Origin of the sequence: Halorubrum sp. 2020YC2 (assembly GCF_018623055.1) — an archaeon.
Lineage (GTDB): Archaea > Halobacteriota > Halobacteria > Halobacteriales > Haloferacaceae > Halorubrum.
This window is the reverse complement of sequence record NZ_CP076019.1, coordinates 1,011,350-1,237,246: the sequence shown is the minus strand read 5'-3', so window position 1 is coordinate 1,237,246 and position 225,897 is coordinate 1,011,350. Positions and strand designations below refer to the sequence as shown.

217 protein-coding genes, 1 tRNA gene and 5 pseudogenes (2 of these 223 only partly in view) are annotated in these 225,897 nt (G+C 69.9%); 127 read left to right on the top strand and 96 right to left on the bottom strand.

Features of this window, described 5'->3' with window-relative positions; translation table 11 throughout:
* The 6 genes and pseudogenes from dacZ to KI388_RS06045 all read left to right on the top strand — a co-directional run.
* Positions 1-581: the 3' portion of a diadenylate cyclase DacZ gene (dacZ, locus tag KI388_RS06070; RefSeq protein ID WP_215088458.1), read on the top strand. Its footprint begins 229 nt before the window's first position; the window shows 581 of its 810 coding nt (coding positions 230-810); its start codon lies off the left edge, out of view; the stop codon is at positions 579-581.
* A 3-nt stretch (positions 582-584) separates the two neighbouring features.
* Positions 585-1,373, top strand: coding sequence for a mechanosensitive ion channel domain-containing protein (locus KI388_RS06065; RefSeq protein ID WP_215088457.1), 789 nt, complete (start codon positions 585-587; stop codon positions 1,371-1,373).
* 98 nt (positions 1,374-1,471) lie between these two features.
* Complete coding sequence (locus tag KI388_RS06060) at positions 1,472-2,137, top strand: GNAT family N-acetyltransferase (RefSeq protein ID WP_215088456.1); 666 nt, start codon at positions 1,472-1,474, stop codon at positions 2,135-2,137.
* Between the two features lie 102 nt (positions 2,138-2,239).
* The gene (locus tag KI388_RS06055; protein ID WP_215088455.1) at positions 2,240-4,720 is read left to right on the top strand and encodes a DEAD/DEAH box helicase; all 2,481 of its coding nucleotides are present in this window, start codon (positions 2,240-2,242) and stop codon (positions 4,718-4,720) included.
* A gap of 51 nt (positions 4,721-4,771) precedes the next feature.
* Positions 4,772-5,218 (top strand): phosphate-starvation-inducible PsiE family protein, encoded by a 447-nt coding sequence (locus tag KI388_RS06050; RefSeq protein ID WP_215088454.1) that lies wholly within the window; start codon positions 4,772-4,774, stop codon positions 5,216-5,218.
* A gap of 69 nt (positions 5,219-5,287) precedes the next feature.
* A pseudogene (locus KI388_RS06045) lies at positions 5,288-6,834 on the top strand (deoxyribodipyrimidine photo-lyase).
* A gap of 434 nt (positions 6,835-7,268) precedes the next feature.
* On the opposite strand, the gene mvaD reads toward KI388_RS06045, so the two are convergent.
* The 4 genes from mvaD to KI388_RS06025 all read right to left on the bottom strand — a co-directional run bounded on the left by mvaD (position 7,269) and on the right by KI388_RS06025 (position 9,308).
* Positions 7,269-8,267, bottom strand: a complete 999-nt coding sequence (gene mvaD / locus KI388_RS06040) for a phosphomevalonate decarboxylase MvaD (protein WP_215088453.1) — start codon at positions 8,265-8,267, stop codon at positions 7,269-7,271.
* A 72-nt stretch (positions 8,268-8,339) separates the two neighbouring features.
* Positions 8,340-8,732, bottom strand: coding sequence for a PIN domain-containing protein (locus tag KI388_RS06035; RefSeq protein WP_215088452.1), 393 nt, complete (start codon positions 8,730-8,732; stop codon positions 8,340-8,342).
* The gene (locus KI388_RS06030; protein ID WP_215088451.1) at positions 8,729-8,971 is read right to left on the bottom strand and encodes an antitoxin VapB family protein; all 243 of its coding nucleotides are present in this window, start codon (positions 8,969-8,971) and stop codon (positions 8,729-8,731) included. Before KI388_RS06030 ends, KI388_RS06035 begins: the two co-directional genes overlap by 4 nt.
* A 76-nt stretch (positions 8,972-9,047) precedes the next feature.
* Complete coding sequence (locus KI388_RS06025; protein WP_215088450.1) at positions 9,048-9,308, bottom strand: hypothetical protein; 261 nt, start codon at positions 9,306-9,308, stop codon at positions 9,048-9,050.
* Positions 9,309-9,463: 155 nt separating this feature from the next.
* Here KI388_RS06025 and KI388_RS06020 point away from each other — a divergent pair, with 155 nt between their 5' ends.
* A complete protein-coding gene (locus KI388_RS06020) occupies positions 9,464-9,805 on the top strand; it encodes a 2Fe-2S iron-sulfur cluster-binding protein (RefSeq protein ID WP_215088449.1) in 342 nt (113 codons plus the stop codon).
* A 72-nt stretch (positions 9,806-9,877) separates the two neighbouring features.
* Here the strand turns inward: KI388_RS06020 and KI388_RS06015 are convergent, their stop codons facing one another.
* The 3 genes from KI388_RS06015 to KI388_RS06005 all read right to left on the bottom strand — a co-directional run bounded on the left by KI388_RS06015 (position 9,878) and on the right by KI388_RS06005 (position 12,479).
* Complete coding sequence (locus tag KI388_RS06015) at positions 9,878-10,393, bottom strand: hypothetical protein (RefSeq protein ID WP_215088448.1); 516 nt, start codon at positions 10,391-10,393, stop codon at positions 9,878-9,880.
* Between the two features lie 225 nt (positions 10,394-10,618).
* Positions 10,619-12,007 carry a TIGR00366 family protein gene (locus KI388_RS06010; protein WP_251133252.1) on the bottom strand — a complete coding sequence of 463 codons (1,389 nt, stop codon included), beginning with the start codon at positions 12,005-12,007 and terminating at the stop codon, positions 10,619-10,621.
* A gap of 154 nt (positions 12,008-12,161) precedes the next feature.
* Positions 12,162-12,479, bottom strand: coding sequence for an ASCH domain-containing protein (locus KI388_RS06005; protein WP_215088446.1), 318 nt, complete (start codon positions 12,477-12,479; stop codon positions 12,162-12,164).
* Positions 12,480-12,665: 186 nt separating this feature from the next.
* On the opposite strand from KI388_RS06005, the gene pyrB reads away from it, so the two are divergent.
* From pyrB to KI388_RS05990, 3 genes are all read left to right on the top strand, one after another.
* Positions 12,666-13,613, top strand: a complete 948-nt coding sequence (pyrB, locus tag KI388_RS06000; RefSeq protein WP_215088745.1) for an aspartate carbamoyltransferase — start codon at positions 12,666-12,668, stop codon at positions 13,611-13,613.
* A complete protein-coding gene (gene pyrI, locus KI388_RS05995) occupies positions 13,610-14,068 on the top strand; it encodes an aspartate carbamoyltransferase regulatory subunit (RefSeq protein WP_215088445.1) in 459 nt (152 codons plus the stop codon). The genes pyrB and pyrI overlap by 4 nt, the downstream gene beginning before the upstream one ends.
* Positions 14,069-14,396: 328 nt before the next feature.
* Positions 14,397-15,257, top strand: coding sequence for a hypothetical protein (locus KI388_RS05990; protein ID WP_215088444.1), 861 nt, complete (start codon positions 14,397-14,399; stop codon positions 15,255-15,257).
* Positions 15,258-15,900: 643 nt separating this feature from the next.
* Here KI388_RS05990 and KI388_RS05985 read toward each other — a convergent pair.
* Entirely contained in the window at positions 15,901-16,644 is a 744-nt protein-coding gene (locus KI388_RS05985; RefSeq protein WP_215088443.1) for a ThuA domain-containing protein, read from the bottom strand.
* 94 nt (positions 16,645-16,738) lie between these two features.
* On the opposite strand from KI388_RS05985, the gene KI388_RS05980 reads away from it, so the two are divergent.
* Entirely contained in the window at positions 16,739-16,954 is a 216-nt protein-coding gene (locus tag KI388_RS05980) for a hypothetical protein (protein WP_215088442.1), read from the top strand.
* Positions 16,955-16,981: 27 nt separating this feature from the next.
* On the opposite strand, the gene KI388_RS05975 is transcribed toward KI388_RS05980, so the two are convergent.
* Positions 16,982-17,368 carry a thioredoxin gene (locus tag KI388_RS05975; protein WP_215088441.1) on the bottom strand — a complete coding sequence of 129 codons (387 nt, stop codon included), beginning with the start codon at positions 17,366-17,368 and terminating at the stop codon, positions 16,982-16,984.
* A 701-nt stretch (positions 17,369-18,069) separates the two neighbouring features.
* On the opposite strand from KI388_RS05975, the gene KI388_RS05970 reads away from it, so the two are divergent.
* From KI388_RS05970 to KI388_RS05950, 5 genes are all read left to right on the top strand, one after another.
* Positions 18,070-18,987, top strand: a complete 918-nt coding sequence (locus tag KI388_RS05970; protein WP_215088440.1) for a cysteine synthase family protein — start codon at positions 18,070-18,072, stop codon at positions 18,985-18,987.
* A 71-nt stretch (positions 18,988-19,058) separates the two neighbouring features.
* On the top strand, positions 19,059-19,460 hold the full coding sequence (locus KI388_RS05965; RefSeq protein WP_215088439.1) for a hypothetical protein: 402 nt from the start codon (positions 19,059-19,061) through the stop codon (positions 19,458-19,460).
* Entirely contained in the window at positions 19,460-20,068 is a 609-nt protein-coding gene (locus KI388_RS05960; RefSeq protein ID WP_215088438.1) for an MOSC domain-containing protein, read from the top strand. The genes KI388_RS05965 and KI388_RS05960 overlap by 1 nt, the downstream gene beginning before the upstream one ends.
* Before the next feature lie 151 nt (positions 20,069-20,219).
* Positions 20,220-21,437, top strand: a complete 1,218-nt coding sequence (locus tag KI388_RS05955) for an MFS transporter (protein ID WP_215088437.1) — start codon at positions 20,220-20,222, stop codon at positions 21,435-21,437.
* Positions 21,438-21,505: 68 nt separating this feature from the next.
* Positions 21,506-22,291: a PHP domain-containing protein gene (locus KI388_RS05950; protein ID WP_215088436.1), complete on the top strand. Its 786-nt coding sequence runs from the start codon at positions 21,506-21,508 to the stop codon at positions 22,289-22,291.
* Positions 22,292-23,178: 887 nt separating this feature from the next.
* On the opposite strand, the gene KI388_RS05945 is transcribed toward KI388_RS05950, so the two are convergent.
* On the bottom strand, positions 23,179-24,417 hold the full coding sequence (locus KI388_RS05945; protein WP_215088435.1) for a mandelate racemase/muconate lactonizing enzyme family protein: 1,239 nt from the start codon (positions 24,415-24,417) through the stop codon (positions 23,179-23,181).
* Positions 24,418-24,513: 96 nt separating this feature from the next.
* On the opposite strand from KI388_RS05945, the gene KI388_RS05940 reads away from it, so the two are divergent.
* Positions 24,514-24,999, top strand: coding sequence for a TRAM domain-containing protein (locus KI388_RS05940; RefSeq protein ID WP_215088434.1), 486 nt, complete (start codon positions 24,514-24,516; stop codon positions 24,997-24,999).
* 42 nt (positions 25,000-25,041) lie between these two features.
* Here the strand turns inward: KI388_RS05940 and KI388_RS05935 are convergent, their stop codons facing one another.
* Together KI388_RS05935 and KI388_RS05930 are read right to left on the bottom strand one after the other, a co-directional pair.
* Positions 25,042-26,142 (bottom strand): geranylgeranyl reductase family protein, encoded by a 1,101-nt coding sequence (locus KI388_RS05935; RefSeq protein WP_215088433.1) that lies wholly within the window; start codon positions 26,140-26,142, stop codon positions 25,042-25,044.
* Between the two features lie 40 nt (positions 26,143-26,182).
* Positions 26,183-28,429: a thioredoxin domain-containing protein gene (locus KI388_RS05930; protein ID WP_215088432.1), complete on the bottom strand. Its 2,247-nt coding sequence runs from the start codon at positions 28,427-28,429 to the stop codon at positions 26,183-26,185.
* A gap of 153 nt (positions 28,430-28,582) precedes the next feature.
* Here KI388_RS05930 and purD point away from each other — a divergent pair, with 153 nt between their 5' ends.
* Together purD and KI388_RS05920 are read left to right on the top strand one after the other, a co-directional pair.
* Entirely contained in the window at positions 28,583-29,866 is a 1,284-nt protein-coding gene (purD, locus tag KI388_RS05925; protein ID WP_215088431.1) for a phosphoribosylamine--glycine ligase, read from the top strand.
* A 69-nt stretch (positions 29,867-29,935) separates the two neighbouring features.
* The gene (locus tag KI388_RS05920) at positions 29,936-30,511 is read left to right on the top strand and encodes an acetyltransferase (RefSeq protein WP_215088430.1); all 576 of its coding nucleotides are present in this window, start codon (positions 29,936-29,938) and stop codon (positions 30,509-30,511) included.
* Here the strand turns inward: KI388_RS05920 and KI388_RS05915 are convergent.
* Positions 30,508-30,813: a DUF5798 family protein gene (locus KI388_RS05915; protein ID WP_215088429.1), complete on the bottom strand. Its 306-nt coding sequence runs from the start codon at positions 30,811-30,813 to the stop codon at positions 30,508-30,510. The genes KI388_RS05920 and KI388_RS05915 overlap by 4 nt on opposite strands.
* 138 nt (positions 30,814-30,951) lie before the next feature.
* Between KI388_RS05915 and surE the strand changes: the two genes are divergently transcribed.
* Entirely contained in the window at positions 30,952-31,746 is a 795-nt protein-coding gene (gene surE, locus KI388_RS05910; RefSeq protein ID WP_215088428.1) for a 5'/3'-nucleotidase SurE, read from the top strand.
* A gap of 21 nt (positions 31,747-31,767) precedes the next feature.
* Here the strand turns inward: surE and KI388_RS05905 are convergent, their stop codons facing one another.
* Positions 31,768-32,451, bottom strand: a complete 684-nt coding sequence (locus KI388_RS05905; protein ID WP_215088427.1) for a nucleotide exchange factor GrpE — start codon at positions 32,449-32,451, stop codon at positions 31,768-31,770.
* A 169-nt stretch (positions 32,452-32,620) separates the two neighbouring features.
* On the opposite strand from KI388_RS05905, the gene KI388_RS05900 reads away from it, so the two are divergent.
* The 4 genes from KI388_RS05900 to KI388_RS05885 all read left to right on the top strand — a co-directional run bounded on the left by KI388_RS05900 (position 32,621) and on the right by KI388_RS05885 (position 35,336).
* Positions 32,621-33,610 carry a DUF1028 domain-containing protein gene (locus KI388_RS05900; RefSeq protein ID WP_215088426.1) on the top strand — a complete coding sequence of 330 codons (990 nt, stop codon included), beginning with the start codon at positions 32,621-32,623 and terminating at the stop codon, positions 33,608-33,610.
* A gap of 84 nt (positions 33,611-33,694) precedes the next feature.
* Positions 33,695-34,291 carry a class I SAM-dependent methyltransferase gene (locus KI388_RS05895; RefSeq protein WP_215088425.1) on the top strand — a complete coding sequence of 199 codons (597 nt, stop codon included), beginning with the start codon at positions 33,695-33,697 and terminating at the stop codon, positions 34,289-34,291.
* 93 nt (positions 34,292-34,384) lie between these two features.
* Positions 34,385-34,708: a BolA family protein gene (locus KI388_RS05890; RefSeq protein ID WP_215088424.1), complete on the top strand. Its 324-nt coding sequence runs from the start codon at positions 34,385-34,387 to the stop codon at positions 34,706-34,708.
* A gap of 94 nt (positions 34,709-34,802) precedes the next feature.
* A complete protein-coding gene (locus tag KI388_RS05885; RefSeq protein WP_215088423.1) occupies positions 34,803-35,336 on the top strand; it encodes a hypothetical protein in 534 nt (177 codons plus the stop codon).
* Positions 35,337-35,350: 14 nt separating this feature from the next.
* Here the strand turns inward: KI388_RS05885 and KI388_RS05880 are convergent, their stop codons facing one another.
* Positions 35,351-35,947 carry a hypothetical protein gene (locus tag KI388_RS05880; RefSeq protein ID WP_215088422.1) on the bottom strand — a complete coding sequence of 199 codons (597 nt, stop codon included), beginning with the start codon at positions 35,945-35,947 and terminating at the stop codon, positions 35,351-35,353.
* Between the two features lie 192 nt (positions 35,948-36,139).
* Here KI388_RS05880 and KI388_RS05875 point away from each other — a divergent pair, with 192 nt between their 5' ends.
* From KI388_RS05875 to KI388_RS05850, 6 genes are all read left to right on the top strand, one after another.
* Positions 36,140-37,549 (top strand): class II fumarate hydratase, encoded by a 1,410-nt coding sequence (locus KI388_RS05875; RefSeq protein ID WP_215088421.1) that lies wholly within the window; start codon positions 36,140-36,142, stop codon positions 37,547-37,549.
* Between the two features lie 95 nt (positions 37,550-37,644).
* The gene (gene sucC, locus KI388_RS05870) at positions 37,645-38,790 is read left to right on the top strand and encodes an ADP-forming succinate--CoA ligase subunit beta (RefSeq protein WP_215088420.1); all 1,146 of its coding nucleotides are present in this window, start codon (positions 37,645-37,647) and stop codon (positions 38,788-38,790) included.
* 79 nt (positions 38,791-38,869) lie between these two features.
* The gene (sucD, locus tag KI388_RS05865) at positions 38,870-39,739 is read left to right on the top strand and encodes a succinate--CoA ligase subunit alpha (protein ID WP_215088419.1); all 870 of its coding nucleotides are present in this window, start codon (positions 38,870-38,872) and stop codon (positions 39,737-39,739) included.
* 102 nt (positions 39,740-39,841) lie between these two features.
* Positions 39,842-42,415, top strand: a complete 2,574-nt coding sequence (locus KI388_RS05860) for a GAF domain-containing protein (RefSeq protein WP_215088418.1) — start codon at positions 39,842-39,844, stop codon at positions 42,413-42,415.
* An 81-nt stretch (positions 42,416-42,496) separates the two neighbouring features.
* Complete coding sequence (locus KI388_RS05855) at positions 42,497-42,805, top strand: helix-turn-helix domain-containing protein (RefSeq protein ID WP_215088417.1); 309 nt, start codon at positions 42,497-42,499, stop codon at positions 42,803-42,805.
* A gap of 90 nt (positions 42,806-42,895) precedes the next feature.
* Positions 42,896-44,218, top strand: coding sequence for a tRNA (N(6)-L-threonylcarbamoyladenosine(37)-C(2))-methylthiotransferase (locus KI388_RS05850; protein WP_215088416.1), 1,323 nt, complete (start codon positions 42,896-42,898; stop codon positions 44,216-44,218).
* Positions 44,219-44,309: 91 nt separating this feature from the next.
* Here the strand turns inward: KI388_RS05850 and KI388_RS05845 are convergent, their stop codons facing one another.
* From KI388_RS05845 to KI388_RS05835, 3 genes are all read right to left on the bottom strand, one after another.
* Positions 44,310-45,392 carry a HAMP domain-containing sensor histidine kinase gene (locus tag KI388_RS05845; protein ID WP_215088415.1) on the bottom strand — a complete coding sequence of 361 codons (1,083 nt, stop codon included), beginning with the start codon at positions 45,390-45,392 and terminating at the stop codon, positions 44,310-44,312.
* 60 nt (positions 45,393-45,452) lie between these two features.
* The gene (locus KI388_RS05840; RefSeq protein WP_215088414.1) at positions 45,453-47,531 is read right to left on the bottom strand and encodes a long-chain fatty acid--CoA ligase; all 2,079 of its coding nucleotides are present in this window, start codon (positions 47,529-47,531) and stop codon (positions 45,453-45,455) included.
* A gap of 168 nt (positions 47,532-47,699) precedes the next feature.
* Positions 47,700-48,680: a hypothetical protein gene (locus KI388_RS05835; protein ID WP_215088413.1), complete on the bottom strand. Its 981-nt coding sequence runs from the start codon at positions 48,678-48,680 to the stop codon at positions 47,700-47,702.
* Between the two features lie 442 nt (positions 48,681-49,122).
* Between KI388_RS05835 and KI388_RS05830 the strand changes: the two genes are divergently transcribed.
* The 3 genes from KI388_RS05830 to KI388_RS05820 all read left to right on the top strand — a co-directional run bounded on the left by KI388_RS05830 (position 49,123) and on the right by KI388_RS05820 (position 50,617).
* Positions 49,123-49,260: a hypothetical protein gene (locus tag KI388_RS05830; protein WP_215088412.1), complete on the top strand. Its 138-nt coding sequence runs from the start codon at positions 49,123-49,125 to the stop codon at positions 49,258-49,260.
* 117 nt (positions 49,261-49,377) lie between these two features.
* Positions 49,378-50,121: an SDR family oxidoreductase gene (locus KI388_RS05825; protein ID WP_215088411.1), complete on the top strand. Its 744-nt coding sequence runs from the start codon at positions 49,378-49,380 to the stop codon at positions 50,119-50,121.
* A gap of 58 nt (positions 50,122-50,179) precedes the next feature.
* Entirely contained in the window at positions 50,180-50,617 is a 438-nt protein-coding gene (locus KI388_RS05820; RefSeq protein ID WP_215088410.1) for a hypothetical protein, read from the top strand.
* A 108-nt stretch (positions 50,618-50,725) separates the two neighbouring features.
* Here KI388_RS05820 and KI388_RS05815 read toward each other — a convergent pair whose 3' ends face one another.
* The 4 genes from KI388_RS05815 to KI388_RS05800 form a co-directional block, all read right to left on the bottom strand.
* Positions 50,726-51,415 (bottom strand): UV DNA damage repair endonuclease UvsE, encoded by a 690-nt coding sequence (locus KI388_RS05815; protein WP_251133251.1) that lies wholly within the window; start codon positions 51,413-51,415, stop codon positions 50,726-50,728.
* 332 nt (positions 51,416-51,747) lie between these two features.
* Positions 51,748-51,948 carry a hypothetical protein gene (locus KI388_RS05810; RefSeq protein WP_215088409.1) on the bottom strand — a complete coding sequence of 67 codons (201 nt, stop codon included), beginning with the start codon at positions 51,946-51,948 and terminating at the stop codon, positions 51,748-51,750.
* A gap of 80 nt (positions 51,949-52,028) precedes the next feature.
* Positions 52,029-52,733 carry an SDR family oxidoreductase gene (locus KI388_RS05805; protein WP_215088408.1) on the bottom strand — a complete coding sequence of 235 codons (705 nt, stop codon included), beginning with the start codon at positions 52,731-52,733 and terminating at the stop codon, positions 52,029-52,031.
* Positions 52,734-53,095: 362 nt separating this feature from the next.
* The gene (locus KI388_RS05800) at positions 53,096-53,851 is read right to left on the bottom strand and encodes an SDR family oxidoreductase (protein ID WP_215088407.1); all 756 of its coding nucleotides are present in this window, start codon (positions 53,849-53,851) and stop codon (positions 53,096-53,098) included.
* 932 nt (positions 53,852-54,783) lie between these two features.
* Between KI388_RS05800 and KI388_RS05795 the strand changes: the two genes are divergently transcribed.
* Positions 54,784-55,422, top strand: a complete 639-nt coding sequence (locus KI388_RS05795; protein ID WP_215088406.1) for an IS6 family transposase — start codon at positions 54,784-54,786, stop codon at positions 55,420-55,422.
* Here the strand turns inward: KI388_RS05795 and KI388_RS05790 are convergent.
* The 3 genes from KI388_RS05790 to KI388_RS05780 form a co-directional block, all read right to left on the bottom strand.
* Positions 55,419-55,850 carry a hypothetical protein gene (locus KI388_RS05790; protein ID WP_215088405.1) on the bottom strand — a complete coding sequence of 144 codons (432 nt, stop codon included), beginning with the start codon at positions 55,848-55,850 and terminating at the stop codon, positions 55,419-55,421. The two genes, KI388_RS05795 and KI388_RS05790, sit on opposite strands and share 4 nt — an antisense overlap.
* A gap of 120 nt (positions 55,851-55,970) precedes the next feature.
* Positions 55,971-56,813: a translation initiation factor eIF-2B gene (locus KI388_RS05785; protein ID WP_215088404.1), complete on the bottom strand. Its 843-nt coding sequence runs from the start codon at positions 56,811-56,813 to the stop codon at positions 55,971-55,973.
* A gap of 91 nt (positions 56,814-56,904) precedes the next feature.
* A complete protein-coding gene (locus KI388_RS05780) occupies positions 56,905-57,654 on the bottom strand; it encodes a DUF726 domain-containing protein (protein ID WP_215088403.1) in 750 nt (249 codons plus the stop codon).
* A 261-nt stretch (positions 57,655-57,915) separates the two neighbouring features.
* On the opposite strand from KI388_RS05780, the gene KI388_RS05775 reads away from it, so the two are divergent.
* From KI388_RS05775 to KI388_RS05755, 5 genes are all read left to right on the top strand, one after another.
* The gene (locus KI388_RS05775; RefSeq protein ID WP_215088402.1) at positions 57,916-58,407 is read left to right on the top strand and encodes a hypothetical protein; all 492 of its coding nucleotides are present in this window, start codon (positions 57,916-57,918) and stop codon (positions 58,405-58,407) included.
* A gap of 515 nt (positions 58,408-58,922) precedes the next feature.
* Positions 58,923-59,861, top strand: coding sequence for a methenyltetrahydromethanopterin cyclohydrolase (gene mch, locus KI388_RS05770; protein ID WP_215088401.1), 939 nt, complete (start codon positions 58,923-58,925; stop codon positions 59,859-59,861).
* A gap of 35 nt (positions 59,862-59,896) precedes the next feature.
* Positions 59,897-60,424 (top strand): hypothetical protein, encoded by a 528-nt coding sequence (locus KI388_RS05765; RefSeq protein WP_215088400.1) that lies wholly within the window; start codon positions 59,897-59,899, stop codon positions 60,422-60,424.
* An 83-nt stretch (positions 60,425-60,507) separates the two neighbouring features.
* Positions 60,508-61,701 carry a TrkA C-terminal domain-containing protein gene (locus KI388_RS05760; protein WP_215088399.1) on the top strand — a complete coding sequence of 398 codons (1,194 nt, stop codon included), beginning with the start codon at positions 60,508-60,510 and terminating at the stop codon, positions 61,699-61,701.
* Positions 61,685-62,062 carry a nuclear transport factor 2 family protein gene (locus tag KI388_RS05755; RefSeq protein WP_215088398.1) on the top strand — a complete coding sequence of 126 codons (378 nt, stop codon included), beginning with the start codon at positions 61,685-61,687 and terminating at the stop codon, positions 62,060-62,062. The genes KI388_RS05760 and KI388_RS05755 overlap by 17 nt, the downstream gene beginning before the upstream one ends.
* A 65-nt stretch (positions 62,063-62,127) precedes the next feature.
* On the opposite strand, the gene KI388_RS05750 is transcribed toward KI388_RS05755, so the two are convergent.
* Positions 62,128-63,339 (bottom strand): iron-containing alcohol dehydrogenase family protein, encoded by a 1,212-nt coding sequence (locus KI388_RS05750; RefSeq protein ID WP_215088397.1) that lies wholly within the window; start codon positions 63,337-63,339, stop codon positions 62,128-62,130.
* 229 nt (positions 63,340-63,568) lie between these two features.
* On the opposite strand from KI388_RS05750, the gene gyrB reads away from it, so the two are divergent.
* The 4 genes from gyrB to KI388_RS05730 all read left to right on the top strand — a co-directional run bounded on the left by gyrB (position 63,569) and on the right by KI388_RS05730 (position 70,547).
* Positions 63,569-65,485, top strand: coding sequence for a DNA topoisomerase (ATP-hydrolyzing) subunit B (gyrB, locus tag KI388_RS05745; RefSeq protein WP_215088396.1), 1,917 nt, complete (start codon positions 63,569-63,571; stop codon positions 65,483-65,485).
* Complete coding sequence (gyrA, locus tag KI388_RS05740; protein ID WP_215088395.1) at positions 65,482-67,989, top strand: DNA gyrase subunit A; 2,508 nt, start codon at positions 65,482-65,484, stop codon at positions 67,987-67,989. The genes gyrB and gyrA overlap by 4 nt, the downstream gene beginning before the upstream one ends.
* Positions 67,990-68,072: 83 nt before the next feature.
* On the top strand, positions 68,073-68,456 hold the full coding sequence (locus tag KI388_RS05735; protein WP_215088394.1) for a hypothetical protein: 384 nt from the start codon (positions 68,073-68,075) through the stop codon (positions 68,454-68,456).
* A gap of 48 nt (positions 68,457-68,504) precedes the next feature.
* Positions 68,505-70,547, top strand: a complete 2,043-nt coding sequence (locus tag KI388_RS05730; RefSeq protein WP_215088393.1) for an AMP-binding protein — start codon at positions 68,505-68,507, stop codon at positions 70,545-70,547.
* Positions 70,548-70,580: 33 nt separating this feature from the next.
* On the opposite strand, the gene KI388_RS05725 is transcribed toward KI388_RS05730, so the two are convergent.
* On the bottom strand, positions 70,581-71,051 hold the full coding sequence (locus KI388_RS05725; RefSeq protein WP_215088392.1) for a redoxin domain-containing protein: 471 nt from the start codon (positions 71,049-71,051) through the stop codon (positions 70,581-70,583).
* A gap of 102 nt (positions 71,052-71,153) precedes the next feature.
* On the opposite strand from KI388_RS05725, the gene tatA reads away from it, so the two are divergent.
* Positions 71,154-71,426 (top strand): twin-arginine translocase TatA/TatE family subunit, encoded by a 273-nt coding sequence (tatA, locus tag KI388_RS05720; RefSeq protein ID WP_215088391.1) that lies wholly within the window; start codon positions 71,154-71,156, stop codon positions 71,424-71,426.
* Between the two features lie 50 nt (positions 71,427-71,476).
* Positions 71,477-71,549 (top strand) — tRNA-Arg (locus KI388_RS05715).
* A gap of 157 nt (positions 71,550-71,706) precedes the next feature.
* On the opposite strand, the gene KI388_RS05710 is transcribed toward KI388_RS05715, so the two are convergent.
* Positions 71,707-72,414, bottom strand: coding sequence for a DUF1405 domain-containing protein (locus tag KI388_RS05710; protein ID WP_215088390.1), 708 nt, complete (start codon positions 72,412-72,414; stop codon positions 71,707-71,709).
* A gap of 108 nt (positions 72,415-72,522) precedes the next feature.
* Here KI388_RS05710 and KI388_RS05705 point away from each other — a divergent pair, with 108 nt between their 5' ends.
* The 7 genes and pseudogenes from KI388_RS05705 to KI388_RS05675 all read left to right on the top strand — a co-directional run bounded on the left by KI388_RS05705 (position 72,523) and on the right by KI388_RS05675 (position 81,798).
* Complete coding sequence (locus KI388_RS05705) at positions 72,523-76,266, top strand: ATPase, T2SS/T4P/T4SS family (RefSeq protein ID WP_215088389.1); 3,744 nt, start codon at positions 72,523-72,525, stop codon at positions 76,264-76,266.
* A 27-nt stretch (positions 76,267-76,293) separates the two neighbouring features.
* A complete protein-coding gene (locus KI388_RS05700; RefSeq protein WP_215088388.1) occupies positions 76,294-78,333 on the top strand; it encodes a type II secretion system F family protein in 2,040 nt (679 codons plus the stop codon).
* Positions 78,323-78,850, top strand: coding sequence for a hypothetical protein (locus KI388_RS05695; protein WP_215088387.1), 528 nt, complete (start codon positions 78,323-78,325; stop codon positions 78,848-78,850). Before KI388_RS05700 ends, KI388_RS05695 begins: the two co-directional genes overlap by 11 nt.
* A 1-nt stretch (position 78,851) precedes the next feature.
* Positions 78,852-79,466, top strand: coding sequence for a hypothetical protein (locus KI388_RS05690; protein WP_215088386.1), 615 nt, complete (start codon positions 78,852-78,854; stop codon positions 79,464-79,466).
* Positions 79,454-80,548, top strand: coding sequence for a hypothetical protein (locus KI388_RS05685; protein WP_251133224.1), 1,095 nt, complete (start codon positions 79,454-79,456; stop codon positions 80,546-80,548). The genes KI388_RS05690 and KI388_RS05685 overlap by 13 nt, the downstream gene beginning before the upstream one ends.
* A pseudogene (locus KI388_RS05680) lies at positions 80,541-81,034 on the top strand (hypothetical protein). Before KI388_RS05685 ends, KI388_RS05680 begins: the two are co-directional and overlap by 8 nt.
* Complete coding sequence (locus KI388_RS05675; protein ID WP_215088385.1) at positions 81,031-81,798, top strand: hypothetical protein; 768 nt, start codon at positions 81,031-81,033, stop codon at positions 81,796-81,798. Before KI388_RS05680 ends, KI388_RS05675 begins: the two are co-directional and overlap by 4 nt.
* Before the next feature lie 33 nt (positions 81,799-81,831).
* On the opposite strand, the gene KI388_RS05670 is transcribed toward KI388_RS05675, so the two are convergent.
* Positions 81,832-83,637 carry a hypothetical protein gene (locus tag KI388_RS05670; RefSeq protein ID WP_215088384.1) on the bottom strand — a complete coding sequence of 602 codons (1,806 nt, stop codon included), beginning with the start codon at positions 83,635-83,637 and terminating at the stop codon, positions 81,832-81,834.
* Positions 83,638-83,799: 162 nt separating this feature from the next.
* On the opposite strand from KI388_RS05670, the gene KI388_RS05665 reads away from it, so the two are divergent.
* From KI388_RS05665 to KI388_RS05655, 3 genes are all read left to right on the top strand, one after another.
* The gene (locus KI388_RS05665; RefSeq protein ID WP_215088383.1) at positions 83,800-84,636 is read left to right on the top strand and encodes an alanyl-tRNA editing protein; all 837 of its coding nucleotides are present in this window, start codon (positions 83,800-83,802) and stop codon (positions 84,634-84,636) included.
* 82 nt (positions 84,637-84,718) lie between these two features.
* On the top strand, positions 84,719-85,039 hold the full coding sequence (locus tag KI388_RS05660) for a transcription factor S (RefSeq protein ID WP_215088382.1): 321 nt from the start codon (positions 84,719-84,721) through the stop codon (positions 85,037-85,039).
* Between the two features lie 70 nt (positions 85,040-85,109).
* A complete protein-coding gene (locus KI388_RS05655; RefSeq protein ID WP_215088381.1) occupies positions 85,110-85,634 on the top strand; it encodes a hypothetical protein in 525 nt (174 codons plus the stop codon).
* Here the strand turns inward: KI388_RS05655 and KI388_RS05650 are convergent, their stop codons facing one another.
* From KI388_RS05650 to KI388_RS05635, 5 genes are all read right to left on the bottom strand, one after another.
* A complete protein-coding gene (locus tag KI388_RS05650; protein ID WP_215088380.1) occupies positions 85,635-86,225 on the bottom strand; it encodes a hypothetical protein in 591 nt (196 codons plus the stop codon).
* Between the two features lie 47 nt (positions 86,226-86,272).
* Positions 86,273-86,653: a methylglyoxal synthase gene (locus tag KI388_RS05645; protein ID WP_215088379.1), complete on the bottom strand. Its 381-nt coding sequence runs from the start codon at positions 86,651-86,653 to the stop codon at positions 86,273-86,275.
* A gap of 104 nt (positions 86,654-86,757) precedes the next feature.
* The gene (locus KI388_RS15270) at positions 86,758-86,910 is read right to left on the bottom strand and encodes a hypothetical protein (RefSeq protein WP_251133223.1); all 153 of its coding nucleotides are present in this window, start codon (positions 86,908-86,910) and stop codon (positions 86,758-86,760) included.
* Positions 86,907-87,191, bottom strand: a complete 285-nt coding sequence (locus KI388_RS05640; RefSeq protein ID WP_251133222.1) for a hypothetical protein — start codon at positions 87,189-87,191, stop codon at positions 86,907-86,909. Before KI388_RS05640 ends, KI388_RS15270 begins: the two co-directional genes overlap by 4 nt.
* 51 nt (positions 87,192-87,242) lie before the next feature.
* Complete coding sequence (locus tag KI388_RS05635) at positions 87,243-88,703, bottom strand: hypothetical protein (protein ID WP_215088743.1); 1,461 nt, start codon at positions 88,701-88,703, stop codon at positions 87,243-87,245.
* Positions 88,704-88,977: 274 nt separating this feature from the next.
* Here KI388_RS05635 and KI388_RS05630 point away from each other — a divergent pair, with 274 nt between their 5' ends.
* Together KI388_RS05630 and KI388_RS05625 are read left to right on the top strand one after the other, a co-directional pair.
* Entirely contained in the window at positions 88,978-91,008 is a 2,031-nt protein-coding gene (locus KI388_RS05630) for a hydantoinase/oxoprolinase family protein (protein WP_215088378.1), read from the top strand.
* Positions 91,005-92,603, top strand: coding sequence for a hydantoinase B/oxoprolinase family protein (locus KI388_RS05625; protein ID WP_215088377.1), 1,599 nt, complete (start codon positions 91,005-91,007; stop codon positions 92,601-92,603). The genes KI388_RS05630 and KI388_RS05625 overlap by 4 nt, the downstream gene beginning before the upstream one ends.
* 806 nt (positions 92,604-93,409) lie before the next feature.
* On the opposite strand, the gene KI388_RS05620 is transcribed toward KI388_RS05625, so the two are convergent.
* Complete coding sequence (locus tag KI388_RS05620; protein ID WP_215088376.1) at positions 93,410-95,335, bottom strand: beta-CASP ribonuclease aCPSF1; 1,926 nt, start codon at positions 95,333-95,335, stop codon at positions 93,410-93,412.
* 216 nt (positions 95,336-95,551) lie between these two features.
* On the opposite strand from KI388_RS05620, the gene KI388_RS05615 reads away from it, so the two are divergent.
* Positions 95,552-96,085 carry a hypothetical protein gene (locus KI388_RS05615; RefSeq protein WP_215088375.1) on the top strand — a complete coding sequence of 178 codons (534 nt, stop codon included), beginning with the start codon at positions 95,552-95,554 and terminating at the stop codon, positions 96,083-96,085.
* Positions 96,086-96,094: 9 nt separating this feature from the next.
* Here the strand turns inward: KI388_RS05615 and KI388_RS05610 are convergent, their stop codons facing one another.
* The 6 genes and pseudogenes from KI388_RS05610 to KI388_RS05585 form a co-directional block, all read right to left on the bottom strand.
* On the bottom strand, positions 96,095-96,961 hold the full coding sequence (locus tag KI388_RS05610) for an SDR family oxidoreductase (protein WP_215088374.1): 867 nt from the start codon (positions 96,959-96,961) through the stop codon (positions 96,095-96,097).
* 63 nt (positions 96,962-97,024) lie between these two features.
* Positions 97,025-97,806: pseudogene (psmA, locus tag KI388_RS05605) on the bottom strand (archaeal proteasome endopeptidase complex subunit alpha).
* Positions 97,807-97,810: 4 nt separating this feature from the next.
* Positions 97,811-98,290, bottom strand: a complete 480-nt coding sequence (locus KI388_RS05600) for an Rpp14/Pop5 family protein (RefSeq protein WP_215088373.1) — start codon at positions 98,288-98,290, stop codon at positions 97,811-97,813.
* A gap of 7 nt (positions 98,291-98,297) precedes the next feature.
* On the bottom strand, positions 98,298-98,921 hold the full coding sequence (locus KI388_RS05595; RefSeq protein ID WP_215088372.1) for a class I SAM-dependent methyltransferase: 624 nt from the start codon (positions 98,919-98,921) through the stop codon (positions 98,298-98,300).
* A complete protein-coding gene (locus tag KI388_RS05590; protein ID WP_215088371.1) occupies positions 98,902-99,657 on the bottom strand; it encodes an RNase P subunit p30 family protein in 756 nt (251 codons plus the stop codon). Before KI388_RS05590 ends, KI388_RS05595 begins: the two co-directional genes overlap by 20 nt.
* Positions 99,658-99,779: 122 nt before the next feature.
* Positions 99,780-100,595 carry a DUF6498-containing protein gene (locus tag KI388_RS05585; protein WP_251133221.1) on the bottom strand — a complete coding sequence of 272 codons (816 nt, stop codon included), beginning with the start codon at positions 100,593-100,595 and terminating at the stop codon, positions 99,780-99,782.
* A 71-nt stretch (positions 100,596-100,666) separates the two neighbouring features.
* Here KI388_RS05585 and KI388_RS05580 point away from each other — a divergent pair, with 71 nt between their 5' ends.
* The 10 genes from KI388_RS05580 (at position 100,667) to ftsY (ending at position 107,165) form a co-directional block, all read left to right on the top strand.
* Positions 100,667-100,951 carry a DUF357 domain-containing protein gene (locus tag KI388_RS05580; protein ID WP_215088370.1) on the top strand — a complete coding sequence of 95 codons (285 nt, stop codon included), beginning with the start codon at positions 100,667-100,669 and terminating at the stop codon, positions 100,949-100,951.
* A gap of 78 nt (positions 100,952-101,029) precedes the next feature.
* Positions 101,030-102,148, top strand: a complete 1,119-nt coding sequence (locus KI388_RS05575; protein ID WP_215088369.1) for a M20/M25/M40 family metallo-hydrolase — start codon at positions 101,030-101,032, stop codon at positions 102,146-102,148.
* A gap of 93 nt (positions 102,149-102,241) precedes the next feature.
* Positions 102,242-102,394 (top strand): 50S ribosomal protein L39e, encoded by a 153-nt coding sequence (locus KI388_RS05570; RefSeq protein ID WP_004050128.1) that lies wholly within the window; start codon positions 102,242-102,244, stop codon positions 102,392-102,394.
* Positions 102,395-102,673: a 50S ribosomal protein L31e gene (locus tag KI388_RS05565; RefSeq protein WP_215088368.1), complete on the top strand. Its 279-nt coding sequence runs from the start codon at positions 102,395-102,397 to the stop codon at positions 102,671-102,673. It abuts the gene before it with no gap.
* 1 nt (position 102,674) lies between these two features.
* Positions 102,675-103,340 (top strand): translation initiation factor IF-6, encoded by a 666-nt coding sequence (locus tag KI388_RS05560; protein ID WP_215088367.1) that lies wholly within the window; start codon positions 102,675-102,677, stop codon positions 103,338-103,340.
* Positions 103,341-103,433: 93 nt separating this feature from the next.
* The gene (locus tag KI388_RS05555) at positions 103,434-104,411 is read left to right on the top strand and encodes an ABC transporter ATP-binding protein (RefSeq protein ID WP_215088366.1); all 978 of its coding nucleotides are present in this window, start codon (positions 103,434-103,436) and stop codon (positions 104,409-104,411) included.
* On the top strand, positions 104,408-105,223 hold the full coding sequence (locus KI388_RS05550) for an ABC transporter permease subunit (protein ID WP_215088365.1): 816 nt from the start codon (positions 104,408-104,410) through the stop codon (positions 105,221-105,223). Before KI388_RS05555 ends, KI388_RS05550 begins: the two co-directional genes overlap by 4 nt.
* Positions 105,224-105,408: 185 nt before the next feature.
* Positions 105,409-105,585, top strand: a complete 177-nt coding sequence (rpl18a, locus tag KI388_RS05545; RefSeq protein WP_006629917.1) for a 50S ribosomal protein L18Ae — start codon at positions 105,409-105,411, stop codon at positions 105,583-105,585.
* Positions 105,585-106,040, top strand: a complete 456-nt coding sequence (gene pfdA / locus KI388_RS05540) for a prefoldin subunit alpha (RefSeq protein ID WP_215088741.1) — start codon at positions 105,585-105,587, stop codon at positions 106,038-106,040. The genes rpl18a and pfdA overlap by 1 nt, the downstream gene beginning before the upstream one ends.
* A 15-nt stretch (positions 106,041-106,055) precedes the next feature.
* Positions 106,056-107,165 carry a signal recognition particle-docking protein FtsY gene (ftsY, locus tag KI388_RS05535; RefSeq protein ID WP_215088364.1) on the top strand — a complete coding sequence of 370 codons (1,110 nt, stop codon included), beginning with the start codon at positions 106,056-106,058 and terminating at the stop codon, positions 107,163-107,165.
* 28 nt (positions 107,166-107,193) lie between these two features.
* Here the strand turns inward: ftsY and KI388_RS05530 are convergent, their stop codons facing one another.
* The 13 genes from KI388_RS05530 to KI388_RS05470 form a co-directional block, all read right to left on the bottom strand.
* On the bottom strand, positions 107,194-108,426 hold the full coding sequence (locus KI388_RS05530) for an AGE family epimerase/isomerase (protein WP_215088363.1): 1,233 nt from the start codon (positions 108,424-108,426) through the stop codon (positions 107,194-107,196).
* Between the two features lie 38 nt (positions 108,427-108,464).
* Positions 108,465-109,334 carry an SMP-30/gluconolactonase/LRE family protein gene (locus tag KI388_RS05525; RefSeq protein WP_215088362.1) on the bottom strand — a complete coding sequence of 290 codons (870 nt, stop codon included), beginning with the start codon at positions 109,332-109,334 and terminating at the stop codon, positions 108,465-108,467.
* Positions 109,335-109,406: 72 nt separating this feature from the next.
* Complete coding sequence (locus tag KI388_RS05520) at positions 109,407-110,270, bottom strand: phosphatase PAP2 family protein (protein WP_215088361.1); 864 nt, start codon at positions 110,268-110,270, stop codon at positions 109,407-109,409.
* A gap of 303 nt (positions 110,271-110,573) precedes the next feature.
* Positions 110,574-111,605 (bottom strand): tyrosine-type recombinase/integrase, encoded by a 1,032-nt coding sequence (locus KI388_RS05515; protein ID WP_215088360.1) that lies wholly within the window; start codon positions 111,603-111,605, stop codon positions 110,574-110,576.
* Entirely contained in the window at positions 111,598-111,978 is a 381-nt protein-coding gene (locus KI388_RS05510; protein WP_215088359.1) for a DUF5805 domain-containing protein, read from the bottom strand. Before KI388_RS05510 ends, KI388_RS05515 begins: the two co-directional genes overlap by 8 nt.
* Positions 111,979-112,372: 394 nt before the next feature.
* Positions 112,373-113,278 carry a hypothetical protein gene (locus KI388_RS05505; RefSeq protein ID WP_215088358.1) on the bottom strand — a complete coding sequence of 302 codons (906 nt, stop codon included), beginning with the start codon at positions 113,276-113,278 and terminating at the stop codon, positions 112,373-112,375.
* Positions 113,279-113,368: 90 nt separating this feature from the next.
* The gene (locus tag KI388_RS05500) at positions 113,369-115,201 is read right to left on the bottom strand and encodes a DUF4795 domain-containing protein (protein ID WP_215088357.1); all 1,833 of its coding nucleotides are present in this window, start codon (positions 115,199-115,201) and stop codon (positions 113,369-113,371) included.
* A 94-nt stretch (positions 115,202-115,295) separates the two neighbouring features.
* Positions 115,296-116,129 carry an MBL fold metallo-hydrolase gene (locus KI388_RS05495; protein WP_215088356.1) on the bottom strand — a complete coding sequence of 278 codons (834 nt, stop codon included), beginning with the start codon at positions 116,127-116,129 and terminating at the stop codon, positions 115,296-115,298.
* Positions 116,130-116,366: 237 nt separating this feature from the next.
* The gene (locus KI388_RS05490; RefSeq protein ID WP_215088355.1) at positions 116,367-117,719 is read right to left on the bottom strand and encodes a glutamate-5-semialdehyde dehydrogenase; all 1,353 of its coding nucleotides are present in this window, start codon (positions 117,717-117,719) and stop codon (positions 116,367-116,369) included.
* Positions 117,712-118,587, bottom strand: coding sequence for a glutamate 5-kinase (proB, locus tag KI388_RS05485; protein WP_215088354.1), 876 nt, complete (start codon positions 118,585-118,587; stop codon positions 117,712-117,714). Before proB ends, KI388_RS05490 begins: the two co-directional genes overlap by 8 nt.
* A complete protein-coding gene (proC, locus tag KI388_RS05480) occupies positions 118,580-119,323 on the bottom strand; it encodes a pyrroline-5-carboxylate reductase (protein ID WP_251133250.1) in 744 nt (247 codons plus the stop codon). The genes proB and proC overlap by 8 nt, the downstream gene beginning before the upstream one ends.
* Before the next feature lie 121 nt (positions 119,324-119,444).
* The gene (locus tag KI388_RS05475; protein ID WP_215088352.1) at positions 119,445-120,476 is read right to left on the bottom strand and encodes a glycosyltransferase family 4 protein; all 1,032 of its coding nucleotides are present in this window, start codon (positions 120,474-120,476) and stop codon (positions 119,445-119,447) included.
* A 34-nt stretch (positions 120,477-120,510) separates the two neighbouring features.
* Entirely contained in the window at positions 120,511-121,380 is an 870-nt protein-coding gene (locus tag KI388_RS05470; protein WP_215088351.1) for a hypothetical protein, read from the bottom strand.
* 148 nt (positions 121,381-121,528) lie between these two features.
* Between KI388_RS05470 and KI388_RS05465 the strand changes: the two genes are divergently transcribed.
* A complete protein-coding gene (locus KI388_RS05465; protein WP_215088350.1) occupies positions 121,529-122,542 on the top strand; it encodes a lysylphosphatidylglycerol synthase transmembrane domain-containing protein in 1,014 nt (337 codons plus the stop codon).
* A gap of 9 nt (positions 122,543-122,551) precedes the next feature.
* Here KI388_RS05465 and KI388_RS15570 read toward each other — a convergent pair.
* The 3 genes and pseudogenes from KI388_RS15570 to KI388_RS05450 all read right to left on the bottom strand — a co-directional run.
* Positions 122,552-123,022, bottom strand: a pseudogene (locus KI388_RS15570) (hypothetical protein); the annotation flags it as partial.
* A gap of 86 nt (positions 123,023-123,108) precedes the next feature.
* A complete protein-coding gene (locus tag KI388_RS05455) occupies positions 123,109-124,839 on the bottom strand; it encodes a DUF2070 family protein (protein ID WP_215088349.1) in 1,731 nt (576 codons plus the stop codon).
* Entirely contained in the window at positions 124,840-125,904 is a 1,065-nt protein-coding gene (locus KI388_RS05450; RefSeq protein WP_215088348.1) for a glycosyltransferase, read from the bottom strand.
* Between the two features lie 328 nt (positions 125,905-126,232).
* On the opposite strand from KI388_RS05450, the gene KI388_RS05445 reads away from it, so the two are divergent.
* Both KI388_RS05445 and moaC read left to right on the top strand, forming a co-directional pair.
* Positions 126,233-127,711 carry an NAD(P)H-hydrate dehydratase gene (locus KI388_RS05445; protein WP_215088347.1) on the top strand — a complete coding sequence of 493 codons (1,479 nt, stop codon included), beginning with the start codon at positions 126,233-126,235 and terminating at the stop codon, positions 127,709-127,711.
* Positions 127,704-128,231, top strand: coding sequence for a cyclic pyranopterin monophosphate synthase MoaC (moaC, locus tag KI388_RS05440; RefSeq protein ID WP_215088346.1), 528 nt, complete (start codon positions 127,704-127,706; stop codon positions 128,229-128,231). The genes KI388_RS05445 and moaC overlap by 8 nt, the downstream gene beginning before the upstream one ends.
* A 27-nt stretch (positions 128,232-128,258) precedes the next feature.
* Here the strand turns inward: moaC and KI388_RS05435 are convergent, their stop codons facing one another.
* From KI388_RS05435 to KI388_RS05425, 3 genes are all read right to left on the bottom strand, one after another.
* Positions 128,259-129,443 (bottom strand): glycine cleavage system aminomethyltransferase GcvT, encoded by a 1,185-nt coding sequence (locus KI388_RS05435; protein WP_215088345.1) that lies wholly within the window; start codon positions 129,441-129,443, stop codon positions 128,259-128,261.
* Positions 129,444-129,477: 34 nt separating this feature from the next.
* Positions 129,478-130,398, bottom strand: a complete 921-nt coding sequence (locus KI388_RS05430) for a transposase (protein ID WP_251133219.1) — start codon at positions 130,396-130,398, stop codon at positions 129,478-129,480.
* 224 nt (positions 130,399-130,622) lie between these two features.
* Complete coding sequence (locus KI388_RS05425; RefSeq protein WP_215088344.1) at positions 130,623-131,105, bottom strand: hypothetical protein; 483 nt, start codon at positions 131,103-131,105, stop codon at positions 130,623-130,625.
* A 248-nt stretch (positions 131,106-131,353) separates the two neighbouring features.
* On the opposite strand from KI388_RS05425, the gene KI388_RS05420 reads away from it, so the two are divergent.
* On the top strand, positions 131,354-132,016 hold the full coding sequence (locus KI388_RS05420) for a S26 family signal peptidase (protein ID WP_215088343.1): 663 nt from the start codon (positions 131,354-131,356) through the stop codon (positions 132,014-132,016).
* A 343-nt stretch (positions 132,017-132,359) separates the two neighbouring features.
* On the opposite strand, the gene KI388_RS05415 is transcribed toward KI388_RS05420, so the two are convergent.
* On the bottom strand, positions 132,360-132,914 hold the full coding sequence (locus KI388_RS05415; RefSeq protein ID WP_215088342.1) for an NYN domain-containing protein: 555 nt from the start codon (positions 132,912-132,914) through the stop codon (positions 132,360-132,362).
* Positions 132,915-133,014: 100 nt separating this feature from the next.
* Here KI388_RS05415 and KI388_RS05410 point away from each other — a divergent pair, with 100 nt between their 5' ends.
* Entirely contained in the window at positions 133,015-133,341 is a 327-nt protein-coding gene (locus KI388_RS05410) for a hypothetical protein (RefSeq protein ID WP_215088341.1), read from the top strand.
* 114 nt (positions 133,342-133,455) lie between these two features.
* A complete protein-coding gene (locus tag KI388_RS05405; protein ID WP_215088340.1) occupies positions 133,456-133,719 on the top strand; it encodes a hypothetical protein in 264 nt (87 codons plus the stop codon).
* 407 nt (positions 133,720-134,126) lie between these two features.
* Here the strand turns inward: KI388_RS05405 and ilvD are convergent, their stop codons facing one another.
* Positions 134,127-135,917, bottom strand: coding sequence for a dihydroxy-acid dehydratase (gene ilvD, locus KI388_RS05400; RefSeq protein WP_215088339.1), 1,791 nt, complete (start codon positions 135,915-135,917; stop codon positions 134,127-134,129).
* Positions 135,918-136,036: 119 nt separating this feature from the next.
* Positions 136,037-136,429, bottom strand: coding sequence for a VOC family protein (locus tag KI388_RS05395; protein WP_215088338.1), 393 nt, complete (start codon positions 136,427-136,429; stop codon positions 136,037-136,039).
* Between the two features lie 134 nt (positions 136,430-136,563).
* Here KI388_RS05395 and KI388_RS05390 point away from each other — a divergent pair, with 134 nt between their 5' ends.
* Positions 136,564-136,935, top strand: coding sequence for an SHOCT domain-containing protein (locus tag KI388_RS05390; protein WP_251133218.1), 372 nt, complete (start codon positions 136,564-136,566; stop codon positions 136,933-136,935).
* A gap of 12 nt (positions 136,936-136,947) precedes the next feature.
* Here KI388_RS05390 and purQ read toward each other — a convergent pair whose 3' ends face one another.
* Both purQ and purS read right to left on the bottom strand, forming a co-directional pair.
* Positions 136,948-137,625: a phosphoribosylformylglycinamidine synthase I gene (gene purQ, locus KI388_RS05385; RefSeq protein WP_215088337.1), complete on the bottom strand. Its 678-nt coding sequence runs from the start codon at positions 137,623-137,625 to the stop codon at positions 136,948-136,950.
* A gap of 88 nt (positions 137,626-137,713) precedes the next feature.
* Positions 137,714-137,965: a phosphoribosylformylglycinamidine synthase subunit PurS gene (gene purS, locus KI388_RS05380; protein ID WP_004595793.1), complete on the bottom strand. Its 252-nt coding sequence runs from the start codon at positions 137,963-137,965 to the stop codon at positions 137,714-137,716.
* Between the two features lie 180 nt (positions 137,966-138,145).
* Here purS and KI388_RS05375 point away from each other — a divergent pair, with 180 nt between their 5' ends.
* Positions 138,146-139,126 carry a formyltransferase family protein gene (locus KI388_RS05375; RefSeq protein ID WP_215088336.1) on the top strand — a complete coding sequence of 327 codons (981 nt, stop codon included), beginning with the start codon at positions 138,146-138,148 and terminating at the stop codon, positions 139,124-139,126.
* A 126-nt stretch (positions 139,127-139,252) separates the two neighbouring features.
* The gene (locus KI388_RS05370) at positions 139,253-139,441 is read left to right on the top strand and encodes a hypothetical protein (RefSeq protein WP_215088335.1); all 189 of its coding nucleotides are present in this window, start codon (positions 139,253-139,255) and stop codon (positions 139,439-139,441) included.
* Between the two features lie 9 nt (positions 139,442-139,450).
* Here the strand turns inward: KI388_RS05370 and KI388_RS05365 are convergent, their stop codons facing one another.
* Complete coding sequence (locus KI388_RS05365) at positions 139,451-142,426, bottom strand: ATP-dependent helicase (RefSeq protein ID WP_215088334.1); 2,976 nt, start codon at positions 142,424-142,426, stop codon at positions 139,451-139,453.
* Between the two features lie 131 nt (positions 142,427-142,557).
* Between KI388_RS05365 and cmk the strand changes: the two genes are divergently transcribed.
* Positions 142,558-143,172 carry a (d)CMP kinase gene (gene cmk, locus KI388_RS05360; RefSeq protein ID WP_215088333.1) on the top strand — a complete coding sequence of 205 codons (615 nt, stop codon included), beginning with the start codon at positions 142,558-142,560 and terminating at the stop codon, positions 143,170-143,172.
* A gap of 51 nt (positions 143,173-143,223) precedes the next feature.
* On the opposite strand, the gene KI388_RS05355 is transcribed toward cmk, so the two are convergent.
* Positions 143,224-143,688 carry an MGMT family protein gene (locus KI388_RS05355; protein WP_215088332.1) on the bottom strand — a complete coding sequence of 155 codons (465 nt, stop codon included), beginning with the start codon at positions 143,686-143,688 and terminating at the stop codon, positions 143,224-143,226.
* A 176-nt stretch (positions 143,689-143,864) separates the two neighbouring features.
* On the opposite strand from KI388_RS05355, the gene trpC reads away from it, so the two are divergent.
* The 6 genes from trpC to KI388_RS05325 all read left to right on the top strand — a co-directional run bounded on the left by trpC (position 143,865) and on the right by KI388_RS05325 (position 149,757).
* Positions 143,865-144,695: an indole-3-glycerol phosphate synthase gene (gene trpC / locus KI388_RS05350; protein ID WP_215088331.1), complete on the top strand. Its 831-nt coding sequence runs from the start codon at positions 143,865-143,867 to the stop codon at positions 144,693-144,695.
* Positions 144,692-145,996, top strand: a complete 1,305-nt coding sequence (gene trpB / locus KI388_RS05345; protein ID WP_215088330.1) for a tryptophan synthase subunit beta — start codon at positions 144,692-144,694, stop codon at positions 145,994-145,996. Before trpC ends, trpB begins: the two co-directional genes overlap by 4 nt.
* Positions 145,997-146,884, top strand: a complete 888-nt coding sequence (trpA, locus tag KI388_RS05340; protein ID WP_215088329.1) for a tryptophan synthase subunit alpha — start codon at positions 145,997-145,999, stop codon at positions 146,882-146,884.
* A gap of 80 nt (positions 146,885-146,964) precedes the next feature.
* On the top strand, positions 146,965-147,756 hold the full coding sequence (locus KI388_RS05335; RefSeq protein WP_215088328.1) for a 2-amino-3,7-dideoxy-D-threo-hept-6-ulosonate synthase: 792 nt from the start codon (positions 146,965-146,967) through the stop codon (positions 147,754-147,756).
* A gap of 115 nt (positions 147,757-147,871) precedes the next feature.
* Positions 147,872-149,044, top strand: coding sequence for a 3-dehydroquinate synthase II (locus KI388_RS05330; RefSeq protein ID WP_215088327.1), 1,173 nt, complete (start codon positions 147,872-147,874; stop codon positions 149,042-149,044).
* 98 nt (positions 149,045-149,142) lie between these two features.
* Positions 149,143-149,757 carry a hypothetical protein gene (locus tag KI388_RS05325; protein ID WP_215088326.1) on the top strand — a complete coding sequence of 205 codons (615 nt, stop codon included), beginning with the start codon at positions 149,143-149,145 and terminating at the stop codon, positions 149,755-149,757.
* A 7-nt stretch (positions 149,758-149,764) separates the two neighbouring features.
* Here KI388_RS05325 and KI388_RS05320 read toward each other — a convergent pair whose 3' ends face one another.
* On the bottom strand, positions 149,765-150,481 hold the full coding sequence (locus KI388_RS05320; protein WP_215088325.1) for an SDR family NAD(P)-dependent oxidoreductase: 717 nt from the start codon (positions 150,479-150,481) through the stop codon (positions 149,765-149,767).
* Positions 150,482-150,623: 142 nt separating this feature from the next.
* Here KI388_RS05320 and KI388_RS05315 point away from each other — a divergent pair, with 142 nt between their 5' ends.
* On the top strand, positions 150,624-151,571 hold the full coding sequence (locus tag KI388_RS05315) for a PfkB family carbohydrate kinase (RefSeq protein ID WP_251133217.1): 948 nt from the start codon (positions 150,624-150,626) through the stop codon (positions 151,569-151,571).
* An 88-nt stretch (positions 151,572-151,659) separates the two neighbouring features.
* Complete coding sequence (locus KI388_RS05310; protein WP_215088323.1) at positions 151,660-152,277, top strand: class I SAM-dependent methyltransferase; 618 nt, start codon at positions 151,660-151,662, stop codon at positions 152,275-152,277.
* A gap of 72 nt (positions 152,278-152,349) precedes the next feature.
* Here the strand turns inward: KI388_RS05310 and KI388_RS05305 are convergent, their stop codons facing one another.
* Positions 152,350-153,876: a carboxypeptidase M32 gene (locus tag KI388_RS05305; RefSeq protein ID WP_215088322.1), complete on the bottom strand. Its 1,527-nt coding sequence runs from the start codon at positions 153,874-153,876 to the stop codon at positions 152,350-152,352.
* 135 nt (positions 153,877-154,011) lie between these two features.
* Here KI388_RS05305 and KI388_RS05300 point away from each other — a divergent pair, with 135 nt between their 5' ends.
* The 12 genes from KI388_RS05300 (at position 154,012) to KI388_RS05245 (ending at position 167,789) form a co-directional block, all read left to right on the top strand.
* A complete protein-coding gene (locus tag KI388_RS05300; RefSeq protein ID WP_215088321.1) occupies positions 154,012-155,127 on the top strand; it encodes an acyltransferase in 1,116 nt (371 codons plus the stop codon).
* Between the two features lie 57 nt (positions 155,128-155,184).
* Positions 155,185-156,231, top strand: a complete 1,047-nt coding sequence (locus KI388_RS05295) for a low specificity L-threonine aldolase (RefSeq protein ID WP_215088320.1) — start codon at positions 155,185-155,187, stop codon at positions 156,229-156,231.
* A gap of 164 nt (positions 156,232-156,395) precedes the next feature.
* Entirely contained in the window at positions 156,396-156,752 is a 357-nt protein-coding gene (locus KI388_RS05290; RefSeq protein WP_215088319.1) for a DUF2209 family protein, read from the top strand.
* Positions 156,749-158,101: a GTPase HflX gene (gene hflX / locus KI388_RS05285; protein ID WP_215088318.1), complete on the top strand. Its 1,353-nt coding sequence runs from the start codon at positions 156,749-156,751 to the stop codon at positions 158,099-158,101. The genes KI388_RS05290 and hflX overlap by 4 nt, the downstream gene beginning before the upstream one ends.
* A 121-nt stretch (positions 158,102-158,222) precedes the next feature.
* Positions 158,223-160,181 carry an acetate--CoA ligase gene (gene acs / locus KI388_RS05280; protein WP_215088317.1) on the top strand — a complete coding sequence of 653 codons (1,959 nt, stop codon included), beginning with the start codon at positions 158,223-158,225 and terminating at the stop codon, positions 160,179-160,181.
* 66 nt (positions 160,182-160,247) lie between these two features.
* A complete protein-coding gene (locus tag KI388_RS05275) occupies positions 160,248-160,487 on the top strand; it encodes a DUF2061 domain-containing protein (RefSeq protein ID WP_215088739.1) in 240 nt (79 codons plus the stop codon).
* 158 nt (positions 160,488-160,645) lie between these two features.
* On the top strand, positions 160,646-162,439 hold the full coding sequence (locus KI388_RS05270; RefSeq protein WP_215088316.1) for a bacterio-opsin activator domain-containing protein: 1,794 nt from the start codon (positions 160,646-160,648) through the stop codon (positions 162,437-162,439).
* Positions 162,440-162,535: 96 nt separating this feature from the next.
* The gene (acs, locus tag KI388_RS05265) at positions 162,536-164,530 is read left to right on the top strand and encodes an acetate--CoA ligase (RefSeq protein ID WP_215088315.1); all 1,995 of its coding nucleotides are present in this window, start codon (positions 162,536-162,538) and stop codon (positions 164,528-164,530) included.
* Positions 164,531-164,638: 108 nt separating this feature from the next.
* Positions 164,639-165,148 (top strand): DUF4212 domain-containing protein, encoded by a 510-nt coding sequence (locus KI388_RS05260; RefSeq protein WP_215088314.1) that lies wholly within the window; start codon positions 164,639-164,641, stop codon positions 165,146-165,148.
* Positions 165,145-166,944 carry a VC_2705 family sodium/solute symporter gene (locus KI388_RS05255; protein ID WP_215088313.1) on the top strand — a complete coding sequence of 600 codons (1,800 nt, stop codon included), beginning with the start codon at positions 165,145-165,147 and terminating at the stop codon, positions 166,942-166,944. The genes KI388_RS05260 and KI388_RS05255 overlap by 4 nt, the downstream gene beginning before the upstream one ends.
* The gene (locus tag KI388_RS05250) at positions 166,944-167,405 is read left to right on the top strand and encodes a universal stress protein (RefSeq protein ID WP_215088312.1); all 462 of its coding nucleotides are present in this window, start codon (positions 166,944-166,946) and stop codon (positions 167,403-167,405) included. Before KI388_RS05255 ends, KI388_RS05250 begins: the two co-directional genes overlap by 1 nt.
* A gap of 108 nt (positions 167,406-167,513) precedes the next feature.
* Positions 167,514-167,789, top strand: coding sequence for a hypothetical protein (locus tag KI388_RS05245; RefSeq protein ID WP_215088311.1), 276 nt, complete (start codon positions 167,514-167,516; stop codon positions 167,787-167,789).
* Positions 167,790-167,821: 32 nt separating this feature from the next.
* On the opposite strand, the gene KI388_RS05240 is transcribed toward KI388_RS05245, so the two are convergent.
* The gene (locus KI388_RS05240) at positions 167,822-168,478 is read right to left on the bottom strand and encodes an NAD-dependent epimerase/dehydratase family protein (RefSeq protein WP_215088310.1); all 657 of its coding nucleotides are present in this window, start codon (positions 168,476-168,478) and stop codon (positions 167,822-167,824) included.
* 59 nt (positions 168,479-168,537) lie between these two features.
* Positions 168,538-171,213: a heavy metal translocating P-type ATPase gene (locus KI388_RS05235; protein ID WP_215088309.1), complete on the bottom strand. Its 2,676-nt coding sequence runs from the start codon at positions 171,211-171,213 to the stop codon at positions 168,538-168,540.
* Positions 171,214-171,393: 180 nt separating this feature from the next.
* Here KI388_RS05235 and KI388_RS05230 point away from each other — a divergent pair, with 180 nt between their 5' ends.
* Both KI388_RS05230 and KI388_RS05225 read left to right on the top strand, forming a co-directional pair.
* Entirely contained in the window at positions 171,394-171,588 is a 195-nt protein-coding gene (locus KI388_RS05230) for a cold-shock protein (protein WP_004045866.1), read from the top strand.
* 117 nt (positions 171,589-171,705) lie between these two features.
* Positions 171,706-172,266: a hypothetical protein gene (locus tag KI388_RS05225; RefSeq protein ID WP_215088308.1), complete on the top strand. Its 561-nt coding sequence runs from the start codon at positions 171,706-171,708 to the stop codon at positions 172,264-172,266.
* Positions 172,267-172,289: 23 nt separating this feature from the next.
* Here KI388_RS05225 and KI388_RS05220 read toward each other — a convergent pair whose 3' ends face one another.
* Positions 172,290-173,258, bottom strand: a complete 969-nt coding sequence (locus tag KI388_RS05220) for an oxidoreductase (RefSeq protein WP_215088307.1) — start codon at positions 173,256-173,258, stop codon at positions 172,290-172,292.
* Between the two features lie 169 nt (positions 173,259-173,427).
* Here KI388_RS05220 and KI388_RS15625 point away from each other — a divergent pair, with 169 nt between their 5' ends.
* Together KI388_RS15625 and KI388_RS05210 are read left to right on the top strand one after the other, a co-directional pair.
* Positions 173,428-177,615, top strand: coding sequence for an ATP-binding protein (locus KI388_RS15625; RefSeq protein ID WP_215088306.1), 4,188 nt, complete (start codon positions 173,428-173,430; stop codon positions 177,613-177,615).
* Positions 177,616-178,701: a DNA topoisomerase IV subunit A gene (locus tag KI388_RS05210; RefSeq protein WP_215088305.1), complete on the top strand. Its 1,086-nt coding sequence runs from the start codon at positions 177,616-177,618 to the stop codon at positions 178,699-178,701.
* Positions 178,702-178,719: 18 nt separating this feature from the next.
* On the opposite strand, the gene KI388_RS05205 is transcribed toward KI388_RS05210, so the two are convergent.
* Positions 178,720-178,956 carry a CDGSH iron-sulfur domain-containing protein gene (locus KI388_RS05205; RefSeq protein ID WP_215088304.1) on the bottom strand — a complete coding sequence of 79 codons (237 nt, stop codon included), beginning with the start codon at positions 178,954-178,956 and terminating at the stop codon, positions 178,720-178,722.
* A 108-nt stretch (positions 178,957-179,064) separates the two neighbouring features.
* Between KI388_RS05205 and msrB the strand changes: the two genes are divergently transcribed.
* Positions 179,065-179,475 (top strand): peptide-methionine (R)-S-oxide reductase MsrB, encoded by a 411-nt coding sequence (msrB, locus tag KI388_RS05200; RefSeq protein WP_215088303.1) that lies wholly within the window; start codon positions 179,065-179,067, stop codon positions 179,473-179,475.
* A 556-nt stretch (positions 179,476-180,031) separates the two neighbouring features.
* On the opposite strand, the gene KI388_RS05195 is transcribed toward msrB, so the two are convergent.
* The 5 genes from KI388_RS05195 to KI388_RS05175 all read right to left on the bottom strand — a co-directional run bounded on the left by KI388_RS05195 (position 180,032) and on the right by KI388_RS05175 (position 184,217).
* Positions 180,032-180,799 (bottom strand): HAMP domain-containing sensor histidine kinase, encoded by a 768-nt coding sequence (locus KI388_RS05195; protein WP_215088302.1) that lies wholly within the window; start codon positions 180,797-180,799, stop codon positions 180,032-180,034.
* A 71-nt stretch (positions 180,800-180,870) separates the two neighbouring features.
* Entirely contained in the window at positions 180,871-182,073 is a 1,203-nt protein-coding gene (locus tag KI388_RS05190; RefSeq protein ID WP_215088301.1) for an acyl-CoA dehydrogenase family protein, read from the bottom strand.
* Between the two features lie 121 nt (positions 182,074-182,194).
* A complete protein-coding gene (locus KI388_RS05185; RefSeq protein ID WP_215088300.1) occupies positions 182,195-182,527 on the bottom strand; it encodes an antibiotic biosynthesis monooxygenase in 333 nt (110 codons plus the stop codon).
* 65 nt (positions 182,528-182,592) lie between these two features.
* On the bottom strand, positions 182,593-183,732 hold the full coding sequence (locus tag KI388_RS05180; protein ID WP_215088299.1) for an aminotransferase class I/II-fold pyridoxal phosphate-dependent enzyme: 1,140 nt from the start codon (positions 183,730-183,732) through the stop codon (positions 182,593-182,595).
* Positions 183,729-184,217 (bottom strand): Lrp/AsnC family transcriptional regulator, encoded by a 489-nt coding sequence (locus KI388_RS05175; protein ID WP_215088298.1) that lies wholly within the window; start codon positions 184,215-184,217, stop codon positions 183,729-183,731. Before KI388_RS05175 ends, KI388_RS05180 begins: the two co-directional genes overlap by 4 nt.
* A gap of 139 nt (positions 184,218-184,356) precedes the next feature.
* Here KI388_RS05175 and KI388_RS05170 point away from each other — a divergent pair, with 139 nt between their 5' ends.
* Entirely contained in the window at positions 184,357-185,220 is an 864-nt protein-coding gene (locus KI388_RS05170) for an aldo/keto reductase (protein WP_215088297.1), read from the top strand.
* Between the two features lie 29 nt (positions 185,221-185,249).
* Here KI388_RS05170 and KI388_RS05165 read toward each other — a convergent pair whose 3' ends face one another.
* Together KI388_RS05165 and KI388_RS05160 are read right to left on the bottom strand one after the other, a co-directional pair.
* Entirely contained in the window at positions 185,250-186,065 is an 816-nt protein-coding gene (locus tag KI388_RS05165) for a hypothetical protein (RefSeq protein WP_215088296.1), read from the bottom strand.
* 91 nt (positions 186,066-186,156) lie between these two features.
* Positions 186,157-187,512 carry an adenylosuccinate synthase gene (locus tag KI388_RS05160; RefSeq protein ID WP_215088295.1) on the bottom strand — a complete coding sequence of 452 codons (1,356 nt, stop codon included), beginning with the start codon at positions 187,510-187,512 and terminating at the stop codon, positions 186,157-186,159.
* Positions 187,513-187,812: 300 nt separating this feature from the next.
* On the opposite strand from KI388_RS05160, the gene KI388_RS05155 reads away from it, so the two are divergent.
* Positions 187,813-188,118: a hypothetical protein gene (locus KI388_RS05155; protein WP_004045854.1), complete on the top strand. Its 306-nt coding sequence runs from the start codon at positions 187,813-187,815 to the stop codon at positions 188,116-188,118.
* Positions 188,119-188,188: 70 nt separating this feature from the next.
* Here the strand turns inward: KI388_RS05155 and KI388_RS05150 are convergent, their stop codons facing one another.
* The 3 genes from KI388_RS05150 to KI388_RS05140 form a co-directional block, all read right to left on the bottom strand.
* Entirely contained in the window at positions 188,189-190,429 is a 2,241-nt protein-coding gene (locus KI388_RS05150) for a hypothetical protein (protein WP_215088294.1), read from the bottom strand.
* An 80-nt stretch (positions 190,430-190,509) separates the two neighbouring features.
* Positions 190,510-190,983 carry an NUDIX domain-containing protein gene (locus tag KI388_RS05145; protein WP_215088293.1) on the bottom strand — a complete coding sequence of 158 codons (474 nt, stop codon included), beginning with the start codon at positions 190,981-190,983 and terminating at the stop codon, positions 190,510-190,512.
* A gap of 140 nt (positions 190,984-191,123) precedes the next feature.
* A complete protein-coding gene (locus KI388_RS05140; protein WP_215088292.1) occupies positions 191,124-192,101 on the bottom strand; it encodes a transcription initiation factor IIB in 978 nt (325 codons plus the stop codon).
* A gap of 310 nt (positions 192,102-192,411) precedes the next feature.
* Here KI388_RS05140 and KI388_RS05135 point away from each other — a divergent pair, with 310 nt between their 5' ends.
* Positions 192,412-193,599 (top strand): Xaa-Pro peptidase family protein, encoded by a 1,188-nt coding sequence (locus tag KI388_RS05135; RefSeq protein WP_215088291.1) that lies wholly within the window; start codon positions 192,412-192,414, stop codon positions 193,597-193,599.
* A gap of 181 nt (positions 193,600-193,780) precedes the next feature.
* Complete coding sequence (locus KI388_RS05130) at positions 193,781-194,965, top strand: MFS transporter (protein ID WP_215088290.1); 1,185 nt, start codon at positions 193,781-193,783, stop codon at positions 194,963-194,965.
* 40 nt (positions 194,966-195,005) lie between these two features.
* Here KI388_RS05130 and KI388_RS05125 read toward each other — a convergent pair whose 3' ends face one another.
* Complete coding sequence (locus KI388_RS05125; protein ID WP_215088289.1) at positions 195,006-195,242, bottom strand: hypothetical protein; 237 nt, start codon at positions 195,240-195,242, stop codon at positions 195,006-195,008.
* A 151-nt stretch (positions 195,243-195,393) separates the two neighbouring features.
* Here KI388_RS05125 and KI388_RS05120 point away from each other — a divergent pair, with 151 nt between their 5' ends.
* The 3 genes from KI388_RS05120 (at position 195,394) to KI388_RS05110 (ending at position 197,353) form a co-directional block, all read left to right on the top strand.
* Positions 195,394-196,041 (top strand): hypothetical protein, encoded by a 648-nt coding sequence (locus tag KI388_RS05120; RefSeq protein WP_215088288.1) that lies wholly within the window; start codon positions 195,394-195,396, stop codon positions 196,039-196,041.
* Between the two features lie 187 nt (positions 196,042-196,228).
* Entirely contained in the window at positions 196,229-196,876 is a 648-nt protein-coding gene (locus KI388_RS05115) for a hypothetical protein (protein WP_215088287.1), read from the top strand.
* Between the two features lie 54 nt (positions 196,877-196,930).
* Positions 196,931-197,353: a universal stress protein gene (locus KI388_RS05110; RefSeq protein ID WP_215088286.1), complete on the top strand. Its 423-nt coding sequence runs from the start codon at positions 196,931-196,933 to the stop codon at positions 197,351-197,353.
* 27 nt (positions 197,354-197,380) lie between these two features.
* Here the strand turns inward: KI388_RS05110 and KI388_RS05105 are convergent, their stop codons facing one another.
* From KI388_RS05105 to KI388_RS05080, 6 genes are all read right to left on the bottom strand, one after another.
* Entirely contained in the window at positions 197,381-197,983 is a 603-nt protein-coding gene (locus tag KI388_RS05105) for a CDP-alcohol phosphatidyltransferase family protein (protein WP_215088285.1), read from the bottom strand.
* Between the two features lie 26 nt (positions 197,984-198,009).
* A complete protein-coding gene (locus KI388_RS05100; RefSeq protein WP_215088738.1) occupies positions 198,010-198,552 on the bottom strand; it encodes an adenylate kinase family protein in 543 nt (180 codons plus the stop codon).
* Between the two features lie 80 nt (positions 198,553-198,632).
* Positions 198,633-199,727 (bottom strand): histidinol-phosphate transaminase, encoded by a 1,095-nt coding sequence (gene hisC, locus KI388_RS05095; protein ID WP_215088284.1) that lies wholly within the window; start codon positions 199,725-199,727, stop codon positions 198,633-198,635.
* 52 nt (positions 199,728-199,779) lie between these two features.
* Positions 199,780-201,144 (bottom strand): GTPase, encoded by a 1,365-nt coding sequence (locus tag KI388_RS05090; protein WP_215088283.1) that lies wholly within the window; start codon positions 201,142-201,144, stop codon positions 199,780-199,782.
* Positions 201,145-201,272: 128 nt separating this feature from the next.
* On the bottom strand, positions 201,273-202,016 hold the full coding sequence (locus KI388_RS05085) for a fumarylacetoacetate hydrolase family protein (protein WP_215088282.1): 744 nt from the start codon (positions 202,014-202,016) through the stop codon (positions 201,273-201,275).
* 104 nt (positions 202,017-202,120) lie between these two features.
* Positions 202,121-203,188, bottom strand: a complete 1,068-nt coding sequence (locus tag KI388_RS05080) for a zinc ribbon domain-containing protein (RefSeq protein WP_215088281.1) — start codon at positions 203,186-203,188, stop codon at positions 202,121-202,123.
* 105 nt (positions 203,189-203,293) lie between these two features.
* On the opposite strand from KI388_RS05080, the gene KI388_RS05075 reads away from it, so the two are divergent.
* The 3 genes from KI388_RS05075 to KI388_RS05065 all read left to right on the top strand — a co-directional run bounded on the left by KI388_RS05075 (position 203,294) and on the right by KI388_RS05065 (position 206,216).
* Positions 203,294-204,016 carry a metal-dependent hydrolase gene (locus KI388_RS05075; RefSeq protein ID WP_215088280.1) on the top strand — a complete coding sequence of 241 codons (723 nt, stop codon included), beginning with the start codon at positions 203,294-203,296 and terminating at the stop codon, positions 204,014-204,016.
* A gap of 308 nt (positions 204,017-204,324) precedes the next feature.
* A complete protein-coding gene (locus tag KI388_RS05070; RefSeq protein WP_345777402.1) occupies positions 204,325-205,722 on the top strand; it encodes a sugar porter family MFS transporter in 1,398 nt (465 codons plus the stop codon).
* Between the two features lie 95 nt (positions 205,723-205,817).
* Entirely contained in the window at positions 205,818-206,216 is a 399-nt protein-coding gene (locus KI388_RS05065; protein ID WP_017343203.1) for an OsmC family protein, read from the top strand.
* 44 nt (positions 206,217-206,260) lie between these two features.
* Here KI388_RS05065 and KI388_RS05060 read toward each other — a convergent pair whose 3' ends face one another.
* Together KI388_RS05060 and KI388_RS05055 are read right to left on the bottom strand one after the other, a co-directional pair.
* Positions 206,261-208,930 (bottom strand): PAS domain S-box protein, encoded by a 2,670-nt coding sequence (locus KI388_RS05060; RefSeq protein ID WP_215088279.1) that lies wholly within the window; start codon positions 208,928-208,930, stop codon positions 206,261-206,263.
* Positions 208,931-208,976: 46 nt separating this feature from the next.
* Entirely contained in the window at positions 208,977-209,642 is a 666-nt protein-coding gene (locus KI388_RS05055; RefSeq protein ID WP_215088278.1) for an O-methyltransferase, read from the bottom strand.
* A 206-nt stretch (positions 209,643-209,848) separates the two neighbouring features.
* On the opposite strand from KI388_RS05055, the gene KI388_RS05050 reads away from it, so the two are divergent.
* Positions 209,849-211,522 carry a methylmalonyl-CoA mutase family protein gene (locus KI388_RS05050; protein ID WP_215088277.1) on the top strand — a complete coding sequence of 558 codons (1,674 nt, stop codon included), beginning with the start codon at positions 209,849-209,851 and terminating at the stop codon, positions 211,520-211,522.
* A 31-nt stretch (positions 211,523-211,553) separates the two neighbouring features.
* Here KI388_RS05050 and KI388_RS05045 read toward each other — a convergent pair whose 3' ends face one another.
* On the bottom strand, positions 211,554-212,357 hold the full coding sequence (locus tag KI388_RS05045; RefSeq protein ID WP_215088276.1) for a formate/nitrite transporter family protein: 804 nt from the start codon (positions 212,355-212,357) through the stop codon (positions 211,554-211,556).
* A 66-nt stretch (positions 212,358-212,423) separates the two neighbouring features.
* On the bottom strand, positions 212,424-212,924 hold the full coding sequence (locus tag KI388_RS05040; protein WP_215088275.1) for a PH domain-containing protein: 501 nt from the start codon (positions 212,922-212,924) through the stop codon (positions 212,424-212,426).
* Between the two features lie 231 nt (positions 212,925-213,155).
* Here KI388_RS05040 and mce point away from each other — a divergent pair, with 231 nt between their 5' ends.
* A complete protein-coding gene (mce, locus tag KI388_RS05035) occupies positions 213,156-213,542 on the top strand; it encodes a methylmalonyl-CoA epimerase (protein WP_215088274.1) in 387 nt (128 codons plus the stop codon).
* Positions 213,543-213,585: 43 nt separating this feature from the next.
* On the opposite strand, the gene KI388_RS05030 is transcribed toward mce, so the two are convergent.
* Entirely contained in the window at positions 213,586-215,739 is a 2,154-nt protein-coding gene (locus KI388_RS05030) for a S9 family peptidase (RefSeq protein WP_215088273.1), read from the bottom strand.
* Between the two features lie 171 nt (positions 215,740-215,910).
* Here KI388_RS05030 and KI388_RS05025 point away from each other — a divergent pair, with 171 nt between their 5' ends.
* From KI388_RS05025 to KI388_RS04990, 8 genes and pseudogenes are all read left to right on the top strand, one after another.
* The gene (locus KI388_RS05025; RefSeq protein ID WP_215088272.1) at positions 215,911-216,579 is read left to right on the top strand and encodes a cyclase family protein; all 669 of its coding nucleotides are present in this window, start codon (positions 215,911-215,913) and stop codon (positions 216,577-216,579) included.
* Positions 216,580-216,696: 117 nt separating this feature from the next.
* Positions 216,697-216,978, top strand: a complete 282-nt coding sequence (locus KI388_RS05020; RefSeq protein ID WP_004595867.1) for a 50S ribosomal protein L44e — start codon at positions 216,697-216,699, stop codon at positions 216,976-216,978.
* A 2-nt stretch (positions 216,979-216,980) separates the two neighbouring features.
* Positions 216,981-217,154 (top strand): 30S ribosomal protein S27e, encoded by a 174-nt coding sequence (locus tag KI388_RS05015; protein ID WP_004595868.1) that lies wholly within the window; start codon positions 216,981-216,983, stop codon positions 217,152-217,154.
* 18 nt (positions 217,155-217,172) lie between these two features.
* The gene (locus KI388_RS05010) at positions 217,173-217,973 is read left to right on the top strand and encodes a translation initiation factor IF-2 subunit alpha (RefSeq protein ID WP_215088271.1); all 801 of its coding nucleotides are present in this window, start codon (positions 217,173-217,175) and stop codon (positions 217,971-217,973) included.
* 32 nt (positions 217,974-218,005) lie between these two features.
* Positions 218,006-218,188: an RNA-protein complex protein Nop10 gene (locus KI388_RS05005; protein WP_215088270.1), complete on the top strand. Its 183-nt coding sequence runs from the start codon at positions 218,006-218,008 to the stop codon at positions 218,186-218,188.
* Between the two features lie 140 nt (positions 218,189-218,328).
* Positions 218,329-219,080 (top strand): annotated as a pseudogene (locus KI388_RS05000) (proteasome assembly chaperone family protein).
* A 114-nt stretch (positions 219,081-219,194) separates the two neighbouring features.
* Complete coding sequence (locus KI388_RS04995; protein WP_215088269.1) at positions 219,195-220,361, top strand: thiolase domain-containing protein; 1,167 nt, start codon at positions 219,195-219,197, stop codon at positions 220,359-220,361.
* The gene (locus KI388_RS04990; protein WP_215088268.1) at positions 220,358-220,789 is read left to right on the top strand and encodes an OB-fold domain-containing protein; all 432 of its coding nucleotides are present in this window, start codon (positions 220,358-220,360) and stop codon (positions 220,787-220,789) included. The genes KI388_RS04995 and KI388_RS04990 overlap by 4 nt, the downstream gene beginning before the upstream one ends.
* A 166-nt stretch (positions 220,790-220,955) precedes the next feature.
* On the opposite strand, the gene KI388_RS04985 is transcribed toward KI388_RS04990, so the two are convergent.
* Positions 220,956-221,723: a VOC family protein gene (locus tag KI388_RS04985; RefSeq protein WP_215088267.1), complete on the bottom strand. Its 768-nt coding sequence runs from the start codon at positions 221,721-221,723 to the stop codon at positions 220,956-220,958.
* Positions 221,724-221,902: 179 nt separating this feature from the next.
* Here KI388_RS04985 and KI388_RS04980 point away from each other — a divergent pair, with 179 nt between their 5' ends.
* The 4 genes from KI388_RS04980 to KI388_RS04965 form a co-directional block, all read left to right on the top strand.
* Positions 221,903-222,868 (top strand): UbiA family prenyltransferase, encoded by a 966-nt coding sequence (locus KI388_RS04980; RefSeq protein WP_215088266.1) that lies wholly within the window; start codon positions 221,903-221,905, stop codon positions 222,866-222,868.
* A 97-nt stretch (positions 222,869-222,965) separates the two neighbouring features.
* Positions 222,966-224,756 (top strand): histidine kinase N-terminal 7TM domain-containing protein, encoded by a 1,791-nt coding sequence (locus KI388_RS04975; protein ID WP_215088265.1) that lies wholly within the window; start codon positions 222,966-222,968, stop codon positions 224,754-224,756.
* Positions 224,757-224,786: 30 nt separating this feature from the next.
* Entirely contained in the window at positions 224,787-225,227 is a 441-nt protein-coding gene (locus tag KI388_RS04970) for an EamA family transporter (protein WP_215088264.1), read from the top strand.
* Positions 225,228-225,364: 137 nt separating this feature from the next.
* Positions 225,365-225,897, top strand: the 5' end (the start) of a protein-coding gene (locus tag KI388_RS04965) for an MATE family efflux transporter (protein WP_215088736.1). The gene runs 1,054 nt beyond the window's last position; 533 of the gene's 1,587 nt are visible here — the first part of the coding sequence; its start codon is at positions 225,365-225,367; the stop codon falls past the right edge of the window.

Below are 225,897 nucleotides of genomic sequence, written 5' to 3'. Positions count from 1 at the left end.
GCCTCCTCGACGAGGGCGACGAGGTCGCCTGCGTCGCCTCCGTCTTCGACGGCGGCTCGGACGCGGTGATCCGCGTCACCGTCGACGAGGGGGTCCACACCGGCATCTACGACCTGTTCGTCAACTCCCGGGCGGAGCCGAGCGTCATCCGCGACGTGTTCGAGGTCGCGATCGAACTCGGGCAGAAGGGACAGAAGGGGAAGCCGGTGGGCGCGCTGTTCGTCGTCGGCGACGCGGGGAAGGTGATGAACAAGTCGCGGCCGCTGTCGTACAACCCCTTCGAGAAGAGCCACGTCCACGTGGGCGACCCCATCGTGAACGTCATGCTCAAGGAGTTCTCGCGGCTGGACGGCGCGTTCGTCGTCTCCGACTCCGGGAAGATCGTCTCCGCGTACCGCTACCTCGAACCCGCCGCCGAGGGGGTCGACATCCCGAAGGGGCTTGGCGCGCGCCACATGTCCGGCGCCGCGATCACCCGCGACACCAACTCGACCTCCATCGTGCTCTCCGAGTCGGACGGTCTCGTCCGGGCGTTCAAGGCGGGCGAACTCGTCTTGGAGATCGATCCGGAGGAGTACTGACAGATGTCCGCGGTCCCGAGAGCGCTCTCCGAGGCCGTACGCACCGTCCCCGAGCGGCTCTGGCTGGCGCTTTTCGTCCTCGCGATCGGGCTCGTGTTCGCGTACCTCGTCGGCGTGGTCAACCGCCGGCTGCTCCGCCGGGCCGGCGTCCCCGAGGTGATCGAGGGCACCGCCTTCGAGCGGACGGCCCGCGAGTTCGACACCTCGACGGTGCGGATCTTGGCGCAGCTGTCGAGCTACTTCATCGTCGCCGTCACCGTCATCGTCGCCCTGACCGTCGCAGACGTGAACTACCTCGAACAGTTCTGGTCGGGCGTCGCCGCCTTCCTCCCGCGGCTGTTCGTCGCCGCCGTCGTCCTGATCGTCGGGGTCGTCGTCGGCGACAAGACGGAGCTGCTCGTGGCCGAGCGCCTCCGCGGGATCAAGCTCCCCGAACTCGGCGTGCTCCCGACGCTCGTGAAGTACAGCGTGGTGTACGTCGCCGTCCTCATCGCGCTCGGGCAGGTGGGCGTCCAGACGCTCGCGCTCATCGTGCTGCTCGCGGCGTACGCGTTCGCGGTCGTGCTGTTCGCCGCGCTCGCGACGAAGGACCTGGTCGCCTCGGCCGCGGCCGGCGTCTTCCTCCTCCTCCGACAGCCGTACGGCATCGGCGACGAGGTGCGGGTCGCGGGCGAGCGCGGCGTCGTCCAGGAGGTCGACCTGTTCGTCACGCACATCGAGACGGACGGCGAGGAGCACGTCCTCCCGAACCACGCGGTGTTCCGCGAGGGCATCGTACTGATACGGGAGTGACCGCGGCGGCGCGCCCGCGGTCGAGGTCCTCGGTACCCGTTCCCACGCTGTGAAAGTCGTCACCCTTCTATAACCCGACACGGCGCCAACGTCGAGACATGACCCCCGACACCGCGAGCGTCGCCTGCGACGGCTGGGACGGTACCGAGTGCGAGGGGACGCCGCACTGTCCGCCGCGCTGCCCGCGGTTCGTCGACAAGGAGGGCGCGCGCTGGACGGTCCGGCCAGCGACCGACGCCGACGAGCCGTTCCTCGCGGAGATGTACGAGCGGTTCGACCGCGCCGACCGCGCGCAGGGGCTTCCCCCCGTGAGTCGGCGGCGGTGCGTCGAGTGGATCCGGTCATTGCTGTCAGAGGGGAACAACGTCGTCGCGGAGCGGAACGGCGAGCTTTTCGGCCACGCGGTGTACACGCCGACCGACGCCGCGGTCCCCGAGCTCGCGGTCTTCGTCCACCCCGACGCGCAGGACCGGGGCGTGGGGACGGAGCTGTGCCGGCACGTCGTCGCCAACGCCGACGCGGCCGGCCGCGAGGGGATCGAACTCCACGTCGAGACCGGCAACCGCGCCGCGAGGAGCGTCTACGGGACGGTCGGCTTCGAGGTCGTCGAGCGCCGCGGCGACCTCCGGATGCGCCTCGACCTCGACGACCCGGTCGCGACCGAGGTCCGCTGGCCGCCGCTGGCCCGCGAGGGGCCGGCGGAGCCGGCGGTCGACCTCACACCGGCCGAGGGCGGGGCCGGGCGATCGCCGGCGGACGACTGAGTCGGAGGGCCGCCGACTGGGGCGGCGCGACGCTCCCGCGCCCGCCGTCGCCTCCGCGCCACCGCAACCGTTAGGCCCCGCCGACCCCAGAGTACCGTAACCGTGGACGACGCCATCGAGTGGCTGCGGGACCGCCCCTTCTACGAGGGACAGATCGCCGACCACCGACGGATCCCGGCGCGAGACCCCGAGTTCGCGGACGTCGACCTCGAACCGCGGCTCGCGGACGCGCTCGCGGGGCGCGGGATCGACCGGCTCTACCGCCATCAGGCCGACGCGATCGAGGCGGTCCGGGACGGCGACGACGTCGTCCTCGCGACTGAGACGGCCAGCGGCAAGTCGCTCGCGTACACCGTCCCCGCCTTCGAGGCCGCGATGGACCGCGGGGGACGGACGCTGTACGTCGGTCCGCAGAACGCGCTGATCGCGGACCAAGAGGAGTCGCTCTCGGAGCTGGCGGCCGACCTCGGCTTCGGCAGCCGGGTCTCGGTCGACTCCTACACCGGGCGGCTCTCGCAGTCGGAGAAGCGCGACGTGCGCGACCGTCGCCCGACCGTCCTCCTCTCGAACCCGGACATGCTCCACTACGCGCTGTTGCCGTACGCGGGGCGCCTGTGGGACTGGTTCTTCTCGTCGCTGGAGTACGTGGTGATCGACGAGGTGCACAGCTACCGCGGCGTGTTCGGCTCGCAGGTCGCGCTGACCTTACGTCGGCTCGCACGGACCTGCGAGCGGTTCGACTCCTCTCCCCAGTTCATCTGCTGTTCCGCGACGATCAACAACCCCGTCGACCACGTCGCGACCGTCACCGGCCGCGACCCGGACGGGATCGCTCTGGTCGACGAGGACACCTCCGGCCGCGGGCCGCGCGACTGGGTGCTGTGGAACCCGCCGGAGTACGACGACGACTGGCAGGAGCGCGGCAGCGGTCGCCGGAAGTCGAGCCACACCTCCGCGAAGCGACTCTTCGTCGACCTCGTCACCGCGGGCCAACAGACCTTGGCGTTCACGCGGGCGCGCCAGACCGCCGAGCAGTACGCGACCGACAGCGCGAGCGACCTCCGCGAGCGGGGCGAGCGCGACCTCGCCGGGAAGGTCGGCGCGTATCAGGCGGCGCTCACCGACGACCGCCGCCGCGAGATAGAGGCGGACCTCCACGCCGGCGATCTCCGGGGCGTCTGGTCGACGAGCGCCCTCGAACTCGGCGTCGACGTGGGCGGCCTCGACGCCGTCGTCCTCGACGGCTACCCCGGCACGCGGATGTCGGCGCACCAGCGCGCGGGGCGGGCCGGCCGCGGCGACGACCCGGCCCTCGTCGTGATGGTCGGCGGCGAGGACCAGCTCGACCAGTACCTGATGCGCAACCCGGGCGACTTCTTCGACGCGCCGCCCGAGGACGCGATCTGCGACCCGGAGAACGGCCAGCTCATGCCCGGCCACGTCGCCTGTGCGGCCGACGAGAACTGGCTTGCGCCCGACGACGCGCGCTTCTTCGGGGACTCCTTCCCGGGCGTGGTGGCGGACCTGACCGACGAGGGCGTCCTGAACCGGCGCGGGGCCGCGGCGGGCACGCGCTGGGTCCACGCCGGCGGGTCCAGCCCGCAGCAGTCCGTGAACCTCCGCACCGCGGAGGAGCGCGAGATCTCGCTGATCGAGCGGTCGAGCGGCGAGACGGTCGCGACGCTCGGCTTCGCGGACGCGCTCCGGGACGCCCACCCCGGCGCCATCTACCACCAGCAGGGCCGCACCTACGAGGTGGTCGAACTGGACCTCGACCGCGACGTCGCGGAGCTCCAGCAGTCGTGGGCGGACTACTACACGCAGGTGCGCTCCGACAAGGACATCGTCGTGAACGAGGACCTCGACGAGCGCGCGCTCTCCGCGCGCCCCGACGTGCCGGTCCGGTTCGCGGACGTCACGGTGACCGAGCAGATCACGGGGTTCGTGCGGAAGGACGCCGCCACCGGGGAGTCGCTGGGCGAGTCGACGCTCGACCTCCCGGAGACGACGCTGCGCACGAAGTCGCTGTACTTCCCGGTGCCCGAGGACCTCGAACGCGAGATGCGCCGTCTGGGCGACCCGGTCGACGCGGACGGCGCGGCCGAGGGCGCGGCGAGCGCCGAGACCGACGGCGGCGACCCGGCCGACGACGATTCGACCGCCGCCGTGCCCGACGGCGAATCCGCCGCCGCCGACGGCGAACCGATCCCGGGCGGCGAGTACGCGTTCAACGGCGGCATCCACGCCGCCGAACACGGGATCATCTCGCTTTTCCCGTTCCACCTGCTGTGCGACCGCGCCGACGTCGGCGGCATCTCCACGCCCCACCACCCCCACACCGAGGGGCCGGCGGTGTTCGTCTACGACGGCTACCCGGGCGGTGTCGGACTCACGCGCCGCGGCCACGGCCGCATCGAGGAGCTGATGACCCGGACGGCGCGGCTCATCGACACCTGCGACTGCGAGGGCGGCTGTCCCGCCTGCGTCCAGTCGCCCCACTGCGGCAACGGGAACGACCCGCTGGCGAAGGCGCCCGCGGTCAGCCTGCTGGAGTCGCTGACGGGCGCCGACGCGGGGCGGTAGGTCGGCCCCCCACCCAAAGCCACTTGCTGCCGGGCGCCGACGGGTCCGTCGATGGAGTTCGATCTCGACGACGCCGCGGATCCCGCGGCCCGGGCGATGGAGTGGCTCGTCCTCGGCGCGGCGTACTTCCTGCTCCTCCTGTTCCTCATCGGCGTGTTCGACCTGTTCGTCTCGCTGTACCGCCTCCTCGCCGCGGGCGACTTCACCGACCCGGTCGAGGTCGTGGGGCTGCTCGACAGCGTCCTCCTACTCTTGATTCTCGTCGAGGTCCACCGGACGCTCGTGGCGTACGCGCGCGGCCAGCCCGTCCTCCGGATCGTCGTGAGCGCCGCGATCATCGCGGTCTCCCGGCGGGTGATCAGCTTCCGGCTGGAGGACTACGGCACGGGCGACGAGGCCCTGCTCGCGGCCGCGGCGCTCGGCGTCTTGATCCTCGCGCTCACGGTCGGCTACTTCCTCCTCGACCGCGTCAGCGTTCCGGGGCGGCTCGAACTCTGACCGGAACACCGAGCCGTGCTCGACGTGCGATCCCGGTGGTTTCACGGTGGACGCGCCCGTGGCGATCCCATGGAGCTGTTCTGGCACCGACGGGACCTCAGAGCCGCCGACAACATCGGCCTCGCGACGGCGGCGGGGGCCGCCGACGCCGACCGCGGCCCCGCCGCGCCCGTCTTCGTCTTCGACCCCGACATCCTCGACCACGCGAGCGACGTGCGGGTCCGCCGCCTGCTCGACGGACTCGCCGCGCTCCGCGACGACTACCGCGAGCGCGGGAGCGACCTGCTCGTCGCCCGCGGCGACCCCGAAGCGGTCCTCCCGCGGCTCGCGGAGGCACTCGACGCCGAACGCGTCGTCTGGAACCGCGACTACTCCGGGCTGGCCCGAGAGCGGGACGCGGGCGTGCGGCGCGCGCTCGACGCGGTCGACGTCGCGCGCGAGGCCCACCACGACGCAGTCCTCCACGACCCCGACGCGATCCGGACGAACGCCGGCGACCCCTACTCGGTGTACAGCTACTACTGGAAGAAGTGGACCGACCGGCGAAGGACGACCCGGTGCCCGCGCCGACCGGCGAGGGGCTCGTCGGCGCGGACCGGCTCGCGAGCGCCGCCGACGCGGTCGCGGCGGCCGACGAGACGGACGGGACGGCCGCTGACGGCGGCGAGCGCGTCGCCGCGGCGGACTCCCCGGCGGTCGACGTCGCGGCCGGCGACCTGCCGACGCCGGCCGACCTCGGCTTCGCGGAGCCGGACGCGGCGGTCGGTCCCGCGGGGACCGCCGCCGCCCGCGAGCGCCTCGACGAGTTCCTCGACGAGGCGGTGTTCGCCTACGAGGCCGAGCGCGACTTCCCCGCCGAGGAGGCGACCTCGCGGCTCTCGGCCTTCCTGAAGTACGGCGAGATCGGCGTCCGAGAGGCGTACGCGGCGACGAGGGAGGCGATGGCCGAGGCCGAGTCCGAGACGCGGCCCGACGACGCCCCGGAGCAGGTCGAGGAGTTCCAACAGCAGCTGGCGTGGCGGGAGTTCTACACGCAGGTGCTCTTTCACAACCCCGAGGTGGTGACGGAGAACTACAAGGCGTACGAGGAGGGGATCGAGTGGCGCGACGACCCCGAAGAGATAGCCGCGTGGAAGCGCGGCGAGACGGGCTACCCCATCGTCGACGCCGGAATGCGACAGTTACGCGAGGAGGCGTTCATGCACAACCGCGTGCGGATGATCGTCGCCTCCTTCCTCACGAAGGACCTGCTCGCGGACTGGCGCCACGGCTACGACCACTTCCGGAAGCACCTGGCCGACCACGACACCGCCAACGACAACGGCGGGTGGCAGTGGGCGGCCTCGACCGGGACCGACGCGCAGCCGTACTTCCGCATCTTCAACCCGATGACGCAGGGGGAGCGCTACGACCCCGACGCGGAGTATATTAAGAAATACGTCCCCGAGCTTCGGGGAGTCGACGCCGACCTGATCCACGAGTGGCACGAGGTCTTGCCCACCCAGCGGGCGAACGCGGCGCCGGAGTACCCGTCGCCGATCGTCGACCACTCGGAACGGCGCGAGGCGGCGCTGGCGATGTACAAGCGAGCGCGCGGCGAAGATCCGGACGAATAAGTGAAATCTGAGTGGTGTGTTGTCGTTTGGGTGCTGATGGACGCCATCGCTGCGACGACGAAGATATCCAAAGCCTCAGCCGCTCGGTTATAAACAGTTGATCGCGGATCGGCGGTGAAGGCCTCCAAAGCCCCAGCCGCGACGGCTCGCGCACCTCGTTGCGCTCCTCGCTCGTTCGCTCCGCTCACTCGCTGCGGTGCTTACGTCGGTGTGCTTCGCCCTCGCGACTGCCCCTTTGAATCCCACCCGACCGCACCGCAACCGCACCTCACGCCTCCCCAGCCTCGCGGCTCCCTCCGCGTTGCTCCGGTCGCCGCGTCCCTCGCGCGTGCTGTCGCCGGCGCGAAGCGCCGGCTTCCAGAGGGACCTTCGGTCCCTCGCGGCTCGGCCGCGGGGGGCCTCGCAGGCACGCGCCACCGTACTGCCGCGTCTATTTAAAACAGCGCCTCGCTCTCGTCGAGGACGCGCGCCGGGCCGCCGACCTCCCAGACGTCGGTGTCGATGCCGATCTCCGCGATCCGGCTCTCGACCTCGTCGACGTGGTCGGCCAGCGTGTTCACGTACACCGACGCGCCGGTGTCAGTCGAGAAGTAGACGGGGACGCCCGCCTCGCGGAGTTCGCGCACCGCGTTGAAGACGGCGATCGTCTCGGGCTGCCAGTACACCCAGCCCGACGGGCCGGTCATCGTGGTGGCGGTGAGGGAGAGCGAGTCGTGCTCGGCCGTCTCGAAGATCCGGTCGAAGTCGCCCGCGCGGAGCGCGTCGGTCATCTCAACCAGTTGGTCCTGAACGTGCGCGGTCCGGGCCTGCATCATGTGGCTCGCGGCGGCCTCGCGATGGGCCTCCTCGGTCTCTTTATAAGCGGGGACGTGCGCGGCGACGATCCGCAGGTCCTCCTCGGGGTCGAACCCGTCTTCGCTCACGCCGGCGTCGAGGCGGTAGGAGCGGCAGTCCTCGTCGTTGAGTCCGGCGTCGAGCCGCGAGTACGCGCCCGTCACCGAGCGGGCCGCCGAGGAGGAGCCGCGGCGGGCGACCGTGGAGACCTCGGGGAGCGACATGTCGAGGCCCGCGGCCTCGGTCAGGGCGAGTGCGGCGGCCGCGAACCCCGACGACGAGGAGCCGAAGCCGATGTTCGACGGGAAGGAGTTCTCGCTCTCCAGCCGCACCGCGGCGTCGACGCCGGCCAGCTCGCGGACGTGGTCGACGACCATGTCGATGCGCTCGGCGGCCCGCCCGTCGACCGCCTCGCCGCCGATGACGTAGGTGTCCTCGCTCGCGTCGGGCTGCCACTCGACGGTGGTCGTCGTCGCGGTCGGCGCGGTACAGAGGCTGATGCTGTCGTGGTACGGGAGGCGCAGTTCCTCGTCGCGCATCCCGTGGTACTTGACGAGCCCCTGAATCGGGTGGGCTCGCGCGGTGGCCTTACCGGTCATACCTCGGGAAGCGTCCGGCGGGGGATTAGTCGTTGCGATGGGCGGGAGGAAACGACGCCTGTTGGCAAGCGCTCAGTACGTCTCGACGTCGAGACCGTCGATACGCTCGAAGTGCTCGCGATTGCGGGTTACGACCGGTTCGTCGTTCAACAGCGCCGTCGCCCCGATGATACAGTCCTCTCTGTCGATCTCTTGGCCGCGGGCGCGAAGCGAGCCGGAAATCTTCCCGGCTTTTCGCATCACGGTCTCGTCGGCGACGACCGCGTGGCGCGTGTCGAGTACGTCGAGGGTCGCTTGTCGGCGCTCTTCGGGAGCGTTCAGCTGTGGAACCGCTTCGTACAGTTCGAGTACCGTTATCGAGGAGATCTTCTCGGGACGATTCTCCCGTTCGATGAGATCGAGGTATCGGACTGCGTCCCGGTCGTCGTGTAGAACGTCGATGATGAAGGTCGTGTCCTCGATCATTCGCCGTCTTGTACGTCCGCGTCGAGACGTTCACGCCGGTCGCGAGAACGGGACCGACCCTCCTCGACGAGGGATTCGAGTTCGTCGGCCTCGTCCTCCGAAAGGATCCCGGCGACCTCGGTCCACGATCGCTCGCCGGCGATCCGTTTGACCACGTCGGAAAACGACTCTCCCTCTCGCTTGTGCGATTTGAGCCGCTCGTAGGCCTCCTCGTCGAGCGAGATCGTTTTCGTCGACATCACAGTACACAGTTACGTGTGTATATTTATAAATGTCAGCGCCGGGATCGAGGGTGCGACCCGACAGCGGTTCACTCTACTCGGATTCTCCGACTAACAAATAAATCACGACAACCAACAGCATCACGTCTAAACCCGCGATCACCGTTAGCGGAGTGCCGAACCCCCACTGCCACGCCCAGTCGCTGTCTCGGTCCTTTGCGTCGTGATAAATCCACCTGCCGAGCGTCGCCCAGAGAACGAGCAGCGCCGCCAACAGAAATAGTTCGTCGCGGACGACGGTGACGCCCCAGATCCGATACGTCGGTAGCTGCGCGACGGAGGGTGCGAGGACCATCGATGCGTTCCGATACTCACCCCACTCAAAAAAAACCGATATCAGAAAATCCACTCGCACCGCCGAACCATCACCTTCCTCACCGGCTTCCGTCCCCGCGACGGCGACGCGATCGAGGGGAACCCTTTTTGACCGGCCGGCGGGTACTCCGCGCCATGACCGAGTACACCGTCGAGTTCGTCGGCACCGGCGAGACGATCGAGGTGACCGACACGGAGACGATCCTCAGCGCCTGCTTCGACGAGGGGATCGCCCAGGAGTACTCCTGCCGCGTCGGGATGTGTCTCGCCTGCTCCGCCGAAATCGTCGAGGGCGAGGTGACCCAGCCCGCGGCCCGGGGCCTCACCGACGAGGAGGCCGAGGAGTACGCGCTCACCTGTATGGCCCGCCCGCAATCGGACCTCAAGCTTGACCGCGGGAAGTACCCGCCGAGCATCGAGGACGACGCCGCGGTCTCCGCCGAAGACGGCGACGGCGCGGCCGCGGACGACGACTGAGAAGGCGGCCCTCCGCATCGACCGCCTCGAACCCCTTTCTCCGCCGACGCCGTGCGAGACGCCCCGGACGGATCAGTCGAGTTCGGCTTCGAGCCTCGGGTTTCGGTTCGTCGTGGGGATCTCGGACTCGACGAGCGCCCCGCACGCGTCGACGAACTCGGTGTCCCCGATCTCGCCGCAGAGGACGTGGGTCTCCGCGTCGGTGGCGATGTACACGTCGATCACGTCGCGCTCCGAATGAGACAGGAACTCGTAGGTGGTGTTCCAGCCGCCGACCGCGAACAGCGACAGGAACCCGACGAGCGCGATTTCGGTCCGGGTCTCGACCTGTCCCTGATAAACGAGAACGCCCGCTCCGACCGTGAGGACGAGCGAGAGGGCGAGGAAGAACAGCCCGAGGAACGCGTGCCGGCGGAGACTGGTATCCCGGCCGAACTCGACGCTGTTCGCCTCGCTGACGGGGATCGAGACCGCGGCGTCCGCTCCCGGTCGGGTGTACGTGAGTTCCCCGTCGGACGCGGCGAACACCGCCGTGTTCTCGCTGTCGATGACGTATTCGTCGACGTGTGCTTCCGTTGTGAACTCCATGGAAGGCGTGGCGTGGTGACACCCTCGCCTGCCCGGTATGTAATCTTTGATACCTGTCCGCTTCCGTACGTTCCGTCTCAGTGTCCGAAGCGCGCGACCTCCGGAGTCCCTTCGAAGGGGCGGGGGACGCACTCTTCTCGTTCTCTCGGCTCGGACTGAACCCGTTACCGGATGCGGTTCACGGAGCCACCGTTCCGGGCCCGACGGAGCCGAACCCCTTCGCCCTCAGTACGGCACGGCGTACAGCGCGACGGCGAGGAACGGGATGAGCGCGATCAGCATCGCGATGGCGTAGCCGAACATCTCGCGCGCCTTGACGTTCGTGATCGCGAGCAGCGGCAGCGCCCAGAACGGGTTCAGCAGGTTCGTGTGCGCGTCCCCGACCGCGTACGCGATGGTGGCCTGCCCGTAGGGGACGCCGAGTTCCTGTGCGGCCTGAAGCACCGACGGGCCGACGACGAGCCACTCGCCGCCGCCCGAGGGGACGAACAGGTTCGCGACGGAGCCGACGATCCACGCGACCACGGGGTACGTCGCCGCCGTCGACACGTCGAGCAGCGCCTCCGCGAGCAGCAGCGCCAGCCCGGAGTCGGCCATGATCCCCTGGATCCCGGCGAAGAAGGGGAACAGCAGGACGATGCCGGCCGCCGCGCCCGCCGCGTCGTTGAACCGGTCGCGGTAGTACGCCGGGCGCTGGTAGATCAGCAGCCCGGCGAAGAGGAACCCGAAGTTGACGGCGTTCAGCGTAAACGCGCCGAGCCCCTGCCCGGCGAACTGGAGCGCGAGGATGGCGACGCCCGACAGCGCCACCAGCCCGCCGATGATCCGGCTGTTGTTCATCCGCTCGGCGGGGACGTCGTCCACCTCCGCCGGCGGCTCGTCCACCGGGTCCGCGGCGTCGGCGGCGTCGGTGCCGCCATCTGTACTTGAGTCGAACAGGTCCGCCTCGTCGACGTACTCCGTGATCCCCTTCGCGCGGCTCCCGGAGGGGGCGAGCACGTACAGCACGGCGCTCGCGAAGACGATGGAGAGCGCGGTGAGCGTGAGCGCGTACGGGTGGAAGATAGTCTCGGCAGCCGGGACCGTCGAGGTCAGGAACTCGAACCCGGTCCCTTCACCGATGTTGTTCGCGTCGGTCAACTGGAGCGGCGCGGACCCGGAGATGCCCCAGTGCCACGTCAGGCCGAGTCCCATGTACCCGGCGACCGCGAGCAGCGGGTAGTGGATCTCGATGTCTTTCCGGTGGGCGACCTTCCCCATCTCGCGGGCGAAGATGGCGCCCATGATGAGGCTGAACCCCCAATGGACCCACGCCAGCGACATCGAGATGAAGCCGACGAACGCGGCCGCCTGCGCCCCGGAGTTCGGAATCTCCGCGAGCCGCTGTAAGATCGCGTTGACCCGCGGGTGGTACGCGATGACGAACCCCGTCATCAGGATGAGCACCATCTGCATCGAGAACCCGAGGAACGCCCAGAAGCCGCCGTACCAGAACTCCAACAGCTTGACCGGTCCCGAGTCGGTCGCTATCAGCCCCGCTCCGTAGACGATATACGTCAACAGAATGGCGAAGACGAACGGGCTCGGCATCCACCGTTCGACCACCTCCGACATCCGGAATCCGATACGTTCGACGACGCCCGCCCCGTCGCTTGCTGCCATACTCTCCGTATCCAGTATCCTTCAGTATAAATAATGGGGTACTCTCGCGGCGGCTGACACGTTCGCCGTCCGGGGATCGACGGCCCTCGACTGCTCCGGCTCTACCTTATTCCGCTCGCTCGAAGCGGTGTCGCACCACGTCGGCGTCGTCGTCCCACTCGAAGTTCCCGCCGTGCGCGCGCACCATCCGCTCTTTGTACGCCGAAAGCGACGGCGACCCCTCGCGTTTCGCGTCCTCGTCGGTCATCTCCCCGAGCGTCCGCCCCGTCACCTCGGTCAGTTCGAAGGTGACGCCCTCGACCTCGAAGGTATCGCCCTCGTCGCCGTACCGGTTCCCGCGGTGAAGCTGGGTCACCTCGCCGTCGAGGGCGGCCTGTTTCACGCGGTCGTTCGGCAGCAGGTCGCTCGGATCGTTCTCGGACATGTCCGGTCGTTAGGCCCGGGTCGGTTTATAAGTGCGGCCGCGGGTCGGCGGCGTCGAAGCGTGGGAACTCACCCCGCGTTCTACGAATCTCGAAACTACCGATCGCAGGGATCAACACGGACGTGAACACCCGTCTCGCACTCCGAGCCGAGGGATTCAAGATACTGCCGATTCCCTTCTCAGATGATGCGACAGGACCACCTCATCACCGCGACCCAGCTCTCGCGGGATGACATCGAGGCCGTACTCGACCGGGCCCGAGCGGTCGCCGCCGACCCGGCGGCCTACGTGGACCGGCACGCCGGCCGCGTGCTCGCGCTCTGCTTTTTCGAGCCGAGCACGCGCACCCGGATGAGCTTCGACAGCGCGGCCAAGCGCCTCGGCATGGACACCATCGGCATGGGCGACGTCGACTCCTCGTCGGTGTCGAAGGGGGAGTCGCTGTCGGACACCGTCCGCGTCATCGAGGGCTACGCGGACGCCCTCGTCCTCCGCCACCCGAGCGAGGGCGCCGCCACGCTGGCCGGCGAGCGCGTCGACGTCCCCGTCGTCAACGCGGGCGACGGCGCGGGCCAACACCCCTCCCAGACGCTCCTCGACCTCCACACGATCCGCGAGGACCACGGCCTCGACGACCTCACGATCGGGATCATGGGCGACCTGAAGTACGGGCGGACGGTCCACTCGCTGGCGGCCGCGCTCACGGAGTTCGACGCGAACCAGCACTTCATCAGCCCCGAGTCGCTGCGGCTCCCCCGCTCCGTGCGTTTCGACCTCCACGAGACGGGCGCGCAGATCCGCGAACACGAGGAGCTGGAACCCGTGCTCGACGAGCTGGACGTGCTGTACGTCACCCGGATCCAGAAGGAGCGGTTCCCCGACGAGAACGAGTACCACCGCGTCGCGGGCGAGTATCAGATCGACGCCGACACGCTCGAAGACGCGGCCGACGACCTCACCGTGATGCACCCGCTCCCCCGAGTCGACGAGATCGCGCCCGACGTGGACGAGACCGACCACGCGCGCTACTTCGAGCAGGCGCACAACGGGATCCCGGTGCGGATGGCGCTGCTCGACACCCTGCTCGAAAACGCGACTTCCGACGGCGACGGGGGGACGGAGGTGGACCGATGAGCGACCACGAACTGCGCGTCTCGAAGATCCGCGACGGCACGGTCATCGACCACGTCGAGGGCGGGCAGGCGCTGAACGTGCTCGCCATCCTCGGCATCGACGGCTCCGAGGGGTTCGGCGTCTCGGTCGGGATGAACGTCCCCTCCGACCGGCTCGGCCGCAAGGACATCGTGAAAGTCGAGGACCGGGAGCTGTCGCAGTCCGAGGTCGACGTGCTCTCGCTCATCGCGCCCGAGGCGACGATCAACATCGTCCGCGACTTCGAGGTCGTCGAGAAGAACCGCGTCACCCGCCCGGACAGCGTGACGGGCGTGCTCTCCTGTCCGAACCGCAACTGTATCACCAACGCCGACGAGCCGATCGAGACGCGCTTCGACGTCGTCGCGGACGGCGTGCGCTGCGACTACTGCGCGACGATCCTGCGCGCCGACATTGCCGACCACATCGACGTCTGAGTGACCCTCCGTGCCGTGCGGACGCGTCTCACGCTCCGCGACCGCCTCGCGCTCCGGTAGATTTTAGCGCCCGCCGCTCGACGGTCGTGACATGAGCAAGAAAGCAAAGCTCGTCCTCGTGCTGTCGCTCGTCGCGCTCGCGTACTTCCTCTTCGCCGGCGACAAGGAACCGGTCGAAATCGAGTAACCGCCCGCCGCCGCGCTCGCGCCGGGAGTCGTACCGCCTTCCGGCCCGCATCGCTCTCCGACTCGTATTGCCCGTCGGTCGCGTCCGCGGTCGACTCCGCGATACCGTCCGTTTTTACCGACCTGTCCCGTAGCCGACTCCATGTACGGGGTCGTCACGCGCAACGCCGACGAGGTCGAAATGGAACCGTTCGACCTCGGCTTCTACGAGGTCAAAGACGTCACGGGGCGGGCGGCGGAGCCGCTGCCGAGCGCCGTGAACATGGTGTCGTGTTTCGGTGACAACGCGGCCGCGAGCGAGAACGACGACCTCGTTCCGGTCGACGAGCGGGGCGAGCCGGCGACCCGCGACCGCGACTACTTCGACTGGGCGTACATCTGCCCGACGCACCCGGAGTACCGCGAGGGCCTCTTCGAGATAATCGCGGACTGCGCGGCCGAGAACGGGGACGTGCGCCTCGACGACGTGGGGTTCCCCCGGGAGGGGTTCTGTCACTGCGACCGCTGTGAACGCCGGTTCGCCGCGAGCGACCGTGACGACTTCGCGGACTGGCGCGCGGACGTGATCACCGAGTTCGTGGCCGAGGCGGCCGACCTGATCCCGGGTCGGCTCCTGCTCACGTTATACCCCGACCCCTATCCCGACCACCTGTACGAGCGCGCCGGACTCGACATCGACCGCCTCGCGGAGCACGTCGACGAGTTCGTCGTCCCGCTGTACGACACGGAGTACGCGACGACCTACTGGTTGGAGACCATCGCCCGCGGGTTCCGCTCGCGGCTCGGCGGCGACTACGACGTCCACGGCGCGCCGCCGGAGACGCCGTTCTCGCTGGAGCTGTACGCGGTCGACGTCGACGTCGACGACCTGATCCACGCGACCGAGGTGGCGGAGACGTACGCGAAGGACGTGTTCTTCGGTTACGACGCGAACAACGCGGCCGCCGCGGTCCGCCGGAAGGCCGCCGACTCGCGCGACGGCGAGGTCCACCGACCGGACTGACGGGCCCGTCGGCCGTTCGCTCGCGGTCCCGTGAACGAGGGTTTATATATGCCCGCGGTCGACGCCTACTCGACCGGCCGCCGGCGTGCGACATAACCGGTCGTCTCGCGTTCGCGTGAGGCGGCCGCCTTTCAACGTCCGCGCCGTAGCGGCGGTCACTCTACACCGTTGAGCCGTCGGCTCGTCGATTTCTCCGATTCTGTTGGGGTCAGCAAGTAGACCGCGATACGACATTTAAAAAGGAGAGTGGCGGAGGCAGTTGCTTATAAATACGGGCGGTGGCGCGTGCCGGCGAACGCCCGAAGGGCGTGAGCCGCACGCGCGAGGGAGCGGTGAGCGAGGGGCGACCGAAGGGAGCCCGGAGCGAACCGCGAGGCTGGGGAGGTGTGAGGTGCGGTTTCGGTGCTGGGCGGGGCGGGACTCAAAGGGGCAGCCGTGAGGCGGGCGCAGGCGACGTAAGCACCGCAGCGAGTGAGCGGAGCGAACGAGCGAGGAGCGCAACGAGCGTGCGCCCGCCTCACGGCTGGGGCTTTGGAGGTGTTGGCCGCCGATCCACGGTTAACAATTCATAAACGAGCGACTGGGGCTTTGGAAGTGTTCGCGGTCGATCCGACGCCAACTACCCCTACACCCCCGACTCCGATCAGTGAACCGTCCGGTCATCGCTCGTGTCGATGTCCTCGATCGGGTCGGAGTTGCCGAACTCGGGCGCCGGGCCGTCGCTCGGCTCCGCCCAGTCGACCGCGTTCCGGAGGACCTGCCGAACGTCCTCGTCGTAGTAGATCGGATACGTCTCGTGGCCCGGGCGGAAGTAGAACACCTTCCCGCTCCCGCGGCGGTAACAGCAGCCGGAGCGGAACGTCTCGCCGCCCTCAAACCACGAGGTGAAGACGAGGGTGTCGGGCGCCGGCACGTCGAAGCGCTCGCCGTACATCTCGGTCTCGTCGAGTTCGACGGACTCGCCGATTCCGTCCGCAATCGGGTGGCTCGGCTCGATCGTCCACAGCCGCTCGCGCTCGGCGGCCTCGCGCCACTTCAGCGAGCAACTGGTCCCCATCAATCGCTTAAAAATCTTCGAGTAGTGCGCGGAGTGGAGGACGATCAGCCCCGTCCCGTCGAGGACGCACTCGTGGACGCGGTCGACGACCGCGTCGCGCACCTCGTCGTGAGCGGCGTGGCCCCACCAAGTGAGCACGTCGGTGTCCTCTAAGACCGCCTCGGTCAGCCCGTGCTCCGGTCCCTCGTCGAGGGTCGCGGTGCGGACCTCGTGGCCGCCCTCGCGGAGTGCGTCCGCGACGACGGCGTGGATCCCGTCGGGGTAGACCTCCGCGACGGCGTCGCTCTCGCGCTCGTGTCGGTGCTCGTTCCAGACCGTGACGCGTGCCATACGCGGCGTGGACGCCGAACCGACTTGAGCGCTCGGCCTCGATACGCCCGCGCCCACCCGAAGGTACTTGCTTCGCGTGCGACAGGATGCCGGTATGGCTGGTCCCCGACAGTTGTACCGCCGGGTCGACGACTGGGCGCGCGGGCTCTCCCGGCTGCGCTACGCCCTGTTTACCGGCGTGATCGTGACGGTCTCTGTCCTCTCGGTCGGCGTTCTCCTCGACACGTCGACGACGGTCTACGCGGTCACGATGGGCGCCGTGATGGCTATCCTCTACTACGCGGGCGACGTGAACGCGGAGGACGGCTGAGTCCGCGTCGCGGCCCGGAAAACCGAGTCAGGCCGTCGCTTCGACGTCAGCGAGCCGGTCGGTCAGGTACGCCGCGATGGAGACGGCCTCCTCCTCGACGAACCGCGCGAGCTCCTCGCCCTCGGGCGACTCCACGACGACGGTGGGGATCAGTTCAATGTCGTACTCTTCGACCAGTTCGCCTTCCTTCCCGTCCGGACCCTTCGTGACCGGGAACGCCTCGACCCGGTCGTCCGGGACGCCGGCGGCCGCGAGCGCGGCGCCGAACTCGGGCAGCTGGCGCTGGCAGTCGCCGCACCAGTCGCCGCCCCACACCTTGAACACGTAGTCGTCTGCCGCGAGCGCGTCCAGAACCGAATCGTCGAACGCGTCAGCGTCGAGGTCGGCGGCGGGCGCGAGCGTTTCGAGTGTCATAGGGACTCGTAGGTCGCGGAGGCACCTAAACGGCGCGTCGGTGGCAATACGAAGTTCGGGTCGTCTACGGTGGAACTGTTCCCGTAGTCCGGAATTGCGTCGGTCCGACTGTTTTTAACGCATAACCTGTCACGAACTCCGCCGAAGCCCCGGGCGCTCGGCAATACGCGATCGACACCGCTGTCGCCAACCCCCCGAAGCCCCGGGCGCTCGGTAATACGCGATCGACACCGCTGTCGCCAACTCCCCCGAAGCCCCGGGCGCTCGGTAATACGCGATCGACACCGCTGTCGCCAACCCCCCCGAAGCCCCGGGCGCGAGGCGGGCGCACGCTCGGGGCGGTCCTCGCTCGTTCGCTCCGCTCACTCGCTGCGGTCCTACCTTCGCCTGCGCCCGCCTCGCGCCCGCCCCTTCGAGTCCCACCCCGCACCACACAGCACCGCAGCCTCACACCTCCCCAGCCTCGCGGTTCGCTCCGGGCTCCCTTCGGTCGCCCCTCGCTCACCGCTCCCTCGCGCGTGCGGCTCACGCCCTTCGGGCGTTCGCCGGCACGCGCCGCCGCATCACTCTCGGGGATCGGGCGTTATTTATAAATGAACCCGGCTGCGCTGCGGCCGTTTATAAGCCGATTCGACCGTCGCTCCGACATCGATTGCCGGAGTCCGCGGGGCCTTTGCGTCGCGACCGCCTCATGTCGGCTAATGGACGACGACATCCTGTCGACGCTCGGCACGCCGCTGGTGCGGGTCGACGCGCCCGCGGGAACCACGGTGGCGGCGAAAGTCGAGTCCCGCAACCCGGGCGGCTCGGCCAAGGACCGCCCCGCGCTGTACATGGTCGAGGCCGCCGAGGAGGCGGGGGAAATCGAACCCGGCGACCGCATCGTCGAACCGACCTCGGGCAACACCGGCATCGGGCTGGCGATGGTCGGCGCGACGCGCGGCTACGACGTGACCCTCGTCATCCCCGAGGGGAAGTCGATCGAGCGCCGCCGGCTGATGAAGGCGTACGGCGCCACCGTCGAACTCGTCGACGGCGACATCTCCGACGCGAAGGACCGGGCGGACGAACTCGAAGCGGACCCGAACACCGTTCAGCTCCGCCAGTTCGAGAACGCCGCGAACCCCCGCGCCCACTACGAGACGACCGGCCCGGAGATTCTCGATCAGGTGGGCGACCGGACCGTCGACGCCCTGGTCGCCGGGGTCGGCACGGGGGGAACGCTCTCCGGGATCGGCCGCCGCCTGCGCGAGGCGTTCCCGGAGGTCCGGATCGACGCGGTCGAGCCGGCCGACAACGCCGTCCTCTCCGGCGGTCCGACGGGAAACGACGGCTTCCAAGGCATGGGACCGGGGTTCGTCGCGCCGAACCTCGACGTCGACCTGATCGACGAGGTCCACACCGTCGAACTCGCGGCCGCCGAGACCGAATGCCGCCGGCTCGCCCGCGAGGAGGGAATCTTGGTCGGGCAGTCGTCCGGAGCCTCGAACCTCGCCGCGAAGGACGTGGCGGCCGAACTCCGAGAGAGCGGGGAGTTCGCGGGCGAGGAACCCCTCGTCGTCACCGTCTTCTGGGACAGCGGCGAGCGCTACCTGACGGCGGGCACCTTCGACGGGTGACCGACCCCCGACGGGTGAGGCGCCCGTCGGGTGACCCGGGAGTTGATTAGCGTTCGGCGCTCAGTTCGCCCGTGAACTCGCGCGACGAACCACCGACGGAATCGCCCGACGCAGGACGGGTCGAACCCCCGGGCGCCTCGAACCGCCGCTTCGACGGCCCGTGGCTCGCCGCGCTCGCGGCGACCGTCGCCGTCTGGACGCTGCTGTACGCGGTCGACCGCGCCTTCCTGCTCCCCGAGACGCCGCTGGGCGCGACCGTCGGCTTCGCGCACGGCTACCTGCTCGCCCCGCTGGCGACCGCGACGCTGCTGCTCGACGCGCTCTCGCTCGCGGAGCGGCGCGTCGTCGACCTCGGCGCCTTCAAGTGGCTCTACGCGCTCGTCGCGCTCCCCGCCCCGCCGGTCGCCGTCCTCTACTACGCGCACCGCGAGTGGCTGAAGCCGGACGACTCTGACCTCCTCGGAGGGCCGTGATGACGGCCGACGGTGACGACGACGGCGCAGCCCGGTCCCCCGAGGGGTCGGACTCCGGGGTCGGCGCGGTCGACTCGCTCGTTACGGCCCCGGAGGGCGGCGCCCCGCCCGTCCTCCGGGACGCGGTCGAGATCCGCCCCGACGGCGTCGAGGGCGACCGCTACCGCCGCGGTGACGGCCACTTCCAACTCGACGGCTGCGCGGTCACCCTCGTCGCCGCGGAGGCGCTCGACGTCGTCCGCGAGGAGACCGGAATCGACGTGACCGACGGCCGCCACCGACGGAACGTCGTCGTCGACGGGTTCGGCGCCGGGATGGACCCCCTCCTCGACGCGACCGTCGCGGTCGGCGGCGCGGTCCTGCGGCCGACCCGCCGTCGCCCTCCCTGCGCGCACGTCGAGGACCTCGCGGGCGAGGACGGGCTGGCGTCGGCGCTCCGGGAGCGCGGCGGGCTCTGCTGTGACGTGATCGAACCCGGCCGCGTCGCGGTCGACGACGCGGTGCGGGTCCGCGAGGCCGACCCGCGGACCGCCGGCGCGGCCATCGCGGAGCGGCTCGCGAACCGGGAGCGGACCGGGGATGGGGGGCGGGCCGCGGACCGGGAGTAGGTCCCCCGACCCCTCGCCGTGAGAGGACGGTTTATACGGGTCGCGTGCGACGGCGGAGACGAGCCGTGAACCGCGCAGTCGACGACGCGGACTCTCGAACACCGGCGCCGGCGAGTCGAACGTATTCGGCGGCGCGGAGGCGGCGGTCGGCGTGAACTGGCGCTACCGCCACACGGTGTTGACGCTGTGTATGCTCGCCTTCTTCGTGACGTACTTCGCCCGGCTGGCCATCAGTCCGGTCGTCCCGCTCGTCATCGACGACTTCGGGGTCTCGAACACCGCGGTCGGCGTCGCGCTCTCGGGGATGTGGTTCGCCTACGGGCTCTCGCAGTTCCCGAGCGGAATCCTCGCGGACCGGCACGGGGAGCGCCGGGTCATCCTCGTCGCGGTCGGCGGGACGACGGCGATGAGCCTCCTGCTCGCCCTCGTCCCGGTCTTCCCGGCCTTCGTGCTGGCGGCGGTCCTCCTCGGGCTGGCGGCGGGGCTCCACTACGCGGTGGCGACCACGCTGCTCTCGCGGACGTTCGACGACCTCGGCACCGCGGTCGGGATCCACTCGCTGGGCGGCCCGCTGGCGGGGCTGGTCGCCCCGGTCGTGGCGACGTGGGTCGGCGTCCGCTACGGCTGGCGGCCGGGCGTCGCGCTGGCGGCGCTCGTCGGCGTCCCCATCTTCGTCCTGTTCGCGCGGCGGGTCCGCCCCACCGAGCCGCGGCGCCCGGACCAGCCCATGTCCGAGCGGCTCCGGCTCGGGCCGCTGCTCGAACTGATCGGGCGGCGGCAGATCCTCGTCCCGCTCGCGGTCGCGACGCTCGGCACGTACGTCGCGCAGGGCGTCATCTCCTTCCTGCCGACGTTCCTCGTCGAGTTCCGCGGGTACTCCCCCGCGTTCGCCGGCGGCGTCTTCTCCGCGTTCTTCGTCGTCCGCGCGGTCGCACAGGTCGGACTCGGCCGACTCTCCGACCGGCTGGGCCGCGACGCGAGCATCGCCGCCGCCCTCCTCGGCGGCGCGCTCGGGCTCGCCGGGCTGGTCGCGCTCCCCGACCTCGTCCGCGCTCCGGTCGCGGTCGGGCTGCCGGCGCTCCCGGAGACCGCCGCGCTCGGCGTCGCCGTGTTCCTCGCCGCGCTCGGCTCCAGCTTCTTCTCGGCCATCGACCCGCGGTTCATGGACGCGCTCGGCGACGCGGAGCGCGGCGCCGGCTTCGGGCTGATTCGGACCGTCTACACGGTCATCGGATCGGCCGGGTCCGTCGGCGTCGGACTCGTCGCGGACCTGTTCGGCTGGGGCGCGTCGTTCCTCGTCATCGCCGGGCTGGCGGGGGTCGCCTTCCTCGTCACCGCGGCGAACGCGCTCCTCGGCGCGGGTCGCTGACGGACGGCGCGTGCGAACGACTCCCGTGTGACCCGAAGCTTCGAGTCGCCCGGGAGCGAAGCGGAGACGTGTACGACTACCACGCCCACACGAACTACTCGGACGGGGCGTTCCTGCGCTGGATGGTCGACGCGGCGGCCGACGCCGGACTCGACGGGGTCGGGTTCGCGGACCACTGTAACGTCTCGCCGGAGTCGAACGCGCGGCGCCGCAAGCGCGCGTTCGGATTCAATCTGGACCTGACCCACGAGCGGCGTCGCGAGGCGATCGAGGCGGTCCGCGAGGACGCCGCCGTCGACGTGTTCGACGCCGTCGAGATGGACTACGACCCCGCTCACGAGGACGCGATCGCGGCGTTCCTCGACGAGGCGGGCTTCGACTACGCCGTCGGGAGCGTCCACGAACTCGACGGGGCGAACGTCCACACGCGCCCCCATTTCGCCGACAAGCCGGAGTCCGAGCGCCGAGCGCTTGTCGACCGGTACTTCGAGAAGCTGGTCGCCCTCGTTGAGTCGGAGCTGTTCGCGATCGCCGCGCATCCCGACCTGATCGAGCGCAACCCGCACCTCCGCGGGTTCGCGACCGAGGACCACTACGCCGCGGTCGCCGACGCCCTCCGCGACTCGCGGACCGTCCCGGGGATCAACGCCGGACGCCTGCTCGACGACTACGGGGAGTTCCACCCGGCGCCCGCGTTCCTCGACCGCCTCGTCGACGCCGGCGTCGATGTGACCGTCGGGACCGACAGCCACGAGCCGGACGCGATCGCGCCCCGGGTGCGAGAGATCGAGGCCGAACTCGACCGGCGGGGGCTGGAGGCGGTCCGGATCGACCGAGTGGCGAAGAACGCCTGACGCGATCGTTTATGTTCTCTGTTTGAATCCTGGACCAACCGTTAGAACGTGCCTGCTTCCTGATCGAGTGCGGGAGTGAGTATCGCAGATCGATGGCGATGAGCCGGTGTTTAAATAGCCGTGAGTGACGGTGCCGAGCGTTTATAAAAGCAGAGTGCGGTGGCGCGCCTGCGAGCGGCCGCCACCGGCGGCCGCGAGTCAGCCCGCGAGGGAGTCGCTGGCGGCGCCAGCCGCCAGCGACGAGGCTGGGGAGGCGTGAGGTGCGGGGCGGTGCGGGGTGATGCGGGGTGGGGTGGGGTGGGACTCAAAGGGGCAGTCGCGAGGGCGAAGCACGCCGCAGCAAGCAGTGTGGCGCTACGCGCCACGGGCAGCCGGCGGCGAAGCCGCCGGCGACACCGCAGCGAGGGAGCGACAGCGACCGAGCGAGGAGCACAGCAAGGCGCGCGAGCCGTCGCGACTGGGGCTTTGAAGACGTTCACCGCAGCAGCGCCAGCCGCTTATAAACAACCGCCGGCAACACCGCAATTCTACTTATAAATGGCCTCACAACGTACTACACCTACTCCCGCAATCGCTCGTCGCTACGTCTGTACTGACCAATTCGGCTACCGTTTTCTGGCAGAGGTTCGGTGCGAGATACGCGCGCTGCTGGCTCGATCCAGCTTACGTCGAATCCAACAACGCGAATCGGAGATTCGCTTGCCCGACGAAGCTACGCTTCGTCGAACCGCGGAAATCGGAGATTTCCGCGCTTGACTACGCTTACGCCTCGTCGAACACCGATAGACTCGCTGCGCCCGTCTATCGGGCTCGATCCGGCTTACGCCGGATCGAACACGGTGAGACGATCGCTCCGTTCGCGCTGCGACTCACCTGCTTGATCCGGCTTACGCCGGATCGAACAACGTCTCGCCCTCGACCATGTGCTCCTCGACGGTGTCCAGATCGAGCGTGACGCCGAGGCCCGGCTTCTCCGGGACCTCGATGTAGCCGTCCTCGATGACGTCCTCCTCGACGAGGTCCTCCCACCAGCCCAGCTCGTAGGAGTGGTACTCGATCGCGAGCGAGTTCGGGATGGCGGCGCCGACGTGGGTCGCCGCCATCGTCGCGACCGGGGAGGCGACGTTGTGCATCGCGACCGGGACGTAGTACTGGTTCGCCACGTCCGCGATCTTGCGGGTCTCGCGCATGCCGCCGACCTTCGGCAGGTCGGGCGCGACGATGTCGACCGCCTGGTTCTCGATGAGGCGGCGGAGCTCGGTGACGCGGTAGCGGTTCTCACCGACCGCGATGGGCGTGACCGTGTTCTTCGTGACCTCCTCTTGGACTTCGAGGTTCTCCGGCGGGACGGGGTCTTCGAGCCACCACACGTCGTACTCCTCGATGGCGTCCGCGAGGCGCTTGGCGGAGCCGCCGGAGAACGTCCAGTGACAGTCGAAGGAGACGTCGGCCTTGTCCTTCACGCGCTCGGTGACCGTCTCGACTATCTCCGCCTTGTGGCGGATCTCGCCGGGACGGAGGTGGCGGTTGGCGCGGTCCTTCTCGAAGCCCGAAGGGACGTCAAGGTCGAACTTCAGGGCGTCGTAGCCGAGTTCGTCGACGACGCGTTCGGCCTCGTCCGCGCAGGCCTCGGGATCGGCCTCCTCCTCGGTGTGGCAGTCGCAGTAGACGCGCATCTCGTCGCGGTACTTGCCGCCGAGCAGCTGGTAGGCGGGCACGTCGAGGATCTTGCCGGCGAGGTCGTGGAGCGCGACCTCGATGCCGGAGATGGCCGTGACGGTGACGCCCTCGACGGACCCCTCGCCCGACATCTTCTGGATGAGGTGTTCGTAGAGGCGGTCGATGTCGAGCGGGTTCTCGCCGATCACGAACGGCTTCATGCGCTCGATCAGCTCCGGGACGCCGGCGCCCCAGTACGCCTCGCCGGTGCCGACGACGCCCGCGTCGGTGTACACCCGGACGAGTGTCCACGGGAAGTTCCCGTCGACCATCGTCGTCTGCACGTCAGTGATCTCGACGTCGCGGTCGCCGCCGCGCGTCCCGGTGGTCCCCATCGTCTCGGCGGAGAGCTCTCGCATCGTGTACTCCGCGTTCGGGTCGTGAAGCGACTCGTAGTTCCGGCTCATGGTCGGTCATTAACTCGGAACAGGGTAAGCGTTTACCTTCGCACGCCGCCCGCCCGAACAGGTGGCTTTTCATCCCCGTGCGCGCAAGGGACGGCCATGGTCGAAATCACGGATTTCCTCGCGTGTCTGTACACCGGTCGGGTGGAATCGCGTGGCGACGAGTACGTCGTCACGGTTCCCGCCTCGGAGATCGAACACGGTAGCGTGAGCGTCGGAGAGACGTATCGGATCGCCGTTCTGGACCGCGCCGGACCGAGCGACGACGCGTCCGCAACGAGCGGCGACGGCGAGGCGGCGTCCGTGCCCGACGCCGACGGCGGTTCCGGCCAAGCCCCGTCGGACGACGGGAACCGGCCCACCTCGCGCGGCGCGGCCGGCGCCGTCCAGCCGGACCCGCCCGTCTCGGAGGGAGAGGTCCGCGACGTGACGATCGAGACGCTGGGCGACAAGGGCGACGGGATCGCGAAGATCGAGCGCGGCTACGTCGTCATCGTCCCCGACGCAGAGCCCGGCGAGGAGCCGACCGTCGAGATCACGAGCGTCCGCGAGAACGTCTCGTTCGCGAACGTCGTCGAGGAGTAGCGGTCGGTCGCGGCCGGCGCGCCTCTCGGTCGCCGCGCTTTTTTATTCCGGCGGGTCACTCCGCGAGAACAGCGCGCGGAGGTTCGACGCCGAGAAGAACGACGACGGCTCGTCCATGTGGACGCCGATCTCCCCGGACAGCGCCCGCAGCCCGACCCGCTGGACCGGTTCGGGCAGGGAGTAACACCGCCGGATCGCCTTCCCGAGCCGGATCTCCGTGGCGAGTTCGTCGCGCCACCCGGACTCGTAGTCCGCGAGCGTCGAGGGATCGCGCGGGTCGATCGCCGCGGCGGCGACGTCGGCCGCGCGCATCCCGTAGAGGATGCCGCCGCCGGTGAACGGCTTCGTCTGCGCGGCGGCGTCCCCGATCAGGAAGCCGCGGTCGCTCGTCGTCTCCGCCGGCGGTCCCACGGGGATCGCCCCCGAGCAGCGCCGGTCCGTCGTCGCGCCGTACGCGTCGGTGAGCCGGTCGAACCGCCCCGAGACATCCTCGCTCGGCGGCGCCGCCAGCCCGTACTCGACGCCGGCGTCGCCGCGGGGGATCCGCCACGCGAAGAACGTCGGCGCGGTGAGGTGGACGTCGACGCGGTCGCCGGCGTCGCGCTCGTCGTCGAACCCGAGAACGCCGTGGAGCAGTTCGTCCGGCTCCGGCAGGTCGAGCGCGCGGCGCACCCGCGAGGTCGGCCCGTCGCAGCCGGCGACCATCCGCGCCTCGACCCGCTCCACGTCGTCCGCGGGCGTCCGGACCTCGACGACGACCCGGTCGGACCGCTCCTCGACGCCGACGACCGTGTGGTTCTCTCGCACGTCGGCGCCGGCCTCGCGCGCGCGGTCCGCGAGGGTCCGGTCGAGTCCGACGCGGTCGATCACGTTCGACACCGGCTCTCGCTTGTAGAAGGGATACGCCCGGGAGCCCGGTCCGCCGACGTGGAAGCGGGCGCCGTACACCCGGTTCTCGAGGAGCTCGTCGCGGGCGCCCTCGGGGACGTACTCCCATACGTCCTCGGAGACGTGCCCGGAGCAGGCGAGCGGCTCGCCCACCGTCCCCTTCTCGAAGGCGACCACGTCGCGCCCCGCCTCGGCCGCGCGCCGGGCGAACCGGGAGCCGGGCGGTCCCGCGCCCACGACGACGAAATCGTGCATGGAGGGAGCGTGGTGACGGGGATATATAATTACGACGCGGCTACTCGGCCGACTCTCGCGTCCCCAGCCACTCCAGCGCCGCGTCGAGGTCGGTCCGCGGCGGCGAGCACGTGAACCCCTGACAGACGTAGGCGGTCGCCTCGCCGTCGGTCGCGTCGCGGTCCGCCCAGATCGGCGGGGCCCCGGCCGCGCCGAGGCGGTCGAGCCACTCGTCGAGTCCCGCGTCCGTCGCGGGGCGCGGCGCGACGAGGGCGCCCGACAGGTATCGCTCCCCGAGCGTCTCGCGCCACTCGCCCGGCACCTCGTCGGCGGCGATCGTCACTTCGATCCCGCCGGTCTCGACGAGGTCCGCCGCCCGGACGAGCGAGGCGTGTTCCAGCGGCCCGCCGCGGATCCGGTCGGCGTGGGTGGTCACGACGCGCTCGGCGATCTCGCGGAACGCCCCGTCGGTCCGGAACCCGTCGAGGAGCGCGAGCGTCTCGGCCGCGACGCCGAGGCTCGACGGCGTCGACCGGTCGGTGAACTCCTGCGGCCGCGCGATGAGGGGGCCGGCGTCGTCGCCGCCCGACTCGTCCCCGTCGTCGTCCGGGTCCCGCGTGAAGTAGATCGTCCCGTCGTCGGCGTCGTAGAACTCGTCGACGAGGTCCTCGGCTAACTCCAGCGCGAACCCGAGCGGCTCCGGGTCGCCGGTCGCGGCGTAGACGTCGAGCGCGCCGCGCGCGAGGAACGCGTAGTCGTCGAGGTACCCCGGTCCCCGCACGTCGCCGTCGAGCCAGCGCCGGGCGAGCGCGCCGGTCTCGCTCTCGGCGTCGTAGAGCCGGTCGCGACAGAAGGAGAGCGCCTCGCGCGCGATGTCGGCGTACGGTTCTCCGAGGGGGTCGCCGGCCCTCGCGAACGCGGAGATCGCTCGCCCGTTCCACGCGGCCAGCACCTTCTCGTCGCGGGCGGGGCGCGGCCGCGACTCGCGGGCGTCGAACAGCGCCGTGCGCGCGTCGGTCAGCGCCTCGCGGACCTCCTCGGGCGAGCGGTCGCGGTCGGCGGCCACCCCCTCGACCGACGCGGCTATCGTCGGGACGGTCGTGCCGCGCTCGAAGTTACCGCCGGGCCGGATCCCGTACCGCTCCTTCGCGAGCGACGCCGCCGGCTCGTCGAGGACGGCGTCCACCTCCTCCGGGGTCCAGACGTAGAAGGCGCCCTCGACGTCCTCGGTCGCGCCTCCGTCCGCCGCCCCGTCGGACTCGCCGTCGTCCCGCCGGCTCGCGGGCGGTCGGCTCCGCGCGTCGAGGGTGCTGAAGAAGCCCCCCTCGTCGTGGCGGAGCTCGCGGTCGAGGAACGCGAGCGACTCGCTCGCGACGCGGGCGTAGAACGGGTCGCCCGTGAGCCGGTAGCCGTCGAGGTAGGCCATCGGTAGCTCGGCGTTGTCGTACAGCATCTTCTCGAAGTGGGGGACGGTCCACTCCCGGTCGACGGCGTAGCGGTGGAACCCCCCGCCGACCTGATCGTACATCCCGCCGCGGGCCATCCCGTCGAGGGTGCCCGTCGCGGCCGACAGGAGCGCGTCGCGGCCGGTCCGCGCGTACGCCCGCATGAGCAGGTCGATCCGGCCGGGCATCGGGAACTTCGCGCCGCCGCTCCCGAAGCCGCCGTACTCGTCGTCGTAGCCGCGCAGCGCGGCCGCGGCGGCCGCGTCGAGCAGGTCGTCGCCGGGCGGCGAGGCGCCGCCCTCCCCGTCCGGGCCCGGCGCCTCCGGCGTCGGCACCGACTCCAGCTCGTCGCGCGCGCTCTCGGCCCACTGGTCGGCGCGCCGCTTCATCTCCTCGCGCTGCTCGGGGTCGCTCCACGAGCCGGCGATCCGCTCGCAGAGGTCGCGGAAGCCGGGCTGGTTCCGGCGCGGCTCGGGCGGGAAGTAGGTCCCGACGTAGAAGGGCTTCCCCTCGGGCGTACACCACGCGGAGAGGGGCCATCCGCCGCCGCCGGTGACGAGCTGGCAGACGGTCATGAACGTGCTGTCGACGTCCGGGCGCTCCTCCCGGTCGACCTTGACCGGGACGAACGACTCGTTCATCGCCTCCGCGACCGACTCGTCCTCGAAGCTCTCCTCGGCCATGACGTGACACCAGTGACAGGAGGAGTAGCCGATAGAGACGAACACGGGCACGTCGTGCTCGCGGGCGCGCTCGAACGCCTCGTCGCCCCACGGCTGCCAGTTGACGGGGTTGTCGGCGTGCTGTCGGAGGTAGGGACTCGCCTCCCCGTCGAGGCGGTTCCGCTCGGTCGGCTGTGACATACCCCCGGTTCGGCCCGACGGGGCAAAAGGCGTCCGGGCCGCGACGAGCGCCCGCCGCTCCCGCCGCCCTCGACGCTGTTTTATACATGATCGCGTGTATATCCGGTCGAACAGAGAGTAAGGTTTACACTACCGTGCGGACACCCGTCGGGCATGACGGAGACCGTACTCTTAGTGGGGGGCGGCGGCCGCGAACACGCGATCGCCCGCGCGGTGGCGGACGACTGCGCGCTGTACGCCTGCGCGAGCGTTCGGAACCCGGGGATCCGACGGCTCGCGGACGGGTTCGAGGCGATAGCGGAGACCGACACCGACGCGGTCGCGGCGTACGCGACCGAGGTCGGCGCTGACCTCGCGGTCATCGGGCCGGAGTCGGCGCTGGAGGCCGGAGTCGCGGACGCGCTCGACGACGCCGGCGTCTACGCGTTCGGCCCGCGGGCCGACGAGGCGCGCTTGGAGACGGACAAGGCGTACCAGCGCGAGTTCATGGAGGAGCACGCGGTCCCGGGCTGTCCCGACTACGCGGTGTTCGACGACGTCGAGGCCGCCTGCGAGTACATCGACGAGTACGAGGGCGACCTCGCGGTCAAGCCCGCCGGCCTCACCGGCGGCAAGGGCGTGAAGGTGATAGGCGATCAGGTGACCGCGGCGGAGGCCAAGGAATACCTCCGCGACTCCGACTACGACCGCGTCGTCCTCGAAGAGCGGCTCGTGGGCGAGGAGTTCACGATCCAGGCGTTCGTCGCGAACGGCGACGTGCGGACGACGCCCGCGGTTCAGGACCACAAGCGCGCCTACGAGGGCGACGAGGGGCCGAACACCGGCGGGATGGGGTCGTACTCCGACACGGGACTCTCGCTGCCGTTCATGGCCGGGGGCGACTACGACGCCGCCGTCGACGTGTTGGACGCGGTCGTCGACGCGCTCCCCGACTACAAGGGGGTCCTCTACGGGCAGTTCATGCTCACCGACGAGGGGCCGAAGGTGGTGGAGTTCAACGCGCGCTTCGGGGACCCCGAGGCGATGAACACGCTGCCCGTCCTCGACACGCCGTTCGTCGACGTGCTCGCCGCCGCGCGCGACGGCGAGTCGCTCCCGGAACTCTCCTTCTCGGGCGAGGCGACCGTCTGTAAGTACGCGGTGCCCGACGGCTACCCGACAGACCCGGACGCGGGCGCCGAGATCGCGGTCGACGAGGAGAGCGCGGGCGACGCGCTCCTCTACTACGCGAGCGTCGACGAGCGCGACGGCCGGCTGTACACCACAACGTCGCGGGCGTTCGCCGTCGTCGGCCGCGGCGACTCCATCGCGGCCGCCGAGGCGCAGGCCGAGGACGCGCTGACGGCCGCCGGCGATCGCGTCCGCATCCGTCACGACATCGGCACGGCCGACCTCGTCCGGCGGCGGATCGACCACATGGACGACCTCCGGAGCTAACCCCGTCTCATTCCAGACCGCCGCGGCCGGGGAGCGACCCTTTTATTCTCCCCGTCCGAACGACGTGACGTGACAGACGACGACGCGGCCGCGACGCCCGCGGATCCGGACGCGCCGCGCGACGACGCCGACTCGCCCCGGAGCGACCGCCTCGACCGGTTCCCGACGCCGGGCGCGCGCAACTCCCTGTGGTCGTGGCCGGACGCGAAGTCGCCGCTCGCGGTCGTCCGCAACTACGTGGTCATCGTGCTCGCGCGGATCTGCCCGAGCCTCCGGCTGAAGAACCGGCTGCTGCGGTCGATCGGCGTCACGGTCGGCACGGGGGTCGCGTGGGGGCTGGAGTCGACCCCGGACGTGTTCTGGCCCGAGCGGATCCGCGTCGACGACGACGCGATAATCGGCTACGACGCCACGCTGCTGTGCCACGAGTTCCTCCATGAGGAGTACCGGCTGGGCGACGTGGTCGTCGAGGAGGAGGCGATGGTCGGCGCGGGCGCGGTCGTCCTCCCCGGGGTCACCGTCGGGGAGGGCGCGCGCGTCGCGGCGAACTCGCTCGTCGCGGCGGACGTGCCGCCGGGCGCGACCGTCGCGGGCGTCCCCGCCGAGGTGGTCTCCCGGGCGGGGGAAGGCGCCGGCGACGATTAAGCGGGGTCCGCGTCGACCGCGTCGTCGTCCGAGTCGCCCCCGGCCGCCGACTCCTCGGCGTCGGTGATGTGCGCCTCGGTGCTCACGCGCTCTAAGTCGACCCCGACCTCCCTGGCGACGGCGTCGAGGACGGCGCGCTGTTCGGCCATCTCGTTTTCGAGCGTCTTGACGCGCTCGGAGGTGTCTATCACCGTCTCCTGCGTCTCGTCCACCTCGTCGCGGAGCTCGCTGATCTTCTTGTAGGTGCGCTCCGCGCGGTCGGCCAGCGTCTGGATCTTCTTCGCGGTGTCCCCGAATCCCATATCGGTCCGTCGGCCCGGCGATACGTGTGCTTTTCCGTTCGACGCCGGAGCCGGCCCCGGTCCGCGGCCGCGGTCGGCTCGCCCTCGTCGCGCCCGGACCGACGGTGGACTTTTGCCCGACTCGCCCCTGGTACGGGTATGACCGTCGACCGGATCCTGTTGACCAACGACGACGGCGTCGACGCCGCGGGGCTGCGCGCGCTGTACGACGCGCTGGCGACCGAGTACGCGGTGACCGTCGTCGCGCCGGCCGACGACCAGTCCTCGGTCGGGCGGCGCCTCTCGGCCGACGCCGCCGTCGACGACCACGAGCTCGGGTACGTCGTCGAGGGCACCCCCGTCGACTGCGTCGTCGCGGGGCTGGACGAACTCGTCCCCGAGGCGGACCTGGTCGTCGCCGGCTGTAACGAGGGCGCGAACCTCGGCGCCTACACGCTCGGGCGGTCCGGGACCGTCTCGGCCGCGGTCGAGGCGGCGTTCTTCGGCGTGCCAGCGGTCGCGACGTCGATGTACGTGCCCGGCGGCGACGACTGGTGGAAGCGGGAGTTCGAGGGCGCCGACTTCGCGCACGCGGCCCGCGCGACGGAGTTCCTCGTCGACGAGGCGGCCGGCGCCGGGGTGTTCGAGCGCGCGGACTACCTCAACGTCAACGCGCCCATCGCGGACGCGGACCGCGCGCCGCTCCGCGTCACGACGCCCTCGACGTGGTACGGGATGCACGCGGAGCGGAACGGCGACGGCCGCGTCGGCTTCTCGGACCCGATCTGGGGCCGGATGAACGACGGCGACGTGCCGGACGACGTCGGGACCGACCGCCGGGCCGTCGTCGACGGCGAGGTGTCCGTCTCGCCGCTTTCGGTGCCGCACGCGGCCGAGCCGAACGCGGGCCTCGACGAGCTGATCGACGGCTACGAGGCGGCGGTTCGGTCTTGAAAAGCGAGCCTCGTCGTCGCGCTACTCACCGTCGCCGGTGCTGACGGTCACCTTCGCCTCGCTCAGCACGCGGTCGCCCATCTCGTACCCCGGCTCGTACACCTCGTGGACCGTCCCCTCGGGCCGGTCGCTGTCGACGCGGAGCATCACCTGGTGGCGCGCGGGGTCGACCTCCTCGCCCGGCTCCGGCGCTATCGACTCGACGCCCTCCTCCGCGAGCACCTCGTCGAACTTCTCTAACGTCGACTCGACGCCGGGGCGGAGGTCGCTCCCCTCCTCTTGGTCGAGCGCGCGCAGGAGGTCGTTCCGGACCGGGGCGAGCCGCTCGACGAGCGCCTCCGAGGCGCGCTCGCGGATCTCGTCTTGCTTCCGCTTCGCGCGCTCCTTGTAGTTGCTGAAGTCCGCCTTCACGCGGGCGAGCTTGCTCTTCAGCTCCTCCGCCTCCTCGTCGCGCTCGCGGAGCGCCGCTCGGGCCTCCGCGAGGTCCGCCTCCATGGCCGCGACCTCGCGCGCGAGCGCCGCGTCGTGTTCCGCGACGGCCGCCGCGAGCGCCTCCTCGTCTCGGCGGGCGTCGCCGTCGGCGGGCCCGCCGTCGGCCGACTCGGCGCTCCCTTCCTCGGCGGTCGCCTCCGCCGTGCCGTTCGTTCTCGCGGCGTCGCCCTCGGCGTCGGGGGTCTCGACATCGACGGCGTCGTCGTCGCTCATACCCGATCGAAGTCGGTCGGCGGGCATAAGCGTTCAGAACCGCGACGCCGAGAGCCCGCCCTCGCCTCTGAGACCGGGTACGCGCGGCGGTGGACCGTCCGCGCTCGCCCGACCCGCCCGCCACGCGACGGGCGGATTTATGATCGCGGCGGCCCACGACCGATCCCGCATGCCAGCTCGACCCTCGACCTTCTCGATCGCCGCCCGGGACCCGGAGACGGGCGCGGTCGGCGTCGCCGTCCAGTCGAAGTTCGTCGGCGTCGGCGCCGTCGTCCCGTTCGTGAGCGCGGACGCGGGCGCGGTCGCCACGCAGAGCTTCGCGAACGTCGCCTACGGTCCCGACGGTCTCGACCTGCTCCGCGAGGGCCGCGCGCCCGCCGAGGCGATCGACCGACTCACGGCCGACGACGACGAGGCGCCCTCGCGTCAGGTCGGGATCGTCGGCGTCGACCCCGACGACTCCCCCGCGGCGTTCACGGGCGAGGAGTGTCACGACCACGCCGGCGACCGGCAGGGCGACCACTACACGGTTCAGGGGAACATCTTGGAGAACGCCGACACCCTCGACGCGATGGCCGAGGCGTTCGAGGCGACCGACGGCGGCCTCCCGGAGCGGCTGATCGCGGCGCTCCACGCGGGCAACGGGGCCGGGGGCGACAAACGCGGCGAGCAGGCCGCGGCGCTGTACGTCGCGAAGCCCGAGGGCGGCTACGACGGGAGGAACGACCGCTGGGTCGACGTGCGCGTCGACGACCACGAGCGCCCGATCGAGGAGCTAGAGCGGGTGTTCAAGATCTACGACGTGACCCTCCTCGAACGCGAGGCGCCCGACGAGACCCGAGAACTGACCGGTGAGGCGGCCGTCTCGGTCCAGTCGTCGCTCGCGGCCCTCGGGTTCTACGACGGGGAGCCGACCGCCGAGTTCGGCGGCGACGCCCGCGACGCGCTGGAGTCGTTCCGCGGCATGAACAACTTCGAGAACCACTCGCTGCCGGTCTTGGAGGACGCGCTCGCGAGGGGGTGGGAAGGGACCGGCGAATCGGACGGATCGGCGGACTCGGGCGCTTCTGCGACGGACCCCGACGCCTCCGCGACGGACCCGGAGACGCGGCTGGTCGACGCGATCTGGCGCGGGCTCTCGCGGCTCGACCGCGTCTGACGGGCTCGGCGGGCGCCGTCTCCGAGGCCGGTCAGCGTCGCCGCACTCGCAACGCCTAAGCGTCGGCTGGCGGCTACGAGTCGCATGGGACGATTCCAGAACACGGGGCAGCCGGACTGGGACTGGTGGGGCCGCGTGTGGCCCACGCCGGGCGAGACGCTGCGTGAACTCGGGCTCGAACCCGGGGATACCGCCGCCGAGATCGGCAGCGGGAACGGCTACTTCGCGCTCCCCGCCGCGCGCGTTGCCGACCCCGGGACCGTCTACGCCGTCGACGTCGACGCGAGCCTTCTGGCCGAACTCGAACGCCTCGCGGACGCGCAGGGGATCGCGAACGTCGCGGGCGTCGAGGGCGACGCGCGCGACCTCGCCGGCCTCCTCCCGGAGCCGGTCGACGTCGGCCTCCTCCTGAACGCCTTTCACGGGATTCCGGAGCCGGAGTCGTTCGTATCGGGAATCTCCGAGGCGCTCGCTCCCGGCGGTCGCCTCGTCGTCGTCAACTGGCGCGACCGACCGCGCGCGGAGACGCGGGTCGAGGGGGAGCCGCGCGGGCCGCCCACCGACCTCCGGCTGTCGCCCGCGGCGACCCGCGAGGTCGTCGAGGACGCGCCCGGCGACCTGACGCTCGCTCGCGAGGTCGACCTCCCGCCGTTCCACTACGGACTCGTCTTCGAGCGGTAGGCTGGTTCGACGCGGCCGTCGGAGCGTCCCTCCCGCGCGCGAGGCGCCGCGGCGGGCCGGTCGACTTTTGCCCGTCCGCGACCGAGCGGGACCATGACCATCGAACCCGACGCGGTCGCGGACCTCATCGAGGAGCACCTCCCCGACGCGGTCGCCAGCGTGACCGCGCCCCGGATCCACAACGACGAGGACGAGGACGCCCACTTCGCGGCGGTCGTCGTCTCGCCCGCCTTCGAGGGCGAGTCGCTCGTCGACCAGCACCAGCGCGTGTACGACGCGGTGGGCGACCACATGACGCAGTCGGTCCACGCCTTGGAGATCAAGACGTACACCCCCGAGGCGTACGCGGAACACGGCGACGGCGCCCTCGCCGCCGACCTCCGCGAGGCGGGGCTGTTCCCGGTCGACGAGGCCTGACTCTCCGACTCGCCCGCCGCCGCACCGCGACCGTTCGCTCCCGCCCCTCCACTGCTCCACCCCTCCACCCTTCACCCCTCCACCCTCCACACCGATGCGATCGGCACTCGTCCGCGCCCTCCGCGGGATCTGCTCTGCGGTCTCGCTGCTGGCGTTCGTCGCGCTCTTCCTCGCCGTCGAAGCGCGCGTCACTTCTCCGGCGGTCCTCCTCGGCCTCGCCGCGGTCGGCGCGGTCTCGCTCCTCGCGGCCAGCGGCCGGTCCGGGATTCGGCGCCTGCTCGGGCGCGACGGAGACGGGACCGCGACGGGCGGCGATCCGCCCGCCGAGGGGGACGCGTGGCTCGACGAGTCGGTCGAGGACACCCCGTGGACCGACCGGGCGGACCGCGCGCGCGACGAGGCGGAGACCGACTGGCCGCTCGCGCGGCTCGAACCCGCGCTCGACGACGCGTGGAACCGGTGGTCCGACGCCGCGTTGACGCTCGGGCTGGCGGCCCTCGGCGTCGGGTCCTTCGCCCTCCTCGCCACCCACCCGGGCGACGACCCGCCGCTCGGGCTGGTGCTCCTGCTGCTGTTCGGACTCAACGGGGCGCTCGTGACGCTCCCGTTCCTGTTTAAAGAGGACTGACGGGACGCTTCCGGTCAGCCGTCGTCCCGGTCGTCCGTCGCGGTCGGCCCGCTGGTTTCACCCGCTTCGCCGTCGGACTCCCCGCCCGCGACGCGGTCGGCGACCAGTTCGGCCAGCGGGTCCACCGTGACGGTCAGGCGGGCGACGAGGAACACCGCGGGGACGAGCGCGACGAACAGGAAGGCGGCGTCGTACGCCCACGCGGCGCCGCTCAGGAGGGGGACCGCGACGCCGACCAGCCCGTGGTACGCGACGAGGACCGCCCCGAAGACGACGAGCCAGTAGGCCATCCCGCCGGCGTTCTCCGCGATCCGGTCCGGCGGCGCGTCCGTCTCGGCGTCGTCGCCCCGCCCGCCGAGGGCCAGCCGCGTCAACAGCGCGAACTTCGGCGCGGCGTACAGGAGGATCCCCGCCACCGCGAGCGCGACGACGGCCGTCGTGACCGCGGCGAACGTCACGGGCGCGAACGGGACGAGGCGGTCTATCCCCGGAAGCAGCGTGACGACCGCGAGAGCGCCGACGACCGCCAACGCGCCGATCAGGAGCCTGCTCGCCGACCTGACCGCGTCGCGGTCGAGCGCCGTTCCGATCGCTGAGTCGTTCGAACCCATGTGCGCCCGGCCGTTGGCGACGGACCGGTATATAAGCGGAAAGCGTTTGCGCCGATTTTCGGCCGTTTGTCCGCGATTCAGCTCGTCGCCTCTCCTGTCTCTCGGCACCGAGTCTCTTGGTACCGAATCACATTATTCCCGTAGTTGGCGGCTTCCAGTACCTTTTACAGCGTCTCGCGGGAAGGTCGGCGCATGGGTGACGACTACCGCACGGAGGAGGACAGTCTCGGCGAGATGCAGGTGCCGGCGGACGCCTACTGGGGGGCACAGACCCAGCGCGCCGTCGAGAACTTCCCCGTATCGGGCATTGGCATGAGCCGGCGGTTCGTCCGCGCGCTCGGCGTCGTGAAGAAGGCGGCCGCGCAGGCGAACCGCGACCTGGGCCTCGTCGACGAGGACACCGCCGACGCCATCGTCGCCGCCGCCGACGAGGTGATCGCGGGCGAGCACGACGACCAGTTCCCGGTCGACGTGTTCCAGACCGGATCCGGCACCTCCTCGAACATGAACGCCAACGAGGTGATCGCCAACCGCGCGGCCGAGATCGCGGGCGCGGAGATCGGCGACCGCGTCGTCCACCCCAACGACCACGTCAACTACGGGCAGTCGAGCAACGACGTGATCCCGACGGCGATGCACGTCGCCGCCCTCGAGGCGGTCGAGAAGGACCTCGTCCCCGCCTTGGAGACGCTCCACGCCGAGCTCGAGGCCAAGGAGACCGAGTTCGACGGGGTCGTCAAGACGGGGCGGACGCACCTCCAGGACGCCACCCCGCTCCGGCTCGGGCAGGAGTTCGGCGGCTACCGGACGCAGGTCGCGAAAGGGATCGAGCGCGCCGAGGACGTCCAGTCGAACCTCCGCGAACTCGCCCTCGGCGGCACCGCGGTCGGGACCGGGCTCAACACCCACCCCGAGTTCCCCGAACTCGCCGCGGAGTACATCTCCGACGAGACCGGGACAGAGTTCCGCGAGGCGGAAAACCATTTCGAGGCGCAGGCGGCCCACGACGCGATGGCGGAGGCGCACGGCGCGCTCCGCACGGTCGCGGGCAGCCTCAACAAGATGGCCAACGACCTCCGGCTGCTCGCCTCCGGGCCGCGGAACGGCCTCGGTGAGGTCGAACAGCCGGAGAACCAGCCCGGCTCCTCGATCATGCCCGGGAAGATCAACCCGGTCGTCGCGGAGTCGGTCAATCAGGTCCACAAGCAGGTCGTCGGCAACGACGCCGCCGTCTCCGCGGGCGCCGCGCGCGGCGAGATCGACTTGAACCTCTACAAACCGGTCATCGCGCACAACTTCCTCGAATCCGCGGAGCTGCTCTCGAACGTCGCCGCGACGTTCGGGGAGCGCTTCGTCGCGAAGCTGGAGGCCAACGAGGAGTTCGCCCGCGAGCGCGTCGAGCAGTCGATGGCGCTGGCGACCGCCCTGAACCCCGCGATCGGCTACGACAAGGCGAGCAAGGTCGCGAAGAAGGCGCTCGCGGAGGACAAAAGCGTCCGCGAGGTCGCCGTGAGCGAGGGGTACCTCACCGAGGTGGAGGCCGACGAGGTGCTCGACCCCGAGTCGATGACCCACCGCGTCATCCTCGGCGACGAGGACTGAGCGAGCCGAACTCCCGGATCGCCCGCCCGTCCCGGCGCGGTCGCTCGCGCCGGATCGGAACCATTTAAGCCGATGTCGGTTCCGATCCCACACGGATGAAACTTCACGAATATCAAGCGAAGTCTCTCTTCGCGGACGCCGGGATCCCCGTCCCGGACTCCCGGCTCGCGACGAGCGTCGACGAGGCGCTCGACGCCGTCGACGAGATCGGCTACCCGGCCGCGATCAAGGCGCAGGTCCACGTGGGCGGCCGCGGCAAGGCCGGCGGGATCAAGATCGCGACCGACCGCGAGGAAGCGGAGCAGTACGCCGACGAGATCCTCGGCATGGACCTGAAGGGGTACACCGTCGATCAGGTCCTCGTCGAGGCCGGCGTCGACTTCGTCGACGAGCTGTACGTCGGCGTCACGATGGACCGCGGCGAGGGGAAGCCCGTCCTGATGGTGTCGACCGAGGGCGGCGTGAACATCGAGGAGGTCGCGGAGGAGAACCCCGACGCGATCGCGCGAGAGCACGTCGACCCCGCGTTCGGGCTTCACCCGTATCAGGCCCGGAAGGTCGTCTACGAGGCGGGCGTCGACGCCGACGTGGCGCTCGACGTGGCCTCGATCCTCTCGACGCTGTACGACCTCTACGAGGAGAACGACGCCTCCGAGATCGAGGTCAACCCCGTCATGATCACGGGCGACCGCGACGTCGTCGCCGCCGACGCCGTGATGAACATCGACGAGGACGCGCTGTTCCGCCAGCCCGACCTCGCTGAGATGGCCGAGGAGTCCTACGAGGACGACCTCGAACGCAAGGCCGGCGAGTACGGCTTCGACTACGTCCGCCTCTCGGGCAACGTCGGCATCATCGGCAACGGCGCCGGGCTGGTGATGACGACGCTCGATCTGGTCGACTACTACGGCGGCGCGCCCGCCAACTTCCTCGACATCGGCGGCGGCGCGAAGGCCGAGCGCGTCACGCAGGCGCTCGACATGGTGTTCTCCGACGACAACGTCGACGCCGTCGTCTTCAACATCTTCGGCGGGATCACCCGCGGCGACGAGGTCGCGAAGGGGATCAACGAGGCCTTAGAGCAGTTCGACGAGATCCCCAAGAAGGTGGTCGTCCGGCTCGCCGGCACGAACGCCGAGGAGGGGATGGAGATCTTAAACACCGACCTCGTCGAGGTCGAGAAGACGCTGGAGGACGCGGTCCAGCGCGCGGTGAAGAACGCGGAAGAGGTGACCCAATGAGTTCTATCGTACGTTCACTCGCTCCCGACGGTCGCTCGTTCACGAACGATAACCTCACACTCACCACGGGGTGGTTCGCGTGAGCATTTTCGTCGACGACGACACCAGAGTAGTGGTCCAGGGGATCACCGGCGGGGAAGGGAAGTTCCACGCCGGCCAGATGATTGAGTACGGCACCAACGTCGTCGCCGGCGCGGTGCCCGGCAAGGGCGGGCAGGAGGTCGACGGCGTCCCGGTGTACGACACCGTCGACGAGGCCGTCGAGGCGGAGGACGCGGACGCCTCCGTGGTCTTCGTGCCGCCGGCGTTCGCCGCCGACGCGGTGTTCGAGGCGCTCGACACCGACCTCGACCTCGCGGTCGCGATCACGGAGGGAATCCCGACGCAGGACATGGCGAAGGTGAACAAGCGCCTGAGCGAGACGGACACGCGCCTGCTCGGCCCGAACTGTCCCGGGATCATCACGCCCGGCGAGGCGAAGCTCGGCATCCTCCCCGGCAACATCTTCTCGGAGGGGAACGTCGGGCTGGTCTCGCGGTCGGGCACGCTCACCTACCAGGTCGTCGACAACCTCACCGAGCGCGGGCTCGGCCAGTCGACCGCCATCGGCATCGGCGGCGACCCGATCATCGGGACCTCCTTCGTCGACGCCCTGGAGGCGTTCGAGGCCGACTCCGACACCGACGCCGTCGTGATGTGCGGCGAGATCGGCGGGGAGGACGAGGAGCAGGCCGCGAAGTTCATCGGGGAGCACATGGACACGCCGGTCGCCGGCTTCATCGCCGGGCGGACCGCCCCGCCGGGCAAGCGCATGGGCCACGCCGGCGCCATCGTCTCCGGCTCCGGCACGGGCACCGCGCAGTCGAAGATCGACGCGCTCAACGACGCGGGCGTTCCCGTCGGTGACACCCCCGAAGAGGTCGCCGACCACGTCGAGGACTTCCTCTGAGCGCTCGCCGCGCCGTCGATTTTTTAAGCGCCGGACGCGTCCGGTTTTCAGTTCCGGTAGCTGGAGCGAAAGCTAAAATTACCGGTAGCGCGAGGAACACATATGAATACAGGTTCCGGCGATCCACCGTCCGAGGCCGGTTCGGCCGCGCCCGACGCGTCGGGACCGGTCGACGGCGCCGGAAGCCGCGTCCTGTTCGTCGACGACGAGCCGGGGGCGGCCGACCTCGCCGCGACCCACGTCGAACGGCTCGCGGACGACACCGAGGCGGTCACCCGGACGTCGCCGGACGAGGCGCTCGACGTGGTCCGCGAGGGGGGCGTCGACTGCGTCGTCAGCGACTTCGACATGCCGGGCTGTGACGGGCTCGAGTTCCTCGAGGAGGTCCGTGCGATCGACCCCGGACTCCCGTTCGTGTTATTCACCGGGAAGGGGAGCGAGGAGATAGCGAGCGAGGCGATCACGGCCGGCGTCACCGACTACCTCCAGAAGGGGGCCGGCCGGGACCGCTACGAGATGCTGGCGAACAGCGTCGCGAACGCGCTCGGCCGCCGCCGCGCCGAGCGCGACCTCCGCGAGGTGAACGACCAGATCACCGCGATCCACCGGTTCGCGACCGAGCTCTCGGAGGTCGAGGACGTGTCGGCGGTGTCCGACCGCGTCGTCGCCGCGGCCGAGGAGATCCTGGAGTTCAACCGGTGCGTCGTCGCCCGCCGCCGGGGGGACCGACTGGTCCCGACCGCCCGGTCCGAGAGCGTCTCGCCCGACGAGATCCGCGCGTTCGACGTCGACGAGGGGATCGTCGGCTACACGGCCCGGGAGCGGCGGACCGTCGTGGTGGACAACGTCAGCGTCGACCCGGCGGACCCGGACGACTTGGAGGACCCGGCGAGCTCCGGGCCCTCGACTTCCGGCGGCCCGGACCACTACCGGGTGGGCGGACGCGACTCCCTCGACACGACCGCGGTGGCGGACCCGGTCTCCGACGACGTTCGGTCCGCGATCAGCGTACCGATCGGTAAGTACGCGGTGTTTCAGGCGGTGTCGGACGGCTACGCCGCCTTCGACGACCGCGACGTGGAGTTCGCGGAGCTGATCGCGTCACACGCCGCGAACGCGATAGAGCGGATCGAGACGGAGACCGCGCTCCGGACCGAGCGCGACCGACTGGCGGCGCTCTTCGACAACCTCCCGCTCCCGATGGCCCGGACGGTCGTCGGCGCGGACGGCGAGCGGACGCTGGCGCAGACGAACGAGGCCTTCCTGGAGACGTTCGGCTACGACGCCGAGACGTCGGCGTACGAGGAGGTGGTCGACGGGGTCGTCCCGCCCGACCCGACGCGGTTCGACCACGAAGAGCTGATCGCCGCCGACGAGCCGACCCGGCTCGACGTCCGGCGACGGACGACGGACGGGCTCCGGGAGTTCATCCTCCACGCGATCCCCGTCGTCCAGCCGGAGGCGTCGGTCGTCTACTCCATCTACGCCGACATCGACGAGCAGAAGCGCGTCGAGCGGACGCTCAGGAAGCTCCACGCGACGACCCGAGGGATGTTCGACGGCGATGACCGGGAGGAGATCGCCGGAGTGGCCGCCCGCGCGGCGATCGACATCCTCGAGTTCCCGAACAGCGGCGTCCGCCTGTACGACCCGGAGGCGAACGTCCTCCGTCCGACGGCCATAAGCGAGGAGGCCACCGAGGTCTTCGGCGCCCGACCGGCGTTCGGGCCGGGAGACGGCCGGGTCTGGGAGGCGTTCGACTCCGGGCAGCCGGTCGTCGTCGACGACCTCCACGCGGTCGACACCGCGGTCGGCTACGGCGACCTCCGGAGCCTCCTCGCGGTGCCGCTCGGGAACCACGGCGTCATGCCGCTCGGCTCGCGCGAGCCGGACTTCTTCGACGAGACCGACCTCCAACTGGCCCGCGTCCTCGCCGCGAACGTCACGGTCGCGCTCGACCACGCCGAGCGGACCGAACAGCTACGCGACCGCGACGCCGCCCTTCAGCGGGAGATCGACCGGTTAGAGAAGTTCGCCGGGCTGGTCTCGCACGACCTCCGGAACCCGCTCAACGTCGCGTCGGGAGGGACCGACCTGGCTCGGTCGCTGACCGACGACCCGGCCGTCCTCGACGAGCTCGACCGGATCAGCGACGCCCACGAGCGGATGACCCAACTGATAGACGACCTCCTCGCGCTGGCGCGACAGGGACGGACGGTCGACGAGATCGAGTCCGTTCCGCTCGACGCGGCCGCCGAGCGGGCGTGGCGGACCGTCGACACCGAGGGCGCGACGCTCGATGTCTCGTCTGCGACGTCCGCGGTCGACGCCGACCCGGAGCGGCTCCGAACGCTCTTCGAGAATCTGTTCACGAACAGCGTGGAACACGGTTCCACGGGCAGTCGGGCGAAGCCCGGCGATAGCGTCGAGCACGGCTCGACCGGCGACGGTCTCACCGTCTCCGTGGGGTCGCTCCCGGACGGGTTCTACATCGCGGACGACGGGACCGGATTCGACATCGATCCGGACGAGGCGACGAGCTACGGGCGGTCGAGCACGCCGGGCGGGACCGGGTTCGGGCTCGCGATCGTGCGCGAGGTCGCGGCCGCACACGGCTGGGAGATGTCTATCGACGGCGACGACGGCGCCCGTTTCGAGTTCCGGACGGACAACTGATATATAAAAGACCGGGTTGGCGTGCGCGCGCGGCACACAGGCGGGCCACGGTTATGCGCGATTCACCCCTATAAATCGAGTATGGACGAAGGAACTCGCGAGCTGCTCGAACCGCTGCCGCCGAGCGCCAAGCTGGTCTACTACGTGCTCGACGCGGAGGGGCGGTTCGACCAGACCGGTCTCGCCGAGGAGACGCGCCTCTCGACTCGCACCGTCCGGTTCGCGGTCGAGAAGCTCACCGAGGTCGGACTCGTCGAGGAGGGGCTGTGCCCCCGAGACGCCCGTCGATCGGTCTATCAGGCCGTGCCGCCCGCGGAGCGCGACCCCGTCGACGAACCGGAGGCGACGGCCGAGGCCGACGCGCCGGCCGCCGCGGTCGCTGAGGACTGAACCGCCGGGACCGACGCGGGGCGCCGTCGCTCCGTCGACGCCCCGATCCGTCGCGCTTTTGCCCCCGGAACCGGTAGTAAGGGCACTCCGATGGCGACGTACCACATCGAAACCTACGGCTGTAGCTCGAACCGGGGAGAGAGCCGGGAGATCGAGCGCGCCCTCCGCGACGGGGGGCACCGCCCGGCCGACGGCCCGGAAGACGCGGACGTCGCCATCCTCAACACCTGTACCGTCGTCGAGAAGACCGAACGCAACATGCTCCGCCGCGCCGAGGAGCTGTCGGAGACGACCGCCGAACTCGTCGTCACCGGCTGTATGGCGCTCGCGCAGGGCGAGATGTTCGCGGAGGCCGACGTCGACGCCGAGGTCCTCCATTGGGACGAGGTCCCGACCTACGTGCTCAACGGCGAGTGCCCGACGGTCACGCCCGACGCCGAGCCGGTCTTGGACGGCGTCGTCGGCATCCTCCCCATCGCGCGCGGCTGTATGAGCAACTGCTCGTACTGTATCACCAAGTTCGCCACCGGCCGCGTCGACTCCCCGACGATCGAGGAGAACGTCGAGAAGGCCCGCGCGCTGGTCCACGCCGGCGCGAAGGAGATCCGGGTCACCGGGCAGGACACCGGCGTCTACGGCTGGGACAACGGCGACCGGAAGCTCCCGGAGCTGCTCGACCGGATCTGCGACATCGACGGCGAGTTCCGGGTCCGGCTGGGGATGGCGAACCCCGGCGGGATCCACGGGATCCACGAGGAGCTGGCCGACGTGTTCGCGGAAAACGAGGAGCTGTACGACTTCATTCACGCCCCCGTTCAGTCCGGCTCCGACGAGGTGCTCGAAGACATGCGCCGGCAACACCGCGTCGAGAAGTTCCGCGAGGTCGTGGAGACGTTCGACGAGCGGATCGACCACTGGACGCTCTCGACCGACTTCATCGTCGGCTTCCCCACCGAGGACGAGGCGGACCACGAGCGCTCGATGGACCTCCTCGCGGAGGTCCGGCCCGAGAAGATCAACGTCACCCGCTTCTCGAAGCGCCCCGGTACCGACGCCGCCGACATGAAAGGGCTCGGCGGGACGATCAAGAAGGAGCGCTCGAAGGCGATGTCAGAGCTGAAGATGGAGGTCGTCGGGGAGGCGTACGAGTCGATGGTCGGAGAGACCTTCGAGGTGCTCGTCGTCGAGGAGGGGACCGGCGACTCCGTGAAGTGCCGCGACGGCGCCTACCGACAGATCATCGTCCAGGGCGCGGGCGACCGCGGGGTCGAGGTGGGCGACTTCCTCACGGTCGAGGTGACCGGCCACAACACGGTGTACGCGTTCGGGAAGCCCGTGGCGGAGCGAGACTCGGCCGACGGCGACTCCGTCGGGCGCGACGACCGGCCGGAGTCCGCGACCTCGTCGGCGTAGCGGCTCCTCTCGCACGCGCGGAGTGCGCGCCCCGACCCGACCGCCCTCTCGGGTCGAATCGTCACCGGTCGCTCCGGCTTCGGTCCGACGGTCAGAGACTCTCCGGTTCGACGTCGACCGAGCCGCCGGACTCCGGACGCTCGGGCAACTCGATCCGGACCACCGTTCCCTGCGGGTCGTTCTCGTCGAACTCGACCGTTCCGCCCGCCCGGGTCACGGCCCAGTATATCATCCACAGACCGACTCCCTCGGTGTGTTCGAGCGGGGTCTCCTCCGCGTTCCGAAGCGTCCGCCGCTCGATCTGCGGAATGCCTCGGCCGGTGTCTTCGACGGCGAGGTGTATGCCGTCGTCCCGCCACACGCGTACCGTTACCGTCACGCCGTCGTCGTTGTGTTCGACGGCGTTCCGGAGCGCCTCCTCTAAGGCGACCGGGAGCGCCGGGTGCGTCCGGACGACGCAGCGCTCCGGGAGCTCCGTGCGGACGGTCACCGCCGACCCGTCGCCGGGTAACTGAGCCACCTGCTCTTTCACGACGGCGACCAGGTCGAGCGACTGCACGGTGTCCGTCCGCCAGATCGACGCGAGCCGCCGCGTCCGTTCGGTGGTTCCGAGGAGCGCCTCCAAGTGGTCCCGGACGATAGCCGCCTGCTCTCCGGCCTCGGACCTGTCGTCCGCGTCCTCGAGTTCGTCGAGGTACCCGAGCGCCACCGAGAGCTCGTTCCGGATGTTGTGCCGCAACACCCGGTCGTTGATCGAGAGCAGGGTCGCAAGCTCCTGTGCCTCGGTGAGCTGTTCGTCCGACTTCACCGCGTACAGGCCCGCCCGGGAGCCGACCGCCGCCCCGAGGCTGGCGGCGAACGAGAGCAGGAACGAGAGCTTGAACGCGTGGTGTTCGAGCAGCCAGATGAGCCAGACGATCCCGGCGAGGGCGGCGAACGCGAGCGCGGTCCCCGCCCCGATCCGCACCGCTCGCCACCGTCCCGACCGAGAGACCCCCCACCGAGAGAGGTCGTGGACGGTGTAAAACGCGACGCCCGAGAGGGCGAATATCAGCCCGGCTTCGAGCAGGAGTCCGACGTTCCGCTCCCCGAACGCCAGGTGCCGTACGCCCAGCCCGGAGCAGCACCCGCCTAAGGCGGCGAAGCCGTACCGAGGCGGCACACGGAACCCCATCGACGCCTCTACTCTCTCGCGACGGATATCGGTTTCTAGTTCTGTCGGCGCCGAACAGCCCTACTCGCCGTCGTAGATCACCTCGACCTCGTCCGCGAACCGTTCGAGGATGTTCCGCCGCTTCTTCTTCATCGTCGGCGTGAGCAGGTCGTTCGCCTCGGTGAACTCCTCTTCGACGATCCGGAACCGCTTGATCTGCTCGTAGGACTCGAACTCCTCGTTCACCCGGTCGACCTCGGCTTGGATCCGCTCGCGGACGCGGTCGTCGCGGCAGACCGCCGCGCGCTCGTCGGGGAGGTCGACCCCGTTGTCGTCGGCCCACGCCGCCAGCTTCTCGAAGTTCGGCACGATGAGCGCGGAGACGAACTTGCGGCCGTCACCGAGGACGACGCACTGCTCGACGAACTCGTTCGCGGCGAACCGGTCCTCGATCGGCCCGGGCGCGACGTTCTTCCCGGTCGAGAGGACGAGCAGCTGCTTGGCGCGCTCGCGGAAGGCGACGTACCCGTCGGGGCGGAGCTGGACGATGTCGCCGGTGCGGAACCACGGCGCCGCCGCCGCGGCGTCGCGGTCCGGCTCCGCATCCCCCGTCCCGACGCGCTCGCCGGGCGGGGTCCCGGCGGTCACGGCGTCGTCCGGGAGGGCGTCGGGCTCGACGAACGCCTCCGCGGTCGCGTCCGGGCGCTCCCAGTAGCCGTCGGTCACCTGCGGGCCGCGGACGAGCAGCTCGCCGACGTCGCCGGCCAAGTCCGCGACCTCCTCCCCGACGACCGCGCCGTCGATCGCGATCTCGGTGTCGATGACCGGCGGGCCGATGGTCCCGACTTGCGGCTCCTCCGGCGGATTGACGCAGATGACGGGCGACGTCTCGGTCAGGCCGTACCCCTCCAATATCGGCAGGTCCATCGCGTGGTACAGCGCGCAGAGCTCGGCCGACAGCGACCCGCCCCCGGAGATGAAGAAGTCGATGTTACCGCCGATCGCCTCCCGGACCGACGAGAAGACGAGCCGGTCCGCGACCGCCCGCTTGGCGTCGAGGAGGACCCCCGAATCGTCGGCCTCGTGGTGGTCGCGGCCGACCTCGACCGCCCACTCGAAGATGCGCTCTTTCACCGGCGACTCGCTCGCCTGCTCGCGGATCGCGTCGTAGAGCTTCTCGTAGACGCGCGGGACGCTGGTCGTCGTCGTGGGTCGGACCAGCCCGAAGTCCTCCCGCAGCGTGTCGGGGCTCTCCGCGTACGCGACGGTCGCGCCCGCGGCGAACATCATGTAGTGGCCGGCCATCCGCTCGAAGACGTGCGCGAGGGGGAGGAAAGAGAGCGTCGTCGACTGCTCGGAGATCCCGGGGACCTCGGAGTCGCGGTCGGGGCGGTCCGCGAACCGCCGGTAACACTGCGAGACGTTGTCGCGGAAGTTCGCGTGCGTGAGCCGGACGCCCTTCGGCTTCCCGGTCGTGCCGGAGGTGTAGATCAGGCTCGCCAAGTCGCCGGCGTCGACCGCGTCGAGCCACCCCTCGTAGCTCGCCTCGTCGAACGCTTCGGCGCCGCGTTCGTGGACCTCGCCCAGCGTGTACACGTCGTCGACCGGTCCGGCTCCCCCTACCTCGGCCGCGACCGCCTCGGCGTCGACGTCGTCGACGGTCACGATCGCGTCGAGTTCGTGTTCGAGGTCGTCGCGCACCCGGAGCACGTCGGCAAGCATCTCGCGGTCCTCGGCCACGACGACGGTCGCCTCGGGGTCCTCCAAGAGGTACTGGAGCTGGTTCGGGGACGAGGAGGCGTACACGGTCGTCACGGCCGCCCCGGCCGCCAGCGCCGCGAAGTCCGTCTGCGCCCACTCCATGCGGGTCTCCGAGTACACCGCCAGCCGAGTGTCGCCGTCGACGCCCAGTTCGCGGAGCCCGGCAGCGAGGTTCCGGACGATCCCGCGCATCTCGGCGTACGTCAGGTCGGCGTACTCCCCCGCCGGCGCCGACGGCACGACGCCGGCGGCGACGAGCGACCGGTCGTGGATCCCGCCCTTGTACCGCTGCGCGAGCCGATCCGCGTGTCGCTCCGCGGTGTTCTCGAACATTTGCGGGAGCGTCTCCCGGGCGATAGCGGGGTCCGTAAACGCTCGTTCCGATTCCTGCCAACTCATACGACCCCAGTTCCGCCCTACCCTCATAAACGACCCGGTAGTTTGGAGTTTCTCTCCGCGTCCGTCCCTCTCGGGAGCCGGAACGGCGCTACCGCTGGGCTCTCTCCCCGTCGATCCGCGCCTTGCCGTGTCGCGCTGCGGCGCTCGTCGCGCGTCGAACGCGGGCGGTCAGCGGTCGGCGGCGACCTGCGTTCCGACCTCGTCTCGGTCCGCGCGGATCCGGTCCGCGAGCTCCGCCACCTGCGCCAACACCGGATAGCGCGGGCCGTCGGCGGGCCCGTAGAGGTAGCCGTAGAACGTCCGCTCGTGGTCCTCGTGGAGGTCCGGCGTCAGCGGCGGGTCGTCGAGCGAGCGCTGCCGGTCGACGGCGAGGCCGTCGCACTCCCGTTTCAGCTCCCCCAGCCGGTTCCAGACGTCTATCGCCGCGTCCGTCTCGCGGCCGGGACCGACGCCCTCCAAGTGGGCGAGCAGCCGCTTGCGGCGGCGGTCGATCCCCGAAAGCGCGGTCTCCCGGTCGGCCAGCTCGGTTATCTCCTCGTCTATCGCGCCGGCCAACCGGTCGCGCGCGTCCGCGGCGCGCCGACTCCGGTCGACGAGCGCCGACTGGGTGCCGCTCGATAACCCGCCGTCGGACGCCAGCGCGGTCGCGGTGTCCGGGCCGAGTTCGGCCGCTAGGCTCTCGGCCGCCGTCTCGTCGTACTCGTCCCGGTAGTGGGACAGCGACAGCACGGTGTCGTCGTACGCGGCCAACACCCTGCGGAGTGTCACGTCGCCGCCCGCCGGCCCGCCGCCCGACTGGATCCCGCCGCCGGCCGCGCCGATGCCGCCGAGCGCGCCGGCCGGCACGCCCGACGGGGTCGAGTCCGTCGCGACCGAGACCGTGTCCAGTTCGGCCACTCGGTCGGCAAACGACTCGAACGCGTCCCGCTCGTCGAGGACGCGGCGTCGCTCCCCCCGGCAGGCAGCCTCGGCGTCGCGGACGTACGCGAACGCGAGCAGCGCGAGGATCCCGGCGAGCGCGACGGCCGTGACCGCTCCCGGCTCGGTCGCGGCCGCGCCCAGTTCGCACCAGACGTTCGAACACCCCGCCGCCGTCACCCCCTGATCGGGGATCTGAAAGATCGCCGTCGGACCCGTACGTACGCTCATTACGTCTGTTAACACGTTACACGCACAAAGCGTTTTGGTCCGCGCGCGGGACGAAGACATCGGATCGACGCGGACACGGTAGTGGACGATACGTATCGGGAAGCTTCGCCTCCCGGCTACCGTCCGGTCGGATGCTATTCTTCCTTTCCGGACGTCCTCAGTTCGACCGGCGTCGGGGTGGCGGTGCTCGCGCGCCCGGGTTCGTTCGTCGGGAGCGGCGCGCTCGGCGGCTGCCTCACCGACGAGACCGTGGGAAATCACCGGATCGGTGACGACATCGGTTGGGAGTCGACGCCGGCGAGGTCACCCGTCTTTCGGCGCGCGACTGAGCGCGCATCGGTTCTGGGCCCGGCAGCGGGAGCGGTAGGCGCGGTAGTGAGCGCCTGAGAGACGGCTTCGGCCGACCATTTAATTATCTGTAGCCATCATGCTATCACATACCATGTGCCATGGTCACACTCCCAGCGAGTGGTCTTGGGAAGACGAAGAAGAGACCGAAGACGTCAGCGAGCACCCGTCGCTCTCTGAGACGGAACCCGCAGAGGACGTGGAGATACTCACCGACGGCGGAGACGAGTAGCCGGTTCGGTGAGCGGTGAGAAGCCGGGGCGTGTGAGCGCGTCTCATCGGACCGCAACCCGGCGGTGTCGCGGCCGACTCAGGAACGTTTACCTGCCGTCCGACGTTTACAAAGTCCATGGATTCAGTCCCGGATCTGAGCGGACGAACGGCCCTCGTGACCGGCAGTGCGAAACGGGTCGGCCGCGAATTGGTGCTGTCGATCGCCGAGTGCGGCGCGGACGTCGTCGTGCACTACAACGAGAGCGACGCGGCGGCGGCCGCCACGGCCGACGAGGTCCGCGACCGCGGCGGGGTCGCGATCACCGCTCAGGGCGACATCACCGATCCGGCGTCCGTGGACGAGCTGTTCGAGACGATCGAGTCGGAGCTCGGATCGGTGGACGTTCTCGTCAACAACGTCGGGGATTTCGACTCGCGTCACTGGACCGAGATCGAATGGGAGTCGTGGCGGAACGTCGTCGAAACGACGTTTTACGGCACCGTGCTGTGTTCCCGCCGTGCCGTTCCCGCGATGTGTCAACAGGAGTGGGGGCGGATCGTCAACATCGGGTTCGCAGACAGCGACCGAATGCACGCCCACCCGGTGAACTTCCCGTACTTCGTCGCGAAGACCGGCGTTCTTATGTTCACGCGCATGCTGGCGACGGACACGCGCGACGACGGCGTCACCGTCAACGCCGTCTCCCCGTTCGCGGTCTCGAACACGGATGCGGGCGTCGACGCGTTCCCGCGGGGGCGTCCCGCGTCGTTCGAGGACATCGCCGCCCCGCTGCGGTTCTTCCTGAGCGACGCGGCCGACTACATCAGCGGGGAGAACGTCGCCGTTGACGGCGGACGGATGCCCGAGTTCGACGGCTGAACCGGATCGGCGCGACACACGCCGCGATCGAGACGCCGGTGTGAGCGATCGAGTACGTATGCCTGCCGACACGTCAGACGACGACCCGCGGACGATTCCCGTCGATCCGGCGGTCCACGTCGAAACGTTTGCGACCCATCAGACGCTGACGTGGAAGGCCGGTAGCCGGTCGCAGTTCGTCGAAGCGGTCCGTGTGCTTGACGCGGTGCCGCCGACGGCGTCGGTAGTGGTTGACGACACGGCCGTGGCCGGGCGGCAGCGTCGCTCGCTCTCGGATATCGAGAGCGAGAGTGACACCGCGACGTACCTTCGGATCGAACCGGACGCCCCGTGGACGCTCTCGTGGGAACGGCGAACACAGCCGATCGTTTCCGTGAGCGGAACCCCATCAGCGACGCTGTGCCGCCGTGTCCACCGCCGCACGACCGACTGTTCGGCGTGGAGCGACGAGGCGGTCGCAGCGCTGTACGGGCTGACGACGGACGAGACTCCCTGATCGATGTCGCGGCTCCGCGGCCGATGTCGACGGTGCGTGCCGTGCGGTCGACGGGTCAGCGGTCTGACGAACCGAGCCGCCGGTCGCCTCGTGTGCGGCACGGCCGCCCTACGCGCCGTCGCGGAGTCGCAACACGGCCCGTTCTTTGCCGTCGGCTTCGATCATGATGTCGGCGTTCGCCGCCAGCCACGCCGGCAGATCCGCGACGAACTTGGCGTGCGCCTGCGGGCGCGCGGTCGGGTCGCGCAGGCGCGCCGGCTCGGAGTAGTGCGCCATCGGCCGGACGTCGCCCCACGTCTCCGCCGCGAGCTCGAACGCCTCGCGGTACGTGGTGCCGCGGTCGGTGAACGAGTGGTGGTGGTAGTCGAACACCACCGGCACGCCCGTCGGCTCGCTGACCAGTTCCACGAGCTCCAGCACGCTCCACAGGCTTTCCTTGTCGTCGTTCTCGACGGTCAGCCGCGCCCGGGCGGCGTCCGACAGGCTATCGACGAACGCGCGAAAGCGCTCGGCGGTCGCCGCGATATCGCCGTACGTCGCGCCGATGTGAACCGTGATGCCGTAGTACGGCGTGACCGGGAGCCCCAGCAGGTCGAACCAGTCGGCGTGGTACTCTAAGGCCCTCCGGGCGCCATCGCGGGCGTCCGGTGAGTCGCTCGCCGGCTTACACCAGTAGTCGGGGTGAAACGTGAGCCGCATGCCGGCCTCCGTGATGAGGCCCCCGCAGCGACGCGCGAGGCGACGGATCTCCTCGTACTCGGGTAGTTCGGAGAGCTCGAACTGCGAGTCCCACGGGATCAGTGATGACGCACAGCGGTAGGCCCGAATGTCGTGCTCGTGATTTCACGCGAGCAGTTCGTACAAGTCGCTGAGGTTCTGTTGCGCGAGCGTCGAGACGTACGAGAGGCCGCGCTCTTTGAACGTCTGTTTCTGTATGCCGCGCGTACATCGCACCGGGGGATCGCGGCCGCGAAGCGTCCGATTTAATCCCGGGTACCCGATCATTATCTCTCCTTACGATCGTGGCCGTTCATGCTCGTTCGACACAGCGCCGGCACGCCGTCGCCCCACCCACCTCACGCCGAAACGAACGCTCGCGTCGGCGGTCGGGCATGCTCGCAACGACACGGTTACTCTTCGACCGACTCTTTGACCGGGCGGACATCCTCGACGACGCCAGTCCCATACGATCTCGACGTACCGTCTGCGAGGTCGAACATGTACATGCTCCCGACAAACTCGTAGTCGGCGACCGGCAGCTCTGACGTGAGCTCGCCGTCGTACTGTTCCTCGCTCGTGAGTACCGCAATATAATTTGGTTCAGGTACCACATGTATCGTTAGGCGTGGCAGTTCATAACGGTTCCACCTCCAGGCGGGGTCGGACGTCGACGACCCGCTCGGTCGTCCCGTCAGGCCTCGCCGTAGACGGGAATGGACGCGCCACTCGTGACCGATGCGGCGTCAGAACAGAGGAACAGGATCACCTCAGCGACGTCGGCGGGGGCGACCCACTTGTCGCTCGGCGTCATCATCTCGCGGTTCATCGGAGTGTCTAACACGCTCGGCATGACGCAGTTCGCTCGAACAGTCCCGAGGTTCTCCTCGGCAACCGTTTCCGTCATGATCCGGACGCTCGCTTTCGTCGCTCGGTACACCCCGTCTCCAGTGCCGCCCTCAAGCCCAGACCGCGCGGAGACGCTCACCACCGACCCTTCCGTCGCTTGAAGCGCCGGGAGCGCGTGTTTCGTCGCCAGAAACATGGTCTTGAGGTTGATGTCGAACAACATTTCGAACAGGTCGGTGTCGGTCTCTTCGACCGGATCGCCGCCCCGCCACGTCCCGGCGACGTTAACCAAACAGTCGATCTGGCCGTGATCGCTCACGACCTGATCGATCGTCTCCGCGACGACCGCTTCGTCGGTGAAGTCCGCCTGATAAAACGCGACGTTCTCTCGCGACTCGAGCAGCGAGTCCTCCGAGTCGATGTCGACGATGTCACACGCGGCGACAGCCGCTCCGGCGTCGGCGAACGCGGCGGCGACCGCACTGCCGAGCGCTCCGCAACTCCCAGTGACAACGGCTACCTGATCGCTGAAATCGAATACAACGCTCATACCCATTTATCAACGTTTTATCATCATAAAAAGAGGGTTGATATCCGCCGCCTGAAGACGGAGCGATCCAGAGTGCTGGAGATTTCGGTTGACCCTTCCAGCGGACCCCGACACGGTGAGAGTCCGTGTACCGTTCACGAAGTGATCGGGACTGCTGGGAGTGTCAAGCCACTCGTGCTCCTACCCTCTATCGACCGGACTCCGGAAGTTGTTTGTACCTCGGGGAGTCCGGCCGGCCTCGGCGGCGGTACGTGACTTCTCGATCGGCTAGTGGCTGTGTCCGATCGAGGAGAAAGCCTCGCGCTGCGGCGCGGGGTAGATGCCAGCGACGAGACGCAGAGACCGCGTTCACCAGAGAGCGTTCAGAACCGTTCGTAGATGTCTCGACGGTTCAGATCCAGTTCCGTGACGGTTGTCGGGGGATCCCGTCTGGCGGCGTACGTGACCGCCGCTGCGACGTCGGAGGGGTCGAGCGTTGCGTCGTCGTCGAGGGCGTCCCAATTGGAGCGGTCACGGAATTCGGAGCCGAACTCGGTGGTCACACCTGACGGGTTGACGAGTGTCACGCCGACGCCGTCCGGGCCCACGCGCCCGGCGACGCTGAGTGCGAATCCACGAAGCCACCACTTCGAGGCTGCGTATACTGGGGTCGACGTGCTCGGGTGTTTTCCCTTGTAGCTCCCGACAAACACGAGCGAGCCGTCCGTCGAACGGAGTTCCGACAGGACCGCGCGTGTCGTGTAGTACGCGCCGTGGACGTTTGTCGCCGTCACGCGTTCGAACTGCTCGATCGGCAGTTCATCGATGGGAACATCGCGTCGCTCCCCGATACCGGCGTTGACGACCGCCGCATCGAGCCGGCCGAACCGTTCGACCGTGGCGTCGACGAGTGCTGTCACCGCGTCGGCGTCAGTCACGTCCGTCGGAACAGCGGCCGCGTCGACGCCCGCTGCCCGACAGTCGTCCGCGACTGACATCAGTGCCGCCTCGTCACGGGCCGCGAGGACGACGTTCGCGCCGGAAGCGGCGAAACGCCGGGCAGTCGCGGCGCCGATTCCAGAACTCGCGCCAGTGATGAGGGCCACATCTCTCGCCGAGGTGTTCGATGACGAATCCATACGTATACACGGGGGTGAGACCACTTAGTGGGAGCACCAACGTCACCAGCGAGCGACGGGCAATCGGCAGTTAGCACGTCTCCAAGAACATATCACCGATTAAGGATTTCACGTATGGAAACGCTACTAGTTAGCCAAACCACGGCTAACAACAAAATGATCACGCCGTCTGGGGATCTGCTTCTTCCACAGCCGGTAGGCGGTCGAAACGTGTGTGCGGTGCGGTCGCTGTCTAGCGATAGCAGATGCCAAAGAAGGGCCCCGACCGACCGCTGAGGGCCGCTGATCTGGCGGCCCTCAGCTCCCTCGTCTGTCTGCCCGGCCAGTGGTCATCATCATTCGGAGAGGCGATCGTGTGACTCGGGACGCCAGCACGTGAAGCAGTGATTCACGTATTCGGGCTTTCCCGGATGCCGCGCCGCGGCATCCGGGCTGTAGCGCCCATGGCTCGACTTCTTTCGCGCATGGACCAGTCAACAGGACGTGCTCGATGGCACGGAATCCTTATTGGCATTCGTCTTTACATAATACTTTCAGTAATACTCAGCAGACGCTGGTTTCGGGCAAATTTCGTCCGTACACCCTTTCAAAGCTCCAGAAACACTGGTTTTCAGCGTTTCTTATCGTCTGATTTCGTAGCGAACAGCGTCTCAGCCAATAGAACTGACTCTCCGACTATTTTGAGTTATAATTCTAACCTTGAGTATTACCAACGGTGTTAGCTAAAGACGAATGGCAGATCCCGTTTCTCACAGAGTTACTACCTATTTTGAGTTTATAAATTGGCTTTCCCGAACCCGGCGAATACTCTCGCAGTCTTGCGTTTCTGCTTAACTTAAGCCGACCTCCAATTGTTCCCCTAATAATAAATACAAGGATGCCAACCTCATCGCGTTAAGTTAGAGGATGAGGCGGACGAGTTCTGAGTGTCTATGGCAGAATTCGACCGCCTCAGCGAACGTATCGCGTGGATCGACTTGTCGTTTGTGGAGCGAGATCGAACGCCGCGCTGGGCGATTGAAGTAGGGATCCGCTGTCATTTGGCCGGTATGTCACTACGTGAGGTAAGTAAGCATCTTGAACTGTCTGGGATCAAGCGGAGTCACGTCGCGATCCATAACTGGGTTCATAAAGCTGATCTACAGCCGATCTCGACCGTCTCCGAGGATCAACTCGCGGTTGAGGAAAAGATGATCCGCCTCCACGGCCAGAAGTTCTGGCTGTACGGCGCGGTTGATCCGCAGACGAACGAGATCCTTCACGTGTGTCTCTATCCGACCGCAAATAAACAGACGACGCGATGGTTTCTCACCGAGCTTCACCGGCGCTATCAGCTCGATAGCGTGGAATTTCTCGTCGATGACGCAGACTATCTCGGATCAGTTCTCGCTGAAGACGGCTATCGATTTCAACTCATTCAACATGGAAATCGGAACGCTATTGAACGTGTCTTTTGGGAAATAGAACGACGAACATCATCGTTTGCGAATAGTTTCAACAATGTCGCGTTAGGGACAGGTCAAAACTGGCTCGAAGCCTTCGCCGTCTACCACAATTCACGCCAAACTTAACGCGACCACCCAATACCGGTACCGGTCGCTCGAAACCCGATTCCCTCATCGTTCAGAAAAGCAACAACGACTGGGTATAGCTCCCGTGCGTCTCTTTTTAGCTCCTGTATCTCGTCTAGTTCCGCTACCATCTCATACGAGACCTCACCGCTGTCGACTCTTTCCGGATCGAGGCCGATCCACGTGGCTATCGCTCGGTCGTCCTCGTTCGCATAGCGGCGTATGACTTGACAGAAGTCGAACGGATCTTCCGGACGCACGCCGCGTTGAACGACGGATTCCGTCAGTTCGTATCCCCGTTCGCGTATCCGTTCGTCGAGACCTGCGAACTTCGTGGTGTCGGAGACGCGCTCCAAGAGCGTATCGCGTTTCTGCCCGACCACCTGCTGCCTCGAATTTTCGCGACTGTTCTCGCCGTCTTCGTCCATTTTGTATCGTTGTTCTGGAATTGAAAAATCGTATTTACTTATACTCACTCTCCGGTACACGTTACATGGGGTGGTACGCGGGCGTCCGCTCGAATCCGTTCGTCCGTCCCCGATATCGACTCAGTTCCGGACGCCGTCGTCGGTGATCACGGTGTCGATCATCCCGATGGGGGTGGCGTCGTAGCTCGGGTTCTCTATCTCGACGTCCTCGACCGGCTCGCGCATCACCTCGACGGCGTCGCGGAACTCGTTTTCGAACCGGAACTCCTCGATGGTCTTCGCGCCGGAGCCGACCGCCGTGACGGGGACGCCGAGTTCGCGGGCGGTGACGACCAGCGGGAAGGTGCCGATCCGGTTGTAGTACGTCCCGCCGGTGATACAGGTGATCCCGAGGAGGACGCGGTCGCAGTCGCGGAGGGCATAGCCCATCGCGCTGTCGACGACCATCCGCGTCTCGACGCGGGACATCCCGGCGAGGACGCGCGCGGTCTTGCGGCCGAGGGTCCGCGGGCGCGCCTCGGTGACGTAGACGGTGAGGTGCGCGCCGTCGCGCGCCGCGTTCTCGATGGCCTCCAGCACCGTCGTCGAGTAGTCGTGGACGAGCAGCGTGTCGCCGTCCTCGATGTGCTCGGCCGCGTTGGCGGCCGCCTCCCCCTTCGCGGTCTCGATGTCCTCGGTGACGCGGGCGATCACGTCTTCGAGCAGTTGTTTCGCGCCCTCGACGCTCGTCGCCTCCCCGACGATGGACCGCTCGACCTCGCGCATCGCGTTGTGGAGCGCGGCGTGGGAGGGGTTCGACCGGCGCAGCACGCCCGCGTTGTGTTCGAGGTCGCGCTCGAACTCGTCGACGGTCACGTACTCCCGGTCGAGGAGGTCCGCGAGCGAGCGCGTCGCCTTTACGGCCACCGCCGACGTGCTGTGGGTCCGCATCGCCCGGATCTCGGCGACGGTCTCGTCGATCATGCCCGAAGGGTCGACCGCGCCGGTAAAAGGGGTTCCGGGGGCGTGCCGGCGAGGCGGGCCGGCGGCGAGGCGCTCCGGCCGGGCCGGCGGACTACTCGAACCCGAGTCGGCCGACCGCCCGCGGCAGACACCCCTCGCCCGGCTCGACGTACGAGTAGTGGTCCGCGACGAGGTCGGTGACCTCGACGTCGATGTAGCCGGCCGGCGCGGTCGCGGCGTCGGGGAGCCCGCCGTGGCCGACCGCGCGGGTCCGGTCGGAGGCGCGGTACACCCAGCCGAGGACGCGGTCGTTGCGGCTGTGGAAGTTGTAGAGCGGGGCGTCGAGCGAGGCGATCGCGGAGCCGTAGCGTCCGTCGGTCCCGGCGCTCCCCTCGGGGATCGCCCCGCCGAACAGCGACGCCGAGGCGAGGACGCCGGTCCGCCCGCGCTCGTCGAGTTCGCGGAGCGTCTCGCCAGTCACCCGGGCGCCCAGCGAGTGCGCAAACAGGTGGACCGGGCGCCCGTCCTCGTCCGCCCACGCCGTCAGCCAGTCGGCCAGCGGGACGGCGTTCGCCTCGGCGGTCTCCTTGGCGGGCTCCCAGTCGTCGTTCGACGCCCACGAGTAGCCGACCACGGGACGGGCGCTCTCGCCGTCGCCGCCGCCCGTCCCGTCGCTGTCGCCCGCTGTCTCCGTCGCGGCGGCGAGCCCCAGCCGGGCGGTGTACGCCTGATTACGAGCGGACTCGGCGTCCGCGCCGAGCCCGTGAACGAACAGGACCACGGAGTCCGCTCCGTCGAACGCCCACGAACCCGACCGCTCCGTCGGGTCGTCCTCGTCGAGGCGCCCTCGCGTCGACACCATCGGCTGCGCCTCGGGGGCCTCGTACCCGCCGGCGTCGCCGCCGAGCGCGTTCGCGACGTAGAGCCCGCCGCCGCCGAGGAGGCCGACGCCGCCCGCGACGCCGTACAGGAGCCGCCGTCGCGTGACGAGTCCGGAGGGGTCGTCCGATGCGTCCGAGCCGTCGGCAGGGGTATCGGATGAGATACCGGATCGTCGGCCAGGGCGATCAAATACCTGACGCGGCGGCGACGGCTGTTTATCAATGGGTCTCGTATGCCCGGTATGAGCTACCCGGTCACGTACTACTGTCCCCACTGCGGGACGCTCGTCGCGCTCGAACGCGAGGGGTACCTCGCGGACAAGTCGGTGACGCCGTACCCGTTGGAGGGGTGGTCCTACGTCGCGCCCACGGAGCCGTTCGACGCGGAGGAAGGAGGTGAGAATGACGGTGAGAGGGATGACAACGCCGTTGAGGCGGACGGCGTCCGGTTCGTCTGCGGCGAGAGCGACGGCGTCGACTGGGACCCCCACGACGGGGTTCGGGGGACCGACGTCGGCGGCGACGAGCCGTATCGGGAACCCGACGCCGAGGGCGTCGGCTGCGGCGAGGCGTTTTATCTGTCTTTCGTCCGCTACGAGGAGGGCCGGGAGATCGACCCGGAAGCGGAGTCGGAGCCGGTCGAGATCAACCCCGACCCGCGGCCGAGCGGTCCCCGCGGCCCGCCCGGTCCCGGGGAGGCCGGCGGCCCGAGCGACTCCGACGGATTCTGGTGACTACTTAACCGACGGCTCCGCGGAGCATTTATAAGTGACAGACGGCGGGCCGCGGGTGAACGCCTCCAAGGCCCCAGCACTCGGCTATACGTCACTACTTTCCGATCGACGCTGAACACTACCAAAGCCCCAGCCGCGACGGCTCGCGCGGCTTGCTGCGTTCCTCGCTCGGTCGCTGTCGCTCCCTCGCTGCGGTACTTACTGCGCCGTGCTTCGCCCTCGCGGCAGCGAGACGCTACGCGTCTCTGGCAGCCGGCGGCGAAGCCGCCGGCGACTGCCCCTTTGAGTCCCTCCCGCACCGCACAGCACCGCGGCCTCACACCTCCCCAGCCTCGCGGTTCGCGCTCTCTGAGCGCTCACCGCGTCCCTCGCGCGTGCTCCTCGCGGCCGCCTCCGGCGGCCACTCGGAGGCACGCGCCACCGCACAATTCATTTATAAATAACACCATGTGGCTCCCGAGAGTTCCCGAGTCGAACAGCCAAACCCCTTAACCGGGGAGCCAGTAGGCTCTCGTATGGAGAGCATCAACCGGACCGCGATCGAGTTAGTCGACGAGGCGCTCGATTTCGCCGGCGAACTGGACGTCGTCGGCTACGAGCTGGACAACGGCGCCACCGTCGTGGACTTCGGGGTCGACGCGGCCGGCGGGGTCGAGGCGGGACTGCTGCTGGCGGAGATCCAGACCGCCGGGCTGGCGAACCTACAGACGCGGATGGGGCGGCTCGCGGGCGCGCCACGCCAGTACGTCGAGCTGTCGACCGACCACCCGGCGGTCGCGCTGCTCTGCTCGCAGAAGGCGGGCTGGGAGGTCACGACCGAGGGCGGCTTCGAGGGGCTGGGCTCCGGGCCGGCACGGGCGCTCGTCGGTCGCGAAGCGGAGTTCGAGCGCGTCGGCTACTACGACTCCGCCGAGTTCGCCACGCTGGCGATCGAGTCGACGACGCTGCCCGACGAGGCGGTCGCGGAGCAGGTCGCGGAGATGGCCGAGGTCGACGCCGAGGGCGTGTTCCTCCCGACGTTCGCCACCGGCTCGACCGCCGGCTCCGTCACCACCGCGGCCCGCGCCGCCGAACTCGCCGTCTTCCGCCTGCTGGAGGTCGGCTACGAGCCGACCGACGTGCTCCACGCCTCCGGATCCGCGCCGCTCGCGCCCCCGACCCGCGACGAGACCGAGGCGATGGGCCGGACCAACGACGCCCTGGCGTACGGCGGCGAGGTCCACCTCCAGGTCGCGCGCGACGACGACCGGTTCGACGAGATCGTCTCGACCGCGAGCGAGGAGTACGGCACTCCCTTCGTCGAGGTGTTCGAGGACGCCGACTGGGACTTCTACGAGGTGCCGGAGAGCGTGTTCGCCCCGGCGCAGGTCACGGTCGACGTCGTCGACGGTCCCGTCTACACCGTGGGCGAGACCGACGAGGAACTGCTCGCGGAGTCGTTCGGCTACCGCTGAGCCGCGACAGGCCTCCCGACCTCGCCACCGAACCCGTGCGACTCAAACCCGTCCCAGAACCCCCGGCCGACCTCGACGCGCTGCGCGAGTACCAGCGCGCGGTCCCGCTCGTCCCCGGCGACACCGACGACTGCTGCGCCCGCCTCCGGCGCCGCCGCGACCTCCCCGACCGGCAGACCGCCAACGACTGGCTCGCGTTCCTGCGCGCGCTCGACCTCGTCGAGGAGACCTCGCGGGGGTTCGTCCGCGCCGACGCCGAGCCGACCCCGGAACGCGTCCGCGAGGGGCTTCGGACCGGCGTCCTGTTCGTCCCCGAGGCGCTCGCGGCCCTGCGGGACGCCTCGCCGGAGGACCCCCTGACACCGGAGGACCTCTTCGCGGCCACCCGCGACGCGGTCCCGCGCCACGACCGCGCGCGGAACCCCGACTGGGAGCGCGAGTGGCGCGACCGCACGCGGCGGCTGCTGGAGTGGCTCGCGCTCGTCGACCTCGCGGTCCGCGCGGCCGCGGACTCGGGCGGACCCGCGGAAGAGGCCGGCTACGTCCCGGGCGACGCGCTCTGACGGCACCACCTCCCCGCTACGCTCGCCGCGGCCGACCGCACCCCCGCAACAAGCCTTTTACTCGGCGCCGGAGAGGGGCGCATATGGGACGCTTCGACGAGCGCACGGTCCGCTACGAGCCGACGAGCGTCAAGGACCTGCTCGTCGAGATGAAAGATACCGCGGAGCTACTGATCGACCTCTCCTACTCGGCGGTGCTCCACGGGAGTCCGACGGTCGCCCGCGAGGTCGTCGAACTGGAACACCGGATGGACGTGCTCCAGATGCGCGCCCGGATGAGCCTGATGCTCGCGGCGCGGAACCCGAACGAGGCGGAGACGCTCGCGCCGGTCCTCGGCGTCATCGCCGCCGCCGACAAGGTCGCGGACGCCGCGGGCGACATCGCCAAGATCGTCACCGAGGAGATCGGCCTCCCCGACGCGATGCGGGGCGCGCTCTCGGCGGGCGTCGAGACGCTCGTCCGGGGGACCGTAGCCGCCGACTCCGCGTACGCCGGCCGGACGCTCGACGGCATCGACCTCGAGTCGGAGACGGGCGTCCGTGTCATCGCCGTCCGGCGCGACGAGGACTGGATCCTCAACCCCGGGCCGACCACCCGGTTGAAGGCGGGCGACGTGACGCTGCTGCGCGGCCCCGAGGCGGGCGTCGCGGACGTGTACCCCGAACTGAGCGGCGAGCCGTTCGAGCCGGAGCCGACCCCCGAGCCGGCGATCGACGACCTCGAACGCGCGGTCGACTCCATCGTGTTGATGAAGAACCTCTCCGAGCTGGCGGTCGACCTCGCGTACGGCTCGGTCCTCTTCGACAACGAGGAGCTGGCGGAGGAGGTGAACAACTTGGAGATCGAGGTGGACGCGCTCCAGTCGCGGTTCGAGGCGTGGACGCTCCGGGCCGCGGCCGAGGCTGACGACCCGGTGTCGCTGCGCGGGCTCATCCACCTCGGCGTCGCGACCGAGGAGATATCCGACGCCGCGCTCGCGATCACCGAGGGGGTCCGCCGCGACCTCGACGTCCACCCGGTCGTGGAGATGGCCGTTCAGGAGTCGGACGAGATAATCACCCGCACCATCGTCGGAAAGGGCAGCGACCTCGACGGGACCGAGGTCGCCGACGGCGTGCCCGCGACCGACATCTCGACGAGCGTCCTCGCGATCCGGCGCCCGGACGACGGCTGGCTGGTCGGTCCCGACATCGACACCACGCTGCGGGCCGGCGACGTGATCATCGCGAAGGGAACCCGGAGCTCGGCCGAGGAGTTCGATGCCCTCGCGGCGTGAGGCGGACGGGGAGGGGCCGAGCGAGAACCCGGACCCGGCTACCCTCGCTCGCTCGTACTACGACGCGCTCGACGCCGGCGAGTACGACCGGCTCGCGTCGCTGCTCGACCCCGAGTTCGTCCAGCGGCGTCCGGACCGAACGTTCGAGGGGCGCGACCGCTTCGTCGCGTTCATGCGCGACGAGCGGCCGAACACCGACACGACCCACGCCGTCGAGCGCGTCTACCCCTCCGGGCCGGGCGTGGCAGTTCGCGGCCGACTCCTCGACGCCGACGGCGAGGAGCTGTTCGGGTTCGTCGACGTCTTCGACTCCGACGGGGAGCGGCTGACCGCGTTGGAGACGTACGCGGCCGAGCCGTAGTGGGTCGTGCACGCGACGCCCCTGACAGCGACGCGGAGGCGACGACCCGGTCGACGAACCGTCGCTTACCAGGCCGCGCGCAACACGCCGAGGACCGCCTCCGGGGTCGCGTCGAGGCCGGACGGGGCCCGCTCCATCGGCGGGTCCGCGGCGACGAACTCGGCTATCGCCGGGAGGTCGTCCTCGTCGGTCTCGGGCAGGTCCCGGAGCCGAGCCGGGACGTCGAGCGCGTCCCTGACCTCGGCCACCGCCTCGACGACGTCCTCCGCAATCGCGGCGTCGTCCCGGCCGTCGGTCGGGACGCCCAGCCCGGCCGCGAGCGCCCGCCGGCTCGCGTCGGCCTCGTCGAAGAGGTACGCCAGCGCGTGGGGCGCGACGACGGCGTGGATCGCGCCCTGCTGGACGTCGTAGCGGCGGGCGAACCCGTGGCCGAACGCGTGGATCACGCTGATCTTGCGGTCGAGCTGGACGAGCAGCGACCCCACGACCGCGCGGTCCGTCGCGTCCTCGCCCCCCGGCCGGTCGCCGGCCACGCGCGGGAGCGCGTCCGAGAGGAGGCGGAGCCCGTGGACCGCGGCCGCGTCGCTCACCGGGGACGCGTCGCGGGCGTACGGCGTCTCTATCCCCTTGTTGAACCCGTTCATCCCCGACCCGGCGAGCACCGACCGCGGCGTCGTCTCGAACAGCGCCGGGTCGGCCACGTCCGCGACCGGCCACGCGCCGCTCCCGCTGACCGTCACCGGCTGGCCGGTCGGTGACTCGTCGGCCGGGACGACCTCCAGCGAGCCGCCGGCCGAGACGTCCGCGCCCGCGAACGTCGTCGGGACGACGACGACCGGGAGGTCGGGGTCCGTCCCGGGGGCGAGCTCCCCGAGCGCGTCCGGGCCGGCCTCCGCGTCGGCCCGGAGCTCACCGAGGTCGCGCCCGTCGGCCGCGAGCAGCGTCGCCTGTCTGGCGACGTCGAGGCTGGCGCCGCCGCCGACCGCGACGAGGACGTCGGCGCCGACCTCCGCCCGCGCGTCGAGGAGGTCGTAGGCGGCCCCGACCCGCTTGGCCGGGGCGGTCCCGTCGAAGACGCCGGCGAAGCGCCGGCCCAGTCCCTCCCGGACCGGGTCCATCAGGTCGTCGTTCGCGCCCGTGTTCGACCCGCAGACGACGAGCGCGGCGTCGAGGCCGCGGTCGCCAAGCCACTCGCCGAGCCCCGCGATCCGGCCCCGTCCGTATCGGATCTCGCAGCCCCGGTGAACGTGTTCGAAGGAGTCCGCGATCGGTAGCATCGGCCGGCGGTACGCGGGGCGGCGGTTTGTAGCTGTGGGACGCGTCGGCACACCGCCGCTCTACACCCCTACCACCCGCGCTCTACTCACCGTCAGATCAGCTTACTCCGCGAGCCGAATTCGCTCCCGAGCCGGACCGAGTGCGCCGGATCGCGTCGAATCGGTCGCTCACGCGCGCGGGCGTGCGTCGGGTTTATAACCCGACGGCAACTAGCTAGAGTAAGTTCCTATGTCAGAGCAGAGCGAATACGGAGCCGGCCAGATTCAGGTCCTCGAGGGCCTACAGGCCGTCCGTAAGCGACCGGCGATGTACATCGGGTCCACGGATGGTCGGGGGCTCCACCATCTCGTCTACGAGGTCGTCGACAACTCCATCGACGAGGCCCTTGCGGGCTACTGCGAGGCGATAGAGGTACGGATCCACGACGACGGCTCCGTCTCCGTCACCGACGACGGGCGGGGAATTCCGGTCGACACCCACGAGGAGTACGACCGGCCGGCGCTGGAGGTCATCCTGACCGTCCTCCACGCCGGCGGGAAGTTCGACTCCAAGTCGTATCAGGTGTCGGGCGGGCTCCACGGCGTGGGCGTCAGCGTCGTCAACGCCCTCTCGGAGCGGCTGGAGGTCGAGGTGAAACGCGACGGCGGCGTCTTCCGTCACGAGTTCGCGGGGGGCGAGCCGGCCGAGGACGGCTTCGAGCGCGTCCGGGACGTGGAAGCGGGCGAGTCGACGGGTACGGAGATCCGCTTTTGGCCCGACGAGGAGATATTCGAGACGACGGAGTTCCAGACGTCGACGCTCGCGAACCGGCTTCGCGAGCTGGCGTTCCTCAACTCCGGCGTCGAGATCCGGCTCGTCGACGACCGCGACGACACCGAGGAGACGTTCAAGTACGACGGCGGGATCCGCGAGTTCGTCGGGTACCTCAACGAGACGCGCTCGCCGATCCACGAGGAGGTCATCTACTTCGAGGACGAGACCGACGGCGTCCACGTCGAGGTCGCGATGCAGGCGACGGAGGAGCTACAGGGCTCCGTCCACGCGTTCGCGAACAACATCAACACCCGCGAGGGCGGGACCCACCTCACCGGCTTCAAGACCGCCCTGACGCGTACCGTCAACGACTACGCCAACGAGCACGGGCTCGTCGACGACCTCGACGCGAACCTCAAGGGCGAGGACGTCCGCGAGGGGCTCACGGCGGTCGTCTCGGTGAAACACCCCGACCCGCAGTTCGAGGGGCAGACGAAGACGAAGCTCGGCAACAGCGAGGTGCGCGGCGTCGTCGAGTCCGCCACCCACGAGAAGCTCGGCACCTTCTTCCAGGAGAACCCGGACACCGCGGAGAAGGTCGTCCACAAGGCCGCCGAGGCCGCCCGCGCCCGGAAGGCCGCGAAGAAGGCCGAGGAGCTGACGCGACGGAAGTCCGCGCTGGAGTCGACCGCGCTGCCCGGTAAGCTGGCGGACTGCCAGACCCGCGACCCGGAGGAAGCGGAGCTGTTCGTGGTCGAGGGCGACTCGGCCGGGGGATCCGCCAAGCAGGGCCGCAACCGCGAGAATCAGGCGATTCTCCCGCTCAAAGGGAAGATCCTCAACGTCGAGAAACACCGCCTCGACCGCATCTTGGAGAACGACGAGATCCGCGCGCTGATCACCGCCATCGGCGCCGGCATCGGCGAGGAGTTCGACATCGACGACGTCCGGTACAACAAGATCATCCTCATGACCGACGCCGACGTCGACGGCGCCCACATCCGGACGCTCCTCTTGACGCTCCTCTACCGCCACATGAAACCCCTCCTGGAGGCCGGCTACGTGTACGCGGCCCAGCCGCCCCTCTATCGCGTCCGCTACCGCGGCGAGACGTACGACGCGATGACGGAGGCGGAGCGCGACCGCATCGTCGAGGAGGAGTGCGACGGCAACCCCACGCAGGTCCAGCGGTTCAAGGGCCTCGGGGAGATGAACCCGGACCAGCTGTGGGACACCACGATGGACCCGGAGAACCGCCGGCTCAAGCGGATCACCATCGACGACGCGGCCGCGGCGGACCGGATGTTCAACGTGCTTATGGGTGACGCGGTCGAGCCGCGGAAGCAGTTCATCAAGGAGCACGCGACCGAGGCGGAGTGGGTGGATATATGAGCTCCGAGACTCCCGACGCCGACCCCGGCGACGTGCGCGCGGCGCAGGTGACGAACGCGCGCATCGAAGACGAGATGGAGCAGTCGTACATCGACTACGCGATGTCCGTCATCGCGGGCCGCGCGCTCCCGGACGTGCGCGACGGGCTCAAGCCCGTCCACCGCCGGATCCTCTTCGCGATGAACGAGGCGGGCGTGACGAGCAACTCCGCGCACCGCAAGTCCTCCTCCGTCGTCGGGGAGACGATGGGCGACTACCACCCGCACGGCGACAGCGCCATCTACGACACGCTCGCGCGGATGGCCCAGGACTTCTCGATGCGCTACCCGCTCGTCGACGGGCAGGGGAACTTCGGCTCCGTCGACGGCGACCCGCCGGCCGCGATGCGGTACACGGAGGCCCGGATGGCCCCCATCGCGGAAGAGCTCATGGCTGACATCGAGCGCGACACCGTCGACTTCGAGGCGAACTACGACGACCGCCTCGAAGAGCCGGCGGTCCTGCCGGCGGCGTTCCCGAACCTGCTCGTCAACGGCTCTTCGGGCATCGCCGTCGGGATGTCGACGAACATCCCGCCCCACAACCTCGGGGAGGTGATCGACGCCACCGTCGAGCTGATCGAGACCCCCGACGCGACCGTCGAGGACCTGATGGAACACGTCAAGGGACCGGACTTCCCGACCGGCGCGAACATCGTCGGGCGGAACGCGGTCCACAAGGCGTACAAGACGGGTCGCGGACGCATCCGCGTCCGCGCCGAGTTCGAGGTCGACGAGGAGGAGGGCCGGATAGTCATCTCGGAGCTCCCCTTCCAGCAGAACAAGTCGCGGCTCGTCGAGCGCATCGCGGAGGACGTCAACGAGGGCGCCATCGAGGGGATCCGCGACCTCCGCGACGAGTCCGACCGCGACGGCATCCGGATCGTCGTCGAACTCAAGCGCGACGCGATGGCGGAGGTAGTCAAGAACCAGCTGTTAGAGAGCCACCTCGAACGCACCTTCGGCGTCATCAACCTCGCCCTGGTCGACGGCTCGCCGCAGGTGTTAGACCTCAAGGAGACGCTCGAACACTACGTCGACCACCGCCGGGACGTGGTCCGCCGGCGTTCCGAACACGAACTCGCGGAGCGCGAGGACCGCGCGCACATCCTTGAAGGGCGCCTGAAGGCGCTCGACAACGTCGACGACGTGGTCGAGACCATTCAGGACTCAGACGACCGCGACGCCGCGAAGGCCGCGCTGGAGTCGACGTTCGACTTCACCGAGGCGCAGGCGGCCCACATCGTCCGGATGCAGCTCGGTTCGCTCACCTCGATGGAGACCGCCGAGATCGAGGACGAGTACGAGGAGGTGAATGCCCGGATCGAGCGGTTAGAGACGATCCTCTCGGACCCCGACGAGCTCGATCAGGTGATCGTCGACGAACTCGAAGCGATCAAAGCCGAGTACGACGACGAGCGCCGCACGAGCTTCATCGAGGACGTGGGCGACGTGACCCACGAGGACCTGATCCCCGAGGAGGAGTGCGTCGTCGTGATGAGCGAGGACGACTACATCAAGCGGATGCCGCTCGACGAGTTCCGCGCGCAGAACCGCGGGGGCAAGGGGATCATCGGCACCGGGCTGAAGGAGGGCGACCGCGTCTCCTCTGTGTTCGCGGCCAACTCCCACGACTACCTGCTCGTGTTCACGAACCAGGGCCAGATCTACGAGCTGAAGACCTACGAGATCCCGGAGATGTCCCGCACGGCCCGCGGGAAGTCCGCGGTCAACCTCCTCGACCTCGACGACGGCGAGGAGATCGAGTCGGTCGTCAACACGGAGGACCTAGACGACGACGAGTTCCTCACGATGGTCACCCGCGACGGCTACGTCAAGCGGACCGCCGTCGACGAGTTCGGCAACATCCGGTCGACGGGGATCCGCGCGATCCGGCTGGAGGACGGCGACGAACTCGTCGACGTGGAGGTGACCGACGGCGAGCGCGACATCGTCATCAGTAGCCGGAACGGGATGGCGATCCGGTTCGACGAGTCGGACGCCCGCGCGATGGGCCGCACCGCCCGCGGCGTGATCGGCATCGACCTCCGCGAGGGCGACGCCGTCGCGGGCGTCGCCGCCATCGACGACGAGTACCACAACTGGGTGCTCACCGTCACCGAGAACGGCTACGGGAAGCGCTCGGACCTCGACGAGTACCGCCTCCAGTCCCGTAACGGGAAGGGACTGATCGACATCAAGACCGGCGACCGCAACGGCGAGGTCGTCGCCATCGAGGCGGTCACCCGCGGCGACCACCTCGTCGCCATGAGCAGGGCCGGGCAGATCATGCGGACGCGCGTCGAGGAGATATCGACGGTGAGCCGTAACACGAAGGGCGTCATCGTGATGAACCTCGAACCCGACGACGAGGTCGCGTCCCTCGATATCGTCCCCGAGTCGGTATACGCGGCCGACGGCGACGAGGGCGACGCGGACGAGGCGGAGACGGGCGACACCGAGTAGCCGTTTCCGGTCCCTCTTCGACGGCGTCGACACCCGCACGTCGCGTGTGCGGGGTTGAAGTTCCGCCGCGACGAGCGACTGCCATGGAACGGCGGAGGCTCCTCGCTGCGAGCGCCGGCGCGCTCGCCGCGTCGTCCGCGGGCTGTCTCGGACGGGGGGACCCCGAGCCGGGGCGACTCGACGTGACGGTGCGCAACGACGGCGACGGTCCGGTCGACGTGGACGTGGTCGTCGAGGGAGACGACGGCACGACGTACGCCGAGGCGTCCGACCGGGTCGACGCCGGCGTCGCCCGCGCGTTCGAGGCGACCGTCGGCGCGACGGGGCGCCACGAGGTCACAGTGAAGAGCGCCGACTGGGAGTGTCAACTGGCGTGGAACGCCGACACCTGTCGCCTGTACGACGGGCGGATCGCGGTCGACGCCGAAATCGTCGAGGTCGCGGGCGAGTGCGTCGCCCCTCGGTAAGTTCCTCAGGAAAGTTACTTACTGTCGCCGCGAAAACCCTCGGACGAGATGGACGAGTACGAGGGGATAGACGAGGTCGTACACGAACCCAGCGAGGCGTTCGCGGAGTCGACGAACGTCGCCGCGTTCATGCGCGAGTACGGGATCGACGACTACGAGGAGCTACTCCGCCGCACCACCTCCGAGGTCGCGGGCGAACCGGAGTCCGGCGTCGACTGGTTCTGGGACGAGATCACGGAGTACCTCGACATCGAGTTCTACACCGACTACGACGCGGTCCGCAACGACGGCGACGGGCCGCAGTTCTCCGAGTGGTACCCCGGCGGGGAGGTCAACGTCGCGCACAACGTCGTCGACCGCCACGCCGCGGTCGACTCCCCGAACCGGAACCGCGTCGCGCTCGTCTGGGAGGGGGAGCCGGGCGACGTCCGCGAGATCACCTTCCACGAGCTCCGCCGGCAGAGCGACCGCGTCGCGAACTACCTGACCGAGGCGGGGATCGAGACCGGGGACACCGTCGGGCTGTACATGCCGATGGTGCCCGAGGTCGTCGCGATCCTCTACGGCTGCCTGAAGGTGGGCGCGATCGCGGTACCGATCTTCTCCGGCTTCGGGCGCGAGGCGACCGCGACCCGGATCGACGACGCGGAGCCGTCCGTGCTGTTCACGGGCGACGGGTTCTACCGTCGGGGCGACGAGGTCAGGCTGAAGGGGACCGCGGACGAGGCGGTCGCGGACGCCGGCCACGTCGAGGAGGTGGTCGTGTACGACCGGCTGGGGGCGACGCCCGCAGGGAATTCGGAGGGCGGCGGAGGCGACGACGCGGACGGCGTCGACCCCGTCCCGTGGGACGACGAGCGCGACCGGACGTGGGACGAGGCGGTCGGCTCCCGGCCCGCGACGTACGAGACGAAGCGCCTCCCGAGCGATCAGGAGTCCATGCTGCTGTACTCGTCGGGGACCACGGGCGAGCCGAAGGGGATCGTCCACACCCACGCGGGCGTCCTCACGCAGTGCGCGAAGGAGATCCACTTCGGCTTCGACCAGAAGCCGGCGGACCGGTTCTTCTGGGTCTCGGACATCGGCTGGATGATGGGCCCGTGGACGCTGATCGGCAACCACGCGTTCGGCGGGACGGTGGTGATGTACGAGGGCGCGCCCGACCACCCCGAGCCGGACCGCTTCTGGGAGCTGATCGACCGACACGGGGTCACGCAGTTCGGCATCTCCCCGACCGCGATCCGCGCGCTCCGGAAACACGGGGACCAGTGGGTGGAGGACCACGACCTCTCCTCGCTCCGCATCTTGGGCTCCACCGGCGAGCCGTGGGACCCCGAGTCGTGGCGCTGGTTCTACGACGCGGTCGGCGGCGGGGAGTGCCCGATAATCAACATCTCCGGCGGCACGGAGATCTGCGGCTGCTTCCTGATGCCGATGCCGAACCAGCCGCTGAAGCCCTGTACCCTCGGCGGGCCGGGCCTCGGGATGGATATCGACGTCGTCGACGAGACGGGCGAGTCGGTGAAGGAGTCGGGACAGCGCGGCTACCTCGTCGCGCGCGACTCCTGCCCGTCGATGACGAAGTCGCTGTGGTCTGGCGACGAGCGCTACCTCGAGGAGTACTGGTCGACGTGGCCCGACCTGTGGGACCACGGCGACTTCGCGCAGAAGGACGGCGACGGCTTCTGGTTCCTCCACGGTCGCGCCGACGACGCGCTCAACGTCGCGGGCCGGAAGGTTGGCCCGGCCGAGATAGAGGGCGTCCTGATCGACCACGACGCCGTCAACCAGGCGGCTGCGGTCGGGGTCCCCGACGACACCACCGGCACCGCGGTCGTCGCGTACGTCGTCCTCGAACCCGGCCTCGAGCCGGGCGACGACCTCCGGGAGGAGCTCCGGACGCTGGTGGGAGACGAACACGGCAAGCCGTTCCGGCCGCGTGAACTGCTGTTCGTCGACGCCTTCCCGAAGACGCAGTCGGGCAAGATCATCCGCCGCGCGATCGAGTCGGTGTACAACGACGAGGACCCCGGCGACCTCTCGTCGATGGAGAACCCCGAGGCGCTGGAGGCGCTCCGCGACCCGGCCTGAGCGAACCGCGCTTCGCCCGGACCGACGCTCGCCTCAGGCGCTCGCGTCCGCCACCGCCTCGTCGAGCGCGTCGTAGTCCGGCTCCTGTCCCGCGTTCTCAGCGAGCCACCGGTACCGAACGACGCCGTCGGCGTCGATCACGAAGACGGCCCGCTGCGCGACCGTCTCGACACCGTCGTGCGCGAAGTCCTCGACCACGTCGTACGCCTCGATCGCGCGGTGATCGGGGTCACCGACCAAGGCGAACGGGAGGTCGTACTGGGCGCGATACGCGGCCAGCGCGTGCGGGAGGTCGGTGCTCACGCCGAACAGAGTGCAGTCGTCGCGGTCGAAGCCGTCGCGCAGCGCCTCCATCTCGTCGGTACAGGTGTTCGAGAAGGCGGCGGGGAAGAAGGCGAGCACGACCGGTTCCTCACCGAGGTGTTCGGAGAGTTCGAACGGCGCGATGTCGCCGTCTACGAGCGATCCGGTGAAGTCGGGGGCGTCGTCGCCGACAGCTGGCATATATGGACGTCGTCGGCCGGGTGTATCACCGTTTCGGCGGCGGCGGTCCGATCGATCGAGGCAAAAAGACTATAGTCGACACAGGGCTACTGCCGGATAGAGATGATAAGTGCGATTCCACTATTCGGCGGCCTTCCGGTGGGGCCGGAGCTACTCATAATCCTGCTCGTGTTGGTCCTGCTGTTCGGGGCAAACAAGATTCCGAAGCTGGCCCGGTCGACCGGGCAGGCGATGGGCGAGTTCAAGAAGGGTCGCGAGGAGATCGAAGAGGAACTGAAAGATATGGACGACGGCGAGGAGGGGTCGACGCTCGACGACGAGGACGACGAGTTCGACGACCTCGAAACCGAAACCGAGAAAGAAACGAGCGCGTAACACGGTCCCGACGCCGACGGACAGCCGCCGTCGCATTTTCTTCCCGTTCTGGGCGCGTGGCCTAGCGGACAGGGCGAGAGGTTCCTAACCTCTCGATCGCGGGTTCAAATCCCGTCGCGCCCGTTCCCTCGCTTCGCTCAGTCACGGGCGCGACTGGCTCCACGCTCGCTTCGCTCGCGTGGATCCCACCGTGCCCTTCTATATTGTTTAAATGGCGTTCGACGGAGCCGTTGAGGATATTTAAATGGCGTTCGACGGACTCGACCCTTCTGAGCGCGTCTCAGTTCGACCCGCCGCCTAACCGCGGGAACGAGTGCGACGCGAGCCCGACCGATCCGACCGCGATGGCGAGCGTCGCGGCCGCCAGTCCGGTTCCGGGCTCGTACAGAAGCGGCGGGTGGTAGCCGACCCCGTAGTCGACGACGACGTTCACGACGCCGAGCGCCAGCGCCGCCCCGAGCGCGCCCGGCGTCGTCCGGCCGAAGGCGGGAAACAGGAGGGCGAGTCCGACGAAAAGCAGGTGCGTCCCGATCACGCCCCAGTAGTAGAGCCAGGCGTCGGGCGCGGCGACGTACTCGCCGAACGCGAGGTTGAGCGAGACCAGCGGCCAGACGCCGAACTGGACCAGCCAGACGAACGCGAGCGTCTGGAGGTACGCCAGCGGCCGCGAGGTCGGGACGTCCGCGGTGACGTCGCCGCCCCCTCGGACGGTCGGCACGACCGCGGCGAGGACGGCGCCCCCGAGCGCAACCGCGACCGCCGAGTCCGCGTACAGCGGCCAGAGCGCGACCGGCACCTCGCCCGCGGTCGGCGCGTAGTACCAAGCGCCGACCGCGAGCATGAACGCGGTGAACGCGCAGACGACGGCGAGGCTTCGCGGCGTCCCGAGCAGTTCCTCGGCTATCGCCGCGCGGACCCGCCGCCTGACCGCGGGCCGTCGGAGCCGCCGGAGCCGCCGAAGTCGGCGGAATCGGTCGGAGCGTGACACGACCGGCGATCGGTGCGCGGGGCCCTAAAACCCGCCCGTCCGCCGTCGATTATCAATCTCGGTGTTTAGCGAGACACCTTTTTCAACGGATGCGGCGTTCTGTCGGTTATGAGTAACGAGGACGCCGAGCGCTCCGCCACGCGGTCCGGTCCGGTGGACGATAGCTCGGCGTCCGATACGTCCGAATCCGACGCGCCGGGGTCGGACGCGGAAAGAACGGACGCGGAAGGGACGAACGCGGAAGAGACAAACCCGGGAGAGGCGGACGTAACGGACGAAGACACACCGGACGCGACGGATCCGATCTCGGAGTCTTCGGATCCGATGGGCGAGGATAGCCCGGACGACGAGGGCCCGGACGACGGAGCGTCAGAACTCGACGAGGGCTCGGACGACGGAGCGTTAGAACCCGGCGAACGCGACGGAGCGACCGACGGCCCGCCGGTCGTCACCGGCCGGTACTCCTGGCGGTCCCTGCTCGCGGAGCGGGGACGCGAGGACGCCGCGGAGCGCGTGTACGCCGACGTGCCGGACGCGCCCGCGGTCCCGGCCGACGCCGTCTCGCTCCACCTCCCGAACGGCGCCGACGAGGTGGTCCGGGCCGCCGGCGTCGACGAACCCTTCGAGGCGGACGGCGAGACGGCCGTTCCCGGTCACGGGACCCCCGATCGCGGCACGCTCGTGGTCGGGCCGGACGCCGTTCTCCTCGACGGCTCGGCCGTCGTGCCGACGGGCGAGCGCGTCGCGGCGCCGGACGACGAGGCCGAAGGCGACCGCGAGAGCGACCTCTCGGAACCCGACGGCGACGACGGGGAGGTGAGTCCGGACGACGGCTTCGACGACCCCACTCCGGACACCGTCTTCTCCGATCCGGTCGGACGGGGCGGCGTCCGGGGAACCGTCGTCGCGCCCGGCGACCGCGCCGAGTCGGTACCGGCGCGCGCGCCGACCCCGGAGGAGTGGGGGCGCGCCGACTTCGATCCGGCGACGCTCCTCGGGTTCGATCCGAGCGAAACCGACTACCGGGTCCGCGCGGCCGCCGCGGTCGGGGACCTCCTTTGGGACCTGTGCGCCGCCCGGTACGACCCCTACTCGGTCCCGGTGTTGAAGGGGTACTACACGTGGGACGACTACCGCGACGAGTTCTTCCTCGACGAGGACGGGAACCCGCCGACCGAGGAGAACGAGGAGGGAGCGGAAGTGCCGCTCTCGTTCACCCACGAGGACAAGACCGAGGCGCTCGGCTTCGACCCGGACCGCACCGAGGAGCTGCTCGGCGCGGGCGAGAGCGCCGCGGCCGACCTCGCGGACCTCGTCGACGAGCGGACCGTCGACGTCAACCCCGAAATCGACGAGGACGCGTTCTTCTCGACCGCGGCGGGCCACACGACGCTGACGAACCGGTACGATCTGGAGAAGGCGGTGCCGATGCCGAAGAAGACGCACTTCCGCGAGGAGGAGCGCTACTGGGTGAACAAGCCGTACGCGTTCGTCATCGTCTTCCGGTCGACGAAGGAGAACGAGGTGAAGTACTACGCGGTCCAGCCGTACCGGACCGAAATCGAGGCCGACCTCACGGAGTTCCTCACCGGCAAGCTCCGGACGTCGATCAAGTACGCCGACGAGTCGATCGCGGGCGGCGACGAGGCGTTCCGCGAGGAGGTGATAGTCGAGGAGACGCGTTCGCTGCTCGACCGCTACGGGCTCTACGAGGACGACGGCGACGAGCGCGGGCTCGCGGACGCGCTGGTCGACCGGTTCGGAATCGACCCGACCGAGGGGATCGCCGGGCGGATCGCGGAGTCGCTTGGGTACGAACCGCCGGTCGAGTCGTCGGTCGACCCGCCGGAGATTAGCGCCCGCCCCGAGCCGGCCGTCCTCGCGGAGGACGCGGAGACGCTCTCCGCGCATCAGGTCGAGAAGCTGTTGTACTTCCTCAAGCGGGACTTCATCGGCTACGAGCGCATCGACCCGATCAAGTACGACATCAACGTCGAGGACATCTCCTGTGACGGGTACAACTCCCCCGTCTTCGTCTACCACTCGGAGTACGAGCAGATCATCTCGAACATCCACCACGGCACCGACGAGTTGGACGACTTCGTCGTGAAGCTCGCCCAGCGCTCCGGGAAGGGGATCTCGAAGCGCCGGCCGCAGGTCGACGCCACGCTGCCGGACGGCTCGCGAGCGCAGCTCACCCTCGGCCGCGAGGTGTCGGACCACGGGACCAACTACACCATCCGGCAGTTCAACGACGTCCCGTTCACCCCGATCGACCTGATCAACTGGAAGACGTTCTCACTCGACGAGATGGCGTTCCTCTGGCTCTCGATCGAGAACCACAAGAGCCTGATCTTCGCGGGTGGGACCGCCTCCGGGAAGACGACGAGCCTGAACGCGGTCTCCCTCTTCATCCCCTCGAACGCGAAGATCGTCTCCATCGAGGACACCCGCGAGGTGGAGCTCCCCCAGCGCAACTGGATCGCCTCCGTCACGCGCCCCTCCTTCTCCGACGACGACAAGGGCGACATCGACGAGTTCGACCTACTGGAGGCCGCGCTCCGCCAGCGCCCCGACTACATCGTGATGGGCGAGATCCGCGGCGAGGAGGGCCGGACCGCCTTTCAGGTCATGTCGACGGGGCACACCACCTACACCACGTTCCACGCCGACTCCGTGGGCGAGGTGCTCAAGCGGTTCACCACCGACCCGATCAACGTCTCGAAGACGATGTTCACGGCGCTGGATCTGGTCTCCATCCAGACGTCCACCCGCGTTCAGGGCAAGAAGGTCCGCCGGAACAAGTCGATCACCGAGATCAACCACTACGACGCGGAGAACGACGAGATCAACGTTCAGGACGTGTTCCAATGGCAGGCGGAGACGGACGAGTTCCTCCAGATGGGCGACTCGAACACCCTCGAAGACATCATGTTCGACCGCGGATGGAGCCGCGAGACGCTCGACGAGGAGCTGCGCAAGCGCCGCGTCGTGTTGGCCTACCTCATCGACCGCGGGCTCAACAGCTACGCGCAGGTGGCGGCGACGTTCCAGGCGTTCATCAACGACCCGGAGACGGTGCTGGCGCTCATGGCCAACGACGAGCTGGAGCGCTCGCTGGAGGACCTCCGCGAGATGGAGTCGGTGCTGATCAACGTCGACCGCGACAAGGAGGAACTGGTCCCCCGGCCCGACCCGGACGCCGAGGCGAAGGCGCAGGTGGCCGAGATACTCGACTCGGCCGAGGACATCTTCGAGACGTACCGCGGCGAAGTGCCCGACTCGGTCGCGGACGCCCTCTTGGAGATGAACCACGCCGGCGACGTCGAGGCCCGTCCGACCGACGAGCGCGGGGCGCTCTCCGAGGCGGCCCGCGAGGCGGACGCGACGGAACCGGGCGCGACGGAGTCGAACTCGACGAGCCCAGACGGAGCGGACTCGGACGCGGTGGCGTCGGACGCGGTCGACCCCGCCCGGTCGGGCGTTCCGGCTTTCGGACCGCCTCACGGCGACGGCAACGACGGTCCCGAGGCGGAGGCGACCGCGGACGGATCCGGCGACCGGAGCGACATCGACTTCGGAGAGCCGTTCGACGAGGGGGTCGACGTGCTCTCGTCGCCCGCCGAGCCGCCCGACTGGAACGGGGCGCCCGACGTGAGCGAGGGGTTCGGCGGCGGCGATGACGCGAGCGAGGGGAGCGAGGAAGGCGGGAGCGACGAGGGGGCGGACGACGGGAGCGACGAGACAGCCGACGGCGACGGGGACTCGCACGGCGACGACGAGGATGCCGGAGACGCAGACGACATCGACGACTGGGGGTTCGGCGCGGTCGAACCCGCGGAGGACGGGTGATACGATGGCCGTCGTGAGGGGCGAGCCGTGAGCCTCGACGTGGACGCGGGCGACGGCGGCGTCGACGCGAACGTCCTCGCGGAGCTGTGTTACCCGGTGTTCGAGCTGCTGTTCGACCCCGACGGCGACTTCGTGGGCGACGTCGAGCGCAAGCTCGTCGAAGCGCGAATGTCCGACCAAGTCGAGATGTACGTCTCGCTGGCGCTGGCGGTCGGGCTGCTCGTCGGCGGGGCGCTCTGGGCGCTCGGCACGCTGGTCGGCTACGGCGTGTTCTCGCTCGGGCTGATCGACCCGGAGGCGCTCTCGCTCGGTGTCCCAGCGCCGACTCCCGGCGTTCAGGCGCTGCTCCGGTCGCTCGTCGTGCCGACGGCGGTGCTCCTCAGCGGCCTCGTCTTCGGTTCGATCGGGTTCGCGGTCGGGTTCGGCGGCGTCGTCGCGGTCCCGTACTCGCGGGCCTCCTCGCGGGAGCGGGAGATCAATCTCCTGCTCGCGGACTCCGTCTCGTTCATGTACGCGCTCTCCGTCGGCGGACTCAACCAGCTCGAGATCCTCCGCGCGATGGCGACGGCGGAGGACACCTACGGCGAGGTGTCCCGCGAGTTCCAGAGCATCGTCAACGAGACGGAGTACTTCGGCACCGACTACCGGAACGCGATCCGCCAGCAGTCGATGGAGACGCCCTCCGACGAGCTCTCGCAGTTCCTCGCGGACATGCTCTCCATCGTCAACTCCGGCGGCGACATGGAGGGCTTCCTGAAGGACAAAAAGGAGAAACACCTCCGCACGTCGAAACAGGAGCGCGAGATGACGCTGGAGACGCTGGAGCTGTTCGGTGAGATGTATATGACGCTGTCTCTGTTCCCGCTGCTTCTCATCATCATCCTCGTCATCATGGGAATGATGGGCGAGGCCGACGACCGGCTGCTGTACGCCACGGTGTACGTGCTCATCCCGCTGGTCGGCGCCGGCTTCCTCGTGTTGGTCTCCACGGTGAAACAGGACGACCCCGGCGACGGCTACCTCCAGCCGGACGGCGGCAGCGAGCGGCTCCGGCAGACCAGTCAGGAGGGACTCTTCCACTTCGGGCTGGTGGAGGCGTTCGTCGGGACGTTCGGCGTCTTCGACCGCATCCGCGACCGCGAGGGGACCCACAAGACGATGGGGATCCTCTCCGCGCCGCACGTTTTCCTCCGGGAGAACCCGCTGTACACGCTCGCGTTGACCGTTCCCTCGGCGGTCGCGCTCGTCGCCGTCGCGGCCGCGGCCGGCTCGGCGCCGACGACGTTCGACGGCTGGATCGACCGCCCGGTGTGGTCGGCGTTCGTGTGGGTGTACGTCCCCGTCTACGTCGTGTTGATCCCGCTCGGGGTGTTCTACGAGTGGCACCAGCGCTCGCGGCGCGCGGTGACCGGGAAGCTCTCGGAGACGCTCCGGAAGCTCTCCTCCGCCAACGACACCGGCCAGACGCTGCTCGAGTCCGTGCGCACCGTCTCGGAGACGTCGAGCGGGAAGCTCGCGGAGGAGTTCGAGGTGGTCCACGCGAAGGTGAACTACGGGATGAGCCTGCGGGACGCCCTCGTGGAGTTCAACAACTCGTACGCGGTGCCCCGGCTCGCGCGGACGGTGAAGCTGATCACCGAGGCGCAGGAGGCCTCCTCGCAGATCACGGACGTGCTGACGACGGCCGCGCAGGCCTCGGAGAACCAAGACGACATCGAGCGCGAGCGGAAGTCCCGAACGCGGATGCAGGTGGCGATTATCGTGATGACGTACATCACGCTGCTCGGCGTGATGGCCATCCTCCAGACGCAGTTCATCGACGTGATGGGTGACCTGGTCTCCCAGAGCGACGGCGGCGGCGGGAGCGCCGGCGGGGCGGGGTTCGGCGGCGGCGGCGGAGTCGACCCCGACCTGCTCTCTCTGCTGTTCTTCCACGCGGTGACGATCCAGGCGATCCTCTCGGGATTCATCAGCGGGTACATCCGCGACGCGGAGCTGATCTCCGGCGTCAAGTACGCGGTGATCCTGATGACGCTGGCGTTGGGGGTGTGGATATATGTCGGGTGACCGCGCGCAGACGGTCCTCGACTTCGTCGTCGGCATGTCGGTGTTCCTCGTCGCGGTCGGCTTCACGTTCGCGTTCGTCCCGTCGCTTTTGGAGCCGTACGCCGTCGGTGAGGGTGCGACCGTCATCGTCGCCGAGCGCGGCGCCGCCCGGCTCGCGGAGTCGTCGCTCGCCGGCGCCGGCTCGACGGCGACGCTGTCGCACGCCTGTGCGTTCGCGTTCTTCAACGGTTCGGACCCGGGAGCGGCGAGCGACGAGTCGGACTGCGACTGGACGGCGAGCGCCGACGACCTCCACGCGGAACTCGGCGTCGACGACATCCGGGGGCTCAACCTGACCGTCACGCAGCACGGGAGCGTCGCGTCGCTCGACTCGAACGGGACGGCCGTCGCGATGCGCGCCGGCCCTGCGCCGCCGCGAACGGAGAGCGTCTCGGCCGCCAGTCGCGTCGTCACCGTGGACGACCCCGAAGACCGGCGGGGTCCCGAGACCTACCGGCTCACGCTCCGGGTGTGGTGAGATGTTCGTCGAACACCTCCCCGACGACCGCGGGCAGGCGCACACCTTAGAGGCGTTTACGGCGGCGCTGCTGCTGGTCGCCGGGCTCATCTTCGCCACGCAGGCGACCGCGGTCACGCCGCTGTCCGCAAGCACGTCGAACCAACACGTCGAGAACCAGGTGTCGATCGCCGCGCAGGACCTGTTGACGACGACGGGAGAGAGCGGGAACCTGACGGCCGCGCTGCTGTACTACGACGGGGACGGGTTCGTCAACGCGAGCGACGACGGCTCCTACGCCGGCGTGCCGCCGGAGTCGCACCCGCTCCACGACCCGCTGGAAGAGGCGTTCGGCGACCGCCAGATCGCCTTTGACATCGAGGTGTCCTACCCCGAGGACGGCGGCAACCGGACGGGAGACACCACGATGGTCGACATGGGGACGCCGAGCGACAACGCGGCGACGGCGAGCGTTCGCGTCGCGCTGTACGGCGACGACCGGTTCGGGGCGGACGGCGACGAGCGCGCCCTCGCGGAGAACGGCTCCGCGTCGTACTTGGCGCCCCCGGTCGACGCGGACCGCCCGGCGGTCCTGTACACGGTCGTGGAGGTGAGGATCACCGCATGGCAGATGTGAGTCTCCCCTTCCGCACCTCCGTCCGCGACAGCGAAGGCGACTGTCCCGACGACGGTCGCGGCCGTCGTAGCGGGGAGCGCGACCGCCGTGAGCGCAACTGCCGCGAGCGCAACCGCGGTGACGGCGACCGCGACGAGGACCGAGCGCAGATCATCCTCATCACCGGGCTGACGCTCGCGGTCCTCTTCGTCGCGGTCGTCCTCCTGTTGAACACCGTCATCTACACCGAGAACCTCGCGACCCGCGGCGCCGACGCGGGCGGAGCGGAGGCGATCGAGTTCCGCGACGGGGCAGCCGAGGACCTCGCCGGGATCCTCGACCGCGAACACCGGAACCGGAGCAGCGCCGCCGGGATGGAGAGCGACTTCGACGAGAGCGCGACGACGTACGCCCGGACGGTCGCCGGCCTCCGCGCGCGGGACGGGGCGATCGTCGACGTGCGCGTGAACCGCTCGACCGTCGAGGAGGGGCACTTCGTCGCACAGAACGAGACCGACGGCGGCTTCCGGAACATGACGGCCCCCGGCGGCTCGCCCGCCGACTGGACCGTCGTGAGCGGCGTCAACCGCGCGCGAAACTACCGGCTGACGGTGGACTCAACGACCCTCTCCGACGACCCGGACGACGCGTTCAGGGTCGTGGCCGACGGCGCGAGCGAGAACTGGTCGGTGACGCTGTCGAACGGCTCGGCCGGCGCGATCGACGTGCGGGTGAAGAACGCGACGGTCGACGCTTCGAAGACCTACTCACACGAGGGCGTCGAGAACGTCACGATCGACCTGACCGCAGGCACGGTCGACGGCCGGCCGTTCCCCGACCCCGTCTCCGTCTGGGCCGGGGGCGTCCAGAGCGACGACGAACCGTACGACGCGTACAACATCAGCCACGAGAACGGCGACGCGGCGACCGGAACGTACAGCTTCGTGGTCGACGACCACGACGAGACTCCCCACCTCGACACCTCCTCGCGGCCGTACGTCGTCGAAGGGATCTACGCCGTCGACGTCGAGATCAGCCACCGGACGCCGGAGCTGACGTACGCCGACGTGGTTCGGCTCGCGCCGGGTGAGCGCGATGCGTGAGGTCTCTGGCGGGTCCGACCGCGCCGTCTCCGTCACCGTCGGCTACGTCATGACGCTCGCGATTTCGACGCTGCTGCTGTCGGGGCTGTTCGTCGCCGGCGGCTCGTTTGTCGAGACACAGCGTGAGCGCGCCGCGCAGGGGGAGCTCACCGTCGTGGGCGAGCGGCTCGCGGCGGACGTAGACACCGTCGACAGGGTCGTCGCGACCGCGTCGTCCCGCGGCGATCTCACCGTCGACCGACCCGTAACCCTCCCCGGCACGGTGTCCGGGACGGGGTATCGGATCCGCGTGAGCGCGGGCGACACCCGGGGGACGATCGCGCTGGAGAGCGACCGGACCGACGCGACAGTCGAGGTCCCGTTCCGCACGAGCGCGGACGTCGCGGTCGAGAACGCGACCGTCGACGGCGGGGACCTGCGGATCCGGTGGGTGCCGCCAGACGAGGGGGCGGGGCGAACGGCTCGGTGGTGGTGAGCGAGCGATGAGGGGGACCGACCGCGACGCCGGCTTCCGAGGCGACGACCGCGGCGTCAGCGAGACCGTCGGGTTCGTGTTAGTGTTCGCGCTGATCGCGACGACGATCGCGGTCACGTTCACCGTCGGCTTCGGCGGGCTGGAGGACGCCCGGCTCGCGGAGCGCGACAACAACGTCGAGCGCGCGTTCGACGTCCTCCACGACAGCTTCAACGACCTCGGTCGAGACGGGGTCCCGAGCCGGGCCACCGAGATCCGACTCGGTGGCGGTAGAGTAGCGTTCACGAGCGACTCCTCGTATGAGATACGCAACGCGACGGGGGGAACGATCGAGAGCTCGACGACCGGGATCACGTACTTCGGCGCTGGCGACACCCGGATTCGGTACGAACACGGAGCGGTGATCCGGAGCGACGGCGGGGGCAGCATCATGCTTCACGAACCGGACCTCATGCTCGGCGAGACGACGCTGATCAGGCTCGTCGACGTGACATCGCACGGAAGCGACGGCGTCGCGGGCGACGGGACGGTTCTCGTCCGGGCCAGCTTGACCGGTGACCGCACCGCTACGGAGGTGACGGACAACGTGACGATTCGGATCCGAGGTCCGACGGCCGACGCCTGGGAACGGTACTTCGAGTCCCGACGCGACGGTTCCGATCGGATCGACTCGGTCAATCTCACGGGCGACGAACTGACGGTCAACATGAGCGTTTCCGGTGAGAACCGGCTCGTCGTCCACCGGACCGGCACCCGCGTCGAGTTCACGGACTGAGTCGGCTGAACGGGGTCGGTCGACCGGCCGGGATCAGTCCGAGTCCATGACCACGCGGTGCGTGGAGACGTGGAGGTGGCTCACCACGGGGACCGACTCGCCGCCGAAGGGCTGGCTGTCTCGGAGGACCTCGTCGTAGTGTAGCCTCAGTCTGCCCTCGTCGAACTCGAACTTGTCGGCCGTGAACGATCCTTTGAACGTCATCGAATCCTCGAGGATCAGGTCGCTCTCCGGTGCGTACAGCACGCCGGTGAAGTGGACGCGACCGTCGTCGCCGTCGATATCGATCGCGTCTCCGCTCGAATACAGCCAGAGGTTCTTGGTCCGGTCCCGATCCGCCGTGATATTCGCTCCGTCATCGAGAGTAACGTCACCGGTGTTGTAGATGTCGAGCCGCGTGTCCTGCGCGGTCGTTATCGACGCCGTCTCGCTACCCGCGTCGTCGTCATCGGTCTGGATTGTGACTTCTCCATCAACGTAGAGATTCGCGCGACCGCCACCGATCGCGCGAAGCGTGCTCGTTCCGGTGACGTCCAGATCGCCGTCGACGAGTACGTTGACCGCTCCGCCGTCGGTATCGAGCACGAGGGATCCTCCGTCCTCGACGTCGAGATTCCCGGAAACGTTGAGCGTCGTTCCGTTTTCGACGGTAAGCGTGTTTCCGCCCGACACTTCGAGAGCGTCGGAAAAGTACGTGTTTTGAGTCACGCTTTCCGTCCCACCATCGAAGTCGAACTCGCTCGTCTCTCTCTCCGTGTCGAGGTCCCGTACCCCAGCCATCCGCTGTCCGATGGCCCCGGACACGGGGTCCACGCTGGCGAAGTCGACGCCGGTCCGGTTCTCTCCGCTGACGTTCACCTTCTTTCTGAACTGTCCAGAGGGAAAATCATCCGCCCCCATGAGCAGGTCGCCGCGAATCCGGATCTCCTCTAGCTTGCCGATCCCGCCCTGTCCCTGACCGAAGCCGCCGTTGGTCCGCACTATCGCGTTGTCGTCGACGTTATCCGAACCGTACACGTCGATACTGGAGTTGTAGCTGTCGGCGTCGATCCGCCTGATTCCGCCCGCGGCGATGTCCGCGCCCCCGACGGCGGAAGCGCTCGTGCTGAGCGTCGGGTGAACGGTCTCGGTCCGGAGTTTGGCCTCGACCCTGTCCGGCGACAGCTGCGTGACGTTCGCGCCGGTTCTGGACTCGAAGAAGCGCCCCCACGCCTCGGCGTATTCGCTCTCGACGGTGATTGTGACGTTCCCGCCCAGAAGCGGGTTCGAGAGGTTCTCGGAGGCGAACAGCCCGGCGGACCGTTCGGTACCCTCTCTGATGGTTGCCGAGTCGGTGAGGCGCTTCTCGCCAGCGACGGTCACCAGCGGGAGCGTGAGCGTGTCACCTCGGTAGTGGAACTCCGGCGGCGAGACCATCCACGCGCTGTCTGCGTTCGCGCGCCAGACCCCGCCGCCCTGATAGGCGACGACCTCGTCGCCGCGCTCGTAGACGATCGCGCCGAGCGTGGTCTCGTTCGTGTACGTCCCGTCCTCGGTCTCGACCTCGATCCGCATCTTCCCCGCCCCTTCATCGACGCGCAGGTCGCCGCGGCTGCTGCCGAACGAGACGCGCTGCGACGGCGACCCGCCGTGCGCGACGAGGCTCGCCTTGGAGTCCATCTGCGTCATCGCCCCCTCGGCGCGCTGGAGGTCCGCGGTCCGCTGGGAGTCGTCGAGCGCGGCGCCGCCGAGCGCGACGGTGGTGCCGACGACCGCGACCGTCAGCCCCAACAGGAGGACCGTTCCGAGCACCTCGCTCTGGGCGCGCTCGGCCGCGGCTCCGCGTTCACCTCCGTTCATACGGTCGCGTAGGCCGGGGGCGCGGATAAACGTGGACACCCGTCTATCAGTCGCGATACCCCGAGAGGGCCCGCTTCGGCGGTGGCGGCGACCGGTCCGCCCGTCCGGCGGTCCGTCTCCGAGAGCCGAGGATATATCTCGGCGGCGGCCCTCCTCGAAGTCGTGACCGAGCGACTCTACCTCGCGGACGACGCGGTGACGGCGTTCGAGGCGACCGTCGAGCGCGTCCTCTCGGACCCGGACCGGATCGTCCTCGACCGGACCCACTTCTACCCGACGGGCGGGGGTCAGCCGCACGACACCGGAACGATCCGCGCGGTCGACGGCGACGACGCGGGAGACGGGGGCGACGACGACGCCCGGTTCCGCGTCGTCGACGTCGAGATGGCGGACACGGTGTACCACGAGGTCGAACCGGTTGACGGGGTCGACGGGACGGCCGACTCGACCGACGGGCCCGACGACGCGCCCGCGCTCCCGGAGCCGGGGACCGACGTGGTCTGCCAGGTCGACGCCGACCGCCGCGCGGCGCACTCGCGGTACCACACCGCACAGCACCTGCTTTCGGCGCTGTTGCTCGACGAGTTCGACGCCCGGACGACAGGGAATCAGCTGTACCGCGACCGCGCGCGCCTCGACGCCGCCTACGACCGGTTCACCGACGACGACCTCGACCGGATCGAGTCGCGGCTCAACGAACTCGTCGCGGACGCGCGACCGGTGTCGAGCTACACGATGGACCGCGAGACCGCGGAGGCGACGCTCGATACCGACCGGACACGGATCGATCTGCTTCCCGACTCGATCGAGGAGCTTCGGATCGTCGAGATAGCGGGCGCGGCCGAGGGCGACGAGCCGTACGACCGCACCGCCTGCGCGGGAACGCACGTCGCGAACACCGAAGACGTCGGCGAGGTGGTCGTCACGGGCCGGGAGACGAAGGGGCCCGACGAGGAGCGGGTCCGGTTCGCGCTGGCCGACCACGTCGACGGGGACTGACGGCGGCGTCGGCGCCCCGAGGGCGCGTCCGGCCCTCGTCCGCGATCCCGCCGCTTATATGCGATCCGCGGTAGGTTCGGGCATGAAGTTCTGCGACGAGTGCGGATCCATGATGAAATCCGGCGAGGGCGAAGACCACTGGGTGTGCGGCTCCTGCGGCTACGAGATCGGGCGCGAGGACGGCGACGACGAGTGGACGACCCAGTCGCAGGTCGAGTCGGAGATTGTCGACGTGAGCGACGCCGAGGACAAGGGGCTCCCGACGACGACCGCGCAGTGCCCCGAGTGCGACAACGACCAGGCGTACTGGTACATGCAACAGATCCGCGCGGCCGACGAGTCCGAGACCCGCTTCTTCGTCTGTACCGAGTGCGAGCACAAGTGGCGCGAAGACGACCACTGACCGAGTTTTCTCCCGCCGACCCCTTCTCGCGCGCCGTCCGTTTTATTTCCGCTCGGAGAGATGCGGGTCCATGGAACCGCCGGTCGTCCCCGCCGACCGCCTCGACGGCTGGACGCTCGTCGCGGAGTCGACGGAGCGACCCTTCGAGGCGGGACCGGTCTCGGTTACGGCGGGAACGGCGCGCTACGAGCGGGAGACCCCGCCCCCGCGGCCGTTCTTCTTCGCGAGTCGGCTCCGCATCTCGCCGGACGCCGGACCGAACCCGGCGCTGACCCGACTCGTCGAGTCGCGCGCCCGAGAGGGGTTCCGCGACCGCCTGGCGGACCGAGACATCACGCGCCTCGAACGCCGCGACGACCGCTCCCTCGACGTCGACGACCCCGACGCGTCGCGCGCGACCCTGTCGGTGTTTCACGGGCGCTGCGCGGTCGACGGCGACCGGGTCCCGGTGGAGGCGCTGCTCGCGGCGTGGGAGTCCGGCGAGTACCTGCTCGCGGGCGGCGCCTACCCGACCGGCGAGGGGTTCGAGACGACCCGACAGGCGGTGCTGGCGCTGGTGCGCGGGGTCCGTCCGCCGGGCGCGGCGGAGGGTTGATCAACAGTCGACCGCGCCGGCGGTCGAGTCGATTGGCGACCCGTCGTCCTCGTAGCCGGCGTCTCCGACCGCGCCGTCGAACATCGGGAGCCGTAGCTCGTATGTGTACAGCACGTCGAACGCCGCGAACGGGTCCACGCCGTCCGCTATCGCCTCTCTGGCGGTCAGTCTGACGCCCGCTGCGAGCGTCACGATCGGTTCGCCGTCGAGGCGGCCCGCGGTTTCGAGCCCGAACTCGTTGCCCGCGGCCGGGTCGGTCAGCACGGAGAGGTGGATCACCGTCTCCATCGCCGCGCCGCCCGCGTCGCCGCCGATCGATATCGGGTACCCGTCCCCGGTGAAACACTTCGTGATCGGCCCGACCTCGGCGCCGTCCGCGTCGACGCCCGGCCCGGCCGTCGCCGGACCGCTCGCGGAGCCGTCGACCGCGGGACTCCCGGCAGAACCGACGGCCGAGACGTGCGAGACCGCTCCCGCCGCTCCGGCCTGTCCCGCCGCTCCGGCCTGCCCTGCGGCCACGCCGACGCTCGCGGCGACGAGCAACAGCGCGAGCGCGAGGGCTCGGACGCGGGTCCGTTGCGGGCGAGTCATCTGTCGGCCGTTCGGCCGGCTCGGTTAAATCACCGCGGTCGACGCTATCAGTCGAGAGAATCGCCGCCGAGCAGCCCCTCGACGAGCAGCTCCGCGGACGCGACGTTGGTCGCCAGCGGCACGTCCTTCACGTCGCAGACGCGCAGCAGCGCCGAGATGTCCGGCTCGTGCGCCTGCGCGGTCAGCGGGTCGCGGAGGAACACGACCCCGTCGATCCGGTCGTCCGCGATCATCGCCCCGATCTGGAGGTCGCCCCCGAGCGGCCCGGACGACTGCCTGTTCACCGCCAGTCCGGTCTCCTCCGAGATGCGTTTGCCCGTCGTCCCGGTAGTCACTAGCTCGCAGTCGTCGAGGGTCGCGGCGTGTTTCGTGACGAACGCGACCATCTCGTCTTTCAGTTCGTCGTGTGCGATGAGCGCGATGCGCATACGTGGCGGTCGCCGCGGCGTCGCTTAAGTACTGCCCTCGCCGCGGTCCTCGCCACGCTCGCTCGCCGTCGGCCGCCGTGATCACCCGTCGTCGGCCGCCGTGATCACCCGCCGTCGGCCGGCGGTCCCGCACAATGAGCTTCGAGCCAGTCGAACTGCGCGGACAGCTCCGCCCGGCGCTGTCGCTCGATCACGGTGGCGTCGAGGAAGTCGCCGATCACGGCCACGTCGAGCGCGAACGCCGTCGTCGCGGTCACCTCGCCCCCCAGTCGGTCGGCGCCACGACGTACTCCGTCCGCATCGACTCGAATATCCCCTCGCGCTGCTCGCAGGCGAGGTCGGCGTCCGGGTCGTCGACGAGGTCCAGCGTCAGTTCGACGGACGCGACGCCGACCTCGTCCGCGACGCGGACCGTCTCCCCGTCGACCGCGACCTCGTCGAACCCCGAGGAGCGGACGAACGCACCGAGGTCGTCCATCGCGTCGCGAACGACCTCCGGCGGTGTATCGATCGCTCGTGAGAGGGAGACTGAGTTCATGATCGCGCGTCCCGGATCGTCTTCGGTGCTGGTTTGAACCCGCTTCGTCGTTCACTCCGTCGGTGCCGGTTCGTCGGCCGGGCCGTCGCCGCCCGCGTCGCCCCCGCCGCCCACGTCGCGGCCGTTGCCCGCCCCCACATCGCCGCCGTCGCCCGCGTCCGCGCTGTCGTCGCCCGCGTCGTCCGCGTCCGCGCCGCCGACCGCCAGCCGCGGGGCGAACCGCCCGAGTGCGACCCGGGTCAGCGTGCCCGGGCTGTGCCGGCGGATCACCGAGACCGCGTTGGTCGCGAAGACGGCGACGCCGAGCGTCACCAGCGACGCCCCGGCGAGCGTCGTTCCCGGTAATCCGCCCGTGAGCGTCGCTCCCGTCGCGCCGGCGGCGAGGTCGGAACCGACCAGCAGCGCCGTTCCGAGGAACAGCAGGCCCCCGTCGGCGGCCGCGAGCCGGTCGTCGTAGAGGTCGTCGACCATCGGCACCGCCTCGAAGCCGATCCGGTCGCTGTACCGCTCGACCCAGACGACGAAGGGGACGACGTGGTACAGCGTCCCGAGGACGACGAACCCGATCACGCCGAGCAGCAGCAGCGGCGCGCTCCCGGGTCCGCCGAGGACGCGTTCGGGCGCCGCGGGCGACCGCAGCCACGCTGGCGCCGCGGTCGCGACCCACGCGACGAGCGCGAGCGCGACGACGGCGTACCGGGTGTGCATCGGCGTGCGCTCGACGCGCATCTCGAAGAGTCGGCGGGCGAGGACGGCGGCGAACGCCAGCGCGGCGAGCAGGACCAAGACTGCGCCGCCGCGCGCGAGCGCCGCGGACCCGACCAGTCGCCCGGCCGCGAGCGCGACGACGCCGACGGGGTGGCCGACCTCCTCGACCGCGCGGAGCCGGTGGTCGATCCCGTGAAGCTCCGTCTGCGTGAACATCGTTCCGAGCTGGTACAGCGCCCCGTATATCGTCGTGAGCACCGCGCCGAAGACGGCGAGGGTGACGTGAGCGCCGCGGACGCCCGCGTGCGAGACCCCGAGCCCCGCGAGGAACCCGGAGCCGAGGTCCGCCGCGAGCAGGACGCCGAGACCGGTCAGGACGACGAAGAACGCGAGCGCGACGGCGAAGTGGCGCTCGGTCACGTCGAACCCCTCGACCGTCGCGAGCGTCCGCCCGACGTTGTAGACGAACGTCCAGAAGCCGGCGAGCATCAGGGCGCCGAACCCGGCGAGCCAAGCGAGCCGCCCCAGCGCGAGCGCGACCGCGAACCCGATCAGCCCGGCGACGACGAAGGCGAACTGGGCGCTCGCGAGCCGCCGGGAGTGAAGCGTCGTCCCCGACCACACCGGGACGAACTGCGTCATCGCGCCCATTATCGTCACGCACACCCAGCCGACTAACAACAGGTGGACGTGGACGAGTCCGCCGAGCCCCGGCACCGCGTCGACGGTCAGGCCGACCCCGACGAGCAGGGCGGCGCCGAGGAGGCCCAGTCCGACGAGGAAGTGCCGAAGCGGGACCGTCATCGGCGGTCCCCGAGCCGCGTCGATACCGCCCGGAACTGCTCCCATATCCGGAGTACCGGTCGCCCGGACCCTCCCGCTGTCCCCGAAGATGTTCGCGGTCTCCTCGCGCCGCAGGAACGAGGGGCTCGGCCGTCGGCTGGCGGCCGGTGGGGGCCCTCGTTACCGGACGGGTCGGTCTTAAGTCCGTCCGGTAACGAGGGCCTCCATGTCACGCGACCGAGACACCGCCTCCCTCGGCGTCCGGAGCCCCCGCGACGCCGCGGGGGTGTCGTAGATGAGCGGTCGAACGCCGGGGGAGCGAACGCCGGAGGAGCGAGCGATCGGCGTCGACGTCGGGGGGACGTTCACCGACGTGGCGCTCTCCGTAGGCGGCGACCTCGTCACCGCGAAGGTCCCCAGCACCGCCGACCAGAGCGACGGGGTCGTTGCCGGCGTCGAGAAGGCCTGCGAGGCGGCCGGGATCGACCCCGAGAGCGTGACCGACTTCTCGCACGCCATGACCGTCTCGGTCAACGCGCTACTGGAGAACGACGGCGCGCGGACCGCCCTCGTGACGACGGCGGGGTTCCGCGACGTGTTAGAGATCGGCCGCCAGACCCGCCCGTCGCTGTACGACCTCGACGCGAAGAAACCGTCGCCGCTCGTTCCGAGGCGCCGCCGGTTCGAGGTGGCCGAGCGCGCGACCGTCGACGGGGTCGAGCGGCCGGTCGACGACGGGGACCTCGAAGCGCTCGTCGCCGCCCTCCGCGACGCGGACGTCGAGTCCGTCGCGGTCTCCCTCCTCCACGCCTACGCGCACCCCGAGAACGAGCGCCGCGTCGCGGACGCCCTGCGAGACGGCCTCGACGTCCCGGTGTCGGCCTCCCACGAGGTGCTCCCGGAGTTCCGCGAGTACGAGCGCACCTCGACGACGGCCGTCGACGCGTACGTGCGCCCGGCGATCGACGGCTACGTCGGTCGCCTCACCGAGCGCGCGCGGGACCGCGGTCTCCCGCGGCCGCAGATTATGCAGGCCAACGGCGGCGTCACCGACGCCGACACGGTCAGACGGAACGCGGTGACGACCGTCCTCTCGGGCCCCGCGGCTGGGGTCGTGGGCGCGAGCGCGGCGGCGACCGACGCCGACCGCGAGGGGCTGATCACCTTCGACATGGGCGGCACCTCCAGCGACGTGAGCCTCGTCCGCGACGGTGCGGTCGAGCGGACGACGGAGTCGGTGATCGCCGGCCGACCGATCGGGACGCCGATGGTCGACGTCGAGACCGTGGGCGCCGGCGGGGGGTCGATCGCGTGGGTCGACGCCGGCGGCGCGCTCCGGATCGGGCCGCGCTCCGCCGGCGCCGACCCCGGTCCCGCCTGTTACGGCAAGGGCGGCACGGAGCCGACCGTCACGGACGCGAACCTCGTGTTGGGGTACGTCGGGGCGGACACCAGCCTCGGCGGCGGCCTGTCGCTCGACGCGGCGGCCGCGCGCGACGCGCTCGCGGCCCTCGCGGACGAGGCGGGGATGGACGGTCCCGTCGCGGCCGCGCTCGGCGTCCACCGCGTCGCGAACGCCGACATGACGCGCGCGATCCGCTCGGTCACCGTCGAGCGCGGCCACGACCCGCGGGAGTTCGGTCTCGTCGCGTTCGGCGGCGCGGGGCCGATGCACGCGGTCCAGATCGCGGACGGGCTGGACGTCGGGCGCGTCGTCGTCCCGCACGCCTCCGGCGTCCTCTCGGCGTACGGCCTGCTCGCGGCCGACGAGACGCGGGACGCGGTACGGACGCGACAGGGACGGCTCGCGGAGGCCGATCCCGACGCGGTCGACGCCGTCTACGGCGACCTGACTGACCGGCTGCTGGCAGAGGTCAGCGACCCGGACGCGGCGCGGCTGGAGTACGCCGCGGACCTGCGGTACGCCGGCCAGAGCTTCGAGCTAACCGTCGACGTCGAGCGCCCGTTCGACCCGGCGGCGGCCGGCGAGCGGTTCGCGGCGGCCCACGAGTCGGCGTACGGCTACCGGGCGGACGAGCCGGTCGAACTGGTGAACTGCCGCGCGACGGCGACGGTTCCCCGGAGCGCGCCGGCGATCGAGTCCGTCGGGGGGAGCGGCGCCGAGCCGCGAACCACCCGCGAAGCGGCCTTCCCGGAGGGAACCCGCGAGACCCCCGTCTACGACCGGGAGCGGTTCCCCGCCGGCGAGGCCGTCGAAGGTCCGGTCGTGATCGAGGGCGCGGAGAGCACCGTCGTCGTCCCGCCGTCGTGGGGCGTGCGGCTGCGCGGCGACGGCGCGCTGGTCGCGGAGGTGAGCGACGCGTGAGCGACCCGGACCTCGACCCGGTCTCGCTGGAGATCCTCCGGAACCAGCTCGAGAGCGTGGCCGCCGAGATGGGTCACGTGTTGATCCGCGGCGCGTACTCGCCGAACATCAAGGAGCGGCAGGACTGCTCGACGGCGCTTTTCGACGCCGAGGGGCGGCTGATCGCGCAGGCCGAACACATCCCGGTCCACCTCGGCGCGATGCCCGACGCGGTCGAGGTCGTCCTCGAGAAGGACCCGAAGCCGGGCGACGTGTTCGTCGTCAACGACCCGTTCGCCGGGGGGACGCACCTCCCGGACGTCACGCTGGTCTCGCCGGTCGCGCCCGACGGCGAGGTCGTCGGGTACGCGGTGTCGCGCGCGCACCACGCCGACGTGGGCGGCAGCGCGCCGGGGAGCATGCCGCCCGGCGCGCGCGAGATATACGAGGAGGGCCTGCGGCTCCCGGCGGTCCGGCTCGTCGACGGCGGCGAGCCGAACGAGGCGGTCCGCGACCTCATCCTCGCCAACGTCCGGACGCCCGAGGAGCGCGAGGCGGACCTCCGCGCGCAGCGCGCCGCAAACGCGCGCGCCGAGGAACGGGTCGGAGAGCTGCTCGACGAGCACGGCGAGACGCTCCTCGACGCGTTCGACGCCGTCGTCGACTACTCGCGCGAGCGCGTCGAACGCGAGATCCGGGAGCTCCCGGACGGCACCTACCGCGCGCGAGACGTGCTCGAAGGCGACGGCGTGACGGATGCGGACGTCCCGGTCGAGGTGACCGTCACCGTCGACGGCGCCGCGATCGACGTCGACTTCGCCGGCACGGCCGATCAGGTGGACGGCAACCTGAACGCCCCGTTCTCGGTCGCGAAGAGCGCGGTGTACTTCGTCGTCCGCGCGGTCACCGACCCGGAGATACCCCCGAACCACGGCTGCTACGAGCCGGTCTCCGTCTCCGCGCCGGAGGGGTCGCTGCTCGACCCCCGCCCCCCAGCCGCGGTCGTCGGCGGGAACGTCGAGACGAGCCAGCGCGTCACCGACGTGACGCTGGAAGCGCTCGCGGAGGCGGTGCCGGAGGCCGTTCCCGCCGGCGGTCAGGGGACGATGAACAACCTCATAATCGGTGACCGCGGCGGCGAGTTCACCTACTACGAGACGATCGCCGGCGGGTTCGGCGGTCGGCCGACCAAAGACGGGATGGACGGCGTTCAGGTCGGGATGACGAACACGCTCAACACGCCGGTCGAGGCGTTAGAGACCGCGTACCCGCTCCGCGTCGAGCGCTACGCGCTGCGTCCCGGGAGCGGCGGCGACGGTCGCCACCGCGGCGGACTGGGGATCGAACGGGCCGTCACGGTCGAGACGGACGCGACCGTCTCGCTGCTGACCGAGCGCCGCCGGACCGCGCCGCGCGGGCTCGACGGCGGCGAGGACGGCGCGCTCGGGGAGAACCTGATCGACGGCGAGGCGGTCCCGGCGAAGGCGTCCGTCGACGTCGCGGCCGGCACGACGGTCTCGATTCGGACGCCGGGCGGCGGCGGGCACGGCGACCCCGCCGAGCGAAACCCGGAGGCTCGGGAGCGGGATCAACGGGACGGGAAAGTCGACGACTGAAGGGGAGCGAACGCCGATCTCTTATAAATAGACGCGGCGGTGACGCGCGCCTCCGAGTGGCCGCCGAAGGCGGCCGCGAGGAGCGCGTGCGAGGGACGCGGTGAGCGCTCGAAGAGCGCGAACCGCGAGGTTGGGGAGGCGTGAGGCGCGGTTGCTGTGCGTTCCCGCGAGCGGGGAGGGACCTTCGGTCCCTCTAGCAGCCGGCGCTGCGCGCCGGCGACGAAGCGAGCGGGAGCACGGAAGTCGCAGCCCGCGCAGCGAACGTAGTGAGCGAGCAGGACCGTCTTCCGGAGGTGCGGGACTCGAAGGGGCAGCCGGGAGGCGGACGCAGGCGTTCACGAGAGCGGAGCTCTCGTGAGCCAATCAGAACGCTTCGCGTTCTGATGACGACGCAAGCACCGGAGGGAGCAAACGAAGTGGGCGACTGAGGAGCGTGGTTCGAGAGAGCGAAGCTCTCTCGTCATCCCGAAACTCTCCGATTTTCGGGCGACAGCGAGCGTGCGTCCGCCTCCCGGGTGGGGCTTTGGCGGTGTTCGCCGTCGATCCGCTGTCAACTATTTATAAGCGATCAATCGGAGAGTTGGAAGGGGATTCCGTCACTCCCGTATCGATTATTTATAAACAAGCGACTGTGACGTCGGAAGCGTTCGCTGGTGGTTCGGTGACAACTACTTATAAGCGAGCGGCCGGGGCTTGAGCGATCGTCTCCCTACCACCAACGATTGATGGGCGAACAGTTGACCCCCAAGCGTCAGTCACCGCGCCGACAACGACAGATACCCGAACGGCCTCACCGAATCGGTCGCTTATTTAAACCGGAACGTCTCCAGGTTCTTCGGCGCGAACGTCCGCATGTTGTAGTCGTGGTACAGCGACGACGAGAGGTCCTGAACGGAGCTCTCATCGCCGTGGACGCAGAGCACCTTCTCCGGACGCGGGTTCATCGTCTTCACGAAGTTCTCTAACCCCTGCCGGTCGGCGTGACCGGAGAAGCCGTCGACGACTTCGGTGCCCATCTCCAGCGTGAGCGTGTCGCCGCGGCTCCCGCCGCCCCAGCCGTCGACCGGGATCTCGTCCCAGCCGTTCTGGATCCGGCGGCCGAGCGTCCCCTGCGCCTGGTACCCGACGAAGACGAGGTTCGAGTCCGGGTCGGGACCGATGTGGCGGAGCCACGACATGATCGGCCCGCCCTCGATCATCCCCGAGGTGGAGATGACGATGCACTCGTCGCCGTCGGCGACCTCCTGCCGCTCGTCCTCTCCGGCGTCGATGTGGTTGAACTGGTCCGCGAGGAACGGGTTCTCGTCCTCGTGGAAGATGCGGTCGCGGAGGTCGTCGCGGAGGTACTCGGGGTAGGTGGTGTGGATCGCGGTCGCCTCCCATATCATCCCGTCGAGGTGGACGGGCATCTCGGGGATTTCGCCCTTCCGCATCGCCTCCTCCAAGACGAGCATGATCTCCTGGGAGCGCCCCACGGCGAACGCGGGGATGACGACCTTCCCGCCCTGCTCGTACGTCTCGTTGATGACCTCCACGAGCGCCTCCTCGGAGTCCTCCTGGTCGGTCTGGTAGTCGTTGCGGCCGCCGTAGGTGGACTCCAACACGAGCGTCTCGACGCGCGGGAAGTCGTTGACGGCGCCGTTGAACAGCCGGGTGTCCTCGTAGTGGATGTCGCCCGAGAACGCGACGTTGTAGAGGCCGTCACCGATGTGGAAGTGGGTGACCGCGCTGCCGAGGATGTGACCCGCGTTGTGGAACGTGAGCTTCACGTCCGGTGCCACGTCGGTCACGTCGCCGTACTCCAGCGGGATGGTGTGTTTGATCGCGTCGCGGACCTGCGCGGACTCGTACGGGGGCGTCCGCCCGTCCTTCGCCGCGACGTCGAGGTAGTCGAGGGTGAGCAGGCCCATCAGGTCGCGGGTCGGCTCCGTCGTGTAGATGGGACCGTCGTAGCCGTACTTGAAGAGGAGCGGGACCAGCGCCGAGTGGTCGAGGTGGGCGTGGGTCAACACGACCGCGTCGAGCGTCGCCGCGCCCGCGCCGAGCGCCTCGGGCACCTGGAGGTACGGCACCTCGCCCTCCGCGCCGGGCTTGTCGCCGCAGTCGATGAGGATCCGGGTCTCGGGCGTCGAGAGGATGAAGGCCGCGCGGCCGACCTCGCGGCAGCAGCCGAGCGTCGTGATCCGGACCCACTCGTCGTCGGACATCTCCTCGCGGTGGATCTGTCGGCCGACGCGTTCGAGGATGTCGCGGCGCTCCTCGCGCTCGTTCTTCAGGAACCCGCGGACGTTCGAGACCGTGGAGGACTCTATCGGCGGCGTGCGGACGACCTCGGGGGTCCAGCCGACCTCCTGAGTGATCTCCCGCAGCGTCGAGCCGCGGCGGCCGATCACCATCCCGGGCTTCTCGGCCTCGATGACGACCTCGCCGGTGTCCTCGTGGAAGTCGAGGTCGGTCACCCCGGCCTCCTCCGGGATCACGTCGCGGACCTCGTCTTCGGCGCGCGCCGGCGGCGAGAGCGCGCTCGGGTCCGGTCGGACTGTGATCCGCTTGCGAAGCTTCGAGGCGAGCCGCCGGATCAGGTCGCCGTCGCCGGCGAACTCCTTGGGGTCGCGCGTGTACACGACCAGCTCCGGGCCCTCGTATTTGACATCGGTGACCGTGATGTCATTCGGAATCTCCTGCTCGATCTCCGATTTCAACGTATCGAGTTGCTTGTCGACTTGACTCATATCTCACTGCGGGTCGTCGGGGCCGCCGTCGTCGAGTCGCGCGCCGCGCGGTGACTCGCCGCGATCGGTCGACCGTGACGGAGTAGGCATAGTGGAAGTACTGTCCGTAGTGTTCCGTGCGGGAACAGCCGGCGAAAACCCGCTTGGATCACGCTACCGCCCCGCCATTATAAAAGCCTTCGCAAAGGGCAAGCCGCAGGCGGTCGAATCGGGGCCATGCGAGTCACGCCGGAGACGGTCCGCGACGAACGCGACTGGGTCCGCGGCCGCGCCGACGTCGTCGTCCCGATACTCAACGACGCCCGCGACCGGCTCGGGCGGCTCTTCGAGACGGAGGTCGACGCGGTGACGCCGGACGCGTACCGCCGCGAGGTCGACGCCGTCTTCGCGGACGGCGAGGTCGCCGTCAACGTCGCCGCCTGCGTCGCGCTCCTCCGCCACCTCGACGTCGAGGGCGACTACCCGGGCTTCGTCGTCGACGAGGTCCTCGGCCGGGAACTGGCCGCGACGGTCGCCGGCGGGCGCCCCCTCTCGCTGCTCGCGCAGGCGACGTTCCACGTCGCGGACCTCTACGTGGACCGGGACGCGACGGCCGAGACGGACCGGGTCGGCGCGGGGACCGCGGGCGCCGACGACCTCGACGCTGCGCTCGCCGCGGGGTTCCAGACGCGGCTCCCGGGTTGGGACTGGCGGGAGGGAGAGAGTCCGTTCGCGGTCGCCGCGGACGGTGAAGCGGGCGATTCGGAGTGAACGGCCCGACTACGAGGTGACGCTCCTGACGAGCCCGTACGCCTTGTCGAGCAGGGCGTCCGGGAGGAACCGCGCGAGGACGCCGACGCGCGCGACGGTCCCGGGCTGGACCCGCGCGGGGGGCTGCGTCGCGCTCGCGGCGTCGTAGATGGCGTTCGCGACCAGCTCCGGCTCCACCGAGCCGGGACCGTCGCCGCCGATCAGCTGCGCGTCCTCGAACATCGCGTACAGCTCCTCGTACGCCGCCGTCCGCTCGATCCCCTCGCGCTCCTCGGGGTCGGCCTCCGCTTCCGCGCGCTTCGAGAAGTTCGTCTTCACCGGTCCCGGCTCGACGACGACCACGTCGATCCCGAGGTCCGCGACCTCGTTCCGCAGCGCGTCCGACATCGCTTCGAGGGCGAACTTCGACCCGCTGTACACGCCGCCGCCGGGTATCGACACCCGGCCCGCGACCGAGGAGACGTTGACGATGGTCCCGTCGCGCTCGCGGCGCATCGCGGGCAGCACCGCCCGGGTCAGCCGGTGTGGCCCGTACACGTTCACGTCGAACTGGTCGTGGACCCGCTCGGTGGTGACGTCCTCGACCGGCCCGAACTGCCCGTAGCCGGCGTTGTTGATCAGGGCGTCGACCGCGCCCTCCTCGTCTAAGATTCGGTCCACGACGCGGTCGACGTCGTCCTGGTCGGTGACGTCGAGCGTGGCGAGCTCACAGCCCGCCTCGCCGAGCGCTTCGATGTCCGCGGGGTTCCGCGCGGTGGCGTACACGGTCCATCCCTCGTCTAAGAAGGCGTGCGCCGCGGCGCGGCCGATACCCGAGGAACAGCCGGTGATGAGTACCGTCTTCTGCACGCCTCTCTGGTCTGTCTCCGACGGCATAACTCTCCCGACCGGACGCGGAGAAAACGCCGCGCCGCCCGTCGCGTCCGCGACGCCGACGCGTTACTCTTCGTCGCCGTTCGCCGCCTCGTCGTCGGCCGCCTCGTCGTCGTCGGCCGGGAGCAGGTCGCGCTCCTCGAGGGTCGCCTCTATCTCGTCGGTCGACCGCTCGGCGTACTCGGGGTCGTCGACGGTGATCGTCGCGACGCCGACGCCGTCGGCGGTCAGTTCGCCGTCGTTCGACTGCGCGAGGGTGTCGAGCGCGAGCCCGACAGCCTCGTCCGTCGAGATGCCCTCCTCGTACTCCGCTTCGAGGTAGTCGCGGAGGTCGCTGCGGTCCGAGCCGATGGCGAGCGCCTGCCACTCGTAGGGGGTCCCCGAGGGGTCGGTCTCGAACAGGCGCGGCTCGCCGTTCTCGACCCCGCCGACGATGAGCGCGACGCCGAACGGGCGCGCGCCGCCGACCTGCGTGTACTGCTGGATGTGATCGGTGATGTTCTTCGTCAGCGTCTCGATGCCGACCGGCTCGCCGTAGCGGAGCCGGTTCACCTGCGCCTGCCGGCGCGCGAAGTCGATGAGCTGGCGGGCGTCCGCGACGTGGCCCGCGCTCGCGACGCCGACGTGGTCGTCGGCCTTGTGGAGCTTCTCGATGCTCTCCGGCTCCATGAGGGGGAGCGGGCGCGCTTGTCGGCGGCGAGGACGACGCCGTCCTCGGCGCGGACCCCGACGCTCGCCGTCCCTCGTTTCACCGCCTCCCGGGCGTACTCGACCTGGTAGAGTCGGCCGTCCGGAGAGAAGATTGTGATGCCGCGGTCGTACGCCTGCTGTTGGGATTGGCCCTGCATGATATCACTCGGTGTCGAACGTCGTCGCGCCGACGCAACCCGACTCGGCCCGCACGTCGCACGCGTCTCCGCGCACGACCGCGGGCCGCTCGGCGCCCTCGAACGCGACGTCTCGCTGTGTCAAACTGGCGGTCGCGCGACCCATATATCTTTCCTCACAGGCACGCACCGTCCCCGAAATCCCCCTGACGAGGATTCCGACCGGCTCGCCGTCGACCTCGCTCACGCACGCGATCGCGGCGCGGGCGTCGTCGACGTGGCCGTGTCTGACGCGGACGACGGCCTCCCCGGTCCCGTCCGCGTGCGAGAACGACAGCAGCGTGAGGTCGGCGTCGGCGCTGCCGCCGTCCCCGAGGAGGTTGCCGGCGCCGTACCACAGCGCGCGCTGGAACGCCCGCCGACCGATATCGGCGCCCGCCCACGACTCGATCCCGACCGCGAGGTACCGCCACCGCGGCCGGAGGTGTTTCGGCAGGTGTTTCACGGAGCGATCACGCCGGGAGCTCCCGGCTCTGCTCCGCGACGATCACCGCCACCTGGTCGTGGACGCGCTCGACGGCGGTCACCGCGAACCCCTCCTCGGTGAACGCCTCGACCAGCGTGCCGACCGTCGCGGGGTCGTCCACCTCGGGGCTGTAGAACGGCGCGTCCGGGTCCGGCTCCTCGAAGAACGCGACGTCTCCGAGGACGATCTGCCGCGCCCCCGTCTCGCTCATCACCCGGATCGCCTCGCGCTTCTCGTCGTCCGCGAGGTGGTGAAGGGCGAAGTTCGAGGTGACGATATCCACACGCTGGTCCGGCTCTAATCCGGGGTCGCGGAACTCCCCGTACGCGAACTCGACGTTGTCGAGGCCGCGGTCGGCGGCCTTCCGGCGGCCCTCTTCCATCATCCCCTCGCTGATGTCCCGCGCGAGGACGCGCTCGGCGTCCCCGGCGACCCCGAGCGCGATGGCGCCGGTCCCGGCACCCAGATCGAGGACCACGTCGTCCGCCTCCGGCGCGGCGTGGTCGATAACGAGGCTCGCGCAGGCGTGGTACTCGTCGCTCTTCGAGTCGTCGTACGCCGCCGCCTTCTCGGAGAACCGCTCGGCGTGTTCAGCAACCGTCTTCTTCATACCTGCCACGTCGGACCCCCGGCTCTATGAAGCCCTCGGAGCGGCGCTCCCGGTTGCGCTCGACGAGGTCGCCCCACCCCCGGAGCCCCTCGCGGACGGCCTCGGCGTCGAACCCGATCGCCTCCCCGACGGCGACCAGCTCCCGGGGCGCTCGCAGCTGGAGGTGCGAACGCGCGTTCGCGCTCACGACGTACGGCACGTCGTAGTGGTCGACGATCTCGCGGAGCTTCCGGAGGTCCGCGAGCGCCCGGACTCGCTTCCCGCCGGTCTCGCGCAGCGCCGGGCCGAAGTCGAACTCGACGCGGACGCCGTTGTCGCGCGCCGCCTTCGCGAGGACGTGGTTGAAGTCGCCGCCGCCCGCCATCGGGCGGACGAGGACGTCGACGCGGGACTGCTCGACCGCGAACCGGTTCAGCGCGTCGTCGCCGCCGACCACGCAGACCACGGTTCGGTCGGACCGGTAGTTCCCGACCGCGCCGGAGGCGCTCGTCGGATCGTCGGCGTCGATCTCGACCGCGTCCACGACGTCGATCCCGTACTCCTCCCGGAGGGCATCGGGGTCACGGACGGGGCTCCCGTCGCCGTCCGCCGCGGTCGACCCGCCACCGTTGCCGGCCGCCGCCAGCGCGTCGCGCGTCCGCACCACGATCCCGTCGTAGCCGTGCCGGGCGGCGGTCGCGGCGTGGCGTGCGACGGTCGCCTCCCCGTCGGGGTGGGCGTGAACGGCCTCGTACATGACCCGCCGTTTCGCGGCCGAGCGTATCGGCGTTGCGCTTTCGGCACCGCGACGCCGGCCGCGTCCTGTCCCCTCGCCGCGTTCGCTTCCCCCCATCGCCGACGCGACCGCGCCCCGCGTCGTCAGCCGTCTCCGACGGACTCTTCCTCCTTCTTCCAGTCGCGCCTGGCGTCCTCGCCCGTGAACCACGTCGCGATCCCGTCCGGGTCGTCCTCCCGGAAGGCGCGCCGCCGGCTCCATTCGACGGTCGCCTTCCCGAGCGCGATCGGGAGGAGGTACGGAACGAGGAGGACCGCGTCGGCGACGCCGTCGAGCAGTCCGGGAGCCAGTACCACATCGATCACGGCGATTCCGAACGTCACCGAAACGGCCGTCAGTATCGCGACGACGAAGTAGAAGAAGACGACGCGCTGGGCGGCCTCGACCACCATGTACGGCGACTGGTCCTCGTAGGCGCGCTCGGCGAAGAACTCCCGACGCACCTCCCCGACCTGTGCGCCGCAGACGCCGAGCGTCGCCACTCCGACCGTGGGCGTGAGGTACGAGAGCGCCTCCCAGCCGACCGCCAAGAGCGGGAACATCATGAACGCGAAGATCCCGAGCGACCGGCGGACGACGCGGAGGTTCCGCCGGTAGATCGGCGGGAGCCACGAGACGAGGTGAACCGGCTCCGCGTCGGTCTCCCACACCTCGTCTCGCTCGGCGTCCTCGTCGTAGCCGGTGATGTAGAACGAGCGGTCTTCGAGCCGGATCGGTCGCTCGGCGAACATCGCGGCGGCGGCGTGGGCGATCACGAGGACGGCGACCTCTATCCAATACACCGCGAGCAGTTCACCGACGCGCCAGCCGAACCCGACGACGCCGGCGAGCGGGAGGAGGTTCGTCGCGACCACGAGGGCGAGGGCCGATCGGCCCCCTGCGGGAGGGCGGGGCTTCATCAGTCTAGTGTAACGGGTCGCGAGGGCAAAAATACCCGACCGCTTTTGTCCGCCCGACGGAACGCTCTGACATGCCCGCTGCTCTGGAGGAGAAGACGGACCGCTACGAGCGGATGCTCGCTGACGCGCTGGCGGCCGCGGAGCCGCGCCCGCCGGCGGACACGCCGCTGGGCGAGGCCGCGGCGGACGTGACCGAGATGGCGGAGTCGTACCTCGACGACGGCCGGCACTTCCGCGACGACGGCGACCCGGTGAACGCGCTCGCCTCGTACTCGTACGGCTACGGCTGGCTCGACGCCGGCGTCCGACTCGGGCTGTTCGCGGTGCCCGACGACACGGAGCTGTTCACCACGTGAGGCCCGGGCGCCGGCGTCCGGTCGCCCCGAGTGTCCGCGAGGGACGCGCTTAAGCGGTGACGGCCGCCACTAGGCGGCATGGACGAACTCGCGGACCTCACCGAGCGGCTCGTCTCGATCCCATCGCACGAGGACGAGACGGCAGCGGGCGACGCGATCGAGGAGTGGCTGCGCGGGGAGACGGACGCGACCGTCGAGCGCGACGGTGCCGGAAACGTCCTCGCGTTCGCGGGCGCGACCGATGACCCGGACGCCGACTCGCTCGCGCTCGTCGGTCACCACGACGTGGTCCCGCCGGCGCCGGAACAGACGACGGGCGAGGGGCTCGACGGCGAGTACGTCGTCGAGCGCCGCGACGGCCGGCTCTACGGCCGCGGGACCGCCGACATGAAGGGGTCGGTCGCGGCCGCGATGTGCGCGTTCCGGGACGCGACGCCGCCGGACGGCCGGGAACTGGTCTTCGCCTCGTTCGTCGGAGAGGAGGTCGGCGGCGAGGGGGCGCGCCACGCCATCGACGCCGGGTTCGCGCCGGACCGGGCGGTCGTCGCGGAGGGGTCGACGAACTACTCGAAGCCGGCCGTCACGGACGTGGTTGTCGCACACCGCGGGCGCCGGGGATCGCGGCTCGTCGCGCGCGGCGAGGCCGCGCACGCCTCGGAGCCGGAGGCCGGGGAGAATGCGATCTACCGCGCCGTCGACGCCATCGACGCGGTCCGCGACCTCGACGCGCCGCGGGCGACGGTCCTCGGAAACGACGTGTCCGGGTCGCTCGCGGTCACGATAGTCGACGGCGGCGACACGTGGAACGTGATCCCCGAGCGCTGCGAGGCGACGGTCGACGAGCGGACGGTCCCCGGCGGCCGCGCCGACCTAGCGGGCGTCGCGGACGCGAGGCCGGGCGTCGAACTCGCCGTCGATCAGGACCTCCCGCCCATGGCCTGCGGGGACGCGGCGTTCGCGGACGCCGCGCTTGACGTCGCCCGCGCGGTCCACGCGGAGCGCGGCCTCGACGCGCCCGAACACGTCACCAAGCCGCACGCGACCGACGCGGGGTGGCTCGCGGGGGCCGGCACGGAGTGTCTGGTCTGTGGCGCCTCCGAGCCGGGCGAGGCGCACACCGACACGGAGAGCGTCGGGCTGGACGTGCTCGACCGCTGCTACCGGATCTACGCGGGGATCGCGGAGCGGGAACTGTAGCGGTCTCGGGGGGCGTTCCGGTCAGATTCGGACGGCTCGGGCGCGACCCGTATGGAAGGGGTTTTATGCGCCCCGCGGAAAGTGTGCGCCACTATGGGAGACAAGTCGAAGGCTCAAAAGAAGCGTCTGGCGAAGGCGGAGCGCCAGAACACCCGCGTCCCCGCGTGGGTCATGATGAAGACCGACATGAACGTGACGCGAAACCCCAAGCGGCGCAACTGGCGCCGGAACGACCTGGACGAGTAAATGTCGACGAACGACTTCGAGGAGCGCGTCGTCACCGTCCCGCTCCGCGACGCGAAGGACAAGCCCGTCCAGCAGCGCGCCGACTACGCCATGAAGATCACGCGCCAGCACCTCGCGAAGCACTTCTCGGTCGACGAGGAGGACGTTATCATCGACGGCTCCGTCAACGAGGCCGTCTGGGAGAACGGGCGGCAGAACCCGCCCAGCACGGTGCGGGTCCGCGCGGCTCGGTTCGTCGAGGACGGCGAACCGGTCGTCGAGGCCGAGCACGCAGAGTAACGTGTTACGGGCGACCTTCACCGGCTCGTCGTACGTGGGCGTGTTCGCCCGCGCCGTCGACGACCTCCTCATGGTCCGGCCGGACGTCGACGAGACCCTCGCAGAGGACCTCGGCGCGGAACTCGGCGCCGAGCCCCTGCTGACGACGGTCGGACGGTCCAACACGGTCGGGGCGCTCGCGACGGGCAACGAGAGCGGCGTCATCGTCTCCGCCCGCGCGACCGAACGCGAGAAGGACCGGATCGAGGACGCCGCCGGCGTCCCGGTGCGCGAACTCCCGGGCGAGATCAACGCCGCCGGCAACGTCGTCCTCGCGAACGACTACGGCGCGTACGTCCACCCGGACCTCTCGCGTGAGTCGGTCCAGGCGATCAAAGACGCCCTCGACGTCCCGGTCACCCGGGGCGACCTCGGCGGCGTCCGGACCGTCGGCACCGCGGCGGTCGCCAACAACACGGGCGTGCTCTGTCACCCGCAGTCGACCGAGTCGGAGCTTCAGGCGGTCGAAGAGGCGCTCGACGTCCGCGCCGACCTCGGCACCGTCAACTACGGTGCGCCGCTCGTCGGCTCCGGGCTCGTCGCAACCGACGAGGGGTACGTCGTCGGCGAGGACACGACCGGGCCGGAGCTAGGCCGGATCGAGGAGACGCTCGGCTTCATCGACTAAGCCTCCGACCTCGTCGACCAATCCGTTCGTCGAGCCGCCGCCGTCCTCCGACGCACTCCCACATTTAAGAGCTACAGCGGAGTTGCGTGCGGTATGCCCGCCATCGAGTGCCGGAACCTCACCAAGTACTACGGCGACGTGAGAGGGATCGAAGACGTTTCGTTCACCGTCGAGGAGGGCGAGGTGTTCGGGTTCCTCGGTCCGAACGGCGCGGGAAAGACGACCGCGATCCGCACGCTCCTCGGCTTCCTGTCGCCCACGAGCGGCGGCGCGACCCTCCTCGGTCACGACGCGACCGACCCGACCGAGTCGCGTCGCGCTCGCGAACGGATCGGCTTCCTCCCCGGGGACCCGGGACTCGACCGCGACCGGACCGCGGCGGCGTTCCTCGACCATCAGGCGGCGCTCCGCGGCGCGTCGAGCCGCGAGGAACTCGTCGACCGGTTCGGCCTCGACGAGTCGCGCCGGATAGCCGACCTCTCCCGCGGCAACCGGCAGAAGGTGGCCCTCGTGGCCGCGTTCATGCACGACCCGGACCTCCTGTTGCTCGACGAGCCGACCTCCGGGCTCGACCCGCTGCTCCAAGAAGAGTTCGCCGGTCTGGTGCGCGAGCGCGTCGACGACGGCGCGAGCGTGCTCCTCTCCTCGCACGTCCTCGGGGAGGTGGCCGCGCTCTGCGACCGCGTGGGCGTCCTCCGGGAGGGGCACCTCGTCGCCGTCGAGTCCGTCGCGGCCCTCCGGTCGCGCGGCGGAAAGCAGGTCCGCGTCCGCGTCGCGGAGGCGGTCGACCGCGCCGACTTCGAGCGCCGCGGGATCATGAACCTCCGGGTCGGCGAGACCGTCTCGTTCACCTGGACCGGCGAGTACGACGCGCTGATCGACCTGCTCTCGGGATACACCGTGCTGGACCTCGACGTCGTCGACGCGCCGCTCGAAGCGGCGTTCATGACCTTCTACGACGGCGACGTGCCGGGACCGACAGGGAGCGGGGGAGTCGGCGGAGGCGGCGTGGAACCCGCCGGCGACGCGGGGAGCGGCGCGACCGCGGAGTCGGGGGGTGAGGCCCGATGAGCGACCGCCCGGCGCCGTGGCTCGCGATCGCCCGGTACGACGCCGCCGGTCGGACCCGCGGGTCGCTCGTTGTGACGGGGCTGCTCTCCGCGTTCCTCCTGCTCTTTCTGGCCTTCTTCCCGTCGCTGTCGACGGCCGGGATCGACCTCGACGCGTACGTCGAGGCGTTCCCGCCGGCGTTTCGGGAGGCGTTCGGGATCATCGCCATCTCCTCTATCAAGGGGTTCCTCGCCGTGGAGTTCTACCAGTTCGCGTGGCTGCTCCTGGTCGGTCTCTACCTCGCGTACCTCGCCGGGGGAACGATCGCCGGCGACGTCGCCTCCGGCCGGATGGACCTCACCCTGTCGGCGCCGGTCGCGCGCCGCGACGCGGTGATCGGGCGGTTCCTAGGGATCGTCCCGCTCGTCGCCCTGCTGAACCTCGTCCTGCCGGTCGTCGCGTACGTCGGCGTCCTCGCGGTGGGCGAGACGATCGCGGCCGAACGGCTCGTCGCGGTCCACGCGCTCGCGGTCCCGTACCACCTGACGTGCGTCGCGGTCGGGATCGCCACGTCGGCGCTCGCCTCGCGGCCGGGGATCGCCCAACGGATCGCGCTCGGCGCGCTGTTCGCCCTGTTCATGTTCGAGTCGGTCGTCGCCAGCACCGACTACGCCGCGTTCGGGGACCTCAGCCCGACGGCGCACTACGACCCCTCCGCGGTCCTCGTGTTGGGCGAGTACGACCTGACGGGCGCCGCGGTGCTGCTCGCGGCGACGGCCGTCCTCGTCGCGCTCGCGGTCGTCCGGTTCCGGCGCGCGGACCTCTCTGGGTGACGCCCCCGCCGTCGTCTCTCACGTCTCCGCCGTCGTCTCTCACGTCTCCGCCGTCGTCTCTCACGTTCCCGTGCGCTCTCACGGCCCCTCGTCCGCTCCCACGGCGCCTCCGCCCCGTTTGCGGCGCGGTCGACGCCTGTCCCTTTTTAGGAAGATACTTCCCTGTGCCTGCCGGATCGAGGAACATGAGTACCTACACGGTGAGTGGACGGTTCCAGAGCCGAGACGGCTTCCAGCCGTTCACGAAGGACGTCGAGGCGGAAAACGAGGATCTCGCCCGCGAGCGGATCTACACCAACGTTGGGAGCCAGCACAACCGCAAGCGCACCCAGATCGAGATCGAGGAGGTGTCCGCGGCATGATGGGCGGCGGGCAACAGCAGCTCCAGCAGCTCTCTCAGGAGCTGCAGGCGCTCGACGAGGAGATCGAGGAACTCGAAGCGGAGATCGCAGACTACCGCGAGGAGAAGGCCGACATCGACGACGCGGTTGAGGCCATCGAGACCCTCGACACGGGCGCGACCGTTCAGGTCCCGCTCGGCGGCGGCGCGTACCTCCGCGCGGAGGTCCAAGACATCGACGAGGTCATCGTCTCGCTCGGCGGCAACTACTCGGCTGAGCAGCCGCAGGACGACGCCATCGACGTGCTCCGGCGCAAGCAGGAGGCGCTCGACGAGCGGATCGAGGAGACCGAAGCCGAGGTCGACGAACTGGAGACCGAGAGCGACGAGCTGGAACAGCAGGCCCAGCAGATGCAACAGCAGATGCAGCAACAGCAGATGCAGCAGATGGGACAGGCCCAAGACGACGAGGAGTAAGACGAGGACTCGACCGTGTTCGACGGACTGAAAGACAAGCTCTCCGGCTTCCGAGAGGACGTCGAGGAGTCGACGGAGGTCGAGGAAGAAGCCCCTCCCGAGGAGGAGTCGGCCGCCGAGAGCGACGCGTCCGCCGAGGGCGACGCCGCGACGGCCGACGCCCCCTCTGCTGAGACCGCCGAAACCGCCGAAACCGCCGAGGCCGACGACGCGGACGAGACGACGTCGGACGACGAGCCGAGCACCTTCCAGCGCGCGAAGGCGTTCGCGACCGGCCGGATCATCATCGAGGAGGAGGACCTAGAGGAGCCGCTGTGGAACCTCGAGATGGCGCTGCTCGAAAGCGACGTGGAGATGAGCGTCGCGGAGCAGATCCTCGACAGCGTCCGCGAGAGCATGCTTGGCGAGTCGCGAAAGCAGGTGGAGACGACCGGCGAACTCGTCGAGTCGGCGCTTCACGACGCGCTCGTCGATGTCATCGCGGTCGGGCAGTTCGACTTCGAAGAGCGGATCGCGGCGGCGGAGAAGCCGGTCACCATCGTCTTCACCGGCGTCAACGGCGTCGGGAAGACGACCAGCATCGCGAAGCTGTCGGAGTGGCTCGCGGACCGCGGCTACTCTTCGGTCCTCGCGAACGGCGACACGTACCGCGCGGGCGCGAACGAGCAGATCCGCGAGCACGCGGACCGGCTCGGCCGCGATCTGATAAGCCACGACCAGGGCGGCGACCCGGCGGCCGTCATCTACGACGGCGTCGAGTACGCCGAGGCGAACGACGTCGACGTCGTCCTCGGTGACACCGCAGGGCGGCTCCACACGAGCGACGACCTGATGGCGCAACTGGAGAAGATAGACCGCGTCGTCGACCCCGACATGACCCTCTTCGTCGACGAGGCGGTCGCGGGCCAAGACGCGGTCAACCGCGCGAAGGAGTTCGACGACGCGGCCGCGATCGACGGCGCCATCCTCACCAAGGCCGACGCCGACTCCTCGGGCGGCGCCGCCATCTCGGTCGCGTACGTCACCGGCAAGCCGATCCTCTTCCTCGGCACCGGTCAGGGGTACGACGACATCACCCTGTTCGACCCCGAGGACCTCGTCGAGAGCCTGCTCGACGAGGAGTGACCGCGGCCCCGGGTTTCGCGTTCCGCGCTCACCGCACTCCGGAGCGCCAGCTCTCGAAGTACGCGCTCGCGGGGTGGTAGTCGGGTTCGACGCCCGGCGGCTCCGGCGAATCGGGGTCGCCGTCGCTTCCGGCCGGCGGGAGCTTCTCGTACCAGAGTCCGGCCGGGCCACGGTACGCGTCGGCGCGGTCGACGAAGCGATCGCGCCACTCGCGGAAGCGGCCGGCCGCCTCTCCGTCGCCTCGCCGGGTCGCCCGCCCCGCGAGCGCCGCGGCCGCGCCGATCCCCTCCGCGAGCGCCCAGCCGTAGCGATCGGCGACGATAACTGTCCCGTCGCGCTCGACGGTGTAGGCGAATCCGCCGTCCGTCCAGCCCAGATCGACGGCCGCGTCGAACAGCGCGACCGCGCGGTCGTACCAGTCGCCCGAGCCGGGAACCGACTCGGACGCCGCCGTCGCCGTCGCGTCGTACCGGTCCAACAGCGCACAGAGCTTCGCCCACTCGACGTGGTGGCCCGGCTGGTACCCCGGCGGGCGGAACCGGTGGCGCGGCTCGTCGGCGTTGTACCCGAAGTCGTGAGCCCAGTCCGCGTCGTAGTGCTCCCACAGCAGGCCGTCGGTCTCGGCCGCGAGTTCGACGGTCAGCCGCTCCGCGATCCGCCGCGCGCGGTCGAGGTGAGCGCCGTCGTCGGTCGCCTCGTAGGCGGCGAGGAACGCCTCGCAGGCGTGCATGTTGGCGTTCTGGCCGCGGTACGCCTCGCGCTCGGCCCAGTCGGGACCGCAGTCGCTCCGGAGACAGCCGGTCCCGTCGCGGAACCGCGCGTCGAGGAGGTCGACGGTCGCGTCCAGCCCCGCGGCCGCGCCGTCGACGCCCACGTCCGCCGCTCGCGCGTACCCGAGCAGGACGAACGCGTGGCCGTACGCCGAGCGCGTGCGGTCGACGGGCGAGCCGTCGGCCTCGACGACGAGGTGGTACCCCTCGCTCCGGTCGGTCGTGTCCGCGCGGTGTGCGGACTCCAGAAACTCGATCCCGTGTTCGGCCGCCTCGGCGCACCAGTCGGGGCCGTCGGCCACCACACCGGCCGCGAAGTTCGCTATCGACCGACAGGTCGCGACGAGGTGCCGGCGGGGTCCGGCGTACGGCTCCCCGGACTCCGGGTCGAGCAGGCGGAAGCCGCCGGCCGGGTCGAGCGCGTCCGGGAACTGGAGCCGCAGCGTCGCGAGGAGGCGGCCGCGGAAGGAGTCCGGGTCGTGGCGCGTCATGCGTCCCCGTGGCGCGTCCCGCGAGAAAAACCCCGACGCTACGCCACCGCGATCCGAGACCGGAACTCCGGGCGGCCGCTCGCCGGGAGCCCGGTCGCTCGGAACAGCGCGCCCGCGCCGTCGCCCTCGCCGTCCCTGTCGCCGCCGCCGAGCGCGGTCGTCAGGTACAGCGCCTCGCAGGAGGCGCCGGCGAACGCGACGGAGGCCACCTTCCGCGCGGGGAGTTCGACCGCCGCGACCGCCCTCCCGCTCGGGTCGTACCGGACGGCTCGTCCCCCGTCCCAGCGGGCCGACCAGAGGTGGTCCTCGGCGTCGACGGTCAGCCCGTCGGGGACGCCGTCTCCGGGCGGCGTCTCAACGAAGGGTCGGCGGTTCGCTATCTCGCCGGTGACGTAGTCGTAGTCGAACGCGTCGATCCGGCGCTCCTCGGACTCGGTGAGGTAGAACGTCGTCCCGTCCCCCGAAAACCCCATTCCATTCGGGACGTCTACCCCCTCGACGACGACGCGCGCCGAGCCGTCCGTGTCGATCCGGTAGAGGTCGCCGAGCGCGTCCTCGCCCGGCATCGTTCCGGCGAACACCCGTCCCTCCGGGTCCGCGACGACGTCGTTGAACCGGGTGTCCGCGTCGACCGTGAGGACGGTCTCCGTGTCGGACGCTTCCGGGACGAAGCGCTCGACCGACCCGCGGGTGAAAAGCAGCAGCGCCCCGTCGGCCTCGACCGTGTACCCGCCGAGAGGGACGCCGTCCGTCTCGTACGCGACCGCGTTCTCGCCCGTCTCGGGGTCGTACCGGTACAACACGCCCGCCGGGACGTCGGCCCAGTAGAGCCGGCGCTCCGTGGGGTGCCACAGCGGCCCCTCACCGGTGTGCGCCCGCGCGTCGACGACGCGTTCGGTTCGAGCCATACGGGCCGATCCCGAACGTCGCCACTTGAGTGTGTCCGCTGACTGAGGCTGGGTTCCCGGGTGCGTGCCCCGTCAGTCGTCGCCGGGCCGCCCGGTCGGCCCCCCGCGTTCGCCACCGGTCCGGGGCGCCCCCGGCCGCGACTCGACCCGGTCGACGATCCGCGTCGCGGCGTACACCGACCCGACGCCGAGCACGACGCCGACCGCGACGTCGGTGAGCCAGTGGATCCCGAGGTACATCGTGGAGAACACCACGGCGGCCGCGACCGCGGCCGCGGCGGGCGTCCAGCGCGGGTGGGTCCGCCGGGAGCGCCACGCGACGGCGAGGACGGCCACCGACAGCGAGGTGTGAAGCGACGGGAACACGTTCGTGTTCGACGCGACGGCCGCGGTGAGGTCCTGCGTCTGCGGGTAGATCTGATACATCAGCCCGGAAACAGACTCTAGGTAGTTCCGCGGCCCGTACGAGATGAACAGCGTGTAACAGAGGGTGCCGACCGCGTAGTTGAGCATGTACGCGACGAGCAGCTCCTTCAGGTACCGCTGGCCGTGCCCCGCCGAGAGGGAGTACGTCACCGGCGCCGCGACGAGGAGGAAGGCGAACCCGACCATGTAGCTCACGGTGAAAAGCTCCAGCGCCGCGTCCGGCGTCAGGCGCTGGAGGCTCGCCACGAACCCGCCCTCCAGCGCGTACAGCTCGTCGGTGATGTTCCAGTCAAGCGCGCGCGAGAGCCGCAGCCGGTATCCCTGCGTGATCTGCTTGGCCGCGAGCAGCGCGAGCGCCGCCCCGAGGTAGGGAGCGACCTCGCGGAGGCGGTCGTCGACGTCGGTTACCGCGCGGGACACCTGTCGGGGCCCGACACAGAGGAGGGCTGTGACCGCCGTCCCGGCGGCGACGGAGAGGCCGGTCGCGGCGGTCACCTCGAGGAGCGCCATCGTCGTCTCCACACTATCGTCGCGACATATGAGTGACACGGTGTGTGACGCCCGCCCGGTGTCGGCAAAAACTGTCGGTGTGGTATCCACCTGTCGCGGCCAGACGCTCCATTTCGAATTCGATGAGAGCGGTGTAATCGCGGCTCGGGTACCGGCCCGAACGGCGTCTATCCCGTGACCGTTTTCAGAAGCGTTCGCGACTCCACCGCAGCACCTTCGATATAGCGATATGCCATTTATTTGTTCGCTCTCAGACCGATTCAGTTACCGGAAACACAACAAAATCCGAGACGTTCCGTCACGCTACGGCAGCAGGCGGTACACGCTCGCCTCGTACACCTCGCGCACCTGGTCGCCCCAGTTATGGGTGTACGTGTCTATCACATCGTCGGCCACGTCGCCGCGGAGGTACTTCACCACGCCGCGGTCGCCGGTCCGGTCCCGGAGGTGCGTCGTGAAGAAGTGCCGGAAGTAGTGGGGCGTGACGTTCTCGTCGGCGCCGCCGCCGGTCCGGTACCACCCCTCCTCGCGGGCGTACCGCTCGACGACGTGTCTGACCGCCTGCGGCTCTAGCCGCTCGCCCCACCCCTCCGCGGTACCGACGAACAGTGGCTCCGCGGGCGACGGCGAGTCCGGACGGACCGCGAGCCAGCGTTTCAGCGTCCGACGAAGCTCGTCGTCGACCGGGATCACCGTCCCGCGCTTGCGTTTGTTCGCTGCCGCCCGCACCTCGCCGTTCAGCTCTTCCCCGACGGTCGCCTCGGCGGTCACGAAGACCGAGTCCGGCCGGCCGGACAGCGCGGGGCGTCCCCCGAGCGAGTACGCCGCGTCGAGGTCCGAGTCGGTGACCGACAGGTCCCGTAGGTCGAGGTTACACAGCTCGCCCACCCGCATCCCGGTCTTCAACAGCGTCACCACGAGCGCGCGGTGGAGCGGGTGGCGGATCCCGGCGACGAACGACCGCATCGCCGGGATCGACACGTCTCGGCGGGCGGGGTCCTTGTCGACGGTCTCGTCCATCTCCTCCATCACCAGCGTCATCGGGTTCCCGTCGAAGGCCCCAACCTCCGTCATGTACCCGTAAAACCGGTGGAGGTAGGCCGCGTACGTCGCGACGGTGCTGTCCGCGACGTCGCCCCGCAGCGAGTGGACGAACGACATACAGTCGCGGTGGGTCGCGGAACCGGGTTCCCCGTCGTCGAGGAACGACTCGAACCGCCGGAGGACGCGCTCGTAGGACTCTCGGGTCCGGTCCGTCTTCCCGTGGTACGTGAGGTCTTCGAGGAAGTAGCCGACCGGGTCGTCGGGGTCGGGGGCCGTGCGCGTGCTACTCATCGGTCAACACGTACCCTCCGTCTCGGCCGCTGTACCGAACCCGGTTGCGGTCCTGAAGGTCGTCGAGCGTCGCCTCCAGTTCGTCCTCGACGTCGCTGACGACCGCCTGAACGAGTTCGTCCCACGAGCAGGGGCCGGATTCGAGAACCGCGCGGACACGCGTTTCGAGGTCGCGACCCCCGGGGTCCGAGGGTTCGGAAGCGGGTTCCTCGGATCCGGTCTCCGCCGCCGGCGCGAACCCCCGCCGCCCCGCCTGGACCATCGTCCGAACGAACTCGCTCAGCGACATGTCGAGTTCGTCGGCGTGCTCGCGCCACACGTCTTTCTGCTCCGTCGGCACGTACGTCTTCACCGACTGTCGATCGCTTCCCATCGTTCTCGGACGAGCGTTTTCGCGGCCGCGACTTCAATCTATCCCAGAATTCCGGATAAGTGACCTTATCTCGGTGAGTAGTACCCTATAACGCCGCCCTCAAAAAAGTAATATCGAAATGTAGTACTACAATTTCGACTATTATGTCCTACATTTCTGGATATAAATTATTTCTCCGTGAGGCGCCTACGGACCCCGACTGCCTCGGGGGGTCGGTTCGTTCGATCGGGTTTCCGCCTCCGGGGTCGTCCGCGAGTACGGTCCCGCGGGGGTCGCGTGACGAGTTCGCGTCGCCGGTCGCCGGCCGTATCCTCGCGACTCGCTGACCACTCGGGATCGATCGCGGCGCGTTGCGATCGCGTATATCACATATCGCGATATCGTCCGCGGGGAGTCAGACGCGGATCTCCGAGTCGGCGGCCTCGCGTTCGAGCGCTCGGAGCACGCGGGACACGGCTCCGTCCGTCTCGGCCGCGTTGCGCATGAGGACAGTCTCGCTGGGGAAGAGGTGCTCACCGACGGAGAGCCCGTGTTCGCGCGCGGTCGAACCGGTGACGGTGAGGTACACGCCGAGGCCGACTCGGGCGATAGCGGCCTCCTCCTCCTCGTCCGCGTCGGGATAGACGAACTCGACGCCGTCGAGCGCGTCGGTTCCCAGCACCGCGGTGACGAGCCGCTCGTAGCGCGGCGAGATGCACAGCGGCCCCTGATACTCGGTGAGATACGAGCGGTCGAACGTCTCGCCGGAGCCGCGCCGGTCCGCTCGTCCCATCAGCGTGTGATACACCGTGTCTCCGAGTCCGGTCACGACGCGGACGTCGGTGTCGACCGGGTCGATCCGGTCGTTGATGTCGGAGATGTTCCCGAGACCGCTCGCCCGGATTCCGACCACCTCCTCTAAGACGAGGTCCGCGGAGTCGAAGCCGAGCGCGAACTCGTGTGTCCGAAGCGCGCGGAACGGCTCCTCGCGGCCGACGAGCTTGACCGTCACGTCGCCCAGATCGACCGTCGCGGCGTCGAAGACGATCCGACGCGGCTTCCCTCCTCGGTCGTCGCGCAGCAACGTGAACTCCGGTTCCGCCGGCGTCGACGGGTCGGAGTACTCGGCCAGCCGCTCGTACGGGCCGCCGTCGGCATCGACCGAGCCCTTCGTGACGGCCTTCTCGTACCGCAGCGTGTTGCTGACGCTGTCCGCGAGCCGGTCGAGGCGGTCGTCGTCCGAGACGGCCGCGACCCGCTCTAACACCGCTTCGAGCGGGCGTCCCTTGCGGGGGACGGCGACCGGAACGGGATCAGTCATTGACCGATCTGCGGTCGCACAGGTAAAACGGGTTGCGTTTTCGAGGGAGTCGAGTCCCGGCGTTTTCTCGAGAAGTCGTTCCGTCCCGACTCAGGGACCGAACGCCTCGTTGAGCCGGGTGCGGAACTCGTCCAGCTCGTCGAGGTGGTCGTTGATCTCGTCTATCTCGGCGGCCACGTCGTCGAGGTCCTCGCCGAGCTGGTCCTCGATGTCGGTGAGACGGGTGTCGACCTCCGCGAGGTCGTCCCACAGGTCGTCGAACTCCTCGTCGAAGCGGCCGAGGTCGGACTCGACGTCGTCCACGCGAGCCGCGACGTCGTCGGCGTCCGCGGCGGCGTCCTCGGCCAGCCCCTCGGCGTTCTCGGCGCGCTCGGCGGCCCTATCGACCTCCTCGTACAGCGCCTCGACGTCGTCGCCCAGGTCGTCGACGCTCTCCGCGACCGCCTCGGCCTCTCCCTCCACCCGGTCGACGTCGGCGGTGAGGTCGTCCACGTCGGTCTCGACGGCCGAGACGGCGTCTCGGACCGACGCCACCGTCTCGTCGACGGACGCGACCTCGTCTTCGACCGCCCGTACGTCGCCCTCCACGTTGCGGACGTCGTCCTCGACGTTGCGGACGTCTCCTTCGACCGCGTCGACGTCGCCCTCGACGGCGCCGACGCGCTCCTCGACGGCGTCGACCGCGTTCGACGCGGAGTCGACCGCGGAGTCGACGCGGGCGACGTCCGACTCGATCGTTTCGCGCTCCTCGTCCGCCTCGTCGAGGCGGTCGTCGAGCGCCGAGACCTCGGACTCGACGGTGTCGACCCGGTCGTCTATCCCGTCGAGGATCTCTCGGGCCGTCCCCTCGCCGTCGATGAACTCCGCGAGCGCGTCGGCGTACGCCTCGATGTCGGCCACGCTCGACTGGAGGCGGGCGATCCGCACGTCGACGCTGCGCGGCACGCCCGCGTCGAAGGCCGACTCGATGGTCTCGATGTCCTCCTCGTCGGCCGCTCCGCTCCGGATTTCGGCCGCCAGCGCGGCCGCGAGGCCGCCCTCGCCGGGCAGGCTCGCCTCTGCGTCGCCCGGTTCCTCGTCGGACAGGTCGTCGTCTCTGGACCGCTCGCCGGCGGCCTCCGATTCGCCTTCGGCGGGCGCTTCCGCCTCCGTGTCGTCGACTTCGGCCGTCTCGTCGGGTTCGTCGGCAGCGTCGGCCGGTTCGGACTCGCCCTCCGGTTCGGCTTCGGTCCCCGCCTCGGCCGCGACGCCGAGCGGTTCCCCCTCGTGTGCGGTCACGGCGGGCGTGCCCTCGTCGACCGCACGCGGCACGGGGGCGTCGGGCTCTCGTTCGGCCTCCGGACCGTCGTCGGCTTCAGGGTCGGCGGCCTCCGGTTCCGCGTCTGTCGCCGCCGGTTCGGCGGGTTCCGCGTCGGCCTCCTCGGCCGCGGACGCCTCGCCCGGGTCTTCGGGGATCGGCTCGTCGTCGTCCGCCATTCCGGGCAGCGTCGCGCGGTCTCCCGAGAGCACCTCCCTGACGGCGTCCGTGTCGCCGGCGCCGAGGACGTCCTCGATCTCCTCGCCGACGGGCACGTGTTCGATCACGGGCGTGCCGAGGAACCCGTCGAGGTCAGGGTCCTCGTCGCGGATTCCGAACACCGTCTCGACGCTCTCGTCAGGATCGATGACGCGCTCGAACTCCACGCGGTGGTCCTTGTACGCCGTCCAGTTCTCGCTCTCGTACTCCGGGTGGAACCCGACCTGGTCCATCGGGAACGACTCCGGGACCCGGTCGACGATACGCACCCGTACGGGGTCCTCGCGGTGTGAAGAGAGGGTGTACATCACCGCAGGCACGGGGAACGCGTCGTCCGTGAAGGATTTCTCGACGCGGATGCCGTCCTCGTCGACGGTCGTGGCCGCCTCCGCCGTCCGTTCGCTCATATCCGCACGTCCCGGAGCAGGGGCTTAAATTCCACGGGCCGCGTTTCGTGGGTGATAACCGAAGACGCCGCGAAAACGGCCGCTCGGCTCCCGTTTACAGGTCGATCCGATCGCCGATCTCGACTATCTCTAACCGCTCGGGCGACTCGTAGCTCCGGACGTGGTCGTGGAGCGCGGTCGGATCGGCCGTTAGCCCCTTCCACATGTCCCAGTGGGTGGGGACCAGCCGGTCGAGTCCGAGGTCGTTCGCGGCCGCCGCGATCTCGTTTTCGTCGCTGTACCACTTCGTCGGGACCGGTTCGCCCGTCTCCTTGTCGGGAACCGTGCCCTCGGAGCCGAACGCGAGGATGCCGAGGTCGATGTCGAACCGCTCCGCGAGCCCGGTAAAGGACGGCGAGGGCTTGCTGTCGCCGGCGTGGAACACCGTGCCCGCCTCGTGTTCGATCACGTAGCCGACGGGGTGGGTCGCATCCGCGTCGTGCGTTTCGACGACGTGAACGGTGAACTCGCCGATCTTCAGCTCGTCGCCCTCCCGAACCTCGGTGAAGGCGGCCTCGCTCACCGCGTACTCGTCGGTCCACGCCTCCTCTTCGCGCGCGACCGCGAGCGAGTCGTCCGGCGCGACGAGGTCGGCGTCGGTGTTCGCGAGGATCGGCGCCTGCGAGGGCCCGTGGACGTGGTCCGTGTGCTCGTGGGTGGCCAACACGGCGTCGGCGGCCTCGACGTCCTCGGGATCGAACGGGATCGGGATCATGCGGATCGTCCGCGGCGGGTCGCCCGTCCCGACGTACGGGTCGATCCAGAGGATGGTCCCCTCGCTCCCCTTGACCGCGAAGCCGTTACAGCCCAAGTACCACAGCGCCACCGTGTCGGGGTCGGCGGCCGCGACCGCGCGCGGCAGCCAGTCGCCCCAGTCGGAGTCGACCATGGGCCTCGCTGCGTGAGCGGCCGGGGTAATTATTCCGGAGTTCGGCGGATCGCGCAGAATTACGTCGGGTTTAATCCGACGAATATCTGTCGCGACCGCGACGAGTAAATCTTATTTCGCTATACAAAATCACCGCAATTCGTCTCGCTCGATTCAGTCCGTGATCTAACCGAGAATCGGCGTGAGACGAGGTCTCCGCGGATGATCCCTGAAGAAAACCTCGGACCGCGCGCAACCCTACTCCGTCGACAGCCGACCGGGCGTCCACTCGGCGTCGTCGAGTTCGCGGTGGGTGAACGGGACGGCGTCCTCGCCGCTGTAGCTCGCGACGAGGTGGCCGTCGCCTTCGAGGTAGTACTTGTACGTCGTGAGGCCCTCCAGTCCGACCGGGCCGCGGGCGTGGATCTTCCCGGTCGAAATGCCGACCTCGGCGCCGAGCCCGTAGCGGTAGCCGTCCGCGAACCGCGTCGAGGCGTTGTGGAAGACGCTCGCGGCGTCGACGCCGGTCATGAACGTCTCGGCCGTCTCCGGGTCCTCGGTGAGGACCGACTCGGTGTGTTTCGAGCCGTGGTCGTTGACGTGTTCGATCGCGGCGTACGCGTCGTCGACGACCCCGATCGACAGTTCGAGGTCGCCGTACTCCGTGTCCCAGTCGTCGTCGGTCGCGGGCGCGACGTCGACGACTTCCCGGGTGCGCTCGTCGCCGCGCAGTTCGACGCCGGCGGTCTCGTAGCCCGCGACGAGGTCCGGGAGGAACGCGTCCGCGACGGACTCGTGGACGAGCAGCGTCTCGACGGCGTTGCACACGGCCGGGTACTGGACCTTCGCGTCGAAGGCGACCTCCTCGGCCATCTCTAGGTCGGCGTCCGCGTCGACGTAGACGTGGCAGATCCCCTCGGTGTGGCCCAACACGGGGATCTGGGTGTTCTCCTGAATGTAGGAGACGAACTCGGAGGAGCCGCGGGGCATCACGAGGTCGACGCGGTCGTCGAGTTCGAGCAGGCGGTCGACCTCCTCGTGGGCCTCGATGAGCGCGGCCCACCCGTCGGGGAGGTCCGCGGTCGCCTCGACTATCGCCTCGTGGAGCACGCGGTTCGACTCGCTGGCCTCGCTGCCGCCCTTGAGGACGACGGCGTTGCCGGACTTCAATGCGAGCGCCGCGATCTGGACTAAGGCGTCGGGCCGCGACTCGAACACGGTCGCGACGACGCCGATCGGCACCGTGACCCGGTACAGCTCCAGGTCCTCGTCGAGTTCGCGCGCCGCGAGGGTCTCTCCGAGCGGGTCGTCCTGCGCGGCGACCGACTCGACCATCGACGCGATCTCCTCGATCTTCGTCTCGTCGAGCTTCAGCCGGTCCACGAGAGCCTGCGTGTACTCGCCGTCCGCGAGCATCGCCTCCGCCTCTTCGACGTCGACGGCGTTGGCGTCGAGTATCTCGGCCTCTCGCTCGCGGATCGCGTCCGCGATCGACCTGAGCGCCTCGTTCCGCGTCGCCTCGTCGGCGTTCGCGAGCCGCAGGGCGGCGCGTTCGGCCCGGCGGGCCAGTTCGTCGGTGTCGGTCTCCACGTCGGTGTGGCTCTCACTCATCGTCGTCACCCGTCTTCGGCACGAATAGCGTGCCCGTCGGCTTACCCGCTGCGATCCGGTCTAACACGTCGCGCTCGGCGGAGCCGGCGATGATCGCCGGGATCCCGTGGCGGCTCACGTCGTGAGCGCCCTCCACCTTCGTGCGGATCCCGCCGAAGTCGGTCTCGGTGCCGCCGCCGACGATCTCGCGGAGCCGGTCGTACCCGTCGTCGACCGCCTCGATCAGCTCGGCGTCGTCGTCTCGCTTCGGGTTCCCGGTGTAGACGCCGTCGACGTCGGTGAGCGTCACGAGAAGGTCGGCGTCGAGCCCGAGCGCGACCGACGCAGACAGCATGTCGTTGTCGCCGATCCGTAGCTCGTCTGTCGCCACCGCGTCGTTCTCGTTGACGACCGGGACGACCCCCCACGACAGCAGCGTCTCGACGGTATTGGTGAAGTTGTCGAACCGCTCGGGCGCGTCGAGGTCGGTCCCGGTCACGAGGATCTGTGCGACGTCCTGGTCGAACCGCTCGAAGCTCTGCGTGTAGTGGCGCATCAACAGGCCCTGTCCCACCGTCGAGAGCGCCTGACTCTCCGCGATGGAGTCGACGCCCTCGCGCGACGCCGGCCCCTCGTCGAGCCGCCCCGTCCCGGCGCCGACCGCTCCCGAAGAGACTAACACGACCTCGGTGCCGCGCTCGCGGAGGTCCATCACGTCTGCGACGAGCTTGTCGAGCTTCACGCGGTCGAGCCGCGAGTCGTCGTCGGTGAGGGAGTTCGTCCCGGCCTTGACGATCACGCGGTCGGCCGCGGCCGCCTGCCGCCGCGCGGCCGCGACGCGCTCGGAGTCGGCGCGGCCGACCCGCTCGACGCCGGCGTCCTCAGGCATCGTCGAACTCCGCGGCCAGTTCGCGGGAGCGGCGCTCGGCGGCCGCGACGGCGTCCTCGACGGCCGCGTCCGCGTCGCTGTCCCACAGCACCTCCATCCCCTCGATGGTCGTCCCGTTAGGCGAGCAGACCGCGTCGATCAGCTCGTCGACGCTCCGCTCGTCGCGCAGCACCGTCTCGGCGGCCCCCTTGAACGTCTGCGCGGCCAGCGTCTCCGCCTGCTCGGGGTCGAGTCCGCTCTCGATCCCGCCCTGCTTCATCGCGTCGATGAGGTAGAAGGCGAACGCCGGGCCGCTGCCGTTGACGGCGGTCGAGACGTGCATCAGCGACTCGTCGACCTCGACGAACTCCCCGACCGCGTCGAGCATCTCCCGCACCTCGTCGGTGAGGCCCGCGTTCGTCGCCGCCGCGGCCATGTTCCCGGTCTCCGCCGCGAGGTTGGGCATGATCCGGACGACCGGCGCGTCGGTTCGCTCCGCGACGAACTCGCGGGGAAGCCCGGCCGCCAGCGTCACGAGTTGCTGGTCGGCGCGCAGGTCGAGGTCGTCGAGCACCGCCGGCGCCACGTCCGGCTTCACCGCGAGAACGACGATGTCCGCGTCGCGCGCCGCCGCCACGTCGTCCGTCGCCTCGTCGACGGCGTCTTCGATCGCGGCGAGCGCCTCGGGGTCGAGGTCGATCGCCGTGAGGTGATACCCCCCCGCGCCGGCGAGCCCCCTGAGCAGGGCGCCCCCCATGTTCCCGCAGCCGATAACGCTCACTCGAGTCATTTGGCTCTACGGAGTCGTCGGGAGGACATACCAACTGCGGTTTTCGCAAGTTTCCGGGAGACACCGAGAGGCGGCACCTCGGCCGCTCCTAAACGAGATCCGCGTACAGCGACCGGTACCGATCGGCGATCGCGTCGAGCGAGAACGCCTCGCTGCGTTCGGCGGCGTTCGCGCCGAGTTCCGCCCGCCGCTCGGCGTCGCGGAGCCCGTCGATGGCCTCGACGAACTCCGGCACGTTGTCGCCGCGGGCGCGGTCGTCGCCCCTCTCCGAGCCGCCCGACCCTCGCTCGTCGCTCACTTTCAGGCAGTCCTCGCCGTCCTCCAGCCACGAGAACGTCTCGATGTCGCGGACCACCACCGGTTTCCCGGCCGCCATCGCCTCCAAGAGCGCGATCCCCTCGTTCTCCTCGTGGGTCGGGAAACAGAATATGTCGCCGGCGGCGTACGCGCCGCGGATGTCGTCGACGAACCCGGTGAACGTACAGTTCGCAGGCGCCTCATCGATCAGCCGCGTCGTCTCGCGGCCCTTCAGCGACCGGTCGATGGGGCCGAACCAGACGAAGTCGATATCGGGCATGCGGTGGGCCGTCTCGACGAACGTCTCTAACCCCTTCCGCTTGATCACGTGACCGACGAGGAACACCGTCGGCGGGTCGAGGTCGTAGCGCTCGCGGTACTCGTCTTCCAGCGGCTCGAACCCGGCCAGCTTCTCGCGGTCGACGCCGTTCGAGACGACCGTCGTCGGGACGTCCGCGTATCCCCGAATCAGGTCGCGGTTGTACTCGGAGGGACAGATGAGTCGGTCCGCCAGCCCGTAGGCGCGCCGGAGGTACGGCTTGAGCGGTCGCGCGAGGGCGTTCGTGAACCGGAAGCTGTCCCCGAAGTCCTCGGCGGTGACGTGGGTGTGCGCGACGACCGGAACCCCCGCCTTCCGGGCGCGGCGGGCGTGCCAGACCGAGCGCGGTCCCATCAGGTTACAATGGAGCACGTCGGCGTCGAGCGTCGGCTCCGTCGTGTACTCGATCCCGGCCCGGTCGAACATCTTTCGCTGGTGGCCGACGGAGGCGGCGATGCCGCCGGTGACGTGCTCCTCGAACTCGAAGTAGTGGCTGACCTTCATCCGGACCACCGGCGCTGTCCGCGAAGTCGACCGGTCACTCGACTTCCAGCCACGGGACCTCCATCAGCGGCGGGATGTACGTCTCGATGTGGTGTTCCCAGACGCCCTCCTCCCCGAACGCCTCGCCGTGGTCGGCGGTGACGACCACGTCGCCGTCGAGCTCCTCGACCAGCTCCGAGACGCTCTCTAAGGCGATCCGGAGGTTCTCCTCGTACATCGACAGCGCGGTGACCCGGGTGCCGTCCGTCACGAGGTCCTTCGGGTCGAGTTCGAGCCACAGGCCGGCCTTCTGGGCGAACTCGCTGTCGTCCAGCCGGCTCTCGATCTTCGGGCGGACCGTGTCGCTGAGCGAGGAGAGCAGCCCGCCGTCGTCGTCGCTCGCGCCGTCGCCCGCTTCCTCCTCTCCCTGCTCTCTGATCCCCTTCTGGATCTGTTTGAGCTTCTGGCCCTTCCCGCGCGAGAGGTACGGCGCGTGCGGCTGCATGTAGTGGAGGACGGTGCGGTCGGCGCGCTCGACGGCGTCCCGATTGCGGTGGAACGCGTCCGCGAGCCCCTCCGGCGGGACGGTCCCGAGGTCGTCGTCCCAGTCGGTCTTCCAGACGTCGTGGATGTCGCTGATGTGCTCGGAGGCCGTCCACTCGTAGTCACAGCTGGCGCCCCACTTCAGCTCGTTCAGCGGGATCCCGAGGTCGTTGATGAACGGGTTCCCGGAGAAGTAGGCGATGTCGTGGTCGCCGGTGAACGTGCGGTAGGCCCACTCCGGCGTCGACGAGCCGACGCTGCGCCGCTTCTCGAGCGTCCCGTCGAGGTACTCGTCGTACACGTCCGCGAACACGTCGTACCGGCACGCGTCGAGCACCAGACAGTAATCCCACTCCGACTCGAGGAACCGCTGATCTTCCATTGGGTGGCTCGTCGGCCCGGCGGTACGTATGTATTCCCATTCGGTCGCATCGAGAGGCCGAGACCGGTCCGGCTCCGCCGGTCCCGCCGGGACCCGACCGGCGGGCGCGAAGCAGACGTTTCAAGTTCGCTACGGCGTCACCTCGTCTATGGAAGGCCCACAACGACGCGCGCTGATCTTAGGGGCCGGCGGCGCCGTCGCCCTCCTCGCGCTGCTCTTCGTCGTCGTCGGGGTCGATCGCGTGGTCGACGCGCTCGCCGCCGCGGACCCGGCGCTCGTCGCCGCGACCGCCGGCCTCGGCCTCTGCTGGCTCGTCGCGTGGAGCCTCATGCTGCGCGCCGTGTTGGGCGCACTCGACGTCGAGATGACGGTCCGGACCGCCTTCTTAGTCTACAGCGGCGCGGCGTTCGCGAACAACGTCACCCCGTTCGGACAGGCCGGCGGGGAGCCGGTCGCCGCGGCGCTCATCTCGAAGGTGGGCGAGGCGCGGTACGAGACCGGGCTCGTCGGCATCGCGAGCGTCGACGTGCTCAACGTCGTCCCCTCGGTCTCGCTCGTATTCCTCGGCGTGGGCTCGTACGCGGCCACCACCGCGGTCGGGGAGCGCGTCGGGTTCGCCGTCGCGAGCGCCGTCGCGCTGATCGCCGCGATCGTCACGGCGATCGCGCTCGTCTGGCGCTACCGCGTGGCGGTCGTCGACCGCGTTCCGAGCGCCGTCGGCCCGTTCCTCGGCCGGTTCGACAGGTTCGACGCCGACACGATCGAGGCCGGACTCGCGGACCGGCTGGGGAACTTCTTCGCGGACATCGAGCGCGTCGGCACCGACCGGCGCCGGCTCCTCGGGATCGTCGCGCTCTCTTTGGTCGGCTGGCTCTTTCAGGCGGCCGCGCTCACGGCCGCGTTCGCCGCGGTCGGCCACCCCATCTCGCCGCTGATCCCCGTCTTCGTCGTCCCGCTGTCGTACGTCGCGGGCGCGACGCCGCTCCCCGGCGGCCTCGGCGGCATCGAGGCCGCCTTGGTCGGCCTGCTCGTGCCCACGACCGGCGTGGCAGCGTCCGCGATCACCGCCGCGGTCATCGTGTTCCGCGTCGCCGTCTACTGGATCCCGATGGTGATCGGCGGCGCCTCGACCTCCGCGCTGGGCGTGCGCGTGCTGGAGTGACGCGGCGTCTCACGCGGGCTCCGCGCGCTCACCGCGTCGGCGCAGCGCCGCGCCGAGCGCGAACGCCGCGCTCCCGAGCGTGAGCGCCAGCGCGAGGGCGACGACCGGCCCGATTCGGAGTCCGGTCAGCAGTTCGGCGCGGGGCCCCAGAGCGACTATCGACGGCCGCGGGACCGTGTACCCACCCTCCCCGACCGCGTCGCCGCGGACGAGCGCCGCGAGCGGCGGGACGGCGTAGATCCAACAGCCCGCGAGGAACACCGCGCCCCAGCCGGCGAGGAGACCGCCGCGGTGTCGGCCGGCGTACCCCGCCGCGCCGAGCGCGACCGCGACGAGGCCGGCCCAGATCGGGTATCGACCGGCGGTCCGAATCGGCTCCCACGGGAGGGCTATCAGGAGTGAGGCGACGACGAACGCGGCCGCGACCGCACCGAGCGCGCGGACGGTGGTTCGACCGGTGCCGAGGAGGAGGGCGTTCGAGGACGCGCCTCGCGCTCACGGAGAGAAGACAAAAGCGTTCGGGCGACCACCGCCGCTCCGCGGTCGCACGGGGCGCCGGCGACCCCTCAGAAGAACAGCCACAACACGAGCAGCGCGTACAGCGTCACCAGCGAGATGATCGTCAGCCGGATGAGGATGTTGACGCTGAACACCAGCCCGTTGTAGTCGTTTTTCAGGAGCTTCACCGGCTCCGTCCGACGGCTCGCGAGCCCGACGGTCGCGGGCGCGACGTCGTCGACGGCGCGGTCGACCGCGCGCTCGATGGCGCCGACGTCGGACTCGCGCATGTTCGCCAGTTCGTGGATCGACGCGTGGGTGTCCGTCGAGAAGGGGATCACGGCGTCGAACTCGTCGTGGTACGCGTCGGCGGTCGCCCGCACGTCCGGGGTGAGTCCGTTCGTGTCGACGCCGACCCAGAGGACCTCCTGTCCGTCGACGGACTCGACCATCGCCAGCGCGTCCTGTCCCGTGCGCGTCACCGCGAACCCGGCGGCGTAGTCGTCGGTCAGTTCGGCCCGGGCGAGCCGCTCGCGGAAGTCGTCGAACGCGCGCTTCAGGCGGTCGGCCTCGGCGGAGCCGTACTGGATCTCCACGTCGGGCCCGTTCTGGATGTCGTGTCTGTGCTGGTCTATCAGCAGCACCTCGTCGTGGTCGACGTCGCGCATGAACACGCCGGTGTCGTAGTCGTCGATACCCTCACCGTGGAGGACGATCACCTCCTTGTCACCGACCCGGCGGCCGTGGAACCGGACGTCCGCGTACCCCTCCCGCTCGCCGTACGATTCCGTGACGAGCCGGGAGGCGCGCCCTGTTCGCTCCGGCTCCGCGACCGCGCCGAGGATCCGCTCCGCGTCGGCCGGGTTCGAGAGGTCCTCCTTGTGCGTGCACGGGACGTGGAAGAAGAACCCGGCGTCGCCCGCGGCGCCGGCCTCGACGCCGCCGTCGGCCGCCGTCCCGTCGCCCTCGTCGTCTCCCCGGCCGCCGTTCAGCGCGTCGATCAGGTTCCCGCTCAGCTGGCCGCCCCCGAACCCGCCGAGGGGACCGGGGTGGACCCACGGGGCCGCGACGGTGAGCCGGTCCCCGTTGTCGACGGCGAACGTCTCCACCGACGGGCGCGCCTCGACGCCCAGATCGAGCGACTCGCGGTCGTTCCGGAGGAGCCCGGAGGTGAGCGCGAACGCCGAGACGTCGGTGTTGCTCTTGATCAGGTAGTCGACCACGAGGAGGATCAACACGAGGAAGCCGGCCGCGATGAGCAGCGACGCGAACGCGAACACGTGCCGGTACGTCGAGAAGCCGAACTCGCTGCCGCCCAGCGCGTAGAAGGCCGCGATGAGCAGCCCCGGCTCCGTCAGCGACGCGAGGAGGATCCGGTCGGAGCGGTCGATGCCCGTCGAGACGACGAGCACTAAGATGTTGACCAGGTACAGCGTGATGAAGCTGAGCCAGATGGTGCTCCAGGCGTTCCCGACGTTGTCCGCGCCCGAGAGGACTAACGCGTACACGAACAGGACGAGCTGCGAGGTGAGCGCGAGGAAGTAGCTCCACGACCGGGGGTAGCCGTCGAGGACGCGCGGGAACAGTTCGGCGGCGACGAGGAACGGGACGAGGAAGATGAGGACCGCCACGGGAACGATCCGGGACGGGTCCGGCGAGAACGGCGTGAAGAGGGAGAACCCGGCGAACGACAGGACGCCGTAGACCCCGCTGAGGACGACGAGCGCGGCCGCCTGAACGCGGAGCCGCGGCACGGAGAAGACGAGGCGCTGGAAGGCGTCGACGTTGTCCGCGCCCATCTACGCGGTCACCCCGTAGATGGACTCGAGTTCGTCTATCGTCTCGGAGACGGAGAACCGCTCGACCGCGGCGCGGGTGTCTCTGTCGCCGTCGAGGCAGTCGCGGACCGCGCGCTCCATGTCGTCGAGGTCGCCCAGCGCGAACCGCGCGCCGTTCTCGGGACCGATCGTCTCGTCGAACGGCGCCACGTCCGCGGCCGCTACCGGGGTGCCGCAGGCGTTCGCCTCCAGCGTCGAGAGGCCCAGCGTGTCGCAGGTCGAGGCCGTGACGAAGACGTCGATAGCGCCGTAGAAGTCGGGGAGGTCCTCCCGCGGCAGGAAGTCGTGGAACCGGACGTTCGGGGGCGCGTCCGCCTCCAAGTCCGCCCGGACTGGCCCCTCACCGACGAGTTCGAACCGCACCTCGGGCAGCCGCTCCGCGAGCCGGAGGGTCTCGTCGACGTTCTTCTTGTGGGTCATCCGACCGCTGTAGCCGACCACGGGCGCGTCGGCCGCCGTCGGGCCGCCGTCGGTCGCGAGCGCGTCGACGCGGGCGTTCTCGCGGGGGCGGAAGCGGTCCATCTCGATGCCGACGGGGAGCCGGACCGACTCCACGTCGCGGCGGATCCGCGAAGTCGAGGCGGTGACGCAGTCGAACGCGCTCAAAAAGCGGTTCTCGTAGGCGACGTACGCCCGCCCGGCGAGGGCGGCGAGCCGCTCGGACTTGAGCCCCTGAACGAAGTAGTCCTCGACGGGCGTGTGGTGGGTGTACACCGACCGCGCGCCGTAGCGCTTCGCGTAGCGGAGCCCCATCAGCCCGGTCGACGCCGGGCCGTGACAGTGGACGACGTCGAGGTCGGGCAGCGTCGACAGGCGGCGGTAGGTCGGGAAGCGGTACTGCCGGTAGAAGGGGTTCGGCAGCGACGGGACGGGTATCTCGTGGTCGTCCGGCTCGTGGCTGCTCTCCGGGTAGACGACGTACACGTCGTGGCCCCGGGCTTCGAGCCGGTCGCGCCACGCCTGAATGGTGTAGGTGACGCCGTCGATGCCGGGGAAGTAGCTGTCGGTGAAGAAGCCGATGTTCATGGTGGCGTCTGGCGGTCGAACGGTCGGGGTCGCCCGCGGTCCTCGCGGCGAACCCGGAGTGGAGGGAACGCGCCGGGAACACCGGCCGCCGAGGGCGACAGCGAGGCGGCCGGGCCGACGAGTAGTGCCGATACCACGGTTATCTGCGGAGTTCACTATCTGACCGCTTCAACATTTTCATTTCCCGAAGCGCGGCCGCGCGGAGGCGGACGCGCTGGCGCCGAGGCGGGCGACATCGGCGCCGAGACGGACGCGCCGGCGCCGACCGACCGGCGTCGCCGCTCTCGGACCCCGCCCGCTTAATCCCCGTGCGCCCGAACCGCCGGGCATGATCACGACCGACCGCATGGCGGCCGTCGACGCCAACGCGGCCGCGCTCGGCGTGCCGAAAAAACAGTTGATGGAGTCGTCGGGCAACGCGGTCGCCCGCGAGGTGCGCGCGGCGGCGGAGCCGGGCGCGACCGTCTCGCTCGTCTGCGGCCGCGGGGACAACGGCGGCGACGCCCTCGTCGCGGCGCGGTTCCTGAAGGAGTACGACGCCGCGGTTCACCTGCTCGGCCGCCCCGACGCGATCCGGACCGACATCGCTCGAGAGAACTGGGCGGCGCTCGAACGCGCCGAGCTACCGGCCGAGACCGTCACCGACTCCGCCGGCGTCGACCTCGTCGGTCCCGACGGCGACGACCCGGACGTGATCGTCGACGCGATGCTCGGCTCCGGTATCTCTGGCGGCCTCCGCGAGCCGGAGCGGACCGCGGCCGCGGCGATCAACGCGAGCGACGCGACGGTGATCGCGGTCGACGTGCCCTCCGGGATCGACGCCGATACCGGCGAGCAGACGGGCGATTCGGGAGGGGTCGCCGCCGGCGAGGACGCGGTCGCCGTCGACGCCGACCGCGTGGTGACGTTCCACGACGAGAAGCCCGGACTGGCCGCGCTTGACGCCGAGGTCACGGTCGCTGACATCGGGATCCCGGCGGCCGCGGAGCGGTTCACCGGTCCCGGCGACCTCCTCGGACTCGACCGCGACCCGGACTCTCATAAGGGCGACAACGGCGAGGTGCTGGTGGTCGGCGGCGGCCCGTACGCGGGGGCGCCGACGCTGTCCGCGCTCGCCGCGCTCCGCGCCGGCGCCGACCTCGTGCGCGTGGCCTGCCCCGAGTCAGTCGCGAGCGAGGTCCAGGGGTTCTCCGCGAACCTCATCGTCCGCGCGCTCCCCGGCGACCGCGTCGGTCCGTCGCACGCCGAGCGCGTCGCGTCGCTCGCGGCCGGCAGCGACGTCGTCGTGCTGGGTCCCGGACTCGGAGACGGCGACGGGACCCGCGAGTTCGTCCGGGAGTTCCTGACGGGTTACGCGGGGCGCGCGGTCGTCGACGCCGACGCGCTCCGGGTCGTCCCCGAGGTCGACACCGACGCCGACCTGATCTGTACGCCGCATCAGGGCGAACTCGTCGACATGGGCGGCGAGACGGCCGACGACCCCGACGCGCGAGCCGAACTCGTCCGCGAGTTCGCGGCCGACCTCGGCCACACGCTGCTCGTGAAGGGCGCGGTCGACGCGATATCCGACGGCGACGACGCCCGACTGAACCGCACCGGCAACCCGGGAATGACCGTCGGCGGGACGGGCGACGTGCTGGCGGGGACGGTCGGCGCGCTGGCGGCCGTGACCGACCCGTTCCGCGCGGCCGCGGTCGGCGCGTACGTCGTCGGGCGTGCGGGCGACGCCGCAGCGGACGCGAACGGAAACGGACTGGTGGCGACGGACTTACCCGACCGGCTGCCGGAGGCATTGCGTGATGAGTGAGGAGGAAGCGGCCCGGTCCGGGGACGGAACCGACGGGAGCGCGGACGATCTGACCCACACCGACGACGCCGGCGACGTCCAGATGGTCGACGTGGGCGCGAAGCCCGACAGCAGCCGGCGCGCTGTCGCCCGCGGCGAGATCCGGCTGACCCCGGAGACGGTCGCCGCGGTCGAGGCCGACGCGGTCGAGAAGGGTGACGTGCTCGCGACCGCCCGTATCGGCGCGGTTCAGGCCGTGAAACACACCTGGGAGACGATCCCGATGTGCCACCAGATCCCGATCACGAACGTCGACACCGAGTTCGCGGTCCGCGACGACCGGATCGAACTGACCGTCGCGGTCGAGACCACCGGGAAGACGGGCTGCGAGATGGAGGCCTTAGAGGGGGTCACGACCGGACTCAACACCGTCTGGGACATGGTGAAGGCGGCCGAGAAGGACGCCGACGGCGGGTATCCGGACACGCGGGTTTCGGACGTCGAGGTCGTCGAGAAGCGGAAGGAAGCGGTCGGGGAGTAGTCCTCAAGAGAACGGGCTGCGAGGGGCTCAGCGGTCGAGGAACGGCGGGATGACGACCTCGGCGCGCTTCTCGTCGCCGCGCACGACGACGCTCACCTCGGTGCCGGCGTCGGCGTACGTCTCGTGGAGGTAGCCGAGTCCGATCGGCTCGTCGAGGGTCGGACTCATCGTCCCCGAGGTCAGCTTTCCGACGCGGGTGAGGTCGCCGTCGGTGACCGCGTAGCCGCCGCGCGGGACGCCGCGCTCGCGGAGGCGGACGCCGACGAACTTCTCGTCGACGCCCTGCTCCGTCTGGGTCTCCAAGGCGTCGCGGCCGACGAACTCGGTGTCCAGCTTCACGACGAAGCCGATCCGCGCCTCGTAGGGGGTGCGGGGCTCGTCGTCGGGGTCGAAGTCCTGTCCGGACAGCAGGAATCCCATTTCGGTGCGGAGCGTGTCGCGCGCCCCCAGCCCGCACGGCTGCGCCTCCCGCGGCGCGTCGACGAACGCCGCCCAGACGGTCTCGGCCGCGTCGGCGGGGCACATAACCTCGAAGCCGTCCTCGCCGGTGTAGCCGGTGCGCGCGACCCAGCTTTCGGTGCCCGCCACCGCAGCCGACGTCGCCTCGAACTTCGAGAGGTCGACGACGCGGTCGCGGGGCGTGGCCTCGTCGAGCGCGTCGGCCGCGTCGGGGCCCTGGACCGCGAGCATCGCCCAGTCGTCGGTGGCGTTCGCGACGGTCGCGTCGAGGTCCCACTCGTCGCGGTGGGCGGTCCAGCGGTCCTCCATCTGCTCGTCGTGGCCGGCGTTCGGCACGAAGAGGTACGCGGGGTCGCCGCTCGGCGCGTCGAGGTCGCCGTCGTGAGCGTCCTCCAGATCGGCGAGCGACGCGGCCGCCTCGCCGGCCGCGGTCCCGTCGGGGAGCCGGTAGACGACCGTATCGTCGAGCATGACGCCCTCCTCGTTCGTGATCGCGGCGTACTGGGAGTCGCCGGGGTCGAGCGCGCGCACGTCGTTCGTCGTGAGCCGGTTCATCAGTTCGGTCGCGTCCGGGCCGGCGACCTCGATTTCGCCCATGTGCGAGACGTCGAAGACGCCGACCGACTCGCGGACCGCGGCGTGTTCCGTCTGAATCGAGTCGAACTCGACTGGCATCTGCCAGCCGCCGAAGTCGGTGAACTTCGCGCCGCGCGCGTCGTGGGCGTCGTGGAGCGGAGGGAGGCGATCGGTCATACCCGCACCTCTCCGGGACGAGCCTAAGGTTTTGTCATCGACCCACGACTGAAGTCGTGGGTTTGTCCGTGGACTCCCGGTCTGACGACGAAATGTCGTAGGCAGTGTAATTGCCGTTCCCGTTCAGCATCCCGGACTTGAGGGCGAGATGACCGTCGCCCAACCCAGAGGGACGTTTGCCCTCCGGTAAAGTTAGAAGTTTCAAACCGATGTTTTTTGAGGCGTTGTAGTCGCCGTCAACCGAGTACCCACAGTCGTTACACTCGAACCACCCAGTCTTGCTATCGCGGTTCGTACTGGACTGATGCCCACACTTCGAGCAAGTTTGACTCGTAAACGCAGGCGGTATCTGCTCAACGCGAATCCCGTACTCACTGGCCTTATACGCAAGCATTTCCTGGAGTTCGCGGAACGCCCAGTTGTGCATCTGGCGCTTCACTTGGTCGTTCGGGTTGTCCATCCGCTCGCGGATGTGAGTCAAGCGTTCGACGGCGATGTACGAACAGTCGTGACTGTCTGCTTCCTCCACGATACGTCGAGAAATGGTGTGCAGGCGATTCAGCACGAAGCGATTTTCTCGCCCCGACAGTCGCCGGAGTACCTGCTTGGCGGAGCGAGTGCCTTTGTGCTGAAGGCTACGACGCACGCGGAAGTGGTGGTTCTGCCCCCACAGTAGTTCGCCACCATCGTAGAACGACCCTGTGCTGGTCACAGCGACGTTCTTGAGGTTCAAATCCACGCCCAGAACCTTGTCACCATCTCGTTCTTCGACCTCTTTTTTGATGACGACGTGGAGGTAAAACGCATCCTCGTCTTCGCGGTAGTGGAGCGTTCCCATCCGCTTCTCGTAGTCGTCATCATCGAGGTAGGACTTTTGGTAGTCTCCGAGAACGTAGTCCACGGCAACCCGACCGTTGGTGACCTCCTCCTCGCCGTAAACGGCGAGGCTTCCCACGGCACTACACCGCTGGGTTGGGATATTTGCTGGTTCACGGCCTGTCGGCATGACAGGCCGATGGCGGGGCCACACCGCCGTTACTCCTATCCCGGCAGGGGACTCGGAGTTATCTTGACCGAGACACCACAGCGGTTCGAGAGTGTGTCTCGAACGTTCTGGGCCTCGGAGTCCCGATATTGTGCATTTGAGTGGGCGGTGTGACCGCCTCGGTGTACGTCATGCTACGATACACTATTAGTTAAATATCCGTATTGTTGCTGAACGTAGGTTGTGGAGGCGATGTCGGATTCACGCCCGCCGTGAACGGCGGGATTCTCTCCTCGAAGAAAGATAGTGGAGAGGGTGGCCGACCTGTCCTTGATAGTCAGCGTCCGTTTGTCGTAGACGGCTGACGGCTCGTTGAACCGTGGAAGTGGCCGGCTGTTCCCCTTCTTCCAGTCTGCGACCGTGGACTTCATCGCTTCGACGGCTTTGGAGTAGGCGCGAACGCAAAGGTTCGCGGGGAGGTCTGTTTCGTCTCGCAAGTCGTGGTACACTTTGTCGTGTATTGTGGACTTGTTGAGGATGAGGTAGCCGTCGTCGTTCCTTCCGTTCTGGACGGTGTAGTTACAGCCGCGGTTGAACTGCTCGATGGTCTGATGAAGGTCTTCCTCACGATCGTCTGGAACCGAGAGTTTGACCGGAATGGTTCGTATGACCTCCATCTATGAGTTCACGTACGAGATGTTGTTTATAAATTGTACGGCTGACGTTGAGGAGCCGGTGGGCTATCGTTTGTAGGTGGTAGAATAGATTGTCGGACTCCTCCCACAGCTGAAGCCCTGGTCTTCCTCCTTGTGTCTGTGTGACATCGGCGGTCCGCGCGTCTGCGACGAGGCCGCGACGAGTCCGCCCCGAGCGGTGGAACGAACCGGCCGACAGCCTCAAGCGGTCGCCGCTCCCCCTACCGGGCGTGAGCAGTCCCCGTCCCGATCGCACCGGCGCGGTCGCCCCAGCGATCGTGATTCTCCTCGCCGCGGTCCTGCTCGGCGCGCTCGTCGGGACGTGGCCGCCGTTCGTCGCGGTCGAGAGCGGCAGCATGACGCCCGGCGTCGAGCGCGGCGACCTCGTCGTCGTCACGGCGACCGACCGCGAGCCGTGGGGCGACCTCTCGACTGCGGCCGACCCGGACGCGCCGACGCGGCTCGGTGAGACCGGCGACGTGGTCGTCTACACCGTGCCGGGCGGCGGTGAGCGGCCGGTGTTCCACCGCTTGGCGTTCCCCGTCGACGCGGGCGAGGATTGGACCGAGCGCGCTGACCCGACGCTCCTCTCTGGCGACTGCGCGGAGTTAACGACGTGTCCCGCGCCGTACGACGGATACGTCACGCGCGGCGACGCGAACGACCTGTACGACCAGAGCGCGGGCATCGCGCCGGTCGTCCCCGAGGAGTGGATCGCCGGCAAGGCGCTGTTCGCGGTGCCGAACCTCGGTTGGATCCGGGTGGGGATCGACGCGGCCGCCGCGCGGTACGGCGGGGTCGCGACCGGGGTCGTCCTCGTCGGCAGCGCGGGACTCGCGGGGGGCGTCGGCGCGCTGCTCGTGGGACGGATTCGGCGGGACAAAGGGCGGTGAGTCTGACTGTCGGCAGCGACTATTTAAACGGCTGATGCGGTCGGCGCGCGCCTCCGAGCGGCCGGCAGGCCGCGAGGAGCGCGTGCGAGGGAGTCAGTCGCCGGAGCGAAGCGGAGGCGACTGACGAGGTTGGGGAGGTATGAGGCGCGGTTGCGGTGCGGGTGGGACTCAAAGGGGCAGTCGCGAGGACGGCGCAGGCGACGTAAGCACTGGAGGGAGCGAACGAAGTGAGCGACTGAAGCGCGCAGCAAGCGTGCGCCGTCCTCGCGACTGGGGCTTTGGAGGTGTTCGCCGTCGAGTTGTCGATCTTTTATAAATAGCCACCGCCGACGTCACTCGATCCCTATCGCGTCGAGGCCGATTCGGCCTCCGCGTCACCGTCATCGCTTTCCGCCGCTTCGCTCTCGTCGCCGTCGAGCGTCACGGAGCCGTTGGCGGCGTTCCGGAGCGCGTCCGAGCGCCCGAACTCGCCGGGGGCGATGGCGAGCGTTCGGATCCCGTAGCCGTTCGCGGTCTCGACGACCGGCTTGAAGTCCGTGTCGCGCGAGGCGATCGCGAGGGTGTCCATCCGGCCCTCGGCCGCGAACCGCGCGGCGTCAACCGCGAGCTTCACGTCCACGTCGCCGCTCGTGACCACGACCTCGAAGCCGCGCGCCTCCGCGGCCTGAATGAGGCCCGGCGTCGCGTGTTCGTCGAGGTACAGGCGGGTCGTCACGAGCGGTCCCTCGGCCTCGCCCGCCCGGCGTACGTCGTCTAAGTCGACGTCGAACTCCTCGCGCAACACGTTCGGGCCGTCGACGAACAGCGCCACGCCGCCGGCGTCTACGTCCGTGACGCCGTCCGTGTCCGTCACGCCGTCATCGGTCGGCTCGCCCTCTGGCCCCTCGCCTCGGTCCATGGCCGGTCTTCGCCGCCGTCGGGAATAGGCGTACTGATCCGCGGTCGGGGAGTCGACACCGACGGCAGTTTTTTATTGGCCGTGTGAGGCTTGAAACAGCATGCCCTCCGATCGGCTCCGCCGCGTCAGAGACGCCGTCGTCGCACAGCGAACGGCCCTCATCGAGCGCGCCGCGCTGCTCGCGATCGGTTTGGCGATCGCCGGGTGGAACCTGTTCACGATCGAATCGGTGTCGCGGATCGACGGGTTTCGGTTGCTCCCGACCTTCGCCGGCGTGACGCTCGCGCTACTCGCCGTCTCCGAGTTCCTCCCCGAGAAGCGGACGAACGCCATCCTCGCGATACGGCTGACGTTCCTCGCGCTCCTGCTCGTCTCCGTCGGCTTCGGGGTACTGCTGTTGCTGTTCATGCTGAACAACGCCCCCTGACTCCGCCTGATCGGTTCGGAACTTCAAGACCTTATATTGGTATTACGACTTCGGTGACGACCGTAGTGAATATACGGAGATTTGAAGTAGGATGTCCAGCTATAACGAGGTAAGATGTCGCAATCAAACGCGTACACCGTCATTTCCGCACAGAACGATCACGAATGTACCACGGTACGTGCCCATCCGCGCAACGAGACGTACCACGTCGTCGAGTACGCCGACGAGGACGCCCGCGAGCGCGTCGCGGACCTGCCGGTGGGCTCGGTCGTGAAAATGGAGCTGTCGCGCGCCGGCCGCCGCAGCAACGTCTGGCGCGCCGAGTCGGTCCGCACCGCACAGACCGACGGCGGGACGAGCGAAAAGAAGCTGAAGTGACTCACGACGTGGAACTTCGGATTTATCGATATCCTCTCTGATACGTGACCGACTGCGCCGCGGAGACTATCTTCAAAGCTCCCGTCTACCATTTATAATTGACTGGCCGCCGATCGACAGCAGACACCTCCAAAGCCCCACCCGCGAGGACGGCGCACACTCGTTGCGCTCCTCGCTCGCGCTGCTCGCTGCGGTGCTTACGTCGTCTGCGCTGTCCTCGCGGCTGCCCCTTTGAGTCCCACCCCGCACAGCACCGCAACCGCACCTCACGCCTCCCCAGCCTCGTCGGCCGGCCTCCGCTTCGCTCCGGCCGGCCGACTCCCTCGCGCGTGCGACTCGCGCCCTGCGGCCGCTCGTCGGCACGCGCCACCGCAGATATAAATCCGAAAAGCAGTCGCAGGTCTCGTTTATAAGTCGCGCGTGAGCCGCGGGTTCGTCACCGCGCCGTCAGCGGCGGAGGCGAAGTCGCGGCCGTACTTCGCGAGGATGCCGCCCTCGTAGGGCGGTTCGGGCGCCTCCCATCCCTCGCGCCGCTGGTCGAGTTCCTCGTCGGAGAGGTCGACCGTCAGGTCGCGCTCGGGGATGTCGACGGTGACGTGGTCGCCGTCCTCGAGGAGGCCGATCGGGCCGCCCGCGGCGGCCTCGGGCGCGACGTGCCCGATCATCGGGCCGCGGGTACCGCCCGAGAAGCGACCATCGGTGAGCAGCGCCACGTCGTCCTCGTGGCCCGCGCCCACGACGGCGGCGGTGACGCCGAGCATCTCGCGCATCCCGGGCCCGCCCCGGGGCCCCTCGTTGCGGATGACGATCACGTCCCCGGACTCGATATCGCCCGACTGGACGTACTCCATCGCGTCCTCCTCGTTCTCGAACACGCGGGCGGGCCCCTCGTGGTAGAACTCGTCGTCGCCGGTCACCTTCAGCACCGAGCCGTCCGGCGCGAGGTTGCCGTCGAGGATCTTGATGGCGCCCTCCTCCTCCTTGGGGTCGTCGACGGTGTAGAGGAAGTCGGCCTCGATATCGTCGTCGGCCGGCAGGTCGCCCCGCTCCTCCAGTTCCGCGATCTCCTCCGCGAGCGTCCGGCCCGTCACGGTCATCGCGTCGCCGTGGAGCAGGTCGGCCTCCAGCAGGCGCCGAAGCACGACCGGCACGCCGCCGATCTCGTGGAGGTCGTTCATCACGCGGCTCCCGCCGGGCTGGAGGTTCGCGATCTTCGGGGTGCGCCGCGATATCTCGTCGAAGTCCTCGATCGAGAGGTCGACGTCCGCCTCGCCCGCGAGCGCGAGCAGGTGGAGCACCGCGTTCGTCGAGCCGCCCATCGCGGTCTGGGCCGCGATCGCGTTCTCGAACGACTCCCGCGTGAGGATGTCGGAGGGCCGGCGGTCGTTCTCGATGCAGTCCATCGCCAGCTCGCCCGCGCGCTCCGCGACCGCGTAGCGCTCCTCGTCCTCGGCGGGCGGGGAGGCCGAGCCGAGCGGCGCCAGCCCGAGCGCCTCCGAGAGCGACGCCATCGTGTTCGCGGTGAACATGCCGCCGCAGGAGCCGGCGCCGGGGCAGGCGTGCCGCTCCAGATCGTCGAGTTCGTCGGCGTCCATGTCGCCCTGCGCGTACGTGCCGACGCCCTCGAACACCTGGACGATCGTCACGTCGCGGCCGTCGTGCTGTCCGGGCATTATCGAGCCGCCGTAGAGGAAGACGCTGGGGAGGTCCGTCCGGATCGCGGCCATCATCATCCCGGGGAGGTTCTTGTCGCAGCCCGCGACGGTCACGAGGGCGTCCATGCGCTCCCCGAAGGAGACGAGTTCGACGGAGTCCGCGATGACCTCCCGCGAGATGAGGCTCGCCTTCATCCCCTCGGTCCCCATCGAGATGGCGTCCGAGATGGTGATCGTCCCGAACTCGATGGGCATCCCGCCCGCGGCGTCGATGCCGTCGAGCGCGGCGTCCGCCACGTCGTCGAGGTGGACGTTACACGGGGTGATGTCGGCCGCGGGGTTCGGCACGCCGATGATGGGCGAGGAGAGGTCCTCGTCGTCGAACCCCATCGCGCGGAACATCGCGCGGTGCGGCGCCTTGTCCGGTCCCTCGGTCACCTCGCGGCTCCGCAGTTCCTCGTCTTTCCCGCCGGCGAATCGGTCCGTGTCCGCCCGGCGACGACGCCGTTCGTCGTCGTCGGATCTCGGCTGCTGTTCGCTCATACCCGACCCTGTCGCTCGGGGGTCTTAAACGACCGCGTCGGCGCGAGGGTTGCTCGGCGGGGCGAACTGGTTCGGGGGGATTACCACCTGCCGCCGGGACCGACGGCACGTCGCCGGCCTCACACCCGCGCCTTCAGTTCCACCCGGTAGCCGAACGGGTCCCTCACGTACACCGCGCCCGCCTCGCCGGTCGCGCCGAGCGGCGAGTCGAGCGTCTTCTCGACCTCGACGCCGGCCGCTTCCAGTTCGGACTCGATGGCCTCGGCCGACTCCTCGACGACGACCGCGACGTGGTCGTAGTTCGTCGCCGTCGGCCGCTCGAACTCGTCGGTCGGCCACAGGTGGATCACCGCGGTCGCGGAGAGCCGCACGTCGAAGAACGGCTTCTCGTCGGCCGCGTACAGCGCGTCCTCGATCCCGAACCCGAGCTTCTCCCCGTAGAACTCGCGGGCGTCTGCGGCGCCGTCCTCGGGGATACGGAGGTTGACGTGGTCGATGTGGCGTGCGTTCACTCGCGTCGGTTCGGCGGCCGGGCGCAAAAATCGTCCGGCGGAGCGGTCCCCCGGACACGTCCGGGGCGACGGCGCGGTCCCGCGACCCGCGAACGGTCGCGGAGTATTTATCCGTAGAAGTGTGGTTACCACACATGACTGCTCTCGGACCCTTCGGCGCCGCGCCGCTGATGGGTGGCATGGCCGGTTCGGGGATGGCGGGCGGGATGGGAGGCTGGACGTTCGTCTTCCCCCTCGTCGCGCTGCTCGCCGTCGCGGCGCTGCTCGCCGCGGGCGTCGTCGGAGTCGGAGTCCTCGCGAGCGAGACCGACGACGAGTCGGCGGCGAGTGAACCCGGCGAAACGCCCGTCGAGCGCCTCAAGCGTCGGTACGCGGAGGGCGAACTCTCGGAGGCGGAGTTCGAGCGCGCGCTGGAGCGCGAACTGGAGCGCGAGGGGGTCGACGGACTCGACGCAGGGGCGACCGCCGAGACGGAACCGATCGGAGAAGGGGAACGAGAGCGGTAAGCGGAGATCGATTCAGGCGAACGCCCGGAGGATCCCCGCGCCGTCGGTGCTGCGACCGAGGTCCGGGAGCGTGGCGCGCTCGGGGTGGGGCATCAGCACGGCGACCGTCTCGCGCTCCCCGAGGACGCCGGCGACGTTGTCGGTCGAGCCGTTCGGGTTGGCGGCGTCGGTGACGTTCCCGTCGGCGTCGCAGTAGCGGAAGAGGACGCGGTCGTCGTCGACGAGGTCGGCGTGGGCGTCCTCGCCTATCTCGAAGCGCCCCTCGCCGTGCGCGATGGGGACCTCGATCACGTCGCCCTCGTCGTAGGCGGCGGTCCAGGGCGTGTCCGCGCGCTCGACGCGTAGGCGGACGGGTTCACACTGGAAGCGCGCGGAGGCGTTCGTGGTGAACGCGCCGGACGTCAGCCCGGACTCGGAGCCGATCTGTGCGCCGTTACAGACGCCGATGACGGGGGTCCCGTCGGCGGCGGCCTCGCGGACCTCGGCCATGATCGGCGCGCGGGCCGCCATCGCGCCGGCGCGGAGGTAATCGCCGTAGGAGAAGCCGCCGGGGAGTACGACCCCCTCGGCGTCGTCGGGCAGGCCGTCCTCGTGCCAGACGCGCTCGGCGTCGACGCCGAGGTGGTCCAGCGCGCGGACGGCGTCGCGGTCGCAGTTCGAGCCGCCGAACTGGACGACGGCGACCGTCACGCCGCCCACCTCGCGTGGGCGGCCGCGACCGCCGTGTCGGCGTCCGTCGCGTCGGTGACGACCGGCGTCGCCTCGACGACGGCGACCGTCATCGCTCCGCGACCGCCACGTCGTAGTCGTGGATGGTCGGGTTCGCGAGCAGTCGCTCGGCCATCTCGTCGGCGCGGTCGGCGGCCTCGTCGGCGTCGGCGGCGTCGAGGTCGACCTCGAAGCGGTCCGCCGACCGGAGGTCGGAAAGCTCGAACCCGAGCCGTTCGAGCGCCTGCTGGGTCGTCTCGGCCTCCGGGTCGAGGACGCCCCGCTTCAGCCGGACCGTCACCGTCGCCGTGTACGCGGTCATACCCGTTGGTGCGGAGTCGTGTGTAAAAACCGTTTTGGAACGCCGTTTATAAGCACGTTCGTGGATAGGTATCGGTCGATCGTGCGGGAGGCAGGGACCGCACGGAACGAAAGGGGCAAACCCCTCCGCCCGTTGGAGAGGGTGTATGCAGCCGCTCGAACCCGCGGAGGTGATCGTCGCATGACCCGCGAACTGACCGAAATCACGGTCGTCGGAGGAGACAAGACCGGACTCATCGCGCGGGTCACCTCCCTGCTGTTCGAGCGCGGAATCAACATCGAGGACTTAGATCAGGCGGTCCGCGAGGGCGTCTTCCGGATGACGACCCGCGTCGACACCGCGGAGATGGAGACCTCGCGCGGCGAACTCCGCCGCGCGCTGGCCGAACTCGGCCGCGAGCTGGACGTCGACATCCAAGTGCGGTTCCCGAGCGACCGCGACGCCCGCCGGGTCGCGCTCCTCGTCACCAAGGAGACGCACGCGCCCGAGGCGCTGCTGGAGGCGGAGGCGAACGGCGAACTGGCCGACGACGGCGCGGAGGCGGAGATCCCGGTCGTCATCGGCAACCGCGGCGACCTCCGGTCGCTCGCGGAGCGCTACGACAAGCCCTTCTACGACGTGGGCGACGGGAACGGCAACACCGACGAGGGCCGCCTCCTCGACCTGCTGGCCGAGTACGACGTGGACCTGATCGCGTTGGCCCGCTACATGCGCATCCTCTCGCCCGAGGTCGTCTTCCGGTACGAGGGCCGGATCGTCAACGTCCACCCCTCGCTGCTCCCGGCGTTCCCCGGCGCGGAGGCGTACCGGCAGGCGAAGGACGCCGGCGTCCGGGTCGCGGGCGTCACCGCCCACTACGTCACGACCGACCTCGACCAAGGCCCGGTCATCGCCCAGCGCGCCTTCGACGTGCCGCCGGGCGCCGCCGTCGAGGATATCAAGCGCCGCGGGCAGCCCCTCGAAGCCGAGGTGTTGCTCGACGCGGTGCGGCTCCACCTCGCGGACGCCATCGCGGTCCACCGCGGGACCGTCCACGTCCGCGAGGACGCCGACGTCGACGCGCAGTTCGGGTTAAGCGAGGCCGCCGTCGACGCGAACCCCGACGAGCCGGTCGACGGCGAGCCGCTCGGTCGGTCCCGCCCGTCGCCCTCCGACGACTGAGGTCGGCGGAGCGAGCCGTCGGCCCCGCTTCTCACCGACCGGGCCGCCCTCTCACCGACCCGCTCGGCTCCCGACCGGTCCGGTTCCTCGCCCGGTTTTAACGGCCGCGCGCGCAACGACCGATCGATGGGTAAGCGCCGCACGCGGCCGGGATTCCTCGCGGACACCGCCGCGATAGTCCGCAGCGACGAGCGGCTGATCCTGCTTTTCCTGCTGGTGCTGTCGCTCGCGGCGCTGGCGGTCTTCCTGTACTACACGACGCTGATACTGGAGGGGCTCCCCGACCCGCTGCCGACGGAGCCGCTCCGACCGTAACTCGTCGGCTCAGTCCGGTCGGCGGTCCGGCGTCGGCTCGGGGCTGGGGTCGGCAGCGCCCCGCGGCTCCTCGCCTATCTCCTCCATCACGCGGGCGTGGAACTCGCGGAGGACCGCCGACTCGTCGTCCGCGATGACGGTGTCGGAGTCGACGAGCGTCGCCAGCCCGAACGCGAGCGGGCTGGGCGAGTCGACGACGCGGTGTTCCACCGACAGGTCGCCGGTCGAGATTCGCCCGACGACCTCGCGGATCCCCTCGACGTCGAGCCGGTCCTCTAAGAGTTCGCGGTACGTCTCCTCTAACACGGCGAACTCCTCTAACTCGCTCGCGAACGACAGCAGCATCTCGGCGGACACCTGCTGTTCGGCGGCCGACTTCTCGTACCCCTTGTACCGTTTCAGGATCATGAGCGAGCGCCCCGCGTCGATCCGGAAGTAGCGCTGGAGCAGGTCGGTCCCCCGGACGGCCTCGCGGAGGTCCTCGCGGACCGTCTCCGAGTCGAGATCAGCGAGGATCCCCGTCACGTCGACCTTGCGGTTCAGGGGGAGGGCGAGCGAGAACCCCCGGTCCGCGACGGCGACGGCGACGTTGGCGTCGGTCCGGTTCGCCACTTCGGCCGCAACGAGCCGCGAGAGGCCGTCGTTGAACCGGCGGCCGTAGATCGAGTGGACGTAGAAGCGGCGCTTGTACTCGCTCCGGTCTAACTCCTCCTCGACGACGAGGCGGTCGGGGGTCGAGACCGCCTCCGGTCCGGCGTATCGGACCTGCTCGTCGTACATCCGGGCGAGCGCGCGGACCGCGTCCCCGTCGAGGGGGAACTCGCGGAGCCACGCGCGGGCCGCGGCCGGGCCGGCGTTCGGATCGTCGCCGGCCAGCCGGTCGAGCAGTTCGGCCTGGAACGCCAGCACCTCGCGGGCGAGGTCCGCGGACAGCGGGAGCCGCTCCGCGAACCACGAGGGGACCGTCGGGCGCTCGCTCGTGCGGTCGACGTACACCTTCGAGCCGCGGCGGTAGCGGAACGCGAACCGCTCGCCGCCCAAGGCGAACACGTCGCCCGACTCCAGCGTGTCGAGGTACGACTCGTCTAAGGTGCCGACCCACTCGTCGTCGCGCGTGAACACGTCACAGGAGAACGAGTCGGGGATCGTCCCCACGTTCGTCATGTAGATGACCCGCGCGAGCCGGCCGCGCTTCCCGACGAGCGTCTCGCCCACCGGGAACTCCGGGTGGTGATGCTCGCCGTCCGGCGGGTCGTTGGCGTCGCGCCACACCTTCGGGTAGACGTTCTTCGACTCCAGCCCGTCGTAGTCGCCCGTGAGGTACCGGAACAGCCGCTCGTAGTCGCCGTCGTCGAAGTCGCGGTACGGGTGTGCCCGGCGCAACACCTCCCGAATCTCGCGGTCGGGTCGGATCCGGTTTATCGCCATCCCGTACACGTGCTGGGCGGCCACGTCGTACGCGCCCTCCGGCGGGAACACGCGGTCGACGAACCCCGCCTCGGCGCGCGCGAGCAGCGTGGCGCACTCGATCAGCTCGTCGCGGTCCAAGGCGAACACCCGCCCCTCGACCGTCTCGCCGGGGCTGTGGCCCGCGCGGCCGACGCGCTGAAGCAGCGCCGCGACGGACTTCGGGGAGCCGACCTGAACCACCAGATCGAGGTGGGGCATGTCGATACCGAGTTCGAGGCTCGTCGAGGTGGTGACCACGTCGAGGTCGCCCGTCTTCAGCCCCTCCTCGACCCGCGTGCGCTGGGCCTCTCCGAGGCTCCCGTGGTGACAGCCCGAGTCCGACTCGTCGTAGTCGAACCGCTGCCGGAGCTCCTGGAGAGTGCGCTCGGCGCCAGACCGGGAGTTCGTGAACACGAGCGTGTTCTCGTGGGACTCGATCAGGTCGCGAAGCGACTCGTAGAAGCGGTCGGTCACCGCCGACCGCGGCGTGTGGATCAGGTCGGCCGCCGGCGTCCGGAGTTCGAGGTCGAACTCGCGGGCGAACCGCGCGTCGACCACCTCGCAGGGGCGCGTCTCGAACCCGTCGGGGTCCCCGACTTCGCCGGCGACGCGGTCGCGGCCGACGAGGAAGGAGGCGATCCCGTCGAGCGGTTCGACGGTCGCGGAGCAGCCAATTCGGGTGATCCCGTCCGACCCCTCCGCGTCGCCGTTCCGTGCCAACTCGGTCAGCCGCTCCAGCGACACCGAGAGGTGGGTGCCGCGCTTGTTCGCGGCCAGCGAGTGGATCTCGTCGACGATCACGTACTCGACGGTGCGGAGCTTCTCTTTGAACTTCGGGGAGTCGAGCAGGATCGCGAGCGTCTCCGGCGTGGTGTTGAGGACGTGCGGCGTCTCCGAGAGCATCGCCTGCCGGTCCGCCTTCGAGGTGTCACCGTGGCGGATCGCCTGTCGCACGCCGGGTTCGTAGGCGTCGTCCGGGACCGCCTCGGGGGTCGCGGCCGCGTCGCTCTCGCCGCCTCCCGCGCCGACCTCGCCGCCTCCCGCGCCGCTCTCGTCGGCTTCCGCCGCGGCGATCGCCTCGCCGATCCCTTCGAGCGGGGTCGCGAGGTTGCGCTCGATGTCGTTCGCGAGCGACTTCAGCGGCGAGACGTACAGGCAGTACACCGAGTTCTCCAGGTCGCCGGCGCGGTCGCGCGCGAAGAGGTCGTCGAGGACCGCGAGGAAGGAGGCGAGCGTCTTCCCGCTGCCTGTCGGGGCGGCGACGAGGCAGTTCCGGCCGGCGTCGACGTGGGGGATCGCCTCCCGCTGCGGCGGCGTGAAGAAACCGCCGTTCTCGTCGACGTGCGCGCCGAAGCGCTCGACCCACCAGCGACGGACCGGCGGCGAGAGTCGGGCGAGCACGTCGGCGTCGTCGATGGGGACCGACCCCGGGTCGAAGTCGGGATCCGCGACCGCGCCCCGCTCGACCGCGTCGCGGAGGAGCGCCCGCGCGGCCGCCTCGTCGCCGCGGTCCGTGAACTCGCTCACGCGGATCACGACGGCTCGGGCAGGGAAATCGGTTGCGTCGATTTTCGCGGAACTTCGCGCGACCGACCGCTGTCCGTCGGCCCCGCGGAACTTCGCGCGACCGACCCGTTTATCCGCCGCGCTTCCGTGACGCCACACGCATGAGCGGAACGCCGCCGGAGCCCGACAGACGGATCGACCGGAACCTGTTCGTCACCGTCTCCGGGCCGCCCGGCTGCGGCGCCACCACGCTCGTCGAGGGGATAGCCGAGTCGCTCGACTGCGGCTACGTCTCCGGCGGCGAACTGTTCCGCGAGATCGCGGCCGAGCACGACATGAGCCTCTCCCAGCTCATCGCCGAGACCGGCGAGTCCGAGGAGATCGACCGCGCGCTCGACCGGCGGCTCCGCCGGATCGCGGAGAAGTGGGGGACCGCGAACAAGGCGTTCGTGCTGGAGTCGCGGCTCGCGGGCTGGATCGCGGGCAACCGCGCGGACATCCGGATCTGGCTCGACGCGCCCGACGAGGTCCGCGCGGACCGGACCGCCGAGCGCCCGGAGATGACCTCCGAGATGCAGGTCCGCGAGGTCATCGAGGAGAAGCGGTACAACTCCTACTACGGGATCGACCTGAGCGACCGGTCCATCTACGACCTCGTCATCAACACGGGGCGGTGGGACGCCGAGGCGACGCTCGAGTTAGCGCTCACCGGGATCGAGAGCTACGACGTCGACGCCGACGAGGGCGCGTTCGACACGCCCGACTTCGAGATCTGACCGGGCGAGTTCGCGATCGGAGAGACGGCGAGTCCGGGACCGGAGAGCCGATTATACTCCTTCGACGCGCCGGAGCGCGCTCCGGACGTCGCCCGGCGTCGCGTGCGGTCCGCCGACGACCCGGTGGTCCGGGAGCAGGATGGGGATCGGGTTGTCCGCGAGCGCGCCCGTCACGACCTCCAGGTCGTCGGCGTCGTCGGGGTCGAACCCGCCGAGCCGCGCGAGCTGGCTCACCGACACCTCCTCGCCGTACGGCACGCTCCGGAGCGACTCCAACACCTCTCGCCGGTCGGTCGGCACCGTCAGCCCGAGCGCGACCTCGGGGAACTCCTCGCGCTCGCCGTCGAGGTACGCCCCGATCCGGTCCAACAGGTCGTGGTCGCCGTCGGCGTCCGCCGGCGGCTCCCCCGGGAACGACACCGAGATGACCCGACCGCCGGCGAAGCCCACCTGAACGGTGCGGCCGATCTCGTCGAACTCCCGAGCGAAGACGCCGGACGTGCCCGACACACTCATACCCTTCATTGGAAGGGTCATTTATTTCAAGATACCGGCCTCGCGCCCGGAACGTCTCGTCGACCGGCCCGCGGTCGAGCGGCCCGCGGTCGAGCGGCCCGCGGTCGAACGACACCCGGTCGAGCGCCGCGGTCCCCGCAAGCCTTATGAACAGATACGTACATTAGTGTATAGTAATGGACGATCCAGACGAGCTGGCGCCGGCGGTCAGATCGATCCTGTCGGCCGCCCGAGAGCGCGCGAACGAGGGGGCGAGAGGGACCGTCTCGGCGTCGCCCCGCGACCTCGCCGCCGCGTTCGAGCGGGCCGAGGCCGACGGTCGCGTCCCGCTGATCGCGGAGGTGAAGCCGACGAGTCCGACGACCGACGGGACCCACGAGGAGGACCCGGTCGCGCTCGCGGAGGGGATGGTCGCCGGCGGGGCGGCGGCGCTGAGCGTGCTCACCGAGCCGGAGCACTTCGGCGGGAGCGTCGACACCCTCGAACGCGTGCGCGACGCCGTCGACGTACCGGTCCTCCGGAAGGACTTCGTCGTCGACGAGGCGCAGCTGGACGCCGTCGAGAGCGACGTCGTCCTGCTCATCGCCCGCTTCGTGGGCGAGGACCTCCCGGACCTGCTCGCGGCCGCCCGCGACCGCGGCTTTCAGGTGCTCGTCGAGGTCCACGACCGCGAGGAGCTCGAACGCGCCCTCGACGCGGGCGCGACGACGGTCGGCGTGAACAACCGCGACCTCGCGGAGCTGGTCGTCGACCTCGGAACCTTCGAGTCCGTGGCGCCCCACGTCCCAGACGACGTGAGCCTGATCGCGGAGAGCGGCATCGGATCGCCCGCGGACGTCCGCCGGATGCGCGCGGCCGGCGCCGACGCCCTGCTCGTCGGGAGCGCCATCATGGACGGCGACGTCGAGGCGAACACCCGATCGATGACGCGGGCGGAGGCGGACGAGGACGCAGACGCGGACCCGACACTCGACGACACGACCGACACCACGGAGACACCCACATGAGCGAGACCGAATCATCGACGAGCGAAGTTGGAGAGCTTTCGCGACGGCCCGGCCGCGAGCGCGGGCGCGACGACGGGAAGTTCGGCCGCTACGGCGGCCAGTACGTCCCGGAGGCGCTGATGCCCGCCATCGAAGAGCTGGCCGACGCCTACGAGCGCTACGTGCTGAACAACGAAGACGGCTTCATGGACGAGTTCCGGGAGCGGATCGCGGACTTCGGCGGGCGGCCGACGCCGCTCCAGCGCGCCGACCGGCTCTCTGAGCGCTACGACACGGAGGTGTACCTCAAACGCGAGGACCTCCTCCACGGCGGCGCGCACAAGCTGAACAACGCGCTCGGGCAGGTCCTCCTCGCGAAGTACATGGGCAAGGAGCGCATCATCGCGGAGACCGGCGCCGGGCAGCACGGCACCGCGACCGCGATGGCGGCCGCGCACCTCGACATGCCCTGTACGATCTACATGGGCGAGCGCGACATCAACCGCCAGCGCCCCAACGTGTTCCGGATGAAGCTCAACGGCTCCGAGGTGAAGCCGGTCACGACCGGCCGCGGCACGCTCAAGGAGGCCATCTCCGAGACGATGCGCGACTGGGCGGAGACGGTCGAGGACACCCACTACGTGATCGGGTCGATCGTCGGCCCCCACCCGTTCCCGGTGATGGTCCGCGACTTCCAGGCGATCATCTCAGAGGAGGCCCGCGAGCAGGTCATCGAGAGGACGGGCGGGCTCCCGACCGACGTGGTCGCCTGCGCGGGCGGCGGCTCGAACACGATGGGGACGTTCGCGGACTTCGTCGACGACGAGTCCGTCGCGCTCCACGCGGTCGAGGCCGGCGGCTCGACGCTCGAAGTCGACGAGGAGACGGGCGTCGCCCCGAACTCCGCGTCGCTGTACACCGGCGACGAGGGCGTCCTCCACGGCGCGCGGACGAAGCTCCTTCAGGACTCCGACGGGCAGATCATGGAGAGCCACTCGATCTCGTCCGGACTCGACTACGCCGGCGTCGGCCCGGAGCTCGCGTACCTCGTCGACGAGGGCCGCGTGGATCCGGTCGCGGTCGACGACGACGCCGCGCTGGAGGGGTTCCACCGGCTCTCGAACACCGAGGGGATCATCCCCGCCCTGGAGACGGCCCACGCGTTCGGCTACCTCGAAGAGCACCACGAGGAGCTCGGCGAGCGCGTCGTGGTGAACGTCTCCGGGCGCGGCGACAAGGACCTCGACGCCGCCATCGAGGAGACCGACCAGCGCGACGTGGCGAACGCGCCGGACATGTCGATGTTCACGGGGGGGATGTAGATGGGCAACTCCGAGGCCATCGCCGCCGCGTTCGACGGGGGGCCCGCCTACGTCCCGTACCTCGTCGTCGGGGACCCCGACTACGACTCCTCGAAGGCGTACGTCGAGGCGCTCGACCGCGGCGGCGCCGACGTGATCGAGCTCGGCCTCCCGTTCTCAGAGCCGATCGCGGAGGGCTCGACGATACAGGAGGCGCTCGTCCGCTCGCTCGACGCGGAGATGACGCCGGACCGGTTCTTCGCGTTCGCGGAGGAGGTGGACGTCGACGCCGCCCTGGTCTGTATGACGTACTACAATCTGATCTACCAGTATGGAGATAGCGAGGCGCGGAGCGCCTCGGAAGCGAGCGGCGAAGCCGCGAGCACCGGCCCGCGACCCTTCGTCGAGCGCGCCGCCGCGGCGGGCATCGAGGGACTGGTGGTCCCGGACCTCCCGGGCGAGGAGGCGGACCCGCTGCGCGAGGCCTGCGACGAGTTCGGCCTGGACCTCGTCTTCATCGTCGCGCCGACCACGCGCGGCGACCGCCTCGACGAGCTCATGGGGCGCGTGTCGGGGTACGTGTACGTCCAGGCCCGGCTGGGCACCACCGGCGCCCGAGACGACGTCTCCAACCAGACCACGGAGAGCCTCGACCGGCTCCGCGAGTACGACGTGCCGAAGGCGGTCGGGTTCGGCATCTCGACCGGCGAGCACGCCGAGCGGATCGTCGCCGGCGGCGCCGACGGGATCATCGTCGGCTCGGCGCTCGTCGACGTCGTCGCGGACGGGGTCGAGAACGACCGCTCGACCGCCGACGTCGCCGACCGCCTCGAAGCGCTCTCCCGCGAGCTGAAGGAGGGCGCCGAGCGCGGCTACCGCTCGCGGGCGGAGACCGTCGAGTCCGCCTGAGCCGAACCGGACCAATACGTCCCCGAACGAAACCGATTTACCTCCGATTGCCACACGCTCACACAACGACCCATCTCACCATGACAGCAGGACTCTCGGCACGACTCGACCGCATCTCCACGAACGACCGATACCTCATCGTCCCGATGGACCACGGGATCACGATGGGCGCCGTCGAGGGGCTCGTCGACGTCGAGTCGACGATCGACGGCGTCACCAGCGGCGGCGCGGACGCGGTGCTCACCCAGCGGGGAATCGCGCCCCGCGTCCACGGGAACAAGAACGGCGCGGGCTACATCGTCCACCTCAACGGCTCGACGACGATCGGTCCCGACGAGAGCGACAAGCGCGTCACCGGCACCGCGGAGGACGCGGTCCGCGCCGGCGCCGACGCCGTCTCCTTCCACATCAACGTCGGCTCGGAGTACGAGCCGGACCAGATCGAAGAGCTGGCGGAGCTGACCGCCGACGCCGAGCGGCTCGGCCTGCCGGTCCTCGCGATGGCGTACGCGCGCGGCCCGGGCGTCGACAGCACGGACCCCGAGTCGCTCGGGCACGCCGTCCGGCTCGCGGAGGAGCTCGGCGCCGACGTGGTGAAGACGGGCTACTCCGGCGACGGCGACTCCTTCGCTCGCGTCACGGAGTCGACCCGCCTGCCGGTGGTCATCGCCGGCGGCTCGAAGGGCACCGACCGCGAGACGGTGGAGATGGTCCGCGGCGCGATGGACGGCGACGCGGCCGGCGTGTCGATGGGGCGGTCGATCTTCCAGCACGACGACCCGGAGGGGATCGCCCGCGCGGTCTCCGCGGTCGTCCACGACGACGCCTCGGTCGAGGAGGCGCTGCGGGCGGGCGGGTTCGTCGAGGCGTGAATCGGGGGTTCGTCGAGGACTGAGGTCGGACCGCACCCGACCAAGGGGCCGCGGTGCGGCCCGGCCCGCTGTTCCTTTCGCAGTTTTCAAGCCGTCGCGCCGTGAGGATTCGACAATGACACGCACGGTCTGGGTCAAAGCCGACGGCGCGGTCGGCGACTGGGAGGCGCGCAAGCGACGGGTCACGGCCGCCATCGAGGCCGGCGCCGACTGGCTGCTCGTCGACGAGGGGGACGTCGGGCGCGTCCGGGAGCTCGGCGACGTGAACGTCGCGGCGTTCCGCTCGGACGCCGACGTGATCGACGACGCCGAGAGCGACGCCGAGGCCGACGCCTACTTCGTCGGCAAGGGCGGCGAGGGCGACGGGACGATATCGATGCCCGAGGACCTCTCCGGCTCGGCCGACCTGACCACGCTCCGCCGGCGCGACGACCGCGCGCAGGGCGCGTACGTCCGCGTCCTCGGCACCGAGTACGAGGAGTTCGCGCAGGAGGCCGCCGCCGACGCGGACTTCACCGTGATCGTCGGGGAAGACTGGTCTATCATCCCCTTAGAGAACCTCATCGCGCGAGTGGGCGATGAGACCCACCTCGTCGCGGGCGCGACGACGGCCGCGGAGGCCCGGACCGCCTTCGAGACGCTGGAGATCGGCGCAGACGGCGTCCTCCTCGACGCCGACTCGCCCGACGAGATCCGCGGCGCGGTCGAGGCCCGCGACGCCGCCGACCGCGAGACGCTGGACCTCCGGCACGCCGAGGTGACCGAGATCGAACAGACCGGGATGGCCGACCGCGTCTGCATCGACACCGGGTCGCTGATGGACGACAGCGAGGGAATGTTAGTCGGCTCGATGTCGCGCGGCCTCTTCTTCGTCCACGCCGAGACGGCGGAGTCGCCGTACGTCGCCTCGCGCCCGTTCCGCGTGAACGCCGGCGCGGTCCACGCGTACGTCCGCAACGCGGAGGGCGGCACCAACTACCTCGCGGAGCTGTCGAGCGGCGACGAGGTACAGGTCGTCGACACCGACGGCTACACCCGCGAGGCGGTCGTAGGCCGGGTGAAGATCGAGAAGCGCCCGATGTTCCGGATCCAGGCGGAGGTCGAGACGGAGGACGGCACCGACCGGATCGAGACGCTCATCCAGAACGCCGAGACCGTGAAGATCGCCACGAGCGAGGGTCGGAAGGCCGTCACCGACGTGGAGCCGGGCGACGAGGCGCTCGTCTACTACGAGGACGTCGCGCGCCACTTCGGCGAAGCCGTCGAGGAGAGCATCATCGAGAAGTGAGCGCGGTCGCGGTCCCGTGAGCGCGTCGCGACCGCGCGGAACCGGCCGCGATCGTGTCGACCAGAACGCATTTGACGGACTCTCCGGATCCGGCGTCCATGGCAGTCGCTACCGAAGACGGCGGTCGCGTCGCTGAGTCGGGATTCCTCGAACGGGTTCGTCACCTCGCGGACGCCGCGAACCCGGCGTTCGCGGCCGGGAGCTTCCTCGTGCCGCTGGCGTTTCTCGCGGCGAGCGTCGCGCTCGCGAGCACCGAACTGCTCTTCTACACCCACGTCGCCGCCGGCGCGGTGTGGTTCGGCTTCGCGCTCATCTTCCCCGCGATCATCGGGCCGACGCTCGGCGGCCTCGACGAGGAGGCGACGGCGGCGGTGAACCGGGCGCTGATTCCGAAGGCGGTCTTCTTCCTCGTCGGCTTCTCGCTGACGACGGTGCTGTCCGGAACGGTCCTGCTGACGCCCGACCTCGGGCTCGGCTACGGCTTCGGCGGGACGTGGTCGGGGCTCGCGCTCGGAGTCGGCTGGGGGCTGTTCGCGTTCGGGCTGGCGGTGCCGCATCGGCTCCAGCTCAGCGCGTACTACGAGACGCTGTCGCCGGACCCGGACGCCTCGCGGCTCGAATCGATCGAGAAGAAGAACCTGATCGTCGGGCTGTTCGAGGGCGCGGTGATGCTCGCGCTGATCGTCCTGATGACCGGGTTCCGGCTGGGATGAGCCCGGGTCACCACGGGATCGGCTCGCGGTCCTTCCAGAGGCGGCCCGACGGACTCCCCGGCGCGAACCGGGCGAGCCACACCGGAGTCTCGGCCCCCTTCGACGGCGAGCGCGGCGCGCGCTCCCCGCCCATGTCCGTCTGAACCCACCCGGGGGAGACGGCGTTGGCGACGAGCCCCCGCTCGCCGTACTCGCCGTCGAGGTAGGCCGTCAACCCCCCGAGACCCACCTTCGACAGCCGGTAGGCCGGGTACTCGCCGTCCATCTGCCCCTCCGTGAACTGCCCGAGCCCGGACGACATGGAGACGACGCGCCCGCCCGGTTCGTCCACCAGCAGCGGTAACGCCGCCCTCGTCAGCAGGACCGGACCGCGGAGGTTCACGGCCATCGTCCGGTCGAACTCCGCGTCGTCCATCTCGTGGAGCGGTCCCGACCGGGGGAAGACCCCGGCGTTGTTCACCAGGATATCGAGCGACCCCCGCTCCCGCTCGATCCGGTCGACCGCCGCTCGGATCTCTCCGTCGTCGGTCACGTCCAACTCGACGGCGCGCTGGTCCGCCGCGGTCACGTCGGCCGGGTCTCGCGCCCCCGCGTACACGGTCGCGTTGAGGTCCGCGAGCCCCGCGGCTATCTCGGCCCCGATGCCGCGGGTCGCTCCCGTGACCAAGGCCACGTCGTCGGTCAGGTCCGACTTGAGTTCCACTTCCGGCGGCGTCTGTGTCATGTCGGTAGAAGGGACGGTCTCCCGCCAGAAATATCCACAGCCGCGCGCGCCAGACCCGTCCGACGAGCCGGCAGTCCGCGGCCACCGATCGAAGCCGAGGTCATGGGTAGATTCATCCGCGTCACGCGCGGACGACCCGATAGTGGGCGACACAGCGAACGACGGACCCCGCGGGCTGCTCGTCGTCGGTGACGCGACGATAGACCTGTATCCAGCCGACGGCGGCTCGGTTGCGACGGGGAGCGGCCTCGAGTGGCACGTCGGCGGCACGGCGACGAACGCCGCGCGGTGGGCCGCGGCGGCGGGCTGTGCGGTCAGTCTGGTGACCGACGTCGGGAGCGACGCCCTGGGAGCGGCGGCGGCCCGGCGGCTCGCGAGCGGGCCGGTCGACGCGTCCCGCGTCGCGCGGGCCGACGCGCCCTCGCCGCTGACGCTGTACACCGGAACGGCGGGCGACGGGGAGTGGGACGCGTGGGTGGCCGGGAGCTGTTACGGGTTCACCCCGCCGGAGGACCCGGCGTCGCTCGTGGCCCCGTACGACTGGATCCTTCTGGAGGGGGTGACGCTGCCGGCCGAAGTCAACCGGACGGCGGTCCGTCGCCTCGCCCGGGCGGCCGGGGAGCGCGGCACCCGCGTCGCGTTCGACCTCAACGGGCGCCGCAATCAGTGGGACACCGCGGTCGCCTACCGGGACGCGCTGCGCGACGTCCTCCCGTACTGCGACCTGCTGTTCGCCGGCACGGACGACCTTGCCGTGGCGGGCGTCGAGCCGACCCCGACCGGACTGCTCGGACTGCTCCCGTCCGACCACTCCGCGACGGCGTTTCTCACCGACGGCGGCGACGCGACCCGGGCCATACGGGTCGACGACGGGGAGATACGGGAGCGCGCGACCGCCGCGCCCCCGTCGGTCTCGGTCGCCACCGCGGCCGGCGCCGGCGACGCGTTCGCGGGGGCGGTCCTCGCCGCGCGGCGCGAGGGCGTCTCGGACCTCCGCGAACTGGCGGCGATCGGCAACGCGGCGGGCGCGGCCGCCGTCGAGACGGTCGGTGCGTTCGAGGCGGGCGCCCGGGAGACGGACCCGCTCTGAACGCGGGCCGCTCCCGGGCCGAACCCGGGGTCGCTCGACCTCGGACGTCGTCCGACGGCGTTTTCCCCCGCTGGACGAGTCGGTACACGTGGAACCTCACACCGTCCGAGAGTCGTGGACGAACCGGACGGGCGAATACTCGCCGGCGTACTACGCGCATTACGGTCCCAACGAGACGAGCGAACTGATCCGCGAGGCCCTCGACGAGCACCTGCGCCGCGACGCGGCGGTCCTCGAACTCGGGTGCGGCTCCGGCCGGCACCTCGAACACCTCGCGAACCACGGCTACGAGGACCTCACGGGCGTCGACATCGACGCCGGGGCGTTCGACACGATGCGGGAGGCCTACCCCGAACTCGCCGCCGGGGGGACGTTTCACCGCGGCCCGATAGAGGACCTCGTCGAGAAGTTCGACGACGGGCAGTTCGACGCGGTGTACTCGGTCGAGACGCTCCAACACCTCCACCCCGACGTCGAGTGGGTGTTCGAGGAGATAGCCCGGATCACCGACGACCTCCTCGTCACGGCGGAGATAGAGGAACCGACCCGCGACGCCTCGGCCGACCCGGAGGTGAACTACGTCGACGACGACACGCCCCTCTACTACCGCGACTGGAACCGCGTCTTCACCTCGCTCGGCCTCGTCGAGGTCGACGTCGTCAGCGGCGAGCGGGACACCATCCGGACCTTTCGGACGCCCCGCTAGTCGGCCGAGTCCGCGGTCGAAAGGCTCCTGTGTGACGGTCGGAAGCCAGTCCCTCGACGGGTCCGAACTGGCTCAGATCCCGTACAGCTCGCCGTACTTCTCGTCGATGTAGTCGAGGAAGGCGTCCGCCGAGAACTCCTCGCCGGTCGCGCGCACCACCAGTTCGTTCGTCTCGTAGCGCGAGCCGTGTCGGTGGACGTTCTCCCCGAGCCAGTCGTGGAGGTCGTCGAACTCGCCGTCGGCGATCTTCCCGTCGAGGTCGTCGATGTCGTCCTCGGCGGCCTCGAACAGCTGGGCGGCCATCACGGAGCCGAGCGAGTAGGTGGGGAAGTAGCCGAAGTTGCCGTGGCTCCAGTGGATGTCCTGGAGGCAGCCCTCGCTGTCGGTGTCGGGCCGGATGCCGAGGTACTCCTCGTACTTGTCGTTCCACACCTCGGGCACGTCCTCGACGTCGAGGTCGCCGCGGATCAGGTCGCGCTCGATCTCGAACCGGATGACGATGTGGAGGTGGTAGGTGAGCTCGTCGGCCTCGACGCGGATGAGGTTGTCCTCGTACACCTGGTTGAACGCCTCGTAGGCGTCCCGAACCGTCGCTTCCTCGGTCTGCGGGAAGTGCTCTTGGAAGACGGGGAGGAACTCCCGCCAGAACGCCTCGCTGCGCCCGACGTGGTTCTCCCAGAGGCGCGACTGCGACTCGTGGACCGAGAGGTCGCGGGACTCGCCCAGCGGCGTGCCGAACCGCTCCTGCGGCAGCCCGAGGTTGTACTGCGCGTGGCCGAACTCGTGGATCGTCGAGCCGACGGCGCCGAGCGGGTCCGTCTCGTCGAACCGCGTCGTCACGCGGCAGTCGAACTGGTTCCCGGAGGTGAACGGGTGCGAGGAGACGTCGAGGCGGCCGCGCTCGAAGTCGTAGCCGACGAGCTCCAGCGCCTCCCGGGAGAGCGCCTCCTGATCCTCCTCGGGGAACGTGCCCTCGAAGGTGTCGACGGCGAGTTCGACGTCCGACTCGCGGATCTCCTCGATCATCGGGACGAGCGCCTCGCGGAGCTCGGTGAGGATCGACTCGGCGCGCTCCATCGAGAGGCACGGCTCGAACTCCTCGAAGAGGACCTCGTAGGGGTCGCGGTCGGGGTCGATGTGCTCGGCGTACTCGCGTTTCAGCTCGACGTGCTTCTCGAGGTAGGGAGCGAACTCGTCGAAGTCGTCCTCGGCCTTCGCCTCCTCCCACGCCTGAAGCGCCTCGGAGCCGGTCTCGGATATCTCCTCGACCAGCTCGACCGGGACGGCGTCGGCGCGCTCGTACTCGCGGCGGACCTCGCGGACGACCGCCGCCTGCTCGTCCGTGAGGTCGGCGTCGTCGAGCTCGTCGAGCAGCTCGCCCGTCTCGTCGGCGGTGACCATGTCGTGGTGGACGGAAGACAGCGCCGAGAGCTGCTTCGACCGGGCCGGGGTGCCGCCCTCGGGCATCATCACCTGCTGGTCCCAGCCGAGGACCCCCGAGGCGCTGCCGACCGCGTTCCACCGCTGGACGCGGTCGAGGAGGGCGTCGTAGGCGTCCGGTGCGTCGGCTGCGTCGTCTGGCGCGGCTTCCGTAGCCATACGCTACGGATCGATCCCGGTCGTTAAGAAGGGACCGGACCCGGAACCCCTCGGATCGCGCGGGTCGCCACCGTTCGCGTCCGCCCCAGCGCGCGAGTGGAAACGGTCAATATCGCGCGCCGCTGAGCGACGGCGATGACCGATCGCGTCCACAGCCTCGACGCCATGCGCCTCGTGGCGGTGGTGTCCGTCGTGCTGATCCACACGGACCCGTTTCAGGGGCTCGGCGCCGCCGGCAACGCGGTCAACTTCGGGATCAAGACGACCGCGCGGTTCGCCGTGCCGTTCTTCTTCCTCGCGTCCGGCTACTTCTTCGCGGCCAAGACGGTCGACCGGGACCCCCGCGAGTACCTCTCCCGCCGGGTCGTCTCGATCGGGTCGCTGTACGCGTTCGGCCTCGCGCTCGCGGCGCCGGCGTTCCTCGGCGGACGGGTGGCGTCTGACACGGCGGCCGGTCGCCCGCTCCTCGCCGCCGTCGGAACGCGCGTGGCCGAGTTCCTCGACCCGGTCGAGCTGCTGTACTACGGCACCTCGGTCTCGGAGATCCTCTGGTTCCTCCCGGCGCTTTTGGTGTCGCTCGCGCTCGTCGCCGCCTTCGCGACGACCGAGCGGACGACCGCCGCCCTCGTGGCCGTCGCGGCGTGTCTCCACGCCGTCGGCCTCCTCGGGACGAGCTACACGATGTTCGTCGACGTGCCCTTCGAGGTCCGGGACGGGCTCTTCTTCGGCTTCTTCTACGTGAGCCTCGGGTACGCGGTCGCTCGCAGCGACCGGACGCCGTCGCGGGAGCTGAGCCCGATTCTGTTGGGGCTGGTCGGCTGCTTCGCCGTCCTCCAGCTCGCGGAGTTCGCGCTGCTCGGCTACCCGCTCCGCGGGGAGGCGTTCGGCTCGTACGTCTTCGCCCCGAGCTACGGGATATTCACGGCGTTCCTCGCTCTCTCGATATTCCTATTCCTGCTGTCGCGGCCGACGCTCGGGGCGGGGACGCCGCTCCCCTCGTGGGGCGCGTACGCGGTGGGGATCTACGTCGTCCATCCGGTCGTCCTCGCCGCGGTCCGCGGCGTCCGCGAGGCGCTCGCGGCCTCCGGACCGGCGTCGGTCGCCGCGGCGTTCTGGCACCTCGGCGCGACGCCGGCGACGGTCCTCGGCGCGCTCGCCCTGTACCTGCTGGCCGACCGACTCCGGATCGTCCAGATCGGCGGGAGCCACTTCCCCGGCGCGCCGCTCCTGTCGTCGCGTCGGTCGCGGTGAGCGCGGCGCGGCCGAGCGCGGGATATATGCCCGCCGCCCCTGAACGACCCGTAACGGATGTCCGACGACGACTTCATCGACCTGCGGTCCGACACCGTCACGACGCCCTCCGAGGGGATGCGCGACGCGGCCGCGACCGCCGAGGTGGGCGACGACGTGTACCGCGACGACCCGACGGTCAACGAACTGGAGCGCCGGGCGGCGGAGGCCGTCGGCACGGAGGCCGCCCTGTACGTCCCGTCGGGGACGATGGCGAACCAGATCGCGGTCCACGCCCACACCGAACCGGGCCAGGAGCTTCTCCTAGAGCGCGAGTCGCACATCTACCGCTGGGAGCTGGCGGGCGCGGCCAAGCTCTCCGGCGTCCAGACGCGGACGATCGACGCGGGCGAGCGCTGCGTCCCGACGCCGGAGGCGGTCCGCGAGGGCCTCGTCGACGAAGACCTCCACCGCCCCGGGACCGGACTCCTCTCCTTAGAGAACACCCACAACTACCGCGGCGGGGTCGCGGTCCCCGTCGACCGGCTCGCGGCCGCGGCCGAGGTCGCGCGCGACGCCGACGTGCCGGTCCACCTCGACGGCGCCCGCGTGTTCAACGCCGCGGTCGCGCTCGGAGTCGACGCGAGCGAGGTCGTCGCGCCCGTCGACAGCGTCACCTTCTGCCTCTCGAAGGGGCTCGGGGCGCCCGTCGGCTCGATCCTCGCCGGCGACGAGGCGTTCGTCGAGGACGCGCGCCGCGTCCGCAAGCTGTTCGGCGGCGGGATGCGGCAGGCCGGCATGATCGCGGCGCCGGCCCTCCGCGCGCTGGAGAACGTCGACCGCCTCGCGGAGGACCACGCCAACGCGGCGCGGCTCGCGGCCGGACTCGACGCCCTCGACGGCGTCGAGGCGCCCGCGCCCGACACCAACATCGTCGTGGCGCACACCGAGGACGCCGGCATCCCGTCGGAGTCGCTCTACGCGGCCTGTAAGGACGCCGGCGTCGGCTGCGTCGAGTTCGACGACTACGCGACGCGGTTCACCACGCACCTCGATGTCGACGAGGCGGACGTCGACGAGGCGGTCGACCGGATCGCGGCCGTCGTCGACGGCCTGCGGGACTGACCGGCCGAGTGCTTCGGACCCAGTCGCGCGGGGACGCGGGGGCCGCACGGAAACGTTCAATTCGACGGGCGACCAACGCTCTGGCATGGACGCACAGGCGCCCGACGCGGACGCGCGGACCGGCCGAACCGTGGTGAGCGACGCCCGCCCCTGAGGTGGTCGGCGTGGACATCAGCGGCCGCCACGAGGAGGACGGCGAGTACCTGATGGTCGCGGCCGCGGTCCACGCGCGGGTCGACTCCGCCCGGATACGGTCGGTGGAGGGGATGGGCTTCGCCGCCGCGCGCGAGGGGCCGACGCTGGAGGCGACCGTCGCGCTCGCCGCCGAGGCGGTCGAGGACCTCCCGGCCCCGCCCCACGGACCGGTCGTCGCGGAGGGCGGCGAGTTCTACGAGGAGCCGGCGGCCAGGGTCGGGCCCAGCTTCCAGCCCGAGTTTAAATACGTCGAGAGCATAGGCGAGCGCGAGACAGTGCAGGCAGCACACCACGCCGCGTACGCCGCCCGGGACTTCCTCCGATGAGCGGGGACGCCGGGCGGGCGGACGGCGAGTCGGGCGCCGAGAGACGCCGCGCAGTCGTCGCCAAGCGCGTCGACTCCGGGGAGGCCGACCTCTCCGAGATCAGACAGCTCGCGGCGGCCGCGGGCTACGACGTGGCCGGGGAACTCACCCAGACCCGCACCGAGGACGCGGCGTTCATGTTCGGCGAGGGGAAGGTCGCGGAGCTTCGCGACCTCGTCCGCCGCACCGGCGCCGGGTCGGTGATAATCGACAACGACGTGGGACCGTACCAGACGTTCAACGTCGGGGGGAAGCTCCCCGAGGGCGTCGAGGTCGTCGACCGGTTCACGCTCATCCTCGAGATATTCGGTCAGCGCGCCAACACCCGGAAGGCGCAGCTCCAGGTCGAGCTCGCGGAGCTGCGGTACGAGCTGCCGCGCGCGGAGGCGAAGGCGAGCCTCGCGAAGCGCGACGAGCGGCCCGGGTTCATGGGGTTGGGCGAGTACGACGAGAGCGTCGAGCGCGACATCAAACGCCAGATATCGGAGATCCGCGACGAGCTGGAGTCGATAGCCGAGAAGGAGGAGGCGCGCCGCGAGCAGCGCCGCGACTCCGGCTTCGATCTGGTCGCGCTCGCCGGCTACACCAACGCCGGCAAGTCGACGCTGATGCGCCGGCTCGCGGACGAACTGGCGGTCGACGAGAACGCCGAGCGCCACCGCGACCTCGACACCACCGCCGAGTCGCAGGACATGCTGTTCACGACCCTCGGCACCACCACCCGCCGGGCGGAGATGGAGAAGCGCGACGTGCTCTTGACCGACACCGTCGGCTTCATCGCGGACCTCCCCCACTGGCTCGTCGAGTCGTTCGAGTCGACGCTCGACTCGGTGTACCGCGCCGACCTCGTGTTGCTCGTCGTCGACGCCAGCGAGCCCGTCGAGGAGATGCGCGAGAAGCTCGTCACGAGCCACGACACCCTCTACGAGCGCAACGAGGCGCCCGTCGTCACCGTGTTCAACAAGGTCGACCGACTGGAGCCGGGCGAGCTGGCCGACAAGCGCGCGGCGCTCTCGGGCGTGGCGCCCGACCCGGTCGCGGTCTCCGCGAAGACGGGCGCGGGCGTGGCCGAGCTCCGCGACCGGGTTGAGGCCGAACTCCCCGACTGGGAGCGCGAGCGGCTCGTCCTCCCCGTCTCGGACGAGGCGATGAGCCTCGTCTCGTGGGTCCACGACCACGGGTACGTGGCCGAGGAGACGTACGCGGGCGACCAGGTGACGGTCGACTTCGAGGCGAAGCCCTCCATCGTCGCCCGCGCCCGGGCGAAGGCGGCGGACATCTCGGCGGCGCCGCCCGAGGAGTCCGTCTGAGCGTCCGCCGGCCGACCCTCCCGCCGAGCGGTCGCCGGGCGCGGCCGACCCGACATCGGGTCGCTCTCGCTCGGCGGGGAGCCGGACAAAGTATAGGTTTCTCCGCGGGCCATGGGACGTCATGGACGACCCCGGGAGCGACGGTCGGTTCGTCGACGGCGGCGAAGACGTCGTCCCGCCGCCGGCCGAGTTCCGGCGGCGAGCGGCCGCGAGCGACTCGGCGGTGTACGAGCGGTTCGACCGCGAGGGACCGGACGCGTGGCGCGCGGCCGCCGACCTCCTGACGTGGGACCGCGAGTACGAGACGGTCCTCGACGACTCCGAGCCGCCCTTCTACGAGTGGTTCCCGGACGGGAAGCTCAACGCCGCGGCGAACTGCGTCGACCGCCACCTCGACGACCGGCGGAACCAGCTCGCGATCCGGTGGTTCGGGAAGCGCGGCGAGCGCCGCTCGTACACCTACTTCGACCTCCACCGCGAGGTGAACGCGGTCGCCGCGGGGCTCCGCGACCTCGGCGTCGAGGAGGGCGACGTGGTGACGCTGTACCTGCCGATGATCCCGGAGCTCCCGATCGCGATGCTGGCCTGCGCGCGCATCGGCGCGCCGCACAACGTCGTGTTCGCGGGGCTGTCGGCCGAGGCGCTCGCCACGCGGATCGACGCCGCCGACTCCGAGTACCTCGTCACCTGCGACGGCTACTACCGCCGGGAGGACGCGTTCAACCAGAAGTCGAAGGCGGACAACGCCCGGATTCAGGCCGATCAGGAGCTCTCGGCCGCGGTCGTCGTCGACCGCCTCGGCGACGAGCTGTCGGTCTCGCTCGGGGACGACGAACACGAGTACGGCGCGCTGGTCGACGCGCACGACGGCGAGACGGTGGAGCCGGTCGCGCGCGACGCGACCGACCTCCTCTTCGTGATGTACACCTCGGGGACGACCGGGCGGCCGAAGGGGGTCGAGCACGCGACGGGCGGCTACCTCGCGCACGTCGCGTGGACGACGCGGAACGTGCTCGACGTGCGGCCCGACGACACCTACTGGTGCGCCGCCGACATCGGCTGGATCACCGGGCACTCCTACGGCGTGTACGGCCCGCTCGCGACGGGGACGACGACCGTGCTGTACGAGGGGTCGCCGGACTACCCCGACCGCGACCGCGTCTGGGACCTGATCGAGCGCAACGCCGTGAGCGTCTTCTACACCTCCCCGACCGCGATCCGGTCGTTCATGAAGTGGGGCGCGGAGTACCCCGAGTCGCACGACCTCTCGTCGATCCGACTCCTGGGGACCGTCGGGGAGTCGATCACGCCGAAGGCGTGGCGCTGGTACCGCGAGCACGTCGGCGGCGGCGACGCGCCGGTCGTGGACACGTGGTGGCAGACCGAGACCGGCGCCATCGCGCTCGCCACGCTTCCCGGCGTCACCCCGATGAAGCCCGGGAAAGTCGGTCCGCCGCTCCCGGGGATAGACGCCCGCGTCGTCGACGAGGACGGCGAGGCGGTCGAGCCCGGGGAGTCCGGCTACCTCACGCTCGCGTCCCCGTGGCCCGGGATGCTCCGCGGGCTCCGCGAGGGCGACGAGCGCTACCTCCGGGAGTACTGGCTGAACGGCGAGGACGGCTGGCGCTACCGGACCGGCGACGGCGCGGCCGTCGACGAGGACGGCTACGTCACGATCCTCGGGCGCGTCGACGACGTGATCAACGTCCGCGCACAGCGGTTCAACACGGGCGAACTGGAGGCGGCCATCGTCGACGCCGCGGGCGTGACCGAGGCCGCGGTCGTGGGCGACGACGACGGGAACATCGTCGCGTACGTGACGACCAAGAGCGGCGTCGAGCCCGACGAGACCCTCCGGGGGGCCATCGGGGACCGGCTGACGAGCGCGGTGGGGGACGTGGCCCGGCCCGACCGGGTCGTGTTCACCCCCGAACTCCCGAAGACGCGCTCGGGGAAGATCATGCGGCGGCTCTTGGAGGACATCGCCCGCGGCGAGGAGTTCGGGGACGTGAGCGCGCTCCGCAACCCGGAGGTCGTGGGCGAAATCGAGTCGACCGTTCGCGAAAGGAGAAACCAATAGTAATTACTTCCTACCGGTTGAGATATGACTACCGGTTACTTACCGGTGGCGGCCGAAGTGGAAGGCATGGGTGCGAACGTCTTCTCGCGCGACGCGGTCCACGCTCGGCGCCGCGCGGTCGTCAAGACCCTCTGCTATCGGGCGTTGATGGTGACGATCACAGTTCTGGTCGCGTGGCTCGTCGTCGGAGACGTGGGACAGGCAGCGAGCATCGGCTTCGTAACCAACGCCGTAAAGACGCTCACTTACTACGGCTACGAGCGGCTATGGGACCACGTGTCATGGGGAGTCGGCGCCGCGGAGTGACCCCCATCGCTCGTTTCGGAACCGACTGAAAATCCGAAACCAACGACACGGGTAAAGCGCTCCGGCGTGTCGCTCCGAGCGATCTATTCGGTCTGGACGGTCGAGAGGTGAACCTCCGGTACAGTTTTGTTTCGGGTCTCCGTTGAGTTCCGAAACGAATGGTCGACTATCTCGACGCGGACGCCTACGACGCGCTCGTCACCGCCGCGGAGACGTATCGCGCGGCGCTCGTCGTCAGGCTGGCGGGGGAGGCAGGACTCAGGACCGAGGAGATCACCCGCGTCGCTCCCCGACACCTCCGCGAGGCGGAGTCCGTCGCGAGCGCCCGCGTCCTCGCGGTGCCCGCGACCGGCGACGGCGGGAACGGCGGGGGCGGAGAGGCGGCGTCGGCCCCGCCGGACGACGAACCGATCGACCGAGAGACCGTCGTTCCGCCGTCGCTGGCCGCCGACCTCGACCGGTACGCGACGAGCGAGGGGCTCCGGGAGAGCGACCCGTACGTCGACGTCTCTCCCCGTCGCGTCCAGATGATCGTGAGCGACACCGCTGCGCGGGCGGCCGGTCTCACCGACGCCGCGCTCGGCGAGCGGGTCACCCCCAACCTCTTGCGGAAGACGTTCGCCCGTCGACTGCTCGTCGACCGCGACGTCGACCCTCGGGCGGTCCGGGACGCGGGCGGGTGGGAGTCGCTCGGGACGCTCGACCCCTACCTCGACCCGCTCGACGGGGAGGCGCTCGTGGCCACGATAGCCGGCGAGGACGGCGACGAGGCGGCCGCGACGCCGACCGAAACGGCCGTTTTACCCGGGTTCGAGGCGCTCGCTGACCCCGGTTCGGCGGACCCCGTCGCGGCCGTCCCGGCCGGCCTGACTGAGGCCGACCGCTGGGCCGAGGCCTGGGTCGTCCGCCGGGCGGTCGGGAGCGAGCGGGCCGACGTCGCCGCCGCGGCGGGCGTCGACCGCGAGACGCTCGCGGACCGCGGCGCGACCGCCGAGGGACCGGGGGCGAACGCGATAGCCGACGGCGCGCCGGTCGCGACCGACGGCGCTCAGGAGACGGGGGAACGACCGGCGGTCGCGGTGCCGGCGGCCTACGAGGGCGTCGTTCACGGCGCGCTCTGCGTCGTCGCGGCCGACGGCGACCCGACCGACGAGGCCGAGCGGCGCGCGCTCGCGGCGCTCGGGGGATGCCTCGGTCGGGCGGTCACCGCGGACCGGTGGCGGGAGCTGCTCCACTCCGATGCGGTCACCGAGGTCGAATTCCGCACCACCGACGAGGGGGCGTTCCTCGCCCGCGCGAGCGAGCGACTGGACTGCCGGATCGAACTGGCGTCGACCGTCGACGTCGACGACGACGTCTCTCGGGCGTACCTCTCCGTCGACGGGGCCGGTCCGCAGGCGTTCGCCGCGGTGGTCGAGTCGGCGGCGGGCGTCTCCGACTTCCGGGTGATAGAGACCCGCGAGGACGGCTGTTCGGCGTCGCTCCGCCTCGCGGGCGGGTCGCTGGTCCGGGCGCTCGTCGACCACGGCGCGACGGTCCGCGACGCGTCCGCCGCCAACGGCCGGGTCCGCGTCGTCGCGGACTTCCCCGAGGGGACGAACGTCAGGCCCGTCGCGAACGGCCTCCGCGACCGGTTCGCGGACGTCCGACTCGCCAGCAAGGAGTCGGTCGCGCGCTCGCCGCGGGCGGAGTCGTCGCTGCGGGACGGCGTGGCCGACCGGTTCACGGACCGCCAGTGGGCCGCGCTGTCGGCGGCGTACCACGGCGGCTACTTCGACTGGCCGCGCGGGAGCACGGCCGAGGAGGTGGCCGACGCGATGGGCGTCTCGTCCCCGACGTTCCACAACCACCTCCGGAAGGCCCAGCGCGCCCTGCTCGACGGCGTCTTCGAGGAGGCGGCGGAGCGGTCGGTCCGCGACGGCGAGGAGCGCGCGGTCCGCACCGACGGGTGAGCGCGCCGCCCCGGCCGGACCGGCGACGATCCATCACGATTTTTCGTATTTAGCGCCAGCGTTTATATGCCGATATCGGTTGGATACGACCGTACCATGACAGAGGGAGACGGCCAACTGGAAGCGAGGCTGGCGGAACAGGAGGTATTCGAGCCGTCGGAGTCGTTCGTCGAGCAGGCGAACGTCTCCGACCCGGAGATATACGAGGAGTTCGAGGAGAACTGGCCCGAGTGCTGGGAGGCGGCCGCCGACCTGCTGGAGTGGGAAACCGACTACGACCAAGTGCTCGACGACAGCAACCCGCCCTTCTACGAGTGGTTCACGGGCGGCGAGCTGAACGCGTCCGCGAACTGCCTCGACCGACACCTCGACGAGCGCGGCGACGAGGCGGCCATCGAGTGGGTGGGCGAGCCGGTCGACGAGGACGACCGCACGTACACGTACGAAGAGCTTCACCGCGAGGTGAACGAGTTCGCGGCCGCCCTTCGGGAGCGGGGCGTCGAGGAGGACGACGTAGTAACGATGTACATGCCGATGATCCCGGAGCTGCCGATCGCGATGCTGGCGTGCGCCCGCATCGGCGCGCCCCACAGCGTCGTCTTCGCCGGGTTCTCGGCCGACGCGCTCGCGACGCGGATGAACTCCGCGGAGTCGGAGTACCTCGTCACCTGCGACGGCTACTACCGGCGCGGCGACCCCCTCGACCACCTCGACAAGGCGAACGAGGGGCTCGCGGACGTCGAGCACGACACGACCACGGTCGTCGTCGACCGGCTCGGGCCGAACGGCGACGACTTCGGTCACGACCTCGGGGACGACCAGATCGACTACGGCGACCTCGTGGCCGAACACGAGGGCGCCGAGGTCGAGCCGGTCACCCGCGACGCCGAGGACATGCTCTTCCTGATGTACACCTCGGGAACGACGGGGAAGCCGAAAGGCGTGAAACACACGACCGGCGGCTACATGTCGTGGGTGTCGTGGACCTCGCGGTCGGTCCTCGACATCAAGCCGGATGACACGTACTTCTGCTCGGCCGACATCGGCTGGATCACCGGTCACTCGTACATCGTCTACGGGCCGCTCGCGCTCGGCACGACGACGATGATGTACGAGGGGACGCCCGACCATCCGGAGCGCGACCGCCTCTGGGAGATAGTCGAGGAGCACGAGGCGACCCAGCTGTACACCGCCCCGACCGCGATCCGCGCGTTCATGAAGTGGGGGTCGAAGTTCCCGGACCGACACGACCTCTCCTCGCTGCGGCTGCTCGGCACGGTGGGCGAGCCGATCAACCCGCGTGCGTGGAAGTGGTACTACCAGCACATCGGGGACGAGGAGTGCCCCGTCGTCGACACCTGGTGGCAGACGGAGACGGGCGGGATGATGGTGACGACGCTGCCCGGCGTGAAAGACATGAAGCCCGGCGCCGCGGGGCCGCCGCTGCCGGGACTCGACGTTCAGATCCTCGACACGCTGGGCGACGAGGTGGAGCCGGGGAAGGCGGGCTACCTCACGGTACAGAAGCCGTGGCCCGGCATGCTCCGAACGCTGTACAACAACGACGAGCGCTACATCGAGGAGTACTGGGCGGAGTACTCCGACACCGACAGCGACGACCCCGACGACTGGGTGTACTTTCCGGAGGACGGCGCGAAGATCGACGAGGACGGCTACATAACCGTCCTCGGGCGCGTGGACGACGTGCTCAACGTCTCCGGCCACCGGCTGGGGACGATGGAGATCGAGTCCGCCATCGTCGGCGTCGAGGGCGTCGCGGAGGCGGCCGTCGTCGGCGGGAACCACGACATCAAAGGCGAGGCGGTGTACGCCTACGTGACGACCGAGGACGGCTACGAGGGCAACGACGAGCTCCGCGAGGCGATCGTCGCGGGCGTCGAGGACGCGATCGGTCCGATCGCGCGGCCCGAACAGGTCGTGTTCACCCCCGACCTGCCGAAGACCCGGTCCGGGAAGATCATGCGTCGCCTGCTGGAGAACATCGCTGACGGCGAGGAGCTCGGGAACACGAGCACGCTTCGGAACCCCGAGATCGTCGAGGAGATCCAGCAGAAGGCCGACGCCGAGTAGCGCTCGGCGGACCGTTTTCCAACCGTTCCACCGACGACCACGACGGACGAGACGACGGCAAACATCACGAAAAAATCATATAAACGAATCCACAACACACGCCAAAACATGACAGAGAATACCTCACGCGAACGAGACGACGCGGCGACCGATGGTGGCCGCGCACCTAACGACGCGGCGACCGATGGTGGCCGCGCACGCGACGACGCGGCGACCGATGGTGGCCGCGCACGCGACGACGCGGCCACCGACGGCGGCGTCGCCTCGGGAGCCGCACAGGCGCACAACGACACCGACTACCTCGGAGCGGAGGTGAACATCCTGAATCCGAGCACGCCGTACATGCGCGACCACCTCCGTATCGTCTGGACGGGGTTCGCGATCTGGGTGCTCGCGGTGTGGGGACCGGTCACCCTGACGCGGATCGCGACCGAACCGATGACGCAGACGATGCCGATACTGGGCTTCCCGCTTCACTACTTCCTCGTCGCGTTCGGCGCGCCGACCAGCGCGCTACTCCTCGCGTTCTGGTACTCGCGGAAGCGGGACGCGCTCGACGAGAAGTACGGTATCGAGCACACTGACGTCGCCGCGACCGACGGAGGGGTCGACGAATGACGGGCGCTTCGCTGCTCTTGCAGAGCGACCTGCTCCCGGAGGCCCTCGACATCTCGTTCAAGCTAGGGCCGTCGGTCCTCGTCATCGCGATGTTGGGGCTGTTCCTCACCATCGGGTTCGTCTTCCGCGTGGCCGACACCGAGAACATGTGGGTCGCCGGTCGGTCCATCGGGAACGTCGAGAACGGGATGGCGATCGGCGCCAACTGGATGTCGGCCGCGTCGTACCTCGGGATGGCGGCGTCCATCGCGCTCGCGGGGTTCTACGGCCTCGTCTACGTCGTCGGCTGGACGACGGGCTACTTCATCCTGCTCATCTTCCTCGCCGCGCAGCTGCGGCGGTTCGGGAAGTACACGGCGCCGGACTTCGTCGGGGACCGGTTCAACTCCGACACCGCGCGCGCCATCGCGGCGGTGACGACGTTCCTCATCGGCTTCGTCTACGCCATCGGGCAGGCGAAGGGGATGGCGCTCGTCGGGCTGTACATCTTCGGTAACTACGGGGCGTACGTCCCCGGCTTAGACGGGTATCAGGTGATGGTCGTCGCTATGATGGTCGTCACCGTCGCCTACCTGACGCTGTCCGGCATGCTGGGCGCCACGAAGAACCAGGCGGTCCAGTACGTCATCCTGATCTTGGCGTTCGTCGTCGGGCTGTTCGTCGTCGGCTACACCAACGGCTACTCGACGGTGCTGCCGCAGCTGGAGTACGGCGCGCTGATCAGCCAGCTCGGCAGCGAGTTCTCTGAGCCGTTCGCCTCGTCGAGCTACTACCTCTGGGTCGCGACGACGTTCTCGCTGATCGTCGGCACCTGCGGGCTCCCGCACGTGCTCGTCCGGTTCTACACGGTCGAGAGCGAGCGGACGGCCCGCTGGTCGACGGTCTGGGGGCTGTTCTTCATCTGTATCCTCTACTGGAGCGCTCCGGCGTTCGCGGCGTTCGGCACCGACCTCTACTCGCAGAACGTCGGCGCGACGTACGGCGACCCCGGCATGACGAGCGCGGCCAGCGAGGTCATCGTCGTGCTGGCGGCGCAGCTGTCGGGGCTCCCGTCCTGGTTCGTCGGCATCGTCGCGGCGGGCGGTATCGCCGCGGCCATCGCGACGGTCGCCGGGCTGTTCATCGCCGGCTCCTCGGCCATCAGCCACGACATCTACACGAACATCATCAACGAGGACGCGACGCAGCGTCAGCAGATCCTCGTCGGCCGCCTCTCGATCGTCGCGCTGGGCGCGCTGACCACGCTTGCGGCGCTCAACCCCGCGTCCTCGATCGCCGCGCTCGTGGGCTACGCGTTCTCGCTCGCCGGCTCCGTGCTGTTCCCGATGTTCTTCCTCGGCATGTGGTGGGAGAACGCCAACCGGCAGGGCGCGCTCGCCGGGATGACGACCGGACTCACCCTCTGGTCGCTCCCGATGATAAACGAGATTGTCCCGACGTACATCGGCTCCCTCGAGGCGCCGCTGTCGGCGGGACTCGCGACGTGGATGCCCGCCATCGGCTCGGCGCTCATCACGCTCCCGGTCGTGTTCGTCGTCACCATCGTCGTCTCGATGGCGACCGACGAGCCGTCGCTGGAGACGAAGCGGATCGTCCGGCAGTGTCACAGCCCCGAACCGATGGGGCAACAGGAGACCGCCGAGGACGTCGTCGCCGCCGACGGCGGCGAGGACGTGGCGACGGACGGCGGCCGCGCAGTTGACGACGCGGCCGCCGAGGGTGACCGCGCAGTTGACGACGCGGCCGCCGAGGGTGACCGCGCAGTTGACGGCGACGAAGCCACGGAGGAGCGATAATGTACGAACGCATCCTCGTCCCCACGGACGGAAGCGACGTCGCGGAGGCGGCGGTCGACCACGCGCTCGACCTCGCCGCGAAGTACGACGCCGAGGTCCACGCGCTGTACGTGGTCGACATCGACTCCGTGAACTTCAGCCTCGGAACCGAACAGGTCGACCGGCTCAAGCAGGGCCGGTTCGACGAGATGGGAGAGCTGAAAGACCAGGCGGACGAGGCGACCGGCGTGGTCGCGGCGCGCGGCGACGAACGCGGCGTCGACGTTGTCGAACACGTCTCGGGCGGTCGGCCGCACAAGGTGATCGCCAACTACGCCGAGGACAACGGCATCGACCTCATCGTTATGGGGAGCCACGGCCGCGCCGGCGTGCGCCGCGCGCTGCTGGGCAGCGTCACGGAGCGCACCCTGCGCTCGACGCACGTCCCCGTCCTCGTCGTCGACTACCTCGACGAGGACTGAGGTCGTCGCTCCGGGGTCGGACGCTCCGCCACGCGATCCGTTCCGTCGCGCGGTCGACGCCGCGCGATTCCGCAACACCGACGTAACCCCCCAGCACACACTCAGTTCATGCCCGACTCGGACGCCGCGGAGACCCAAGACGACGAGCGGACCGGCCCGAGCGTGGCCGACCGCGCCCGGAACGTGCTCAGCGAGAACGGCACCGGAATGCTGCAGGACCTGCTGTTCGCGCTCGCGTGGGTGGGGCTGGCGTCGCTGCTGTACGACTTCGCCTTCCCGATGGCCCCGCGGTGGGTGCTGTACATGTTCATGCTCGCGGGGATCCCGGCGTACTTCGGCTTCTTCATCTCGCTGGAGATGGCCAAAGAGCGCAGCGCGCGCTGATCGGACCCGCGAGTCCCGCTTTCTCCGCTCCGTCACCCGGCGAGGTCCCGGATGTCAGACACGTCGAGCAGCCGCTCGCCCGGGTCCAGCGCGGCCCGGTACGTCGCGCGCGCGACGGTGTCGACGGAGAGCGGTCGCGACTCGCCCAGCCGCGACGCGAGGGGGCGCGCGCTCGCGACGAACCGGAGGACCCGGTCGGCAACGCCGGGGAGGTGCGGCTGTCCCTCGCCGTACACCGGTCCCGGTCGGAGCGTGACGTCGTCGAGGTCGAGGTCGACAATGGAGGCCTCGGCGCGCCGCTTGGCGTCGAGGTAGGCGTTCCGGACGCCCGGCGGTTTCGCCGCCGCCGAGAGGAGGACGAACGCGTCGACGCCGGCGCGCTCGGCCTCCAGCGCCGCGAGGATCGCCGCGTCGCCGTTGACGCGCTCGAAGGTGACCCCGTCCGTCGGCGCCTCGGTGAGCGTCCCGACCGAGTGGACCACGGCGTCGACGCCGGCGAGTCGGTCGCGCCACGCGTTCGGGCGGAAGAGGTCGGCGCTCGTCCACGAGACGGCGTCCACCCACTCTTCGTCGACGTCGGGACGTCCGCCGCGCGAGACGCTGCGGACCTCGTGTCCGTCGCGGACCGCGAACCGACAGACGTCGCGCCCGATGAAGCCGCTACCGCCGACGACGAGGAGGGTCGACATACGCCGGCGTACGTGCCGGGCCGTCTTGGGGTTTCGGGAAAAACGGAGGCGGCCCGCGCTCAGCGCCGGAGGAACCCGAGGAGCCTGTAGTCGCCGTCGGGGTCGTACCGGCGGAAGAGGAGGCTGTTCGTCAGCACGGACACCGACGAGACCGCCATCGCCCCGGCCGCGAGGACGGGCTGGAGCAGCCCGAGCGACGCGAGCGGGATCATCGCCGTGTTGTAGCCGAGCGCCCACACGAGGTTCTGTTTGATCTTCTGGAGCGTCGCGTCGGAGACGCGGATCGCCTTCACCACGTCCAGCGGGTCGTCGCGCATCAGCGTCACGTCCGCGGCCTCGATGGCCACGTCGGTCCCGGAGCCGATGGCGGTGCCGACGTACGCGACCGCGAGCGCCGGCGCGTCGTTGACGCCGTCACCGACCATCATCGCCCGGCGGCCGTCGGCCTGTATCTCCTCGACCGCGTCGGACTTGTCCTCGGGGAGGACGCCGGCGCGGACGTTCTCGGGGTCGATGCCGACCCGCTCCGCGACGGCGCGGGCGGTCCGCTCGTTGTCGCCCGTGATCATCATCACGTCGACGCCGCGCTCGCGGAGTTCGCTCACCGCCTCCGAAGCGGTCGGTTTCACCGTGTCGGCGTCGGCGACGACGCCGAGGAGTTCGCCGCCGTCCGCGTCGGCGCGGACCCGGGCGACGAGCATCGCCGTCTTCCCCTCGCGTTCGAGGCGCTCCATCGTCTCCGCGGCGGGCGAGGGGTCGACCCCGTTGTCGCGAAGCAGCTTCCGGTTGCCGACCAGCACCTCGTCGCCCTCGACGGTCGCTTTCACCCCGTGGCCGGGGACGTTCTCGAACGCCGCGGGGTCGCTGAGGTCGAGTCCGCGCGCCTCCGCGCCGTCGACGATCGCGCGGGCGAGCGGGTGTTCGCTGCCGCGCTCCGCGCTCGCGGCGAGCCGGAGGACCTCGTCCCCGTCGCTCCCCGTACGAGTCGCCGCGTCGCCCTCCGTCCTCGACGGGTCACCGCCCGCCGCGTCCTCGGCGAGCGCGCCGCCGTCGGGGAGCGTCTCGTCACCGACCGCGGCGACGTCGGTGAGCTCCATCTCGCCTTTCGTGAGCGTCCCCGTCTTGTCGAAGACGACGGTGTCGACGTCCTTGGCGCGTTCGAGCACGTCGCCGCCCTTGAACAGGACGCCGTTTTGCGCCCCGATGGTGGTCCCGACCATCGTCGCGGCCGGGGTCGCCAGCCCGAGCGCGCAGGGGCACGCGATCAGGACCGACGAGGCGAAGACGACGATCGCGAACTCGAAGGTCGAGACGGTGCCGCCGGTCGGGGCGGGTCCGCCCGCGACCTGCCCCCACAGCGGGATCCAGTCGACGAACCCGGCGAGCGCCTCGGGGAAGGCGAACCAGACGACGCCCCAAAACAGCGCGTTCGCGATGACCGCGGGCACGAAGTACGCGGAGATGCGGTCCGCGAGGTTCTGGATGTCGGGCTGGCGGGACTGCGCCTCCTTCACCGTCTGAACGATCTGCTGGAGCGCGGTGTCGGCGCCGACCTTCGTCGCCTCGACGACGAGCAGGCCGTTCTCGTTGATGGTGGAGCCGACGACCTCGTCGCCCTCGGTCTTCTCGACTGGGACGGACTCGCCGGTCACCATCGACTCGTCGACCGCGGACTGCCCGTCGACGACGACGCCGTCGGTCGGGACCTGCTCGCCGGGCCGGACCTTCATCCGGTCGCCGACCGCGACCTCGTCGATCGGGACCTCGCGCTCGGTCCCGTCCCCGTCGACGAGGGTGGCGGTGTCCGCCTCCATCTCCAGCAGCTTCCGGAGCGCGTCGCCGGCCTGCCCCTTCGAGCGGGCTTCGAGGTAGTTGCCGAGGGTGATGAAGACGAGGATCAGCGCGGCCGTGTCGAAGTAGACGCTCCCGGCGACCAGGTCGAGGAGGACGGCGACGGAGTAGACGTACGCCGTCGTCGAACCGAGGGCGATCAGCACGTCCATGTTGGCGCGGCCGTTCGTGACGAGCGCCTTGTAGGAGTTCACGTAGAACGGCCGGCCGAGCACGACCTGGACCGGCGTCGCGAGCGCGAACGCGACCCAGTGGATGTCGAGGCCGGAGACGCCGTCGGGCACGATAGCCCCGCCGAGGAGGAGGTTGTCGACGATGAAGAAGAGTAGGGGCGCCGACAGCGCGGCGCCGAACAGCGTCAGCCGGAGCTGTTTGCGGATCTCGGCGTTCCGGGCCGCGTCGCGCGCGCTCTCGTCGGAGTCTTCGCTCCCCCCGTCGGCGCCCTCGCCGTCGCCGCCCTCGCCCTCGCGGACCGGCGAGTAGCCCGCGTCCTCGACGGCGTCGTACAGCGCCGACCGCGACGTGTCGGCGGGGTTGTACCGCACCTGCGCCTCGTCGGTCGCGTAGTTCACGTCGGCCTCGACGACGCCCGGCACGGCTTCGAGCGCGTCGCGGTTGGCGTCGGCGCAGTTCGCGCACGACATGTCGGTGATCGCGACGGTCGCGGTCTCGGAGACGGCGCCGTAGCCTCCATCCTCTATCGCGTCGTAGATGTCCGCGAGCGACGTTTCTTCCGGGTCGTACTCGACGCTCGCCTCGTCGGTGGCGTAGTTCGCGTCCGCCCGCGAGACCCCGTCGAGCGACTCCACGGCGTCGCCGACGGCCGCCGAGCAGTTGGCGCAGCTCATCCCCGTGATGTCGAGGCGAGTGGTTCTGGTGCTCATCTTATGTGGTACTACGGGATACACACTTAGTGCGTTTTCCCATTCGAAACCAAAGACTGAGGTGGCCCGTAATTTGGAATCGAAAGCTGACGCCCGGCGAGTTCGAATTCGATCCGGTCTCGTCGGTCGGAAGCGGCGCACACAACACTTATGACCACGTCGGGAGAGTATCGAGACGCGATGGCGACAGGCAAGGTCGACTTCTTCAACGACACTGGCGGCTACGGATTCATCGAGACTGACGACGCTGACGAGGACGTGTTCTTCCACATGGAAGACGTCGGCGGCCCGGACCTCGAGGAGGGACAGGAGGTAGAGTTCGAGATCGAGGAGGCGGACAAGGGTCCGCGCGCGACGAACCTCACTCGGCTGTAGCTCGCCCGGCGATATCCGCTACCGGCGAACTCGGACAGCTCTCGAAACGAGTCCTCGTATATTCACGCTCCGAGCGGCGCCGCCGTCGTTTTGGTCGTCCGGCGAGGAGCGCTCCGCATGGAGACCGACGACCCGCACGCGCTCCCGGACGGCCTCGACGCGTTCGTCGCGGAGAACCTCGACCGCTACGCCGAGACACAGGGGGTCCTCCCCGAACGGCTCGACGGGTTCGGGGAGACGTACCGGTCGCAGGGGCACCTGACCCGAGACCAGCTGTACGAGATCGCCTACGAGTCCTCCACGCGGAGCGCCTACCACGTCGAGAAGAACCCGGAGTCCCGGTGTCGGGAGGTGACCCGAAACGCCCGCGCGGTCGACGGCGACTTCTCGTCGATCCACCTCCTCTCCGGGCTCTCCGGGTTCAAGGCGCCGACCGCGTCGTGCGTGCTGGCCGCGCTCGACGGCGACCGCCACGCCGTCGTCGACACGCGCGTCTGGGCGTCCTTAGAGCGACTTGGCTACCTCGACGGCCGGAAAGAGAGCTTCGACGCCGCCGACTACGTGACGATGATCGGGCCGATCCGCGAGATAGCGGCCGAGAGCGGCCGCCGCGCGGTCGACGTGGGATACGCGCTGTTCGCGCACGACGCGCACGTGCGGGAGGGGACGCTCCACTAGGGGCGGGTCGCCCCGAGCACCGCCTACAGCGGGAACTCGACGCCGGTCGCCTCCGTCGAGTACTCCCAGAGCCGCCGGGCGTCCTCGCGGTCGTAGGAGGCGTCGTTCGACCGGCCGACGGTCGGGTGGCCACGCATGTTCATCAGCCCGCCCGGCTCGACGTAGGCGCCGCCGTCGACGTCGGTCGTCGCGGCGTACAGCATCGGCTCGGCGCCCGTCTCGGGGTCCTGCCCCAGCACCGCGTTCGCGGCCCTCATCCCGACCTTCATGAGGGGGTTCCCGCTCTCGGCCGCGGTGCGCATCTGGAGGTTCGTGTCGGTGTAGCCGGGGTGGCAGGCGACGCTGCGGATCCCCGGGCCGTCACCCTCGTCGCTGTCGCCGCGCGCCGCGTCGAGGCGGCGCTGTAGCTCGTAGGCGAACAGTAGGTTCGAGAGCTTGCTGCGCCCGTACGCCTTCCACTTGCCGTACGACTCCTCCCAGTTGAGGTCGGAGAAGTCCATCTCGCCCTGCTCGTGGGCGCCCGACGACTGCGTGACGACGCGCGCGTCGCCGTCGATGCCGTCGGCGGCGTCGAGGAGGTCGAACAGCCTGCCGGTGAGCGCGAAGTGCCCGAGGTGGTTGACGCCGAACTGCGTCTCGAACCCGTCCTCGGTCTCGCTCCGCGGGATTGCCATCACGCCCGCGTTGTTACAGAGGACGTCGACCGCGTCGTAGTCGTCTCCGAGGCCCTCGACGAACGCCGCCACCGAGTCGAGGGAGGCGAGGTCGCACTCGCGGACGTCGAGTTCGCCGTCCGCCTCGCCCCCCGCGTCGACGCGGATCTCGCGGGCCGCCTCCTCGCCGCGCTCGACGCTCCGGCACGCCATCACGACGGTCGCCCCCCTCGCGGCGAACGCGCGGGTCCCCTCGAACCCCAGCCCGCTGTTCGCGCCGGTAACGACGACCGTCTTTCCATCCAGCCGCGGCATCTCTCTGGCCGTCCACGCTGTCATGGTCGGACGAAGGGGCGTCACGGGGAGAAACCTGTCGGCCGGATCGGACGTCGTCTCCCGTGCGACACGTTCCCGAACGGGGCGGCGAGAGGTCGTCTGCCGCGGAGATCCACTTTCACCCCGCCGCCGGTGCGTTTTTAGGTGCCTCGGGGGAAAAGAGGAATACCGAATGACGTCCTTCCAGTCGACGATCGGCGACGAGGAGGGGATCGCGGAGGAGCTGGCCGAGGGCCAGCGCGAGATCTCCATCGCCGAGTTCTTCGAGAAGAACAAACACATGCTCGGGTTCGACTCGGGCGCCCGCGGGCTCGTCACCGCCGTCAAGGAGGCGGTCGACAACGCCTTAGACGCGACCGAGGAGGCCGGGTACCTCCCCGACATCTACATCGAGATAGAGGAGGTGGGCGACTACTACCGGCTCGTCATCGAGGACAACGGGCCGGGCATCACCAAAGAACAGCTCCCGAAAGTGTTCGGGAAGCTGCTGTACGGGAGTCGGTTCCACGCCCGTGAGCAATCGCTGACTTCGGACCAACAACTGCTCATTAGACGGGACGGAAACGTGGAGTACATCCCTATCGGGGTACTCTGTGACGCGTACCTCTCGGGAGACGGTGACGCGACTGCTCCGATCCCCGACGCGATTGAAGTTCCATCCTTCAATCGCGAGACGCAGGAAATGAGCTGGCAGCCGGTCACTCACGCGATCCGTCACGAAACGGACGAACGTACCTACGAGATAGAGACCCAGAAGGGGAGAACCGTCGAGGTCACCGGGAACCACAGCGTGTTCAGCGTCGACTCGAACGGAGACACACAGGAGGTAAAAGCCGGCGAACTCGAATCCGGAGACACGCTCCTCACGCCCCGCACGCTACCGTCGACCGATCGGACCGTCGAGGAGATCAATCTCCTCGAGCACGTCGACCGCGGGGAGTTTGCCGATCGGCGTGTCTACGTCTACGGTTTCGAACAAGAGACGCTCAAGCAGCTCCAGACCGAAGAGACGGTTCGCCGGAAACCGACGGGCGAAAGCGACCGAAAGCGCACGTATTACCGATACGACGGTGTCGAGATCCTGAAGGACAGCCTCGACCAGAACTACCTCCAGAAAGGGTATCTCCCGGCGGAGACGGTCTTGGAACTCGGTTGGGAAGAGAAAGCAGCCGACTGCGATTTCAAGACGTACCGGGTCGGCGGCGACGAGACGACGCTTCCGGTGTCGCTCCCGGTCGACGAGTCGTTGGTCGAGATGCTGGCGTACTACGTGTCCGAGGGACACGCGGGACCGCGACAAGTCGGATTCACGTTCGGAAGCCACGAATCGGATCTGATCGAAGCGACGGAACAGGCGGTACAGACGATCGGTGGAGCGACGACGACAGTCGAACGAGAGCGCAACTCGACGCGCGTGAAGGCGTTCGGCTCGCCGCTGGCGCTGTTCTTGAAATCCGTCTGCGGCGATGCCGCCGATAATAAGCGCGTTCCGGGCTTCGTCTTCGACCTCGATCCGGACCTCCAGCGCCGGTTTATCGGAGCGCTCTACGAGGGAGACGGGTCCGATTCGCACCCGAGCAACGAACTGTCTCACACGACGCGAAGCGAGACGTTAGCTCGTCAGGTCTCGACGCTCTGGAACATGCAGGGCGTCCTCGCGAGTACGGAGGTTTCGGAAGACAGCGACGGGTACGGCGACGGTATCTCCACGAAGTACCGGACGAAGGTGTACGGGTCCGACATCGATACCGTCGATGCGCTCAAAAGCTCGGATTCCCCGCGGACACAGCAGTACAAGCGAGTCCCGACCGCGCTACTCGACGACGTGCGTGTCAGCGACGCCGACACTGAAACGGTACCCGACACGATTCCCGGATTGCTGACGGGTGCCGGAATCGGATCGAACCGAGAACACGCGGAGACCTACGCCTCACTGATCGAACGCGCTCTGGACGGGGATCAGATCGACGAGCCGAGGTACGCACACAACCTTCAGGAGTACGGGCTCCTCGACGACGCCGGCTTCGCGACAGGTTTGCTCGATTCGCTCTGGGAAACAGTCACCGACCTACACGGAATCACGGACACGGACATGTGCCTGCTCTCGGTGAAGAACGTAACCGAGACCGAGCCGCCGGAGCACGTGTACGACATCTCCGTTCCGGGCGAATCCGGGACTGATGAAAACTTCGTCGTCTCCAACGAGGGCGCACTGAGCGTGAAAAACAGTCGCGGCCAACAGGGAATCGGCATCTCGGCGGCCGTGCTGTACTCGCAGCTGACCTCCGGCCAGCCCGCGAAGATCACCTCGCGCCCGAAGGGGCAGTCGCGCGCGCAGTACTTCGAGCTGATCATCGACACGGACACGAACGAGCCGGAGATCCAGGCCGACGAGGAGACGACGTGGGACCGCCCCCACGGCACCCGGATCGAGCTGGAGATGGAGGCGAACATGCGCGCCCGCCAGCAGCTCCACGACTACGTGAAACACACCGCGGTCGTCAATCCCCACGCGCGGCTCGAACTCCGCGAGCCGGGGTTAGACGAGCCGCTGAAGTTCGAGCGCGCGACCGACGAGCTGCCGGCGGAGACGGAGGAGATCCGCCCGCACCCCCACGGCGTCGAGCTCGGGTCGCTGATCAAGATGCTGGAGGCGACCGAGTCGTACTCCGTCTCCGGGTTCCTCCAAGAGGAGTTCACCCGGGTCGGCAAGAAGACCGCCGACAGCGTGATCGACAACTTCCGCGACGTCTACTACGGCCGCGAGCTGTCGTGGTCGACGCCGCGCGCGCACGACGACCGCGACGTCGCGGGCGCGGTCGCGGAGGCGGTCGCCAACAAGGGGAAGGACGCGACGACCGCCTTCGCGGAGGGCGTCGCGGAGACGGTTTCGAACAACGACCGGCTCACCCGGTCCGAACTCGCCGGAATCGTCGACGAGGTCGCGGAGACGGTCGCGGCCGACACGGGCAAGACGTTCGGCGGGACCGTCCGCGAGAACGCGGTCGACGCCGCGTGGCGGGCGGTCACGGGTCTCGGCGGCGAGAGCGGCGAGGCCGCCGACTCCGACGGTGGCGACGAGAGCGGGGGCGCCGACGAGGCCGACGACGCCGAGGAGTCGCCGCTCGTCCCCGACGCCTACGCGCTCGTCGACGAGGCGACCTCGACGCGGAAGGACGACGAAGCGGTCCAGGCGATGGCCGAGGCGCTCGCGCGCCGGTTCGGGAACCTCGACGGCGACGCGTTCCGGATCGCCCGCGACGACCTCGAACGGCTCGTCGCGGACGCGGCGTCGTTCGTCGCGGAACAGCGCGACGCCACTTTCGGGGAGACGGCGCGCGAGAACGTCGTCGAGGCGTTCTGGTCCCGGGCGCGGACGGTCCCCGACGACCCGCCGAAGGTGAGCTCTATCGCGGGGAGCCGCGACGCCGCCGCCGACCTGCTGGAGGCGATGCGGACGACGGACATCCTCGCGCCGCCGACCGACTGCCTCGCGCCGATCACGGCCGAGCTGGTCGAGGCCGGCCTGCGGAAGGAGTACGACGCCGACTTCTACGCGGCCGCGACCCGCGACGCCGACGTCCACGGCGGCGACCCGTTCATCGTCGAGGCCGGCATCGCCTACGGCGGGGAGATTCCGTCGGAGGGGTCCGTCGAGCTGCTCCGGTTCGCGAACCGCGTCCCGCTCGTCTACCAGCGCGGGGCCTGCGCGACGACGGACGTGATCAAGTCGATCGGGTGGCGCAACTACGGGTTAGACCAGCCCGGCGGCTCCGGGATGCCGAACGGCCCCGCGGTCATTAGCATCCACGTCGCCTCCACGAACGTCCCGTTCACGAGCGAGTCGAAGGACGCCCTCGCGAACGTCCCGGCGATCGAAGACGAAATCGAACTGGCCGTCCGCGAGGCGGCCCGCGAGCTGAAGTCGTTCCTCAACAAGCGGCGCTCGATGCAACAGCGCCGGGAGAAACAGGACGTGCTCGGCCGCATCCTCCCCGAGATGGCCGACAAGGTCTCGGAGGTGACGGGCCGGTCGCGCCCCGACATCGACGGCGCGCTGGCGCGGATCATGAACAACGTCAGCGTCGAGCGCGAGGTGGACGGCGAGGCGGTGACGCTCGTCGTGGAGAACCACTCGGACGTGAACGAGCAGCTCGAGATCACGGACATCGTCTCGACGGAGCCGACGGACCTCTCCGACGGGACGGTGGTCGACATGGACGGCGAGTGGTTCGTGCAATGGAAGCCCGAGGTGCCCTCGGGCGACGAGCGGGAACTGACGTACGCGGTCGACGGCAACCCCGAGTTCGAGGTCAGCGTCGGCGGCGTGGAGACCGAGAAACTCACGGTGAACGATTAAATGACGACCGAAAGCGACGCACGAGACGAGCTGATCGACCTGGCGGCGGACTTCTACGACCAGTTCGCGGCCGGGGAGATCCCCGAGATGACGCTGCCCACCCGGACGAAGAGCAACATCGAGTACGACGAGGCGAGCGGCGTCTGGACCTACGGCGACCGCACGTCGACGCGCAGCGCCAACTCGGTGCGGGGCGCGCGCAAGCTGCTGAAGGCCGCCTACACGATCGAGTTCCTCGCGGACCAGCTCGACGACGACCGCTCGTCGACGCTGCGTGAGCTGTACTACCTCTCGGAGTCGTGGGACAACGACGAGGCGCAGTTCAAGAGCCAAGACGAGTCGAACGACCTCGTGGAGGACCTCGAAATCGTCACGGGCGTCACCCGCGAGGACTTCCACATGCGCCCGGAGGAGTCGGGCGCGAAGGTGATGGGGCCCCTGGAGATCCGCGAGCAGACCAACCGCGGCGACCGCGAGATCCACTGCCAGCTCGACGTGGGGCAGGGGGGCTACCAGATTCCCAACAACCCGGACACGATCGAGTTCCTCGATAACGACGCCGAGTTCGTCCTCTGCGTCGAGACCGGCGGGATGCGCGACCGGCTCGTCGAGAACGGGTTCGACGAGGAACACGACGCCCTCGTCGTCCACCTCGGCGGCCAGCCCGCGCGCGCCACGCGCCGGCTGACGAAGCGGTTCCGCGACGAGCTGGACCTCCCCGTGGTGGTGTTCACGGACGGCGACCCGTGGTCCTACCGGATCTACGGCTCCGTGGCGTACGGCTCGATCAAGTCCGCGCACCTCTCGAAGTACCTCGCGACGCCCGAGGCGCGGTTCATCGGGATCCAGCCGGAGGACATCGTCGAGTACGACCTGCCTTCGGACCCGCTCTCCGACTCGGACGTCAACGCCCTGGAATCCGAGCTGGAGGACCCGCGCTTCCAGACCGACTACTGGGAAGAGCAGATCGAGCTCCAGCTCGACATCGGGAAGAAGTCCGAACAGCAGTCGCTCGCGAGCCGCGGCCTCGACTTCGTCACCGACACCTACCTCCCCGAGCGGCTCGGGGAGATGGGCGTGATCTGAGAGGAGGGCGAAACGCGGCTACTCGTCGGCGTAGACGACCTCGTCGACCTCGCGGCGCTCCCCGTCCGCGTCGTCGTTCGCGTATTTATAAACGACCTCGTCTCCCTCGTCCGTCGTCGCGTTGTGCGACCCGTCACAGAGCGGCTGCGAGTCGGAGAGCCCGCACTGACAGACGTAGATGAGGCCGTCGTCGCCCTTGTCGTCGTCGTCGAGCACCGCCGGCCCGCGCTCCTCGTGCGTGACTTCTCGTGTCATGGGTACTGATCCGCCGCGAGGGTGAAATCAGTTGGGTCGACACCGACGCGCCGTCGCGGCCGCCCCGACCGCCGCAACCCCCTTGGCCGTGGGGCGCGTATCGGAGGTATGAGCGAGACCGACGAGCGCGATCCGAGCGAGCTGACCGACGAGGAGTGGCGCGAGCGACTTTCCGACGAGGAGTACCGCGTGCTGCGCGAGAGCGGCACGGAGGCGAAGTTCTCGGGCGAGTACGTCGACCACCATCCCGACGACGGGGAGTACCGCTGTCGGGCCTGCGGCACCGTCCTCTTCGAGGCCGAGACGAAGTACGAGTCCGGCTGCGGCTGGCCCGCCTTCTACGCCGCCGAGGAGGAGTCCGTGACGACGACGGTGGACACCAGCCACGGGATGCGCCGCACCGAGGTCCGGTGTGCGAACTGCGACTCCCATCTGGGCCACGTGTTCGACGACGGCCCCGAGCCCACCGGGAAGCGCTTCTGTATTAACTCGGTCGCGATGGAGTACGACGACGAATAACTCGGTTCGCCGGACAAGACGGGAGAAGGCGTTTATAAATCGATTTCGGGCACCGCTATCTGCGATATGTAAGCGAACGACGACGCAACGAAGACTTCCGAATCTCCAGCCGTTCGCTTATAAATCGTTGTCAGTAACTCGGCGGTGAGTTCCTCCAAAGCTCCAGTCGCTCGTTTATAAACGGGTCCCGGTGGATCGGTGGTAAACATCTTCAAAGCCCCAGCCGCAAGGCGGGCGCACGCTCGCTGCGGTCCTCACTCGGTCGCTCACTTCGTTCGCTCCCTCGTTGTGGTCCTTACTTCGCCTGCGCCCGCCTCGCGGCTGCCCCTTTGAGTCCCACTCCGCCCCGCACAGCGACGCACCTCACACCTCCCCAGCCTCGTCGGCCTCCCTCCGCTTCGGTCGGCCGACTCCAGCGAGAATCGAAGATTCTCTGGCAGCCGGCGGCTTCGCCGCCGGCGACCTCGCGCGTGCGACTCGCGCCGCGGTGCGGCGCTCGTCGGCACGCGCCACCGCGTTGTTCGTTATAAGTGATCGCCGTCGCGGCTGCTGAGTATCACTCCTCGCAGAGCGGCAGCCGGACGACGAACACCGCGCCCTTCGACTCGTTATCCTCTATCCACACGTCGCCGCCGTATATCTCGACGAGCGAGCGGACCAGATAGAGTCCGATCCCGGCGCCGGGGCTGTCGAGTCCCTTCTCGCCTTTGCCGAACACCTCGTCGCGCTGCCCCTCGGGTATACCGGGGCCGTTGTCAGCGATCCGGACCTCGGCGACGCCGTCGACCGCCTCGACCGACGCGGACACCGTCACCTTCGGCGGTGTCTCGTCGTTGTGCTGGACCGCGTTGCGCAGGACGTTCCGGAACACGGAGCTCAGCATCTCGTCGCCCACCACCGCCGCCTCGGGGAACGACCCCTCGACGGTGAAGACGGCCTCGGAGTAGGCGGAGCGGACCTCCTCGACCTGCTGTGAGAGGACTCGGTCGAGCGCGACGCGGCTCGGCTCGGCGTCGTCCCGGAGCATCACCTCCGCGAGGTCGCGGACCGTCGTGGTGAGCGAGACGGCGCTCTGGGTGTTCCGCTTTATCACCTCTAGATACTCTCTCCCCTCCTCGTCGACGTGGTCGTCGAGGAGTTCCGCGTACGCGCTCACGAGCTGCAGGTCGTTGCGGATGTCGTGGCGCATCACCTGATTCAGCAGCCGGAGGTCGTCGCGCTGGCGCTTGAGACGCTCCTCGGGGTCCGGCTCCTCGCCCGCGTCGAAGGTCGCGCCGTCGACCGCGTCGGCGTCCGCCCCCTCGGCGTCCGCGTGGTCGCTCATGGCGAGAACGTACGCCCCCTCGTAGCTTTTACGTACCGGTCGCAGGCCGCCGGCGCTCCGACTCGCCCCACCTACATCCCCTCGTCGAGCAGTTCGCGGGCGACGATGTTCTTCTGGATCTCGGTGGTGCCTTCGTAGATCTGGGTGATCTTCGCGTCGCGGTAGAGCCGCTCGACGTCGTGGTCGTTGACGAAGCCGGCGCCGCCGTGGACCTGGACCGCCTCGTCGGCCACCTCGACCGCGGTCCGCGAGGCGAACTCCTTGGCCATCGACGCGAGCGCGGTCAGGTCGCCGGCCTCGTTGTCGACGGCCCACGCGGAGCGGTAGGTGAGCCACCGGGCCGCCTCGGTGTTGGTGTACATCTCCGCGAGCTTGTGTTTGATCGCCTGGAAGTCGCTGATCGGGCGGTCGAACTGCTCGCGGTCCTCGGCGTACTCCAAGGCGCGCTCGGCCGCGCCGCGGGCGATGCCGACGCCCTGCGCGGCGACCGCGGTGCGGGTCTCGTCGAAGAACTGCATGAGTTGGAGAAAGCCCATCCCGCGCTGCCCGATGAGGTTCTCCTCGGGCACCCGGACGTCGTCGAAGCGCAGCTCCGCGGTGTCGCTCGCGCGGATCCCGAGCTTCCCGGTGATCTTGTCGCGGGTGAGGCCGTCGCGGTCGCCCTCGACGAGGATCTGCGAGTAGCCGGAGTAGCGGTCGTCGATCTCGGGGTCCGTCTCGCAGACGACGACGAAGTAGTCCGCGACGGTGCCGTTCGTGATCCACATCTTCGAGCCGTTGATCACCCACTCGTCGCCGTCCTTCTCCGCGGCGCTGCCGCTCCGTTCCGAGGCGCTGCGCGCCTCGCGCTTCTCCGCGCGCGTCGCGACCGAGGTCACGTCAGACCCCGCCTGCGGCTCCGAGATGGCCGACCCCATCACCGCGTCGCCCGCGGTCACCTCCGGGAGGACGCGCTCCTTCTGGTCCTCCGTGCCGAACTCCATCAGGGCCTCCGCGCCGAACCCGGCGCTGGAGATACAGAGCCCGATCCCCGGGTCGGCCGCGAACAGCTCCTCGGTGAGGATCGCGTTCTCCAGCGAGGAGTAGCCGATCCCGCCGTACTCGACCGGGACGTGCGGCGCTAACAGTCCCATGTCGGCCGCCTTGTCCATCACCTCGTGGGGGTACGCCTCCTCGACGTCGTACTCGGTGGCGACCGGTCGGATCTCCTCGTCCGCGAACTTCCGTACCTCCTCGCGCAGCTGCTTCTGTTCGTCCGTTAGCTGGAACTCCATGGCCGGTAGATCCGGATCGAACGTGATAATCGTTGGCGAACGCCGATAAATTTACGAGGAGTTGTTCGTTTACGGTTCGCGCGTTCGCGGTCGCGGCGGCGGGGACGCAGAAAGGCGCCGCTCAGTACTCGCGCTCCTCGCGCACCTCGTAGTGGCGCGCGCGGTCGTCGTATCGTTCGAGCACCTCGCGGGCCGCGGGCGGAACGTGCGCGTCCCGGTACGCCTCGCCCGCGAACTCCGTTACCGACTCGAACGAGTCGAACCGGAGGACCGTGACGAACTCGACCTCGTCGCCGTCGACTTCGGGGTCGCCTTCGCGCCGGAGGACGCGAGCGCCCCGGTAGCCGTCGTTGTCCGCCGCCGCGAACGACGGGAGGATCTCCTCGCGGAGCAGCCGCTCGTACTCGTCAGCGTCTTCTGGGGTCGTCCAGCCGTGCCAGATCCTGTCGATCATCGGCCCGCGACGAACTCGGTCATCGTCCTCCCGCGAACTCGGTCATCGTCCTCCCGCGAACTCGGTCATCGGCCCTCCACGAACGCCGCGATCCTGTCGGTCGCCTCCTTCAACTCGCGCATCGAGGTGGCGTACGAGACGCGGAGGTGCCCCTCGCCGCCCTCACCGAAGACGGAACCGGGGACGACCGCGACCCCCTGCGCCTCCAGGAGCTCCTCGGCGAACGCCTCGTCGTCGCCGTCGCACTCCGGGAACGCGTAGAACGCGCCGCCCGGCTCGAACGTGTCGAGCCCCATCTCGTTGAACCGGGAGACGATCAGCCGGCGCCGGCGGTTGTACTCCTCGACCATCTCCCCGACCTCGTCGTCGCAGCGGTCCAGCGCCTCGATGGCGGCGTACTGCGGCGTCGTCGGCGCCGACAGCATCGTGTACTGGTGGATCCGGTTCATCGCGTCGACCGCCTCCGCGGGACCCAGCGCGTACCCCAGCCGCAGGCCGGTCATCGCGTACGCCTTCGAGAAACCGTTGACGACCACCGTGCGCTCGCGCATGCCCGGCTGCGTGGCGATCGACGCGTGATCGGTCCCGTAGGTGAGCGCGGCGTATATCTCGTCCGCGACCACGCGGAGGTCCTCGTCGCGGCAGAACGCCGCCACCTCGGCCAACTCCTCGTCGGTCATCGTCGCGCCCGTGGGGTTGTTCGGGTAACAGAGCACGAGCAGATCGGCCTCGGCGGCGCCGGCGGCCTCCAGCGACTCCCGCGTGAGCGCGAAGTCGTCCGCGGCGCGCGTGGGGACGGTCAGCTGCTCGCCGCCCGCGAGTTCGATCCCCGGCCCGTAGGAGATGTACGTCGGCTCGTGGACGGCGACGGTGTCGCCCGGGTCGACCAAGGCCCGGAAGGCGAGGTCGACCGCCTCGCTCGCGCCGGTCGTGACGAGGACCTCCGACTCCGGCTCGTACGACTGGTCGTAGCGCTCGTGGTGGGCGGCGACTCGCTCGCGGAGCGCCGCCATCCCGCGGTTCGCGGTGTAGGAGGTCTTCCCGCGTTCGAGCGAGTCGATCGCGGCGGTCCGGGCGGCCCACGGCGCAGAGAAGTCCGGCTCCCCGACCCCGAGCGAGATGACGTCGTCGCGCGCCTCCGCGAGCTCGAAGAACTTCCGGATCCCCGACTCCGGCAGGGTGTTCGCGCGGTCCGAGAGCCTCATGGCGACACGGAGAGGCGGTCGTCGTCGTCGCCGTCCTCGAACCGGATCCCGCCGTCCTTGTACGTCTCCATGATGTAGTGGGTCACCGTCTGGGTGACCGCCGGCATCGGCGCGACCTGCTCGGAGATGAACTCGGAGACGTCCTGCATGTTCTCTCCGAGCACCTCGACGGCGAAGTCGTAGTCGCCGGAGACGAGGTGTAAGGCGTCGACCGCGGGGAACTTCGCGATCCGGTCGGCCACCTGCTCGTACCCCGTCTCGCGGTCGAGTTCGACGTTGATCTCGACGACCGCGCGGATCTTCCCCTCCTCGACGCGGTCCCAGTCGACGACGGCCTGATAGCCGTGGACGACGCCGTCGCCCTCCAGCGCGTCGATCGCGTCCGCGACCGCGTCCGCGTCGAGGCCCGTCTGGGCCGCGATGTCGTCGATGTCCTCGCGGGCGTTCCGCGCCAACACGTCGAGTACCTCGCGCTCGGCGTCCATACTCGTAAATTACGCGGGGGCGGTTTATGAGTAGCGACGGGCGCAACACGGGCGAACCGCGCGTCGCGCTCGTCACGGCCGCGACGCGTCGCCTTCCGGCATCCGCACGGCTTTCCGCGTGGCGCGAGATCGGTCGCTCATGGCTTCGGAGATCACCGGCAGGAGCGAGACGTTCGACGTCGGCGGCAAACTGACCGTCAACCGCCTCGGCTTCGGCGCGATGCGGATCACGGGCGAGGACATCATCGGCCGCCCCGAGGACGAAGACGACGCGAAGGAAGTACTCAAGCGCGCGGTCGACCTCGGCGTCGACTTCATTGACACCGCCGACTCCTACGGGCCGGGCGCCTCCGAGCGGCTGATCGGCGAGGCGCTCGGCGACCCCGACGACGCCGTCGTCGCCTCGAAGGCCGGCCTGATCCGCAACCGCGAGGGCGAGTGGCTCCCCCACGGCGACCCGGACTTCCTGAAGAACCAGGTGCTGTGTAGCCTCGACCGGCTGGGAACCGACACGATCGACCTCTACCAGTTCCACCGCCCGGACCCGGACACCGACTTCGAGAAGTCGGTCCACGCGTTCGCGGAGATGAAAGACGCCGGGCAGGTCGCGCACGTCGGCCTCTCGAACGTCACCGTCGAGCAGTTAGAGACCGCCACGGATATCGTCGACGTCGCCACGGTCCAGAACCGGTACAACGTCGGCCACCGCGACGACGAGGACGTGCTGGCCGCCTGCGAGGAGAAGGGCGTGGGGTTCATCCCGTGGGGACCGATGTACGCGGTCGACGACGAGGAGTCCGCCGAGGCCATCGACGAGGTGGCCGAGCGGCGCGACGCGACGACCCGACAGGTCGCGCTCGCGTGGCTGCTCGACCACTCCGACGTGACGCTCCCGATCCCGGGCACGTCGAGCGTCGAACACCTCGAATCGAACCTCGCGGCCGCGGACCTGTCGCTGGCCGACGAGGACCTAGCCGCGCTGAACGGGATCGACCCGCAGTAAGAAACGGGCGGCTCACCCCGGTCTAGGGCTCACTCGACCGTCTCCACGTCGGCCATCTCGGCGACTTTCAGCGCGGTCGCGACGTTGAACCCGAGCCCCAGCGGCGCGGCGACGACCGCAGCGAGCAGGGCGCCCGCGGGCCCAGCGTGCGTCAGGAGGCTCAGCGGAACCGAACAGAGCGCCGTGACGAGTGCGACGGCGAGGAAGAAGCCAAGGGGCTGGCGACGGGCCGTGAGTTCGCGCGCCCGCCGGGCTGCGGACTCGATGCCGCGGTCCTCCAAGGCGAGGACGTACACCGTCGGGAAAAACAGGTACGAGAGCACGAGCGCCGCGAGAACCGCGGCCACGAACAGCGGCGGGACGATGAGCAGCGGGAGGAAGACGGCCGCCAACCCGACGATAGCGATTGCTTCGAGGAGAATCATCCGGACACCGAACCGGCGCACGCCCGCGGCGAAGTCGAACTGCCCGGTCGTGATCCCCTCGGCGATTGCGCCGAAGTAGCCCGCGCTCAGCGCGCCCGAGACGACGACGTACGCGCCGAGCAGCGGGGCGAGGAGCGCGACCGACTCTACGGTGCCGAACGGGACCGACACCGACAGCCCGCCGCCGGTCGGCGACTCAATGAAGCTCCAGAGGTCGTACCGGTAGACGGGGAACGACGCCCGGATCGAGATCCCGTTCGTCCGCGACGCCGCCAGCAGGTCGCTCGCGTTCAACAGCGCGGTCGCGAGTGGGACGAGCGCGAGCGGGAGCAGCCGCGAGAGGTGCGCGAACGTGCGTTCGAAGATCGGTTCGGGAGCGGACTGCGCGCCGTCTGAGGGACCGGTGGAGGGCTCGGCCATGTCTCGGGGATCGCCTTCGACTCACAAAAGCGTCGGCCGTCCGCGGTAGCCGTCCGCACGCCGCGGTCGGATCCGGAAGTCGGGCGCGACGCTACTCCTCGAACGGGTTCGTCAGTTCGACCGTCTCCTCGCGGTCGGGCCCGACGCCGACGGCGTACACCGGGGTGTCGATCTCGGCGGCGAGGAACTCCAGGTACTCGCGGGCCGCCTCGGGTAAGGCGTCGTAGCCCGCCTCCGCGACCGCGGCCGAGTCGAACGGCTCCCACGTGTCGAGCGTCTCGTATATCGGCTCGCAGCGCTCCCACCGGTCGGTGGTGGTGGGGACGGTGTCGAGCTCCTCTCCCTCTAGCTCGTACCCCGTACACACCTTCAGCTCGTCGAGTCCGGCGAGCACGTCGACGTGGTTGACCGCGACCCCCGTGAACCCGGAGACGCGCGCGGCGTGGCGGAGCATCGGGAGGTCGAGCCAGCCGATCCTGCGGGGACGGCCGGTGACCGTCCCGAACTCGCCGCCCTTCTCGCGGATCTCGTCCGCGAGCGCCTCCTCGTCGGCGTCGCCGTCGAGTTCGGTCGGGAGCGGCCCCTCGCCCACTCGCGAGAGGTACGCCTTCACGATGCCGACGACCTCGCCGTCACCGACCGTCGTGACGCCGAGTCCGGACCCGACGGCCGCGCCGCCGGCGGTCGGATTCGAGGAGGTGACGAACGGGTAGTTCCCGTGGTCGACGTCGATGTGCGTTCCCTGTGCGCCCTCGAAGAGAATCTCGTCGCCCGCCTCGTGGCGGCGGTGGAGGTAGTCGGAGCAGTTGACGGTCATCCCCTCGTCGGCGAGGCGCTCGCCAATGGCGGCGAACTCCTCGTGGAGCGCGTCGACGTCGAACGCGGCGGCGCGGTCGTCGGCGGCGTCGACGTCGAGTCCGTACACGTCCTCGACGAGCGCGCGCTTCTGCGGGACCGCGTACTCCAGCTTGTCGCGGAGCGCGTCGGGGTCGAGCAGGTCCGCGATCCGGACCCCGCGGCGCCCGGCCTTGTCCTCGTAGGTCGGGCCGATGCCGCGGCCGGTCGTGCCGACCTCGTCGCCGGCGTCCTCGTCGGCCTTGACCTCCTCTTCGATCCCGTCCAGCACGCGGTGGTACGGCATGATGACGTGCGCGCGGCGGGCGACGCGCACGTCCGGGTCGAGTCCGCGCTCGCGGAGGTCGTCGATCTCGGTGAACAGCGTCTTCGGATTGACGACGCAGCCGTTGCCTAAGATTCCGACGGTTCCCCGGACCGCGCCGCTGGGAACCAACGAGAGCTTGTACTCCGCGCCGCCTTCGACGACGGTGTGGCCGGCGTTGTCGCCGCCCTGATAACGGACTACGACGTCCGCGTCCCCTCCCCATCGGTCGACGAGCGCGCCCTTGCCCTCGTCGCCGAGCTGGGAGCCGACGATGGTGAGTGTCATACGACCTGCCGGTTCCCCGCGGGGGGTAAAACCGATTACGGTCTGTGACCGCGAGACCACCACGGAGGTGGATCACACTTGAGCCGCTTCGCTGCCGATACCCTCGTTCGTGTATCGTCCCCGTTTCGACCGAAGGCGCCCGCGTTCCCGCCGTCCGCGGCGACGAAGGGACGTCCGCCGTGCCGCGATCGAACACGTTAATTACTGGCACGTCGAAGCGTTCGGTCACGCGGTTCGCGGCCGCCGTCCCGGCCGCCGACAGCAACTTTTAAACGGGGGCATGACGAGTTAACATGTGCCATGATAGATCGACTAGAGAAGGAGGTAGACATGCTGGAACGTCACCTCCAAGTCCTGCGGATGGTCATCGAAAACGAGCCGATCGGCATCGTGAAGATGTCGAACGAGACCGGCTACCCGCACCACAAGGTGCGGTACTCGCTTCGCGTCCTCGAAGAGGAGAACCTCATCGAGCCGTCCAGTCAGGGCGCGATCACCACGGAGCGGACCCACGAGTTCGTCGACGAACTCGACGAGAAGCTCGACGAGACCGTCGACAAGCTCGGCTCCATGCGGATCGACGACGCCGCCGAACTCGAGAACTGACGCCGCTTTCGATTTCGCCCGACGACGACGCAGCGTTTTCTCTCCGTGCGCGACGCCGACTTCGAGACGCCTACAGGTCGGGGACCGTCATGTGGAAGCCGCCGTCGCGCGCCTCGACGAGGCACAGGTGGTACCCCCGCTTGCGCGATAGCTTCACGAAGCTCGCTCGTTTCGACCGGCTGAGCAGGCCGCCGCCGACCGCGTCGCTGGCGGTCTCTAAGGCGCCCGGCTCGAAGAAGCTCTCCGTCACCGCGAACGCGCCGGCGAACGTCTCGTTCGAGTCCGCGACGTCGCGTCCGTTCTCGACGAGCGACTCCAGCGTCCCCTCCGCCGTGGGGTCCCGGCTGTCGTTCAGGTCGGCGACGAACAGGGGATGTCCCATCCGGTCGCGCAACACGAGATCGAACGCCCGCTGTTCGCGGGTCTCCTCGCCGCCTTCCCGGAGCTGGATCGACACGGTCCCCCCGATCTCGGCGCGGTCGATCTCGGGGAGCGCGTCGTAGAGGTCGCGGAGCTTCCCCTCGTTTCCGGTCCCGCGGACCTCGAACGGGAGGTCCTCGACGAGCCACCGGGTGAACCCGTACTCGATGGTGTCCTCGAGGAACTCCTCGAACGGCCGCCCGTCCACCGCCAGCCCGTCGGTCTCGAAGCTCGTGTGGTGTTCGACCCGCAGGTTCTCGCGGAGCGCCTCGCGGTCGACGCCTCCCTCGTGAGCGTCGGCCAGCGTCGCACCCTCCTTCGACTCGTACCTGATGAACAGGTTCGTCCCGTTGCGCGCCTCGGGGGGCGTGAGCGTCCGCTCCGCGTCCGGGAGCCGCTCTTTCGCGTTCGAGAGCTCGCGGCGAAGCCGGTCGCGCTCCTCTCTGAGGTCGTCGGTCTCGGCCTCGAGCCGCTCGACTTCGTCGGCCAGATCGTCGCGCTCGGCCCCGATTTCGTCGCGTTCGGCCGCAAGCCGCTCGACCTCGTCGGCCAGCGACTGTCGCTCCGTTTCGGTCTCCTCCAGGGCGGTTTCGAGCTTCCGGATCCGATCCTGGTCCGCGCTGCCAGTCGCACCACCGCCCGCGTCGCGCTTCGAGACCGCCGACGGCGTCGACGCCGACCGCCCGGTCGAACGGGGCGACGGCGACCCGCCGTTCGCTCCCGACGAGCCCCGCTCGGACCGAGCGCGTTCGTCGACCGACCGAGAGCGCTGCGACGACGCGTCGCGTCGGTCGTCCGTCGCACGGTCCTCGTCGCCCGCCTCGGAGGGGTCGAGCGCCGGGATCGACTTCTGTTCGCGCCACTCGGCCTCCTCCGAGAAGACATCCTCGGAGTCTGGCGCGTCGGCGGCGTCCGGGTCGACCCCGCGCGAGTCGGCGGGGACTTGACCGGCGCCGTCGTCGTCTTCGATCCGGACCGCGGCCGGTCCCGCCCCGTCGGCGTCGCCGGCCTCGCCGCCCGCCTCCGCGTCGTCGGCCGGGACGCCCCCGGCTTCGGCTCCGTTCGAGCGGTCCGCCGCGGTCGCCCCGCCGTTCCGGGCCGACCCCGCCGGGTCGGAACCTCGGCCGTCGGTCGGACCGGTGGCAGCGGGGTCCGTCGGGGTGCCGGCGTCGTCCTCGGTCGCCGGCTCCCCCTCGTCGCCGTCCTCCGCCTCGCGGTCGATTCCGACGTCCTCGACGCCGGCGGCCGGCTTCTCGTCCGCGTCGCTCGGGTCCGCGTCCGCGTCGGTTGCGGCGCCCGAGTCGGACGCGCCGTCGGCGTCGGTCGCGGCCGCGGAGTCGCTCGCGCCGTCCCCGTCCGGGAGCGGCCGAACGTCGAGGTCGACCTCGTAGACGGTGTAGATGCCGACCTCGTCGGCGGCGAGGTCGAACGCCTCGTCGCCGGTCTCCAGCCGTCGGGCGTTGCCGACGTACGCCGCCGCCATCGACTCGCCGCCCGTGTAGGCGACGTAGTAGTCGCCGGAGAGGACGTTCTCCGACAGCTCGATGTAGCCGGTGAACCCCCCCTGCGAGAGCTTGCGGTCGGCCTCGGTCAGCGGCGTGTCGTTGGTGTAGTACTTCGCCCGCGGCTCGCCGCCCAGCTCCTGCATCGCGAAGAGCACGGGGAGCGCGTCGTCCGGGGCCCGGTAGACCGTCCCCGAGGCGTCGGCGAAGGCGTCGAGCGTCCCGTCGACGACGCCGACGACCTGCCCGTCGACGAGGAAGAGCCAGCCGGTCCCGTCCGTCGCCGCGCCGGAAAACCCGTCGCTGACGACCCGTCCGAGCCCCGCGAACCCGTCGGAGAACGAGCGGTCGTCCCACTCGGCAATCGCTTCCCTTCGCTGTGCGTCCATCCTTGGGTTTACGTCGCCAACACCGCCTCAAATACCTTCCGGAGCGTGAGACGGCCGTCTGACGCCGCGACGACCCTCGATCAGTCGTCGTCGACAGCGGCGATCGCCTCCCGGCCGAGGTCGACGACGTCCTCGGGGAGGTCGCTCGCCGCGAGTTCGGCGGGCGCGTACCAACGCCAGCGCTCCGGGTCGACCTCGTCGTCGCCGTCGGGGGCGATCGCACGGTCGTCGACCCGCGCGTAGTAGAGGTGGTCGACGTGCTGGTGGCCGACCGAGCCGTCCTCGTGGACGTTGATGTCGTGGAGCATGAGGTGCGCCGGCTCCGGAAGGCCGCGAGTGTTCGGGCCCGTAATCGACGACTCGGTCGCGATCAGCTCGGGGTTCAGCCCCGTCTCCTCGCGGACCTCGCGGCGCGCGGCCTCGTGTGGGAGTTCGTCGCGGTCGACGTGGCCGCCGGGCGGCAGCCTGATTCCCAGCCGCTCGTGCTCGTGAAGCGCGGTCGCCCCGTCGTTGACGATGTACGTCGTCGCGGTGAAGTGACGCGTCGTCTCCATGGGTTCGGGTGGCGACGCGTCGCCTTCGCGGTTTCGGCTCGGACGAACGCCGAGACGAGAGCGAGACGCGTCAGAAGAGGGGCGTCAGAAGAGGGACGTCAGAAGAGGGACGTCAGAAGAGGGGCGTCAGAAGAGGGACGTCAGTTCAGCGCGACCGAGTCCTCGGCCTCGAGGAGCTCGTGGTACCGGTTTCGGATGGTGACCTCGCTGATGTTCGCGACCTCGCTCACCTCGCTCTGGGTCACCTTCTCGTTGACGAGCAGTGAGGCGGCGTAGACGGCGGCGGCGGCGAGCCCGACCGGCGACTTCCCGGAGTGGATCCCCTGTTCCTTCGCCGTGTCGAGCAGGCTGCGGGCGCGGCGCTCGGCCTCGTCCGAGAGGCCGAGGTCGGAGGCGAACCGCGGGACGTAGCTCTCGGGGTCCGCGGGCTGGATCTCCAGTTTCAGCTCGCGGACGACGTATCGGTACGTCCGGGCGATCTCGTCTTTCTCGACCCGGGAGACGGCCGCTATCTCGTCGAGGCTGCGCGGCGTTCCCGCCTGCCGGGCGGCCGCGTACAGCGACGACGTCGAGACGCCCTCGATGGAGCGACCGGGGAGCAGGTCCTCGTCGAGCGCGCGGCGGTAGATGACGCTAGCGGTCTCGCGGACGTTGTCCGGGAGGCCGAGTGCGCTGGCCATGCGGTCGATCTCACCGAGCGCCTGCTTGAGATTGCGCTCCTTGGAGTCGCGGGTGCGGAACCGCTCGTTCCACGTCCGCAGCCGCTGCATCTTCTCGCGCTGGCGGCTGGACAGCGACTTGCCGTAGGCGTCTTTGTCCTGCCAGCCGATGTTCGTCGAGAGCCCCTTGTCGTGCATCATGTTCGTCGTCGGGGCCCCGACCCGCGACTTGTTATCCTTCTCCTTGGAGTCGAACGCCCGCCACTCCGGCCCGCGGTCGATCTCGTCCTCCTCGACGACGAGCCCGCAGTCGACGCAGACGGTCTCGCCGTGTTCCGTGTCCGTCGCTAACTGGCCGCCGCACTCGGGACACCGAAGCTCCTCTTCCTCGGTTTCCGACTCGGTCTCGCTCTCGTCGTCGACGGTCTCTGCCGTGTACGTTCGAAGGTTCTCGCTCATTGGTTTGGTACTGGAGGGAACAACGGAACCGAGGGACGAATCTCGGCGTTTTCCTCACCTTCGGGTAAGTGACCCAAATACTTAAATGTTCGCGTGTTTGGTACCGCGGAGACACGCCCGAAAACGAAGTGTACAACCCTGTAAGACTCGGTATTTTCGAGGGGTCGAGCGGAAGGTGGTCGAGAGCGAAAGTCCCGGTGGCTGAGCGGGATATAATATATAGGCGTTTCGCGGGTCGCCGGCGGCGGCCGCGCTGCCAGCGGGTTCCGCGAGGGCAACCGCTTTGAGCGTCCCCCGAGCATGGTCCGACATGAACCGAGCGCGACTCGACGACCGGCTCGCGGCCCTCGACACGGACGGCTACCTGTTCGACGCCTCGCAGGAGGACGCCAACCAGCTGTACCTCTCCGGGTTCACCGGTCCGGACCCGTTCCTCACGCTGTACGCGGACGGCGAGGTCCACGTCCTCGTCAGCGGGCTGGAGTACGGCCGCGCGACGACCGAGGCGTCCGCCGACACGGTCGAGCGGCACGCCGACTACGGCTACGAGTACGGCGGCCGCGAGGCCCGCAACGACATGTACGCCGAGTTCGTCCGCGACAAGGGGATCGACTCCGTCTCGATGCCCCCGCGCGGCCCGGTCGGCACCGCCGACGCCCTCCGCGAGCGCGGTATCGAGGTCGCGGTCGACACCGACGACCGGCTTCAGGAGGTCCGCGCGGTGAAGACCGACGAGGAGATCGACGCGATCCGCGAGGCGCAGAAGGCGAACGAGGCGGCGATGCGAGCGGCCGAGGACCTGATCGCCGGCGCCGACGTGGCCGGGGAGGACGCCCCCGCGGACGGCGTCGTCGAGCCCGGCGTCCTGCTTCACGAGGGCGAGCCGCTCACCAGCGAGCGGGTGACCGAGAAGATAGAGGTGACGCTCCTGCGACACGGCTGCGCGCTCGACGAGACGATCGTCGCCGGCGGCTCGCAGGCCGCGGACCCCCACGACCGCGGCTCCGGGCCCCTGCGAGCGGACGAGGCGATCATCGTCGACATCTTCCCGCGCTCGAAGGCGACGAAGTACAACGCCGACATGACGCGGACGTTCTGCGTCGGGGAGCCGGCCGAGGCGCTCCGCGAGTGGTACGACCTCACCGAGCGCGCGCTGGACGCCGCGCTCGACGCCGTCGAGCCGGGCGCGACCGGGGAGGACGTCCACGCCGCCGCCTGCGAGGTGTACGAGGAGGCGGGCGAGCCGACGTTCCGCACCGACCCGGAGACGGAGACCGGGTTCATCCACTCGACCGGCCACGGGATCGGCCTCGACGTCCACGAGTCGCCGCGGCTCGCGAGCGGCGGCGGCGAGCTGGAGCCGGGTCACGTGATCACCGTCGAGCCGGGCCTCTACGACCCCGACGTGGGCGGCGTCCGGATCGAGGACCTCGTCGTCGTCACCGAGGACGGCCACGAGAACCTCACCGACTACCCGGTCCGGTTCGCGGCGGAATAGGCCCCGGCCCGTGCGGTCGGGGGGCCTCGGTCCGTGTGCCCGAGGAATCCCCGGCTCGCCCGACCGAGTCAGCTACCGGCCCGCCCGACCGAGTCAGCTACCGGCCCGCCCGACCGAGTCAGCTACCGGCCCGTCCGACCGCGATCGGAAGCCGCTTTGACCCGTATCAGGTACGGCGACCGTGAACTGGCGGTACGAACACACGGCGCTCGCGCTCTGTACGCTCGCGTTCACGGGGACGATGGTGGCGCGACTTGTCGTCAGCCCGCTCGTCCCGGATATCACGGCGCAGTTCGGCGTGACCAACGGCACCGTCGGCCTCGCGCTCAGCGGGATGTGGCTCACCTACGCGCTGGCGCAGTTCCCCTCCGGCGTGTTGGGCGACCGGTACGGCGAGCGGCGCGTGATCCTCACCGCGGTCGGCGCCACCGCCGTCGCCTCCGTCCTCCTCGCGGCGTCGCCGTCGATCGCCGCGTTCGCCCTGTTCGCGGCGGCGCTCGGCGCGGGCGCCGGGCTTCACTACTCGGTCGCGACGACGTTCCTCACGCGGCAGTTCGACAACACCGGCCGGGCGGTCGGCGTCCACGTCGCCGGCGGGCCGCTCGCGGGCTTGGCGGCCCCGCCGGCCGCCGCGCTGGTCGGGTCGCGGTACGGCTGGCGCGCGGGCGTCCTCCTCGGGGCCGTCGTCGCGGTCCCGGTGTTCGCCCTGTTCGCGTGGCGGGTCAAGCCGACCGAGCCGCTCCGCCCGGACCAGCCGATGGGCGAGCGGTTCGCGCTCGGGCCGCTGGCAGAACTGCTCTCGCGGCCGCGGATCCTCTACACGACCGCGCTGGCGACGATGGGCGCGTTCACGTGGCAGGCGACCGCCTCCTTCCTCCCGACGTTCCTAGAGGTCGGGACCGGCCTGTCGAGCGCGCTGTCGGCGCTGCTGTTCTCCGTGTACTTCCTCGTCCACGGCGGCACCCAGCCGGTGACCGGGGCGGTGTCCGACCGGATCGGCCGCGACGCCACCGCGATGGTGACGATGGGGGCCGGCGTCCTCGGCTACGGGGGCCTCGTCGCGGCCGCGACGCTCGACTTGGATCTCTTCGCGGTGGTCCCGGCGGTCGGTCTGGTCGGACTGGCGATGTCGTGGGGCGCGCCGGTCCAGTCGCGGTTCATGGACCTGCTGTCCGACGAAGAGCGCGGCGCCGGCTTCGGCCTCGTCCGGACCGCGTACATGGTGACCGGCGCGTCGGGCAGCGTCGTCGTCGGCGCCGTCTCCGACGCCACGGGCTGGGCCGTCGCGTTCGGACTGCTCGCCTGCGTGATGGCGCTCGGGCTGGCGACGCTCTCGGCCAACCGGCTGTTGGACCTCGGCTACTGAGCCGGGACGGACGCAAAACGAGGGCGGGACGCGCGGCGACTCAGAGCCGGTCGTCTTCGATGCTTCCCGGGTCTTCGGCGGTGTCGAACATGTTGTTCTCGGCGCCGTCGAGCATCTCGTCGCGCCGGTCGTCGTCGACGACGCTCACGTTGTACGCCTCGATGCCGGACGCGATGAGGTCCTCCGCCGCCTGCTCCTCGGTGACGAACTCCTCTTCGGCCAGCTGCTGAAACTCCGCGTACACGTCGTCCGAGAGGTTCAGTTCGAAAGTGGGCATACCTCCCGTTCCGACCGGACGCTTTTAAATTGATCCCTCGTCTCGCGGTCGACGGCGACGGGACGCGTCGGCGGGTTCGTTCGGACCGTGCGAGGACGTCCCGAACATCTGCGGGGTCAGGGGTACCCCGACGGGACGACAAACAGCAGACATGCCCGGCTTCCCGTCTCCCTTCGGCTCCGACGACGACGACCTGTTCGACGGCTACGACGAGTTCGTCGACGACGACCTCCCGCGTCCGGGCGCGTTCCTCGACGGCCACGACGTCCTCGCGGGGGCGGACCACCTCGCGTTCCACCGGCTCACCCGCGACTGCTTCGAGGAGCGGAAGGTGTACGACATGACGTTCGACTACAACCTCGCGCGGCTGAACCTCGATACGCGCCACGGGGACGCCGGGTTCCGCTACGCCGTCGAGCGCGGCGACGCCCCGGACGCGGTCCATCCCGCGGACGTCGACGCGGCCGCCTTCGACGGCGGCGTCGACCGCGTCCTCCGCGCCGAGTTCACGCCGACGACGGCGTTCTGCCCGCAGACGCACACGCTGACGATCGGCGCGTTCCGGGCGTGGAACGGGCTCTCCGACCGCCACGAGTACGACCTCGTCCGGGTCCGCGCGGCCCCGATGCACAACCAGAGCGAGGCGGTGAACGACCGGCTCGCAGAGTTGGAGTCGGCGTACCTCGAAACGGGCGACGTAGAGGCCGAGTCGGACGACGGGGCCGGAGTCAGATCGAACCCGACGGGAGGAACGGGAGGTGCGAGTGGGCGGGGTCGCTCGACCGACGCGCCGTTCTGAAGGAGTCGGGGTCAGAGCGGGCGGATAGCGGTCGCGTCAGGCGCCGGCGGCCGCACGGGCGTCTCCGAGCGCCGCCGCACGACCCCCGATCATTTCTGTCTGCCGTGCGTTACACGGTTATGTACGATTCGTGTCTCCGAGAGGGGGCGAGGATCGCCGACTGCCGACCAGAGAGGACAGGGCGCTCATGACCGGTGAGAAGACGGATCGACCCGGTCGGCTCCGCCGGTCGCGGGTCGCGTTGACACTGTACTTCCGACGCCTGTTGTCGCCACCGCTCCCGGGAGACGGACTGCTGTTGTTCGGATTCCTCGAAGGTGTGGTCGGGTGGGGGCTTTCCTGGGCGTTCAGTCGGAACCCGGGCCTCGCTCCCTTCGGATTGGTCCAGTCGATCGTCGCCGTCTGGATCGTGTTGACCGCCGGGATCGTCTTCTTCGGCGTGACCTACACGTCACCGACCGTGCGCCGGAACCGCGTCTGGTTGATCTGGGGCGGCCTGAACGTCGCTGCGACCGTGGTCAACGTCGGCGCCCTCGTCGGGGTCGTTCCGCCCGCCGTGGAACGGTACGCGTACTGGCACCCGTGGCTCGCGGCGATCGGGATCGGCTACCTCATCACGGCGCTGTACAACTGGGAGAGCCCGCAGATACGGCAACAAGAACGCGTCGTCTACGCGGTCACGGGCGTGGCGACGCTCGGGCTCCTCGCTGGGAGCCTCGGTCCACTGCGCGCGTTCGTCACCCTGAATATCTTCGCGATCGGTGCGGTCGTTCACCTCGTGCCGATCGGCCACGACGTGCTCGCCGACGCCGCGCTCATCGCCCGCCGACAGTGACTCGACTATCGCGGTTCAAACGACGACTACCGAGACCCTAACGCCTTACACAGCATGTACGAGACAATCCTCTTTCCGACCGACGGCAGCGAGGCAACGATCCGCGCCTCGAAACACGCGTTCAGTCATGCGGAGCGGTACGACGCGGAGATACACGTCCTCTCGATCGTTGAACTCGCCAGCGGACTCGGAACCGCCGGACGCGACGAGACGGAACTCGACGAGCGGCGCGCCGACCGGGTCTCGGCGGCCGAACGGATCGTCTCGGAGACCGCGCCCGATGGGGTCGAGGCGACGATCGCAGTCGAGTTCGGCAGTCCCGCGAGGGTGATCGCGGAGTACGTCGAAGAGAACGCGATCGACCTCGTGGTGATGAGCACGAAGGGCCGGAGCGGAGCGGAGCGAATCGTCTTCGGCAGCATCACCGACGAGGTCGTCCGGCACGCGAACGCTCCCGTGCTCGCGGTTCAGCGATGACCCGTCGCCCATCGCCGACACGGTCGCTCAGAGGTCGCTCCAAGCGCCGAGGAACCGCTGGACCGCGGTGAGGTGGCCGACGACGGCGAACAGCGCGAGCAGCAGGCCGACGACGTTCAGCCCGGCGACGACCGGCGCGGCGTAAATCGCGGCGACCACGCCGACGATACCGGACAGCGCGAGCCGGTCGGCCCGCCCGAGGAGCCCGCCGTACTCGCGGCCGATGCCGACCGCCTGGATTTGGGTGCCGAGGTAGGAGGTGAGGAGGACGCCGGTGACGGCGGCGAAGCCGAGCGCGTACGCCTCGATCCCCGCGGTGAACCCGGCGATGATCGCCACGTCGGCGTAGCGGTCGAGGACGTGGTCGAGGAAGTCGCCGCCGTCGGAGGCGACCCCCTGATGGCGGGCGAGCGCCCCGTCGACCACGTCGAGCCACCCGTTGAGGAGGACGAGCAGCGCGCCGGCCGCGTACAGCGGCGCCGACCCGGCGGCGAAGGCGGCGGCGGCCCCGACCGCGACGAGGAAGGCGAGCACGCTCACCTGGTCGGGCGAGAGACCGAGCCTGTCGGCCGCCGACACCCACGGGCCGAGCAGGCGGTCCGCCACGGAGCGGTACTGGTCGAGGGTCATCTAACGTCCCGACGCTCGCGGCCGGCTCATATATAATCGATGAAGTCCACGGTGCCCGCGCTCGGCTCGCGTTCCCCCTCGACCGCCGCGCGGATCGCGTCCGCCACCGCCTCGGGGTCGCGGTCGGTGGCGTCGACCTCGTAGACGTTCTCGACCCCGTGCTCGTCGACCGCCTCCGAGAGGATCACGTCGAGGGCCTCACTTTCGGCGTTCTCCGCGGCGGTCTCGGGCGACTCGCCCCGCGCTTCGAGCCGGGAGTCGATCGCCTCCGGGCGACAGCGCAGGACGACCACGCGGTCGACGTCGAACCGGTGCGCGAGATGGGAGTCGAGGACGCCGGACCAGTCTCCGAGGTCCTCGCGGACCGCGTCGAGGTCGGCAACGAGCGTGTCGCGGTCGTCGTCGCGCTCGGTCCAGAGGTCGTCGTCCGACTTGATCCGGTCGTTGAGGTGGATCACGTCGTACTCGCCTTCGAGCAGCGCCGTCGCGGTCGACTTCCCGGTCCCGGGGGTGCCCGTGACCGCGACGCGGTCGGCGCGGGCACGGTCGGCGCCGGCGTCGGCGTCCACCGCGGTCTCGGCGTCCGCCGCGGTCTCGGCGTCCGCCGCGGTCTCGGCGCCCGCCGCGGCTTCGGCGTCGGAGCGGTCGCTCACGCGCTGACACCGAGTCCGAGGTCGGCCAGCGTCTCGTTGAGCAGGTCGACCGCCTCGCGGGTCTCCTCGCGGGTGCCCGTCGAGATCCGGACGTGCTCCGGGAGGCCGAACGAGGTACAGTCCCGGATGATCACGCCGCGCTCTTGGGCCGCCTCTGCGACGTGCTCGCCGTCGCCGACCGCGGCGAGGACGAAGTTCCCCGCGGAGTCGACGGTCGGGGCGTCGAGTTCGGCCGCGATGTACTCGCGGGCCCAGCGGGCCGTCTCGATCGACTGCTCCACGTGGTCGTCGTCGTCGAGCGCGGCGAGCGCGGCCCGGCAGGCCAGTTCGTTTGCCGCGAACGGCGTGTTGACGCGGGCGTACGCCTCGCCCCACGCCTCGGGGACCACGCTGTAGCCGATCCGGAGCCCCGCGAGGCCGTACGCCTTCGAGAAGGTGCGCAGGACCGCCACGTCGTCGCGCCCGTCGACGAGCGGGATCGCGCTGTCGACGTCCGAGAACTCGCCGTACGCCTCGTCGACGACGACGAGCGTCTCCTCGGCGGTCGCGTCCGCGATCGCCTCCACCTCGTCGAGCGGCATCGTCGAGCCGGAGGGGTTGTGCGGCGAGGTGACGTAGACGATCCGCTCGCCGCCGTAGGCGGCCAAGACCGTCTCCGCGTCCTGCGAGAAGCCGTCGGCGGGGGAGAGGTCGTACTCGGACACCTCCCCGTGGTGATACCGCGACGACATCGCGTAGTAGGCGAAGCCGGGGGTCGGAACAAGCACCTCGTCGCCCGGCTCCAGGGCGGCCCGCGAGAGGTAATCGATCGAGCCGTCGGCGCCCGGCGACACCCACACCTGCTCGTCGTCGACGTCCCACTTCTCCGCGAGCCTCGCGGTGAGGTCGGTGTGCGAGGACTTCGGGTACTGGTTCACCCGGTCGGCGTGGTCGCGGATCGCCTCGACGGCCGCCGGACTCGGGCCGTGCGGGTTCTCGTTCGAAGAGAGCTTGATGAGGTCGTCGGGGTCGATCCCGCGCTCGCGGGCGACCTCCTCGACGCCCCGCCCGGGCACGTACGGCGAGTGATCGGAGAGATCCCGTGGCTGCATGCCCGGGAGTCGGTGGCCGTCGGGCTTAAGGGTGGTCTTGGCGGCCGGCCGCTCACGGCGACGAGCCGGAGTCCGCCAGCCGCCGCTCCGCCTCCGCGACGACGTCGGGGCGTCCCGCGAGGTCAACGGCAACCGTCTCACCCGCGTAGTCGACGCCCGCGACGACGCCCCGGTCGTACGCCCACGAGAGCGCGGCCTGCGCGTCGCCGCCGTTCGGGACCTCCGCGGTCGCCGTCGCCGTCGGGAGCGCGTCCGCCACCGCGTCTGCGAGGGCAGCGAGGCCCGTCCCGTCGCGCGCGCTGACCGGGACGGGGGCGCGGAGGGCGTCGACGACCGGCGACTCCCGGGGGTCGAGGTCGGAGACGGCGTCCTCGTACGCCTCGACCGCGGCGGCGAGTCCGTCGGCTCCGGCCGCGTCCGCCTTGGACAGCACGGGGATCGCCGGACCGTCGGTCGCCTCGACGGCCGACAGCGACGCCCGGAGCTTCCGCCGGAGGTCGGCGGGGTCGTCGCTCGCGTCCGCGACGAGCAGCGCGCAGTCCGCCGCCCGGACCGCGTCGAGGGTCGTCCGGAACGAGCGCAGCGCCTCGTGCGGAAGCCCGTCGAGGAAGCCGACGGTGTCGGTGAGCAGGGTCCGTCGGCCGCCGATCGTCGCCCGCCGCGTCGTCGTCGAGAGGGTCTCGAACGGGCGGTCGGCGGCCGCGAACGCCTCCTCGTCGTCGACCTCGCCGGCGAGTCGCCGCGCGAGCGTCGACTTGCCGGCGTCGGCGTAGCCCGCGACGGCGACCAGGTCGAAGCCGGCGTCCCGGCGCTCCGCCCGCCGCGCCGCCCGGTCGTCCGCGATTTCGTCGAGCGCGCGCTCCGCGGACTCGATGCGCCTCTCGACGTCGCGGACGCGGCCGTCCCCCTCCGGTCGGAGCCGCACGTCCTCGCTCGCGTCGCGGGCGACGGCCTCCCGGAGTCGGGGGAGCTCGTAGCGCAGCCGCGCCAGCTCCAGCTGTCTGTCGGCGGCCCGGGAGTCGGCGGCGCCGGCGAAGAGCTCCAAGGCGAGCCGCGGGCGGTCGATCACCGCGGTCCCGGTCGGAAGGAGGTCGCCCAGCGAGAACGTCTGGCCGGGCGATAACCCCCCGTCGTAGATCACTGCCTCGGCGCCGACGTCGGCCGCGAGCCGCATCAGGTCCTCGGCCTTCCCGCGACCGAGGCCGTACGTCGGGTCCTCGCGGCGGCGCTGGCTGACCTCACCGACCACCGCGTAGCCGGCCGCGACGGCCAGTTCACGGATCTCCGTCGTGTCCGGCGGCTCGCCGTCGGCCCGCGCGGCGACGACGGCCGGCGTCGCGTCCGCGGCCGGGGCGTCGGCGTCGCTCCCTCGACCCGATTCGTCGGCGTCGTCCGTCGCGTCGTGGTCTCGTGACATTCGGTCGGGGCGCATCTGGTCGCCGGGAGGCGTCGGATCGCAGGGGACCGTTCACCGGAAACGAGGTGTGGTACCGAAGCCCAAAAAAGCCTGTCGAGGCCCGAAACCGAGGACGGGCGGCGCGGCCTTCAGGGGATCCGAACGTCGTGTTCGAGGGTGCCGACGCCCTCGACCTCCACCTCGACGGTGTCGCCGTCGGAGAGCGCGCCGACGCCCTCGGGGGTGCCCGTCGCGATCACGTCGCCGGGTTCGAGCGTGAGGTACGTCGTGATCTCCTCGATCAGCGTCGGCACGTCGAAGATCATGTGCTCGCGGTCGCTCGACTGCTTCGTCTCCCCGTTGACCCGGAGTTCGACGCTCGCGTCGGCGGGCACCTCGTCGGGCGTCGCGAGCACCGGACCCAGCGGCGCGGCGCCGTCGAACGCCTTTCCGCGCACCCAGTTCTGCTCGCGGTTCTGGTCGTCGCGGTTCGACACGTCGTTCATACAGGTGAACCCGGCGACGGCGTCCATCGCGTCCGCGGCGTCGACCGCCTTGCACTGCTCGCCGATCACGACGGCGAACTCCGCCTCCCAGTCGATCCGGTCTTTGCCGGCCGGGACGGTCACCGTGTCCCCGTGGCTCGCCACCGCGTTCGGGGGCTTTAAGAAGAGCAGCGGGCGGTCGGGCACGTCGTTGCCGAGCTCCTCGGCGTGGTCGGCGTAGTTGCGGCCGATACAGACGATCTTCGAGGGGTCGGTCGGCGCGAGCACGTCGATGTCCGGGTCGGAGAGCGCGTACTCCTCGCCGCCGAAGGCGACCGTGTCGGTCGCCGGGTCGTACTCGCCCTCGCGGATCGATCCGGCCGGGTCGCGGAACCGTGCGCGGTACATACGGGGTCGAACGGCCGGCCGCCCGAAAAGGGTTCGCGGAGGGGCAAGCCAAGACGGTGGTCGGAGAGACGAGCGGCGACGGCGACCGCCGAGTTCCCGCCGGTTCACTCGGCCGAGTCGGCCGCTTCGCGGACGGGCTCGTCGGCCTCCTCGCCGTCCGCGAGGTCGCCGTCCGCGAGGTCGTCGAGCGAGGGCTCGACGCGGTCGCCGAACACCTCGGACCGCGCGCAGTCGGCGCAGTAGTGGTTGTGACGGGTCGAGTGGGTCCGGATCGGGACGCCGGCGACGACCGTCTCGTCGCGGCGCCGCCTGACGAGGCCGCGCTCGAACTCCTCGCCGCAGACGACGCAGGCCTCGTCGACGGACTCGGGCGGCCGGACGATCCGGTCGTCGACCGTCCGCTGCCGACCGAACTCCGTGATCCCGTGGCGGCGGTCGAGCCGCCGGCGCACCGGCGGGGCCACGCCGAGGCCGAGTCCGGCGAACGCGAGTCCGATCAGCGCGGCGGGCGGGGAACCGATCATCGCCGCGAAGAAGCCGATCCAACCGCCGATCAGCAGCAGCAGCACGGCGATGAGGTACGCCGAGACGGTCTCCACCTGCGTCTTGTCCCCGCTACCGGGGGTGGGTTCGCGTGCGGGCGTCTCGTCGCCGCGGACGAGCCGACGGCGCTCGGCCAGCTTGGAGTAGTGCCACCAGCCGTACAGCAGGTTCCCGACCCCGCTGGTAGCGAAAAACAGGAGGATGTGGATCCCGACGGAACCGATCCCCCTGTCGACGAGGACGACGCGGTCGCCGTCGTCCCGCTCTATCTCCCAGCCGGCGTCGAGGTGGTCCTGTACCCGGCGGCGGAAGGCGTTGGAACTCTCTTCCGGGGTCGACGCCGCATGCGACGGAGAGGGGTCCGCGCCGCTCGGCCGCTGTGGCGCCTCGGTCGGACGCTCGGCCCCGACCGCGGTCGGCCCGCCGCTCGACCGCGACGCGCCGCAGTTGGAGCAGAACCGGTCGGCGTCGTCGAACGCCTCGCCGCACGCGGCGCAGTACGCGGGGTCGGCGGGGTCACCCAGGTCGGCGCCGCAGTCGGGACAGAAGCCCGCACCGGCGGGCACCGCCTCGCCGCAGGTCGGACACGCGGCCGGGGGGGCGCCCGGGTCGCTGGTCTCGGAGGGCATCCGTCCGAGCGTTCGCGCTCGGCCCGGTTAATTGCTTTCGCCGCCGGGGACGGGCTCCGCGGCGTCGAGTTTTATTACGTCGCGACGAGACGTGCGGAACGGACCATGGAACTCACCTGGCACGGCCACTCCACGTGGCACGTCGTCGTCGAGGACACGGAGCTGCTGATCGACCCGTTCTTCGACAATCCGAAGACCGACGTCGACCCCGGGGAGCTGGACCCCGACTACCTCCTCTTGACCCACGGGCACGCGGACCACGTCGCCGACGCCGCCGAGTTCGAGGACGCCACCGTGGTCGCCACCCCGGAGCTCACGGCCTACGTTCAGGAGAACTTCGGCCACGAGCACACGCTCCCGGCCGGCGGGATGAACATCGGCGGCACCGCCGAGTGCGGCGACGCGTGGGTGACGATGGTCCGCGCGGACCACACGAACGGGATCGAGAACGACCCCGACTACTCGGCCGGCATGCCGGCGGGGTTTGTCATCGGAGACAAGAAGCCGACCCAGGAGTCGGACGCCGACTGCACCACGTTCTATCACGCCGGCGACACGGGCCTGATGTCCGAGATGGTCGACGTGATCGCGCCGTACCTCGAACCGGACGCGGCCGCCCTGCCCGCCGGCGACCACTTCACCATGGGGCCCGCGGGCGCCGGCATCGCCGCCGACTGGGTGGGCGCCGACGTCGTCTTCCCGATGCACTACGACTCGTTCGGGCCGATCGAGATCGAGACCCGCGAGTTCGTCAACGAGGTGAAGGCGGCGGGCGCCGCCGCCGAGCCGATCGTCCTCGACGGCGACGAGACGTACACGCTGGAGTAGCGCGAGAGGACCGCGGACGCCCCGTCGACAACGCGGGCGACGACCATCTTTTATAAACGGTAGCGCGACCTGAGAGCGCGGGGTCCGCGAGCGGCGTTCGCACCGTCCCCGGCGTACGCGGTTCCCGTTCCGCAACCGAGCCGTCGCACGCGGCAGCCGTAGAATACTATTCAGATCCGAATAAATATAATCCGCGCAGCGATAGATTCCGTTCGCCTCCGTCAGCACAAATATATTGAATATATTTAAATTAATAATAAACCAAAAGACTTCTAAATAAAAGTTGGTTAGGGCCGAATTGGTACGCCATGTCAACCGCTGATATGCGGGCCGTGATCCGGGGCGACGGCGGACGCTTCGTGTACGTCGTCTCCGCGCTCGCGGCGCTCAACGGACTCCTGTTCGGGTTCGATACGGGGATCATCTCCGGAGCCATCCTCTTTATCGACACCACCTTCGAACTGAGTCCCCTGATCGAGGGGATCGTCGTCAGCGGCGCGATGGTCGGCGCGGCCGCCGGGGCGGCCGTCGGCGGGCAGATATCCGACCGCATCGGCCGCAAGCGGTTCATCCTGATCTCGGCCGGGGTGTTCTTCCTCGGCTCGTTCCTCATGGCGGTCGCGCCGACCGTCGAGGTGCTCGTCGCGGGGCGGATGATAGACGGGGTCGCGATCGGGTTCGCCTCGATCGTCGGCCCGCTGTACATCTCCGAGATCGCGCCGCCGTCCGTCCGCGGCGGGCTCACGTCGCTGAACCAACTGATGGTCACCGTGGGGATCCTCTCGTCGTACTTCGTCAACTACGCCTTCTCCGGCTCCGGGTCGTGGCGGATCATGCTCGGCGCGGGGATGGTCCCCGCCGTCGTGCTCGCGGCCGGGATGGCCCGGATGCCCGAGAGCCCCCGGTGGCTCTACGAACGGGGGCGGACCGACGAGGCCCGCGCCGTCCTCCGTCGCACGCGCGACGGCGAGGTCGACTCGGAGCTGTCGGAGATCGAGACGACCGTCGAGGCCCAGTCCGACAGCGGGGTCCGCGACCTCCTCAGCCCGTGGATGCGCCCGGCGCTGATCGTCGGTCTCGGGCTGGCGGTCTTCCAGCAGATCACCGGGATCAACGCGGTGATGTACTACGCGCCGACCGTGCTGGAGTCGACCGCGTTCGGAAGCTCGCAGTCGATCCTCGCGTCGGTGGCTATCGGCGCCGTCAACGTCGTCATGACGGTCGTCGCGATTCTCCTCGTCGACCGCGTGGGACGCCGGCCGCTCCTGCTCGTCGGGACCGGCGGGATGATCGGGTCGCTCACCGTCGCCGGGCTCGTCTTCCAGTTCGCCGACCCGACCGGCGGACTGGGGTGGCTGGCGACGCTCACGCTCATCTCGTTCGTCGCGTTCTTCGCGATCGGACTCGGGCCGGTGTTCTGGCTGCTCATCTCCGAGATATACCCGCTCGCCGTCCGCGGGAGCGCGATGGGGATCGTGACCGTCGCCAACTGGCTCGCGAACCTCGCGGTGACGCTGTCGTTCCCGGTGCTGCTCGACGGGATCGGCACGCCGGCGACGTTCTGGCTGTTCGGCGCCTGTAGCGTCGTCGCCCTCCTGTTCACCTACCGGACCGTCCCCGAGACCAACGGCCGGACCTTGGAGGCGATCGAGGCCGACCTCCGGGGCGCGACCGGAATGACGGCGGACGCCTCCGGCGACGACTGACGCGCCGGAGGCTGCGGACCGCCGACCGTCGGTGCGCCCTCTCCGTGCCGATGCCGGCAACCTTTATCGTCGTGAGGCCGAACGGACGGACGACTATGGCAGACATCGAGACGTCCACGGTTTCCGAAGAAGGGTACGCCAGCACCAGTCAGGTCGGGGAGTTCGACCTCCAGATCGACGCGACCGACGAGACGGGACCGAACCCGAACGCGACGCTCGTCGCGACGTACGCCTCCTGTTACCTCCCCGCGCTCCGCGTCGGCGGGAGCCAGCGCGGCGAGGAGGACTTGGGCACGATCCAGATCGACGCGAGCGCCGAACTCGACGACGACGACGACCTCGAATCGATCGCGTTCGACGTCCACGTCGAGGCCGACCTCGACGACGAGACCGCCGCCGACATCGCCGAGCGCGCCGAGGGCATCTGTCACGTCCACAGCGCGCTCCGCGAGGGGCTCCACGCCGACGTCAGCGTCTACCCCGGCGCGTTCTGAGCCGTCCGGACACCGCACTCGTTTTCATCAGCGTCCCGACCGATCTAGTCCCGCTGCCCCGCCTCTCCGGGGGCCGACTCGCCGCCCACGCCGGTCGACCCGCCGCCCGCGACGCTCGATTCACCGTCCTCCGTGCCCGGTTCCGCGCCCGCCGACTCCGGCCGGTCGACGTCGACGAACTCGAAGCGGGCGCCGCCGCCGTCACCCTCCGCGACGGCGACCTCCCAGCCGTGCGCCTCGGCGATGCGCTCGACGATCGCGAGCCCGAAGCCGGTCCCCGTCTCGGAGGTGGTGTAGCCGCTCTCGAACACCTCGTCGCGCTCGTCCGGGGCGATCCCCGGCCCGTCGTCTTCGACGTAGAACCCGTCCGGAAGGTCGTCGACGACGACGCGCTCGCCGCCGTGCTCGTCGGCGTTCCGGAACAGGTTCCCGAGGAGCTGCCGGACCCGCCCGGGGTCGGCGTATATCTCCCCGTCGGTCTCGACGGCGACCTCGACCGACGGCCCCTCCGAGTCGCCGTCCGAGCCGAACGGGTCCTCGCCGTCGGCGGGGCCGAACGCGTCGTCGCTGTACTCGGCGGCCAAGTCCCCGAGGTCGACGCGCTCGACCGACCCGACCGCCTCGCCCTGCTTGGCGAGCGCGAGCACGTCCTCTATCAGCCGCTCCATCTCGTCGAGCGCGCGCTCGCAGCGGTCGAAATAGGAGTCGGTGCCCGTCTCGCGGGCGAGCCGCAGGTACCCGGAGAGGACGTTGAGCGGGTTCCGGAGGTCGTGGGAGACGATGCTCGCGAACTCGTCTAAGCGCTCGTTCTCGCGTTCGATCCGGCGCTCGTACGCCTTCCGTTCGGAGATGTCGCGGCTGCTCGCCAGGAAGCGGTCCTCGCCTCGGACGTCGATGCGCCTGACGTTGACCTCGACCGGGAACGTCGAGCCGTCGGCCCGGACGAACGAGGTCTCCAGCCGGACCGTCTCGTCCATCTCCAGGTCGTTCCAGAGCCGCACGCCCTCTTCCGGGGTCAGCTCCGCGTCGACCTCCCAGACGTCCCTCCCGACGACCTCGTCGCGCTCGTACCCGAGCGCCTCCGTCATCGCCCGGTTCGCGTCGACGATCTCCCCCGACTCGTCGTGGATGTCGACCATGTCCGGGGAGCGCTCGAACAGCGCCTCCAGCCGGGCGGAGGTGTGTTCGAGCCGGCGCTGCCGGCGTCGGTCCCCCGTCACGTCCCGCGAGATGCCGAGCACCCCGTCGAACTCGCCGTCGATGACGAGCCGCGTCAGGGCGTAGTCGATGATCGCGTCCGACTTCGTCGGGAGGTCGAGCTCCGTCGTCCCGGTCAGCGAGTCGCGGTCGCCGTCGACGAGCGCGCCGAACGGGTCCCCGTCGCTCGTCTCTCGGACCCGCTCGATGAGGCGGCTCTGTTCTCCGACGAGCCCCTCGGGCGAGGCGCCGTACACGTCCGCGAGGTGGTCGTTGACGAGGTCGAACCGCCCGTCGGCGTCGTAGATACAGACCGACTCGGGCAGCTCGTCGACGATGCGGCGATATCGCTCCAACTCCCGCTCGCGCGCCTTCTCCTCGGTGACGTCGATGTGGATCCCGACGGCCCGGAGCGGCTCTCCCGCATCCGTCCGCTCGACGACGCGACCGCGGTCGCGGATCCACTTCCAGTCGCCCGACTTCGTCCGCATCCGGAAGTCGGCCTGATAGAGGTCCGCCTCGCCGGCGAAGTGCGCCTCGATGGCGTCCCAGGCGTCCTCGATGTCGTCGGAGTGGACCCGGTCCTCCCACGAGGAGAGGTCGAAGGCGATCTCGTCGGTTTCGTGCCCGAGCATCGCCGCCCACCGCTCGTCGAACCGGACCTCGTCGGTCCGGACGTTCCAGTCCCAGACGCCGACGTCGGCCCCCTCGACGGCCAGTCGGAGCCGCTCGGACAGCTCGCGGAGCTCCCGCTCCTGTTCCCGCTTTTCCGTCACGTCCCGGAAGTACAGCGCGAGCCCGTCGTCCGTCGGGTAGGCGTTCACGACGAGGTCGGCGCCGAGCCGGTCGACGTGCTGTTCGAACCGCACCGGATCGCCCGTCGCGGCGGCCTCCCGGAGGGCCGCCTCGCCGTCGGTGCCAGCGGTCTCGGGGAACAGGTCCCAGATCCGCTCCCCGAGCAGGTCGTCCGCGTCGAGGTCGATCATCCGCACCGCGCGGTCGTTGAGGTACGTCACCTGCCAGTCGACGTCGATCTCGCAGAACGCGTCGGACACCCGGTCCAGGTGCCGAGCGATCCGGCGCGACTCCCGCGTCCGCGAGACGAGGTCACCGACCGCGGCCGCGAGCCGCGAGTACCCCTCCGGCTCCGCGCCCTTGCGGAGGTACTCGTCGACGCCCGCCGAGACCGCCTCGCTGGCGACCGCCTCCGACCCCTCGCCGGTGAACAGCACGAACGGGAGGTCGCCGTGCCGCTCGCGGACGGTTTCGAGCAGTTCGATCCCGTCCGTCCCGGGCATCTCGTAGTCCGAGACGACGCAGTCGAACGTCGACGCGGACAGCGCGTCCAGCGCCGCCGCCGCACTCTCGGCCGGCGTCGCCTCGATCCGGTCGTCGCGCTCCTCGAGGAGGGACGCCGCCACGTCCGCGAACCCCGGCTCGTCGTCGACGACGAGCACGCGGACCACCGAGCGCCCTCGGGCACCGTTCGACCCGTCGGCTTCGATCCCTCCGCTCATCCGCGATGATGTTCTTTACTCGACATGATAACCGTTTCGCTCGGGGTCACCGGACGACCGTCGAGACGGCGATGCCGGACCCGACGGGGAGTACCGCCGTCTCGACCGCGTCGTCCGAGCGGACGGTCCCCAGGTACTCGCCGATGCCGCGCGTCTCCCCGTCGACCGCGTCGTCCGGGAGCGGTTCGCCCGCCTCGAAGTGCGCGACGAGGGCCTCGAAGTCGATGGGGCCGCGGGTGACGTTGTCAGCGACGACCACGCCCCCGGAGCGGACCTTCGGCAGGACCGTCCGGTAGGCGTCGGCGTACCGCCCCTTCTGGTGGTCGATAAGGACCACGTCGAAGGGACCGTCGTAGCGCTCGACCGTCTCCATCGCGTCCCCGACCTCGAAGGTGACCTCGTCGGCGTAGCCGTGATCGGCGGCGAACGCGACGCCGCGCTCGGCCTCGTCGGCGTCGAACTCGGTGCACACCACGCGCTCGGCCCCGCCGCGGAGGAACCACGTGGCGGAGTAGCCGAAGCCGGAGCCGAACTCGAAGACCCGGTCCGCGTCCGTCAGCCGCGCGAGCAGGCGGAGGACCGCCCCCGCCTCGGGACCGATGACGGGGAACCCCCACTCGTCCGCGAGGTCGGCCATCTCCGACTGGACCGCGGTGTGTTCCGGCGCCGTCGCGGAGAGGAACCGACGCGCGGGGTCGGTGAACACGTCCATATCGCCACGTCGGACGCCCGACACTTAAATCGGACCGGCGGATTGGTCGGCGTCGCGCCCCGGTCGGGACGCCACACCCCCGCCCGCCGCACCGCCCCGCTCCCGCTCGCCGCCCCGCTCCCGCCCGCCGCATCGACTCGTTCCCACCCGCCGCACCGCCCCGCCCCTGAAAACTGTTAAGTCCCGCTCGGTCGACCGATTCAATAATGTACGACCCTGAGGAACTCGCCGCGATCCGGGAGGCCAAGGAGTCGTGGGAGGACGGAACCTACGGCGAGACGGTCGACCGGTTCGGCGAGCGAGAGGAGACGTTCACCACCGACACCGGGGGGCAGGAGGTCGACCCCCTCTACACCCCGGCCGACGTCGAGACCGACTACCGCGAGGACCTCGGCTACCCCGGCGAGGAGCCGTACACCCGGGGCGTCTACTCGACGATGCACCGGGGGCGGCTGTGGACGATGCGCCAGTACGCCGGGATGGGCACCGCCGCGGAGACGAACGAGCGGTTCCAGTACCTCATCGACGAGGGGTCGTCCGGGCTGTCGATGGCGTTCGACCTCCCGACCCAGATGGGGTACGACTCCGACGCCGCGATGGCCGAGGGCGAGGTGGGGCGCTCGGGCGTCGCAATCGACACCTTAGACGACTTCGAGACGGTCTTCGACGGCATCCCGCTCGACGAGGTGTCCACGTCGATGACGATCAACGCCCCCGCCGCGGTGCTGCTCGCGATGTACGTCGCGATGGGCGACGAGCAGGGGGTCCCGCGCGACCAGCTCCGCGGGACGATCCAGAACGACATCATGAAGGAGTACATCGCGCGGAACCTCTACATCTACCCGCCGAAGCAGTCGATGCGGCTGATCACGGACATCTTCGAGTTCTGCGCGGCCGAGACCCCCAGCTTCAACACCATCTCCATCTCGGGGTACCACATCCGGGAGGCCGGCTCGACCGCGGCCCAGGAGATCGCCTTCACCCTCGGGGACGGCATCGAGTACGTCGAGGCCGCGCTCGACGCCGGACTCGACGTCGACGAGTTCGCCCCCCAGCTCTCCTTCTTCTTCAACGCTCACAACAACATCTTCGAGGAGGCCGCGAAGTTCCGCGCCGCCCGCCGGATGTGGGCGCAGATCATGGAGGAGCGGTTCAGCGCCGAGAACCCCAAGTCGAAGCAGCTGAAGTTCCACACCCAGACCGGCGGTTCGACGCTCACCGCCCAGCAGATCGAGAACAACGTCGTCCGCGTCTCGTATCAGGCGCTCGCCGCGGTCCTCGGCGGCACCCAGAGCCTCCACACGAACGGGAAAGACGAGGCGCTCGCCCTCCCGACCGAGAAGTCCGTCCGCACCGCGCTGCGCACCCAGCAGATCCTCGCTCACGAGTCGGGCGCGGCCGACACGATCGACCCGCTCGCGGGGTCGTACTACGTCGAGAGCCTCACCGACGGGATCGAGGAGGAGGCGTTCGAGATCTTAGAGGAGGTCGACCGCCGCGGCGGCATGCTGGAGGCCGTCGAGAGCGGCTGGGTCCAGCGGCAGATCCAGGACGTGGCCTTCGAGCGCCAACAGGAGATCGAGGAGGGCGAGCGGATCATCGTCGGCGTCAACGAGTTCGAGGTGGACGAGGAGCCGGAGATGGACCTCGAAGAGGTCGACCCCGACCAAGAGCAGAACCAGCGGGAGCGCCTGAACGGGGTGAAGGCCGACCGCGACGACGACGCGGTCGAGGACGCGCTCGCCGGGCTCCGCGAGGCCGCACAGGGGACCGAGAACGTGATGCCCCACGTCGTCGACGCGGTGAAGGCGTACGCGACGGTTCAGGAGATATCCGACGTGCTCCGCGACGAGTTCGGGGAGTACAAGCCGGGTCGCTAGGCCGTCGGGAACCCCGGTCCGCGGAACGGGGTCAGTTCGCGCCGCGGACGACGTGTCCGTACTTCAGCAGCGCGACGAACACCGCGCCGCCGAACGCGTTGCCGAGCGTCGCCAGCACGAGGAACCCGACGTAGTCCATCGGGGTGACGGCCGACGAGACGAGCAGCCCGAACAGCACCTCGACGTTGCCCGCGATCGAGTGCGGGAGGTGGAGCAGGCCGATCGTGCCGGTGACGATCAACACGAGGAGGATCCGCGCGGTCGTGTCCTGCGCCGCCGTCACGAGCCACGCCAGCAGCCCCATCAGCCACCCGGCGAACACACCGCCGACGAACAGCCACGGGAGGTCGTGGTCGACGAGCTTCAGCGCGATGGTCTCGAACGACGCGGGGTCGACGACGCCGAGTTCGGGCATCAGCAGGGTCACGAGCAGGGTGAACAGCAGTCCGCCGACGATGTTGCCGACGTACACGAGCCCCCAGAGCCGCCCCAGCTGTCGGACCGAGGCCTGCCCGTCGATCACGGGGATCACCGCCAGCGTCGTGTGCTCGGTGAAAAGCTCCGAGCGACCCAAGATGACGAACATGAAGCCGATGGAGTAGACGCTCGCCAACAGCAGCTCGGTCGGGAGGTCACCGAAGCCGCCCGGTGAGAGGGTCAAAACGACGGCCATCATCAGCGGGCCGAACCCAATGTCCAGCCCCGCCGACAGCCCCGACAACAGCAGCCCGGACCGCTCCCGGTTCATCTCGTGAAGCCCGGTCTCGAGCAGCGAGCCGAGGATGTTCCGGGACGACATCTGCTCCGTCGCCGCGTCGGTCTGTGAGTCGCTCACGGATTCACTCGCTCGACGGTTGTCCCGGCACGCAAGCAAAAGTTCGGGTCGCGGCGATCCGGGCGGTTACTTCCGGTCCATCGACGAGTCGTACTTGCGCTGGTGGGTCCGGACCGACTGCGCGACGCCCTCGTGGTCGGGGACGCCGACCCACGGGATGTGGGTGCCGTCGGACGTCCGGACGTCGATGTGGCCGTGCCCGAGGAGCCGCCCGATGAGGCTCTGGGAGGTGTCGATGCCCTGAATGTCGGAGATGCGGTACTCGCGGGTGTCGCTCCGCAGGAAGCCGACCTCCTTTTTCACCCGCTCGTCGGTGACGATGTACCGGGACTGGCTCCGGGCGAACGCGACGTAGCCGACGACGAGTCCGGCGACGACGAGGCCGCCGAAGAAGCCGTCGAGGCCGGCCCCGAGGCTGAACAGGAGGATCAGGGCCGCGACGCCGAGGTGTTTCCACCAGAGGCCCCATCCGGGGTGTCGGTTCTGTAGGACGGACTCGCCGTCCATCACGTTGATGCCGGTCGTCCCGGCCTCGTGTCGTACGCCGTGTGCTTCTTCAGTAGACATTCCCTTCGTCTGCTCTCGCCGCCCCGGTTAACTGTAACACAACATTTCTGTTTCGGAATATCAAAACAAATAAACAAGATCGAGGCGGTCGAGGTACTGCGATTTTACTCAGAAATTTCCAGAAAAAAGATATGTTCGAATTCATATTAGTTTCGGGAACTCGCTGTCGACGACGGCGGCGCTCCCCGGAGCGTCGCCCGTTATAAGTCGCGGACGCTCGTACGCTCGGGCATGCGCTTCGACCACGTCGGCGTCGCCACGCGCGACGCCACCGCCTTGGCCGACCTGTTCGGCGGTCTGCTCGACGCACCGGTCGCCCACGAGGAGACGTTCGACGACATGCGGATCGTCTTCCTCGAACTCGACGGGGGCGGCTACTTCGAGCTGCTCGAACCGGACGCGGGCGGGACGATAGCCGACTACCTCGACCGCGAGGGGCCCGGCGTTCACCACGTCGCGCTCGCGGTCGACGACCTCCCGGCCGCGCTCGACCACGCGCGCGACCTCGGGATCGACCTCGTCGACGAGGGGCCGCGCCCCGGCGCGTGGGGCCACGAGGTGGCGTTCTGTCACCCGCGGTCGACGGGCGGCGTGCTCGTGGAGTTCGTCGAGCACTGAGAGCGGTAATGGCGGGGGCCCTACCGGACCCCGCTCGACCGACTCACTCCTCGTCTGCTTCGGCCTCGACCGCCGGGTCGTGGGTCTCGTACCAGTCGAGGATCTTCTCTAGCCGGTGGATCGCGCGGTCGGGGTCACCGATGTTGTGGTGTTCGTCCGGGTAGACGACCAGTTCGGCGTCGACCCCCTGCTTGCGGGCGGCGACGTACAGCTGCTCCGACTGCGAGGAGGGGCACCGCCAGTCCTCGCCGCCGGCCATCACGAGCAGCGGCGTCTCGATGTTCCCGGCGTCGAGGACCGCCGTCGACGCGTCGTACGCCTCGGGGTTCTCCCACGGGAGCCCGAACTCCGCCTCCAGCCAGACGTGGGTGTCGTCCGTCCCGAACGCCGACCGGAGGTCGTAGATGCCGTGCTCCGGCGCCGCGGCGGCGAACAGGTCCGGCTCCTGGGTGACGAGGAACCCCTGCGCGATGCCGCCGTACGAGAAGCCGTGGCCGAACACGCGGTCGGGGTCGACCCAGCCGCGGTCCGCGAGCGACTCGACGCCGGCCGCGATGTCGTCGACCTCGGCGGTCCCCCACTTCCCGGTCAGCTCCGCGGTGAACTCGCGGCCCCGGGAGGTCCCGCCGCGGTAGTTCGGGCGGAAGACGAGGTACCCGCGGCTCGTCAGGGCGGCGTGCCCGAAGCTGAACACCGGCTCGTCGTACGACATCGGGCCGCCGTGGATCGCCACCACCAGCGGGTGGTCGCCGTCCGCGGGGTCGACCTCGGGGTCGTGGTAGCACACGCCGTCGAGCGTCCAGCCGTCGGACTCCCAACTGACGCGCTCGGCGGTCGGCATCGAAAACTCGTCGACGAGCGACTCGTTGACGCGGGTGAGCCGCCGGAAGGACTCCGGTTCACCCGTGGCGTCGAGGTCAGCGACGTCGACCGCGTAGAGGTCGCTCCCGTCCTCCGGCTCCGACAGGACCGTCACCGCCGTCGACCCGCCGTCGGCCACGTCGAAGCCGGCCATCGCGCGGTCGCGGCCCTGCGCCTCGAAGGCGCGCTCGACGGTTCCGTCGGTCTCGACGCGGGCCAAGCGGGTGCTGCTCTCGTCCGCGATTCGGACGTATATCGCGCCGTCGACCCACATCGGCTCCCCGCCGCGGGCGACCGTCCGGTCGAGGTCGGCGGTGAGCGAAGCGACCTCGCCGCCGCTCTCGCTCACGAGGTACACCTCCGCCGGGGCCGGCGGGTCGTCGGGGTCGCTCGCGACGGTCGCTATCTCGTCGCCGTCCGGGCGCCACGCCGGCGCGCCGTGGGAGAGGTCGCCGCCCGTGAGCCGCTCCGCGTCGCCGCCGTCGGGCGAGACGGCGTACAGGTCGCGGACGGTCGTGTCGTCCGGGCGGTCGAGCCGGCAGGACGTGAACGCGATCCGGCCGTCGGGCCCCCACGCGGGGTCCATGCCGGCGAGGTCCTCGAAGGCGCCGCCGCCGTACGCGTCGTCGAGCCGTCGCGGGTCGCTCTCGGGGTCGTCGAGGTCGACGACGAAGAGGTACCGCGTCACGTCGTCGGTCCAGCCCGCGCCGTTCACCTTGTGCTGGAGCCGGGTCGTCTCGATGGGGCCGCCCTCCTCGCGCACCTGATCGAGGTACTCGGACTCCTCGTCGGTCGGGTCCCGGGACTCGATCACCAGTCGGTCGCCGTCGGGCGCCCAGTCGAAGCCGGCGACGCCCTCGTCGCGCTCGGTGACCTGCCGGGCGTCGCCGCCGAGGGCGAGGTCGAACACCCACACCTGCGGCTTCGGCTCCTCGTCGCCGCTTCCGAGGGGCTCGTCGTCGGCCGCCTCGCCTTCGGCAGCCTCCGCCTCGTCGTCGCCCTCGTCGCCTTCGCTCTCCGTTTCCTCCCCGTCGGCCTCGTCCTCGTCTCGGTCGCGCCAGCCGACTCGTCGCTCGGCGTCGCGCTCGCGGGCGGCCACGAACGCGAGACGGTCGCCGTCCGGGCCCCACGTCGGCGCGGAGGCGCCCGACGCGCTCGTCAGGCGGTGCGGCTCGCGGGAGCCGTCCGTCGGGGCGACGAACAGCGAGGAGACCGCCTCGTCGGCGGCCTGATCGTGCTCGGTCGCGGTGAAGGCGACGCGGTCGCCGGCCGGGGAGACGGCGACCTCGCCTATCTGCGTCAGGTCGTAGTACGCGTCCAGCGGCAGTTCCGACATGAACGCACCCAGCGGCGGGCGCAGCAAATACGTTCGGGCCGCGGAACCTCGGCGGGCGACGGGAGGACGGCCTCGCCGCATCGCCGGGCGGGCGGCGGGGAGACGGCTTCGCCGGACCGCCGGACGAGCGACGGCGACCGACTTAACCGCGACGCGGTCCGACCGCCGGCCGTGTTCCGCGACCTCTCGCGACCGATCGAGACGGGCATGCCGACCTACCCCGGCGACCCGGAGGTGACGCTCGCGCCCGACGCGACTCACGAGGCCGACGGCTACGCGACGAGCGAACTCCGGACCGGGACCCACGCCGGAACGCACGTCGACGCGGCACGGCACACGCTTCCCGACGGGGAAACGATCGACGAGCAGGCGGTCGGGCGGTTCGCGTTCGAGGCCCGGCTCGTCGACCTCCGACCGCTGGAGCCGCGGGAAGCGATCGAACCCGAGGCGCTCCCCGGCCCGAGCGACGTCGACGCCGAGGTCGACCTCCTCGTCCTCCGGACCGGCTGGGCCTCGCGCTGGGGTAGCGACCGGTACCGCGATCACCCGCACCTGACTCCGGCGGCCGCCGAGCGCTGCCGGGCGGCGGGTGCCGGGATCGGCCTCGATACGTTCGGGCCGGACCCGACGCCGACCGCGGGCGGCGGGCTAAGAGAGGACGACGACGAACCGGCCGGAACGCCCGCCCACGACGTGCTCTTGGGTAGTTCGCTCCCGATCGTCGAGAACCTGTGCGGCCTCGACGACCTCCCCGCGCGGTTCCGGCTGTACGCCTTCCCGTTCCGGCTACGTGACGGGGACGGGTCGCCGGTGCGGGCCGTCGCGGAGTGGGAGGGCTGAGCAGCGGGGACGAAGCCGCGAGAGCGGGAGCGACGGGGAACGCCTCCTTCCCGCGGGCGCCCCAGACCAAACCCGTTTTAAGCGTCCGCGACGAACCGCGTCTCAAGGTCGATATCCATGGAAATGCCACGCCGCTTCAACACGTACTGCCCCCACTGTGACTCCCACCACGAGCACGAGGTGGAGAAGGTTCGATCGGGTCGCGCGACCGGAATGAAACGCGACGCTCGGCAGCGGCGCCGCGCGCTCGCGACGATCGGCAACGCCGGCGGGTACTCGAAGGTGCCCGGTGGCGACAAGCCGACCAAGAAGACCCACCTGAAGTACCGCTGCGGCGACTGCGGGAAGGCCCACATGCGCGAGGGATGGCGCGCCGGCCGTCTCACGTTCCAGGAGTAATCATGGCGGGAGACTTCCACCGCGTCGCCTGCGGCGACTGCGAGAACGAACAGGTCGTCTTCGGCAAGGCCTCCTCGACGGTGTCGTGTGCGGTCTGCGGCACGACCCTCGCGACCCCCACCGGCGGGGAGGCGGAGCTTCACGGCGAAATCGTCGAAACCGTTGAGGCGCGGTAACCGCCTCACCGCTCCGTCATGAAGTACAGCGGCTGGCCCGAACCCGGCGAGTTAGTGGTCGGCGACGTCGACGAGATAGCCGACTTCGGCGTGTTCGTCGACCTCGACGAGTACGAGGACAAGCGCGGCCTCTGCCACATCAGCGAGGTCGCCTCCGGCTGGATCAAGAACGTTCGCGACCACGTCCGCGAGGGACAGACGGTGGTCGCGAAGGTGTTGGAGATCGACGAGTCGTCGAACCAGATCGACCTCTCGATCAAAGACGTCAACGAGCACCAGCGCAAGGAGACGATCCAGGACTGGAAGAACGCCCAGAAGGCCGACAACTGGATGCTCATCGCGCTCGGGGAGGACGTGGACGACGACCGCTACACCGCGGTCGCGAACGCCCTCCTCGTCGAGTACGAGAGCCTCTACGACGCCTTCGAGGCGGCCGCGATCAGCGGCGACGAGGCGCTCGAAGACGTCGACGTCGACGACGAGACCGTCGACGAGATCGTCACGGCCGCCCGCGACAACGTCTCCGTCCCGTACGTCGACGTGACGGGCTACGTCGACCTCGAGTCGGCGGCCCCAGACGGCGTCGACGACGTGCGCGACGCGCTCGCGGTCGCCGAGGGGAACGGCGAGATTCCGGACGGCGTCGAACTCGACGTCGGCTACGTCGGCTCGCCCGAGTACCGCATCAAGGTCCGCGCGCCGAACTACAAGACGGCCGAGGCGCAACTGGAGTCCGCCGCCGACCGCGCCCGCGAGTCTATCGAGGCCGCGGGCGGCGCCGGCGAGTTCCACCGCGAACGGCGCGAAGACGACGAGTAACCCGCGATTCGACCCGCGACACGCCTTTTATCGTGAAATCGGACATCCGCGTCTGCGCGAACTGGGAGGCCGTTCACGACCGGCCGGTGTACGCGCTGGGCGACCGCTGTCCGGCGTGCGACGGGCCGACCGAGAACAGCGCGCCGGCCCCGTTCGGGCCGGAGGACCCGTACGGCGAGTACCGCCGGCGCGCGCGGCGGCGCGACTCGGAGTGAGGCGCCGACGCGCCGGCCGGGCCGGCGGCGTGGTTGTCGGGTGTCGACGGGCCACGCGAGCCGCCGGCGTGGTTGTCGGGTACCCACGCGAGCCACCGGAATAGCCACGCTCTTGTGACCGCCGCCCCGACGGGTACGGTATGGAGGATATCGAGATCGACGAGGTCGCGACGCCGGAGCTCACGGACCCGGTGTTGATCGAGGGGCTGCCGGGCGTCGGCCACGTGGGGAAGCTCGCGGCCGAACACCTGTTAGAAGAGTTCGACGGCGAACTGGTTCGCCGGGTGTACGCCACGGAGTTCCCGCCGCAGGTGAGCGTCGACGACGGGGGGTCGCGGAGCTGACCTGCGCCGAGTTCCACGCCGTCGAGACCGACGGCGCCGACCTGCTCGTGTTGACCGGGGACCACCAGGCCGGGTCGAACGCCGGCCACTACAGGCTCACCTCGACGTTCCTCGACGTCGCGGCGGAGTTCGGCGCCGAGCGGGCGTTCGCGCTCGGCGGCGTCCCGACCGGCGAACTCGTCGAGGAGTACACCGTCCTCGGCGCCGTCTCCGACGGCGCCCTCGTCGACGACCTCGAAGCGGCCGGCGTGGAGTTCCGGGCCGACGAGCCGGCCGGCGGCATCGTCGGCGTCTCGGGGCTCGTGCTCGGGCTCGGCGGGCGCCGCGGGTTCGACGCCGCCTGCCTGATGGGCGAGACGAGCGGCTACCTCGTCGACCCGAAGAGCGCGCGCGCCGTGCTGGAGGTCCTGGAGGCCGTCCTCGACATGGCCGTCGACTACGAGAGCTTAGAGGACCGCGCCGAGGAGATGGAGGAGGTCGTCGGCAAGATCCGCGAGATGCAGGAGGGGCCCGCCGTGCCGGACGACGACCTGCGATACATCGGCTGACAGAGGGATTTCACCCGTTCCGCCCCGCCTTTTCGACCGCCGCTCGCTCCCGTCGAGCGACCGGAACCCCCGCTTCCGGCAGAGATAAACCGCATCCCCGATCATCGTTCCTGTATGACAGACGTACGCGTCGCCGGGGTCGGGCTGACGCGCTTCGGTAGCCACCCGGAGCGCACCGGTCGCGACCTGTTCGGCGAGGCCGCGCTGCGGGCGTTCGAGGACGCAGACGTCGACAGGGCCGACGTCGAGGAGCTGAACTACGGGAACTTCATGGGGGCGCTCGCGGAGCACCAGGGCCACCAGGCGCCGCTGATGGCCGAGGCCGCGGGGGTCGGCTGTCCGGCGACGCGCTACGAGTCGGCGTGCGCGTCGGCCGGCGTCGCGGTGCGCGAGGCGGTCCGGACGGTGGCCGCCGGGGACGCCGACGTCGTCCTCGCGGGCGGGATGGAGCGTATGACGAACCTCCCGACAGACGAGGTGACGGAGGGGCTCGCCATCGCGGCCGACGACCTCTTCGAGGTCCGCGCGGGCGTCACCTTCCCCGGGGCCTACGCGCTCATGGCGAACGCGTACTTCGACGCCTACGGCGGGAGCCGCGAGGACCTCGCGCACGTCGCGTCGAAGAACCACGCCAACGCCGTGTCGAACGAGTACGCGCAGTACCGCAAGGAGGTGTCCGTCGACGAGGCGATGGACGCCCCCCCGGTCGCGGAGCCGCTCCACCTCTACGACGCCTGCCCGATCACCGACGGCGCGAGCGCGCTCGTGTTGGTGTCCGAGGAGTACGCGGCCGACCACAGCCTCGACGCGTCGGTCGCGGTGACGGGAACCGGTCAGGGGACCGACCGGATGGCGTTGGGCGACCGCGAGCACCTCGCGCGGACGCCCGCCGCGGACGACGCGGCCGACGCGGCCTACGCCGACGCCGGGCTCGAGGCGACAGACGTCGACGTCGCGGAGGTCCACGACTGCTTCACGATCGCCGAGGTCCTGGCGCTGGAGTCGCTGGGGCTGTTCGAGCCGGGCGAGGGGATCGCGGCGGCCCGCGAGGGGGTCACGACCGCCGACGGCGACCTCCCGGTGAACCTCTCGGGCGGACTGAAGGCGAAGGGGCACCCGGTCGGCGCGACCGGCGGCTCCCAGATCGCGGAGCTGACCCGTCTGCTCCGCGGCGACCACCCCAACAGCGGGCACGTCCCCGACGCCGAGGTCGGCGTCGCGCACAACGCGGGGGGAACCGTCGCCAGCGCGGTGGTCCACGTGCTGGAGGTGGCGGAATGAGCGACGAGGACGGGGGAGACCCGGGGGTCCCGACCGACCGGGAGTACGCCGAGTGGCTCGACGCGCTGGCGGACGACGACGGGTTCGCGCTGACCTGCCCGCGCGGGCACGGGTCGCTCCCGCCGCGCCGGGTGTGCCCCGAGTGCGGGTCGACAGACCTCTCTCGCGATCCCCTCGACGAGACGGGGACCGTCGAGGCGCACAGCGTCGTTCACGTCCCCTCGCCGCGCTTCGCGGACGACGCGCCGTACGCGACCGCGGTGGTCGACTTCGGCCCGACGCGGCTGACCGGGATCGTCCGCGACGGCGACCCCGAGGGCGACGCGACGCCCGAGGTCGAGACCGGCGACCGGGTCGCGGTCGAGGTCGGAGAGCGCGTCACCGACGGCGAACGACTCGTCGTCTTCCGCCCCGCGACGGGTGACTGAGACGGGCGGTCGAGAACGGGGCGAGCGGTCGAGAACGGGGCGGGCGGTCGAGAACGGGGCGGGCGGTCGAGAACGGGGCGGGCGGTCGAGAACGGGGCGAGCGGTTCGAGGTCACCGGGTCGAGTCCGCCTGAGCGGTGCCGGACGCGACGGCGGTCGGGATCAGATTACTCTTGCGTGACCAGTTCGACCTCGTGGCCGTCCTGGTCCTTCGTGAACGCGTAGTTGTGGTCGCAGGAGGCGGGGTCGCGGTAGTCGGGCGCCTCGCGGGTCATCAGGTCGTCCCACGCCTCGTCGAGGTCGTCGACGCGGACCGCGACGTGGCCCCAGCCGTCGCCCATCGTGTACTCGCGGCCGTCGTAGTTGTAGGTGAGTTCGAGCTTCATGGCCTCGTCCGCGGCGTCCTCGGGCGCGACGAAGTAGTTCGAGAAGGAGTCGGCCTCCCAGCGGCCGGGGAACTCGGTGTACTCGAACTTCCGGGTCCAGTAGCCGAGCGCCTCGTCGGCGTCCTCGACGCGGACCATCGCGTGGTCGATGCTCCACTTCGCGCCGTGGTCGCGCTTGACGATCTCGATCTCGTGGCCGTCGGGGTCCTTCACGAACGCGTAGCGGTTCCCGCACGAGTCGGGGTCGCGGTAGTCCTCGACCCCCTCGTCCATCAGCTGGTCGTACGACTCCTGCAAGGCGTCCTCGGGGACGCGGACCGCGATGTGGCCCCACGCGTCGCCCATCTCGTAGCTCCGGCCGTCGTGGTTGTAGGTGAGCTCTAAGAGCGCGCCGTCCTCGTGGACGTCCTCGGGGCCGAGGAAGACGTTGGTGAACGTGTCGGCCTTCCAACGGCCCTTCTCCTCGTAGTTCAGGTGCGTCTGGTACCAGTCGAGGCTCTCTTCGAGGTCCTCGACGCGGATCATCACGTGGTCGAAGGTTCCGTCCATACCCGAGGGATCGCCCGCTCGGGTCAAAAGCGTACTGAAGCCCGAGCCCGAGGCGCCGCGGCGTCTCGGGCAAACAAATCACACCGCACGTTCGGTTTTATTAACGCCGTACGGGGTGGATAGATACGACTCGGTTGCTCACTTCGGACGTTCGCCGCCGCCCGGCGGCGAACGGCTCAATGGCAAACGAACCGACCAGACCGTCGAAGACAGATGGCACGACAGAGGGGTCTCGTTCACGTCAAACCACCCGCGGTTCGGGCGTGCTCCGAGGGGTCGCCGCGTTCGCCGCGGGCGCGCCGTTCGCGGCGCTCGTCGCCGCCGTCGAGGTGGCGGTGGCGGCGGCCGCGCTCGGCGTTCCGCGGTCGACCGCGCCGGTCGCGGTCGGCCTCGTGGCGTTCGCGGTGTACGCCGCGGACCACGTCGCGGACGCCGAGGGGGACATGGGGTCGACGCCGGCGAGGGCGCGGGTCGCCCTCCGCTACGGCGATCAGCTGATGACCGCCGCCGCGCTGAGCTACGGGCTGGCGGTCGCGCTCGCGGTCGGCGCGGGTCCCGCGGCGACAGCGCTCGTCCTCGTCCCGGGCGCGGTGTGGATCGGCTACGCCTCCGACTGGCTGCCGGCCCTCGGGGACCTCGCCGCGCCGCTCGGGGAGGTCTCCGTCCCGCGGCTGAAGGACGTCTTCCTCCTCAACTCCGCGGCGGTCGCGCTCGCGTGGGCGGTCGCCGTCGTCGCCGCCCCGCTCGCGTTCGCCGGCGTCCCCGCCGGTGCGGTCGGGACGCCGACGGTCGCGCTCCTCTTCGGGTACGTCGCCCTCCGCTCGTTCGTCGACGTCGAGGTCCCGAACGTCAGGGACGTCGCGGCCGACGCAGCGCGGGGCGTGTCGACGCTCCCGGTCGCGTGCGGGGTCGCCGGAACGCGCCGGATCCTGCTCGGCGTCGACGCAGTCGCCGCCGGACTGCTGGCGGTCGTCGCCGCGACCGGCGCCGCGTCGGGGCCGGCCCTCGTCGCGCTCGCCGCGGGCCTCGCGGTCTCCGTGGCCGTCACGGCGTTAGCGGACCGGCTCGACGGCGCAGCACTCGGCGTGGCGCCCGACTGCAGCTACCTCGTGGCCGGCGCGGTTCTCGTCGCGCTCAGCGGCTGAAACGCGAGGACCGCGGCGCCGAGGCCGCGCCGACCGATTTTTTCAATCTGATAACCCGATCCGATGAGTTATAAATACAATACGCGTAAAAAATTCTATGTCCGCGCTGAGTCCGCTCTCAGTCGCACTCCTCGTTGCCGTGACGATCGGCTTAGCCGCGGCGCTCCTCGCGTGGCGGGAGCGGCCGGAGCCGGGCGCGACGTGGCTCGCGGTGCTGCTCGCCGGGCAGGTCTGGTGGGCGACGTTCCTCGTCTTCGAACTGGAGGCGGCGACGCTGCCCGCGAAGGCGCTGTGGTACGACGTCCAGTGGATCGGCGTCGTCGCGATTCCCGTGGGGTGGTTCTTCTTCGCGCTGGAGTACACCGGCCGCGACCGCTACGTGACACCCTTCTCCGTGGCGCTGGTGGCCGTCGTGCCCGCCGCCACCGTCGCCGTCGCCGCCGCCGGCGACCCGGGCAGCCTCCTCGCGGTCGACCGCGTCGTGCGGGAGACCGGCGTCGGGACGGTCCTCGACGTCGTCCCCGGCCCGCTGTACTACGTCATCGCGGGGTACACCTACCTCCTCGGCGCGGTCGGGTCGGTCCCCCTGATCCGGCTGATCCGCGACGACGCCCGGCCCTTCCGGGGACAGAGCGCGGCCCTGCTGATCGGGACCGCGGCGCCGTGGGCCGGCAGCGTCGCGTACCTCTCCGGCGCGATACCGGTTCCCGGGCTCGACCCCACGCCGCTGGTGTTCGCGGTCTCCGGGGTGGCGTACCTGCTCGCGCTCTCGCGGTTCCGGCTGCTGACGCTCGCGCCGGCCCCGCGCCGCCGCGCGCGCCAGCTCGTCTTCGAGCAGCTCCACGACCCGGTCTTCGTCGTCGGGACCGAGGGGTTCATCGTCGACTTGAACGAGAGCGCGGCCGAGACGTTCGGGGTCGACCGCCGCACCGCGATCGGGAAGCCCGCCCCGGCGGTCGTTCCGAAGTACGACGCGGTCCGCGAACTCGACGCCGGCGACGGGGGAAAGCCGCGAGCGATCCCGATCGTCGGACGCGACGGCCAGCGGCCGTACGAGGCGACGGTTCGGGGCGTGGTCGACGACCACGACCGCACTACCGCCCGGGTGATAACGTTCCACGACGTCGGGGCGTATCTCGGGCAACAGCAGCGGCTCAACGTGTTGAACCGCGTGTTCCGTCACGACGTTCGCACCGAGACGAACCTCATTCAGGGGTACGCGGAACGGCTCCGGGCCGACCCGACCGACGAGCGCGCCCTGACCGTCATCGAGGAGAGCGCGGGACGGATGCTCGAACTCAGCGAGCGCACCCGGGCCGCCGGCGAGCTGTTCGACCCGACCGAGGAGTTCGCGTCCGCGCCGCTGCCGGAGATTGTCGACGATGCGGTCGCTGACGCGCGGGGCCTCGACCCCGACGCGGCGGTCGAGGTCGGGCCGATGCCGGCCGTCACGGTACCGGTCGTGTTGCGGGTCGTCTTGGAGAACCTCTGTTCGAACGCGGTCCGCCACAACGACGCGGAGGCGCCGTGGGTCGGGATCGACGCGGCCGCCGAGGACGGCTGGGTCGACGTCACCGTCGCGGACGACGGGCCGGGGATCGACCCCGCCGAGTACGACGTGCTGGACCGCGGGACGGAGACGCCGCTGCGACACGGCAGCGGGATCGGGCTGTGGATCGTCAAGTGGGGCGTCGACCACCTCGGCGGTCGGATCCGGTTCGACGAGCGCGATCCGCGGGGAACGGCGGTGACCGTCTGCGTCCCGCTCGACCGGTCGGAGGCGGACGGCGACGACTGCGGGACCGACCGCGACGAACCGTCCCCCGACGACGAACCGGCCGGGGACGAGCGGGCACCGCTCGGGTCGCCGCCCGGTCCGGGTCGATAGGCACTTGCCGCCGGGGGGCCACCCGGGGATATGGACGCTACGGCCACGACGTATCTCCCGTACGCGCTGCTCGCGATGGGCGCGTACGCCTTCGTCTCTCCGCTGATGCGCGTCGCTACGACCGGTCCGAACGCGATCCCGAGCGACGTCGCGGTCGTCGTCTCGAACACCCTGCTCGTCGCCATGGCGATCGGCGTGATCGCGTACACCGGACAGGGATTCACCACGCACCTCGCCTCTCCGAAGCTGGCACACGTGCTCGCGGCCGGAGTCTTCCTCGCCATCGGCATCCTCGCGCTGTACCGCTCGCTCTCCTTGGGTCCGGTGAGCGTCGTGACGCCCATCTTCGCGATGTTCCTCGTCTTCTCGTCGGTGATCGGCTTCCTGTTCCTCGGCGAGTCGTTCACGGCCCGCAAGGGGCTGGGGATCGTCTTCGCCGCCGCGGCCGTGTACCTGGTCTCCGGGGCCTGACGGCGGGTCTCGCGCCCCGCGATCCGGAACCGTCTGCCGCGTGACGAAACCCCTTTAGCCGCCAGCGGGAAAGGGGGGCACCCGCCGTGTCTCGCCTGCCGAAATCGCTCCGCGCGCTCCTCACTCGCCTCCGGGAACTGCTCGGTGCGCTACGCGCTCGCCTCCCGAACCCGTTCCGCCTGCTAATCTTATACATCGGCTTCGCCCTCGCGCGCGCCGGGCTGATCGACCGCCACCGGGTGGTCCGGACCACCGACCTCGCGTGGCCGCGGATCGTCACCGGGATCGCCCGGATGTCGAAGAACGCGGTCGACGTCGCGATGGTCGGCGTCGCGGTCGGCACCAGCGCCGTCGCCGGCGTCGGCTTCGCGGGGCCCTACTGGGGGCTCGCGTTCGCGTTTGGCGGCGGCGTCGCCGGCGGCACCATCGCCTTGGTCTCCCAGCGGTACAGCGCCGAGGCGTTCGTCGAACTCGGGGACGCGGTCCGGTCGAGCGTCCTCCTCGCGGTCGCGATCACCGTCCCGGTCAGCGGCGCCTTCTGGCTGTACGCGCCGGCGTTCATCGACGTCTTAAGCAGCAACGAGGCGGCGATCGCCTACGGCGCCGACTACCTCCGGGTGGTCGGCCTCGGCGTCCCGTTCGCCGCGCTCAACCTCGTCGGCAGCCGGGT

Coding starts and splice junctions, on each gene's coding strand:
- KI388_RS06065 (WP_215088457.1), top strand. CDS start 585: ATGTCCGCGGTCCCGAGAGCGCTCTCCGAGGCCGTACGCACCGTCCCC.
- KI388_RS06060 (WP_215088456.1), top strand. CDS start 1,472: ATGACCCCCGACACCGCGAGCGTCGCCTGCGACGGCTGGGACGGTACC.
- KI388_RS06050 (WP_215088454.1), top strand. CDS start 4,772: ATGGAGTTCGATCTCGACGACGCCGCGGATCCCGCGGCCCGGGCGATG.
- mvaD (WP_215088453.1), bottom strand. CDS start 8,267: ATGACCGGTAAGGCCACCGCGCGAGCCCACCCGATTCAGGGGCTCGTC.
- KI388_RS06035 (WP_215088452.1), bottom strand. CDS start 8,732: ATGATCGAGGACACGACCTTCATCATCGACGTTCTACACGACGACCGG.
- KI388_RS06030 (WP_215088451.1), bottom strand. CDS start 8,971: ATGTCGACGAAAACGATCTCGCTCGACGAGGAGGCCTACGAGCGGCTC.
- KI388_RS06025 (WP_215088450.1), bottom strand. CDS start 9,308: ATGGTCCTCGCACCCTCCGTCGCGCAGCTACCGACGTATCGGATCTGG.
- KI388_RS06020 (WP_215088449.1), top strand. CDS start 9,464: ATGACCGAGTACACCGTCGAGTTCGTCGGCACCGGCGAGACGATCGAG.
- KI388_RS06015 (WP_215088448.1), bottom strand. CDS start 10,393: ATGGAGTTCACAACGGAAGCACACGTCGACGAATACGTCATCGACAGC.
- KI388_RS06010 (WP_251133252.1), bottom strand. CDS start 12,007: ATGTCGGAGGTGGTCGAACGGTGGATGCCGAGCCCGTTCGTCTTCGCC.
- KI388_RS06005 (WP_215088446.1), bottom strand. CDS start 12,479: ATGTCCGAGAACGATCCGAGCGACCTGCTGCCGAACGACCGCGTGAAA.
- pyrB (WP_215088745.1), top strand. CDS start 12,666: ATGCGACAGGACCACCTCATCACCGCGACCCAGCTCTCGCGGGATGAC.
- pyrI (WP_215088445.1), top strand. CDS start 13,610: ATGAGCGACCACGAACTGCGCGTCTCGAAGATCCGCGACGGCACGGTC.
- KI388_RS05990 (WP_215088444.1), top strand. CDS start 14,397: ATGTACGGGGTCGTCACGCGCAACGCCGACGAGGTCGAAATGGAACCG.
- KI388_RS05985 (WP_215088443.1), bottom strand. CDS start 16,644: ATGGCACGCGTCACGGTCTGGAACGAGCACCGACACGAGCGCGAGAGC.
- KI388_RS05980 (WP_215088442.1), top strand. CDS start 16,739: ATGGCTGGTCCCCGACAGTTGTACCGCCGGGTCGACGACTGGGCGCGC.
- KI388_RS05975 (WP_215088441.1), bottom strand. CDS start 17,368: ATGACACTCGAAACGCTCGCGCCCGCCGCCGACCTCGACGCTGACGCG.
- KI388_RS05970 (WP_215088440.1), top strand. CDS start 18,070: ATGGACGACGACATCCTGTCGACGCTCGGCACGCCGCTGGTGCGGGTC.
- KI388_RS05960 (WP_215088438.1), top strand. CDS start 19,460: ATGACGGCCGACGGTGACGACGACGGCGCAGCCCGGTCCCCCGAGGGG.
- KI388_RS05945 (WP_215088435.1), bottom strand. CDS start 24,417: ATGAGCCGGAACTACGAGTCGCTTCACGACCCGAACGCGGAGTACACG.
- KI388_RS05940 (WP_215088434.1), top strand. CDS start 24,514: ATGGTCGAAATCACGGATTTCCTCGCGTGTCTGTACACCGGTCGGGTG.
- KI388_RS05935 (WP_215088433.1), bottom strand. CDS start 26,142: ATGCACGATTTCGTCGTCGTGGGCGCGGGACCGCCCGGCTCCCGGTTC.
- KI388_RS05930 (WP_215088432.1), bottom strand. CDS start 28,429: ATGTCACAGCCGACCGAGCGGAACCGCCTCGACGGGGAGGCGAGTCCC.
- purD (WP_215088431.1), top strand. CDS start 28,583: ATGACGGAGACCGTACTCTTAGTGGGGGGCGGCGGCCGCGAACACGCG.
- KI388_RS05915 (WP_215088429.1), bottom strand. CDS start 30,813: ATGGGATTCGGGGACACCGCGAAGAAGATCCAGACGCTGGCCGACCGC.
- surE (WP_215088428.1), top strand. CDS start 30,952: ATGACCGTCGACCGGATCCTGTTGACCAACGACGACGGCGTCGACGCC.
- KI388_RS05905 (WP_215088427.1), bottom strand. CDS start 32,451: ATGAGCGACGACGACGCCGTCGATGTCGAGACCCCCGACGCCGAGGGC.
- KI388_RS05900 (WP_215088426.1), top strand. CDS start 32,621: ATGCCAGCTCGACCCTCGACCTTCTCGATCGCCGCCCGGGACCCGGAG.
- KI388_RS05895 (WP_215088425.1), top strand. CDS start 33,695: ATGGGACGATTCCAGAACACGGGGCAGCCGGACTGGGACTGGTGGGGC.
- KI388_RS05890 (WP_215088424.1), top strand. CDS start 34,385: ATGACCATCGAACCCGACGCGGTCGCGGACCTCATCGAGGAGCACCTC.
- KI388_RS05885 (WP_215088423.1), top strand. CDS start 34,803: ATGCGATCGGCACTCGTCCGCGCCCTCCGCGGGATCTGCTCTGCGGTC.
- KI388_RS05880 (WP_215088422.1), bottom strand. CDS start 35,947: ATGGGTTCGAACGACTCAGCGATCGGAACGGCGCTCGACCGCGACGCG.
- KI388_RS05875 (WP_215088421.1), top strand. CDS start 36,140: ATGGGTGACGACTACCGCACGGAGGAGGACAGTCTCGGCGAGATGCAG.
- sucC (WP_215088420.1), top strand. CDS start 37,645: ATGAAACTTCACGAATATCAAGCGAAGTCTCTCTTCGCGGACGCCGGG.
- KI388_RS05860 (WP_215088418.1), top strand. CDS start 39,842: ATGAATACAGGTTCCGGCGATCCACCGTCCGAGGCCGGTTCGGCCGCG.
- KI388_RS05855 (WP_215088417.1), top strand. CDS start 42,497: ATGGACGAAGGAACTCGCGAGCTGCTCGAACCGCTGCCGCCGAGCGCC.
- KI388_RS05850 (WP_215088416.1), top strand. CDS start 42,896: ATGGCGACGTACCACATCGAAACCTACGGCTGTAGCTCGAACCGGGGA.
- KI388_RS05845 (WP_215088415.1), bottom strand. CDS start 45,392: ATGGGGTTCCGTGTGCCGCCTCGGTACGGCTTCGCCGCCTTAGGCGGG.
- KI388_RS05840 (WP_215088414.1), bottom strand. CDS start 47,531: ATGAGTTGGCAGGAATCGGAACGAGCGTTTACGGACCCCGCTATCGCC.
- KI388_RS05835 (WP_215088413.1), bottom strand. CDS start 48,680: ATGAGCGTACGTACGGGTCCGACGGCGATCTTTCAGATCCCCGATCAG.
- KI388_RS05830 (WP_215088412.1), top strand. CDS start 49,123: ATGTGCCATGGTCACACTCCCAGCGAGTGGTCTTGGGAAGACGAAGAA.
- KI388_RS05825 (WP_215088411.1), top strand. CDS start 49,378: ATGGATTCAGTCCCGGATCTGAGCGGACGAACGGCCCTCGTGACCGGC.
- KI388_RS05820 (WP_215088410.1), top strand. CDS start 50,180: ATGCCTGCCGACACGTCAGACGACGACCCGCGGACGATTCCCGTCGAT.
- KI388_RS05805 (WP_215088408.1), bottom strand. CDS start 52,733: ATGAGCGTTGTATTCGATTTCAGCGATCAGGTAGCCGTTGTCACTGGG.
- KI388_RS05800 (WP_215088407.1), bottom strand. CDS start 53,851: ATGGATTCGTCATCGAACACCTCGGCGAGAGATGTGGCCCTCATCACT.
- KI388_RS05795 (WP_215088406.1), top strand. CDS start 54,784: ATGGCAGAATTCGACCGCCTCAGCGAACGTATCGCGTGGATCGACTTG.
- KI388_RS05790 (WP_215088405.1), bottom strand. CDS start 55,850: ATGGACGAAGACGGCGAGAACAGTCGCGAAAATTCGAGGCAGCAGGTG.
- KI388_RS05785 (WP_215088404.1), bottom strand. CDS start 56,813: ATGATCGACGAGACCGTCGCCGAGATCCGGGCGATGCGGACCCACAGC.
- KI388_RS05780 (WP_215088403.1), bottom strand. CDS start 57,654: ATGGTGTCGACGCGAGGGCGCCTCGACGAGGACGACCCGACGGAGCGG.
- KI388_RS05775 (WP_215088402.1), top strand. CDS start 57,916: ATGAGCTACCCGGTCACGTACTACTGTCCCCACTGCGGGACGCTCGTC.
- mch (WP_215088401.1), top strand. CDS start 58,923: ATGGAGAGCATCAACCGGACCGCGATCGAGTTAGTCGACGAGGCGCTC.
- KI388_RS05760 (WP_215088399.1), top strand. CDS start 60,508: ATGGGACGCTTCGACGAGCGCACGGTCCGCTACGAGCCGACGAGCGTC.
- KI388_RS05755 (WP_215088398.1), top strand. CDS start 61,685: ATGCCCTCGCGGCGTGAGGCGGACGGGGAGGGGCCGAGCGAGAACCCG.
- KI388_RS05750 (WP_215088397.1), bottom strand. CDS start 63,339: ATGCTACCGATCGCGGACTCCTTCGAACACGTTCACCGGGGCTGCGAG.
- gyrB (WP_215088396.1), top strand. CDS start 63,569: ATGTCAGAGCAGAGCGAATACGGAGCCGGCCAGATTCAGGTCCTCGAG.
- gyrA (WP_215088395.1), top strand. CDS start 65,482: ATGAGCTCCGAGACTCCCGACGCCGACCCCGGCGACGTGCGCGCGGCG.
- KI388_RS05735 (WP_215088394.1), top strand. CDS start 68,073: ATGGAACGGCGGAGGCTCCTCGCTGCGAGCGCCGGCGCGCTCGCCGCG.
- KI388_RS05730 (WP_215088393.1), top strand. CDS start 68,505: ATGGACGAGTACGAGGGGATAGACGAGGTCGTACACGAACCCAGCGAG.
- KI388_RS05725 (WP_215088392.1), bottom strand. CDS start 71,051: ATGCCAGCTGTCGGCGACGACGCCCCCGACTTCACCGGATCGCTCGTA.
- tatA (WP_215088391.1), top strand. CDS start 71,154: ATGATAAGTGCGATTCCACTATTCGGCGGCCTTCCGGTGGGGCCGGAG.
- KI388_RS05705 (WP_215088389.1), top strand. CDS start 72,523: ATGAGTAACGAGGACGCCGAGCGCTCCGCCACGCGGTCCGGTCCGGTG.
- KI388_RS05695 (WP_215088387.1), top strand. CDS start 78,323: ATGTCGGGTGACCGCGCGCAGACGGTCCTCGACTTCGTCGTCGGCATG.
- KI388_RS05690 (WP_215088386.1), top strand. CDS start 78,852: ATGTTCGTCGAACACCTCCCCGACGACCGCGGGCAGGCGCACACCTTA.
- KI388_RS05685 (WP_251133224.1), top strand. CDS start 79,454: ATGGCAGATGTGAGTCTCCCCTTCCGCACCTCCGTCCGCGACAGCGAA.
- KI388_RS05675 (WP_215088385.1), top strand. CDS start 81,031: ATGAGGGGGACCGACCGCGACGCCGGCTTCCGAGGCGACGACCGCGGC.
- KI388_RS05670 (WP_215088384.1), bottom strand. CDS start 83,637: ATGAACGGAGGTGAACGCGGAGCCGCGGCCGAGCGCGCCCAGAGCGAG.
- KI388_RS05660 (WP_215088382.1), top strand. CDS start 84,719: ATGAAGTTCTGCGACGAGTGCGGATCCATGATGAAATCCGGCGAGGGC.
- KI388_RS05655 (WP_215088381.1), top strand. CDS start 85,110: ATGGAACCGCCGGTCGTCCCCGCCGACCGCCTCGACGGCTGGACGCTC.
- KI388_RS05650 (WP_215088380.1), bottom strand. CDS start 86,225: ATGACTCGCCCGCAACGGACCCGCGTCCGAGCCCTCGCGCTCGCGCTG.
- KI388_RS05645 (WP_215088379.1), bottom strand. CDS start 86,653: ATGCGCATCGCGCTCATCGCACACGACGAACTGAAAGACGAGATGGTC.
- KI388_RS05640 (WP_251133222.1), bottom strand. CDS start 87,191: ATGAACTCAGTCTCCCTCTCACGAGCGATCGATACACCGCCGGAGGTC.
- KI388_RS05635 (WP_215088743.1), bottom strand. CDS start 88,703: ATGACGGTCCCGCTTCGGCACTTCCTCGTCGGACTGGGCCTCCTCGGC.
- KI388_RS05630 (WP_215088378.1), top strand. CDS start 88,978: ATGAGCGGTCGAACGCCGGGGGAGCGAACGCCGGAGGAGCGAGCGATC.
- KI388_RS05620 (WP_215088376.1), bottom strand. CDS start 95,335: ATGAGTCAAGTCGACAAGCAACTCGATACGTTGAAATCGGAGATCGAG.
- KI388_RS05615 (WP_215088375.1), top strand. CDS start 95,552: ATGCGAGTCACGCCGGAGACGGTCCGCGACGAACGCGACTGGGTCCGC.
- KI388_RS05610 (WP_215088374.1), bottom strand. CDS start 96,961: ATGCCGTCGGAGACAGACCAGAGAGGCGTGCAGAAGACGGTACTCATC.
- KI388_RS05595 (WP_215088372.1), bottom strand. CDS start 98,921: ATGAAGAAGACGGTTGCTGAACACGCCGAGCGGTTCTCCGAGAAGGCG.
- KI388_RS05590 (WP_215088371.1), bottom strand. CDS start 99,657: ATGTACGAGGCCGTTCACGCCCACCCCGACGGGGAGGCGACCGTCGCA.
- KI388_RS05585 (WP_251133221.1), bottom strand. CDS start 100,595: ATGAAGCCCCGCCCTCCCGCAGGGGGCCGATCGGCCCTCGCCCTCGTG.
- KI388_RS05580 (WP_215088370.1), top strand. CDS start 100,667: ATGCCCGCTGCTCTGGAGGAGAAGACGGACCGCTACGAGCGGATGCTC.
- KI388_RS05575 (WP_215088369.1), top strand. CDS start 101,030: ATGGACGAACTCGCGGACCTCACCGAGCGGCTCGTCTCGATCCCATCG.
- KI388_RS05570 (WP_004050128.1), top strand. CDS start 102,242: ATGGGAGACAAGTCGAAGGCTCAAAAGAAGCGTCTGGCGAAGGCGGAG.
- KI388_RS05565 (WP_215088368.1), top strand. CDS start 102,395: ATGTCGACGAACGACTTCGAGGAGCGCGTCGTCACCGTCCCGCTCCGC.
- KI388_RS05555 (WP_215088366.1), top strand. CDS start 103,434: ATGCCCGCCATCGAGTGCCGGAACCTCACCAAGTACTACGGCGACGTG.
- KI388_RS05550 (WP_215088365.1), top strand. CDS start 104,408: ATGAGCGACCGCCCGGCGCCGTGGCTCGCGATCGCCCGGTACGACGCC.
- rpl18a (WP_006629917.1), top strand. CDS start 105,409: ATGAGTACCTACACGGTGAGTGGACGGTTCCAGAGCCGAGACGGCTTC.
- pfdA (WP_215088741.1), top strand. CDS start 105,585: ATGGGCGGCGGGCAACAGCAGCTCCAGCAGCTCTCTCAGGAGCTGCAG.
- KI388_RS05530 (WP_215088363.1), bottom strand. CDS start 108,426: ATGACGCGCCACGACCCGGACTCCTTCCGCGGCCGCCTCCTCGCGACG.
- KI388_RS05525 (WP_215088362.1), bottom strand. CDS start 109,334: ATGGCTCGAACCGAACGCGTCGTCGACGCGCGGGCGCACACCGGTGAG.
- KI388_RS05520 (WP_215088361.1), bottom strand. CDS start 110,270: ATGGCGCTCCTCGAGGTGACCGCCGCGACCGGCCTCTCCGTCGCCGCC.
- KI388_RS05515 (WP_215088360.1), bottom strand. CDS start 111,605: ATGAGTAGCACGCGCACGGCCCCCGACCCCGACGACCCGGTCGGCTAC.
- KI388_RS05510 (WP_215088359.1), bottom strand. CDS start 111,978: ATGGGAAGCGATCGACAGTCGGTGAAGACGTACGTGCCGACGGAGCAG.
- KI388_RS05505 (WP_215088358.1), bottom strand. CDS start 113,278: ATGACTGATCCCGTTCCGGTCGCCGTCCCCCGCAAGGGACGCCCGCTC.
- KI388_RS05500 (WP_215088357.1), bottom strand. CDS start 115,201: ATGAGCGAACGGACGGCGGAGGCGGCCACGACCGTCGACGAGGACGGC.
- KI388_RS05495 (WP_215088356.1), bottom strand. CDS start 116,129: ATGGTCGACTCCGACTGGGGCGACTGGCTGCCGCGCGCGGTCGCGGCC.
- KI388_RS05490 (WP_215088355.1), bottom strand. CDS start 117,719: ATGAGTGAGAGCCACACCGACGTGGAGACCGACACCGACGAACTGGCC.
- proB (WP_215088354.1), bottom strand. CDS start 118,587: ATGCCTGAGGACGCCGGCGTCGAGCGGGTCGGCCGCGCCGACTCCGAG.
- proC (WP_251133250.1), bottom strand. CDS start 119,323: ATGGGGGGCGCCCTGCTCAGGGGGCTCGCCGGCGCGGGGGGGTATCAC.
- KI388_RS05475 (WP_215088352.1), bottom strand. CDS start 120,476: ATGAAGGTCAGCCACTACTTCGAGTTCGAGGAGCACGTCACCGGCGGC.
- KI388_RS05470 (WP_215088351.1), bottom strand. CDS start 121,380: ATGGAAGATCAGCGGTTCCTCGAGTCGGAGTGGGATTACTGTCTGGTG.
- KI388_RS05465 (WP_215088350.1), top strand. CDS start 121,529: ATGGAAGGCCCACAACGACGCGCGCTGATCTTAGGGGCCGGCGGCGCC.
- KI388_RS05455 (WP_215088349.1), bottom strand. CDS start 124,839: ATGGGCGCGGACAACGTCGACGCCTTCCAGCGCCTCGTCTTCTCCGTG.
- KI388_RS05450 (WP_215088348.1), bottom strand. CDS start 125,904: ATGAACATCGGCTTCTTCACCGACAGCTACTTCCCCGGCATCGACGGC.
- KI388_RS05445 (WP_215088347.1), top strand. CDS start 126,233: ATGATCACGACCGACCGCATGGCGGCCGTCGACGCCAACGCGGCCGCG.
- moaC (WP_215088346.1), top strand. CDS start 127,704: ATGAGTGAGGAGGAAGCGGCCCGGTCCGGGGACGGAACCGACGGGAGC.
- KI388_RS05435 (WP_215088345.1), bottom strand. CDS start 129,443: ATGACCGATCGCCTCCCTCCGCTCCACGACGCCCACGACGCGCGCGGC.
- KI388_RS05425 (WP_215088344.1), bottom strand. CDS start 131,105: ATGGAGGTCATACGAACCATTCCGGTCAAACTCTCGGTTCCAGACGAT.
- KI388_RS05415 (WP_215088342.1), bottom strand. CDS start 132,914: ATGGACCGAGGCGAGGGGCCAGAGGGCGAGCCGACCGATGACGGCGTG.
- KI388_RS05410 (WP_215088341.1), top strand. CDS start 133,015: ATGCCCTCCGATCGGCTCCGCCGCGTCAGAGACGCCGTCGTCGCACAG.
- KI388_RS05405 (WP_215088340.1), top strand. CDS start 133,456: ATGTCGCAATCAAACGCGTACACCGTCATTTCCGCACAGAACGATCAC.
- ilvD (WP_215088339.1), bottom strand. CDS start 135,917: ATGAGCGAACAGCAGCCGAGATCCGACGACGACGAACGGCGTCGTCGC.
- KI388_RS05390 (WP_251133218.1), top strand. CDS start 136,564: ATGACTGCTCTCGGACCCTTCGGCGCCGCGCCGCTGATGGGTGGCATG.
- purS (WP_004595793.1), bottom strand. CDS start 137,965: ATGACCGCGTACACGGCGACGGTGACGGTCCGGCTGAAGCGGGGCGTC.
- KI388_RS05375 (WP_215088336.1), top strand. CDS start 138,146: ATGACCCGCGAACTGACCGAAATCACGGTCGTCGGAGGAGACAAGACC.
- KI388_RS05370 (WP_215088335.1), top strand. CDS start 139,253: ATGGGTAAGCGCCGCACGCGGCCGGGATTCCTCGCGGACACCGCCGCG.
- cmk (WP_215088333.1), top strand. CDS start 142,558: ATGAGCGGAACGCCGCCGGAGCCCGACAGACGGATCGACCGGAACCTG.
- KI388_RS05355 (WP_215088332.1), bottom strand. CDS start 143,688: ATGAGTGTGTCGGGCACGTCCGGCGTCTTCGCTCGGGAGTTCGACGAG.
- trpC (WP_215088331.1), top strand. CDS start 143,865: ATGGACGATCCAGACGAGCTGGCGCCGGCGGTCAGATCGATCCTGTCG.
- trpB (WP_215088330.1), top strand. CDS start 144,692: ATGAGCGAGACCGAATCATCGACGAGCGAAGTTGGAGAGCTTTCGCGA.
- trpA (WP_215088329.1), top strand. CDS start 145,997: ATGGGCAACTCCGAGGCCATCGCCGCCGCGTTCGACGGGGGGCCCGCC.
- KI388_RS05335 (WP_215088328.1), top strand. CDS start 146,965: ATGACAGCAGGACTCTCGGCACGACTCGACCGCATCTCCACGAACGAC.
- KI388_RS05330 (WP_215088327.1), top strand. CDS start 147,872: ATGACACGCACGGTCTGGGTCAAAGCCGACGGCGCGGTCGGCGACTGG.
- KI388_RS05325 (WP_215088326.1), top strand. CDS start 149,143: ATGGCAGTCGCTACCGAAGACGGCGGTCGCGTCGCTGAGTCGGGATTC.
- KI388_RS05320 (WP_215088325.1), bottom strand. CDS start 150,481: ATGACACAGACGCCGCCGGAAGTGGAACTCAAGTCGGACCTGACCGAC.
- KI388_RS05305 (WP_215088322.1), bottom strand. CDS start 153,876: ATGGCTACGGAAGCCGCGCCAGACGACGCAGCCGACGCACCGGACGCC.
- KI388_RS05300 (WP_215088321.1), top strand. CDS start 154,012: ATGACCGATCGCGTCCACAGCCTCGACGCCATGCGCCTCGTGGCGGTG.
- KI388_RS05295 (WP_215088320.1), top strand. CDS start 155,185: ATGTCCGACGACGACTTCATCGACCTGCGGTCCGACACCGTCACGACG.
- hflX (WP_215088318.1), top strand. CDS start 156,749: ATGAGCGGGGACGCCGGGCGGGCGGACGGCGAGTCGGGCGCCGAGAGA.
- acs (WP_215088317.1), top strand. CDS start 158,223: ATGGACGACCCCGGGAGCGACGGTCGGTTCGTCGACGGCGGCGAAGAC.
- KI388_RS05275 (WP_215088739.1), top strand. CDS start 160,248: ATGGGTGCGAACGTCTTCTCGCGCGACGCGGTCCACGCTCGGCGCCGC.
- KI388_RS05270 (WP_215088316.1), top strand. CDS start 160,646: ATGGTCGACTATCTCGACGCGGACGCCTACGACGCGCTCGTCACCGCC.
- acs (WP_215088315.1), top strand. CDS start 162,536: ATGACAGAGGGAGACGGCCAACTGGAAGCGAGGCTGGCGGAACAGGAG.
- KI388_RS05260 (WP_215088314.1), top strand. CDS start 164,639: ATGACAGAGAATACCTCACGCGAACGAGACGACGCGGCGACCGATGGT.
- KI388_RS05255 (WP_215088313.1), top strand. CDS start 165,145: ATGACGGGCGCTTCGCTGCTCTTGCAGAGCGACCTGCTCCCGGAGGCC.
- KI388_RS05250 (WP_215088312.1), top strand. CDS start 166,944: ATGTACGAACGCATCCTCGTCCCCACGGACGGAAGCGACGTCGCGGAG.
- KI388_RS05245 (WP_215088311.1), top strand. CDS start 167,514: ATGCCCGACTCGGACGCCGCGGAGACCCAAGACGACGAGCGGACCGGC.
- KI388_RS05240 (WP_215088310.1), bottom strand. CDS start 168,478: ATGTCGACCCTCCTCGTCGTCGGCGGTAGCGGCTTCATCGGGCGCGAC.
- KI388_RS05235 (WP_215088309.1), bottom strand. CDS start 171,213: ATGAGCACCAGAACCACTCGCCTCGACATCACGGGGATGAGCTGCGCC.
- KI388_RS05230 (WP_004045866.1), top strand. CDS start 171,394: ATGGCGACAGGCAAGGTCGACTTCTTCAACGACACTGGCGGCTACGGA.
- KI388_RS05225 (WP_215088308.1), top strand. CDS start 171,706: ATGGAGACCGACGACCCGCACGCGCTCCCGGACGGCCTCGACGCGTTC.
- KI388_RS05220 (WP_215088307.1), bottom strand. CDS start 173,258: ATGACAGCGTGGACGGCCAGAGAGATGCCGCGGCTGGATGGAAAGACG.
- KI388_RS15625 (WP_215088306.1), top strand. CDS start 173,428: ATGACGTCCTTCCAGTCGACGATCGGCGACGAGGAGGGGATCGCGGAG.
- KI388_RS05210 (WP_215088305.1), top strand. CDS start 177,616: ATGACGACCGAAAGCGACGCACGAGACGAGCTGATCGACCTGGCGGCG.
- KI388_RS05205 (WP_215088304.1), bottom strand. CDS start 178,956: ATGACACGAGAAGTCACGCACGAGGAGCGCGGGCCGGCGGTGCTCGAC.
- msrB (WP_215088303.1), top strand. CDS start 179,065: ATGAGCGAGACCGACGAGCGCGATCCGAGCGAGCTGACCGACGAGGAG.
- KI388_RS05195 (WP_215088302.1), bottom strand. CDS start 180,799: ATGAGCGACCACGCGGACGCCGAGGGGGCGGACGCCGACGCGGTCGAC.
- KI388_RS05190 (WP_215088301.1), bottom strand. CDS start 182,073: ATGGAGTTCCAGCTAACGGACGAACAGAAGCAGCTGCGCGAGGAGGTA.
- KI388_RS05185 (WP_215088300.1), bottom strand. CDS start 182,527: ATGATCGACAGGATCTGGCACGGCTGGACGACCCCAGAAGACGCTGAC.
- KI388_RS05180 (WP_215088299.1), bottom strand. CDS start 183,732: ATGAGGCTCTCGGACCGCGCGAACACCCTGCCGGAGTCGGGGATCCGG.
- KI388_RS05175 (WP_215088298.1), bottom strand. CDS start 184,217: ATGGACGCCGAGCGCGAGGTACTCGACGTGTTGGCGCGGAACGCCCGC.
- KI388_RS05170 (WP_215088297.1), top strand. CDS start 184,357: ATGGCTTCGGAGATCACCGGCAGGAGCGAGACGTTCGACGTCGGCGGC.
- KI388_RS05165 (WP_215088296.1), bottom strand. CDS start 186,065: ATGGCCGAGCCCTCCACCGGTCCCTCAGACGGCGCGCAGTCCGCTCCC.
- KI388_RS05160 (WP_215088295.1), bottom strand. CDS start 187,512: ATGACACTCACCATCGTCGGCTCCCAGCTCGGCGACGAGGGCAAGGGC.
- KI388_RS05155 (WP_004045854.1), top strand. CDS start 187,813: ATGATAGATCGACTAGAGAAGGAGGTAGACATGCTGGAACGTCACCTC.
- KI388_RS05150 (WP_215088294.1), bottom strand. CDS start 190,429: ATGGACGCACAGCGAAGGGAAGCGATTGCCGAGTGGGACGACCGCTCG.
- KI388_RS05145 (WP_215088293.1), bottom strand. CDS start 190,983: ATGGAGACGACGCGTCACTTCACCGCGACGACGTACATCGTCAACGAC.
- KI388_RS05140 (WP_215088292.1), bottom strand. CDS start 192,101: ATGAGCGAGAACCTTCGAACGTACACGGCAGAGACCGTCGACGACGAG.
- KI388_RS05135 (WP_215088291.1), top strand. CDS start 192,412: ATGAACCGAGCGCGACTCGACGACCGGCTCGCGGCCCTCGACACGGAC.
- KI388_RS05125 (WP_215088289.1), bottom strand. CDS start 195,242: ATGCCCACTTTCGAACTGAACCTCTCGGACGACGTGTACGCGGAGTTT.
- KI388_RS05120 (WP_215088288.1), top strand. CDS start 195,394: ATGCCCGGCTTCCCGTCTCCCTTCGGCTCCGACGACGACGACCTGTTC.
- KI388_RS05115 (WP_215088287.1), top strand. CDS start 196,229: ATGACCGGTGAGAAGACGGATCGACCCGGTCGGCTCCGCCGGTCGCGG.
- KI388_RS05110 (WP_215088286.1), top strand. CDS start 196,931: ATGTACGAGACAATCCTCTTTCCGACCGACGGCAGCGAGGCAACGATC.
- KI388_RS05105 (WP_215088285.1), bottom strand. CDS start 197,983: ATGACCCTCGACCAGTACCGCTCCGTGGCGGACCGCCTGCTCGGCCCG.
- hisC (WP_215088284.1), bottom strand. CDS start 199,727: ATGCAGCCACGGGATCTCTCCGATCACTCGCCGTACGTGCCCGGGCGG.
- KI388_RS05090 (WP_215088283.1), bottom strand. CDS start 201,144: ATGTCACGAGACCACGACGCGACGGACGACGCCGACGAATCGGGTCGA.
- KI388_RS05085 (WP_215088282.1), bottom strand. CDS start 202,016: ATGTACCGCGCACGGTTCCGCGACCCGGCCGGATCGATCCGCGAGGGC.
- KI388_RS05080 (WP_215088281.1), bottom strand. CDS start 203,188: ATGCCCTCCGAGACCAGCGACCCGGGCGCCCCCCCGGCCGCGTGTCCG.
- KI388_RS05075 (WP_215088280.1), top strand. CDS start 203,294: ATGGAACTCACCTGGCACGGCCACTCCACGTGGCACGTCGTCGTCGAG.
- KI388_RS05070 (WP_345777402.1), top strand. CDS start 204,325: ATGTCAACCGCTGATATGCGGGCCGTGATCCGGGGCGACGGCGGACGC.
- KI388_RS05065 (WP_017343203.1), top strand. CDS start 205,818: ATGGCAGACATCGAGACGTCCACGGTTTCCGAAGAAGGGTACGCCAGC.
- KI388_RS05060 (WP_215088279.1), bottom strand. CDS start 208,930: ATGAGCGGAGGGATCGAAGCCGACGGGTCGAACGGTGCCCGAGGGCGC.
- KI388_RS05055 (WP_215088278.1), bottom strand. CDS start 209,642: ATGGACGTGTTCACCGACCCCGCGCGTCGGTTCCTCTCCGCGACGGCG.
- KI388_RS05050 (WP_215088277.1), top strand. CDS start 209,849: ATGTACGACCCTGAGGAACTCGCCGCGATCCGGGAGGCCAAGGAGTCG.
- KI388_RS05040 (WP_215088275.1), bottom strand. CDS start 212,924: ATGTCTACTGAAGAAGCACACGGCGTACGACACGAGGCCGGGACGACC.
- mce (WP_215088274.1), top strand. CDS start 213,156: ATGCGCTTCGACCACGTCGGCGTCGCCACGCGCGACGCCACCGCCTTG.
- KI388_RS05030 (WP_215088273.1), bottom strand. CDS start 215,739: ATGTCGGAACTGCCGCTGGACGCGTACTACGACCTGACGCAGATAGGC.
- KI388_RS05020 (WP_004595867.1), top strand. CDS start 216,697: ATGGAAATGCCACGCCGCTTCAACACGTACTGCCCCCACTGTGACTCC.
- KI388_RS05015 (WP_004595868.1), top strand. CDS start 216,981: ATGGCGGGAGACTTCCACCGCGTCGCCTGCGGCGACTGCGAGAACGAA.
- KI388_RS05010 (WP_215088271.1), top strand. CDS start 217,173: ATGAAGTACAGCGGCTGGCCCGAACCCGGCGAGTTAGTGGTCGGCGAC.
- KI388_RS04995 (WP_215088269.1), top strand. CDS start 219,195: ATGACAGACGTACGCGTCGCCGGGGTCGGGCTGACGCGCTTCGGTAGC.
- KI388_RS04990 (WP_215088268.1), top strand. CDS start 220,358: ATGAGCGACGAGGACGGGGGAGACCCGGGGGTCCCGACCGACCGGGAG.
- KI388_RS04985 (WP_215088267.1), bottom strand. CDS start 221,723: ATGGACGGAACCTTCGACCACGTGATGATCCGCGTCGAGGACCTCGAA.
- KI388_RS04980 (WP_215088266.1), top strand. CDS start 221,903: ATGGCAAACGAACCGACCAGACCGTCGAAGACAGATGGCACGACAGAG.
- KI388_RS04975 (WP_215088265.1), top strand. CDS start 222,966: ATGTCCGCGCTGAGTCCGCTCTCAGTCGCACTCCTCGTTGCCGTGACG.
- KI388_RS04970 (WP_215088264.1), top strand. CDS start 224,787: ATGGACGCTACGGCCACGACGTATCTCCCGTACGCGCTGCTCGCGATG.